The sequence below is a fragment of the Novosphingobium sp. BL-S-20 genome (genome assembly GCF_055521635.1).
In genome coordinates this window covers 1,324,622-1,555,307 of sequence record NZ_CM145493.1, presented here as the reverse complement: position 1 = coordinate 1,555,307, position 230,686 = coordinate 1,324,622, and the positions used below count along the sequence as shown (strand labels likewise).

At 65.3% G+C, this 230,686-nt stretch carries 171 protein-coding genes, 1 riboswitch and 1 other annotated feature (2 of these 173 cut by a window edge); of the genes, 92 read left to right on the top strand and 79 right to left on the bottom strand.

Going from position 1 to position 230,686, the window contains the following annotated elements; translation table 11 throughout:
- Positions 1-504, top strand: partial view of an ornithine cyclodeaminase gene (locus tag ACZ1II_RS06360; RefSeq protein ID WP_465143576.1) — the end only. 543 nt of this gene lie to the left of the window's left edge; only the last 504 of its 1,047 coding nucleotides appear in the window; its start codon lies beyond the left edge, outside the window; its stop codon occupies positions 502-504.
- A gap of 117 nt (positions 505-621) precedes the next feature.
- Positions 622-2,190 carry an amidase gene (locus ACZ1II_RS06355; protein ID WP_465143575.1) on the top strand — a complete coding sequence of 523 codons (1,569 nt, stop codon included), beginning with the start codon at positions 622-624 and terminating at the stop codon, positions 2,188-2,190.
- A gap of 38 nt (positions 2,191-2,228) precedes the next feature.
- Here the strand turns inward: ACZ1II_RS06355 and ACZ1II_RS06350 are convergent, their stop codons facing one another.
- Complete coding sequence (locus tag ACZ1II_RS06350) at positions 2,229-2,816, bottom strand: N-acetyltransferase family protein (RefSeq protein WP_465143574.1); 588 nt, start codon at positions 2,814-2,816, stop codon at positions 2,229-2,231.
- A 120-nt stretch (positions 2,817-2,936) separates the two neighbouring features.
- On the opposite strand from ACZ1II_RS06350, the gene ACZ1II_RS06345 reads away from it, so the two are divergent.
- The gene (locus ACZ1II_RS06345) at positions 2,937-3,227 is read left to right on the top strand and encodes a DUF6916 family protein (protein WP_465143573.1); all 291 of its coding nucleotides are present in this window, start codon (positions 2,937-2,939) and stop codon (positions 3,225-3,227) included.
- A 63-nt stretch (positions 3,228-3,290) separates the two neighbouring features.
- Here ACZ1II_RS06345 and ACZ1II_RS06340 read toward each other — a convergent pair whose 3' ends face one another.
- Positions 3,291-3,938: a phage tail protein gene (locus ACZ1II_RS06340; protein ID WP_465143572.1), complete on the bottom strand. Its 648-nt coding sequence runs from the start codon at positions 3,936-3,938 to the stop codon at positions 3,291-3,293.
- Positions 3,939-4,759: 821 nt separating this feature from the next.
- Between ACZ1II_RS06340 and ACZ1II_RS06335 the strand changes: the two genes are divergently transcribed.
- Complete coding sequence (locus tag ACZ1II_RS06335) at positions 4,760-11,551, top strand: Ig-like domain-containing protein (RefSeq protein WP_465143571.1); 6,792 nt, start codon at positions 4,760-4,762, stop codon at positions 11,549-11,551.
- Between the two features lie 48 nt (positions 11,552-11,599).
- Here ACZ1II_RS06335 and ACZ1II_RS06330 read toward each other — a convergent pair whose 3' ends face one another.
- Entirely contained in the window at positions 11,600-12,727 is a 1,128-nt protein-coding gene (locus ACZ1II_RS06330; protein WP_465143570.1) for an alkene reductase, read from the bottom strand.
- Between the two features lie 102 nt (positions 12,728-12,829).
- Here ACZ1II_RS06330 and ACZ1II_RS06325 point away from each other — a divergent pair, with 102 nt between their 5' ends.
- The 9 genes from ACZ1II_RS06325 (at position 12,830) to ACZ1II_RS06285 (ending at position 27,075) form a co-directional block, all read left to right on the top strand.
- Positions 12,830-13,714, top strand: a complete 885-nt coding sequence (locus ACZ1II_RS06325; protein ID WP_465143569.1) for a LysR substrate-binding domain-containing protein — start codon at positions 12,830-12,832, stop codon at positions 13,712-13,714.
- A 454-nt stretch (positions 13,715-14,168) separates the two neighbouring features.
- Positions 14,169-14,672 (top strand): sigma-70 family RNA polymerase sigma factor, encoded by a 504-nt coding sequence (locus ACZ1II_RS06320; RefSeq protein ID WP_465143568.1) that lies wholly within the window; start codon positions 14,169-14,171, stop codon positions 14,670-14,672.
- 123 nt (positions 14,673-14,795) lie between these two features.
- Positions 14,796-15,773 carry a FecR family protein gene (locus tag ACZ1II_RS06315; RefSeq protein WP_465143567.1) on the top strand — a complete coding sequence of 326 codons (978 nt, stop codon included), beginning with the start codon at positions 14,796-14,798 and terminating at the stop codon, positions 15,771-15,773.
- 150 nt (positions 15,774-15,923) lie between these two features.
- Positions 15,924-18,770, top strand: a complete 2,847-nt coding sequence (locus ACZ1II_RS06310; protein ID WP_465143566.1) for an energy transducer TonB — start codon at positions 15,924-15,926, stop codon at positions 18,768-18,770.
- Entirely contained in the window at positions 18,770-19,909 is a 1,140-nt protein-coding gene (locus ACZ1II_RS06305) for a cytochrome-c peroxidase (RefSeq protein ID WP_465143565.1), read from the top strand. Before ACZ1II_RS06310 ends, ACZ1II_RS06305 begins: the two co-directional genes overlap by 1 nt.
- Positions 19,910-19,931: 22 nt before the next feature.
- Positions 19,932-20,708 (top strand): energy transducer TonB family protein, encoded by a 777-nt coding sequence (locus ACZ1II_RS06300; RefSeq protein ID WP_465143564.1) that lies wholly within the window; start codon positions 19,932-19,934, stop codon positions 20,706-20,708.
- Between the two features lie 204 nt (positions 20,709-20,912).
- Positions 20,913-23,789 carry a M16 family metallopeptidase gene (locus ACZ1II_RS06295; protein WP_465143563.1) on the top strand — a complete coding sequence of 959 codons (2,877 nt, stop codon included), beginning with the start codon at positions 20,913-20,915 and terminating at the stop codon, positions 23,787-23,789.
- Between the two features lie 95 nt (positions 23,790-23,884).
- A complete protein-coding gene (locus ACZ1II_RS06290; RefSeq protein WP_465143562.1) occupies positions 23,885-26,005 on the top strand; it encodes a TonB-dependent siderophore receptor in 2,121 nt (706 codons plus the stop codon).
- A gap of 116 nt (positions 26,006-26,121) precedes the next feature.
- Complete coding sequence (locus tag ACZ1II_RS06285; protein WP_465143561.1) at positions 26,122-27,075, top strand: alpha/beta hydrolase; 954 nt, start codon at positions 26,122-26,124, stop codon at positions 27,073-27,075.
- A gap of 16 nt (positions 27,076-27,091) precedes the next feature.
- On the opposite strand, the gene ACZ1II_RS06280 is transcribed toward ACZ1II_RS06285, so the two are convergent.
- From ACZ1II_RS06280 to ACZ1II_RS06265, 4 genes are all read right to left on the bottom strand, one after another.
- The gene (locus ACZ1II_RS06280) at positions 27,092-28,405 is read right to left on the bottom strand and encodes an MFS transporter (RefSeq protein WP_465143560.1); all 1,314 of its coding nucleotides are present in this window, start codon (positions 28,403-28,405) and stop codon (positions 27,092-27,094) included.
- 275 nt (positions 28,406-28,680) lie between these two features.
- A complete protein-coding gene (locus ACZ1II_RS06275) occupies positions 28,681-29,049 on the bottom strand; it encodes a response regulator (protein ID WP_465143559.1) in 369 nt (122 codons plus the stop codon).
- Between the two features lie 4 nt (positions 29,050-29,053).
- On the bottom strand, positions 29,054-32,728 hold the full coding sequence (locus tag ACZ1II_RS06270) for a PAS domain S-box protein (protein ID WP_465143558.1): 3,675 nt from the start codon (positions 32,726-32,728) through the stop codon (positions 29,054-29,056).
- Between the two features lie 125 nt (positions 32,729-32,853).
- Complete coding sequence (locus ACZ1II_RS06265; RefSeq protein WP_465143557.1) at positions 32,854-33,729, bottom strand: LysR family transcriptional regulator; 876 nt, start codon at positions 33,727-33,729, stop codon at positions 32,854-32,856.
- Positions 33,730-33,854: 125 nt separating this feature from the next.
- Here ACZ1II_RS06265 and bla point away from each other — a divergent pair, with 125 nt between their 5' ends.
- Entirely contained in the window at positions 33,855-34,817 is a 963-nt protein-coding gene (bla, locus tag ACZ1II_RS06260) for a class A beta-lactamase (RefSeq protein WP_465143556.1), read from the top strand.
- A gap of 78 nt (positions 34,818-34,895) precedes the next feature.
- Positions 34,896-34,951, top strand: a sequence feature (sul1 is cis-regulatory element that is thought to sense ions involved in sulfur or methionine metabolism; They are found in Alphaproteobacteria).
- 86 nt (positions 34,952-35,037) lie between these two features.
- On the top strand, positions 35,038-36,525 hold the full coding sequence (locus tag ACZ1II_RS06255) for a SulP family inorganic anion transporter (RefSeq protein ID WP_465143555.1): 1,488 nt from the start codon (positions 35,038-35,040) through the stop codon (positions 36,523-36,525).
- On the opposite strand, the gene ACZ1II_RS06250 is transcribed toward ACZ1II_RS06255, so the two are convergent.
- From ACZ1II_RS06250 to ACZ1II_RS06220, 7 genes are all read right to left on the bottom strand, one after another.
- A complete protein-coding gene (locus ACZ1II_RS06250) occupies positions 36,486-37,769 on the bottom strand; it encodes a threonine/serine exporter family protein (RefSeq protein WP_465143554.1) in 1,284 nt (427 codons plus the stop codon). The two genes, ACZ1II_RS06255 and ACZ1II_RS06250, sit on opposite strands and share 40 nt — an antisense overlap.
- Positions 37,762-39,264: a malate dehydrogenase (quinone) gene (mqo, locus tag ACZ1II_RS06245; protein ID WP_465143553.1), complete on the bottom strand. Its 1,503-nt coding sequence runs from the start codon at positions 39,262-39,264 to the stop codon at positions 37,762-37,764. The genes ACZ1II_RS06250 and mqo overlap by 8 nt, the downstream gene beginning before the upstream one ends.
- The gene (locus ACZ1II_RS06240) at positions 39,261-39,656 is read right to left on the bottom strand and encodes a cupin domain-containing protein (protein WP_465143552.1); all 396 of its coding nucleotides are present in this window, start codon (positions 39,654-39,656) and stop codon (positions 39,261-39,263) included. Before ACZ1II_RS06240 ends, mqo begins: the two co-directional genes overlap by 4 nt.
- Before the next feature lie 14 nt (positions 39,657-39,670).
- Positions 39,671-41,119, bottom strand: a complete 1,449-nt coding sequence (gene fumC / locus ACZ1II_RS06235; RefSeq protein WP_465143551.1) for a class II fumarate hydratase — start codon at positions 41,117-41,119, stop codon at positions 39,671-39,673.
- A gap of 108 nt (positions 41,120-41,227) precedes the next feature.
- Complete coding sequence (locus ACZ1II_RS06230; RefSeq protein ID WP_465143550.1) at positions 41,228-42,646, bottom strand: Nramp family divalent metal transporter; 1,419 nt, start codon at positions 42,644-42,646, stop codon at positions 41,228-41,230.
- The gene (locus ACZ1II_RS06225; protein ID WP_465143549.1) at positions 42,643-43,707 is read right to left on the bottom strand and encodes an MsnO8 family LLM class oxidoreductase; all 1,065 of its coding nucleotides are present in this window, start codon (positions 43,705-43,707) and stop codon (positions 42,643-42,645) included. The genes ACZ1II_RS06230 and ACZ1II_RS06225 overlap by 4 nt, the downstream gene beginning before the upstream one ends.
- Before the next feature lie 10 nt (positions 43,708-43,717).
- Positions 43,718-44,719, bottom strand: coding sequence for an LLM class flavin-dependent oxidoreductase (locus ACZ1II_RS06220; RefSeq protein WP_465143548.1), 1,002 nt, complete (start codon positions 44,717-44,719; stop codon positions 43,718-43,720).
- 268 nt (positions 44,720-44,987) lie between these two features.
- On the opposite strand from ACZ1II_RS06220, the gene ACZ1II_RS06215 reads away from it, so the two are divergent.
- The gene (locus ACZ1II_RS06215) at positions 44,988-45,971 is read left to right on the top strand and encodes a cation diffusion facilitator family transporter (protein WP_465143547.1); all 984 of its coding nucleotides are present in this window, start codon (positions 44,988-44,990) and stop codon (positions 45,969-45,971) included.
- A 32-nt stretch (positions 45,972-46,003) separates the two neighbouring features.
- Here the strand turns inward: ACZ1II_RS06215 and ACZ1II_RS06210 are convergent, their stop codons facing one another.
- Complete coding sequence (locus ACZ1II_RS06210; RefSeq protein WP_465143546.1) at positions 46,004-46,924, bottom strand: LysR family transcriptional regulator; 921 nt, start codon at positions 46,922-46,924, stop codon at positions 46,004-46,006.
- A 116-nt stretch (positions 46,925-47,040) separates the two neighbouring features.
- On the opposite strand from ACZ1II_RS06210, the gene ACZ1II_RS06205 reads away from it, so the two are divergent.
- The 5 genes from ACZ1II_RS06205 to ACZ1II_RS06185 all read left to right on the top strand — a co-directional run bounded on the left by ACZ1II_RS06205 (position 47,041) and on the right by ACZ1II_RS06185 (position 52,864).
- On the top strand, positions 47,041-47,595 hold the full coding sequence (locus tag ACZ1II_RS06205; RefSeq protein ID WP_465143545.1) for a hypothetical protein: 555 nt from the start codon (positions 47,041-47,043) through the stop codon (positions 47,593-47,595).
- Positions 47,592-48,623 (top strand): NAD(P)H-quinone oxidoreductase, encoded by a 1,032-nt coding sequence (locus tag ACZ1II_RS06200; protein ID WP_465143544.1) that lies wholly within the window; start codon positions 47,592-47,594, stop codon positions 48,621-48,623. Before ACZ1II_RS06205 ends, ACZ1II_RS06200 begins: the two co-directional genes overlap by 4 nt.
- 103 nt (positions 48,624-48,726) lie before the next feature.
- Positions 48,727-50,364, top strand: a complete 1,638-nt coding sequence (locus ACZ1II_RS06195; RefSeq protein ID WP_465143543.1) for an MFS transporter — start codon at positions 48,727-48,729, stop codon at positions 50,362-50,364.
- Positions 50,361-51,461, top strand: a complete 1,101-nt coding sequence (locus ACZ1II_RS06190) for an HlyD family secretion protein (RefSeq protein ID WP_465143542.1) — start codon at positions 50,361-50,363, stop codon at positions 51,459-51,461. Before ACZ1II_RS06195 ends, ACZ1II_RS06190 begins: the two co-directional genes overlap by 4 nt.
- Positions 51,458-52,864, top strand: a complete 1,407-nt coding sequence (locus tag ACZ1II_RS06185) for an efflux transporter outer membrane subunit (RefSeq protein WP_465143541.1) — start codon at positions 51,458-51,460, stop codon at positions 52,862-52,864. Before ACZ1II_RS06190 ends, ACZ1II_RS06185 begins: the two co-directional genes overlap by 4 nt.
- Here ACZ1II_RS06185 and ACZ1II_RS06180 read toward each other — a convergent pair.
- The 3 genes from ACZ1II_RS06180 to ACZ1II_RS06170 all read right to left on the bottom strand — a co-directional run bounded on the left by ACZ1II_RS06180 (position 52,834) and on the right by ACZ1II_RS06170 (position 57,818).
- Complete coding sequence (locus ACZ1II_RS06180) at positions 52,834-53,940, bottom strand: FAD binding domain-containing protein (protein WP_465143540.1); 1,107 nt, start codon at positions 53,938-53,940, stop codon at positions 52,834-52,836. The genes ACZ1II_RS06185 and ACZ1II_RS06180 overlap by 31 nt on opposite strands.
- Positions 53,941-54,333: 393 nt before the next feature.
- Positions 54,334-56,820, bottom strand: coding sequence for a TonB-dependent receptor (locus ACZ1II_RS06175; RefSeq protein ID WP_465143539.1), 2,487 nt, complete (start codon positions 56,818-56,820; stop codon positions 54,334-54,336).
- 206 nt (positions 56,821-57,026) lie between these two features.
- Positions 57,027-57,818, bottom strand: a complete 792-nt coding sequence (locus tag ACZ1II_RS06170; RefSeq protein WP_465143538.1) for a type IV toxin-antitoxin system AbiEi family antitoxin domain-containing protein — start codon at positions 57,816-57,818, stop codon at positions 57,027-57,029.
- Positions 57,819-57,972: 154 nt separating this feature from the next.
- On the opposite strand from ACZ1II_RS06170, the gene ACZ1II_RS06165 reads away from it, so the two are divergent.
- Positions 57,973-59,340: a sensor histidine kinase gene (locus ACZ1II_RS06165; protein WP_465143537.1), complete on the top strand. Its 1,368-nt coding sequence runs from the start codon at positions 57,973-57,975 to the stop codon at positions 59,338-59,340.
- A gap of 24 nt (positions 59,341-59,364) precedes the next feature.
- Here ACZ1II_RS06165 and ACZ1II_RS06160 read toward each other — a convergent pair whose 3' ends face one another.
- The 4 genes from ACZ1II_RS06160 to ACZ1II_RS06145 form a co-directional block, all read right to left on the bottom strand.
- Positions 59,365-60,024: a response regulator transcription factor gene (locus tag ACZ1II_RS06160; RefSeq protein ID WP_465143536.1), complete on the bottom strand. Its 660-nt coding sequence runs from the start codon at positions 60,022-60,024 to the stop codon at positions 59,365-59,367.
- A 190-nt stretch (positions 60,025-60,214) separates the two neighbouring features.
- Positions 60,215-61,363: an acyltransferase family protein gene (locus tag ACZ1II_RS06155; RefSeq protein ID WP_465143535.1), complete on the bottom strand. Its 1,149-nt coding sequence runs from the start codon at positions 61,361-61,363 to the stop codon at positions 60,215-60,217.
- On the bottom strand, positions 61,360-63,714 hold the full coding sequence (locus ACZ1II_RS06150; protein WP_465143534.1) for an alpha-N-acetylglucosaminidase: 2,355 nt from the start codon (positions 63,712-63,714) through the stop codon (positions 61,360-61,362). Before ACZ1II_RS06150 ends, ACZ1II_RS06155 begins: the two co-directional genes overlap by 4 nt.
- An 82-nt stretch (positions 63,715-63,796) precedes the next feature.
- A complete protein-coding gene (locus ACZ1II_RS06145) occupies positions 63,797-66,511 on the bottom strand; it encodes a TonB-dependent receptor (protein ID WP_465143533.1) in 2,715 nt (904 codons plus the stop codon).
- Positions 66,512-66,985: 474 nt separating this feature from the next.
- Here ACZ1II_RS06145 and ACZ1II_RS06140 point away from each other — a divergent pair, with 474 nt between their 5' ends.
- A complete protein-coding gene (locus ACZ1II_RS06140) occupies positions 66,986-67,747 on the top strand; it encodes a GntR family transcriptional regulator (protein ID WP_465143532.1) in 762 nt (253 codons plus the stop codon).
- A gap of 45 nt (positions 67,748-67,792) precedes the next feature.
- Here ACZ1II_RS06140 and chrA read toward each other — a convergent pair whose 3' ends face one another.
- A complete protein-coding gene (gene chrA / locus ACZ1II_RS06135; protein WP_465144538.1) occupies positions 67,793-69,187 on the bottom strand; it encodes a chromate efflux transporter in 1,395 nt (464 codons plus the stop codon).
- A 204-nt stretch (positions 69,188-69,391) separates the two neighbouring features.
- Here chrA and ACZ1II_RS06130 point away from each other — a divergent pair, with 204 nt between their 5' ends.
- A complete protein-coding gene (locus ACZ1II_RS06130) occupies positions 69,392-70,324 on the top strand; it encodes a chromate resistance protein ChrB domain-containing protein (RefSeq protein ID WP_465143531.1) in 933 nt (310 codons plus the stop codon).
- 98 nt (positions 70,325-70,422) lie between these two features.
- On the opposite strand, the gene ACZ1II_RS06125 is transcribed toward ACZ1II_RS06130, so the two are convergent.
- The 4 genes from ACZ1II_RS06125 to ACZ1II_RS06110 form a co-directional block, all read right to left on the bottom strand.
- Positions 70,423-71,004 (bottom strand): DUF308 domain-containing protein, encoded by a 582-nt coding sequence (locus ACZ1II_RS06125; RefSeq protein ID WP_465143530.1) that lies wholly within the window; start codon positions 71,002-71,004, stop codon positions 70,423-70,425.
- Positions 71,005-71,062: 58 nt separating this feature from the next.
- Positions 71,063-71,419, bottom strand: coding sequence for an HdeA/HdeB family chaperone (locus tag ACZ1II_RS06120; RefSeq protein ID WP_465143529.1), 357 nt, complete (start codon positions 71,417-71,419; stop codon positions 71,063-71,065).
- Between the two features lie 23 nt (positions 71,420-71,442).
- The gene (locus tag ACZ1II_RS06115) at positions 71,443-71,730 is read right to left on the bottom strand and encodes a hypothetical protein (RefSeq protein ID WP_465143528.1); all 288 of its coding nucleotides are present in this window, start codon (positions 71,728-71,730) and stop codon (positions 71,443-71,445) included.
- Between the two features lie 242 nt (positions 71,731-71,972).
- Entirely contained in the window at positions 71,973-72,320 is a 348-nt protein-coding gene (locus ACZ1II_RS06110; protein WP_465143527.1) for a hypothetical protein, read from the bottom strand.
- Between the two features lie 353 nt (positions 72,321-72,673).
- Here ACZ1II_RS06110 and ACZ1II_RS06105 point away from each other — a divergent pair, with 353 nt between their 5' ends.
- The 5 genes from ACZ1II_RS06105 (at position 72,674) to mprF (ending at position 78,080) form a co-directional block, all read left to right on the top strand.
- The gene (locus ACZ1II_RS06105) at positions 72,674-73,093 is read left to right on the top strand and encodes a hypothetical protein (RefSeq protein WP_465143526.1); all 420 of its coding nucleotides are present in this window, start codon (positions 72,674-72,676) and stop codon (positions 73,091-73,093) included.
- A gap of 268 nt (positions 73,094-73,361) precedes the next feature.
- Positions 73,362-74,228: a MipA/OmpV family protein gene (locus ACZ1II_RS06100; protein WP_465143525.1), complete on the top strand. Its 867-nt coding sequence runs from the start codon at positions 73,362-73,364 to the stop codon at positions 74,226-74,228.
- On the top strand, positions 74,225-75,022 hold the full coding sequence (locus tag ACZ1II_RS06095) for an AcvB/VirJ family lysyl-phosphatidylglycerol hydrolase (RefSeq protein WP_465143524.1): 798 nt from the start codon (positions 74,225-74,227) through the stop codon (positions 75,020-75,022). The genes ACZ1II_RS06100 and ACZ1II_RS06095 overlap by 4 nt, the downstream gene beginning before the upstream one ends.
- A complete protein-coding gene (locus ACZ1II_RS06090) occupies positions 75,019-75,462 on the top strand; it encodes a DUF2147 domain-containing protein (protein WP_465143523.1) in 444 nt (147 codons plus the stop codon). Before ACZ1II_RS06095 ends, ACZ1II_RS06090 begins: the two co-directional genes overlap by 4 nt.
- Before the next feature lie 5 nt (positions 75,463-75,467).
- Positions 75,468-78,080 (top strand): bifunctional lysylphosphatidylglycerol flippase/synthetase MprF, encoded by a 2,613-nt coding sequence (gene mprF / locus ACZ1II_RS06085; protein ID WP_465143522.1) that lies wholly within the window; start codon positions 75,468-75,470, stop codon positions 78,078-78,080.
- Here mprF and ACZ1II_RS06080 read toward each other — a convergent pair.
- A complete protein-coding gene (locus ACZ1II_RS06080) occupies positions 78,061-79,212 on the bottom strand; it encodes a sensor histidine kinase (protein WP_465143521.1) in 1,152 nt (383 codons plus the stop codon). The two genes, mprF and ACZ1II_RS06080, sit on opposite strands and share 20 nt — an antisense overlap.
- Positions 79,213-79,398: 186 nt before the next feature.
- Positions 79,399-79,809 carry a response regulator transcription factor gene (locus ACZ1II_RS06075; RefSeq protein ID WP_465143520.1) on the bottom strand — a complete coding sequence of 137 codons (411 nt, stop codon included), beginning with the start codon at positions 79,807-79,809 and terminating at the stop codon, positions 79,399-79,401.
- Positions 79,810-80,053: 244 nt separating this feature from the next.
- On the opposite strand from ACZ1II_RS06075, the gene ACZ1II_RS06070 reads away from it, so the two are divergent.
- The 3 genes from ACZ1II_RS06070 to ACZ1II_RS06060 are packed head-to-tail and all read left to right on the top strand — an operon-like array spanning position 80,054 to position 84,831.
- On the top strand, positions 80,054-82,426 hold the full coding sequence (locus ACZ1II_RS06070; protein WP_465143519.1) for an FdhF/YdeP family oxidoreductase: 2,373 nt from the start codon (positions 80,054-80,056) through the stop codon (positions 82,424-82,426).
- Positions 82,427-82,438: 12 nt separating this feature from the next.
- Positions 82,439-83,827 carry a cytochrome ubiquinol oxidase subunit I gene (locus ACZ1II_RS06065; RefSeq protein ID WP_465143518.1) on the top strand — a complete coding sequence of 463 codons (1,389 nt, stop codon included), beginning with the start codon at positions 82,439-82,441 and terminating at the stop codon, positions 83,825-83,827.
- Positions 83,824-84,831, top strand: coding sequence for a cytochrome d ubiquinol oxidase subunit II (locus ACZ1II_RS06060; RefSeq protein WP_465143517.1), 1,008 nt, complete (start codon positions 83,824-83,826; stop codon positions 84,829-84,831). The genes ACZ1II_RS06065 and ACZ1II_RS06060 overlap by 4 nt, the downstream gene beginning before the upstream one ends.
- A gap of 65 nt (positions 84,832-84,896) precedes the next feature.
- On the opposite strand, the gene ACZ1II_RS06055 is transcribed toward ACZ1II_RS06060, so the two are convergent.
- Positions 84,897-86,087: a molybdopterin molybdotransferase MoeA gene (locus ACZ1II_RS06055; RefSeq protein ID WP_465143516.1), complete on the bottom strand. Its 1,191-nt coding sequence runs from the start codon at positions 86,085-86,087 to the stop codon at positions 84,897-84,899.
- A 276-nt stretch (positions 86,088-86,363) separates the two neighbouring features.
- Between ACZ1II_RS06055 and ACZ1II_RS06050 the strand changes: the two genes are divergently transcribed.
- The 11 genes from ACZ1II_RS06050 to ACZ1II_RS06000 all read left to right on the top strand — a co-directional run bounded on the left by ACZ1II_RS06050 (position 86,364) and on the right by ACZ1II_RS06000 (position 99,917).
- A complete protein-coding gene (locus ACZ1II_RS06050; protein ID WP_465143515.1) occupies positions 86,364-88,751 on the top strand; it encodes a TonB-dependent receptor in 2,388 nt (795 codons plus the stop codon).
- A 169-nt stretch (positions 88,752-88,920) separates the two neighbouring features.
- Positions 88,921-89,232, top strand: a complete 312-nt coding sequence (locus ACZ1II_RS06045) for an STAS domain-containing protein (protein WP_465143514.1) — start codon at positions 88,921-88,923, stop codon at positions 89,230-89,232.
- A complete protein-coding gene (locus ACZ1II_RS06040; RefSeq protein WP_147217643.1) occupies positions 89,229-89,597 on the top strand; it encodes a response regulator in 369 nt (122 codons plus the stop codon). The genes ACZ1II_RS06045 and ACZ1II_RS06040 overlap by 4 nt, the downstream gene beginning before the upstream one ends.
- Positions 89,594-91,585, top strand: a complete 1,992-nt coding sequence (locus ACZ1II_RS06035; protein ID WP_465143513.1) for a chemotaxis protein CheA — start codon at positions 89,594-89,596, stop codon at positions 91,583-91,585. Before ACZ1II_RS06040 ends, ACZ1II_RS06035 begins: the two co-directional genes overlap by 4 nt.
- Before the next feature lie 4 nt (positions 91,586-91,589).
- Positions 91,590-92,105 carry a chemotaxis protein CheW gene (locus ACZ1II_RS06030; RefSeq protein WP_465143512.1) on the top strand — a complete coding sequence of 172 codons (516 nt, stop codon included), beginning with the start codon at positions 91,590-91,592 and terminating at the stop codon, positions 92,103-92,105.
- 13 nt (positions 92,106-92,118) lie between these two features.
- On the top strand, positions 92,119-93,807 hold the full coding sequence (locus ACZ1II_RS06025; RefSeq protein WP_465143511.1) for a methyl-accepting chemotaxis protein: 1,689 nt from the start codon (positions 92,119-92,121) through the stop codon (positions 93,805-93,807).
- Positions 93,808-93,893: 86 nt separating this feature from the next.
- Positions 93,894-95,666 (top strand): methyl-accepting chemotaxis protein, encoded by a 1,773-nt coding sequence (locus ACZ1II_RS06020; protein ID WP_465143510.1) that lies wholly within the window; start codon positions 93,894-93,896, stop codon positions 95,664-95,666.
- A complete protein-coding gene (locus ACZ1II_RS06015) occupies positions 95,663-96,139 on the top strand; it encodes a chemotaxis protein CheW (RefSeq protein WP_465143509.1) in 477 nt (158 codons plus the stop codon). Before ACZ1II_RS06020 ends, ACZ1II_RS06015 begins: the two co-directional genes overlap by 4 nt.
- A gap of 91 nt (positions 96,140-96,230) precedes the next feature.
- Entirely contained in the window at positions 96,231-97,043 is an 813-nt protein-coding gene (locus ACZ1II_RS06010; RefSeq protein WP_465144537.1) for a CheR family methyltransferase, read from the top strand.
- A 4-nt stretch (positions 97,044-97,047) separates the two neighbouring features.
- Positions 97,048-98,136 (top strand): protein-glutamate methylesterase/protein-glutamine glutaminase, encoded by a 1,089-nt coding sequence (locus ACZ1II_RS06005; protein ID WP_465143508.1) that lies wholly within the window; start codon positions 97,048-97,050, stop codon positions 98,134-98,136.
- Between the two features lie 38 nt (positions 98,137-98,174).
- Positions 98,175-99,917 (top strand): hypothetical protein, encoded by a 1,743-nt coding sequence (locus ACZ1II_RS06000; protein WP_465143507.1) that lies wholly within the window; start codon positions 98,175-98,177, stop codon positions 99,915-99,917.
- Between the two features lie 92 nt (positions 99,918-100,009).
- Here ACZ1II_RS06000 and ACZ1II_RS05995 read toward each other — a convergent pair whose 3' ends face one another.
- Complete coding sequence (locus ACZ1II_RS05995; RefSeq protein WP_465143506.1) at positions 100,010-100,516, bottom strand: Ros/MucR family transcriptional regulator; 507 nt, start codon at positions 100,514-100,516, stop codon at positions 100,010-100,012.
- Positions 100,517-100,858: 342 nt separating this feature from the next.
- Here ACZ1II_RS05995 and ACZ1II_RS05990 point away from each other — a divergent pair, with 342 nt between their 5' ends.
- Complete coding sequence (locus ACZ1II_RS05990; protein ID WP_465143505.1) at positions 100,859-103,522, top strand: glycoside hydrolase family 2 TIM barrel-domain containing protein; 2,664 nt, start codon at positions 100,859-100,861, stop codon at positions 103,520-103,522.
- Between the two features lie 85 nt (positions 103,523-103,607).
- On the opposite strand, the gene ACZ1II_RS05985 is transcribed toward ACZ1II_RS05990, so the two are convergent.
- Both ACZ1II_RS05985 and ACZ1II_RS05980 read right to left on the bottom strand, forming a co-directional pair.
- Positions 103,608-105,866: a TonB-dependent receptor gene (locus ACZ1II_RS05985; RefSeq protein WP_465144536.1), complete on the bottom strand. Its 2,259-nt coding sequence runs from the start codon at positions 105,864-105,866 to the stop codon at positions 103,608-103,610.
- A gap of 155 nt (positions 105,867-106,021) precedes the next feature.
- Entirely contained in the window at positions 106,022-108,154 is a 2,133-nt protein-coding gene (locus tag ACZ1II_RS05980) for a prolyl oligopeptidase family serine peptidase (protein WP_465143504.1), read from the bottom strand.
- 249 nt (positions 108,155-108,403) lie between these two features.
- On the opposite strand from ACZ1II_RS05980, the gene ACZ1II_RS05975 reads away from it, so the two are divergent.
- The gene (locus ACZ1II_RS05975; RefSeq protein ID WP_465143503.1) at positions 108,404-112,222 is read left to right on the top strand and encodes a LamG-like jellyroll fold domain-containing protein; all 3,819 of its coding nucleotides are present in this window, start codon (positions 108,404-108,406) and stop codon (positions 112,220-112,222) included.
- Positions 112,222-112,878, top strand: coding sequence for a LamG domain-containing protein (locus ACZ1II_RS05970; RefSeq protein ID WP_465143502.1), 657 nt, complete (start codon positions 112,222-112,224; stop codon positions 112,876-112,878). Before ACZ1II_RS05975 ends, ACZ1II_RS05970 begins: the two co-directional genes overlap by 1 nt.
- 10 nt (positions 112,879-112,888) lie before the next feature.
- Here the strand turns inward: ACZ1II_RS05970 and ACZ1II_RS05965 are convergent, their stop codons facing one another.
- Both ACZ1II_RS05965 and ACZ1II_RS05960 read right to left on the bottom strand, forming a co-directional pair.
- The gene (locus ACZ1II_RS05965; RefSeq protein ID WP_465143501.1) at positions 112,889-114,199 is read right to left on the bottom strand and encodes a hemolysin family protein; all 1,311 of its coding nucleotides are present in this window, start codon (positions 114,197-114,199) and stop codon (positions 112,889-112,891) included.
- 71 nt (positions 114,200-114,270) lie between these two features.
- Complete coding sequence (locus ACZ1II_RS05960; protein ID WP_465143500.1) at positions 114,271-115,323, bottom strand: LacI family DNA-binding transcriptional regulator; 1,053 nt, start codon at positions 115,321-115,323, stop codon at positions 114,271-114,273.
- Between the two features lie 241 nt (positions 115,324-115,564).
- On the opposite strand from ACZ1II_RS05960, the gene ACZ1II_RS05955 reads away from it, so the two are divergent.
- Positions 115,565-116,911 (top strand): NAD(P)/FAD-dependent oxidoreductase, encoded by a 1,347-nt coding sequence (locus ACZ1II_RS05955; protein ID WP_465143499.1) that lies wholly within the window; start codon positions 115,565-115,567, stop codon positions 116,909-116,911.
- Positions 116,912-116,915: 4 nt separating this feature from the next.
- Here ACZ1II_RS05955 and ACZ1II_RS05950 read toward each other — a convergent pair whose 3' ends face one another.
- From ACZ1II_RS05950 to ACZ1II_RS05940, 3 genes are read right to left on the bottom strand one after another with little or no spacing between them, the layout of a single operon-like run.
- Entirely contained in the window at positions 116,916-117,314 is a 399-nt protein-coding gene (locus ACZ1II_RS05950; RefSeq protein ID WP_465143498.1) for a barstar family protein, read from the bottom strand.
- A gap of 5 nt (positions 117,315-117,319) precedes the next feature.
- The gene (locus ACZ1II_RS05945) at positions 117,320-117,751 is read right to left on the bottom strand and encodes a reverse transcriptase-like protein (RefSeq protein WP_465143497.1); all 432 of its coding nucleotides are present in this window, start codon (positions 117,749-117,751) and stop codon (positions 117,320-117,322) included.
- Positions 117,748-118,638 carry a LysR substrate-binding domain-containing protein gene (locus ACZ1II_RS05940; protein WP_465143496.1) on the bottom strand — a complete coding sequence of 297 codons (891 nt, stop codon included), beginning with the start codon at positions 118,636-118,638 and terminating at the stop codon, positions 117,748-117,750. The genes ACZ1II_RS05945 and ACZ1II_RS05940 overlap by 4 nt, the downstream gene beginning before the upstream one ends.
- A 99-nt stretch (positions 118,639-118,737) precedes the next feature.
- Here ACZ1II_RS05940 and ACZ1II_RS05935 point away from each other — a divergent pair, with 99 nt between their 5' ends.
- The 4 genes from ACZ1II_RS05935 to ACZ1II_RS05920 all read left to right on the top strand — a co-directional run bounded on the left by ACZ1II_RS05935 (position 118,738) and on the right by ACZ1II_RS05920 (position 120,706).
- A complete protein-coding gene (locus ACZ1II_RS05935; protein ID WP_465143495.1) occupies positions 118,738-119,688 on the top strand; it encodes an AEC family transporter in 951 nt (316 codons plus the stop codon).
- An 18-nt stretch (positions 119,689-119,706) separates the two neighbouring features.
- The gene (locus ACZ1II_RS05930; protein WP_465143494.1) at positions 119,707-119,883 is read left to right on the top strand and encodes a hypothetical protein; all 177 of its coding nucleotides are present in this window, start codon (positions 119,707-119,709) and stop codon (positions 119,881-119,883) included.
- Between the two features lie 137 nt (positions 119,884-120,020).
- Positions 120,021-120,434: a hypothetical protein gene (locus tag ACZ1II_RS05925; protein WP_465143493.1), complete on the top strand. Its 414-nt coding sequence runs from the start codon at positions 120,021-120,023 to the stop codon at positions 120,432-120,434.
- 89 nt (positions 120,435-120,523) lie between these two features.
- A complete protein-coding gene (locus ACZ1II_RS05920; protein ID WP_465143492.1) occupies positions 120,524-120,706 on the top strand; it encodes a hypothetical protein in 183 nt (60 codons plus the stop codon).
- A gap of 152 nt (positions 120,707-120,858) precedes the next feature.
- Here ACZ1II_RS05920 and ACZ1II_RS05915 read toward each other — a convergent pair whose 3' ends face one another.
- Complete coding sequence (locus ACZ1II_RS05915; protein ID WP_465143491.1) at positions 120,859-121,251, bottom strand: DUF3597 domain-containing protein; 393 nt, start codon at positions 121,249-121,251, stop codon at positions 120,859-120,861.
- Between the two features lie 122 nt (positions 121,252-121,373).
- On the opposite strand from ACZ1II_RS05915, the gene ACZ1II_RS05910 reads away from it, so the two are divergent.
- From ACZ1II_RS05910 to ACZ1II_RS05890, 5 genes are all read left to right on the top strand, one after another.
- Positions 121,374-121,955, top strand: coding sequence for a DUF4142 domain-containing protein (locus ACZ1II_RS05910; RefSeq protein WP_465143490.1), 582 nt, complete (start codon positions 121,374-121,376; stop codon positions 121,953-121,955).
- A 188-nt stretch (positions 121,956-122,143) separates the two neighbouring features.
- The gene (locus tag ACZ1II_RS05905) at positions 122,144-122,548 is read left to right on the top strand and encodes an acyl-CoA thioesterase (protein WP_465143489.1); all 405 of its coding nucleotides are present in this window, start codon (positions 122,144-122,146) and stop codon (positions 122,546-122,548) included.
- A gap of 53 nt (positions 122,549-122,601) precedes the next feature.
- Complete coding sequence (locus ACZ1II_RS05900; protein WP_465143488.1) at positions 122,602-122,955, top strand: hypothetical protein; 354 nt, start codon at positions 122,602-122,604, stop codon at positions 122,953-122,955.
- A gap of 12 nt (positions 122,956-122,967) precedes the next feature.
- Positions 122,968-123,531 carry a 3'-5' exonuclease gene (locus ACZ1II_RS05895; protein ID WP_465143487.1) on the top strand — a complete coding sequence of 188 codons (564 nt, stop codon included), beginning with the start codon at positions 122,968-122,970 and terminating at the stop codon, positions 123,529-123,531.
- Positions 123,532-123,683: 152 nt separating this feature from the next.
- Positions 123,684-124,925 carry an MFS transporter gene (locus tag ACZ1II_RS05890; protein WP_465143486.1) on the top strand — a complete coding sequence of 414 codons (1,242 nt, stop codon included), beginning with the start codon at positions 123,684-123,686 and terminating at the stop codon, positions 124,923-124,925.
- 52 nt (positions 124,926-124,977) lie between these two features.
- On the opposite strand, the gene ACZ1II_RS05885 is transcribed toward ACZ1II_RS05890, so the two are convergent.
- The 4 genes from ACZ1II_RS05885 to ACZ1II_RS05870 all read right to left on the bottom strand — a co-directional run bounded on the left by ACZ1II_RS05885 (position 124,978) and on the right by ACZ1II_RS05870 (position 130,192).
- On the bottom strand, positions 124,978-127,431 hold the full coding sequence (locus tag ACZ1II_RS05885) for a TonB-dependent receptor (RefSeq protein ID WP_465143485.1): 2,454 nt from the start codon (positions 127,429-127,431) through the stop codon (positions 124,978-124,980).
- Positions 127,370-128,356 (bottom strand): FecR family protein, encoded by a 987-nt coding sequence (locus ACZ1II_RS05880; RefSeq protein ID WP_465143484.1) that lies wholly within the window; start codon positions 128,354-128,356, stop codon positions 127,370-127,372. Before ACZ1II_RS05880 ends, ACZ1II_RS05885 begins: the two co-directional genes overlap by 62 nt.
- Before the next feature lie 21 nt (positions 128,357-128,377).
- Positions 128,378-128,851: an RNA polymerase sigma factor gene (locus tag ACZ1II_RS05875; RefSeq protein ID WP_465143483.1), complete on the bottom strand. Its 474-nt coding sequence runs from the start codon at positions 128,849-128,851 to the stop codon at positions 128,378-128,380.
- Positions 128,852-128,992: 141 nt separating this feature from the next.
- Complete coding sequence (locus tag ACZ1II_RS05870) at positions 128,993-130,192, bottom strand: TIGR03032 family protein (RefSeq protein WP_465143482.1); 1,200 nt, start codon at positions 130,190-130,192, stop codon at positions 128,993-128,995.
- 242 nt (positions 130,193-130,434) lie between these two features.
- Here ACZ1II_RS05870 and ACZ1II_RS05865 point away from each other — a divergent pair, with 242 nt between their 5' ends.
- From ACZ1II_RS05865 to ACZ1II_RS05855, 3 genes are all read left to right on the top strand, one after another.
- The gene (locus ACZ1II_RS05865; RefSeq protein ID WP_465143481.1) at positions 130,435-135,609 is read left to right on the top strand and encodes a hypothetical protein; all 5,175 of its coding nucleotides are present in this window, start codon (positions 130,435-130,437) and stop codon (positions 135,607-135,609) included.
- Positions 135,610-135,941: 332 nt separating this feature from the next.
- Complete coding sequence (locus ACZ1II_RS05860) at positions 135,942-137,969, top strand: TonB-dependent siderophore receptor (protein WP_465143480.1); 2,028 nt, start codon at positions 135,942-135,944, stop codon at positions 137,967-137,969.
- Positions 137,970-138,124: 155 nt separating this feature from the next.
- Entirely contained in the window at positions 138,125-139,186 is a 1,062-nt protein-coding gene (locus ACZ1II_RS05855; RefSeq protein ID WP_465143479.1) for a class I SAM-dependent methyltransferase, read from the top strand.
- Positions 139,187-139,355: 169 nt separating this feature from the next.
- On the opposite strand, the gene ACZ1II_RS05850 is transcribed toward ACZ1II_RS05855, so the two are convergent.
- The 3 genes from ACZ1II_RS05850 to ACZ1II_RS05840 all read right to left on the bottom strand — a co-directional run bounded on the left by ACZ1II_RS05850 (position 139,356) and on the right by ACZ1II_RS05840 (position 143,447).
- On the bottom strand, positions 139,356-140,726 hold the full coding sequence (locus tag ACZ1II_RS05850; protein WP_465143380.1) for an IS1380 family transposase: 1,371 nt from the start codon (positions 140,724-140,726) through the stop codon (positions 139,356-139,358).
- A 172-nt stretch (positions 140,727-140,898) separates the two neighbouring features.
- Entirely contained in the window at positions 140,899-143,253 is a 2,355-nt protein-coding gene (locus tag ACZ1II_RS05845; RefSeq protein WP_465143478.1) for a GH92 family glycosyl hydrolase, read from the bottom strand.
- Entirely contained in the window at positions 143,250-143,447 is a 198-nt protein-coding gene (locus ACZ1II_RS05840) for a hypothetical protein (protein ID WP_465143477.1), read from the bottom strand. Before ACZ1II_RS05840 ends, ACZ1II_RS05845 begins: the two co-directional genes overlap by 4 nt.
- A gap of 75 nt (positions 143,448-143,522) precedes the next feature.
- Here ACZ1II_RS05840 and ACZ1II_RS05835 point away from each other — a divergent pair, with 75 nt between their 5' ends.
- Positions 143,523-145,724, top strand: coding sequence for a TonB-dependent receptor (locus tag ACZ1II_RS05835; RefSeq protein WP_465143476.1), 2,202 nt, complete (start codon positions 143,523-143,525; stop codon positions 145,722-145,724).
- Positions 145,725-145,781: 57 nt separating this feature from the next.
- Here the strand turns inward: ACZ1II_RS05835 and ACZ1II_RS05830 are convergent, their stop codons facing one another.
- Both ACZ1II_RS05830 and ACZ1II_RS05825 read right to left on the bottom strand, forming a co-directional pair.
- A complete protein-coding gene (locus tag ACZ1II_RS05830; RefSeq protein WP_465143475.1) occupies positions 145,782-146,402 on the bottom strand; it encodes a class GN sortase in 621 nt (206 codons plus the stop codon).
- The gene (locus ACZ1II_RS05825; protein ID WP_465143474.1) at positions 146,399-148,570 is read right to left on the bottom strand and encodes a marine proteobacterial sortase target protein; all 2,172 of its coding nucleotides are present in this window, start codon (positions 148,568-148,570) and stop codon (positions 146,399-146,401) included. Before ACZ1II_RS05825 ends, ACZ1II_RS05830 begins: the two co-directional genes overlap by 4 nt.
- A 158-nt stretch (positions 148,571-148,728) precedes the next feature.
- Here ACZ1II_RS05825 and ACZ1II_RS05820 point away from each other — a divergent pair, with 158 nt between their 5' ends.
- Positions 148,729-149,505 carry a helix-turn-helix domain-containing protein gene (locus ACZ1II_RS05820; RefSeq protein ID WP_465143473.1) on the top strand — a complete coding sequence of 259 codons (777 nt, stop codon included), beginning with the start codon at positions 148,729-148,731 and terminating at the stop codon, positions 149,503-149,505.
- A 7-nt stretch (positions 149,506-149,512) separates the two neighbouring features.
- Here the strand turns inward: ACZ1II_RS05820 and ACZ1II_RS05815 are convergent, their stop codons facing one another.
- Positions 149,513-150,979: a CYTH and CHAD domain-containing protein gene (locus ACZ1II_RS05815; protein WP_465143472.1), complete on the bottom strand. Its 1,467-nt coding sequence runs from the start codon at positions 150,977-150,979 to the stop codon at positions 149,513-149,515.
- Positions 150,980-151,180: 201 nt separating this feature from the next.
- On the opposite strand from ACZ1II_RS05815, the gene ACZ1II_RS05810 reads away from it, so the two are divergent.
- A complete protein-coding gene (locus ACZ1II_RS05810) occupies positions 151,181-151,660 on the top strand; it encodes a carboxymuconolactone decarboxylase family protein (RefSeq protein ID WP_465143471.1) in 480 nt (159 codons plus the stop codon).
- Positions 151,661-151,705: 45 nt separating this feature from the next.
- Here ACZ1II_RS05810 and ACZ1II_RS05805 read toward each other — a convergent pair whose 3' ends face one another.
- On the bottom strand, positions 151,706-152,194 hold the full coding sequence (locus ACZ1II_RS05805) for an RrF2 family transcriptional regulator (protein ID WP_465143470.1): 489 nt from the start codon (positions 152,192-152,194) through the stop codon (positions 151,706-151,708).
- 205 nt (positions 152,195-152,399) lie between these two features.
- On the opposite strand from ACZ1II_RS05805, the gene ACZ1II_RS05800 reads away from it, so the two are divergent.
- Positions 152,400-154,634: a TonB-dependent hemoglobin/transferrin/lactoferrin family receptor gene (locus ACZ1II_RS05800; protein ID WP_465143469.1), complete on the top strand. Its 2,235-nt coding sequence runs from the start codon at positions 152,400-152,402 to the stop codon at positions 154,632-154,634.
- Between the two features lie 67 nt (positions 154,635-154,701).
- Positions 154,702-155,301: a biliverdin-producing heme oxygenase gene (locus tag ACZ1II_RS05795; protein WP_465143468.1), complete on the top strand. Its 600-nt coding sequence runs from the start codon at positions 154,702-154,704 to the stop codon at positions 155,299-155,301.
- Positions 155,302-155,318: 17 nt separating this feature from the next.
- Here ACZ1II_RS05795 and ubiM read toward each other — a convergent pair whose 3' ends face one another.
- From ubiM to ACZ1II_RS05780, 3 genes are all read right to left on the bottom strand, one after another.
- The gene (gene ubiM / locus ACZ1II_RS05790) at positions 155,319-156,488 is read right to left on the bottom strand and encodes a 5-demethoxyubiquinol-8 5-hydroxylase UbiM (protein WP_465143467.1); all 1,170 of its coding nucleotides are present in this window, start codon (positions 156,486-156,488) and stop codon (positions 155,319-155,321) included.
- A 71-nt stretch (positions 156,489-156,559) separates the two neighbouring features.
- A complete protein-coding gene (locus tag ACZ1II_RS05785) occupies positions 156,560-158,101 on the bottom strand; it encodes an MDR family MFS transporter (protein ID WP_465144535.1) in 1,542 nt (513 codons plus the stop codon).
- A gap of 218 nt (positions 158,102-158,319) precedes the next feature.
- Positions 158,320-158,592 carry a DUF6356 family protein gene (locus ACZ1II_RS05780; protein ID WP_465143466.1) on the bottom strand — a complete coding sequence of 91 codons (273 nt, stop codon included), beginning with the start codon at positions 158,590-158,592 and terminating at the stop codon, positions 158,320-158,322.
- A gap of 151 nt (positions 158,593-158,743) precedes the next feature.
- Between ACZ1II_RS05780 and ACZ1II_RS05775 the strand changes: the two genes are divergently transcribed.
- Complete coding sequence (locus tag ACZ1II_RS05775; protein ID WP_465143465.1) at positions 158,744-161,878, top strand: glycoside hydrolase family 2 TIM barrel-domain containing protein; 3,135 nt, start codon at positions 158,744-158,746, stop codon at positions 161,876-161,878.
- A 248-nt stretch (positions 161,879-162,126) separates the two neighbouring features.
- Here ACZ1II_RS05775 and ACZ1II_RS05770 read toward each other — a convergent pair whose 3' ends face one another.
- The 4 genes from ACZ1II_RS05770 to ACZ1II_RS05755 form a co-directional block, all read right to left on the bottom strand.
- A complete protein-coding gene (locus ACZ1II_RS05770; protein ID WP_465143464.1) occupies positions 162,127-162,507 on the bottom strand; it encodes a DUF779 domain-containing protein in 381 nt (126 codons plus the stop codon).
- An 18-nt stretch (positions 162,508-162,525) separates the two neighbouring features.
- Positions 162,526-163,557 (bottom strand): alcohol dehydrogenase AdhP, encoded by a 1,032-nt coding sequence (adhP, locus tag ACZ1II_RS05765; RefSeq protein WP_147220946.1) that lies wholly within the window; start codon positions 163,555-163,557, stop codon positions 162,526-162,528.
- A 96-nt stretch (positions 163,558-163,653) separates the two neighbouring features.
- Positions 163,654-165,174, bottom strand: coding sequence for an aldehyde dehydrogenase (gene adh / locus ACZ1II_RS05760; protein WP_465143463.1), 1,521 nt, complete (start codon positions 165,172-165,174; stop codon positions 163,654-163,656).
- Positions 165,175-165,318: 144 nt separating this feature from the next.
- Entirely contained in the window at positions 165,319-166,290 is a 972-nt protein-coding gene (locus tag ACZ1II_RS05755) for a GAF domain-containing protein (protein WP_465143462.1), read from the bottom strand.
- Between the two features lie 250 nt (positions 166,291-166,540).
- Here ACZ1II_RS05755 and ACZ1II_RS05750 point away from each other — a divergent pair, with 250 nt between their 5' ends.
- The 3 genes from ACZ1II_RS05750 to ACZ1II_RS05740 are packed head-to-tail and all read left to right on the top strand — an operon-like array spanning position 166,541 to position 170,120.
- Positions 166,541-168,127, top strand: a complete 1,587-nt coding sequence (locus ACZ1II_RS05750) for a TIR domain-containing protein (protein ID WP_465143461.1) — start codon at positions 166,541-166,543, stop codon at positions 168,125-168,127.
- A gap of 9 nt (positions 168,128-168,136) precedes the next feature.
- Positions 168,137-168,607, top strand: a complete 471-nt coding sequence (locus tag ACZ1II_RS05745) for a nucleotide synthetase (RefSeq protein WP_465143460.1) — start codon at positions 168,137-168,139, stop codon at positions 168,605-168,607.
- 43 nt (positions 168,608-168,650) lie between these two features.
- Entirely contained in the window at positions 168,651-170,120 is a 1,470-nt protein-coding gene (locus ACZ1II_RS05740; RefSeq protein WP_465143459.1) for a TRAFs-binding domain-containing protein, read from the top strand.
- Positions 170,121-170,130: 10 nt separating this feature from the next.
- Here the strand turns inward: ACZ1II_RS05740 and ACZ1II_RS05735 are convergent, their stop codons facing one another.
- The 5 genes from ACZ1II_RS05735 to ACZ1II_RS05715 form a co-directional block, all read right to left on the bottom strand.
- Positions 170,131-170,976 carry a Crp/Fnr family transcriptional regulator gene (locus tag ACZ1II_RS05735; protein ID WP_465143458.1) on the bottom strand — a complete coding sequence of 282 codons (846 nt, stop codon included), beginning with the start codon at positions 170,974-170,976 and terminating at the stop codon, positions 170,131-170,133.
- Positions 170,977-171,495: 519 nt separating this feature from the next.
- Entirely contained in the window at positions 171,496-173,163 is a 1,668-nt protein-coding gene (locus tag ACZ1II_RS05730) for a M28 family metallopeptidase (protein ID WP_465143457.1), read from the bottom strand.
- Between the two features lie 102 nt (positions 173,164-173,265).
- Entirely contained in the window at positions 173,266-174,141 is an 876-nt protein-coding gene (locus ACZ1II_RS05725) for a LysR substrate-binding domain-containing protein (RefSeq protein ID WP_465143456.1), read from the bottom strand.
- 179 nt (positions 174,142-174,320) lie between these two features.
- Entirely contained in the window at positions 174,321-175,436 is a 1,116-nt protein-coding gene (locus tag ACZ1II_RS05720; RefSeq protein ID WP_465143455.1) for an aminotransferase class V-fold PLP-dependent enzyme, read from the bottom strand.
- Positions 175,437-175,439: 3 nt separating this feature from the next.
- Positions 175,440-176,186 carry a tryptophan 2,3-dioxygenase family protein gene (locus ACZ1II_RS05715; RefSeq protein WP_465143454.1) on the bottom strand — a complete coding sequence of 249 codons (747 nt, stop codon included), beginning with the start codon at positions 176,184-176,186 and terminating at the stop codon, positions 175,440-175,442.
- 107 nt (positions 176,187-176,293) lie between these two features.
- On the opposite strand from ACZ1II_RS05715, the gene ACZ1II_RS05710 reads away from it, so the two are divergent.
- The gene (locus ACZ1II_RS05710; RefSeq protein ID WP_465143453.1) at positions 176,294-176,803 is read left to right on the top strand and encodes an Lrp/AsnC family transcriptional regulator; all 510 of its coding nucleotides are present in this window, start codon (positions 176,294-176,296) and stop codon (positions 176,801-176,803) included.
- Between the two features lie 3 nt (positions 176,804-176,806).
- Here ACZ1II_RS05710 and msrB read toward each other — a convergent pair whose 3' ends face one another.
- The 3 genes from msrB to ACZ1II_RS05695 form a co-directional block, all read right to left on the bottom strand.
- Complete coding sequence (gene msrB / locus ACZ1II_RS05705) at positions 176,807-177,253, bottom strand: peptide-methionine (R)-S-oxide reductase MsrB (RefSeq protein WP_465143452.1); 447 nt, start codon at positions 177,251-177,253, stop codon at positions 176,807-176,809.
- Positions 177,254-177,436: 183 nt separating this feature from the next.
- Positions 177,437-177,739, bottom strand: coding sequence for a UBP-type zinc finger domain-containing protein (locus ACZ1II_RS05700; RefSeq protein WP_465143451.1), 303 nt, complete (start codon positions 177,737-177,739; stop codon positions 177,437-177,439).
- A complete protein-coding gene (locus ACZ1II_RS05695) occupies positions 177,736-179,370 on the bottom strand; it encodes an FAD-dependent oxidoreductase (protein ID WP_465143450.1) in 1,635 nt (544 codons plus the stop codon). The genes ACZ1II_RS05700 and ACZ1II_RS05695 overlap by 4 nt, the downstream gene beginning before the upstream one ends.
- A 296-nt stretch (positions 179,371-179,666) precedes the next feature.
- Between ACZ1II_RS05695 and ACZ1II_RS05690 the strand changes: the two genes are divergently transcribed.
- The 3 genes from ACZ1II_RS05690 (at position 179,667) to ACZ1II_RS05680 (ending at position 182,674) form a co-directional block, all read left to right on the top strand.
- Positions 179,667-180,341, top strand: coding sequence for a sensor histidine kinase (locus ACZ1II_RS05690; RefSeq protein WP_465143449.1), 675 nt, complete (start codon positions 179,667-179,669; stop codon positions 180,339-180,341).
- Between the two features lie 153 nt (positions 180,342-180,494).
- Positions 180,495-182,006 carry a sensor histidine kinase gene (locus tag ACZ1II_RS05685; protein ID WP_465143448.1) on the top strand — a complete coding sequence of 504 codons (1,512 nt, stop codon included), beginning with the start codon at positions 180,495-180,497 and terminating at the stop codon, positions 182,004-182,006.
- Positions 182,003-182,674: a response regulator transcription factor gene (locus tag ACZ1II_RS05680; RefSeq protein WP_465143447.1), complete on the top strand. Its 672-nt coding sequence runs from the start codon at positions 182,003-182,005 to the stop codon at positions 182,672-182,674. Before ACZ1II_RS05685 ends, ACZ1II_RS05680 begins: the two co-directional genes overlap by 4 nt.
- A gap of 4 nt (positions 182,675-182,678) precedes the next feature.
- On the opposite strand, the gene ACZ1II_RS05675 is transcribed toward ACZ1II_RS05680, so the two are convergent.
- Both ACZ1II_RS05675 and nhaA read right to left on the bottom strand, forming a co-directional pair.
- Positions 182,679-183,479 carry a universal stress protein gene (locus ACZ1II_RS05675; RefSeq protein ID WP_465143446.1) on the bottom strand — a complete coding sequence of 267 codons (801 nt, stop codon included), beginning with the start codon at positions 183,477-183,479 and terminating at the stop codon, positions 182,679-182,681.
- Positions 183,480-183,525: 46 nt separating this feature from the next.
- Complete coding sequence (gene nhaA / locus ACZ1II_RS05670) at positions 183,526-184,728, bottom strand: Na+/H+ antiporter NhaA (RefSeq protein ID WP_465143445.1); 1,203 nt, start codon at positions 184,726-184,728, stop codon at positions 183,526-183,528.
- Positions 184,729-184,965: 237 nt separating this feature from the next.
- Here nhaA and ACZ1II_RS05665 point away from each other — a divergent pair, with 237 nt between their 5' ends.
- A complete protein-coding gene (locus ACZ1II_RS05665; protein ID WP_465143444.1) occupies positions 184,966-185,355 on the top strand; it encodes a response regulator transcription factor in 390 nt (129 codons plus the stop codon).
- Positions 185,356-185,373: 18 nt separating this feature from the next.
- On the opposite strand, the gene ACZ1II_RS05660 is transcribed toward ACZ1II_RS05665, so the two are convergent.
- On the bottom strand, positions 185,374-186,507 hold the full coding sequence (locus tag ACZ1II_RS05660; RefSeq protein WP_465143443.1) for an MlaA family lipoprotein: 1,134 nt from the start codon (positions 186,505-186,507) through the stop codon (positions 185,374-185,376).
- A 212-nt stretch (positions 186,508-186,719) separates the two neighbouring features.
- Positions 186,720-186,826: riboswitch (SAM-I-IV-variant riboswitch) on the top strand.
- 37 nt (positions 186,827-186,863) lie between these two features.
- Between ACZ1II_RS05660 and ACZ1II_RS05655 the strand changes: the two genes are divergently transcribed.
- The 4 genes from ACZ1II_RS05655 (at position 186,864) to ACZ1II_RS05640 (ending at position 191,860) form a co-directional block, all read left to right on the top strand.
- On the top strand, positions 186,864-187,805 hold the full coding sequence (locus ACZ1II_RS05655; protein WP_465143442.1) for a homoserine O-succinyltransferase: 942 nt from the start codon (positions 186,864-186,866) through the stop codon (positions 187,803-187,805).
- Between the two features lie 153 nt (positions 187,806-187,958).
- The gene (locus ACZ1II_RS05650) at positions 187,959-188,666 is read left to right on the top strand and encodes a TorF family putative porin (RefSeq protein ID WP_465143441.1); all 708 of its coding nucleotides are present in this window, start codon (positions 187,959-187,961) and stop codon (positions 188,664-188,666) included.
- A gap of 23 nt (positions 188,667-188,689) precedes the next feature.
- Entirely contained in the window at positions 188,690-190,837 is a 2,148-nt protein-coding gene (locus tag ACZ1II_RS05645) for a methyl-accepting chemotaxis protein (protein WP_465143440.1), read from the top strand.
- Between the two features lie 135 nt (positions 190,838-190,972).
- Positions 190,973-191,860 carry an ROK family protein gene (locus tag ACZ1II_RS05640; protein ID WP_465143439.1) on the top strand — a complete coding sequence of 296 codons (888 nt, stop codon included), beginning with the start codon at positions 190,973-190,975 and terminating at the stop codon, positions 191,858-191,860.
- Between the two features lie 4 nt (positions 191,861-191,864).
- On the opposite strand, the gene ACZ1II_RS05635 is transcribed toward ACZ1II_RS05640, so the two are convergent.
- Positions 191,865-192,491: a LysE family translocator gene (locus ACZ1II_RS05635; RefSeq protein ID WP_465143438.1), complete on the bottom strand. Its 627-nt coding sequence runs from the start codon at positions 192,489-192,491 to the stop codon at positions 191,865-191,867.
- Between the two features lie 205 nt (positions 192,492-192,696).
- Between ACZ1II_RS05635 and ACZ1II_RS05630 the strand changes: the two genes are divergently transcribed.
- The gene (locus ACZ1II_RS05630) at positions 192,697-193,776 is read left to right on the top strand and encodes an endo-1,4-beta-xylanase (protein ID WP_465143437.1); all 1,080 of its coding nucleotides are present in this window, start codon (positions 192,697-192,699) and stop codon (positions 193,774-193,776) included.
- Between the two features lie 8 nt (positions 193,777-193,784).
- Here ACZ1II_RS05630 and ACZ1II_RS05625 read toward each other — a convergent pair whose 3' ends face one another.
- Entirely contained in the window at positions 193,785-194,558 is a 774-nt protein-coding gene (locus ACZ1II_RS05625) for a class I SAM-dependent methyltransferase (protein ID WP_465143436.1), read from the bottom strand.
- An 80-nt stretch (positions 194,559-194,638) separates the two neighbouring features.
- Between ACZ1II_RS05625 and ACZ1II_RS05620 the strand changes: the two genes are divergently transcribed.
- The 4 genes from ACZ1II_RS05620 (at position 194,639) to ACZ1II_RS05605 (ending at position 201,473) form a co-directional block, all read left to right on the top strand.
- Positions 194,639-195,421: a helix-turn-helix domain-containing protein gene (locus ACZ1II_RS05620; protein ID WP_465143435.1), complete on the top strand. Its 783-nt coding sequence runs from the start codon at positions 194,639-194,641 to the stop codon at positions 195,419-195,421.
- Between the two features lie 260 nt (positions 195,422-195,681).
- Positions 195,682-198,879, top strand: a complete 3,198-nt coding sequence (locus tag ACZ1II_RS05615) for an efflux RND transporter permease subunit (protein ID WP_465143434.1) — start codon at positions 195,682-195,684, stop codon at positions 198,877-198,879.
- Positions 198,872-200,080 carry an efflux RND transporter periplasmic adaptor subunit gene (locus ACZ1II_RS05610; protein ID WP_465143433.1) on the top strand — a complete coding sequence of 403 codons (1,209 nt, stop codon included), beginning with the start codon at positions 198,872-198,874 and terminating at the stop codon, positions 200,078-200,080. The genes ACZ1II_RS05615 and ACZ1II_RS05610 overlap by 8 nt, the downstream gene beginning before the upstream one ends.
- Positions 200,070-201,473, top strand: coding sequence for an efflux transporter outer membrane subunit (locus ACZ1II_RS05605; protein ID WP_465143432.1), 1,404 nt, complete (start codon positions 200,070-200,072; stop codon positions 201,471-201,473). The genes ACZ1II_RS05610 and ACZ1II_RS05605 overlap by 11 nt, the downstream gene beginning before the upstream one ends.
- Positions 201,474-201,498: 25 nt before the next feature.
- Here ACZ1II_RS05605 and ACZ1II_RS05600 read toward each other — a convergent pair whose 3' ends face one another.
- On the bottom strand, positions 201,499-202,713 hold the full coding sequence (locus ACZ1II_RS05600; RefSeq protein ID WP_465143431.1) for a glycosyl transferase: 1,215 nt from the start codon (positions 202,711-202,713) through the stop codon (positions 201,499-201,501).
- Between the two features lie 160 nt (positions 202,714-202,873).
- On the opposite strand from ACZ1II_RS05600, the gene ACZ1II_RS05595 reads away from it, so the two are divergent.
- A complete protein-coding gene (locus ACZ1II_RS05595) occupies positions 202,874-203,551 on the top strand; it encodes a response regulator transcription factor (protein WP_465143430.1) in 678 nt (225 codons plus the stop codon).
- Positions 203,552-203,558: 7 nt separating this feature from the next.
- On the top strand, positions 203,559-204,935 hold the full coding sequence (locus ACZ1II_RS05590) for a HAMP domain-containing sensor histidine kinase (protein ID WP_465143429.1): 1,377 nt from the start codon (positions 203,559-203,561) through the stop codon (positions 204,933-204,935).
- Here the strand turns inward: ACZ1II_RS05590 and ACZ1II_RS05585 are convergent.
- Genes ACZ1II_RS05585 through ACZ1II_RS05575 form a run of 3 tightly spaced genes read right to left on the bottom strand, consistent with a single transcriptional unit; the run spans position 204,917 to position 211,899 of the window.
- Positions 204,917-206,755 (bottom strand): Svx/AvrXca family virulence/avirulence protein, encoded by a 1,839-nt coding sequence (locus tag ACZ1II_RS05585; RefSeq protein ID WP_465143428.1) that lies wholly within the window; start codon positions 206,753-206,755, stop codon positions 204,917-204,919. The two genes, ACZ1II_RS05590 and ACZ1II_RS05585, sit on opposite strands and share 19 nt — an antisense overlap.
- Before the next feature lie 2 nt (positions 206,756-206,757).
- On the bottom strand, positions 206,758-209,517 hold the full coding sequence (locus tag ACZ1II_RS05580) for a DUF5695 domain-containing protein (protein ID WP_465143427.1): 2,760 nt from the start codon (positions 209,515-209,517) through the stop codon (positions 206,758-206,760).
- Between the two features lie 18 nt (positions 209,518-209,535).
- Entirely contained in the window at positions 209,536-211,899 is a 2,364-nt protein-coding gene (locus ACZ1II_RS05575) for a S9 family peptidase (protein WP_465143426.1), read from the bottom strand.
- 202 nt (positions 211,900-212,101) lie between these two features.
- Here ACZ1II_RS05575 and ACZ1II_RS05570 point away from each other — a divergent pair, with 202 nt between their 5' ends.
- From ACZ1II_RS05570 to ACZ1II_RS05540, 7 genes are all read left to right on the top strand, one after another.
- A complete protein-coding gene (locus ACZ1II_RS05570; RefSeq protein WP_465143425.1) occupies positions 212,102-212,794 on the top strand; it encodes a FadR/GntR family transcriptional regulator in 693 nt (230 codons plus the stop codon).
- Between the two features lie 92 nt (positions 212,795-212,886).
- Complete coding sequence (locus tag ACZ1II_RS05565; protein ID WP_465143424.1) at positions 212,887-215,247, top strand: beta-L-arabinofuranosidase domain-containing protein; 2,361 nt, start codon at positions 212,887-212,889, stop codon at positions 215,245-215,247.
- 8 nt (positions 215,248-215,255) lie between these two features.
- Positions 215,256-218,066: a DUF885 family protein gene (locus tag ACZ1II_RS05560; protein WP_465143423.1), complete on the top strand. Its 2,811-nt coding sequence runs from the start codon at positions 215,256-215,258 to the stop codon at positions 218,064-218,066.
- Positions 218,056-219,642: a family 43 glycosylhydrolase gene (locus tag ACZ1II_RS05555; RefSeq protein WP_465143422.1), complete on the top strand. Its 1,587-nt coding sequence runs from the start codon at positions 218,056-218,058 to the stop codon at positions 219,640-219,642. The genes ACZ1II_RS05560 and ACZ1II_RS05555 overlap by 11 nt, the downstream gene beginning before the upstream one ends.
- Positions 219,643-219,859: 217 nt before the next feature.
- The gene (locus tag ACZ1II_RS05550) at positions 219,860-222,595 is read left to right on the top strand and encodes a TonB-dependent receptor (RefSeq protein ID WP_465143421.1); all 2,736 of its coding nucleotides are present in this window, start codon (positions 219,860-219,862) and stop codon (positions 222,593-222,595) included.
- A 189-nt stretch (positions 222,596-222,784) separates the two neighbouring features.
- Positions 222,785-223,699 carry a dihydrodipicolinate synthase family protein gene (locus ACZ1II_RS05545; protein ID WP_465143420.1) on the top strand — a complete coding sequence of 305 codons (915 nt, stop codon included), beginning with the start codon at positions 222,785-222,787 and terminating at the stop codon, positions 223,697-223,699.
- Between the two features lie 10 nt (positions 223,700-223,709).
- Positions 223,710-224,708 carry a 4-hydroxyproline epimerase gene (locus tag ACZ1II_RS05540; protein WP_465143419.1) on the top strand — a complete coding sequence of 333 codons (999 nt, stop codon included), beginning with the start codon at positions 223,710-223,712 and terminating at the stop codon, positions 224,706-224,708.
- Positions 224,709-224,749: 41 nt separating this feature from the next.
- On the opposite strand, the gene ACZ1II_RS05535 is transcribed toward ACZ1II_RS05540, so the two are convergent.
- Positions 224,750-225,529, bottom strand: coding sequence for an ABC transporter ATP-binding protein (locus ACZ1II_RS05535; RefSeq protein WP_465143418.1), 780 nt, complete (start codon positions 225,527-225,529; stop codon positions 224,750-224,752).
- Complete coding sequence (locus tag ACZ1II_RS05530; protein WP_465143417.1) at positions 225,523-226,608, bottom strand: FecCD family ABC transporter permease; 1,086 nt, start codon at positions 226,606-226,608, stop codon at positions 225,523-225,525. Before ACZ1II_RS05530 ends, ACZ1II_RS05535 begins: the two co-directional genes overlap by 7 nt.
- Here ACZ1II_RS05530 and ACZ1II_RS05525 point away from each other — a divergent pair.
- Positions 226,607-227,458, top strand: a complete 852-nt coding sequence (locus ACZ1II_RS05525) for an ABC transporter substrate-binding protein (protein WP_465143416.1) — start codon at positions 226,607-226,609, stop codon at positions 227,456-227,458. The genes ACZ1II_RS05530 and ACZ1II_RS05525 overlap by 2 nt on opposite strands.
- On the opposite strand, the gene bluB is transcribed toward ACZ1II_RS05525, so the two are convergent.
- The 3 genes in view from bluB to cobN are tightly spaced (at most 2 nt apart) and all read right to left on the bottom strand, a layout consistent with a single transcriptional unit that may run on beyond the window.
- A complete protein-coding gene (gene bluB, locus ACZ1II_RS05520; protein ID WP_465143415.1) occupies positions 227,445-228,080 on the bottom strand; it encodes a 5,6-dimethylbenzimidazole synthase in 636 nt (211 codons plus the stop codon). The two genes, ACZ1II_RS05525 and bluB, sit on opposite strands and share 14 nt — an antisense overlap.
- Positions 228,081-228,082: 2 nt before the next feature.
- Entirely contained in the window at positions 228,083-228,688 is a 606-nt protein-coding gene (gene cobO / locus ACZ1II_RS05515) for a cob(I)yrinic acid a,c-diamide adenosyltransferase (protein WP_465143414.1), read from the bottom strand.
- Between the two features lie 2 nt (positions 228,689-228,690).
- Positions 228,691-230,686: the 3' portion of a cobaltochelatase subunit CobN gene (cobN, locus tag ACZ1II_RS05510; protein ID WP_465143413.1), read on the bottom strand. It continues 1,799 nt past the right edge of the window; 1,996 of the gene's 3,795 nt are visible here — the last part of the coding sequence; its start codon lies beyond the right edge, outside the window; its stop codon occupies positions 228,691-228,693.

Here is a 230,686-nt window from a genome sequence, read left to right as displayed (position 1 = left end):
AATCTGGCCGGCTCGGGTCTGAAGGTTGTGGCCTGCGAAACCTCGCAGGAGGCGATCGAAGGGGCGCAGATCGTCACGACCTGCACCGCGGACAAGTCCTATGCCACGATCCTGTCCGACAACATGGTCGGCGCAGGCATCCACATCAACGCCATCGGCGGCGACTGCCCAGGCAAGACCGAACTGCACAAGGACATCCTTGGCCGCGCATCCACGTTTGTCGAATTCGAGCCGCAGACCCGCATCGAAGGCGAAATTCAACAGATGGAAGCGTCCTACCCGGTCACCGAATTCTGGAAGGTGCTGGCCGGTGAAGCGCAGGGACGTAGCGACGCCCGCCAGATCACCCTGTTCGACAGCGTCGGCTTCGCGATCGAGGATTTCTCGGCCCTGCGCTATCTGCTGGGCAAGCTGGAAGGCACGGACTTCTTCCAGCAGCTCGACATCATCGCCGATCCCGACGACCCGCGCGATCTGTTCGGCATGTTGCAGCGGGCGGCCTGAGCGGCGCGAACCCGATGGGCGGTGCGGGCATGGTCCCGCGTCGCAAGGCGAAATTGGTCCTTTACCGCGCTACCGCCGGGGTGAAGAAGCGGCCACCCAAGGCTGGAGATGAATACAATGGGCGAAACGATCCTCGACCGCGTCACCGCGAACCGCCGCATGGTTCTGGCTGCCGCGCCCATTGCCCTGACGACTGCCGCCGCACCTGCCTTTGCGAAGGCCGCTGCCCAGGGCGGCGGGAACGAAATCGTCATGATGACCGCGACCGACCTGTCCGCCGCGATCCATCGCAAGGACCTGTCCAGTCGCGAGGTGATGCGCGCCCATCTGGCCCAGATCGACAGTCTGAACCGGCGCTTCAATGCAATCGTCTCGCGCGTGGACGGCGATACGCTCCTGCAGCAGGCCGCCGCCATGGATGAGGATGCCGCCGCCGGCCGCTTCCATGGCCCGCTCCATGGTTTTCCCCATGCGGTGAAGGACACCGCCCCGGTCAAGGGCATCTCCAGCACTCAGGGATCGCCGATCCTGCGCAACAACATTCCCGCCGCCGACAGCCTTGTCGTTTCGCGGATGCGCCGGGCTGGCGCGCTGTTCATCGGCAAGACCAACGTCCCGGAATTCGCGCTGGGGTCGCACAGCTATAACCCGGTGTTCGGCACCACCCACAATGCCTATGCCCATGGCAAGGCTGCGGGCGGCAGCACCGGGGGCGGCGCGGTGGCGCTGGCGTTGCGCATGGTGCCGGTGGCGGACGGCAGCGACTTCGGCGGATCGCTGCGCAACCCGCCCGGCTGGAACAACGTCTTCGGCCTGCGCCCCTCGTTCGGCCGCGTCCCCTCCGTACCCAACAGCGACCTGTTCTGGCAGAACTTCGCGACATCGGGGCCGCTCGGCCGCACGGTCAAGGACCTTGCGATGCTGTTTTCGGTACAGGCGGGCGGCGACGCACGCGCGCCCTTCTCGCTAGGTGACGATCCGGCGGTGTTCGCGGGCTCGCTCGATCGCGACTGGAAGGGCGGCAGGATCGGATGGCTGGGCGATCTGGACGGCGCGCTGCCGATGGAAGCCGGCATCATGGAGACCTGCACCAGCGCACTCAAGGCGTTCGAGGCCGCCGGCATGCAAGTGGAGGCCGCGAAACTGGCAGAGCCTGCGGCGGACATGTGGCAGACCGCCAAGACCTTGCGTCATTGGTCGGTCGGCGCCGATCTTCAGGCGTTCTACAACGATCCCGCCAAACGCGCCCTGATGAAACCGGAGGCGATCTGGGAAGTCGAAGGCGGGATGAAGCTGACCGGGCCGCAACTCGCTGCGGCCTCGGAAGGGCGGACCCGGATCTACAACGCGTTCGAGGCCGCGTTCGAGCATTTCGACTTCCTGGTGCTCCCCACGGCGCAGGTCTTCCCCTTCGATGTCAGCGAGCACTGGCCGACCGAGATCGCGGGCAAGCCGATGGACAGCTACCATCGCTGGATGGAAGTGACCCTGCCGGCCACGATGGCGGGCTTGCCCACGCTGGCGGTTCCGGCAGGTTTCGGCGGCGCACTGAAGCTGCCCATAGGCCTTCAGATCATTGGCAGGCGCCATGCGGATCTGGCCGTTCTGCAGGTGGGCCACGCTTACGAAAAGGCCTCGCCGTGGATCGCGGCCAGCCTGCCCTCGGCGCTGAAGGGCAAGGGGTAAGGTCAGGCCTCTGCGACACCTCTGGCACTGCCGGAGCATCATGGACAGGTGCTGTACGGCAGGCGAGCGTCCGAGATGGTGCTGGGGATGGTCCAGACCATTCCGAGATGGGTCGCGGTGGCTTCGGTTTCGCGAAAACCCAGATCGTCATAGAGTTTGCGGGCGCGAGGGTTGTTGTGGGCGACGCTCAACCGCAACTGTTTTGCCTCTGCGGCGATGACGGATTGTTGCATCCAGCGGATCACCGCAGTGCCGATGCCCTGGCTGCGCCCGTCCGCTGTCAGCAGGATGTCGATCAGGGCCCAGCCCCGGTCATTGCGATCGAAGGAAAGGCGCCCGACAAGGCGGCCTGTCTGGCGGATCAAATGAAAATCGCCTTTGCGGTACAGCTTCAGAAAATGATTGTGCTGGAGAGTGAACTGATCGTCGAGAAAGGCCAGTTTCTGATCGGTGCTCCATGGTGTCATGAGCAGTTCCGGCAAGCGGCAGGCTCGGTATAGCGCGCGAAGGAAGGGAATATCCGCAGCGGTCGCCGGGATGAATTCGATCTTCAATGCTCTGAGCGCTTCTGTCGGATCAGGAAGCGGGGTCGGTGCGGGGAAGCGTTTTAGGGAAGAAGAACTCATTGCCGTCTCCTTCATGGTCTTGTTCGGTGCAAATATGTACAGGCTTCACGACCGGTTGTGTTCGTGGCACGTTCCGACGCCGGACAAGGATTCGTTCGTCGAAGGGGAAGTCGACAAGTCATGATGCTGCTTACACCGGAAGATTTTGAGCCATGGGTCGGCCGCAAGGTTCGTGTTGGTACAGTGCCGGAACTTGTGGAGATTACGCTTGAGCGTATTCACCGGCGGAACGTCATTCCGGGTTTCGATGTCCGCGTTCCATTTTCGCTTTACTTCGAATCCGGGCTGGACACTTACCTGATCGACGGAACTTATGAGTTCGATTGCGGAAAGGGCGGACCGCACGCCATTTGTGTCACGCAATTGCAGCCCAAGCCCGATCGTCGGATTTACGAGGCCGTTTTTGCCTGATCGGCACCTATTGGCAGAGGCGGCTCCGTAAGGTGCGGGGCCGCCTGCCGTCTGGCGGTAATTTCAGCCTCGGGACGGGTAGATGCCCACCAGTGCGATGTTGGTCTGTACCGCGAGATAGGGGTTCATGATCGAGAACGGGATATTGCTGCCGCTGACGCCCACCGCAACGGAACCCTGCGGTGTGAAGCTGCCGCCGGTTATCGCGACGCCGCCGAGGTTGACGACGGGTCCAGTCGTTCCTGCCGGAGCATAGACCTTCACCTGATTGGGGCCGGCATTCGCGGCATTGGCCAGCAGCGATCCCTCTGCAGGACTGTTCGTCTGATTGGTGGTGCCCGTGACCGCCTGGATCGAGCCGCTTGCCGTAGTATTTCCCGCCGTACCGATGAAGGTCGCCTGATGGGTATGGGCCGGCATATTGGCCGTCGTGAGCGTGATGCTCTCCGTTCCCGATACTTCGCCCCAATCATAAGTCTGTCCGCTGGCCGTGCTTTGCCCGAGGCCCAGAAGGCTGCGTCCTCCGGCATTGGGCAGTGCAAACGTCGTCATGCCGTTCCCGCCGAATGTCGTGCCGAGCAGGGCGAACAATGCATTGTTCTGACTGATGCTCATGATCTGGCCGTTGCAGGATGCCCAGCCTACCGGCGCGAAATTAAATCCGACCTGCATGATTTGACCGAAAAATGGATCACTCATCCTGCTCTCCATGTGGGTGCACGAATCATCGCGAAAGAGATGATCGAGAATTTCAGGCGAACATGCAGTCGAGAACCATTGTTGCCAATGTGCATAGTATCCGCAGTTTCAGAATTTTAATTTTGACATGACTGCATCTAGATGGGCTGTATTATTAGTGAATTGTAAACATAATTGACTTCAAATATTCACGAATCAAGATTTACACTCCAGGGCTGGAGTGTTTCATTGCGCTGCGTTCGGATGCCGATGGGCATGGTATCCAGGGGCTTCGCGGCGCTGGGGGAATTAATATGTGGGGGCTCGGGACCTTGTTCCGTTCACGCGGCGTGCGACTTGCTGACGTTCGGATGTGTCGTGGATTCCGCGATTGTGGGAGCGAGCAGGCATCGCAACGTGTTTCGCTTGGTCGTGCAGCCAGAGCTTTCTTTCGAGTTTTCCTGGGCGCCATTCTGGTGCTTCTGCCGACGGGCGCCTGGGCTGCGTCGACCGGTTGTGACGAGATCAACAATCTCGGCGGCATATTCACGGTCGATTCGAACGGCGTCGGAACCGACAAATTCACGACCCCCGGTCCGCACACTTTCGCCAATGGAGAGAGAGTCTTCTACTCCTGGTCGGGAAACACCAAGGGCGCCTATATATACGTCCTCTGGACTCAGAACGACGGAACTGCATGGTCATCCAGTTCAGTATTGGATTCGACGGCGGTTTCAGGTTCGGGAAGTTTCATTATTTCCGGACCGAGTCCCAATGACTACTTCCAGGTCGGCATCGCCGATACAAATTATCTGACCCCTCCGAGCACACCCAAGCCTTCCTCACGCGATAGCGTGGTCGCCATCAGCCTGAGCTGCTCGTCCAACCCTGTGCTGGGCGTCGCGATGAGCCACGCAGGCAATGCGGCCCAAGGCGGCCTGATGAGCTACACGATCACGCCGAGTGTGACCAGCACCCCCACGACGAGCGCGCCGTTGACGGCCACGCTGAACCTTCCGGTGGGCATGAGCATTTCGAGCCTGTCCGGCACGGGCTGGACCTGCTCGGCGGCGGGCCAGACCGGCTCGTGCACGCGGACCGGCAGTTTCGGCCCCGGCACGGGCCCCGTCATCAACCTGATCGCAACGTTTGCGGCCAATGCGGGCACACCGCTTGTGCCTTCGGTGACCTTGTCGGGAGGCGGCGCGAGTGCTTCCGCTTCGGCCAGCGATTCGACCACCGTGATCCAGGCTCCGACCGTCACCGGCATTTCACCGACGACAGGTCCAATCGGCGGCGGCACGACGGTGACGATCACCGGCACCAACCTCTCCAATCCCACCGGTGTCTCGTTCGGCGGGATTTCCTCGGGCTCGTTCGTGGGAGGCAGTGCGACCCAGATAACCGCAGTCGCTCCGGCCGGTAGCGGCACCGTGGACGTGCGGGTCACGACAGCGGCGGGAACCAGCGCAACTTCGGCCTCGGACCAGTATACTTACGTGGCCGCGCCGATCGCCGCCAACCTCGATGCGGGGACGGTTGCTTTCGGTGCCGGGACCCCGATCACGCTGACCGGGTCCATTACCGGTAGCCATACGAGCATCGCCGTTCCCGGCGGACCGGCCAACGGCACCGTCGCCATTGCGGGCGATGTCGTCACTTATACACCCACCACTGGCTATGCCGGACCCGACAGCTTCACCTATACCGCTACCGGTGTGGGCGGCACCTCCGCGCCGGCGACGGTCAGCCTGATCGTGGCGCAAGGCACCCAGACGATCACTTTCGGCGCCTTGCCCAACGTCTCGATCGCGGCCTCGCCGCTGTCCCTTTCGGCGACCGCGAGCTCGGGCCTTGCCGTCAGCTTCACCTCGCAGACCACGCCGGTCTGCACTGTGTCCGGCACGGCGCTCACCCTGCTGCAGCCGGGAACCTGCTCGGTCCAGGCCGATCAGGTAGGGAGCAGCAGCTACAGCGCTGCCCCCAGCGTGATCCGCAGCTTCGCCGTCACCCCGGCTCCGCTCGCTGTCACTTCGGCTGCGGCGACCGGCCTGATCGTGGGCGGCACGTTCAGCCAGACCAACGCGGCTTCCGGCGGCATCGCACCTTATTCGTATGCGCTCAATGCGGGCGCGCTGCCGCCAGGCACTTCGCTCAATACGGCAACCGGCATCGTGACCGGCACGCCGACGGTAGCTGGCAGCTTCAGTTACCAGATCTCCGCCAGCGACAGTCAGCCGATCACGGCTCTTGGCCCGATCGTCACCGTCGCGATCGCAAAGGGCAACCAGTCGGTCAGCTTCACGTCGAGCGCACCGTCCTCGGCGGCAGTCGGCGGCAGCTATACGGTCGCGGCGAGTGCCACTTCAGGGCTCGGCGTGACCTATTCGCTGGATGCGGGCAGCACCGGCTGCGCGCTTGCCGGAACCACGCTCACGTTCGCCGGCCCCGGCACCTGCCGGATCAATGCCAACCAGGCGGGCGACGCCAACTGGAACGCCGCCGCGCAGGCCCAGCAGACTTTCACCATCGCCCCTGCCGGTGCGGTGAGTGTCGCACTCAGCTATGCGCCTTCGCCCGCCACGGTGGGAACCAGCGGCCAGCTCACCGTCACCTTCATCAATCCCAATGCCGGAACGACGCCTGGTTTCACCACCTCGCTCCATTCCAACGGCAGCGTGTTCACGCGCCTTCCGGGTGTGGGCGGCAGCTGCGGCATTTCCGCAGGAAACACCTCGGCGCCGAGCGGCACCCAGCTCGACTTCATCAATATCCAGATCCCTACAGGCGTATGCACCGTGACCGTGCCCTACCAGGCCTCGGGTGCCGGGCTGGCCAGCTTCAGCGTCGCCAGTTTCACCCCGGCAGGCTATCCCTCGTCCCCCGGTGCGGTCTCGGCAGCCATCGCCGTGACCCCCACGGTCACCGCGATCTCACCGAGCAGCGGACCGCCCAGCCAGGTGGTGACCTTGTCCGGTACCGGCTTCAGCAGCACGCCCGGCAACAATATCGTCCAGTTCGGATCGGTCGCCGGTAACGTGACCGGCGCCAGTGCCACCTCGCTCACCGTCACCGCACCCGCCACCGGCTCGGGCAATGTCACCGTGACGGTTTCCGTCAACGGCCAGGCCAGCCCGACCGGCGCAAGCTTCACGTTCATCGACCGGCCCATCGCGGCAGACAAGCCGGGAGTGACGGTCGCCTACAACACCGGCACCGCGATCGACCTCTCTGCTTCGATCAGCGGAGGCCCGCATAGCACCATCGCCATCGCCTCGACCGCGTCGCACGGCACGCTCACCATTGCCGGTGACGTGGTGACCTATACGCCGACGAGCGGCTATTTCGGCCCCGACAGCTTCACCTACACCGCCAGCGGCCCCGGCGGCCTCTCGAACGTCGCCACCGTCAGCCTGACGGTCGCCACCCCGGCCGCCCCGGTCGCTGCCGACAGGTCGGACCTTGCCGTGGCTTACGGCAGCACCGGCACCGCGATCGACCTCTCCGGCGCGATCACCGGCACCTATTCAAGCATGGCGATCGCCACGGCGCCGACGCACGGCACCGTGAGCGTGGCCGGGACCGTCGTCACCTACACCCCGGCCGCGGGCTACTTCGGTGCCGACAGCTTCACTTATACCGCCACCGGCCCCGGCGGAACTTCGGCACCGGGAACCGTGAGCCTGACCGTCGCCACGCCCGGCACGCCGACCGTCGCCGACCGGACGGGGGTTGCCGTCGCCTATGGCAGCAGCGGCCAGGCCATCGACCTCTCGGGCGCGGTGAGCGGCGTCCACACCGTGCTCGCCGTGGCCACGCCGCCCGCGCATGGCACCGCCAGCGTCAGCGGCGATACGATCACCTACGTTCCTGCGGCCACGTATTTCGGCCCGGACAGCTTCACGTATACCGCGACCGGCCCAGGCGGCACTTCGGCGCCGGGAACCGTCACCCTGACGGTTGCCACGCCCGGCACGCCGACCGTCGCCGACCGAACGGGGGTTGCCGTCGCCTATGGCAGCAGTGGCACCGCGATCGATCTGTCGGGCGCGGTGAGCGGCGTCCACAGCGCACTCGCGATTGCCACGCCGCCTGCTCACGGCACCGCCAGCGTCAGCGGCGATACGATCACTTACGTTCCCGCCGCCGCCTACTTCGGTGCCGACAGCTTCACGTATACCGCGACCGGCCCGGGCGGTACTTCGGCGCCGGGAACCGTCACGGTCGTCGTCGCCACTCCGGCCGCGCCGACCGCTGCGAACCGCAGCGGGATCGCCGTACCCTATGGCAGCAGCAGCACCGCTATCGACCTCGCCGGTTCGATCACGGGTGTCCATTCGGGCATTGCGATTGCCACGGCGCCGACGCATGGCACGGCCAGCATTGCCGGAGATGTGGTGACGTATACTCCGGCCGCGGGTTACTTCGGCGCCGACAGCTTCACTTACACTGCGACCGGCCCCGGCGGCACTTCGGCGCCTGCCACCGTCACGATGACCATCGCCACTCCGGCGGCGCCGACGGCCGCGAACCGCAGCGGCGTGGTCGTCCCCTATGACAGCGCGGGCCTCGCCATCGACCTCTCGGCCTCGGTGAGCGGCGTCCACACGGCGCTCGCCATCGCCACGCCGCCTGCCCACGGCACCGCCAGCATCAGCGGCGATACGATCACGTATGTCCCTGCGGCAGGCTACTTCGGCCCGGACAGCTTCACCTATACCGCGAGTGGACCCGGCGGAACCTCTGCACCTGCCAGCGTGAGCCTGACCATCGCCACGCCCGGCGCCCCAACCGTCGCCGACCGGACCGGGGTTGCCGTGGCTTACGGCAGCAGCGGCCAGGCCATCGACCTCTCGGGGGCGGTGAGCGGGGTCCACACCGCGATCGCCATCGCCACGCCGCCTGCCCACGGCACCGCCAGCGTCAGCGGCGATACGATCACGTATGTCCCTGCGGTAGGCTACTTCGGGGCCGACAGCTTCACCTTCACGGCGAGCGGCCCCGGCGGCACTTCGGCCCCGGCCAGCGTGACCCTGAGCGTGGCGGTGCCCGCACCGCCGGTGGCGGCGAACCGCGACGGCGTAGCCGTGGCTTACGGCAGCAGCGGTACCGCGATCGACCTCTCGGGTGCGGTGAGCGGGGTCCACACCGCGCTCGCCGTCGCCAGCCCGCCCGCGCATGGTACCGCCAGCGTCAGCGGCGATACGATCACGTATGTCCCCGCCGCCGCCTACTTCGGAGCAGACAGCTTCACGTATACCGCGAGCGGGCCGGGCGGCACTTCGGCCCCGGCCAGCGTGACCCTGAACGTGGCGGTGCCCGCACCGCCGGTGGCTGCAAACCGCGACGGCGTAGCCGTGGCTTACGGCAGCAGCGGCCAGGCCATCGATCTCTCGGCCTCGGTGAGCGGCGTCTACACGGCACTTGCCATTGCCACGCCGCCTGCCCACGGCACCGCCAGCGTCAGCGGCGATACGATCACGTATGTCCCCGCCGCCGCCTACTTCGGAGCCGACAGCTTCACGTATACCGCGAGCGGGCCGGGCGGCACTTCGGCTCCGGCAACCGTCGGCCTGGTGGTGGCAACGCCGCCGGCACCGACCGTGCACGACAAGAGCGGCGTCGCCGTTCCCTATGACAGCCCCGGCACCGCGATCGATCTCTCGCCTTCGGTAAGCGGCATCAGCACCGGCCTTGCGGTCGCGGCGGCCCCGGCCCATGGGATCGTGACGATCGCCGGTAATACCGCGACTTACGTGCCGAACACCGGCTACTTCGGCGCCGACAGCTTCACCTTCACCGCCACCGGACCCGGCGGTACCTCCGGCACGGCAAGTGTCAGCCTCGACGTCGCGGTGCCCCCGGCGCCGACCGCCAAGGCGGGTACGGGATCGGTGGTCTCCTCCACCCAGGCGCAGAAGTCGGTGGACATCGACCTCGCCGCTCTGGTGGCGGGCGAATATACCGCCGTCGAACTGGCCGGAACCTCCACGCACGGCACTGTCGCGCTGCGCGGCACGCGCAATGCGATCGCGACTTATACGCCCAATCCCGGGTTCTCCGGCACCGACACCTTCGGGTTTGTCGCGGTGGGGCCGGGCGGGCGTTCGGCGCCGGCCACCGTCACCATCACTGTGACCGGAACCGTGCCGACCGCGGCGGCCAAGACCGCCGAGGCGATCGACAACCAGCCCGTCTCGATCGAACTGACCGAGGGGGCCACCGAAGGACCCTTCACCGGCGCCGCGATCGTCAGCATCGCGCCTGCCGACAAGGCCACCGCGAAGATCGTCGAGGAGGGGCCGGCAGGCGCGCATACCTACCGGCTGGAAGTGACGCCCGCGCCGCACTACGGCGGCACGATCCTCGTCACCTACACTCTGTCGAACCTGTTCGGCACTTCGGCCCCGGCGACCGTGACGATCACCGTCACCGCGCGCCCGGATCCCTCGCTCGATCCGAACATCCGTGCGCTGAGCGATGCCCAGGTCGAATCGACCCGGCGCTTCGCCCAGACCCAGAGCCGCAACTTCCTGCAACGCACCGAGCAGCTGCATAACGGCGGCGGTTCCGGCAAGGCCCGCATGGGTGTCTCGCTGGGCATTCTCGACATGCGGCGATCGGTATCGGGCGCTTTCGGCATGGGCACTCCGGCCGACGAACTCGAACTGGTCGACCGGATGCGCGGACGGCCCGGCAACTATGCGACCGGCTTCGATCCGCGCGCACCGATGAATGCCCGCACTGCGAATGCAGGGGCCGCAGGTCCGGAAGGCAGCGGGCAGGGCGAGGGGCCGAGCAGCGGCACGGAACGTCAGGTCGGTTCGGTCGCCGTCTGGACCGGAGGCCAGCTTGCCCTCGGCACCCGCAACCGCACCAACGACCGCGACAAGATCTCCATCGCCACCAGCGGGCTGAGCGCGGGCGCGGATATCAAGCTCTCGCCCGACGTCACCGTGGGGCTGGGCGGCGGCATGGGCTTCGACGACAGCGAGATCGGCGACAATGCCGCCCGGCTCCATGGCCGCAGCAGCGTGGCCGCCGCCTATGGCAGCACGGCGCCGTTCCCGGGCATGTTCGTGGACTTCGTGATCGGCTACGGGGACTTGCGCTTCAAGACCCGGCGGATCGTCGACGGCGCGCTGACGCGCGGATCGCGCGACGGCTCCATGTGGTTCGGCGCCGCCTCGACCGGCCTCGACCGCATCAGCGGCAACTTGCGCTGGTCGCTCTACGGCCGCGGCGAGTGGCTGAGCGGCACGCTCGATGCCTACCGGGAGAACGGCGCCGGGATCATGGACCTGCGCTTCGACAAGCGCGACGCCAATTCTCTGGCGGGCGTGCTGGGCGGACGCTTCGAACTCGACAAGCGCCTGCTGATCGGCAGCTTCCGGCCCCGTGTGCGCCTCGAATGGTCGCATGAGTTCCAGGACTCGAGCGCCCAGTTCCTCGACTACGCCGACATTCCGGGCCAGGCGTTCTACGGCATCCGCACCGATGGCTGGACCCGAGACCAGTACGAGGTGGCCCTCGGCGGCGGTCTCTACACCCTCTCGGCCTGGGTCTTCGACATGGAACTCGGCCTGCGCGGCGCATCAAACCAACGCGACGGAAGACTCACCGTCAGAGTCTCAAAGGACTTCTGATACGAAAACGGCCGGGCCAACCAATGGAAAGCCCGGCCGGCGCAAGGTTCAGGCGGGCTGATAGGCCGGATAGTCCACGAAACCTTCGGTTCCGCCGCCGTAATAGGTTTCGCGGTCCGGCGGGGTCAGTGCCCAATTGTTCCGAAGGCGCGCGACAAGATCGGGATTGGAAATGAACGGCTGCCCGAATGCCGCCAGATCGATCGTGCCGTCGGCGATGAGGGCCTCGGCCCGCTCGCGGGTCATGCCGCCGGCAAGGATCAGGGCCGTTTCCGGAAGCTTCTTTCGGAAGTCTCGCAGCAGCGCGTAAATTCGTTCCGTTACAGGTACGGCGGAACCTTCATCGTAGAAGAATCCCGATTGGTCCATGAGATGGAGATAGGCGATCCCTCGTTCGCCGAGTGCTGCGACCAATGCGCTGTAGGTTTCCTCTATGGCGTCGTAATGGGCCATGTCGAACAGCTTGCCGAATGGCGACAGCCGAATGCCGACGCGTTGATGTCCGATCCGCGCGATCACCGCATCGACGACCTCCAGGGCAAAGCGCAAGCGGTTTTCCATGTTGTCCGAAGCATAGCGGTCCGTTCGGTCGTTGACGGTCGGATTCAGAAACTGTTCGAACAGATATCCGTTCGCGCCATGGATTTCGACGCCGTCAAATCCTGCTTCCACTGCATTGGCGGCGGCGTCGGCGAAGTCCATCACGACGCGGCCGACCTCTTCGGTGCCCAGAGGGCGCGGTGCCGTCGTCGGGACAAAACCGGGCTTGCCCTCGGCGTCGTAGCCAAAGGCGGTTGCTCCGTTCGCGACTTTCGTACTCGGGCTGACCGGCGATGCGCCATCCTGCTGGATGGAGGGATGCGATACGCGGCCGACGTGCCAGAGTTGGGCGAAGATGCGGCCGCCCAGGCTATGGACGGATTGGGTGGTGCGTTTCCATCCCGCGATCTGCTCGGGCGTGAAGATGCCGGGGTTGAACAGATAGCCTTGGCCTTCGCGGGAAATCGGCGTTCCTTCGCTGACGATCAGCCCAGCCGTCGCGCGCTGGGCATAATAGAGGGCGATCGTGTCGGTCGCGATGTCTTCCGGTGCCCGCGAGCGCGTCATCGGTGCCATCACGATACGGTTGGAGAGCGTGGTACCGGCAAGATCGAACGGAGAGAACAGGTCGGTCATGGTAGTCCTTGGATAGGGAAAGCGATTACCCTCCAGATAGGCGCAAGGGCTTTGCCGATTAAGTGACGTGCAATTCCGATCATTGCGGATCATAAGTTCGTAATGATCGATCCTGTAGACAGCCTCTCGGGCCTGCGCGCTTTCGTCGGTGCGGCCGAGACACGAAGCTTCAAGATGGCCGGGCAGTCGCTGGGCATCTCCTCCTCGGCGGTCGGCAAGGCGATCGCACGATTGGAGGCCCAGTTATCGACGACCCTGTTCCAGCGCACGACCCGGTCCATCGTCCTGACCGAACCGGGCGAACTATTTCTGGTGCGCGCGCGTCGTATCCTGGGGGAACTGCGGGCGGGCGAAGCGGAACTGGCCGAACTGGCCGGCGATCCGCTCGGACGTCTGCGGATCAGCCTGCCGGTGTCCGGTACCCTGTTCAGCCGAGCGATTGCCGCATTCGCGGAGGCTCATCCTCAGGTCGAACTGGAGATCGATTATAGCGATCGATTGGTGAATGTTGTCGATGAAGGTTTCGACGTCGTTGCGCGGACCGGGGAAACTGGCGATTCCCGTCTGTTGCGCCGGGTTCTCGGCACTATTGAATGGCAACTTGCGGCGGCGCCCGCTTATCTCAAGCGCAGCGGCATACCCACAGTACCGCATGATCTGCACCACCACATCTGTCTGCGCCAGAAATCGGCGGCGGGCCGAATTACCCCCTGGGCGATGCGCTCGGCCCCGGATTACCAGGCTCCGGTCAGCCTGACGGCGAGCGTCATCGACCCGCTGTATCGACTTGCACTCGATGGGGCCGGTATCGGTTGTTTCCCCCGCTTCATGGTGCGCGACGCGATTGCAGAGGGGGCGCTCCAAGCCGTTCTGGACGGCGAAATCCGACAGGTGGGGACACTGACGATGCTGTGGCCCGCTGCGCGATTTCGCGTACCCAAGGTGCGCGCCTTCATCGATATCGCGGCGCGACATGTCCGTCCGTAGAAAGGTTCTCGGGCGCATATGCAGGCCGCTCACCACTGCCGACCGGCATGTGTCTGCATAACCGATGGCCGAGAGGTGTGGTGCAAGCGTGCCTTTCGGCTTGGCCTCGCGCTTTCTCAGCCGCTCGATCATGGCGCGATGTCGACGGCCGCACACTTGCCGTTTCGTCGATTTCGGGGGTGCGTAGTCGGCCTCGAAACTGCCGGTGATGGGCTGGATGAACTCATTGACGTCACGGCGTAAAATGCTTGCGCTGATCGGTATTACGTCGTGCGGCGCAGACATGGAGGGCAGGTGTGTGGAGATGGAAAATCCGTGCGCGGCGCATTGCAATCTTGTGTTTGCGAGTGAATCGCAATAGTGGCGGGTGCCGATCGTTCCGGAATCAGCGGGCACGAAAGGATGCCCATTGAACAGCAGGAAATCGCAAGCATCGCCAGACGAGACACCGACGATGAATGCCTATCTGGCGCATCGCCCGGCACTCGTCGATTATGCTGCCAAAGTTGTCGGCAATCGCGAGCAGGCCGAAGATATCGTCCAGGAAGCCTGGCTGGCGCTGTCGTTGCGGAGCAGTGGCAAGGATGTGCGCGAGCCGCTCGGCTATCTGCGCACGACGGTCCGAAATCTGGCGATCGATGCGCTGCGGCAGCGCGTCCGCGAAACCAGGCTGATGGGCGGCGATATGGAAAGCGCTACCCGCACGGCGGTCGATGGGCAGGCAACTCCGGAAAAGACGGCATTCGTCAGGCGCGACCTGGCATGCGTCATGGGCGTGCTGCGCAATTTGCCGGAGCGGCAGCGCGTAGCGATTGAGATGTATCGGTTCGGCGATTACAAGCTGCGCGAAATCGCTGATTCTTTGGGAATTTCCGTATCGCTTGCGCATTTGCTGATCGCGGACGGCCTGGCGACCTGCTCCACGCGATGCGGGATCGACCGGCGCGATCTCTCATGAAAAAATTCTTTTTGGAAAAGCGATGCGTCGGAGCGTCTTGCTTTCATGAGGTTCGCGCGCCCCTTTCCTGCGAAACGCATCGGACGGTTCTGGCCGCGCTCCGAGGCAGATTCGAGCCTGTCCATGAGCGATAGCGAACGCACCGCCAGCCAGCAGGCTGCCGACTGGCTGATCCGTCTTCGCGAGGAACCGGACAGCGCCTCGCTGCGCCTGGGTTTCGAGGCCTGGCTGGATGTTGATCCCGCCCATGCCTGCGCGTGGGTCGCGGTTTCGGAAACCTTCGAGGCGATCGCCGCGGTCGGTCCCGAACTGGAAGGACAATGGCGCGGCGGTGATCTTGCTCCGCTGCGCGTTTCTCGGTGGCCCTGGCGGCACCGGGATACCGGACGCACCGGGCCGGTCCGATATGGCCGGATGGTCGCGGGGGCCGTTGCCGCTGCATTGGCGCTCTGGTTCGCCCCTGCCGCCTTGCTGCGCGTCCAGTCCGACTATGTGACCGGCCCCGGCGAACTGCGCCGCCTGACACTAGCGGATGGCAGCACCGTGCGCATGGGGCCGGACAGCGCCCTTGCCGTGGACTACAGTGCCGATGCCCGCTCCGTTCGCCTGCTGGCGGGAGAGGCCTGGTTCGATGTCGAGCATGACCCGGCAGCCCCGTTCCGCGTCACGGCCGGAGATGTGCGGATGACCGTGCTGGGAACGAGTTTCGATGTCCGGCGCGTCGGCGATGCGACTGCGGTTTCACTCAAGCGTGGGCGCGTGCGCGTGGCGGCGGAAGGTGTTTCGCGCGAACTGTCGCCAGGCCAATGGGTCCGGGTCGGTGCAGCGCATCGGATCGAGAGCGGCGCGGAGGACCCAAACCTGCTCGGCGCATGGCAGGATGGCGCGATCATCGCCCACAATCGCCCGATCGGAGAGGTCATCGACGAACTGCGGCCCTGGTATCGCGGACGTATCGTCGTGCTGAACCGCGCGCTCGGTCGCAGCCGGGTCGATGGGGTCTACAACGCGCACGAGCCTGAAAATGCGCTGGCGGCCATCGTCGAGCACGCCGGCGGCAAAGTGCGGCGGATCACGCCGTGGATGATCGTTATCTCGTAACCAGGGTTTCCGGTGCGCCCATGGGAATTCGTTTCCCGGCGTGAAATTTTTTTTTGGAAAATCGAACATGGCGGTCGTCTCACTCTGACCAACCGGCTTGTGCAGTTGCCTCGCAATAGCATCAGGTCCGTTTTTCAGGAGATTCGATCGATGGATGGGGCAGTGAGCTACAGGAGAACGAAGCGGGCCGTGTTGGCTGCGGCGCTCCTGGCGACTTCGGCATTGGCCACGACGGCGACTGTCGCCCCTGCTGCGGCGCAGAACGAAACGGTGCGCCGTTTCGATATCCCGGCACAGTCGCTGCTGCGCGCCATCGCCCAGTTCAATCGCCAGTCCGGTATCCAGATCACCGCCGAGGGCGGGCTCGTATCGGACCGCGCCACTGCCGCGGTCAGGGGCGATTTCGAGACATCGGAGGCGCTCGGCGTCATGCTGTCGGGGACCGGCCTTGCCTGGCGCTGGGTCGACGATCGCACGGTGGCGTTGGAACCCCTGGCCCAGCTTGCCAGCGGCAATGCTCTGTTCGCTTCGTTCCCCTCGGGCAGCGCACAGGAAGCAGCGGGCGGCAGCGATCCTTCCGCCCAGGTGCTTCCCGAAGTCGTGGCCGACGGCGACAGTGCAGATGAAGTCTATGCGATGGGAACCGGCAGTGCCTCCGGCGAGAGCACCATCGGCGAAAAGGACATCCGTGCCCGCGCGCCCGGTTCGGGCGATGCGAACCAGTTGCTGAAGATCCTGCCGACCGTCCAGTTCTCGAACGACGAGGGGCTGGCCACGCGCGAGGACATCCTCGATCTGCGTCCTGCCGATATCTCGATCTCCGGCGGACGCTATTACGACAATCTCATCACGCTCGATGGCATCGACGTGAATTCGCGTGTGGATACCACGCAGGGCACGCCCCAGAGCACATACGAGCTGGCGGGCGCCAGCGCGGAATCGATCTGGGTGGACAGCAATCTCATCGGCGAGATGACGGTGCGCGATTCCAACGTTTCGGCGCAGTATGGCCGTTTCACCGGCGGTGCGCTGGATATCAGGACCCGCGCGCCCAGGCGGGAATGGGGCGTCACGAGTTCGGTTTCCTACAGCTCCGATGCGCTCACCAACTACAAGATTTCCGATGCTTCTCGCGAAGCGCTGGCGGGGCAGGAAATGCCCGAGAAGCCGTCGTTCGAGAAGTGGCGCTACGGCGTTACCCTGGACGTTCCCGTTTCGGCCGATGTCGGCCTGCTGCTGGCCTACAACCGGTCGCGCGCGGATGTCATCTATCAGCGCGCCGCCACCTACGGCAGCACCCGCTTCGGCCAGACCAGCGTCAGCGATAATGTGCTGGCCAAGTTCGATGCCGATCTTCGACCCGATCTGAAGCTCACCGGCCAGTTCGTCTATTCGCCCTACAGCAGCGAATATACCGATGACGGTGCGGTCGATAACACGATCACCTCGAAGGGGGGCGGGATAACCGGCAAGATGGAACTCGCCCATTCGGGCAGTTCGGACTGGAACGTGACGGCGACGTTCTCGCACAACGATACGGGGCGCGACACCGCACCGACGCGCTACGTGATCCCCTCGTGGACGACGAATGGCGGCATCTGCTCCTCGACCAACTGCACGTTCGGCAGCTTCGGCGATCTCGACCAGTCGCAGGATACTTATGGGCTGACCGGCCGATGGTCGCGCGATATCGGCCCCGGCAAGCTCTCGGCGGGCTTCGACTACCAGCACATCGACGCCATGCGCAGCCGTCCGGAGGAGAACTGGTCCTACACCACCAGCACCTCGCGCACGCTGGCCGGCACGATCGTCTGCGCGGACGGCGACAGCATGACCTGCGTGAGCGGCGAATACGCGCTGACTGCAGCCAACCGTTATGCCGCCTATACCGCGCGGGTGCGCCTCGACAGTATCGGCAGCTGGGCCGAATATGCCGCGAGCTTCGGCCGCTTCTCCGCCCGCGTGGGGCTGCGCCACGATTACGAGAGCTTCCTCGGCAATCACAATTTCGCGCCGCGTCTTTCCGCGACTTACGATTTGCCCTGGGCCGGGTGGAGCGTGACGCTCGGCGCCAATCGCTATTACGGCCGCTCGATGCTGTCCTATGCATTGCGCTCGCAATATCCGGACAACTACGCCTATCGGCGCACTGCGACGGTGAGCGGCGGCATGAACGTCTATTCCGACAGCGGCTGGTACCTCAACTCCACCAACCGTTCGGCCAGTTATTCGGACGGCAATATGAAGACGCCCTATTCCGACGAACTGTCGGCGGCGCTGTCGGCCAAGGTACTGGGCGGAAGCTTGCGCGTGAAGGGCATCTACCGCGAGGCTAAGGACGAGTTCACGCGCTCGGCGGGCGAGACTCTGACGACCCTGCTCGATAACGGGAAGACCGGCACTTACACCAATTACGTCATTATCAATGACGGCTCCAGTTCCTACAAGGGCGTTTCGATCGAATGGAATCGCAGCTTCGGCAAGCATTCGATCGCGGTGAACGCCAACTTCTCGAAGACGGTATCGAGCAACTGGGACTATTTCGACAGCGCCGAGGACGCCCTCGATGCCACCATGGTCGCGCTTGACGGCAACCTCCTGTCGCTTTCTGCCGTCGACGAGATGAACCAGCGCGCCAGCATGGCGGCGCCGCTCATCATCAACGCTTCCTGGACGGCCTGGTGGCTGGACGACCGCCTGACGACCAACCTCAACTTGCGCTATCGCAACAGCTACACACGTATCGAATCCACCGATGACAGCACGACGATCGGCGGCGTGACATACGAACTCTACGACTATGTGCTCTATCCCAAGTCGATCGACGCCAATCTCAACGCCCAGTTCGAGGTGATCCGCTCGCCGCTCGGCGGGCTGACGCTGGAAGCGCGCGTCGCCAACCTGTTCGACCGGACTCCGTCGCCCAACAGTTCGACGACATCGCAGCCCTATCAGTACGGCCGGTCGGTGTGGCTGGGAATGACGTATCGCTACTGATGGGATTCGAGTTCGGAAATCTGGTCAGCCGGGCGCTGATCTGCGCCGCCGTCTGCGTTATCGCGGTTCAGGCGTCGGGGCAGATGGCTAAGCCGCCCGCGCGCCCCATCTCACCTGCCCCGGTGCAGAACGGCGAAGCCATGCCGAGCGCGGCGGAGCTTCGCCGCCTCTACGATGGTCTGCCGGAAACCTGGCCCCGTCCCGTGCTCAGGGACGGGGCCAGGTTCCGGGAGTTCGCGCCGCTGCCCGCGCTGCCGTCCGGCGGAGCGAAGGAGGCGGCCTTGGCGGCCATCGGCAAGCGGCTGTTCGACGACCCTGCCTTGTCGGGCAGCGGCCAGATCGCCTGCTCGTCCTGCCACAATCCGGAACTCGGCCTTGGCGACGGCTTGCGCACGTCCTTCGGTGACAGGCGGCAGCGCGGACGCCGCAATGCCCCGACATTGTACGCCGTTGCCTGGATGACGCCGCTGTTCTGGGACGGCCGCAGCCCGACCTTGGAGGACCAGGCGCTGCATCCGATCATGGACGGCAAGGAAATGGCGGGCGACACGCGCATCGTGGCGGCCCGCGTGCGCCGCCGCGCCGACTATCGCGAAGCCTTCGAGGCCGCCGACGGCACCCGGCGGATTGGGATCGGGGATGTGGCCCGCGCGCTGGCCGCCTATGAGCGAACGCTGGCACCGCCGCGCACGCGCTGGAGCCGGGTGGTGTCGAAAGGCGGGCGCTTCCTGGACGATCGGGAAGTGCAGGGCCTTCACCTGTTTCGCACTAAAGCGGGATGCGTCTCGTGCCACAGCGGTCCGCTGCTGTCGGACGGGGCGTTCCACAACCTCGGCATCAGCTTCTATGGACGCAGCAGGGAAGATCCGGGGCGCTACGAAGTGACAGGCGATCCGGGCGATGTCGGGCGCTTCCGCACCGCCTCGCTGCTCGGGCTGAGCCGGACAGCGCCGTATATGCACAGCGGCCTGTTCCCGACGCTCGAAGACGTCGTGGCGCTCTACAACGCCGGAGGGGGCAAGGATCGACCCCGGCGCGACGGCGATGGGCCTGCGCCGGTCCAAGATCCCTTGCTCATGCCGCTGAAACTCACGCGGGAGGAACGCGATGCGCTCGCGGCGTTCCTGAAGGTCCTGTGAGCGTGCAGGAAGGATCGGCTCGATGACTCCTCGTCTTACATCGGCCTTGCTCACGGCTTCGGTGCACGGGCTGGTTCTGGTCCTGCTGCTGGCGGCTTGGCGTGTGCCGCAGACCGGCGAGGAGGGTGCCGCTGCAGGCCAACGGCTCACGACGATCTCCCTCACCGATGCACGGGACGAGGACAGCGAAGCGAAATCTCGCAGCCAGTCTGCGCCGAGCAAGGCAGCGAGCCCTGCCGAGGCGGCTGCGGCTGATGGGCCTGCCGTCTTGCCTCCGCCGGTTCGCCCCATCGTTCCCGAAGTGACGAGGCCAGTAGCCATCGCGCCGGGCGAAGGGCCGCAGGAGGGCGAGCGCGCAGGGCTTGCCGTGGTTCGGCCAACGTCCGCACCGGCGGTTCAGGTTTCCACCCATGCTCCGGCGCAGGCGCAGGCTTCGGCGTCCGATGGCGGGCGTCCCGGCGCTGCGCCTGCCGTTTCCGATGCCTCCGCACCGGCAAGGGGCAGCGCAGGAAGCAATGCCTATGCCGTCAAGGTTTTCCGGCACATCCTGCGGCGGAAGGCATTTCCGGCGAGCCTCGCGCAGGCCGGAATTCGCGGTCGGGTGCTGGTCCGGTTCAATCTCACGGGAAGCGGCGAGATAACCGACATCGCCGTCGCCAGAAGCAGCGGCGTCGCCGCGCTCGACGGACTGGCGCTGGCGCAGATCCGCGACGCGGTCCCCTATCCGCGGCCACCCAAGGAACTGAGCGCCGCGCAGCTCCATTTCATCGTGCCGATGACCTATCGGCCGCTCTCATGAGGCATGCGACATGAAGGCTGTCGCTTGCAATCCCCGCGGCCTGCACCCTTTCCGGCGCTAGCGATAATCGCCACGCGCTCGTCCGCCACGCGCCCGTCGCTGCCCATTCGAACCATTCCAGAAATCCACCGGCGAGCGGGGACAAGCCTTCCGGCTTTCATGACTCCCGCTCGCCGCCGCTTCCACGGAGCTTCGCACCAGACCATGAAGACCTCGCTTGTCCCGATCGCTTTCCTTCTTGCTGCAACGCCTCTCGCGGCAAGCGAACCCGTCCGCGTGGACGATACCTCATGGGCGTTCGAAAGCAGCGACATTCCCATGGACGAGGGCTTCCGTGTCGGCCGTCTCGCCAACGGCATGCGTTATGTGCTGCGTCACAATGACACGCCGGCCGGCACCGTGGTCGTCCGCATGGATGTGAATGCCGGGTCGCTCGACGAAGCTCCGGAGGAGCGCGGCTATGCGCACTTCCTCGAACACATGGCGTTCAACGGTTCGCACCGGGTGCCCGAGGGGCAAATGGTGCCTCTGCTGGAACGGGCCGGGCTGGCGTTCGGATCGGACACCAATGCCTCCACCAATTTCACGCGCACGCTCTACAAGCTCGACCTGCCGCGCGCGGACCGCGAACTGCTCGACACGGCGCTGATGCTGATGCGCGAGACCGCGAGCAACCTGACGATTGCGCAGGATGCCGTGGCGCGCGAACGCGGCGTGGTGCTCGCGGAAATGCGCGATCGCGATTCCCCGGCGCTGCGAAGCACGGTGGATGGAATGGCGTTCTTCTATCCCGGCGCGCTTTACACGCAGCGCCTGCCGATCGGCACGAGGGAGACGCTGGAGGCCGCGACTGCCGCGTCGCTTCGTGCCTTCTACGAGCGTGAATACGTGCCTGCCCATACGACGCTGGTCGTCGTGGGAGATATCGATGTCGACGCGGTGGAAGCGGACATCCGCCGGCGCTTCGGCGACTGGCAGCCGCGCCCTGTCGAAGCGCAGCCGGACGCGGGGCCGGTCGATCCCGCCGACGCCGGACGCATCCGCATCTATACCGCGCCCGCACTGTCGGAACACGTCACGATCCAGCGCAGCGGCGCCTATATCGACGAGACCGACACGCTCGAAAACCGCGAGCAGGCCATTCTCCGCGCAATCGGATATGCCATCGTCAACCGGCGCCTGAGCCGTCTTGCCCATGGCGCGACACCGCCTTTCCGCAGCGCCAGTTTCGGAACCGGCGATCTTTTCGAGACGGCGCGCTCGACGGCTCTGACCGTCAGCACCGTCGACGGGCAGTGGCGGGCGGGCATTATCGCGGCCGGTCTCGAATACAGGCGAGCGCTGGAGTATGGTTTCACGGCGGATGAAGTGGCCGAGCAAGTCGCACGGTTGCTGACCGGAGCGCGGAATGCTGCCGCTTCGGCCGCGACCCGCAGCAACAACGGCCTCGCGCAGCTGGCACTGGGTCTGGTGGACGACCGCGTGATACCTTCGACGCCGCAATCCGCGCTGGAGCGCATCGACGAACTGGCACCCCGGATCACCGCCGACGACGTGCTGCAGGCGATGCTCCGGGAAGCCGTTCCCCTGGAGCAGCCGATGATCCGCTTTACCGGACGAAAGGCACCCGAAGGCGGTGAGGATGCACTGCGGTCTGCCTGGGCCTCGATCCAGCAGTCGAGCATCGGCAAAGGGAAGGAAACCAGGCCCCGGCCATTTGCCTATACCGCGTTCGGTGCGCCGGGACGGGTTGTCCGTGATGTCCGGTCGGACCTGGGTATCCGCGAGATACGCTTTGCCAACGGGGTCATGGTCAATCTACGCAGAACCGAACTCGAGAAGGATCGTGTCCGGGTCAGTCTTGCGGTCGACGGCGGAAGCAGACTGAACACGACTGAAAACCCTCGCGCCACTCAGCTCGTGCCCAGTCTTGCCAGCGGCGGTCTCGGCAGGCACGGCGCCGACGAATTGAAGTCCATCCTTGCGGGGCACAGTGTCGGCATGGGCCTTGGCATTGGGGAAGATTCCTTCGATGCCGGCGCCGTCAGCACCCCGCGCGACCTGGAACTGCAATTGCAGCTGCTGGCCGCGCTGATCACCGATCCGGGCTATCGGCCCGAAGGCGAGGTTCGCTATCGCCAATCGATCGACAACCAGTTCGCAAAGCTCGACGCGACGCCCAAATCGGCCTTGCAGGCGCGGCTTGGCAGTCTGACGAGCGGGGGCGATCCGCGTTTCTCGCTGGGAGCCGCGGACGACTACCGCCAGCTCTCTTTCGCCCGGCTGAAGGCTGATATCGGTGATCGCCTTGCGCATGGCGCGATCGAGATTGGTCTGGTCGGAGATTTTGACGAAGAGGTCGCCATCGCGCTGGTCGGGCGCACTTTCGGCGCGTTGTCGCAGCGCGAACCGGCCTTCGGTTCGCATGAAGGGCAGCCGCCTCGCGTCTTTCCGAAGACCGCGGCGCGGCATGTCGTCCGGCACGATGGACCGGCGAACCAGGCGATCCTGCGCATGCTCTGGCCCACCCGCGACGATGCCGACCCACTCGAAACCGCCAAGCTCGAACTGCTTCACGAAATCATGGACATCAGGCTGACCGAGGAACTGCGCGAAACGCTCGGCAAGGCCTATTCGCCCGGTTCTGCAAGTTTGATGTCGCATGTCTGGAAGGGCTACGGCTACTTCCAGGTCAATGCATCCATTGATGCCGTGGAGATTCCGGCGACCCGCCGTGCGATCGAGGACGTCGTTGCCGGCTTGCGGAACGGGCCTGTCGAAGCGGACGTGCTGCAACGTGCGCGCGAACCGATGCTTCAACGGCTGGGTAATGCACTCAAGGGCAATGGCGGCTGGATGGGTCTGGTGTCGCGATCGCAATCGCAGCCGGAGCGCATTGCACGTTTCGAAAGCGCGACCGATCGTTTGCGCGCCATAACGGCGGCGGACCTACAGGAAACGGCAGTCCGCTATCTTGGCGCGGAAGGGCGCATGGAAATCCTGTCGATCGCGCGGACCGCCACAGATACGGAACCCGTTTTCCTCTCGCAGTCCATGCGAGCCGATGGGGCAGGGAAATAATTCATCGGGAAATAGCAATAAAGAGATATTGAGAACGACTTGCATTAGCGAAATTCGGTTCTATGGCACCCCCATAGTTCAACAGGGGAATCCACATGTCCATCACGCTCGCGCTGCTCGCGGCCACTGCCGCGCAGGGAGCCGCATCCGAAGTTTCGACCTCGGCCGGAGAGATCATCGTCACCGGCCAGCGGACCGAGGGGCAGGACGACTACGCGGTCAGGAAGCAGACCACGACCTACCGCTTCCCGCTCAGCCAGCGCGAGACGCCGCAATCGGTCAGCGTGGTGACCCGCGCCCAGATCGACGACTTTCAGCTCAACGACATCAACGATGTGCTGAAGACGGCGCCGGGCGTGCAGGTGCAGGCCCAGGAAACCGACCGCATCTATTACTCGGCGCGCGGCTTCGACATCCAGACCTTCCAGATCGACGGCATCGGCCTGCCCTTCGCCTTCCAGGTCCAGACCGGCTCGATCGATACCGCCATCTACGACCACATCGACGTGGTGCGCGGCGCCCCCGGCCTGCTCTCCTCCACCGGCAATCCCTCGGCCGTGGTCAACTTCATCCGCAAGCGCCCGACCCGGGAACTGCAGGCCTCCGCCAACGCGCAATACGGGTCGTTCGATCACGTGCGCCTCGACGGCGATGTTTCGGTGCCGCTCACCAAGGGCGGCGCGGTCCGTGCCCGCGCGGTCGGCGTCTATGACGACGGGGACAGCTACCTGGATCGCTACCACCTGCGCCGCTGGACCGGCTACGGCATCGTCGAGGCTGATCTCGGCCCGCAGACCACGCTGACCGTCGGCTACGCTCACCAGGACCACAAGAGCAACGGCGCCATGTGGGGCGCGCTGCCGATCTACTACACCGACGGCACCCGTATCGACCTGCCCCGCTCCGCCAATACCGGCCCCAGCTGGGCGGGCTGGCATGTCATCGACCGGCAGGTCTTCGGCGATGTCGTGCATCACTTCAACGACGACTGGCACGCCAAGCTGACGGTCAACCGCCGCGCCATCAGCGAGACGGACAAGCTGTTCTACGCGCTTGGCACGCCGGACCGGGAAACCGGAGAGGGCGTCTACGCCTTCCCCGGCGCCTACCAGGGCGAGACGCGCAACCTGACTCTCGATGCCTACGTCGCAGGCAAGGTCGCACTGTTCGGTCGCCAGCATGAGGTGATGTTCGGCGTCAACCGCAGCGCCCAGCGCTATGAGCAGGGATCGAGCGCGGGCGCGGGCCGCATGATCTCCTTCGACGAGATCTACGACGGCAGCTTCGCCTATCCCAACTTCTCGGAAACCTACACGAACACCTTCACGCTGGGTCTGGACACCAAGACCAAGCGCGAAACCGTCTACGGCCTCGTGCGCCTGAACATTGCCGATCCGCTGAAGGTCATGGTCGGCGGCAACTACACGCACGCCACCAGCGAAGGCTATTCCTACGGCGTCGTGATGAACTACGATCGCAACCGCTTCCTGCCGTTCGTGGGAGCGACTTACGATCTGACCGGAAATGTCAGCGCCTATGCGAGCTACTCGACGATCTTCAAGCCGCAGACGGAAACCAGCACTACCCGCGAGATCATCGCGCCGATCACCGGCGACAACCTCGAAGCCGGTTTCAAGGGCGAGTGGTACGGCGGCCGTCTCAACGCCAGCGTCGCGGTCTTCCAGGCCCGCCAGAAGAACACGGCGGAATCCGCGGGCGCGCTGCTCATCGACGGCAGCCTCGTCACCGTCTACCGCGGCGTCGATGCGAAGTCTCAGGGCATCGAGCTGGAATTCGGCGGCCAGCTCCTGCCGGGCGTACAGGCGACCGGCAGCTATACCCTGATGCGCATTCGCGGCGAGCAGGACCAAGCGGTGCGCACTTTCGTGCCGCGCAATTTCGCCAAGCTCAATATCACCTGGACGCCCGCCGCGCTCGATCAGCTGAAGCTCGGCGCCTCGGGCCAGTACCAGAGCCGGATCTATCTCGATCCGCTGGGCGTGGTGTCGAGCACGACCGGGGAGCAGGTCCGTCTCGAACAGAAGGGCTATGCCCTGGTGGACCTGTTCGCCCGGTACGAACTGACCGACAATCTCTCGGTCAGCGCGAACCTCAAGAACGTCACCAAAAAGAAGTACATCCAGGCGCTCAACTTCAACCAGGGTTATTACGGCGCCCCGCGCACGATCCTGGGCACGATCAGCCTGAAGTATTGATCGCATGCCCTGCTGCCGGGCCTGCCTTGTAAGGCGGGACCGGCAGCAGGGTGTAGATCGCCGCAGCGACAGGATCGGCCTCCTGTCATGCGGACTGACCGGATAGGGGTTATGGCATGGATTCGATGATGACGCGCCGCGCCATGGTGGCGCTTTCCGGCGGCGCTCTGCTGGCTCCCGGGCAGGCGGGAGCTTCGGATCGGGCGGAAGGTACGGGTTCCATCGGCACCACGCTGCGCCCAGCCGGGTTCGACTATGGGACCGGAAGCGTCGATGCCTTCACGGTGCAGGGCCCTTCCGGTGCCTATAATCTTTTCGTCGCCCATCCCAAGGCGCCGCCGCCGCCTTCCGGCTATCCGGTGCTCTGGATGCTGGACGGCGACGCCTATTTCGGAACCGCGCTCGACGCCCTGCGGCTCCAGGCCGAGTATCCCGGCGTCAGCGGCGTCAAGCCGATGCTGGTCGTGGCCATCGGTTATCCCGGCGCCCGGCCGTTCGACATGCGGCGGCGGAGCCTCGACTTCCTCCCGCTTCCCAAGTCCGCCTCGCCCAAAGTTCGCGAGAGCCTTCCCGATCCCGAAGCGCGCGGCAAGTACCTGCCGACGGGCGGTGCCGACGACTTCGCGCGGTGGCTCTCGATCGACCTGCGCAAGGCTCTGTCCGAGCGCTATCCGATCGATCCGGCGGCGCAGGACCTGACCGGCCATTCGCTCGGCGGCGCCTTCTGTGCCTATGTGCTCGCCAACCATGGCGGGATGTTCCGCCGCTATGCACCGCAAAGCCCGTCGTTCTGGTGGGATGAGCAGCGCTTGGTCCGCGATCTGGCGGAACTGGACCAGACGCGCCTCTCGCGCGATTTTCGGGCGCTGTTCGGCGTGGCCAAAGTCGAGATTCCGGGCAATGCCGAAATCAGCACCCTGATGCTGGAGGGCGCCCGTTCGGCCTGCGAGGCCCTGTCGGCCAAGCCCGGCCTGTCCGGGAAAGTGCAACTGGTCGAACTGGACGGTGAGAGCCATCAGTCCTCGCAGATCGTCATGACCTCGGCGATATTCAGGATGGTCTCAGCCTGACTTTTGCAATGTAGGATCAGTCCTCCAGGATCAGGCTATGGTGCTTGGTGTCGCGCATGCGGATGTAGACCACCAGCGAGATCGCGATCATCACCGAGACGTAGATATAGAACGCCTGCTCGATTCCGGACTGCTTGAACCATAGCGCCACGAATTCAGCAGTGCCCCCGAACAGCGTGTTGGCGAGGGCATAGGGCAGGGCGACGCCCAGCGCGCGGATATGGGCGGGGAACAGCTCCGCCTTCACCACCGCATTGATCGAGGTATAGCCGGTCACGATCACCAGCCCCGCCATGACCAGCGCTCCGGCCACCAGCGGATCGCGGGTCGTCGCCAGGGTAGCGAATATCGGGTACGTGCAGAGCACGCCGAACAGGCCGAAGCCGATCATTAGCGGCTTGCGACCCACCCGGTCGGACAGTGCTCCCGCCAGCGGCTGGAGCAGCATGAACAGGAACAGCGTGACGCCGTTGATCTCGGAGGCGGTCTCGCGGCTCAGTCCGCTGGTGTTGACCAGGAACTTCTGCATGTAGATCGAATAGGCATAGAAGGCGATCGTGCCGCCCGCGGTCAGCAGCATGACCGTCAGCGTCTCGCGTGGGTGGCGGCGGATCAGTTCGAGGAAGCCCGATTGCGGCGCGCCTTCGGCGCGGGCTTTCTCGAAGCTGTGGGTCTCGGCCATGCCGCGGCGCAGGCGGAACACCAGGATCGCCAGAGCGCCGCCGATCACGAAGGGAATGCGCCAGCCCCAGGCGTCGAGCTGGGCCTCGGTCAGCAGCGCCTGGAGCACCAGCAGCACGCAGATCGCCACCAGTTGCCCGGCGATCAGGGTGACGTACTGGAAGCTGGAATAGAAGCCGCGCCGGTCGCGTCCCGCCATTTCCGACAGATAGGTGGCGCTGGCGCCGTACTCGCCGCCGATCGACAGGCCCTGCATCAGCCGTGCCAGCACCAGCAGCAGCGGGGCGCCGATGCCGATCGACTGGTAGGAAGGCGTCACCGCGATCAGCAGCGACCCCGCGCACATCAGCGCCACCGAGAGCGTCAGCCCGCTCTTGCGCCCCTTGCGGTCGGCATAGATGCCCATGAGCCAGGCGCCGACCGGGCGCATCAGGAAGCCCACCGCGAAGATCGCCGCCGCGCTCAGCAACTGGGCGGTGCGGTCCTCGTCCGGGAAGAAGTGCGGCGCGAAGTAGAGCGTGAAGGCGGAATAGGCATACCAGTCGTACCATTCGACGAGATTGCCGGTGGAGCCTGCGACGATGGCCTTGAGGCGCTGGCGCCGGTCGGGCGGGGCCGGAACGGACAGAGGCGCCGGGATTGTCGACATCGCAGATACGCTTTCTCTTGGCCGTCGGAACTTGCGGAGAGGTATGGGAATTCCGAGGCGAGGTCCAGTGAGGGGCGGTCCGCCGATCGCAAATCGGTGGAGTCTGACAAATCCATTCCCCGTCGTCCCCGCGAAGGCGGGGACCCCGCTTTTCTTGCGGCGGGACGATTGCTTGAAGAAGAAAGCGGGGTCCCCGCCTTCGCGGGGACGACGGAAAAGGTGGGCGTTATTATTGAAGGGGGCGGGTGGTTTGCTTACCGCGCGGATCGTGCCGATTATCCCCGCGCTTGCTCCAGAGCTTTCACCGCCTCGGCGAGCTGGGCGAAAGTATAGGGCTTGTTCAGCAGGAACGCGGGCGGGTGCGGCAGGTCCCAGTTGCCTCCGCTGGCGATCGCGAAAGGCACCGCCCGTGCGCCGAGTTCGGCCAGGACCGGATCGGCGCGCTCGCCCGCCAGGTTCATGTCGATCACCGCGACGTCGAAGGCACCCTCGCGGCTGGCCTCCAGCGCATCGGCCAGCGTGGCGTGGGGGCCGACGACCCGGCAGCCAAGATCGCCGAGCATTTCCTCCAGCAGCATCGCCACCAGCACTTCGTCCTCCGCGACCAGAACGCGCAGCCCCGCCACGGAATTTCCTTCGGTCATGCGCTCAACCCTCGATGCTTTCGCGTATCCGCTTCGCCAGCGCATCCATGGCGAAAGGCTTGGTTATCATCGCCATGCCCGGTTCGAGAAATCCCGAGGCGAGCGCGGCATTCTCGGCATAGCCGGTCATGAACAGGATTTTGAGGCCGGGCCGGGCCGAGCGTCCGCCGTCCGCCATTTGCCTGCCGTTCAGCCCCGGCAGGCCGATATCGGTGATGAGCAGGTCGATGCGCTGCCCCGATTGCAGGATTTCGAGGCCTGAAGGTCCGTCCACCGCCTCGATCGCGGTGTAGCCCAGTTCGTCCAGCACTTCGATGATGAGGCCGCGCACCACGGATTCGTCCTCGACCACCAGCACCACTTCGCCAGCGACCGCTTCCGGCAGGTGGCCGCCTTCGTCTTCGCCCGCATCGCGGTCCTCGGCGCCGCGATGGCGGGGCAGGAAGATCTTGACGCTGGTGCCCAGGCCTTCCTCGGAATAGATCCGGGCATAGCCTTCCGACTGGCGAGCGAAGCCGTAGATCATCGAGAGGCCGAGGCCGGTGCCCTGTCCGGTCGGCTTGGTGGTGAAGAAGGGTTCGAAGGCCCGGCTCGCCACCTCGCGGCTCATGCCGACGCCGGTGTCGCTGATGGCGATGCAGACATAGTGGCCGGGCCGCAAGTCGCGTTGCTGAGCGACATAGTGATCGTCGAGATGGGCGTTGCAGGTCTCGATCGTCAGCTTGCCGCCGTCCGGCATGGAATCGCGGGCATTGATGACGAGGTTGAGGATCGCGTTTTCCAGCTGGTTGGGATCGCACCGGGTCTGCCAGAGGCCGCCGGAGAGCACGAACTCGAGGTCGATATGCTCGCCCAAAGTGCGCCGCAGCAGGTCTTCCATCGAGGCGATCAGCGGATTGGCGCGGACCGGGCGCGGGTCGAGCGGCTGGCGGCGGGAGAAGGCCAGCAGGCGGTGGGTGAGCGAGGCGGCGCGCTCGGCCGAAGTGCGGGCGCCCTGAAGCCAGCGTTCGAGATCGGCGGTGCGGCCCTGCTCCAGGCGGTTGTGCATCACGTCGAGGCTGCCGGTGATCCCTTGCAGCAGGTTGTTGAAATCGTGAGCGATGCCGCCGGTTAGCTGGCCGACCGCTTCCATCTTCTGGCTCTGGCGCAGGGCCTCTTCGACCGCGCGCTGCTCGGTCACGTCGCGCCCCACGGCGTGGATGCGGTCGCCGTCGGGCACGGCGGTCCAGGCAATCAGGCGATAGTCGCCGCCGCGCGTGCGGTGGCGGTTTTCGAAGGCGACGGTCTCGGCTTCGATCTCGGGAGCGACGCTGCCCGCCATGCGCGCGAGTGCCGAGGCTGTCACCGCGCGGTCGTCGGGGTGGATGAAGGCGGCGATGCGGCGGCCCAGCATCTCGCCCTCGTGCCAGCCGAGCAGGCGTTCGGCTGAGGGATTGACGGCGGTGATCATGCCGGAATGGTCGCAGACCAGCATGAGATCGCGGCTGATCGACCAGAGCCGGTCGCGGTCCTGGGCATAGGCGGCTTCGGCCTGCTTCTGCGCCTCGATCTCGGTATTGGTGCCGATCCAGGCACTGATCTCGCCGTTCAGATCGACCAGCGGCAGCGCGCGGGAAAGGTGCCAGCGATAGCCGCCATGGGCATCGAGCAGGCGGAATTCGGTTTCGAAGACATGGCCGGTGGCCACCGAGCGCGCCCACTTTTCCTGCGTCTCGGCGCGGTCGTCGGGGTGGAGCGCCTCGGTCCAGCCTTCACTGCCCAGGCTCTGCCGAGAGCGGCCGGTGTAGATGTAGACGCGGTCGTTGATCCAGTCGATCCGGCCGTCGGCGCGGGCGGTCCAGACCTGGTTGGGCATGTTCTGGGCGAGGGTGCTGAACTGCGCCTCGCTCTTTTCCAGCGCGCGCTGGATGCGGCGGCGGTCGGTCACGTCCTGCACCACGCCGATCATCCGGGCGGGGCGGCCATCGGCGTCGTATTCGAAATCGGCCTTGCGGGCGATCACCCGCTCCTCACCGCTGTCTGCGCGGTGGATGCGATACTCGACGTCGAGCTGCGTCTCGCCCTGTTTTCGCCGCGAGCGCGTGGAGATCAGGTGGTGATCTTCCTGGATGACCAATTGTTCGATCCGCTCGGTGGCAGGCGCGCCGCCTGGTTCCTGGGCGGGGTCGATGCCGAAGATGCGCCAGAACTCCTCGGTGCCGTCGATGCTGTTGGCTGGAATGTCGATCGAGAACAGTCCGACGCCGCCTGCCCGCTGGGCGCGGCGGAGGCGTTCCTCGCTCTGGTTTAGCGCTTCCTGCGCGCGGTGCTCGGGCGTGCGGTCGCGCATGAGCTTGACGAAGCCGATCGCCTCGCCCGCCGCGTCGCGCAGCGGGGTCATTTCGCTGAGGCCCCAGAAACGCTCGCCCGACTTGCGCAAGTGCCAGCGGGCATCGTGGGCGCGGCCGCTATCGAGCGCCTCGCGGCGCTTGGCAGCGGGGCGGCCGAGGTCGCGGTCCTCGGGCGTGAAGAACGTGGCCATCGGCTGGCCGAGCATTTCCGCCTCGCTCCACCCCAGCATCGCGGCGGCGCCCGCGTTCCAGAGCGTGATCCGCCCCTCGGGATCGGTGGCGACGATGCCGTAGTCGATCGCGCTGTCGAGAATCTGGCGGTTGAACGCCTCGCGCTCGCGAAGCTGCCCTTCGGCGCCGACCCGCTGGACATGGGCCCAGGAGCGCTCGGTCACCTCGCGGATCACGCCGAGTTCGTAGTCGCTCCATTCATGGGCGTCGCGGTCGTGGATCGCCATTAGCGCGGTGAGGTGGCCGTCCTTGACCAGCGGCATGCAGATCGTGGCAATCACGCCGATGTTCTGGAAGGTCCGCGCCTCTTCCGGCGGTAGTTCGCGGCGGTTGTCGCCAATGATGAGTGGCCGACCGGCATTGAGCTCGCTTACCGCCCGCGCGCCGAAATCGGCGAGACGGTAGTGGCCCATGATCGAGGAGAGGTCCGGTGCGTGCCAGTCGCCCCGGATCGTGAAGCCGTCGCCATCGGCGTCCATGTCGGCATAGGCGCAGTGCGAGACCCCGAGGTGCCCGGCGGTCATGCGCGCGGTGATCGCCAGGATCTGGTCGGCACCGGGACAGTCGCGTACTGCGCTGCCCAGAGCGTCGAGGAAGCGCAGGCGGGTCTCGCTCTGCAACAGGGCCTGGCGGGCGGCATGGGCTTCGGTCGTCTCGACGACCACGGCGATCACGCCTGCTGGCTTGCCGTCGTCGCCGGGTACGGGCGAATAGTCGAGGTTCAGGCGCACCTGCTCGGGATGGCCTTCGCGGTGCAGCGTGAGCACATGGTCGCGGTAGCTGAGGGTGTCGCCTGCCAGCCCGACTTTCATGACATTGTCGTTGAAGTCCGCCACTTCGTCCCAGCCGTCGCGGACGTTCGAGCCGAGCAGGCGGCTGTCGCGTGCGCCTGCGAAGCGGGAATAGGCGTCGTTGTAGAGCATTACGCCCTGCTCGCCCCAGAGCAGGACCAGCGGCACAGGCGAAGGCAGCATGAAGCCCAGCGTCTGCTTGAGGCTGACGGGCCAGTTGGAGATCGGGCCGAGCGGGGTTGCCGACCAGTCGAACACGGCAATGCGGCGCGCAAGGGCTCCGCCGCGGGACAGGAACCCTTCGGCACTGGCCGCCATGCCGTTCATCGAAACCATCTCCTGTGCCCCACCGCCGAAATCCAGCCCCAATCTCACTTAGCGGGAGCAATCGCGAAGGGCAAAACACGCTCGCCGCTTTCCGGTTCCCGCTTCGAAATCAGGTCGGTTCAAAATCAGGCTTGAGGGCGGGACTGCTCCAGCAGCCACGTCGAAAAGGCGGCCATGGCACTTGTGACAGGGCGTGAGGCAAGGCGCGTCAACCAGTAGCCGCCGCGATCGACGGCGAGATCGAAAGGACGGACGAGCTGCTCGGCGGACAGCTCGCGCGCGAACATCGCCTCAGGGAGCAGGGCCACGCCGAGGCCGCGCATCGCGGCGACGGCCATCAGGTGGGAGGCGTCGAAGACCGGACCGCTTGCGGTGATGCCCTTTACACCGGCCGCTTCGAACCAGACGGGCCAGTCCTGCAACCGATAAGAGCGCAGCAGCGGAAGGTGCCCGAGATCGGCAGGGGCTGCGATCCGGCTGGCCAGGGCGGGGCTGCACATCGGCGTCATCGGCGCTGCCATCAGCCGTTCGGCGGCGACGCCGTGCCAGGACCCGTCGCCGAAGCGGATCGCGAGGTCGAGGCTCTCGGTCCAGAGGTCCACGGCATTGTTGTTGGTCAGCAGCCGCACGTCGATGCCGGGATGGCTCATACGGAAGTCGGGCAGGCGCTCCATCAGGAAACCGAGCGCGAAAGTGCCGACGACGCCCACCGTCAGCACCTCGCGCACGCCGGCGCCGCTGACCGCCGCGAGCGCCGCGCTCATCCGTCCGAGCGCCTCGGAGACCACTGGCGCGAGCAGGGTCCCCTCGTCGCTGAGCACCAGACCGCGCGTGGTGCGGCGGAACAGGGCCTTGCCGATATGGCTCTCCAGCATCTTCACCTGCTGGCTCACCGCGGCCTGGGTCACGCAGAGTTCGTCCGCCGCGCGCGTGAAGTTCAGATGCCGGGCGGCGGCTTCGAACGCCCGCAGGGTGTTCAGCGACAGTGCCTTCAGATCCATGCAAGCTCCCCGGTCTCCCATCCCTAGAAAAGCTGGGGACGAGACCCAGAAACCATGGTTTGCCGATCCGCTGCTGTCGAGCCCAGAATGAAGCGGCAAAGCGAGCGATTTACGGGGAGATTTCCATGTTCGACAGACGAAGCATGATGATCGGTACGGGCCTTGCCCTGCTGGCCGGTTGCAGCCGGGGACAGAGCGCCGTTCCAGACAGAACCGGGGAACCGGACAAGACCGCCATTGCCGCGCTGCGCGGGATCGAGGCGCGGGCGAAAGGCCGCCTGGGGGCTTATGTCTACGATCCCGCCCGCGATCAGGGCTTCGGCTGGCGCGAGAACGAGCGCTTTGCCCATTGCAGTTCGTTCAAACTCTCGCTCGCGGCGATGATGCTGGCCAAGGGGCAGCGCGGCGAGATCGATCTGGACGAAGTGCTGCACTGGACCAAGGCCGATCTGCTGTCGCACAGCCCGATCACGTCGCAGCACGTAGCGAGTGGCCTTTCGGTGCGGGAGCTTGCCCATGGGACGCTGGTGACCAGCGACAATACCGCCGCCAATGTCCTGCTATACAAGTTCGGCGGCCCGGCGGAAGTGACCCGCTTCTGGCGCGGGCTGGGCGACAATGTGAGCCGTCTCGATCGGCTGGAGCCCGAACTCAACGCCATACCGGCGGGCACCGAACTGGATACCACGACTCCGGCGGCCATGGCGCGGACGGTGGCGAAACTCGTGCTGGGCGAAACGCTCGATCCGCAGAACCGGCAAAGGCTGAAGGACTGGATGAGCGAAGTCGAGACCGGCCGCGAGCGCCTTCGCGCCGGGTTTCCGGCGGGCTGGATTTCGGGAGACAAGACGGGAACCGGTATAGGCAAGGCGCGGCACACCTATGTCGATCTGGCCTTCGGCGGTCCTGCGGGGCGGACGCCGCTTTTCGTTGCCGCCTATTTCGAGCCGACCAACCTCGTCGAGCCGATGGACCCGGCCTCGCTGGCGGCGCTGGCCGATGTCGGACGACTGGCGGCGGCGAGGGGGTTCGGAGAACTGTCCGAGCAGCCGCGTGCGGAGCGGCGGCATGGCGAAGGCCTCGCCTGAACTGCGGTCCCGGCGGCAGGAAGCAGCGGCTGGAGTGTTGCGACGCGGGGGAAACCCCGCTAGCAGCGGTGTCATTCGCAAGGACCCGGTGAAACTCCGGGTGGCTATTCCGGCCGCCGATCCGCCGGACAACGCATTTCGCAGCGCCCCGAACCAGCGTTCTGACCCTCAGCCGTTCGACACGACGCCGGCCTGCGATCTTCGCGGACTATCGATACCCATGACTTCAGCCTCCTTCGCCCGCTACCGCGCCGAATGGTTCGAAAACGTCGGCGGCGCCCGCCGTGACATTCTGGCCGGGATGGTCGGCACTTTCGCGCTCATTCCCGAAGTGATCGCATTCTCCTTCGTGGCGGGCGTCGATCCCGAGGTCGGCCTGTTCGCCTCCTTCGTGATCGGGATCGTCATCGCGTTCGCGGGCGGGCGTCCGGCGATGATCTCGGGCGCGGCGGGGTCGGTCGCGCTGGTGGTGGGCGCGCTCGTCCATGCCCATGGCCTGCAATACCTGCTGGCGGCGACCGTGCTGGGCGGCGCGCTCCAGATCCTGTTCGGTCTGCTGCGGCTCGACGTGCTGCTGCGCTTCGTCTCGCGCTCGGTCCGCACCGGCTTCGTCAATGCGCTGGCGATCCTGATCTTCTCGGCACAAGTCCCGCAGATGCTGGGCGTGACCTGGCACACTTACGCGCTGATCGCGCTCGGGCTGGCGATCATTTACCTCGTGCCGCGCGTGAGCCGGGCGATCCCCTCGCCGCTGATCTGCATCGTCGTGCTGACGGCGGTGAGCATGGCCTTCCCGATGCCCGTCCATACGGTCTCCGACCTCGGCAGGTTGCCTGCCTCGCTGCCGGTCTTCGCCTGGCCGCAGGTCCCGCTGGACTGGCAGACCCTGCGCGTGATCGCGCCCTATTCGCTGGCGATTGCGGCGGTGGGCCTGCTGGAATCGATGATGACCGCCAGTGTCGTCGACGACCTGACCGAGACGACCAGCTCCAAGGCGCGCGAATGCACCGGCCTCGGCCTTGCCAACATGGCGGCGGGGCTGTTCGGCGGCATCGCCGGTTGCGGCATGATCGGCCAGACGGTCGGCAATGTGCGCTATGGCGGACGCGGACGGCTCTCGACGCTGGTGGCGGGGGTGTTCCTGCTGGTGGTCCTCGTGCCGCTACGCCCGTGGGTGGAGCAGGTGCCGGTCGCCGCGCTGGTGGCGATCATGATCATGGTCTCGGTCAGCACGTTCTCGTGGGGATCGCTGGGAGACCTCGTGCGCCACCCCAAGGTTTCGGGCGCGGTGATGCTGGCCACCGTCGCGGTGACGGTGACGACGCACGACCTCTCGGCAGGCGTCATGGTGGGCGTGCTGCTGAGCGGGGTGTTCTTCGCCTTCAAGGTCACGCGGATGATGGACGTTGCCGTCAGTTACGATGCCGGGGCCGATACCCGCACGTACAAGGTCTCCGGCCAGATATTCTTCGCGAGCGCGGATATCTTCGCCGATCGCTTCGACTTGCGCGACAGTGTCCGGAAGGTGCGGATCGATCTCACCGCCGCGCATCTCTGGGACGTGACCGCCGTGGGCGCGCTGGAAACCGTCGTCGACAAGTTGCGGCGTCACGGCATCGATGTCGAGATCGACGGGCTGAACGAGGCCAGCGCGATCCTAGTCGACCGTTACGCGCCGCTTGTCCGCAGCGGTCCCTCGCGGGCCTGAGGAAGGCGCGCGCGCAGGCACCCGGCGAGCAGCAGGCCGATGCCGATCGCGGCGGTAAGCACGCAGGCCGCGACGAAGGCGGCGCAAGTCGCCCCGATCAGGGCAGGTGAGGCGCCCGTGCCCGCATTCATGATGTCGAGCGCGCCGATCATAGCGCGGAAGGCATAGGAGCCGGGCACCAGCGAGACGACGCCGGGAAACGCGAAAGCCGTCCACGGCGCCGCGAGCCGCTTGCCGAGCACGGTTGCGATCGCCGCCGCAAGGAAAGCGCCGATGAGGGTCGCGAGGACGAGATTGCCGCCCAGCGCCATAACTGCGGTTCGCACGCCGTGTGAACAGGCGCCGCAGATGACGATCGCAGCGATGGCGCGTTTGGGGGCATCGAAAAGGATCGCGAACCCGAAGGCGGCAAGTCCGGCGAACAGGAAATCCCAGCGAACCGGCAGGCTCTCCGTCTGCAGGGCTACGGGAAAGCGGACGCCCCAGATCGTGCTGGCGACCGCAAGCCCGGTCGCGATCGCGAGGACGACCACGAAGCCGTTGGCGAGGCGGTCGACCCCGATGGCCGAATGGCCCTGGACTAGATCGCGTACGCCGTTGATCAGGGGGACGCCGGGCACCAGGATCATGCCCGCGGCCACCAGCGCCAAAGTCGGGTCCTGAAGCGCGAAGTGCAAGGGGAGCACGGCCACGGCGCCGCTGATCGCTGCCGTCAGCGCGGCAGCGGCGGCGGGCAGGACGCCCAGCCTCGGTAGCCAACGCCGCAGCAGCGTGTTGACCACACCGCCGAGGAAGGCGGCGCCGACCACCGGCCAGACCGCGCCGAACAGACGGGCCAGCGCGGCGGCGGTCATCGCCACCGCGAGGACAACGAGCCAGGCCGGATAGCCGGGCTTGCGGCTCTCTATCGCTTCCAGTTTCGCATCCGCCGCCGTGACCTCGAGGCTGCCGAAAGCCAGCGACTGTGCAACCTGTTCGAGCGAGAACAACCGTCCCGCGTCGATCCCCATGGCGCCGACGGCATGGCCGATCCGGGTGCGGAAAACTCCGTCCGAACCGACCATCAGCAGCAGGCGCTCGCTGCCTGCGAACAGCTGGGCGGTAAAGCCCAGCCGCGCCGCCAGTTCCTCGATGCGCAGCCGGACATGCTCGCTGTCCGCCCCGGCCGCCAGCAGGAGGCGGGCGAGGCGAAGCAGGACATGTCCGGAGGTGTCGAGATCGGGCCGTGGCCTGTCCTTAGCCATCGATGTTTTCGATCCCGAGGATCGGCGCCGTCGCCGCGCGCGTCGCCCGGCAGGCCTCGGCATCCTGGCTCAGATCGATGCCGTAAGTGGGGAAGATACGCCGCAGCGCCGGTAGCCAGTCGTGCTCGGTCAGCCGCTCCGCAAAGCAGGTCTGGAGCACCTGCACGGCGATGGCCGCCGCCGTCGATGCCCCCGGCGAGGCGCCGAGCAACGCGACCAGCGACTTGTCCGCCGAAGGCACCAGCTCTGTCCCGAATTCCAGCCGCCCGCTGTGATCCTCACCGTCCGGCTTGATGATCTGGACGCGCTGCCCGGCAATTGCCTCTTTCCATTCCACGCGCTTCGCCTTGGGGAAGAACTGCCTGAGCGTCTCGAACTGGTGATGCGCGGTCTGGAACACTTGGCCGACGAGATATTCCTCCAGCGCGGCATTGTCCTTGGCCACTTCGAGTAGCGGCAGGAGATTGGCGGAAGTGATCGATCCGAACAGGTCGGTGAACGAGCCATGCTTCAGGAACTTGGTCGAGAACCCGGCATAGGGACCGAACAGCAGCGAGGTCTTGCCGTCGATCACGCGGGTATCGAGGTGCGGCACCGACATCGGCGGAGAGCCGCTGGCCGCCTTGCCGTAGACTTTGGCATGGTGGCGGGCGGCGACTTCCTCCACCTCGCAGCGCAGCCAGATACCGCTCACCGGGAAACCGCCATAGCCCTTCCCTTCGGGAATGCCCGACTTCTGGAGCAGGTCGATGGCAGCACCGCCCGCGCCGATGAAGACGAAGCGCGGCGACAGGGTCTGGCGGGTGCCGTCGAACGTGTCCTCGAAGGTCACCGTCCAGCGCTCGTCCATCGTCCGTTCGATGGCGACGACCTCGCGGTTGTAGCGCAAGTCGATGCCCCGGTCCCCGAGATGGCCGAACAGCAGGTGGGTGAGCGCGCCGTAATCGACGTCCGTGCCGGTCACCATGCGCGTGGCGGCGACTTTCTGACCGGGATCGCGACCGTCCATGACAAGCGGCGCCCATTCGGCGATCGTCGCATGATCCTCGGTATACTCCATGCCGTGATAGCAGTGGTGCGCGCTCATGGCGGCATGGCGGGCCTTGAGGAAGGCGACGTTCTCCTCGCCCCAGACGAAGCTCATGTGCGGGCAGGGATGGAGGAAGGCGCGCGGATCGGGGATCGCGCCCGTGGTCACCAGATGCGCCCAGAGCTGGCGGGAGATGTCGAACTGGGTATTGACCTTCAGCGCGGCGCTGATGTCGATACTGCCGTCCTCGCGCTGCGGGGTATAGTTGAGTTCGCAGTTGGCGGCATGGCCGGTCCCGGCGTTGTTCCAGGCCATCGAGCTTTCCTGCGCGCAGTCGCCCAGCCGCTCCAGCACCGCGATCTTCAGCGCGGGATCGAGAGTATGGAGCAGCGTGCCCATTGTCGCGCTCATGATGCCCGCGCCGATCAGGAGGACGTCCACGTTCGGATCGTGCGAGATGCTCATGCCGCTTCTCCCTTCGGCTGGAAGTGCAGGTCTGCACCCTCGTCGTAGACGGCATAGGCGCGGCGCCATGGCTCGTCGCCGATCAGGCGCCAGCGATGGCCGCTGCCGGTATCGTCCTGCGCGATCAGCACGTCGCCGGGATGGATGGTGAACGTCGCGCCGGACTTGACCTCGAATTCGAGCGTGCCCGAAAGCGTGAGGACGAACTGTGGCTGCGGGTCCTGGTGCCATTCGAAGGAGCCTCCGGTCGAGGTCTCCTGGAACGACAGCTCGTTCACCGCGATCGGCAGACCGGAGGCGCGGCCGTGGAGGCCGGTGCCGATTTCGAGCGAGCCTTCCTCGAAGCTAGAATGGCCGTCGGGGCCGGTCCACATTCTGATGCAGCGGATCATGTCTTCAATCTCCTTCAGGCACCGGCGAGGCCGTGGCCGACCATGTCGAGCGGGCGTATGGTCCTGTCGAACAGCGCCTCGTCGACCTTGCCCGAAGCCAGCGCCGCTTCCTTGAGCGTGGTACCCTGGGCGATGGCCTGTTCCGCGATATGCGCGGCGTTCTGGTAGCCGATCACCGGCGAGAGCGCGGTGACCAACATGACGCTGCCCGCGACATAGGCCTCGATCTTCTCGGGGATGATCTCGGTGCCCTCGACCGAGAATTCGCGGAAGCGGTCGCAGCCGTCGGCCAGGATGCGGATCGAATGGAGCACGTTGTTGATGATGACCGGGCGCATCGCATTGAGTTCGAAATTGCCCTGGCTCCCGGCGAAGGCCACGGCGCTGTCGTTGCCGAGGACCTGGATGGCGATCATCACGATGGCCTCGCATTGGGTCGGGTTGACCTTGCCGGGCATGATCGAGGAGCCGGGTTCGTTATCCGGCAATTTCAGCTCGCCGAAGCCGCAGCGCGGGCCGGAGGCCAGCCAGCGCATGTCGTTGGCGATCTTCATCAGTGCCACGGCCAGCCCGCGCAGGGCCGCCGAGGCGCGAACCATCGCGTCAAGAGAGCCTTGCGCGGTGAACTTGTTGGGCGCGGTGACGAAGGGACGGCCGGTCAGTTCGGCGATCTTCGCCGCCACATCCTTTGAAAAGCCCGGCGGGGCATTGAGGCCGGTGCCTACCGCCGTTCCGCCGACAGCCAGTTCGTAGAGGCCGCTTCGGCTGGCTTCGATATCGGCGATGCAGGCGCGGACCTGTCCTGCCCAGCCATGCCACTCCTGCCCGACGGTCAACGGAACCGCGTCCTCCAGATGGGTGCGGCCGATCTTGACCACGTCCATCCAGCCGTCCGCCTTCTTCTCGATAACCTCGACCAGCCGTGTCACCGCCGGAACCAGCAGGTCGTCGATCGCCAGCACGCTCGCCACGTGCATGGCGGTGGGGAAGGTGTCGTTCGACGACTGGCCCATGTTCACGTCGTCGTTGGGGCCGACCGGATACTGGGTGCCGAGCGTGCCGCCGAGCAGCTGGATCGCGCGGTTGGACAGCACTTCGTTCACGTTCATGTTCGATTGCGTGCCCGATCCGGTCTGCCAGACGTAGAGCGGGAAATGATCGTCGAGCTTGCCCGCGATCGCCTCGTCTGCCGCCTGGACGATGGCGTCGCGCTTCCACTCCGGCAGGCGACCGGCGGCGGCGTTCACCAGGGCGCAGGCCTTCTTGACGTAGCCGTAGGCGTGGTAGACCGCCTTGGGCATGCGGTCGCCGCCGATGTCGAAGTGGTGGAGCGAGCGCTCTGTCTGGGCGCCCCAATAGCGGTTCGCCGGAACCGGGACCGTGCCCATGCTGTCGAATTCCTCCCGCTTGCCGGATGCGTCCAGGCCGATCGGGACGGGTTGCAGTCTGGGGGTATCGCTCAACGATCTTCTCCTTGATGGTGCGCTATTCGCGTCGAGGAAAGAGGTCGGCAACGGCGCCGCGTCCGACCACTATCCTGTGGTATGGGGCCGGTGGTATGGGCCTGGAATTTAACGGCCTTGCAGGATGCGGGCAGCGTCGGAGAGGCTGCCCGGCAGGCCGACGATGTCGAAGGCGGTGATGACCAGCGCCGTCACCCAGCCCAGCACCAGCAGGACTTTCGGCGTGGGCCATCCTTGTGCGAAGCGGCGTGCCGACACGAAGTGGAGCAGCGGAAACATCGCGAAGGGAAGCTGCATCGCTAGCACCACCTGGCTCAGCACGAGCAGGTCGTTGATACTGCCGTCCCCGCGCAGGCCGATCACGAATATGGCCGGTACGATCGCCATGACGCGGGTGACGACCCGGCGTTTCCACGGTGTGACCTTCCAGTGCATGAAGCCTTCCATCACCACCTGTCCGGCGATGGTGCCGGTGATCGTGCTGGACTGCCCGGAGGCCAGCAGCGCCACGGCGAAGATCACGCTGGCAAGCGCCGAACCCACCGCAGGAGCGAAAGTCAGGTAGGCGACGTGAATCCAGTCGGTATCGTCGCCCAGCACGTAGTGTCGTCCGTCCAGCACCAGGTCGCTGCGGCCATGGAAGACCACGGCGGCCAGCACCAGGATCGCCGCGTTGACGAAGAAGGCGAGAGTGAGCGAGACCCCGGTATCGACCGCATTGCAGTGGAGTGCGACTTTCCGGGATTCCTCATCGTCCTTCCCGAGGTCGTCGATTTCTGGGCGACCCTGGACGAGGGCGGAATGGAGGTAGAGATTGTGCGGCATCACCGTGGCGCCGATGATCCCGACTGCCACGCTCGCCATGCCCACCGTCGCGAGCGTCGGGTGGATCATGGCGGTGCCGATTTCGTGGAAATCCGGCTGGGTGCTCGGCAGGATGAACAGTTCGACGAAGAACGAACCGGCGATCGTCAGCACCAGCACCAGCACGACGCGCTCGATCGTGCGCATGCCGTGGTGCTGAAGCAGCAATAGCAGGAACACGTCGCCCGCCGTCATGATGACCGCCCAGAACACCGGCACCCCGAACAACAGGTTGATCGCCACTGCGGAGCCGAGCACTTCGGCAAGATCGCAGGCCCCGATCGCGATCTCGCACATGATCCAGAGCGGCAGGCGGCACCAGGGCGGATACCAGTCCCGGCAGGCTTCGGCGAGGTTCTTGCCGGTGACGATGCCGAGCCGGGCGGAAAGCAGTTGCAGCACGATCGCCATGGAGCTGGCCAGCGCGACGACCCAGAGCAAACCGTAGCGGTACATCGCCCCCGCCTGAAGGTCGGTGCCCCAGTTTCCGGGGTCCATGTATCCCACGCTGACCAGCAGCGCCGGTCCCAGGTAGGCGCGGTACTGCTGCAGGCCGGGCAGCGTCCAGTGCGGCATCCGGATCGACGGCGTGACCCGGTGCAGCAGCCAGGTGGACGATTTCCGGGCGGCAATGGCGGGCTGGGCGAGCGTTCTCAGGTTCATGGCCGGGCTATTGCCATCCCGGCGGGCATTGTTCGGGCTGCGAGGGCGCTGAGCGTGCGGCGGCGATTGGGTGCGGCTGCGGCGGGATCGTTGCGATAGGCGGCGGCGACCGGGTTTATCATCATCTCGTCGATGCCCAGCCGGTCGGCCAGTGCGGCCACGCGGTCGGCGGCGCCTTCGGGCGTATCGATGATCCAGGTGCGCCGGAACATTGCGAGCAGGTCCTCGTAGCGCTCCGGAAATTCGGTTTCGGCAGCTTCCTCGGCCAGCATCTGCCGGTCCCTGGCCTCGCCCGAGCGGAAGGCGCTGAGAAAGTTGAGCTGTGCGCGGGCCAGTCGTTCGGCTTCCTCCAGTGTATCGCCGGTGACGACGATTGCGGAGAGTAGCGCGGTCGGCTCGGCGCAGTGGGCGCTGGGTTCGAAGCTGCGGCGATATTCGGCAAAGGCCTCGTCCACGCCTTCGCCGGTGATGTGATAGCCGAAGGCGTAAGGCAGGCCCATCTGCCCGGCGAGGCGGGCGGAATAAGCCGAAGTGCCGAGTATCCATAGCGGCGGGGTCGAACCCGGATTGGACGTGGCGTTCAGCCGGTATTCCTCGCCCGAAACCTCGAAGCGGGCACCGGCAGGATCGAGCATGGCCTGCAGTCCGGAAAGGGCCTGGGTGTGTTCCATGGCCGGGCCGCGTCCGCCGCGCAGCATCGCGCTGGCGATCCGGTCGGCGCCGGTCGAGCGGCCGATGCCGAGGTCGAAGCGGCCGGGGAAGCAGGCCTCGACCATGGCGGCCTGCTCGGCGACCAGGAACGGCGAATAGTGCGACAGCAGGAAGCAGCCGCCGACCCGGATCGATTGCGTCCTCGCGGCGATCACCGAGGCGAGCACGGCGGTCTGGCTGGCGGCGACGGCGGCGACGTTGTGATGCTCGCCCAGCCAGTAGCGATGGAAGCCGAGGCTCTCGGCATGGCGGGCGAGATCGACGATCGAGGCCATGCAATCGGCCGCCGTCTGGTTGCTGCGGATCGGGCCGATGTCGAGGACGGAAAGGCGAAGCGGGGTTTTCGGCATCGCGACCTCCTCAGGCGGCGGCGAGGGGGGGCATCGCGAAGGCTTCCGCAATCAGACGGAACCCCTCGATCTTGTCCGTGAGCGAATAGGCCATCGCCGCGAGCATCACTTCGTCGGCCTGGTAGCGTTCGGCGCGCTCGACGATCTGGCGGCGGACTTCGCCGGGCGTGCCGACGACTTCCCGGTTGGCGATCTGGTCGAGGTAGGCGCGTTCGCGTTCGCGGACTTCGAGCGCGGCAAGGCTGCCTGGGCTGGGCAGGACGCTGGGATAGCGGCCAGAATCGCGCATCAGCCGGAAGTAGTCGGACGTCTTGCGCATTTCCGCGACCTTTTCCGGGGTCGCGGCGCAAACGAGGTTCAGCGCCAGGATCACGCGCGGTTCGGGCATTTCCGCGGAAGGTACGAAGCGGCGGCGATATTCGGTGACGGCAGCTTCGTCGGCATCGGGGTTGATGAAGAGGGCGATGGCCAGTCCCATGCCCTTTTCGGCGGCCAGTGCGCCGCTCTGGGGGCCGCTCCCCGCCGAGAGCAGCCAGAGCGGCGGGGCGCTGGCGACGAGAGGGGTGGCCAGGGCGCGCTTGCATTCGTCGTGGAAGAAATGGTCGAGCTGTTCGACCTGTTCGGGAAAGTCGACGCCGCCGCCCGGAACCGGCGCCAGCAGCGAGCGCGAATAGGCGTCGCCCCCGCTCGCGCGGCCCAGCCCGCAGTCGACCCGTCCGGGGTAGAGCGCTTCGAGCATGCGGAATATCTCGGCGACGTGATAGGCGCTGTGGTTGGGGAGCATGACCCCGCCCGAGCCGATCCGAAGCCGTTTCGTCTGGGCGCCGATGGACGAAAGCAGCACTTCCGGCGCGGAACCCTGGAGGACGGGCATGTTGTGGTGTTCGGAAAGCCAGAGCCGCTCATAGCCCATCGTGTCGAGGGCGCGGGCGAGCGTGACGGTGGCATTGATCGCCTCACCGGCGGTCGCGCCTTCGGAGAGCGTCGATTGTTCGAGAACGGAAAGCTTCACGGCATTTTCCTCGAAAGAGTCCGGGTCGTTTGGGCAGGGGACGAAGCCAATCAGCGACGTGGCCAGCGACCACGAAAGGCTCGGAAAACCCTGTCTTGCGGGTCCCGGCGATTGTTTCGGAGGATGCGGGCGGACGATACTTATATGATGGTATGGGCCCGGCTGGGCCTTTGCATCCCATCCTGCAAACCCCTGGATAATGCCCTCTTGGCTGCTCTGCGTCCTAAGGTCGGGGCGGGCGGCAACAGTGCTGCCAGGAGATGCAGGAATGCCGTTCATTACCCATGACGGACCGGCGCAGGACCGCGCGGTGCGCGGTTCGGCCAATATGTCGATCGTGCTGCTGGGTCTGGCGGCCGACACGATGATCGCGCTGCTCAAGTTCGCGGCGGCGCGCGAGAGCGGCGGCACGGCGCTGTTCACCGAAGGCGTGCACAGCCTGCTGGACGTGCTGACCGAAGTGATCCTGCTCTATGGTCTGGCTTCGGCCCGGCGTCCGTCCGATCGCAATTTCCAGCTCGGCTACGGGCGTTCGGCGTTCTTCTGGAACCTGATCGCGGCGATGCTGATCCTCTCGCTCGGGGCGGGCTTCGCCTTCCGCGAGGGCTGGCGGCAATATATTGCGCCCGAACCGCTCGGCCCGACGACCGCAAGCTACATGGTCCTGCTGGTGTCGTTCCTGATCGACGGAGCCTTCGCCTGGTTCACCTGCCGCAAGATCGTGCGGGAATCGAACGACCACAGCCTCGTGCAATATCTGCGCAAGTCGCGGGACGGGGCCACGCTGACGGTGCTGTTCACCAGCTTCGCGTCGCTGGCCGGGATCGTCATCGCGGCGCTCGGCATGCTCATCAGCACGCGCCTTGTCTTTCCTGCGGCAGACGGCGCGGCTTCGCTCGTCATCGCGCTGATGATGGCCGCCACCGCGCTGCTTCTGGCCAACGAAAGCCGCAGCCTCATCATCGGCGCCTCGGCCTCGCCCGAGATCGAGAGCAAGATCCTGAATCTCGCCAGCAGCGTTCCCGAAGTGGCGAATGCCAACGGCACCATTTCCGTGCGCACCGGCCCGGATCGCCTGCTGGTTTCGATCAGCATCGCCTTCCGCCCGGAATGCCGGACGGAAGACGTCGAGCGTGCCGTCATCAAGATCGAGGAGCAGGTCAAGCACGGCTGCCCGCAAGTCGCGCTGCTGCTCGTCAAGCCGCAGAGCGTCGAGAAATACCGCAGCGTCCAGTCCAAGCGCGGTTGGTGACGGAACGGAGAGCCTATATCAGGGCAAGCGCATCAGGGCAGCCATTGCGGCGGCGAGCCGATCAGGCTGCGCAGCGCTTCGGTGAAGGCGCGGACTTTCGCGGGCGGTTCGGGCAGCGCGCGCAGGAGAAATATTCCGCTCGTCTGCGCGTTCCAGGGCTCGTCCTCCAGCGTCACGCGCACGAGGTTTCCGGCGCGGACATCCGGCCCCACGACCCAGTCGGCCAGCAGGGCGAGGCCCAGCCCTGAAAGCGCGGCGATCCGCATCGCCTCGAAATCGTCGCTGCGGAAGGAGACCTCGCCGTCCGGCCAGCCGCCGCAAGGCTCGCCCAGAATGTCGCGCCAGCCCAGCAGGTCGGCGCCGTGCAGCTTGTCGATCAGGCGATGGCCGCAGAGGTCCGCCGCGCAGAGCGGCGTTCCCGCCCTTTCGAGATAGGCAGGCGATGCCACCAGCAGCCGGCGCTGCTCCGCGAGCTTGCTGGCTATCAGGCTGCTGTCGGGAAGCGTGCCGATCCGGATCACCGCGTCCAGCCGCTCGATTACGGGGTCGGCCAACCGTTCCGTCAGGTCGAGTTCCACGGTGAGGCGCGGGTGCTGCGCCATGAGCGTCTCGACCGCCGGGATCACGTAGCGTTTGCCGAAGGTCGGGAAGCAGGCGATGCGCAGCACGCCCGCCACGGTGCCGTCGAAGGCGGAGACGGCGGCGCGGGTATCGGCGAGATCGTCGAGCAGGCGCTGCGCGCGCGCGAAGAGGTGCTGTCCGGCATCGGTCAGCGCCAGGGCGCGGGTTGAGCGGACCAGCAGCGAAACCCCCAGATCGTGCTCCAGCGCATCCACCTGGCGCACGACGGCGGAAGGGGTGACGGAGCGCCTGCGGGCCGCGCTGGAAAAGCTGCCGCCGCGCACCACGTCGACGAAGACGGCGAGATGCTCGGCAAACCGGGGGTCCTTCATTCTTGCCATTCTCGCAAAACCGTTTCGATCAGATGCTGCGTTATCATCACCGGCGCGGACGCGCATCTCCCTCCTGGCCGCGACATGCGGCGATTTCAGCAAAAAGAGGGAACATCATGGTACAGGTTCTGGATCGCATCCTTTCGCAATCGGCCTATTTCGCCGAGATCGACGTGCCGATCGGGCAGATCGACATCGGCGAATGGCTGTTCTCGCTGCCCGAGGCGGAATATCTGCGCTGCTGCGAGCCGGATCATATCGCAGCGGGCACCACGACCACCGACGACGGCCGCCGCATGTCGATCAATGTCGAGATGATCGGCACCGGTCTGGTCGTCCAGCACTACGTGGCCGAGGAAGTCACCCCCACCTATTGCCGGATGAATTCGATTTCCGACGTGTTCACCGTCAATGGCCGGACCCAGGTCAACGTGATCTGGGAACTCAAGGCCGAGGCGATCGAGGGCAACCGCACGCGCTACACCAACAGCGTGACCGCGCGGCCGACCGATGCCTTCATGACCTTCCTCGAAGCCCATGGCGTCGCCTTCGAGGATGCCGCCAGGGCGCGGCAGGACGCGGGCGGCGACCACAACCGCCGCGAAACCCCGCTGTTCGCCGCCAGCATTGCGCGCCGCGCACAAGCGAGAGCGGAAGGAAGCGCACAGTGAAAGCGGTCACCTACAGCCTGTTCGGCCCGCCCGACGTTCTCGAACTGAGCGACGTCGCCATGCCGGAACTGCGCCCGAATGATCTTCTCGTCCGGGTCGGCGCGGCAGGCGTCAACCGCGCCGATATCCTGCAACGCACCGGCTTCTACGGCGACCAAAGCTTCGGCGAGAGTGCGCTGCTGGGACTGGAACTCGCGGGCGAGGTCGTCGATGTCGGTGCCAATGTCGCAGGCGTGAAGCCGGGAGACCGGGTCATGGCGATCGCCGGAGGCGGGGCTTATGCCGAATATGCCCGCGTCGACCGGGACATGGCCGTGCCCGTTCCCGCCGGAATGTCGCTGGTGGAGGCCGGTGCGGTGATGGAATCGTTCGTCACCGCGTTCGAGGCAGTATCCCACCTCGCCTGGGTGGAGCGGGGGGGCAGCGTGCTGATCCATGCCGCTGCCGGGGGCATCGGGTCGGCGGCGGTCCAGGTTGCCAAGGCCCTTGGCGCCACCGTCTATGCAACCGCTTCGGCGGAGCGCAGGCGCGATGTCGAGAGCCTCGGCGCGGATGTCGTGATCGATTATGCGCGGGAGGATTTCGAGGCGGAAATCAAGGCGCGGACAGGGGGCAGGGGCGTCGATGCCATCGTCGATTTCGTCGGCGGCGACTATCTCGGCCGCAATCTGCGTAGCCTCGCGCCGGGCGGGACTCTGGTGCAGGTCGGCATCCTGAGCGGACAGTCGTCCTGCGAGATTCCGCTCGATCTCGTGCTGCACAATCATCTCCGGCTGGTCGGCACGGTGATGAAATCGCGCGATATCGAGGAAAAGCGGGCGATGGTCCGGCGTTTCGCCGAGAACGTGCTGCCGCTTTTCGAGCGTGGCAGGCTCCATGCGGTGCTGGATTCGGTCTATCCGCTGGACCGGGCCGAGGAAGCGCATCGCCGGATGGAAGCGGGCGGTGTCTTCGGCAAGATCGTGCTGGCCGATGCGGGCGCGGTTTCGGCTGGTGCATCCCCCTCAACCGAAGAGTGGCGCAGGTAAACCATGGCATAGCTAGGCCCCGCGCCTCCTGTCGGGGAAAACGGGAGGCGAGGGGCAGCGGCTTGAGCGCGAGGCTCCCGATCCATTTGAAGAGCGCGGAGCGATGGTCCACAGCGGCTACACTTTTTCGGACGAAGAGAGGCCGTTGTTTCCCGGCGCGCCCTATTCGCCGCGCCTCGCGCCCCGAACCCGCGCTTTCTATGCAGTGACGGCCTTCATCATGGCGATGGCCAGCGGCCTCGCCAACGGTATCCTCACCTCGAACATCATGAATATCGCCGGAGACATGGGTCTCTACGTGGCCGAGGCGAATATCCTGCTCGGCGTCTATGTAGCCTTCAATGCAGCGGCGAACCTCCTGCTCGTGAAGGCGCGCATGCAGTTCGGCATCCCGGCGACCATGCGCGTGGTGCTGGGTTCCCTGATCCTGGCCGAAGCGATCGCGATCTGCTTCCCCTCGTTCGGCACCGCGCTGCTGGCGCGGGCGGTGAGCGGCATCGCCAACGGCGGGCTGACCACGCTCGGCCTCTACAGCCTGTTCCAGGTCTTCCCGCTGAAGCACCGGCCGACCGCCGCGATCATTGGCTTCAGCCTGCCCCAGCTTGCCATTCCCCTGGCGCGTATGGTCTCCATCGATGCCGTCGGTTTCGACGACTGGCTGGGTTTCCACCTGATCGAACTCGCCTCGGTGCTGACGGCGCTGGCGATGCTCAATCTTCTGCCCTTGCCACCGACCGATTGCAGCAAGGCGTTCGAACCGCTCGATGCCGTGACTATCGTGATGACGATCGTCGGCATGCTGGCGGGCTGCACGGCCCTGGCGCTCGGGCGGTTCTACTGGTGGACCGAGGCGCCGTGGATCGGCTGGGCGCTGGCCGCTGCGCTCCTGCTGGGCGGCGCGGTGTTCTGGCTGGAGCTGCGCCGGAAGCGGCCATTGCTGCAGATCCGCTGGTACGGCACCGGCGACATCCTGCTTTTCACGCTGATCGCCGTGGTGATCCGTGTCGCCCTGACCGAGCAGACTTATGCCGCCGTCGGTCTCCTCTCGATGGGCGGGCTGACCAACGACCAGCTCCACGGCCTGTTCGCGGCGGTCTTCGCGGCCATGGCGGCAGGGATCGCCACCGCGGCGCTGGTCTCGCGGCCCGAGCGTCTGCTGGCGATGATGATGTGCTCGGCCCTGGTGATCGCCTTCGCCGCCTGGCTGGACACCCATTCGACCAGCGATACGCGGGCGACGCAGCTCTATCTCAGCCAGTCGCTGCTGGGCTTCGGCACGACGCTGTTTCTCGGACCCGCTCTGCTTTTCGGCCTTGCCCGTGTCATCCAGCGCGGGCCGACCCACCTCGTGAGCTTCGTGGTGCTGTTCAGCACCACGCAGAATGTCGGCGGGCTGGGCGGTGCGGCACTGCTGGCCTCCATCCAGACCATTCGCCAGCGTGTCCATGCCGAGGCTATCGCGGACAGTCTCTCGCTCGGTGATCCGGCCGTGCTCCAGCGCCTCGGCGCCACGGCGGCGCGGCTCGGGGCCTATATCGGCGATCCTTCCGCCGCTTCGGCGCTGGCGAGCGCGCAGCTTGGCCAGGCCTTGCAGGCACAGGCCGCGGTGCTGGCGTTCAACGACACCTTCTGGGTGGTCTCGCTGCTGGCGCTGGCGCTCGCGGCCTTTCTGGCAATCGTAATTCTTAAGGGTGAGGTCGGCCGTTTGCGCGCGCGCCCGCCGGCAGAGGCAATGACATGACCGATAGTACACCGCCCGCCGCACCGGCTCCCGCTCCCGAAACTGCTGTCTGGCACCCGCCCAAGGCGCGGCCCTGGGTTACGGGCCTGTGCATCCTTGCCCTGCTGCTTGCCGTTGCGGCGATCCTCCAGGTCTGGGGCATCGGGCCTTTTGCGGACCATATCGAGAAGACCGAGAATGCGCTCGTGCGCGGCCGGACGACGGTGATTGCGCCGCAAGTCAGCGGCTATGTCGCCAAAGTCATGGTGCGGGACTACGAGGAGGTCGCAGCGGGCCAGCTTCTCGCCCTGATCGATGACAGCATCTATCGCGCCAAAGTCGCGCAGGCGCAGGCCAATCTCGACGTCCAGATTGCCGGGCTGGCCAACAGCCGGCAGGCCCGTTCGGCGCGCGCCGCCGCCATCACCGGAGAGGACGCGGCGGCGAGCGATGCCGTCGCCCAGCTGCTCAAGGCGCGCGCGGATATGGCCCGCGCCGCCGATCTCGTGGCCGACGGATCGATCTCGAAGCGCGAGCGCGATGCGGCGTCTGCGGCTCTCGCTCAGGCGGAAGCGGGCGTGCGGCGTGCGACGGCGAATACCCAGATCGCGCAGGAGGACCTCAGGACCGTCGATGTCGCGCGCGGCGGCTTGCAGGCTCAGGTCGAAGTGGCCCGCGCGGCGCTGCGGCTGGCGCAGATCGACCTTCTGCACACGGTGATCCGCGCGCCGGAGGCGGGGCAACTGGGCGAAGTCCATGTCCGGCTCGGGCAGTTCGTCACCAACGGCAATGCCCTGATGGAACTGGTGCCGCCCGACCGCTACGTGATCGCGCAGTACAAGGAAGCCCAGACCAGCCGCATGCGCGTGGGGCAGCCGGTCAGTTTCTCCGTCGATGCGCTCGACGGCGAGACCCTGCACGGGCACATTTCCCGGATCGCTCCCGCTTCGGGCTGGGAGTTCGCGGTGCTCAAGCCGGACAATGCGACGGGCAACTTCGTCAAGGTGCCGCAGCGGATCGGCATCCTGATCGCGATCGACAAGGGCCAGCCGAGCGCCGCGCGCCTGCGCCCGGGCATGTCGGTGGAAACCCATGTCGATACGGCAGGTGAGCGATGAGGCGCGGCACGGCATCGCTTCTGGCGCTTCTGGCGCTCCAGGCCTGCGCGGGTCCCTATCGCCCGGCGCCGGGCGATGCGCAGATCGCGCCGCCGCCGCAATGGCGCGACGGCCAAGGCCCGGTTCGGCCAATTTCGGACGGCTGGTGGCGCGCCTTCGGCGATCCCGCGCTCGACCGGCTGGTTGCGCAGGCGCTTGCCGGTAACGACGACCTCAAGATCGCGGTTGCCCGGATCGAGGAGGCGAGGGCGCAGCTGCGCCTGACCGATGCCCGGCGCCTGCCGACGCTCGGTCTCGGCCTCTCCGGGGCATCGTCGCGGACGGTCAATGCCTTCGGCGTCGGGGTCGATCAGGAGCAGGGGCAGGCCGCCGTCTCCAGCGCTTACGAAGTCGATCTGTTCGGACGCCTGCGCCAATCGAGCGAGGCGGCGCGGGCCGACCTGCTGGCGACCGACCAGGCGCGCGACGTGCTGCGCCTCTCGCTGATCGCCACCGTGGTGGACGGCTATATCGGCCTGCGGGCGCTCGATTCCCGTCTTGCTATCGTCAACGAGACGGTCGCCACGCGCGGCAAGGAGCGCGATCTCATTCATCGGCGCTATGTGGCGGGCTATGCCTCGCTGTTGGACGAGCGGCAGGCGGCTGCCGCCTACGAGGCCGCCGCAAGGCTCCAGCCCGCGACGCAGCGGGCGATCAGTGCGCGGGAGAATGCTTTGAGCGTTCTGGCAGGCGCGACACCGGGGCCGATTGCCCGCGACGATACCGTCGCCTTCGCCGCCGATATCGCGATCCCCGCTTCGCTCCCCTCGCAGTTGCTGCGCCAGCGCCCAGACATCGCCGAGGCCGAGAGCCGGGTGGCGGCGGCGGACCATCGGCTGGGCGCGGCCCGCGCCGCCTTCATGCCGCAATTGCAACTTTCCGCGAGCGGCGGTGCGGCGGTGTCGACCCTGCTTTCGAACCCGATCACGGTCTTCAGTCTCGGAGGCTCGCTGCTGGCGCCGCTGTTCGAGGGGGGCAGGCTCCATGCCCAGCAGGACGAAGCGGCTTCCCGGCGCGATCAGGCCGCCTATGCCTACCGTGCGGCCGTGCTCCAGGCTTTCCGCGAGGTCGAGGATGCCATGGCGGGCGTGGCTTTCGTCTCCGCAGAGGCCGAGACCGCGCGGCGTGAGGTCGCGGCGGATCAGGCTGCCTATGCGGCGGCCAAGCGGCGCTACGATGCCGGTTACGCATCCTATCTCGAACAGCTCGACAGCGAACGGGCGCTGCTCGGCGCCCATATCGACGAGGACGACCTGCGCTTTCAGCGTCTTTCGGCGATCGTGGCGCTCTATCGCAGTCTCGGCGGCGGCTGGTCGGCCGATACGGCTGCGGATCAGGGGTTAAGCTCGGCCCCGAGGCGCTGACCGTAGCGCACGATATTCCGGCCGACTTGCGATCTCACGAGATTGTAGGCGCTTAGCGCTTCACCGAGCGGGGCACTGCGCAGGGCATCGGCCAGCGCCATGCTGTCCCCCGCCGCCTTGGCGACGCCCATGGCTGTGTGGGGACGGGCGATAAAGGCTGCGTCGCCCAGCAGCACGAGCCGCTGCGAGACCATGGTGGCGCTTTGCAGGTCGAAAATGGCCTGGACGAACGGCAGTGGCTCGGCCTCCATCACTTCGCTGAAGGCAGGCGGCAGGCTGCGGCGCGCATCCTCGATCAGTGCCTTGCGCACGGTGTCCGGCACCGCGCCGGGGGCAAGCGAATAGGGATGGCGCCGCCCCTGACGATCCGTCAGCAGCGCGGCGAGGTCGCTTACCTGCCGATACCATACGCAGTTGTAGCGCCGTGATCCCGCGTCCGTTTCTCCCGCAGGCCCGGCGACGAGATAGCCGAGCACTTGCGTTTTCGGCCCGTGATAGAAGGCGAAACGCCCGGCCAGGGTCTGCGCGGAAAGCGCGGAGAGCCGGTCTTCCGGAATCAGGAAGCGCCAGGCGACATAGCCCGAATAGCGCGGACTGGCAGAGGCATTGGCAGGCATGGCGGCGCGGATCGTAGATCCGATGCCGTCGGCCCCGATCACCAGATCGGCAAATTCGCGGCTGCCGTCTGCGAACTCGACCCAGGCCTGGGTATCGTCGCTGCCCGCGGAGACGACCGAACGGCCGAGCCGGTAGGACGAAGGCGCGACTTCGGCGTGGAGTGCAAGGTAAAGCCGGTCCCACGATATCTGGACCTGCGGATGATCGAGACGGGACAGGATTCGGCCGCTGCGGTCCAGCACGATACGGGCCTCGGCAAGGACGCCGCTGCGGGCGACATCCTCGCGCCCGAGGCGTGCCAGGAACTCGAAGACCTCCTCCTGCGCGACGAGACCGGCTCCGCGCCCGGCCAGCCCGTGGACGGAGCGCTCGTGGATCATGACGTCATGCCCTGCCCGCGAAAGCAGCGAAGCGGCGAAGAGGCCGCCAACCGAACCTCCGGAAATGATGATGCGCATGGGATCAGGCCTTCGTGGTTGAGCGGAGGAGCAAAACAGGCCGGCAGGAGCCGTCCCGGTTCTATCTGGGTGCACGCAACGACGAAAAGCAGCCGTGCTTTGGTTTAGCAGGGTGCGAAAATAGGCGTAGGAGAGGTCGCCATCGCCTGTTTTCAAAAGTCAGGGCGAGGGGCTCGGTCATACTCGTGCGAAATTCGACGCGTTTTGCCCTGAATGGGGGCATGAAAGCGTGAACTCGCGGCTGAAGGGCATTCGATGCTTTCCGGTTGATGAAAGCACTTGATTGCGGCGTTCATCGACCGGCAGCAGCCCAAGCCGATGCGCCCCTGATGCAGTAAATGTCGGCTCGCCGTCCTGCGAAGGCGAGCCGACATCCCGGTCGTTTCGAATCTGTCAGTACTTGACGTTGAGCGTCAGGATTGCGGTGCGCCCTGCTGCCTGGTTGGCGTAGTGCGCCGTATAGGCCTTGTCGTAGTACAGCTTGTCGAAGACGTTCTGGACGTTGACCTGAACCTGGGCGAAGTCGTTGATCTTGTACGAGGCGTTGGCATCGAAGCGCCAGTAGCTCGGCACCATGCGGGCCAGGGTCCGCGGCAGTACCAACTGACCGTTGGTGATCGTGCGGGTGCCCACTTCCTGAATGCCGCCGTAGACCTTGCTCATGTAGATCGCGCCGCCACCGACGGTGAACTGTGACGTTACGTTGTAGTTCGTGAAAGCGGTGAAGCTATGCTTCGGCGTGTTCGGGAACCGGGTGCCGGTGCTGACGGAGGGGCCGAAGATCGTGACGCTCTGACCGGTTACGGTGTCGATCGCTGTCGTCGTGGTGATGCCGCCGTCGACAATCTTCGCATCCATGTAGGTATAGCCGCCGAAGACGTTCCACTCCGGCGTGATATTGCCGTTGAAGCCGAATTCGAACCCGCGGATACGGCGATCGCCGATGAAGGCCACGGTGCCGTTTTCGCCCGTGGTGCGCGCGTTCTTGGTGCGCGTCTGGAAAGCAGCCAGCGTCAGCGCGAGGGTATTGTCCAGCAGGTTCCACTTGGTGCCGACTTCGTAGGACTTGGTCTTCTCGACCTTGAGCGCATCGGTAAGGGCCTGTGTCGTCGTGTTGAGCGCGTTGCCCTCGCTGCCCTGCGCCAGATAGGAACCGGGCGGCGTCGCGGAGCTGGAAGTCGAGATGTAGATGCTGCTGTCGGCGGTCGGCTTGAAGACGAGGCCTGCCTGATAGTTCCACAAGTCGTCGGTGCGGCTGACCCAGGTACGGTTCGCCGTCGAGGTAGCGGTGAGGCCGGGGCTTACTTCGGTCTTGTAGTGATCATAGCGACCGCCGAGGTTGAGCAGCAGGTTGTCGGTGATCGTGATCGTGTCGAACAGCGAGACGCCCCAGCTGTCGACGCGCGAGAGCGTCCATGTCTTGGGCAGGCTGCGCTGGATCGAGGCGAGAGCCGAAGAGGTGTCGCTGGCATAGCTCACCCAGGGGTCGTTCGGGTTCGGATTGTCCACCGAGGTGCAGTTGTAGCGTGCCAGCATGCTGACATTGCAGCGCGGGCTTTGCGAGGACGCGGTCGCGATCGCGGCGCCGGTCGCCGCGTTGGAGACGAAAGTGCCGTTTGCGGCCTTTTCACGCGCCCACTCGAAGCTGGCGGCGAAGCTGTTCTTGAGGCCGAAGGGGCTGACTTCGCCGAACAGGTCGGTCTGGTTGATGAGGCCTTCGGAGTAGCTGTAACGGGTGTTGGCGCGGCGCCAGACTTGCCCGCCTGGAGCGGTGATGACGCCGCTTGTCGCATTGCGAACGCCGTAGCCATTGCCCTGCTGGTCGTCGGGCTGGGTCCAGACGTAGCTCTGCTCGCTGCGCCCGTAGCGCGAGGTGTTGCGCAGGATGATGCCGTTGTCGAATTCGTGCTGCGCGCGGACCGTGAAGTTGTTGACGTTGGTCTTGCGGAAGTCGCGGTCCTTGAGGCCGTAGAAGGCGCCGCGCGGACGATCGACCTCGACGCCGCTGATCGTGGTGTAGCGGTCTGCCGGGGCGGTTTCGGTCACGCCCACAGGGGCGTTGGCGGAAGTGTAGAGATAGGGAATGCCCGAATCCGGCAGTTCGTCGGTTTCGAGGTGGTAGTAGCTGATCGTCAGGCTGGTCGGCGCGTTCAGGCCCAGCTTGACCGAAGGCGCGACGCCCCACCGCTTCGACCAGATCGCGTCGCGACCGGCAACGTCCTGATCGTGCCACATGGCGGCGACGCGCAGGCCGACGAAGTCGTTCAGCGGCTGGTTCACGTCGATCGTGGCGCGCTTGTAGTCATCGGTGCCGAGGCTCCCGCTCGCAGCGATGAAGCGGTCCGCGGTGGGTACTTTCGAAATCAGGTTGAGGCTGCCCCCGGCGCTGCCGCGGCCGCCCATCGAACTGTCCGAACCCTTCACGACCTCGATCTGTTCGACCGCGAAGACTTCGCGGCTCTGGGCGCCGACATCGCGCACGCCGTCGAGATAAGTGCTGGCCTGGCTGTCGAAGCCGCGGATGAACGGACGGTCGCCGAGCGGGTTGCCGCCTTCGCCGGCGCCCAGGGTGATGCCGGGAACGGTGCGCAGGGCTTCGGTCAGCGAGGCCGAAGCGGTGTCGCGGATCACTTGCGCCGGAATGACCGTGATCGAGCGCGGCGTGTCGACGAGCGGGGCGGTGTACTTGGGCGAGTCTGCCGTGTCCGCTTTGTAGCTGCCCTCATCGATGGCGGTGTCGGAAACGGTCACGCCGCCCAGTCGCGGCGCGGCGGACTGGTTCGCTTCCTGTGCGAGGGCAGGGCTGGCGGCGAGGCCCAGGCTCATGGCGAGGTAGGCGGGCGCGGAAGCATGTGATGACCGCAGGCGTGAAAGAGACATGAAACCCCCTGAAGCGTGTTGCTATGGATCAATTCAGGGACGCTAATGAGAATGAATTGCGATTCTGGCAAGAAAAAATATCGTAAATGGAAATAATGTGTAATAATATCCTGATTTATAAATTGCATACACAAAGGACACCAACAGCTGTTACTATTGGTGCGATGAATTTATTTTCAATTATAGGGTATTTTAATTGTCTCTTTTTATGGAACTGCCTTCTTCATGAGCCTGCTGGGGAAGCTGTAGACTCCCTGCCCGATGCGCTCCACGAACCCGTCGTGATGAAGGGCGCTCAGATATTGATGCGTGATTCCAGCTGCGAGAAACTGCGCGGTGGTTGCGACCGGATGGCGCCGGACGATTTCGACGGCCTTGGCTTTCAGCGTTCCGGGGGGCGGTTCGGAACGGCCGTCCCACAGTTTCGCGCGCCGCAGGGCATATGTGTTGAGGTCGCGCGTCACGCTGCCCTTGCCGGCGCACTCGATCCTTAACGACGGGTTCCGCGATGTATCGCGCTCCTGCAATATCGCGCGGGCAGGCAGGCGCCGGGCGTCTTGCGCCAAAGTATCCGCACAGGCCTTCATCGCCTGTTGCAGGGCGTTGACGAGGCGCCAGTTGCCCGAGATCGAAGGCCGTTGCAGGGCGGCGATACGGTGCAGGATCGTGTTCTCGTCAAGACTGAGAACGGGCGCCCCCGGCAGCAGGACCTGAATTCCGCATGCTTTCGCCTCGCGGGCCAGTCGTTCGAACGCCTCGTGGAGCGGGGCGGAAAGGTTGGCGACAATGCGGCCGCTCTCGGTCGCTTGCGGGTGGCGTAGCCCTCTCAGGATCAGGACGAGGCGGCGTTCGCGAAAGGCAAGCGATGCGAGCGAGATCAACGACCCGTCGGCGACCGTGCGAGGAGACTGCAATCCACCCTCAGGCGCAAATCCCGAAGCATCCTTGACGCATCCCGACAGGCTCAGCGACCGGACATTGTAACGAAGCATTCGCATGGAACTTTTCTAGCGAAGTGCTTCCAGACCGAACGTGAACTGGATCGTTCATGTTCGGTTTAAGGAGGTCTGCGCGCTGTACGCGGAAAGGCCACCGCCTTTGACAATTCCCGGTTCCCGGCGCTATCCGCAAGGCCTGTTTCGGAACCGCTTCATGTCGATAGCAACATACCGGGCGGCCGCCGCATCGGCGCTGGCCAGGATTTCCATCAAGGGGCGTCTGCTTCTTGCCGGCACGGTGCTGACAGTGACAGCCCTGATCGCCGCGAGCCTTTCCGTGGAGGCGGTGCTCGACCTTTACGTTCAGCGCAGCATCAACCAGAGCCTGGACGGTCAGATCGGGCTATTGGCACGCAGCGTCCGTCCGGACGGCTCGGTCGATCGGGCCATGCTGGTGGAGATCGGCCCGTTCACCCAGTATAGGCGCGGATGGTCCTGGAGGATCGAGACGCCTCGGGTTCTGGTGAACTCCACCGAGGCCATCGGTAAACTCGATTTTCGCGAAGAAGGGCCGCGCGGCCGGGAAGGTCACTTCCGGGCGCCTCCCGAACTGCTGCGGACCGGAAGGTCGGGCGATCTCTATGTGCGGGTGCTGGAGAGGGACACGCCGGGAGGACGGGTTCGCATTGCCGCAACAGCGCCCCGCGCGGTCTACGAGCGGTTGCGAACCGCGGCGGTGCGTCCCGTCCTGCTGATCCTCGGCGGGCTGAGCATCGTCCTGCTGGCAACGTCGCTCTTGCAGTTGCGGATCGGTTTGAAGCCGCTGGCGCGGCTCAGGCGAGCGCTTGAAGATGTGCGCGGCGGACGGCTTGCCCGCATCCCTGGCGACCAGCCCGCCGAATTGCGGGCCGTCGTCCGGGAGGCGAACGACCTGCTGGACGAGAACGAGGCCTCGCTGGCGCGGGCGCGTTCGCATGTCGCGAACCTTGCCCATAGCCTGAAGACGCCGCTGGCGACCCTCAAGGTCAAGCTGAGCGATACCGACAGGGACCCGGAAGGCGACCTTGCGGAACTGGTGGCGCAGATCGATCGCGCCATCCGCCATCATCTGGGGCGGGCGCGGGCCTCCTCTCCCGGAGCGCCGGGGCGCCTCTCCGCTCCTTTGGCGCCCGTCGTGGCCGATCTCGTCAATGCCCTGATGCGGATTCACATGGATCGCAACATCGCGTTCCGCGTCGTGATTCCAGAGGACATGCCGGTCAAGTGCGATCCCCAGGATCTCAGCGAAATGCTCGGCAACCTTCTCGACAATGCGGCGAAGTGGGCGGGCGCCCATGTCTGCATTACCGCGACCGAGCAGGACAGGATGCTGGAAATCATCGTGGAAGACGATGGGCCGGGGCTGAGCGAGGAGGCATTGGAACAAGTCCTGCTGCCGGGCCTGCGGCTTGACGAGCGCGGGGACGGCCATGGGTTCGGGCTGCCCATTGCCCGGGAACTCGCCGAATTGCACGGCGGCACCCTGGCGCTGCAAGGATCGGCTTCGGGAGGCCTGAGGGCCGTGCTGTTGCTGCCCCGTTGATCGTCCCTGGAAACCGGGTCGGGGTCAGGCCGGGCCGAGGCGATAGCCGCGCCCGCGAACGGTCTCGATCATGTCCGCGCCGATCTTGCGCCGCAGCCTGCCGATGATCACGTCCAGCGAATTGGAATCGGAATCGGCGTCGTATTCATAGACGCGCTCCAGCAGTTCACGGCGTTCCACCACGATGCCCTTGCGCAACATCAGCGCGGAGAGGACGCGCCATTCGAAAGCCGTGAGCCGCAGGGCCAGCCCGTCCAGTTCGAAATGACCAAGCTGGGCATCGTAAGTCAGCCGCCCGCAGACAAGCCGCGTTCCGGCATGACCATTGGCCCGGCGGACCAGTGCGCGCAGCCGCATCGTCAGTTCCTGGGGGAGAAACGGCTTGGTCATGTAGTCGTCTGCGCCGGCGCGAAAACCGGCGACCTTGTCGGCCCAGGAATCGCGGGCGGTGAGGATCAGGACGGGAAGGGTCAGTTCCTTCTCTCGGCAATCCCGCAAGAGCGTGATACCGTCCATCTTGGCCAGCCCAAGGTCCAGGACCATTGCGTCGTAGTGCTCGGTTGTCGCCAGATGCAGCCCCTCCTCGCCATCGACCGCGAGATCTACGGCGAAGTTCTCGCTCCGCAGCGTCCGGGAGAGTTCCGCCGCGAGGGCGCTATCGTCTTCGACAACGAGAATGCGCATGGCCTACCCGCTTCAGTCCCTTTCGCAGCCACCCAGGCCCGGTTCGATGAAATATCCCGCCCCTGTCGCTTGGCTGCGAATCATTTGCAACGCATTCTTTGCCCGATCCTAAGGCGGGGGCGATGAAACCGGCTGCGCAATTCCGATTGTCTTTTGTTGGTTTGACGATCGCGGCGAGATGCGCCGGTGCTCAGGCTCTCAGTATGAGTCCCTTGCGGTCCAGCGCCCAGCCCATGGCCCAGCAGACCATGGTATAGGCCAGGGCACATAGCAGCGAGCCGGTTGCGCCGGGAGCGATCGACTGGAACAGGGCTATTCCGATCCAGTCGTAAAGGCCGCCGTAGCCGGGAATCTGTACAAGGTTCATCGTGATGACGAGCATTTCGGAGAACAGGTAGATCGCCAGAGGGTTGCGCCCGAGGATCGTGAAGAAGCGCCTGCCGGCCTGCACTTCCCTGACTTCGAACAGCCAACTGGCTGCAGCCAGCAGCAGCAGCGCCAGTCCCACGGTCAGCAGGACGAAGGAGCCGGTCCACAGCTTCTTGGAGATCGGGAACCACGGGCTCCACGCAAGCGCCGCGATCACGAGCGCCAGCCCTGCAAGCGCCAGTGACCGCAAGGTCCTTTCGAGCGATCCCGCGCGCAGGATCGCGAGGCCGGCGAGATAGCCGGCGATCACGTTTACGGTGGCGGGCAGGGTGCCGAGGAAACCTTCCGGATCGAACCCGCCGTCCTTCTTGTAGAGGTGCTCCTTGGGCAGCAGGTAGAGGTCCAGCAGGGTCCCGGCGCTGCCGGTCTTGGAATAGGCCTCGCCTGGCAGGCTGAACGCCAGCAGGATCGCCCAATATCCCAAAAGCAGTGCGGCGCAGGCCAGCGCCAGCTTCTTCCAGTCGAGCCAGCGCATTAGCAGTCCGGCCAGAACGTAGCACAGGGCCAGGCGCTGGAGCACGCCAGGTATCCGGGTGAGGGCGAAGGGCGCCATGCTCCAGCCCTCGGCATCGTGTCGGACGAAGGGATACCAGTACATCAGGAAGCCGAGCGCGAATATGATCGCGCCGCGACGGAAGAGACGGGCGAGGTAAGGGCCAGTCGCGACCGGCTTGCGCAAGGCGAAGCTCATCGCGTTGCCCATCGCGAAGAGGAAGCAGGGGAACACGAGGTCGGCCAGCGTGAAGCCGATCCATTTGGCATGGGTGAGCTGCGCGAACGGGCGCGCGCCGGGGCCTGCCGTGTTGACCAGGATCATCAGGAAGATCGTGGCGCCCCGGAACACGTCCAGCGAGGCAAAACGCTGCGGCTTGGGTGCGTAGGCGGAAGCGGGAACGGCAGCGTCGGTCATGGGCGGGTCTCGTCCAGGATCGCATGCACCAGCTTGATCGGGTCCTTGGGCTTCCGGCGCTTCCACTTTTGCCCGTCCGCGATCCACTGCTTCTCGCGGTCGAGGATCGCGCCGAGCGCTGCGGCTTCGTCCAGCGGCTTGCCGCTGGCGGCCGCCGCGCGCCGGGCAGTGAGGAAGCTGTCCCAGCGCGGCAGGTAATAGCCCGCATAAAGCCCCTGCCATGCGCGCGAGGCATAGTCGGACAAATGGCCTTTTCCGCCCCAGACGGTGACGATCGCCTTGGCTTCCTCCTCGAAGCGGTCCTTCTCGGCAGGCGTATCGCCATAGGCCCGCGCATCCGCGATCCATGAGCCGAGAGTCTCCTGCTGGTTGCCCGCCAGCAGGTCGATCCGCCGCGCCAGGGCATTCATGCGCAGGCGGTCGCGGTCGCCCTGCTCCAGCTTGCCGTCGCGGTACGCGGCCAGGACCGCCTTGAGCAGACGATCGAGTTCGAGGCTGGCGTAATGCCGGGTGAGATCGACGATATCGTAAGTGAGTAGCGGCGAGGGCCGCGCGGGTGCGGCCGCCAGCAGCGCGGAGATACCCTCCCGCAGCTTCGCCGGATCGACGGGGGCATCGGGATAATCGGCCCCGTCCGCCATCGGTCGCTTGAAGAACAAGTAGGCGCCCGCGTGCTGCTCCCACCAGCGCGGCTCCCAGTACTTCGTGCGATAGGCGCCCGCCGCCGCCAGTTCCCAGGCCTTGGTCAGCGCCGGAGAGGCCTCCCCATAGCGCGCCTTGAGGTGCTCGCCGAGCCAGTCGGCCATGGGGCGGTCAGGCTCGCCCCAGGCCAGGTCGTAGGCATAGTCGTAGACGATCGAGTTGCTGTGCAGCCCTTCGGGGAACATGCCGAAGCCGGTCAGCCGCCCCTTGCGCGGATCGGCGTGAAGCGCGGCCATGTCGCGGCGATAGAACTCCAGATCGCCGTAGACCGGATTGCTGCCGCCGTAATTATGGACATAGCCGTATGTCCAGGCCTTGCCGTCGAAGGCCTGGGTCTTCTGCCAGATGCCGGGATAGCGGTCGTTGCCGATGTCGAGGATCAGCATGCGCTCGTCCGGCACGCGGCTGAGGAAGGCGGCGATCGCCTCGGGGGTCCAGAACGTCTTGTCCGCGCCGAACAGCCAGCCCTGCATGACCCAGGTGGCCTTGGGCGCGGCGGCGGTGATCGACTGGTAGAGCCGCTCGCCATAGGCCGCGAGGCGCGCGTCGCGCACGGCGGGCGGCAGCGCCGCCGCGCGGGTGGCAGCGGTATTGGCGATGGAATCCCCGTATTCGGCGGCGGCGGCATCGCTGCCGTCCTCGGCGATCGGCGGGATCATCTCGTTGAAGGCATCGGCGAGGTAGTATTCGCCTTCACTGTAAGTGCGGTTGTAGAGCGTGACGAACCGCGCCGCGAGCTGCGCGAACAGCGGGTCGGACGGGTCGAGCCAGTAGGTCGGCGCGAAGCCTTCCCAGGCGCGCATCTTGTAGATCCGCGCATCAGGATGCGCCTTGGCGAAAGCTTCGGGCACATAGCCCGCGAAAGCCGGAAGCACCGGCTTCATGCCCAGCGAACGCATGCGCTGGAGGATGCGCAGTTGCAGCTGGTGCTTCTTCTCGATCCAGCTGGAGGACAGCGGCGCGCGGTAGCCCGCAAGGTTGCCCATGCGCTGCCATGGCAGGAAGGGCGCGGCGGAGAGGCCCTCGGAGATTGCGGTCTCGCTCAGGCCGGATTCGCGCCAGAGTTCGCGCCAGACATATTCCTGGCCCTCCATCGCCAGCGGCGTATCGACGCCGTGCGCAGCCATCCAGTCGATCTCCTGCTCCCAGCGGTCCCAGCCCCACCAGGGCGTGGTGTAGCCGTAAGTGCAGGTGTTGAGGTATGCGCGCAGGGCGAAGGGCGAGGCGACTTCACCGGTGTCCATGTCCGGCAGGTCGGCCAGCGAACCCAGGCGGCGGCCTTCCCAGCTCACATGCAGGCGTCCCAGCTTCTCCAGCGTGGCGGCGACGCCGCGAACCAGCGCGACGGATGAGGTGCCCTCCGCGGCAATGCGTCCGCCTTGGATGCGCACGCGGTAATGCGCCGCTCCGGCATCGGGCTTCAGGGTGAGCGCGAGCCGGTCGGCGGGAATACCGAAACGGGCCAGTGCCTCGGCGGCGGAGGTGACGCCGGTTTCCCCGGTCGTCTCGGCAAGCTCCGGGGAGACCGGCGCCGGGGTATCTTTCGCTGCGACCGCGAAAGGCTGCATGACCGTGGCCAGAAGCAGGGCGGTGCTCGCCCATCGCAGCGGCCCGTGCTTGAACGGGTGCTGCATGCGGATCTCGGTCATCGGGGGACTTCCTTCGAGAACTGTCTTGAACAGGAGGGGCATGTCCGAAAGACCCGGACACGCCCCTTTCATACGATCGATGTCAGAGTTTCAGCGTCGCCGAAAGGTAGAAGCTGCGGCCGTAGAAGCTGCTTTCCTGCCAGATCGAGGAGTCTGTGTAGTAGGCTTCCTCGCGCGTGTTGTTGACGTTGATGATACCGGCCGAGAAGCTCAGCCAGTCGTTGGGCGAATAGCCGCCGCTGAGGTCGATCTGGGTGCGCGCGCGCACCGTATGCTCCGGATAGGCGAAGAAGCTGTCCGCGCTATTCTGCTGGTAGCCGCTGCGGTGATTGATCGCCGCGCGGATGTTAAAATGCTCGTTCTCCCAGTAGGGAACCAGGTTCCACGTGACCTTCGACAGATTGCGGATAGTATAGCCGGTACCGATCGCTACCTTTTCCGGGTAGACGCGCGTGTAGTTCGCCATGATGCCGAAGCCATCGACTGGCAGGAAGCGGTCGAACGACTGCGTCCAGCTGACTTCGAACCCTTTTACGCGGATCGTGCTGGGATCGTTTAGCGTCTGGGTGATGTCGTAGATATTACCGGAGGCATCGACGCATTCACCCGACGAATTGCCCGACAGTGTGGTTCCGTTGAAGGAATTCGGGCAGATCAGCGCCGAATAGGTGCCGTTCTTGATCCACTTGTAGAACCCGTTGATCGAAAGCGCGTTGCCATGGTCGTAATACCACTCGACGCCGAGATCGAGTTGCTTGGCGGTGAGCGGCTTCAGACCCGACTGGCCAAGATCGACCGTGACGGTATTGGTGCCGACAGGGAAGGTGTTGGCGACCGTAGAGGATGTCTGGGCCATGGACGTGCTGGAGTCCATGAAGGGGCGTACCAGAACCTTGGCCGCCGCAAAGCGAACCTGCAGGTTGCCGGTCGGCTCCGCCACGAGGCTCAGGCTCGGCAGGACGTTGCCGTATTTCTGGGTGACCGTGTATTCGCCGACCTTCTGCTGCACTTCCTCGTAACCGTCGTCGCGCGGTTCGGTCACGTTGCCGAGAACCTTCTGCCGGGTATGCTCGTAACGCACGCCGACATTGCCGCGAAGCGGCATGCCCGCGATCGTCGTGTCGATATCGGCCATTGCATAGACCGAGGGCATGTAGCGATCGACGTTGTAGCTGGCTTCCGGCGCGAAGATATCGGGGACCGTGATTCCCGCCGCCGCGAGGGCCTCTTCATAGGCGGCAAGATCGGGTCCCACCCAGGCGGAAGGAATGCCGGAACTGTTGTTGAGGAAGCCCGAGACCTGGTAATACTTCGTGGTCATGTCGGGGAAGATGCTGCTGGTCACGTCCGGCGCATCGGCCAGCGCGACCATGTCATGACGCGAGACATAGCGGCTGAAGGTCTCGTGACGATACTTCGCACCCGCGCTCAGCTTCGAGATCGGGCCGAAGGTCACTTCACGGCTGAGATCGAATTGTGCGGACTTCTCCGTCGACTTCATGCGACGCGTGGCGCCGTTCGGGTATTCGTTGCGAAGCAGGGTGCTGCGCTCGTAAAGGCTCGGGTCAGAGAGGTCGGTACCGACGGAGAACTTCACATTCTTCGGATCGGTGAAGTCGATCGTGGCCGTCGGTATGTTTACGCCGATGATCGCGGCCTTCTCGTCCTGATAGGTCGAGCCTTTGGTGTAGTTGAGCGTGGTGCTGGCGAGCCAGCCGGTGCCGTCGTTCCATTTCGCGCCAAGAGTATAGCCCTGGCTGGTGAGGTCACGGTCCTCGTGCTGGCGGTTGTTTTCCAGCGTGAAGTCGGTTGCCGTTGCGCTGGTGGCAAAGCCGTTGTTCACGGCGATCACGGTAATGCGCGAGGGGTCGAACAGGAAGACCTGCTGGTTGAGATCGTAATCGGTCTTGTCGCGGGCGTAGATCGCGGTCGCGTTCATCTCGAAGCGGTCCGAGGGTTTCCACTGCAGGCCGCCGCTCGCCATCAGGCGTTCGGTATCGCGGTCGATGCGGCGATAGCGCGGACGGCGCGGCGCCTGAACGGTTTCGCCGTCGACGGTCGCGGTGGTCCAGCGATTCATCCAGAAGTAGTCGGCGCGGTCGCGCAGCTTCTGGTAGCCGAGGTTCGCATAGACGCCGATCGTGCCGTCCGCGAACTGGTCGAGATAGCTGCCGCTGATCTTCGGGGTGATCTTGCCGCCCGCGTACTCGGAGTTCTGTCCCTTTGCCGACAGGACGATCTGGCGGTCCTTGTAGTCGAGCGGCTTGGGCGTGCTGATGTTGACCGTGCCGGAAAGGCCGCCGGTATCCATCGCCGCCGTGGGCGACTTGATGACTTCGATCGCATTGGCGAGTTCGGTCTGGATGATGTCGTAGCGGAAGCCGTCGGTAAAGTCGGCGCTCTTGAAAGTCTGGCCGTTGATCGTCGTCAGTGCATATTGCGGGCCGAGGCCGCGGATGCTGATAGTCGCGCCGCGACCGTTGATGTTGGACATCTGGACGCCCGAGATGCGTTGGATCGCCTCGGTGATGTTTTCGGCCGGGAACTTGCCGATGTCCTCGGCGGAGATGCCATCGGTGACGCGCACGTCGTTGCGCTTGGCGTCAAGCGCATTGGCAAGACTGTTGCGGAAGCCGGTCACCACGATGTCGGCGGCAGGCTCGGTGTCAGCCGTAGCGACCGTTTGGGCAAACGCCGGGCCGGATGCGAGTAGTGCCGGTGCGCAACCGGAAAGCAGCAGGGCGGCCTTTGCGAGGCGCCGTGTCATCGGACGGAAAACGCGTTCTGAACTTGTCATGGCTACCCCCTGAGGCATGCGTTTTTGAACGGAGAAGTGCGGTGGCTTCCCGTGTTTCCTGCAAACGATTTTTATGATTTGTTACCCGAATGTGTCACAAAGGCCTTCAAACATGTCAAGGCCATTTAGATACAAGAAAGATTATTTTGTATTGCCTGCTCAGGCGATCGTTGGCACCTTTTCCTGAGCCTGTCGGATCGCCTGTCGCCTTATCGATAAGTGACAGAATATATTGAAATATATCTATAAAAAGTTTCGAATACCAATGAAATTTCCGGTGAGAAATCGGACCGTTGTTGCCACGTTTTTGCCATTGAAAATGAAGTCAGGCGTCTGAGTGGCAGAGGGATGAAAGACCATTTCAATACGAATTTTGCGAGATCGTAGGTAAGGTCCTTGCGCAATTTCTTCGGGGTTTCCGATTCGTATTGTCCCGATTCCGGTCTCAGCGTATCGCAGGTGTAGAGGAGAACTATGGTAGCCGTAGACAAGATTGGCTCACTTCGCGACGGCGAGACCGGCCCCCGCTACATGCGCCTCCAGCGGCTCATCCGTGACGCCATCGACAGGCAGCGCATCGCGGCAGGTTCGGCCTTGCCGACCGAGCGCGAACTTGTGGAGGAGTATGGCGTCTCGCGTGTCACCGTCCGCAAGGCGGTGGACGGCCTGGTCGACGAGGGCCTGCTCGAACGACGGCAGGGCGCAGGCACTTTCGTTGCGGTGCAGCCGCGGCCCGAGCAGGGAGAACGGGTGGAAAAGAGCTTTTCCATCATGACATCGTTCTCGGAAGACATGGCGATGCGCGGGCGCACGGTGAGCAACGTGTGGATCGACCGTTCCGAAGGAACCGTAACGCCGGACGAGGCGATGCTGCTGGGTCTCTCGCCCGGCTCCAGGATACTGCGCTTCAACCGCATCCGCTGCGCCGATGGTGAAACGATGGCGATCGAACATGCCGTAGTACCGGGTTGGGCACTGCCGTCGCCGGAAGCGGTCGGGGATTCGCTCTACGCCGCGCTTGACGTGGAGGGACACCGGCCGGTGCGGGCGCTGCAGCGCCTGAGGTCTGTCGTTTTCGGTAAAGAGCATGCCGAGATGCTCGGCATTTCCGCAGGCGACCCTTGTCTGGCCATCGAGCGCCGCGCATTCCTGCCGGACGGGCGCCTGGTCGAAGCGACGAATTGCTATTATCGCGGCGATTCCTACGATCTGGTCATCGAACAGATCGATCGCTGATATCGCTTCGCCCAAGCCTCGCGCTGAGCGGTCTCGCGGTCAGCGTCACCCTGCCAATAGCCGAGCGAGTCCCACGAACGCACACGATCCGAGGATCGCAAACGTGCCTAAGCCCAGCCGCGTGATGGCGATCAATGCGGCGAAGGAGAGCAGCAGGGCAAACCAGTCGATCGTAGCGAAATCGGGCGCCGGAAACGTCAGGGGGCCAAGGCGATGTTCGCCGACATCGGTAAACCAGTAATGAAGCGCGAACCACAGCGCCAGGTTGAGGATGACTCCGACGACGGCCGCTGTGATCGCGGAAAGGGATGCGGCGAGAGCGCGGTTCGTTCGCAGTCGCTCGATGAACGGTGCACCTGCGAATATCCAGAGGAAGCAGGGGACGAAAGTGACCCATGTGGTGAGCAGCCCGCCCAAAGTTCCCGCGAGGAGCGGCGACAGCATTCCTGGCTGGCGATAGGTCGCCAGGAACCCGACGTACTGGGTCACCATGATGAGCGGCCCCGGCGTGCTCTCCGCAAGGCCCAGCCCATCCAGCATTTCCGGCGGCGTAAGCCAGTGATAGTGATCCACAGCGGCCTGACCGACCCAGGCCAGAACGGCATAGGCGCCGCCGAAAGTCAGCATCGCCATCCTGGCGAAGAACGTGCCGACATCGGCGAAGGCGCTGTCTGCAGGCGCGAAGGCGATCACGGCCAGCAGAGGCAGCAACCAGGCGGCAAGCAGCATAGCGGAAACCCCGATGATCGATCCGAAGCCGGATCGCGCGTGATCGGGGATTTCAGCGCCCAGCGCGCTGTCTTCGTCGCGCAGTGACCCCGCCTTTACATAGCCATGGCCGCCGCCTTGAAAGGCCCGGACGCCGAGGCGATGGGCGCTCCATCCCACGATCCCGGCGGCAAGGACGACGAGGGGAAATGGCGCTTTGAGGAAGAACAGCGATCCGAACGAGGTGGCGGCGATGATCCAGCGGGTCCGGTTGGCGAGCGCTCGCGAGCCGATCCGGAGTACCGCCTGGAACACGATCGCGACGACAGCGGCCTTCAACCCGAAGAACAGGGCTGCTACCGGCGCGATCTTGCCGAGCAGCACATAGGCCCATGAGAGCGCCATGATCGAAAGCGCGCCCGGCAGCACGAAAAGGATGCCGGCGACGAGACCACCCTTAACACGGTGCAATAGCCATCCGATGTAGATCGCCAGTTGCTGCGCTTCCGGTCCGGGCAGCAGCATGCAGAAATTGAGGGCGTGGAGAAAGCGCTCTTCGCCGATCCACTTCTTCTCGTCGACCAGGATCCGGTGCATTACCGCGATCTGGCCGGCCGGGCCGCCGAAGCTGAGCAAGGCGATCCGGGTCCATATCCGCACGGCCTCGCCGAACGGGATGCCGTGCGGCATGTCGGCGGCCCGGTTTCCCGGAGTTGCGAGAGCGGCCGTCATGATGCGGAAGTTGCGATCTTGCCGTCCGCCGATGCCGCTGCAAGTGCCGGCGTGGCGAATGCGGGGCGCGTAGGGGGCGATCTCCTCCAAAAGCGTGACGCGATCACTTGTGATCTCCATCTGTCAGGACATGACAGATGGCTAAATCCGGAGCATTGCTCGTTCAACCTTCCCGGCGGAACCGCGCCAAGATACGATCGTATCATGACCGAGTCCCGATCCTGGCTGGTTCTGGCGATGCAGCTTCCGTCTCAACCCGCCTATACGCGGGTCAAGGTCTGGCGGCGGCTGCGCGAGGCTGGCGCCGTGTCGCTGGCCAGCGGTGCGCACTTGCTGCCCGATGAGCCGAGGCACCGCGAAATCTTTGCTGCCGCGCTTCGGGCTGTCGTGGCCGGTGGCGGGCAGGCAACGATCGTGTCGGGCGCCATCGTTGATGGGAGCGAAGATCCGGAAGACCTGTTCCAATCCGCAAGAACCGCCGATTTCGAGAATTGGGCCGATGATGCCGTGCGGTTGCTGGCAAGCGAGGTGAAGCCCGCGTCCCTTGTACGCATGCGCCGAAGGCTCGACGCCATTCTCGCCATCGAATTCGTCGGCACAGGCTGGAAGGATCGAGCGGAAGCGGTGATGAAATTGCTGGTCGATGCATCGCTGAGGCATCCCGACGTCAGCCGCGGCTCCCCCGGCCATGCCTATCGCGTGAGGGAACTCCATGGGCGAACCTGGGTAACGCGCCGGGGTATCGGTATCGACCGGATTGCATCGGCTTGGCTGATCCATCGTTTCATCGATCCGCGCCCTCACTTCCGCTTCGTCGATCCTGACCGCTACCGGCATCGACAACGCGAGTTGCGGTTCGATATGGCCGAGGGTGAGTTCACCCATGAAGGCGATAGCTGTTCGTTCGAAACATTGCTCCGCCACAGCGGGATAGCCGCCGATCAGGGGTTGGCCGAAATCGGACGGATCGTGCATCAACTCGACATCGACGACGGCAAATACGATCGGCTTGACACTGCGAGCTTTTCCGGGGCGATCGGGAATATCTGCGCCGAGCACGTCGAGGATGAACAGCGGTTGGCCGCCGGATCGGCGCTACTGGACGGACTCTATGAGCACCTGGCCGCGTCCGGCTGATTTCTCGGCGCGGGACCGGCGAACGAGAGTGAAGCTGTCCCCGGCATTCATGTGGGCCTTCACTTCCTTGCCGCTGTGTGGGGGAACTTCGATTGAGGCTAGCTGGAAAAGCCCCGGCGGGCAGGCGCGGCCAGTGATCGGAGCAGCACGGTGAAGCCGCTGACGATGAAGCTGATCCCGACCAGCGCCGAGACGATGCCAAGGTTCAATGTCGCGAATTCAAGCAGGAGGACAAGCGACAAAACGAGGTCGAGCAGCCCTGCGCCGAACTGGAGCCAGCGCCCGCGATGCAGCCGGAAGGCCGAGGCGATCTCGATCACGCCCGATACGGCGAACCACAGGCTGAGCGACCACAGCAGCGTCACGGCGCCTGCGAGAGGGAAGGCGAGAACGGCAAGGCCGAACAGAAAGGCGAGCGCGCCCAGCAGAAGGTCGGCCCAGTAGCCGTGCTCGCGGATGTGCTGTGCCCCTGCGGCCATGGCGGCAACGCCTCCGGCGATCATCGCCCAGCCCATCGCGTAGCCGGCAAAGGCGCTTCCCAGCAGGGGAAAGATACAGGCAAGAACACCGAAGACCACTAGCAGTATGCCATAAGCAACGGTGATCGGGCGGCGTGCCGATCGGGCGAAGGAGCCCGTGGCATGTGGCGAAAAGGATTTTCCAAAGGTGGTACCGTTCATGGCCGTGCTCCAGGGGAAAGGGGCGGCCGGGGCGTTCGCTGTCCCCGGCCGGGAAGGTTTACAGCTTGTGCAAGTCCGCACGGATGCGCTGGATCAGGGTGAGTTGCGGCGTGGTCCGGCAGGATTTCTGCACGACCGGCACGATCCGTGAAATGCCCGCGACGTCGAGTACGGCGTCTTCCGGCTTGCGCGCCTTGTCGTAGCCGATCGCATAGGAGATTGCCTGGGGCTGGAACTGCTGTTGCAGGGCCAGGAATTCTCGGCAGGTGACTTTCTCGATCTGCTTGCCCTGGTGAATAGTGCGGGTGGTCGTCACTACGCCGTGGCGATCGGAGATCGTCGGCTGGGCCGAGGCCATGGTGGCGGCCCCCGCGAGACAAGAAATCGCGCAGAGTGCGAGGAGGGATCGTTTCATGGCATGGTTCCTCTCGGTCAGGTTCACTTGCGCTGGATGCAGGCGTCGCGGCGCTGGGCAGAGCAGGGCGGATAGGACGCGGCCGGGGGCGGCGGCGGATAGGCGCTCGCGGGGGAGATCGACGATGCGGTGATGATTTTAGCATCGGCGGGCGTGTTTGCGGGAAGCGGGGGATTGGCGGGCTGGTAGCCGCCTGAGGTTTCGACGGCATGGAATCCGTCGGGGGCGGTGAACGCCCGGTCCTGGGCGCTGGCCTGGAAACTGATGGCGCCGGTCGCGGCGATGACGGCACTGAGAATGACACGCTTCATGAGGTAGCTCCATTCGCTGGTTGGAAGTCAGGGAGGGGCAGGTGTGCAATCGGCCGTAGGTGTTGGAAATCCGAGCAACTGCCGAGAGATGATCTGGGCCTGGCATCGTGATTTTGAAGACAACCCAAAGTATGTCTCGGGCAAACTTCAGGCCTATCGGGTTCTCCGGGAGTCCTTTCGAAGTTTACGGAAGACGACGTTGCTGCACCTGTTTGCACGCTTCATCATCCACAGGATTCCGGTCAGTTCGAAAGCATCTGCTCGACCTGACCGCGAAGTGTCGCGATGCGAGCTTTCATGCCGTCCTCGGGCAGTCCGGCGCGGGCTGCATCGGGGCAATCGGCTGCGATCAGTACATCGGCCACCATCGCCGATCCCATTTCGGGGTGGGTGTTATGAAGTTCCCTGACGGCCTCGATGATGCTGTTCTCGCGGTCCGGGCCGGACAATCGCGTGGTGAGATCGGCGAACCATGCCGGATCGAGCGAAGGGGCAAGATCGGCGGCGACCGGGCATCGCTGCGCCGGCGCCGCCGCCGAGCACGCACCGAGCAGCATCACGCCTGCAAGAACGACGAAGCGCTTGTTCATGAATGATCTCCAGGGATATCGGCGGCGCGCCTTGCGGGGAGGGGGCATGCCGGGCGCGCCGCCGTTCCGTCCGCTCGGGCAAGCGGAGGGGGCAGGGCCGCTTGCGGTCTCGCCGTCGGCCTTCTGCCTGTCTCAGATAGGTTTGCGGGAACCAGCGGCCAATACAAACCAAAGTTTAAGATCCGATGGAACCGGGCTGTTGCGATAAACGACCCGATCAAATCGGTCTATCTTCTTCAACGGCCAATGGTTTGCCATCGCTATACGTTGGCATGAGGCTACTCTCGTATAGTTCACCGAAAGCGCATCGATCTCCACACTGTGTTCGTCAGTAAACACGAAGGAGAATTCACATGCGTAAGACGGTTATTGCCTGCGTCGGTCTTGTCGGCGTTCTTGCTTCCCTCGCCGTGGCCGGTCCGGCATCGGCAGAGCGCCTGGAGAACCGGGGCGCGGACCTGGACGATCCGATTTCGCTGCTGGCCGAGGAAAACCTTCCCCGTAACCAATTCATGCTCGACAGTTCCAGCGACGTGGAACTCGTACGCTTCAAGAAGCCGCACGATCTCGAACTCTGCAATGCCCGCCCCGATCCCGACGCCGTCTACGGTACCCGGCGCGGCTATGCGATCCAGGCATCCTGGGACAACGACGTGGCCATCATCATGCCGGGCAACTGCCTGGCCTTCGATGCGCAGCGCCTCAAGGTGAAGGCCGCGGGCAGTCTGCCCGACAACGTGATCCTGACCGGGACGGTCCGGGTCATTCGCTGAACGGGCAACGCATGGCCCGCTGCGGCGGGTCGGCGGCCTGTACCGATCGGGGAGCAAGGACGATGTTGGAAAAGGTATTCGGATTGCCGTCCGGTCGGGCCTCGGCCACGCGGCTCAGGGGCCTGATCGCCTGCATGAAGGAGCGGCATGTGCCGTCCGACACGGGCACCATAGACGAAGCGGGTATCCGGCGTGCCACATGCAGGGTTTGCGGTTGCGCGCTCGTGAAATCGGGCGTGTCGCGGTGGTACCGCTCGGGAGAAATGGGATGACCCTGCGCTCACTCGGCCATGCCGTCGCGCTGGTCGGCTGCGGCGTCTGCCCCGGCCTGGCCCTTGCGAACACGAGCACCGACACCGGCCAGGACACGTCTGTCAGCATGCACGACCGCGTGACTGCTGGCGTGGGCGTCGCCAGCGTGCCCAGCTACATCGGTTCCGACCAGAACGTGATCGTGCCCATGGCTGCAGCCCAGGGACAGGTCGCCGGTGTCGGCTTCGAGCTTGAGGGCACTTCGCTCTCGCTCGACCTGGTTCCGCACGGCAATGCCAAGGGCTTCAAGGTTCAGGCAGGGCCGGTCGCGTCCCTGCGGTTGGACCGGACCACCAAGATCCGGGATCACGCCGTGCGGGCGCTGGGCGAACGGTCCACGGCGGTCGAACTCGGTGGCTGGCTTGGCGTGCAGAAGACGGGGGTGATAACCAGCCCCTACGATACGCTGTCGGCCAGTATTTCCTATCAGCACGATGTCGCCGGCGCGCACCGCAGCTTCATTCTTTCTCCGGAGATCGATTACGACACGCCGCTGTCGCACCGTCTCTATGCTTCGCTGTCCGTCTCTGCCGATTACGTGGGCAGTCGCTTCGGCGCCTATTACTACGATATCGATGCCCAGGGCAGCCGCGCGAGCGGGTTGCCGGCCTATTCGGGCGCGGACAAGGCGGGGTGGAAGGACTGGAACGCCAATCTCATGGTGGCCCGTTCGATCACCGGCGATCTCACCCATGGCATGAAAGTGTTCGCCAGCGCCGGTTATGGACGGCTGCTCGGGCGCTATGCCCGCTCTCCCGTGGTGGCGATCGCCGGAAGCAGGGGCCAGCCCAGTTTCGCCATCGGACTGGGGTACACGTTTTGAGACCGCGCCGGATCATTCTGGCAGCGATCGCGCTGCTGCTCCTGCCGCTTGTCGGCGTGACCGGATACTGGGCCTATTTGGGCTATTTCGGCTCCGACCCCTTCGTGACGGTTCCGGCGACCCGCGCGCCGTCTCCCGCCCGCAAGGGTGTGGTGGCGGTAATCCTGTCCGGAGATATGGGCTTCAAGATCGGCATGGGACCGAAAGTCGCGGCCCGGTTGGCCGAGGACGGCATTCCGGTGATCGGCGTCAATTCGCTGACATATTTCCGGCAGAAGCGCACCGCAGGCCAGGCCGCCGCGCTGATCGAGGAGGCCATGCAACGTGCCTTGGCGATGGAGCCGGAAGGTCCGGTCCGGCGGGTGGTGGTGATCGGCCAGTCGTTCGGTGCCGACATGGTGAACGTCGGTTCCCAGGTGCTTGCGCCGGACTGGCGCGCCAGGGTCCTGACCACCGAACTGGTCGTGCCCACAGATACGATAAACTTCCGCGCCTCGCCCGCCGAACTGCTGAACTGGACGCCGCCGGACGCTTCGGCACTGCCTTCCGGGCATGCGCTCGGCTGGGTTCCCACGGTGTGCATTTATGGCCGGGAAGAGACCGAAAGCCTGTGTCCGCACCTCCATCAGGCCGGCGTGCAGGTCGTGCCTCTGCCGGGCGGCCATTTCCTCAACAAGGACGTGAACAGGGTCCACGCCGTCCTGCTGGGCGTCATCGACGAGGCACTTCGGCAGCGTCAGGCGCAGATCGTGCAGGCACAGGCAACCACCGCAGATCGGGAGATCGCACAATGAAACCCGCAATTTCCGCTCTTTGTGGCGCTCTGGCCCTGGCGGCGGCCATTGCATCGCCCATGGCACAGGCCCAGACGCCCGCCGCATCTCCTCCGCCTGCCGAAGGTGCAACGCTTTCAGGCACCTGGGTCAACCCCAGAGGCTCTGTGAAAGTGAAGACCGGCGAATGCGGGACCGATGTGTGCGGATGGATCGTCTGGGCCAACGACCAGGCTATGTCGGACGCGCGCGATGCCGGAGTCGACAAGCTGGTGGGGACGGTGCTCCTGCAGGACTATCGCCCGGTCAGCCCCAACCACTGGCAGGGCCGCGTCTACGTGCCCGATATGGGCGGCACCTATTTCTCGCGCATGGAGCGCCTCGACGCCGACCATCTCAAGATCAGCGGATGCGTGCTGGGCGGCTGGATCTGCAAGTCGCAAGTCTGGCTGAAGGACTGAGGGTCATGCGTCTTCCCTCCTGTTTCCGGACGGCAGCGACACTCGCCGGGCGCCACCGCATGGCGCTGGGCGTGGCCGGGGTCCTGCTTCTGACGCTTCTGGGCCTGGGCGCGCTGCGGACCCTGCTGCGGAGCATCAGACCCGGCGATATCGGCCATGCCTTCGATGCGATCGCCATCTGGAGAATTGGCGCGGCGTTGGCGCTTACCGGCGTGAGCTATACGGTTCTCACGTTCTACGACGTCTTTGCACTGCGCGCGATCGGTCGGCCCCTGCCGTATCGAACCGCCGCGCTGGCCTCGTTCACGAGCTATTCGCTGAGCAACAATCTGGGGCTTTCGGTCCTGACCGGCGGCTCGGCACGCTACTACGTCTACAGCGCGGCGGGATTGACGGCTGGCGAAGTCGCGCGGGTCGTGGTGATCGCGGGGCTGACGTTCTGGTCCGGTATCGTCGCCCTGGCCGGCGCCGCGCTCGCCTTTCACCCCATGGACCTTTCGGGCATATGGTCGGTCTCGCCCTGGGTTCAGACCTGCGCGGGCGGCGCGATCCTGGCGCTGCTTGCGGGCGCGCTTGTCGGCGCCCGGTACATGCGCAAATACGGCTGGGACTTCTGGGCGCTGCCGAAGCCGGAGCCGCGCTCCCTGCTGGTGCAGATCTTGCTGGCGGCAGCGGACCTATCGGCGGCCTGCGGCGCGCTCTTCGTGCTCGTGCCGGACCTTGGCCCGGCGATGTTTCCGGCGCTGTTGCTGGCCTATATCGTCGCGATCGTTGCCACCCTGATCAGCCATGTTCCGGGCGGACTGGGCGTGTTCGAGGCGGTGGTCATCGCCCTGATGCCGGACATGCAGCGGGCAGACCTCGTCGCGGCGCTGCTCGCCTATCGGGCCATCTACTATCTTCTTCCGCTGATCCTGGCCGCGCTGGTGCTGTTGGTCTCGGCCCGGCGCCATTGGGGTGCTCCGGTGGCCGGAGCAGTCAATGCCGCCCAGGCGCTGCTCCGGCAGATCGCGCCGCCGCTGCTCTCCACGCTGTGCTTCTGCGGCGGCGCCATCCTGTTGATCTCCGGATCGGTTCCGCCTGTGGCGACACGTCTGCATGCGCTGCGGCACGTCCTGCCGCTGCCATTCGTCGAAGCCTCGCATATCGCGGCGAGCCTGGCGGGAACCGGATTGCTGCTGCTGGCGCCGGGCCTTTACCGAAGACTTGACGGGGCCTTCGTCGCCGCGCGCGCACTGTTGATTTCCGGCGCCATCTTCGCGCTCGTGAAGGGTCTGGACATCGAGCAGGCCGTGATCCTGCTGACGATCGCCGCGATCCTTCAGGGTACGCGCGCGGCCTTCTATCGGCGCACCGCGCTGGCGGCGGGGTTCTCAGCACAATGGGTTGCCGCGATCGGGGTGGTCGCCGCGGTGATGCTCTGGGCTGGCTTCTTCTCGTATCGCCATGTCCCCTATAGCAATACACTGTGGTGGGAGTTCGCCTGGCGCGGCGAGGCGTCGCGGTTCCTGCGCGCGAGCTTTGCGGTGACCGTGCTGCTGGGCGTGGCCCTGCTGGCGCGACTGCTGCGGCCGGTCGGTCCGGTCGACCGGGCCGAGGGCATGCAGGACCGGGATGTCCGTGTGCTGGCTGGTGCAGTGCGGACCGATGCGATGCTGATGCTGACCGGCGACAAGCGGCTGCTGCGATCGCAGAACGGCGAGGCGCTGCTCATGTATCAGGTGCAGGGGCGCAGCTGGATCGTGATGGGTGATCCGATCGGTCCGGTCGAGGAATGGAGCGCGCTGCTCTGGCGCATTCGCGAACTGGCCGACGCGCAGCAGGGGCGGCTGTTGCTCTATCAGCTCAGTGCGACGGCTCTGCCGATCGCCATCGATCTGGGATTGCAGCTCATCAAGTACGGTGAGGAGGCGCGGGTCAGCCTTCCGGCCTTCTCGCTCGACGGTCCGGGGGCCAAGTCCTTGCGGGCGGCGGCGCGCAAGGCGGAACGGCAGGGCATCACCTTCGAGGTCGTGCCGGCAACACGCCTGGCGCCGATCCTGCCGACCTTGCGCAAGGTTTCGGATGCATGGCTCGCCATGAAGGGCGGGCACGAGAAGTCCTTCAGCATCGGCAGGTTCGATCCCGACTATATCGCCAACTTCGACTGCGCGGTGGTTCGCTGCGAAGGCGAGATCGTGGCTTTTGCCAATATCTGGAAGACAGAGACGCGCGAGGAGCTTTCGGTGGACCTGATGCGCCATGTCGAGGCGATGCCGAACGGGACGATGGACTATCTGTTCATCGAGCTGATCCGGTGGGGTCAGGCGCAGGGCTACCGCTGGTTCACGCTCGGACTAGCGCCGCTTTCGGGCATCGAGGCTCGCCCTTTGGCGCCGCTATGGGCGCGGGCGGCAGGCTTCCTCTATCGTCATGGCGATGCGTTCTACCGTTTCGAGGGACTGCGCGCCTACAAGCAGAAGTTCTCGCCGGAATGGGAACCACGCTACATCGCCGCAGGCGGCGGCCTGGGTCTGGCGAGGTCGTTGCTGGACTTGCAGACGTTGGTCGGCGGCGGCCGGGCGAGCGCCGCGAACCGCTGCACCGCAGCTTTTCAGCTCAGCGCGGCTTCTGGATGATCCCATCGGCGGGAAGGGTGAAGCTGAAAGTCGCACCGGGACCTTGCGAGTCCGAGACCCAGATTTCGCCGCCATGTGCCTCGACGATGTTGCGGCAAACGGCCAGGCCCACGCCGACATTGCCGGGCTTCGTGGTGAACAGAGGTTCGAAGATGCGCCCGGCGATATCCGGTGCGATGCCGTGCCCGTTGTCCGCGATGGAAACGAGCAGTTCGGCATTTTCGCCCGCGCGCGCCGAGACCGTGATCGGGGTTAGAGGGCCGGTGTCTTCCTGCCTATCCTCATGCGCATCCATGGCATTGAGAATGAGATTGAGAAGGACCTGCTGAAGCTGGATGCGGTCTGCCGTCACTTCGGGGGTATCGTCGGCAATCTCGACCAGCAGCCTGAGACCGCGCGTCGAGAACTCACGCTCGAGCTGCGGCAGGACATTCGCGACGACGTCGGAAACGGCAAGCGTTTCGAGTTCGCTCTCGCGCTTCTCGGCGAATTCCCGCGCCTGCCGGATCAATTCGGCAGAGCGCGATGCCGCCAGAAGCATGCGTTCGATGTCGGCCCTCAGTTCGGCGCTGCGATGATCGCTTTCGGAAAGGCGGGTCAGCGCTGCCCGCCCGCTGAAGAGGATACTGGTCACCGGCTGGCTCACGGCATCGGTCACGCTGCGGGCGAGATGGACCATGTTCATGTCGCGCGATGCCTGTTCCAGATGGCGGCGGGCCTTGTGCAGGTCCGTTTCTTCGCGCCGATATCGGGAAATTTCGAATGCGCTCATTACGAGGGTGCCGTTCCCGCTCCCCTCGCTTTCGGCCTCTGCCGGGAAGGACAGGGAGAGGTGGAACCAGGCTGTGCTGCCGCCCTGTTCTATCCTTACGGCGCTTTCAAAGGCAGGCTGGCCGGCGAGGCAGGCGAGCACTGCGGCTTCCGCGGCGCAAGTGTCGAGGGGCAGCACCAGTCCCGCTTCGTCCGTGCCCTCGGCGAGCTGCGCCATCAGGTCTCGTGCCTTGCGGTTGCAGGCAATCAGGGCTGACGGGGCCAGAACCCGGAGCGGCGAAGGGGCTTTCGTGAAGTGCGCATCGGCTAGGAAGGACACGATATCCAGTTCCCAGACCGCGGTGCAGATCCGGTCAAGCATGGCGCTTCTCCGTCGGCCGATGGCAGGCGGGGGCAGGAACGACATGCGGCGGATCTTGATGGCGCTGCAAATAGGTCACGACGGCTTCCGGATTGAAAGAGGCCGTTAGCTATTTTCCGATAAAGGTTATCCTGTATTGGACGATTCTGCGATTCCGGGACCATTTGCCCTGCCGATTGGCCGAAATCAGGCGCTTGCGATCGTTTCCAGCAGCTGGTCAGGGCTGATGGGCTTGGCGAGGAACGCCTTCGCTCCCCTGGCGATGGCGAAATTTCGTTCCGCGATCGTCGGATAGCCGGTCATGATCACGAGTTCGCCGTGCCAGCATTTGCGGATGAGTTCCGCCTGCAAATCGAGCCCGCTCATCCCCGGCATGTGCAGATCGGAGACGATGGAATCTATCCCGTCGATCCGGTCGCAGGCGAGCAGTTCCTCGGCAGTGGCGAAACTTGCGGTTTGCAGGCCGATGGACCGCAGGAAGCTGTCGAGGGATTTCCGAACGTCGGCATCGGCGTCGACGATGCCGATGAGGGGCGTTTGGGGCGATGGTGCGTTCAACGCTTTCTCCATGATGGTAATGCGCGCCGGAATGAGCACTCGCGTGAACTCCAGATCGGAAAAGAACGCTCTCGTGACAATTGTCTACTGGTCTTGTTCGCCCCCTTCCCAAGGCGAAGAACCCGTGTCCTTTCGGTGCCGATTTGACGTTGCATGTATGAGCTTGGACTTGATTGCCCAAAAAGCCATGGAGCTTGCCTGCCGAAGAAATTTCCCGTCGGTTCCATGACAAAATGCGGCTTATCTACAAGCGATGCGAAGGCGGTCGCCTAGTTTCTGGTTCATGGACAAGAAACGACCCGATGGAATTCGCGAGTACGACGAACCCGCAGGTGGTTGGGACGCCCTGAAGGCCGTCGCGATCGCGCTGAAGCGGGAGCAGATCGTCGCCCAGGGAACGCGCACGCTGCTGAAGAACAATCAGCCCGCAGGGTTCGACTGTCCCGGTTGCGCGTGGCCCGATCCCAAGCATACTTCGGCCTTCGAGTTCTGCGAGAACGGCGCCAAGGCCGTCACCTGGGAATCGACCGCCAAGCGCGTCCCGCCCGAATTCTTCGCCGAGCACAGCGTCTCGCAGCTATGGGAAAAGCCGGATCACTGGCTGGAAGGGCAGGGGCGCCTCACCCATCCCATGCGCTACAATGCCGAGACCGACCATTACGAGGCGGTCGAATGGGACGAGGCGATCGCGGATATCGCTGCGCGCATGAACGCGCTGGATCATCCCGACCAGGCCGAGTTCTATACGTCCGGACGCGCGTCGAACGAGGCGGCCTTCCTGTTTCAGCTCTTCGCGCGCGGGTTCGGCACCAACAATTTCCCCGACTGTTCGAACATGTGCCACGAGCCGACCTCGGTGGGGCTGCCACGCTCGATCGGGATCGGCAAGGGCACGGTTACGCTCGAAGATTTCGACCACTGCGACTTCATCCTGTCCATCGGGCACAATCCCGGCACCAACCACCCGCGCATGATGACCTCGCTGCACGCGGCGTCGCGGCGCGGGGCGACGATCGTGGTGATGAACCCGTTCAAGGAACGGGCGCTCCAGCGCTTCCAGGCGCCGCAGGAGCCGCTCGAAATGGCGACGATGACATCGACGCCGATCGCCTCGACCTACTTCCAGGTCAAGGTCGGCGGCGATGCGGCGGCGCTCAAGGGCATCTGCAAGGCGCTGGTGGCGATGGACCGCGAGGAAGTGGCCGAGGACGGCGCGCGGGTGCTCGATCATGATTTCATTGCCGGACACACCGCGGGTTTCGACGCTTTCGTCGCGGACCTCGATGCCGCGCTCTGGAAGGATATCGAGGCATCGAGCGGCCTCTCCCGCGCGGACATGGAAAGCGTCGCGCGGGCCTATGCGCGCTCGACGGCAGCGATCGTCTGCTACGGCATGGGCATCACCCAGCATCGCACCGGCACTTCGAACGTCCAGCAGATAGCCAATCTTCTGCTCCTGCGCGGCAACATGGGGCGGGTGGGCGCGGGGATATGTCCGCTGCGCGGCCATTCCAACGTCCAGGGCAACCGGACGGTCGGCATCACCGAATTGCCGTCTCCGGCCCTGCTCGACGGTATCCGGCGCACGTTCGGCTTCGAACCGCCCGTAAACGACGGCCACTCCGTGGTCCATGCGATCGCGGCCATGCGCGACGGCGCCTCGAAGGCGATCATCTGTCTTGGCGGCAATCTGGCCGTGGCCGCGCCGGACCCGCATGCCTGCTATGCGGCGTTCCGCAATCTCGATCTCGCCGTATCGATGGCGACCAAGCTCAACCGCACGCACTTGCTGACGGGCCGGAAGGCGGGCAGCGCGACTTATATCCTGCCGGTGCTGGGGCGCAGCGATGCCGATATCCAGGCGACCGGCATCCAGTCGATCACCGTCGAGGATTCGATGTCGATGGTCCATGCCTCGCGCGGGTTCCTGAACCCGCCTTCGGGCGAACTGCGGTCCGAACCGTGGATCATCGGCAAGATCGCGCAGGCGACGCTGGCTGACAGGGTGCCGGTCGATTGGGACGCGCTGATCGGCGACTATGCGCTGATCCGCGACAGGATCGAGGGCGTGTTCCCGGACTTCGCCGGCTACAATGCCCGGATCAGGCAGCCGGGCGGGTTCCAGCTGGTCAATTCGGCGGCGATGCGGGTCTGGAAGACGCCGAGTGGCAAGGCCAATTTCCTGCTCTTCAACCATCTGGAGGAAGATCTCGCACCCGAGGACCATGATGTCCTGCGGCTCGCCAGCATGCGCTCGCACGATCAGTACAACACGACGATCTACAGCCTCGACGACCGCTATCGCGGCGTTTTCGGACGGCGCGACGTGCTGTTCCTGAACGAGCGCGACATGGCGCGGCTGGGCTTCGCGGAAGGCGATCTCGTCAATGTCGAGGCAGCGCTTCAGTTTACGCGCCCGGACCGCATCGTCCGCGCGCTGACGGTCGTGCGCTACGATCTGCCCGACGGCTGCTGCGGGGCCTACTATCCGGAAACCCAGCCACTGATCGCGCTGGAGCATCACGATCCCGACTGCCTGACGCCGTCCTACAAGTCGATGCCGGTGCGCCTGCGCCGCGCCGGGCCGGAGGATGCGGGGCTTAGCACCGTCGTGCGCGAGGGCCTCGTCGGCCGCGCCTCGAACGCCGCCGCATAGGAGCACATCCCGATGTCTGCCCTGATCCTCTCGCGCCTCCAGTTCGGCTTCACCATGGGGTACCATATCCTGTGGCCCGCCTTCACCATCGGCCTGGCGTGGTTCATCGTCTTCCTCGGCGTCGCCTGGCTGCGCACCGGCGATCCGGCCTATCGCCAGCTCCAGCGTTTCTGGATCCGCATCTTCTCGCTGGCTTTCGGCATGGGCGTGGTGACCGGGGTGGTGATTTCCTACCAGCTCGGGCTCAATTGGTCGAACTATGCGCGGATGACGGCCGACGTGATCGGCCCGCTCTTCGTGCTCGAAGTGCTGACCGCCTTCTTCCTGGAGGCAGGCTTCGTCGGCGTCATGCTCTTCGGGCAGGGCCGGGTCAGCGACAGGTTCCATCTGGCCGCTTGCGCTATCGTCGCGACCGGCACGGTGATCTCGGCATTCTGGATCATCACTGCCAACAGCTGGATGCAGACCCCGACCGCCTTCACGATCGCGCCGGACGGCCGTTTCGTCGCCACCAGTTTCTGGGGCGTCGTGTTCAACCCGTCGATGCCGTTCCGCCTGGCCCACATGCTGACCGCCAGCTTCGTGACGGGATCGTTCGTCGTGGCAGGCGTCTCCGCATTCTGGCTCTGGCGCGGACGCGAGGAAGAGCAGAACGCGGCGCGAGCCTGCTTCTCCCTTGCGCTGTGGCTGGCGGTCGTGCTGGTTCCGCTCCAGATGGTCCTCGGCGACCAGCAGGGCCTCAATACGCGCCAGTATCAGCCGATGAAGCTGGCGGCGATCGAGGGGCGCTGGGAAACCATGTCGCGCGCGCCGATCAACCTGATCGCCTGGCCGGACCAGAAGGCGCAGAAGAACGATTTCGCCATCGAAGTACCGCTGCTCGGCAGCATCATCCTCACCCATTCGCTCGACGGTACGATCAAGGGCCTGAAGGAAGTCCCGCCCAGCGAACAGCCGCCGGTGCTGCCGGTGTTCTTCGCCTTCCGTGTGATGGTCGGCTGCGGCATGGCCATGCTGGCGATTGCCGTGACCGGGCTGGTACTGCGATTGCGGCGGCGCTTGTTCGTCTCGCGGCGGTTCCTGCTGGTCTGCATGGCGGGGGTGCCGCTGGGCTTCATCGCCACGATCGCGGGCTGGATGGTCACCGAGATCGGACGGCAGCCTTACGTGGTCTATGGCTTCCTGCGGACGTCCGACGCGGTTTCGCCGGTCGCAGGCGGCGCCGTCGCCTCATCGCTCGGCATTGCGCTGCTGCTCTACAACCTGCTGCTGCTGGGCTTCTTCTTCTACGCCGGGCGCATGGTGTTCAAGGGACCGGCCAGTTCCGGCCCGGTCGCGCTTGTGGGGCGCAAGGCCGGGGCGATCGGCCTCACTGCGCGCCGGAAGGACACGGAACAATGAACTGGATCGATTTCCCGACGTTCTTCGCCTGCGCCGCAGGGGTCGTGATCGCGCTTTACGTCACGCTGGACGGTTTCGACCTAGGCGTGGGCATTCTCTTTCCCTTCGCGCCGCGCACGAGCGACCGCGACGTGATGATGCGCTCGCTCGCCCCCATGTGGGACGGCAACGAGACCTGGCTGGTACTGGGCGGCATGGTGCTGCTGGCGGGCTTTCCCGTCGCCTTCTCGATCCTGCTTCCGGCCTTCTACGTGCCGCTGGCGCTGATGCTGCTGGGGCTGGTGCTGCGCGGCGTGGCGTTCGAGTTCCGCGCGCAGGAAGGCTTCCTGGAACTGGTCTGGTCGATTGCCTTCACCGCCGGTTCGGTGCTGGCCGCGTTCTGCCAGGGCGCCGTGCTCGGCGCCTTCATCGGCGGCGATATCCGGGTGACGGACACGCATTTTTCGGGCGGCCCGTTCGATTGGCTCGGACTGTTTTCCTGCCTGACCGGCCTCGGCGTCGTCGCCGGCTATGCGCTGCTGGGGGCGGGCTGGCTGATCTGGCGCACCGAGGGCAATACCCAGATTTTCGCGCGCGAGATCGCCCGTCCGGCGCTGCTGGCGACCGGCGGCGCCATCGCGCTGGTCAGCATCTGGACGCCGATCATGTTCCCGCACGTTGCGGCGCGCTGGTTCGCGTGGCCTTCCGCCCTGCTGCTGGCACCGCTACCGATCGCGGCCGTCCTCGCCTGGTTCACCATCTGGCGCGGGCTGTGGGGCGAGCGGCAATGGCTACCCTTCGCGGCGAGCATCGTGATGTTCGTGGTCTCCCTCGCCGGTATCGGCGCGAGCATCTGGCCCGATGCCATTCCCGGCGTGATGACGATCCGGCAAGGCGTCTCCTCGCCCCGGACCCAGGCCATCGTGGCGGGCGCGGTGATCGTGATCGTGCCGGTGATCCTGACTTATGTGACCTACAGTTACTGGGTCTTCCGCGGCAAGGTCGGCCCGCGCGAGGCGGCCTGAGCCTCAGAGTCCGTTTGAAAATGCTCGTGAGGGCATTTTCAGAGCGGCACCAGCCCCAATGTCTTTCAGTCGCGCAAGTCGTCGAACAGCGGGAACAGCGCCGAAGGACTGTTCCCGCCGCGCACCAGCCAGGCATTGGCCTCCAGCAGCGGACGCATCAGGTGCGACTGCTGGCCGGGCAGGATCGTTATCTCCATCCCGGCGCCGAGGCCCGTCCCTCGTGCCTTGAGAAACCGGGTGGGGCCGGCCTCGGGTGGCTCGGGCAACACCAGCGCGGCGCGCTCCGGTGCCAGACCGAGCAGCGCACGCACTGCCGCCATCACGAAGAAGCGCGTGCCGACGAGGGCGGAAACCGGATTTCCGGGCAGTCCGAAGATCGGCGTTCCGCCGCCGCTGCGGGCGAATAGCACCGGCTTTCCGGGACGCATGTGCACCCCGTGGAAATGGACCGCCGCCCCGATCCGCTCGACGGCATGGCGTACATAGTCGCGTGCGCCGACCGAGGCACCGCCGGTTGTGACGATGATGTCGGGTCCGGTCGAGAGAGCCTCCAGAATGGCGTCGCAGATCGCCTCGATCTCGTCCCGCACGGTTACCCGCTGGACGATCTCGCAGCCCGCTTCGATCAACGCCGCTGCGACCATCGGTCCGTTCGCATCGATCACGCCGCCCGCAGCCGCACCGTCTGCCGGGACGAGTTCGTCTCCCAGCACCAGAATCGCCACTTTCGGCTTAGCGCGAACGGAAAGCGCGGCGACGCCGTAACAGCTCAATGCCCCGATCGCGGCTGCATCGATCCGGTATCCGGCGGACAGGACGCGCTCGCCCGCGCAGGCATCTTCGCCGGTGCGCCGGATGTTGGCGTGAAGCGGAACCTCTTCGGTCAGGACCAGCGCATCGCCAAGGATCGTCGCCTTCTCCTTGATGACCACCGCAGCGGCATTTTGTGGCACCGCCGCGCCGGTGAAGATCGGCATGGCTTCGTCCGAGGCCAAAAGCCTTGCCGGATCGCCCGCGTACTGCGGCGTGCCGAGGCGCAGGCGCCGTTCGGCAGGACCCGCGATCCGGTCTTCTCCGATGGCGAAACCATCCATCGCCGACATGTCGAAAGGCGGAAAGTCCCGCGCGGCGATGACATCCTGCGCGAGAATTCGGCCCGCCGCCGCGTGGGTCGGAACCGTCTCGCCAGGCCCCGGCGAAACCGCCTCCGTTACCAGGCCGAGGGCCTCGGCAAATCCGATGCGAAACGCATTCATGCTCTCTGCTTCCCCATTGCGGACCGAACGTCATGCCTTCGGTCCGTCCATCGAAGCGCCCGGCATGAAGCGATTGCCGTCCGCGCTCAAGGGTGATGAGGTCTTCCTATACCAAGGTTCAGTATTGGCCGCGCCGCGCTTGCTGTCAGGGGAGGGTGTCCGCTTGTGCCCATACCCCTAAACCATGGGAGGGGTGCTATATACGAGCAAATATATTTATTCCTCTACGGGCATCGGCAATGGGAGTTGCCGTACAGGGAAAATATGGGGACCATCATGAAATCGCGCCTGCTTCGTTCGACTGCGCCGGTCTTCGCCATGGCGGCGTCGGCCATCGGTTTTGCCTGTCCTGCAGCGGCTGCCGAAGCGCAGCGGTCGGAAACTGTGGTGGAGGCGGGAGAGGAAGGCCTGACCCCGATCGTCGTCTCGGCCCGTCGCCGTCTCGAAGATGCGCAGGACGTACCCGCCGCGATCTCCGTCGTCAGCGGCGCGCTGCTGGACCGCTCCTATACGGTCAACACCAACCTGCTGAGCCAGCTCGTGCCCAGCCTCAACTACAGCTCGGCGAACCCGCGCAACACCGCTTTCACCATCCGCGGCCTCGGGTCGAGCGTGGTGGCGGTGAGCCAGGCGAACGACGGGCTCGAACCCGGCGTGGGCTTCTACATCGATCAGGTCTACCACGCCCGCCCGGCGACCGCCGCCTTCGACTTCTCGGATATCGACCAGATCGAAGTGCTGCGCGGCCCGCAGGGCACCCTGTTCGGCAAGAACACGACGGCGGGTGCGATCAACATCACCTCGCGCCTGCCGACCTTCACGCCCGAGGCGAGCGAGGAAATCTCGCTGGGCGAGAACCGCTTCGTGCAGGTCAAGGCCTCGGGGTCCGGCCCGATCACCGACACTCTGGCCTTCCGTATTTCCGGCCTCGTGACCCGGCGTGACGGCGTGATCCGCAACGTCGCGGACGGGCGCGACCATAACGGGATCGGCAACCAGGCGGTGCGCGGCCAGTTGCTTTTCCTCCCCACCGACAGCTTCAAGCTGCGCCTGACCGCCGACTTCACCCGGTTCCAGAGCGATTGCTGCACGCAGGTCTATCTGCGGGTCGGCCAGAGCCTGCGCAATCCCGCGCGCCAGTATCCCGCGCTTGCCGCCGGGCAGAACTACACCCCCGCCAGCACCAATCCCTACGACCGCGTGACCGATATCGACGGCCCGCTCGATGTCGACACCAACGAAGGTGGCGTCTCGGCCATCATGGACTGGGACTTCGGCAATGCCACGCTCACCTCGGTCAGCGCCTGGCGCTTCTGGAACTGGGATGCCGAGAACGACCGCGACTATACCGGCCTGCCGATCCAGATGTCGCAGCACATCCCCTCGCGGCAGGACCAGTTCAGCCAGGAACTGCGCCTCGCCTCGGACGGCGACACGCGGCTCAGCTATGTGCTCGGCCTCTATTACTTCCGCCAGAAGATCACCGGGCGCCCGATCAGCATCTACGGCCCGCTTGCCGCCTACTGGCTGATCGGCCCGACGACGGGCGCGAACAATACGCCGGTGCCGGGCAACCTGCTGGACGGCTACGGCACCGACGGGCGCACCCGCTTCGTGACCGACAGCTATGCCGCCTTCGGCGAACTCAACTACAAGCTGACCGACCGCCTGACCCTGACCGGCGGCCTGCGCTATACTTACGAGACCAAGGATGGGGACTATAGCAGCACCGTCTACGGCGGCCTCGCAACGACCAATACGGCGCTGATCAATGCCAAGCTCTCGGTCCTGCGCCCGCAGAGCTATTCGGCGAGCGACAAGGACGGCAGCCTTTCCGGACGTGCCAACCTAGCCTGGACCGTGACCGACGGATTGATGGCCTATGCCGGTTATGCGCGGGGCTTCAAGTCGGGCGGCATCAACATGTCGGGCTTGCCGCTCGACAACGCCAACCAGCCGGTCCTTTCCACTGCGGTCATCAAGCCGGAGAAGAACACGACTTACGAAGTGGGTCTGAAGTCGACGCTGCTGGACCGGCATCTGATCTTCAACCTGACCGGCTACTGGACCGACGTGACCGACTTCCAGGCCACCATCGTCGACAGCACGCAGACGGTGGCGCTGCGCGGCTATCTTTCGAACATTCCCAAAGTGACGGTCAAGGGCATCGAGGCCGATGCCACGGCGCTGCTCGCACCGGGGCTGACGGTTCGCGCCTCGGGTTCCTATTCCCACGGCGAATACAGCGACTACCCGGCCGGCACTTGCCCGCTGGAGCTTCAGAGCGCGGCGACCACCGCCTGTTCGCTGACTGGCCAGCGCCTGTCCGGCCTGCCGCGCTGGGCCGGATCGCTCGGGATCGATTACAACCTGCCGGTTTCCGAGAGCGGCAGCCTGATCCTGCACAGCGATACCAGCGCGCGCAGCGGATATTACGGCGACCCCAGCCTTTCGCGCTACACCTGGATCGGCGGCTATACCGTGACCAATGCCGTCGTCGGTTATCGCTCCGAGAAGGGTTGGGAAGTGGATGTCTTCGCCCGCAACCTGTTCAACCGCGACTATATCCAGAACCTGACGATCCAGGCGGGCAACTCCGGTCTCATCCTGGGAACGCCGTCCGATCCGCAGATGTTCGGGATCACTTTCAAGGCCTGGCAGTAAGCCCGGCCGCCTTTTCGATCGGGCCGCTCCCTCCCGCAGGAGAGAGCGGCCCGATGCGTGAAAAAATACGGGAGAAGCGCCTTCTTCTCCCGGAAATCCTCTAGAATTAGAACATCCCCCCGTTCGCGCCGACGCGATTTCCTTCGTCGGCGAAATTCCAGAGGAAGTAATGCGCCAGTCCTTGGTAGTACCGGATTCGGTGACGGTGCGTTCCGCTCACCAGTTCGCAGGTATTCTCTCCGCCGAGTACGATGCGGAGGGCGATCTCGATCTTGACTTGTCTGCACTGAACGAAGTCGATCTTGCCTTTGTCGAGATCCTCTACTCTGCCCGCGATCAGTGGACGCGGGCGGGGCGCGACCTGCGTCTGGCGCATCCTGCCGGCGGCGCGGTCGCCGCGCTGCTCGAACGCGCTGGCTTCCTCACGGACCTCACCCCTCAGGACCTCGAATTCTGGTTCCACGGAGAACTGCCGCAATGACTGCCTCTATCCTTACCGTCGACGATTCCCCCAGCCTGCGCATGGCGATCCGCATCGCGCTGACCGGCGCGGGCTACGACGTCACCGAAGCGGGCGACGGCGTCGAGGGACTGGCCGCAGCGGGCGCCAAGCGGTTCGACCTGATCATCACCGATCTCAACATGCCCAACATGGACGGGCTGACGATGATCCGCGAACTGCGCAAGGCGCCGGAGCAGGCGGGCATTCCGATCATCTTCCTCACCACCGAGAGCGATGACGCGATGAAGCAGCAGGCCAAGGCCGCCGGGGCCACCGGCTGGCTGGTCAAGCCTTTCGTGCCCGAACAGCTCATCAAGGTTTCGCGCAAGGTCCTGGGCCGGTGAGCACGCAGGACCCGATCGCGGCGTTCCGCGTCGAGGCGGGCGACTTGCTCGACCAGATCGAGCAGGGCCTGCTCGATCTCGGCCACCGGCTGGATGACCGGGGCCTGATCGACGAAGTGTTCCGCGGGCTGCACACGCTCAAGGGCTCGGGCGCGATGTTCGGCTTCAATGCGCTGGCCAATTTCACCCACCACTGCGAGACCGCCTTCGACCGCGTGCGCAAGGGGCTGGCCCCGGCGACGCAGGAGCTGGTCGCGGTGATCCTCTCGGCCCGCGACCACATGCGCGCGCTGATCGAGGGCGACGGTGCCGGGCTGGAAAGCGCGGGCGCGGCGATCCTTGCACAGCTTCAGGCGGCGATCGACGGCGCCTCGAGCGAAGCGCCTGCCGCAGCTGCGGTTCCCGCCGCGCCGAAGGGCTGGCGCCTGTTCTTCCGCCTGCCCGCAGAGGCCATGGCCAACGGCACCAATCCGCTGATGCTGCTCGATGAGCTGCGCGATCTCGGCGAATGCCGGATCGTCGCGCGCACCGACACCATTCCGCCGCTGGCCGAACTGGTGCCGACCGAATGCCACATCGGCTGGGACGTCGAACTGCGCGGCGACATCTCGCGCGACGATATCGACGACGTGTTCATCTTCGTGATGGACGACATGGAACTGACCGTCGAGCCGCTCGAAGTCGAGGCTTCCGACGCACCGGCGGCAGTGCTTGCCGAACCACTGGTCGATGTACCCGCAACCGATGCACCCGCAGTGGTACAGGACAGTGCGGCGAGCCGCACGCCTGCCAAGCCCGCCGGTGAAAGCGTCCGCGTGCCTGCCGAGCGGCTCGACGAACTGATGGACCGCGTGGGCGAACTGGTGATCGTCCAGAGCCGCCTGTCGCAGCTTGCCAACGGTCACGGTTCTGCGGTCGGCAACGAACTGGCGCTGCGTTCGATCTCCGAGGAAATCGAACGGCTTGCGGGCGAGTTGCGCGATACCATGATGGTCCTGCGCATGGTTCCCGTCGCCAGCCTGTTCAGCCGCTTCCGTCGCCTCGTTCACGACCTCGCGCGCGAGACCGGCAAGACCATCGAGCTCTCGACCGAAGGCGAGACCACCGAAGTTGACAAGACCATGATCGAGCGCCTCGCCGATCCCATGGTCCACCTGATCCGCAATGCCTGCGACCACGGCCTCGAAACCCCCGAGGACCGCCTCGCTGCAGGCAAGCCTGCTGCCGGACAGGTCCGCCTCTCGGCCCATCAGGCGGGCGGCGAAGTACTCATCACCATCCGCGACGACGGGCGCGGGATCGACCGCGAACGCGTGCGCGCCAAGGCCGAGGCGCAAGGGCTGATCCAGCCCGGCCAGCCGATTTCCGACCACGACCTGCTCCAGATGATCTTCCATCCGGGCTTCTCCACGGCGGCGCAAGTCACGAACCTGTCCGGGCGCGGCGTCGGCATGGACGTGGTGAAGCGCACGATCGAGAGTCTGCGCGGCACGATCGACATCACCTCGGCACCGGGCGAAGGCTCGACCGTGGTGCTGCGCATCCCGCTGACCCTGGCGATCATCGACGGCCTGCTCGTCCGCGTGGGCGAGGGCCGCTACGTGATCCCGCTCGGCGCGGTGGAGGAATGCCTCGAACTCAGCCTTGAGGAAGACCTGCGCTCGCGCGGTCGCAGCTTCATCACCTTGCGCGACCGGCTGGTGCCGTTCCTGCGCCTGCGCGAGATTTTCGACACCGGCACGCGGCCCGATCCGCACCAGAAGATCGTCGTCATCGCTACCGGCAGCGAGCGCGTCGGGCTGGTGGTGGACCAGATCATCGGCAGCCACCAGACCGTCATCAAGTCGATGTCGCCGCTGCACCGAGATGTCGCGACGTTCGCGGGGGCCACGATCCTCGGCGACGGCGGGGTCGCGCTGATCCTCGATGTCGCCCAGCTCGTCATGCTCGGCCAGAACCAGGAGGAGCGGCTGCGCGCCGCCGGATAAACCCATGCCCGAACCTACTTCCACGCAGTGGGATGGCGAAGGCCGTCTCGAAGTGCTGACCTTCAACCTCGGCGAGGAGACTTTCGCGCTGGAGGCCACGCTGGTCCGCGAGATTCTCGACCTCCTGCCCGAAACCCGCGTGCCCGGCGCGGCGCCGCTGCTGGGCAGCGTCGTCAACTTTCGCGGCAAGATCATCCCGATCGCCAACCTCAGGCTGGCTTTCGCCATGCCCGAAGCCGAAGCGACGGTCGACAGCCGCATCGTCGTGATCGAGACCGAGGCGGAAGGCGAAGTGTTCCAGATCGGCATCCGTACCGACAAGGTTCATGAGGTCGCCACGCTCGACCGTTCCGCCAGCGAAGAACCGCCTGCGGTCGGCATGCGCTGGCGCCGCGATTTCGTCCGCGAACTGGTTCGCAGACAGGACGGCGTCGTCGTCCTGCCGGACCTTGCCGCGATCTTTCGTTCACTGACCGGCACAGGCGATTCCGCTGCCGGTCAGCCATCCACAGTACATTGAGGCGGGGGCCATCATGCGTGCAACGATCAAGCTGAAGCTGTGGGGGACCTTTGCGATCCTCCTTATCATCCTGTCGGTGACTATCGCGGTCGGCATTTCCCGCCTCACCTTGCTGAACGACGCCATCGGCGGTCTCGTCGCCGGTCCGGCCAAGCAGCTCGATCGCGCCCGCGCGATCGACGGCGGCGTCAGCATGATGGTTCGAGCCGAGAAGAACCTCGTTCTCACCGACGATCCGGTTGAGCGCCGCGAACTGGAGACGAACATCTCCACCTGGCGCGACAAGGTCGAGCAGGAAGTCGAGCAGGCCAATGCCGTCGCCTCGGAGGAGACGCGGGCGACCTGGGGGCAGCTGCGCGAGCAGTGGAATGCGTTCAAGCCGGTGAACCAGCAGGTCAGCGAACTCAGCGGCCGCGACAAGACCGCCGCTGCGACCCTGACGATGGGCGAATCCCGTGAACGCGCCAAGGCCGTGACCAAGACCGTCGAAACCCTGGTCCAGGCCCAGCAGCGCATGATGACGAAGGCCGACGACGATACTGAAGTGGCCTACGGTTCGGCCCGTTCGCTGATGATCGGCATGGGCGTGGCCGCGGTTCTCATTACCGTTATCGCCGCTGCCTGGCTGGCGCTGCTGATTGCGCGCGGCCTCAAGGCGGCCGGAGACGCCATGCGGCAGGTGGCCGAAGGCGACCTGACCCGCACCGTCGAAGTGACCTCCAACGACGAGATCGGCGACCTGCTCGGCCATGTGAATAGGATGATCGAGCGCCTGCGCGGTGTGGTCGGCGATGCGAACGTGGCGGCGGAGAACGTCTCGGCGGGCAGCCAGGAGCTGTCGTCCAGTTCCGAGCAGGTCTCGCAGGGTGCGACCGAACAGGCCGCCGCTGCCGAACAGGCTTCGGCCTCGATGGAAGAGATGGCCGCCAACATCAAGCAGAACGCCGACAACGCGGCGCAGACCGAGAAGATCGCCCGCCAGTCGTCCAAGGACGCGGAATCGAGCGGGGTTGCCGTGGAACGCGCGGTTGGCGCCATGCGCACGATCGCCGAGAAGATCGGCATCGTCCAGGAGATCGCCCGCCAGACCGACCTGCTTGCCCTGAACGCGGCTGTCGAAGCGGCGCGTGCCGGGGAACATGGTCGCGGTTTCGCGGTCGTCGCCTCGGAAGTGCGCAAGCTGGCCGAACGCAGCCAGCACGCCGCCGCCGAGATCGGCGCGGTCTCGACCGAGACCGTGCAGGCCGCCGCCGAGGCGGGTGAGATGCTCTCCAAGCTGGTGCCCGACATCCGCCGCACCGCCGAGCTGGTCTCCGAGATCAGCGTGGCCTGCCGCGAACAGGATATCGGCGCGGCGCAGATCAACGAGGCGATCCAGCAGCTCGATCAGGTGACCCAGCAGAACGCCGGGGCCTCCGAGCAGATTTCGACGACTTCGGAAGAGCTTGCCGCACAGGCGGAAGAGCTTCAGACCTCGATCGCCTACTTCCGCACGTCGGATAGCGGCAGCCGCCGCGCCGCTGCTCCGGTGGCGGTCCGCAAGCCGGTTCCGGCAGCCCGCAAGGCTGCTCCGGCTCCGGCGCGCAGTCCGCGTGCGCTTTCGGTCGCCGATCAGCAGGCCCGTGTTCGCGGCTTCGCGCTCGATCTCTCCACCGGCGGGCCCGACAGCGAGGACGAGGCGTTCAGCACCCACGCGGCCTGACGCGCCCGCCCGTACCGATCCTGATTACCGACTTTCCCCCCAATCCCTTTTTCAGGGTTCCCATTGCCATGCGCGCAACAATAAAAATGAAGCTGGGCGTTACCTTCGCCATTATCCTGATCCTGCTTGCCGTCGTCGTCGGCGTCAGCCTGACGCGGCTCGGTACGCTCAACACCGCGATCACCGATCTCATCAACGGTCCCGCCGGGCGCCTTGCCCGCGCGCAACAGGTCCAGGTCGTGTTCGGCACGCTGGCGCGCAACGAACGCAGCATGACGATGACTAACGATCCCGAACAGATGCGGGAATTCGACGGCAAGGTGACCGAGGCGCTGTCGGAATTCGAGCGCCTGCTGGATGCCGGCGACGCCAATGCCCTGCCGGATACCAAGCAGGCCTGGCGCGACATGCGGGCCTCGTTCGAGCGCTTCAAGCCGCTTGACGCGCGCATTCGCAATCTGGCGCGGGCCAACCAGAATGAGGAAGCCGCCGCGCTCGCACTCGGCAGCGGCCGCGAGGTACTGGACGGGATCGTTGCGCAGACCGACGCCTTCGTCGAGCGCGCTCGCAACGACATGGCCCAGGTCGACAAGGATACCAACGCGCTTTATTCCTCGTCGCGTGCGACGCTGCTGACCGTCGCTGCCATTGCCATCATCGGCGCGCTGGTGGGCGGTGTGTGGATTTCGCTGATCGTTTCGCGCGGCCTCGGCCGGGTGAGCACTGCGATCAATGCAGTGGCCATCGGCGATCTCGACAACGACGTCGAAGTGACTTCGAACGACGAGATCAAGGACCTCGTCGATACCGTCAACCGGATGACCGCCAACTTGCGCGTCAGCGCCGCCCTGGCCGACAAGATCGCCGACGGCGACCTTACCGTCACGCACAAGCCGCTGTCCGAACAGGACACGCTGGGTCATGCCCTGGTTCGCATGATCGAGCGTCTGCGCGGCGTCGTCGGCGATGCCACAGTGGCGGCCAACAATGTCGCCAGCGGCAGCCAGGAACTGTCCTCGACTTCCGAGCAGGTCTCGCAGGGCGCGACCGAGCAGGCCGCCGCTGCCGAGCAGGCCTCGGCCTCGATGGAAGAGATGTCGGCCAACATCAAGCAGAACGCCGAGAACGCGGCGCAGACCGAGAAGATTGCCCGCCAGTCGGCGCAGGACGCGGAAGCCAGCGGCGTGGCCGTGGACCGCGCTGTCGGCGCCATGCGCACGATCGCCGAGAAGATCGGCATCGTCCAGGAAATCGCCCGCCAGACCGACCTGCTGGCGCTCAACGCAGCCGTCGAGGCGGCGCGCGCCGGTGAGCATGGCCGCGGCTTTGCGGTCGTCGCCTCGGAAGTGCGCAAGCTCGCCGAACGCAGCCAGGGCGCGGCAGCGGAAATCAGCGCGGTTTCCTCCAACACTGTCGATGCGGCCACCGAGGCGGGCGAGATGCTTTCCAAGCTGGTGCCCGATATCCGCCGCACCGCCGAACTGATCTCGGAAATCAGCGCCGCCTGCCGCGAGCAGGACATCGGTGCAGGCCAGATCAACCAGGCGATCCAGCAGCTCGACCAGGTGACGCAGCAGAACGCCGGGGCTTCGGAGCAGATTTCCTCGACCTCGGAAGAACTCGCGGCGCAGGCCGAGGAGCTTCAGGCCTCGATCGCCTACTTCCGCGTAGAGGATGCCGGCAAGTCCGTCCGCAGCGTGGGCGCGCGCAAGCCGGCGCCGATCAAGGCCGCGATCAAGGCGCCTGTTAAGCGACCCTCGGCGGCCAATGCCCAGCCCCGGACCAACGGCTTCGCGCTCGACCTCGCGATGGGCGGTCCGGACGACCACGACGACGCCTTCGGGATGCACGCGGCATGAGCAACGAGCAGGAAATCCAGGCCGTGACTTTCGGTCTGGGAGCGGAGATCTTCGCGGTGCCGGTGGCACTGGTCCGCGAGATCCTCGACTACCGCGAAACCTTCCGCATTCCGGGCGGCCCGGATTACCTGCTCGGCCTTACCGACATGCGCGGCGAGGGCGTGACGACGATCGACTTCCGCTTGCGGCTCGGCCTGCCGCCGGTGGAGCCGACCCCGGCGACGCGCATCCTGGTGGCGGACATTCCGCTGGAGGACCGCGTGCTCGTGCTGGGGCTGGTGGTGGACCGGGTGATCGAAGTCACCAGCTTCCGCACCGATCAGATCGGCGGTGCGCCGGATGTCGGCGTGCGCTGGCCTTCCGAATATATCGGCGGCGTGGTGAAGCGCGACGAGGGCTTCACCGTGCTGGTGGACATGGCGCGCATCTTCTCCGCCGAGGAAGCCTCGCGCCTCTCCGCCGCAGCTGCCTGAAGACCCTCTTGATTCCGGAGCCGCAAAGATGACCGCAGCCGCCCTGGCCACTCGCAGTTCGCCTTCCGCGCAGCCCCATGGCAGCGACCCGATGAGCAAGCGCAATTTCGCGCGGCTGGCGGCCTACATCTACGATTATTCCGGCATCAAGATGCCCGAGAGCAAGAAGACCATGCTCGAAGGTCGGCTCCGCCGCCGCCAGCGGGCGGTGGGCGCGCAGACGCTCGACGACTATTGCGACTACATCTTCGCCGAGGAGAACCTCGCCGAGGAAGGGCTGTCGCTGATCAACGCGGTCACCACCAACAAGACCGACTTCTTCCGCGAACCGGGCCACTTCGACTATCTGAGCAAGGTGATCCTGCCGGAAATGACCGCGCGCGGCGTCCGCTCGATCCGCGCCTGGAGCGCCGCCTGCTCGACCGGGCCTGAGCCTTATACCCTGGCCATGGTGCTGGACGATCATGCCGAGACCCAAGGCGGCCCGGCTTACGGCATTCTCGCCACCGACCTCGATACCGATGTGCTCGAAACCGCGCGCACGGGTATCTATCCGCGCGAGCTGGTCGATCCGGTTCCCGACGCCCTGCAACGCAAATATGTGATGTTCCCGCGCGATGCGGCGCGGCGCGACGTGCGCATGGTGCCTGCCTTGCGCAGCGCGATCGGCTTCGCCCGGCTCAACCTGATGGACGAGCGCTATCCGGTGGGCGAGCCGATGCACCTGGTGTTCTGCCGCAACGTCCTGATCTATTTCGACAAGCCGACCCAGAAGCAGGTGGTCTCGCGGCTCGTCGATTGCCTGAAGCCGGGCGGTTACCTGTTCCTCGGCCATTCGGAATCGATCACCGGCCATGGGTTGCCGCTGAGCCAGGTCGCCAATACCGTGTTCCGGAAGGGCTGAGGCGATGCTCGCGAAGAAGAAGATCCGCGTTCTCGTTATCGACGATTCCGCCAGCGTGCGTCAGACGATGACCACGATCCTCCAGGAAGACCCGGAAATCGAGGTGATCGGTTCCGCGCCCGACCCTTTCAGCGCCGCGCGCCGGATTCAGGAGGAAGTGCCCGACGTCATCACCCTCGACGTCGAGATGCCGCGCATGGACGGCATCACTTTCCTGCGCAAGCTGATGTCGCAGTGCCCGGTGCCGGTCGTCATGTGCTCCTCGCTGACCGAAGAAGGCTCCGAGACGCTGCTCCAGGCGATGGAAGCGGGCGCTGTGGACGTGATCCTGAAGCCGCGCATTGGCGTGGCGGATCATCTCGCCGAGCACAATCTCCAGATCCGCGACGTTGTGAAGGGCGCTTCCCGCGCCCGCGTGCGCGGACGGCCTGCGGTGCGGGAGGCGAAACCGGAAGGTCCGGCCAAGAAGCTCACCGCCGATGCCGTGCTGCCCCCGCCGAGCGGGCGGGCCATGAGCCGCACCACCGAGATGGTGGTCTGCCTCGGCGCCTCTACCGGCGGCACCGAGGCCTTGCGCGAAGTGCTGGAAGCACTGCCCGCCAATGCGCCGGGCGTCGTCGTGGTCCAGCACATGCCGGAAAACTTCACCCGCGCCTTCGCCAAGCGCCTCAACAGCCTCTGCGAAGTGGACGTGAAGGAAGCTGTCGACGGCGATCCCGTGCTGCGCGGCCATGTCCTGATCGCACCGGGCGGCAAGCACCTGATGCTCGAACGGCAAGGCGCGCGCTATCATGTTTCGGTCAAAGACGGCCCGCTGGTCTCGCGCCATCGGCCTTCGGTGGACGTGCTGTTCCGCTCCGCCGCGCGCTCGGCGGGATCGAACGCGGTGGGCGTCATCATGACCGGCATGGGTGACGACGGCGCGCGGGGCCTGCTGGAAATGAAGCAGGCCGGTGCCCGTACTTTCGCGCAGGACGAGGCGACGTCGATCGTCTTCGGCATGCCCAGAGAAGCCATCGCGCGCGGCGCAGCGGACCGGGTGATCCCGCTCGGTTCCATCGCCCGCGAAGTGCTCGCGGCGACCAACCGATGATGACCACGCCAGCAAATGCCCCAGAACAGAGATCGCCGATGACCGACATTGCCTATTTCCCCGAAGCCGCGCTGGAGCCTGTCGCACCGGCATCCGGCACTGGACCTTCGCTGGTGGAACTGAGCGAGGCCATTGCCGCCATCGCCGCGGGCCTCGACGCGCGCTTCGTGGCGGCGGGCATGGCGTTGGCGCGGGCCTACGAGATCGTCGAAGGCCTGATCGGCGCTCTCGAAAACGTCACCAATGCCTTCGAGCGCGAATCCGCCGACGCCGCCGTGGGCAACATGCGCGGAACTGCCGACCGATTGATGCAGCTGCCCGCGATCCAGGCCACGCGAAAGGAAGCGCTGGTTTCGATCGAGCGGGCCAGCGCGGCGCTGTCGCACCAGATCGACCAGGTCAACCGCACGCTCAGTTTTCTGCGCATCTGCGGTCTCAACATCAAGGTGGCGGCGGCGGGTTCGGGAGACTTCTCCGGGTTCGCCGATACGATGTTCGTCAAGCTGGACCTCGGCGAAACCGAAATGGAGGGTCTCTCGCGCGAGATCGCCTGGCTAGCCGAAGCCGTGCCCGCCATGTTCGAAGTGGAGCGCCAGCTGGCCGGGGAATGCGCGCAAGTGATCCCGCATGTTCCGCGCAAGCTCTCCGACGATGCCGTGGCTCTGCAGCAGCATCAGATCGATCTGGCCGAGCGTGCGCAGCGGATCGCCGAAGTTGCCCGGCATATCCGCGCGCAGGTGGGCACCGCGCTCGGCGCGCTCCAGGTCGGTGACAGCACGCGCCAGCGGCTGGAGCATCTGGCGGACGGACTGGTCGATATCGATGCTTTCATCGCAGCGCCCGGCGAGCTTCCGGCAGAAATCGCAGCGGTAATCGCAGATCATGCCGTGGCGCTGATCTCGGCGCAGGCGGTGGATACGCTGGAGACCTTCCAGCGGGAATCGCGCCTGCTTACGGGCAGCCTGCGCGGCATCGGTCCAAGTGCGGCCAGCCTGCTCGAACTGCGCGACGGCGGGGATGGAGAGGGCGACGGCGTGTTTCTCCACCGGCTGGAGCGCAGCGTGGCCGACGTGGCCAGCGTCACCGAACGCCTGCGCGAGGCCGACGCCCGTTCGAACCGCCTGAGCGGCCTTGCCTCGACGACCGCCGAGAACCTCGCGCAGCGACTGGCGACCGTCCACCGCATCACCAGCGATGTGCAGCAGATGGCCTGGAACACGGACCTGCGCTGCTATCGTATGGGCGATGAAGGGCGCGGACTGGCGGTGGTCGCATCCGAAATTCGCGGTTTCGCCGCCACTCTGGCGACGATCGCCTCGGGCATCGCCCAGTCCTTCGACGGGCTGACAGCCGCCGCTGCCGTCATTCGCGGGTCGGACGACGATGCGCCCGTCGATGCCGGAGCGGCGCTGTCGGAATCGCTGGCCAGCATCCGCGACGGCGGCGAACGCATGCGCTCTGGCCTGTCGGACCTCGACGAAGGCGCGGTTTCCGTGACCGCGATCCTGGAGGAAACGACCGGCGCGATCGATTGCGAGGAAGACGTGGGCGGCCCGCTCACGGCGATTGCCGAACGGCTCTCGGTGCTCGGGCGCGAGGCTGCGGAAATCCCCGAGCCGGGCGAAGCGGCCTTCGGTGCCCTGTTGGGGACGATTGCGGCCCGCTATACGATGGCCCGCGAGCGGGAGGTGCACCTCGCATTCCAGCCCGGCGCGGAAGTAGCGCCGAGTTCCGACCCCTTCGACCTCGACGATGACGATTTCGACGACGGCCTGTTCTAGGAATCCGACTTTAGAGCGTAAACGAAAAGGAGCGCTCCCGCACGATGCGGGAGCGCTCCTTTTCGTTTACGCCGATGCGATCGGCCGAGCGGTCAGTCCGCCTTGATGCCGAGCTTGCGGCGACCTCTGGCCTTCGGAGCGGGCTTTTCCGGCGCGGTTTCGACGACAGGCTCTTCCTTGGGGGCTGCCTTTGCCGCCTTCGGCTTGCGTCCGCCTTTCTTGCCAAGGCCGATTTCCACGGCGAGGGCCTGGCGCTTGGCCGCATAGTCGCTGCAGACCATCGGATAGTCCGGCTTCAAGTTCCAGCGCGCGCGATAGTCATCCGGAGTGAGGCCGTGCGTGGTCAGAAGATGGCGTTTGAGCGATTTCAGCTTGGTTCCGCATTCCAGGCAAGTAATCGCATCCGGTTTGACCGAAGAGCGGATCGAGACCGCGGGCGAAATCTGTTCCTCTACGATTTCGGGCGGCTCACCCAGGCCTGCTAGCGAGGCATATACCGATGTAATCAGCTGAGGAAGCTGTTCCGCCGATACGGGATTGTTGCCGACATGGGCTGTAACGATATCGGTGGTGAGTTCCAGAAGCGCTTCTTGTGGCATGTCGATGTGCTACCCGCCTGTTTTTGAAAATGTGCCCTTGCAGATAACAAACACCGTAATCTCGTCGTTGCAATACTTTTGTGAACGATTTTCTTCATTTATCTACAGATGTAGGCGAGAATACAGCGGCTGCGCGGCAGTTTTGGGTCATGTCCGAGATAATATGCGTACGACATATTCGGTGTTTACCCACTCCGGAATCGACGAATCTCGAAATGCGCACCTGCCGGAAAGTAGGACTGGAACGCCGCTTCGGCGGGAAATTCTCGTACAAGTTGTATTCGGCACCGAGTGCTGCAACATTCGCGGCGCATAAGAACCGGAACAGTCGGGGAGAGAAACATGTCGTGTAGAAGCCACGCCTGCCGCATCCATCTGCTTGCCATGACTTGCGTGCTGTCGCTTGGTTTCTCATCCACGCATCTCGAAGCGCGCGAGACCACGCCTTTGCTCGCAGACTGGTCCTTCCATCTCGGTGATCTTCCGCCAGCGGTGCGGGATGTCGGTTTCGATGCCTCGGCCTGGGAAAGGGTCGCGCTTCCGCACAGTTGGAACCGTATGGGCGGAACCGCGCAGCGGCGCGAGGACTATCAGAACGTCAAGGGCGCGGGTTGGTATCGGCGCAGTTTCCGTACGCCCGAAAAGCTGGGGAACCGGCGCGTCTGGGTCCAGTTCGATGCGGCAAGCGTCGTTGCCGAAGTATGGGTCAACGGGGTGCTTCTTGGCCGCCATGCCGGGGCTTTCGCGGGATTCCGGTTCGACGCCACGAAAGCGCTGAAGGCTGACGGTGACAACGTGCTGGTCGTGCGGGTGGACAACAGTTCGCCGCGCGAGAAAGGGTCGCCGACCGCAGACGTGATCCCGATGAACGGCGACTGGCCGATGTACGGCGGCCTCTACCGACCCGCCTCGCTGATCGTGACCGGCCCGCTGCGGATCGCGATGGAGGACTTCGGGGGACCGGGCATCTATGCAGGCACGGTGTCCGTGGAAGGCCGCAAGGCGCGCGTTCGCGTGCTCACACGGCTCGAAAACGACCTGGCGCGTTCCTCCGGAGGCACCGTCCATACCCGGATTCTCGACCGCAAGGGCCGGGTGGTCGCCAAAGCGGACGCGGCCTTCGAGATTGCCGCAGGCGTTGGAACGACGGCGCGCGCGGACCTTGAGAGCGTGCTGGATGTAGCCGATCCACGCTTGTGGGACGGGCTCCGCGATCCTTATCTGTACCGCGTAAGCGTTCGTCTGCTCGACCATTCCGGGCATCAACTCGATGAGGTCGAGCAGCCGCTGGGCATTCGCACGATGCGGATCGATCCGGAGACGGGGTTCTGGCTCAATGGCCGACATGTGCCGCTTCACGGGGTATCGCGCCATCAGGATCGGCCGGGCAAGGGCTGGGCCATCACGGCGGCGGACATCGCCGAGGACACCGCGATCATCAAGGAAATCGGCGCCAATACGGTGCGCCTCGCCCACTATCAGCATGCCGACGAAGCCTATCGGCAGATGGATGAAGCAGGCATGGTCGTCTGGGCGGAAATCCCCCTCGTCGACCGTTCGGCACCCTGGTACTCGGAAACGACGACCGAGGCTTTCGCTGCCAATGCCGAACGGCAATTGCGCGAATTGATCCGGCAGGAATACAATCACCCTTCGATCGCAGTCTGGTCGATCGCCAATGAGGTCAATCTGGAAGCGGCCAAGGGGCGGGGCACTTCGCACGCGCGGCCCTTGCTGGAGCGCCTGCAGACGGTGGTTCATTCCGAGGACCCGCTACGCCCGGCCACGCTTGCCGACTGCTGCGGGACCATCGCGGAGGAGAACCGGCCGGGACTGGACAGCGTGGCCGGAATTACCGATGTGATCGGCTACAACCGCTATCATGGCTGGTACGGCAATACCGTGGATTTGCTGGGCCGCGATCTCGACCGGGTCCACGCCCGCTTTCCGCGCCAACCGATCTCGATCAGCGAATATGGAGCAGGCGGAGCGCTGACCCAGCATACGGACGATCCGCAGGGCGGCCCGATCGCCGCGTTCGGGCGGCCCCATCCCGAGGAATTCCAGAGCTGGCTGTTGGAGGAAAGCTGGAAGCAGATCGCCGCGCGTCCCTATGTCTGGGCGAGTTGGGTGTGGAACATGTTCGACTTTTCCAACGAGTTGCGGCTGGAAGGGGACCTGACCGACACGAATGACAAGGGCCTCGTCACTTTCGACCGCCGGACTCGCAAGGATGCATTCTATTTCTACAAGGCCAACTGGTCCGGGCAGCCGACCGTTCATCTGGCGCAGCGGCGCCATGCGGCGCGGGCCTATCCTGTGGTGGAGGTGAAGGCTTATGCCAATACCGGGACGGTCAGCCTCATTCTGAACGGGAGGCTGCTGGGAGAGGCGCAGTGCGATACCGGCATCTGCCGCTGGCCGGGTGTCGTGCTTGAGCCAGGCGAAAACCGGCTTGAGGCGAGTGGAACGCGGGAAGGGGCCAGGGTTTCCGATGCGGTGACCTGGACTTTCGAGGGAAAGCCGGGCCTCTACCACATTCGCGCGGGGACCCTGGAGGAGAAGCGGGCGTCCGATGGCGTACTCTGGGGTTCCGACGTTTTCTGGACCGGCGGCAAGGGACATTTCCGAGATCGACCCTCCATGTCGCGGGGCGGGGAGCCGGGCCCGGAGCAGCCGGTTTCGAAGGCGGCGAACCAGGCCGCTTACGGAAGTTGGCGCGAGGGTGATTTCGGCTATGCCATCCCGGTTCCCAACGGACGTTACACGGTACGCCTGCATTTCTTCGAGCCTGATGAAACGATCGCCGTGGGGGCGCGGCAGTTCGAGGTTCTGGCGGAAGGGCGCGCGGCGGCGCGGATCGATGTGCGCCGCGAGGCCGGAGCCTCGTGGACGGCGCTCGTGCGCCAGATCGAGGTTCGCGTGGCCGATGGCAAGCTCGATCTGTCGTTTCGCCCCATTGTTGGTTCGGCGATCGTTTCCGGTATCGAAGTCCTGCCCGAGTGACGGCGGCATGCTACGCCATCTGTGCTTCTCGCCAACGCCCGGTGGTTTCTGATCCGCCGGGCGTTGGCGAGCTCGGTGGCATGTTCTAGAAGCGGTAATCCCAGCTCAGCGTGAAAGTCCGCCCGCGACCGGAGAAGAAGGCCAGTTTGTCGGTCGGCAGGCGGGTGTCGCTGCTGTAGTCGATGTAGAACTTGTCGAAGAGGTTCTGCACGCTCAGGCTGAGGCCGCCGAGGTCGGTCTGGTAGCGCAAGCTGGCATCGGTAACGGCATAGCCACCGAAGTTGTTGCGCTGGTCCGGCTGGGGTTTGCCGGCATCGGCATGGAAGGTCCGCGACAGGTAGAACTGCGTCTGGACGAGCGCCGAAATCCGCCCCTTCGCATAAGTCGCATTGAGGTTGACGCGGTCCGGCGAGATGTTCGAACCGTCGAGATCGGTATCGACCACGCCGTCGGGATTGGTGGAATCGCTGTCGTAGCGGCCCTGGATATGGGCATAGCCGATCCCGGCGCGCAGGCCCTCGATCGGCAGCTGCGCCTTGAGGTTGATCTCCAGCCCCTGGATTTCGACCCGCTGGCGCTGGACGTCGAAGGTCCGGTCGGGCCGGGCGATCAGCAACTGGCCCTTGTCGCTCGACGACCAGAAATAGGCGACCGCGGCGTCCAGCGGGCCGCGCTTTACCTCAAGCCCGATTTCGCGGTTGTTGGTGACGATCGGCGAAATGTCGAGATAGTCGTCGAGGTCGATGCCGCTGCGGTTCAGCGAGCGGGTGATGCGCCCGATGTCCGGCGCTGTGAAGCCTTCGGCATAGCTCGCATAGGCGCGGATGCCCTGCCAGGGTTCGAGGATCACGCCGCCGTTCAGCAGCAGGTCGCTGAACTTGGGCTTGCCGCCTTCGACCGCCACGCCGCCATAGGTGGAGAGGCCGCAGGGCGTTCCCGCCGGAAGCGAGGCGGAGCAGGCGACGAACGTGGTCGAGGGCAGCGTGTGGTAATCGTCGATCTTGATCTGGACGTTTTCCCAGCGCGCGCCGCCCGCGAGGCGCAGCTTGCCGCCCAGCAGTTTGAGATTGAGCTGGCCGAACGGCGCGAGGCTACGGAAGTCGCTCGGCGGCACCCAGACGCGGCCCGTGGCGATCAGCGCCTGCTCGGTCTTGTCGAACAGGGCGTCGAAGCCGACGATCGCGGTCAGGTCTTCGAAACCGGGCACCGTCCGTTCGTAGCTGAACTTGCCGCCGAGCTTGCGCGAGCGGTTCTGCGACTGGTCGAACAGGGTGCCGACCGGGGCGAGGGTGGGGTCCTGGAAGGTCGCTTGCGGGTTGATTTCGCCGCCGAAGGTGTCGTGGGTTCGGTTGAAGAACAGCTGGGTGACGAGGTTGCCGCCGCCGAGGTCCTTGTCGGTCAGCGACAGCGCCAGACTTTCGGTGCGGCTTGCCGCCGACTTGCCGGGAGGATCGCCGCGCACGGCGCTGGTCGGCACGAACGTGGGGTCGGCAGCGGTCGGGCGACGGCCCTCAAGCGCGATGAAATCGCCGTCGCCCTTCATCTCGAACCGGCTGGCGATCAGGTCGACGCGGGCGCTGGACGAGAGTTCGTATCCGAAGCGCGCGAAGAAGTTCGTCGTCTTGGAGTCCTGGGTCTCGCCCTGGGTCAGGTTGAGGCCGACCCGGCGGCCCTGGCCGTCGTAGTAGACGCCGCGGTTTTCATAGGTCGCGCCGATCGTGGCGTCGAAGGCGCCGGTCTTGTACTGGAGCAGGCCGCCGCTCTTCCAGCCGAGGCCGTCGCCGCGGAAGTCGTTGTCGGCGGTGCCTTGCAGCAGGACGCGGCCGGACAGGCCTTCCTTCTGCGGCGCGCCTACCGTCACCTGATTGACGATGCCGCCGGTGCCGCCGATGCCCTGAAGGGCGTTGGAGCCGAAGATCAGCTCCACGCGGTCGATGAAGAAGCCGTCGATGGTGAAGCCGTCGCGGCTGCCGTCGCGCAGCGGCGTCGATTGCGGAATGCCGTTGATCGCATAGAGCGGCGAGCGGCCGCGCAGCGTCTCGCCCGCGCCGGAGAGCTTCTGGCGCGTCGGCGAGAAGCTGGGCGTGAGCGTGGCGACGGCATCGGTGACGGAGCCGCTGATCGTCAGCTGCTGATCGAGGGTGTCCTTGCCGATGATGTCGATGGTCAGCGGCAGGGCCGAAGGGGGCAGCGCCGAGCGTGCGGCGGTGACGACGATAGCCTCACTTGGAGCCTCGCCCGGCTTCTCGTCGCCTTGCGGTTCCGCCGATTGCGCGAGTACCGGCGCCTGAGCCGAGACGATGGAAACGAAAGCGATGCCTGCAGCAAGCCGGGCAGCGACGATTGGACGCACCGAAAAATCCCCCTGATTGATCTCTATTGGCACGCGCCCCTAATGATGATGCGAATGAAAATCAATCTCATCTTATGGCCGTTGCGCAAAACAAATGGGGCCGCGCTGGCGGCCCCATCCGGGTCATTCGGTGCTGGGGGTGATCGTTATTCGCCGTCCGGCCCCATGAGCTTCTGACTGAGGTAGGTCACCCAGAGCGCGGCGGTCTTCGCCGACTGGCGAATGTCCGCGCCGGAGCCATGGCCGCCTTCGGTATTCTCGTAGAAGTAGAACGGCAGGCCCAGTTCCTCCATCCGCGCTGCGAACTTGCGGGCGTGCTGCGGGCCGACGCGGTCGTCGCGGGTGGTGGTGAAGATATAGGGCTCGGGATATTTCACGCCCTTGCGCAGGGCGTGGTAGGGCGAGGTCTTGAGCCAGAACTTGCGGGCTTCGGGATCGGCATAGACATCGCCGTACTCGCCCTGCCAGCTCGCCCCGGCGGCGATCTTGCTGATGCGGATCATGTCGAGCAGCGGCACCTGGATGACCACGGCATTGTAGAGTTCGGGGAACTCGGTCATCTCCACGCCCATCAGCAGGCCGCCGTTGGAGCCGCCGATGATGCCGAGGCGGCGGGGCGAGGTGATCTTGCGCCCGATCATGTCGCGCGCGACGCTGGCGAAGTCGTCATAGGCGACCTGGCGCCTGGTCTTGAGCGCGGCCTCGTGCCACTCGGGGCCGAACTCGCCGCCACCGCGAATGTTCGCGACCGCGAAGGCGCCGCCGCGTTCCATCCAGAGCTTGCCCTGGATCGTCGCATAATAAGGCGTCGAGCTGGACTGGAAGCCGCCATAGGCATTGAGCAGGACCGGCGTGGAGCCGTCGAGTGGGATATCCTTGCGGTGGACCAGGAAGTAGGGGATCGCGGTGCCGTCGGTCGATTTCGCCTCGCGCTGCTCGACGACGAGGCCCGCCGCGTCGAAGCGGGCGGGCAGGCTCTTGACCGGCTGGGCCGTGCCCGAGGCCGCATCCACCAGATAGAGCGTGTCGGGTGTGGTGAAGCCTTCCGCCGAGGCGAAGGTGAGATTGCTGCGGCTGTCGGCGGAACCGAAGTTCAGCGCCAGCTTGTCGGGCAGGGGCAGGCTTGCCGTGGTCCAGCCGCCGTCGGATTTTGGGGCCAGCGAGAGCAGCCGCCCGTTGACGTTGTCGAGCACCGAAAGCAGCAGGCGGTCTTTCGTCGCGGAAATCCCGTCCAGCGCTTCCTTCGGCCCCGGTGCCCAGGCGAGCGTGGCCCTGATCGCTTCGGGATGGGCGCGCACGGCCTCCAGCGGCGCACTCGCCACGGCGCCGCTCGGCAGGTTGCCCCAGGCTTCGTCGAGCCGGAACACGACGCGGCCGGAGACGAGCCCGGCGACCGAGACCTTCTGCGGAATGGCCAGTTCATGGACCTTGCCGTCGCTGCCGATGATCAGGCTCTGCTGGTGGAAGAAGTCGATGCCGCGCGAGATCAGGGTGAGGCTGTTGCCCTGCCCGTCGTGCATCACCGCCGGGAACGAGCCGACGTCGCTCTTCTGACCGCGATAGATTTCGACGGCCTCGGACAGCGGTCGCCCGCGAGTGACGCGCTTGATGACATAGGGATAGAGCGATTCCGTCACCTCGCCCGGCGTCCATTCGGTGGCGACCAGCAGGTGGGCCGCGTCTTCCCAGGTCACGCCCTGCTTGGCGCGGGGGGTGTGGAAACCGCCTTTGACGAATGTGCCGGTGGCGAGGTCGAACTCGCGGACTTCCACGGCATCCTCGCCGCCGTCCGACAGCGAGACGAGGCAGAGCCGCTGCTCCGTCTCAAGACAGTCGGCGCCCTTGTAGACCCAGCTCTTGCCCTCGGCCTTGCCGAGCGCGTCGATGTCGAGCACGGTTTCCCATTGGGGCTGGGCGCCGCGATAGTCGTCCAGCGAGGTGCGCCGCAGGATGCCGCGCAAGTGCTGCTCGTCCTGCCAGAAATTGTAGATGCGCCCGTTCAGGAACATCGGCGCGGGGATGCGGTCCTTGGCGCCGTAGATCGCGAGGGCTTCGTCGTAGAAGGTCTTGTAGCGGGGATCGGCTTCGAGCCGTTTCTCGGTGGTGGCATTGTGCGCGGCAACCCAGTCCATCGCCTGTTTGCCGTCGAGGTCTTCCAGCCAGATCCAGGAATCCTTGGGGTCCCGCGGATCGGCCGGGGCCACCGGCGCGGCGAAGATGGGCAGCGCGCCGAGAAGGGCGAGCGAAGTGGCAAGCGCAAGGCGCGTGATCGATTTCAAGCGAAAGTCCCCGGAAAGTGTCTGCGCGGAACCCTAGCCGTTGCCGATCATCATGCAACCGGCTGAAACGGCGGGAGGAGACGGGGTAACAGCCATTGACACAAGTTCATCCTGCGCCCGGCAAGGAAACGGGGTTGATCGAAATGATACCGGTGTCATAAGGTTGTGCAAGAATGGAGATCGGGAAGAGTATGCTCCCCGGCCCGGCAAGGGAGAGATATCGGCGTGTCGCATTCCGGAAGGCCTATCGTGACCCGGCGGGTCTGTTCGCGGATCGCTCTGGCGGCGGCCTGTCTGGCGGGGAGCATCGCTGCGCCTGCTCTCGCGCAGGACGCGGACGGCCTGCTGTTCCGGGCGCCGCTCGACAGCGGGTTCGATGCGACGGTTTCGGGCGGCGCCGCCGCGCCCAATTTCCGGAGCGACGTTGCGATCGTGCCGGACGGCGCGATCGGCGGGGCGGGGCGGTGGTCCGACGGCGTCTATGTCGCATGGGAAGCGCCCGGCAACATCTATGCCCAGCGCGGCACCCTGTCGTTCTTCTGGCGCAGCCATGCCCCGGTGGGCGAGGCGCCTTTCGTGATCTTCCGGGCCAGCGCGGGCGACCATTCGAGCTGGGACATGGCTTTCCTGCGCATCGACTGGAATGGCCACGGCTTCGACGCTTTCGTTACCGACGCCAATCTCTCGCGGGTGCGGGTCAGCTGGGCACTGCCGGAGACGCTATCCCCCGATGCCTGGCACCACATCGCCTTCGCCTGGGACGAGGACGAGGGCGTCAGGCTGTTCTGGGACGGCCGGGAAGTCGCCGCGAAACGGCAGGCGGCGGACCTCGACATGGCGCTCGACCAGTTCGGTCTCGCGGGCCGCGTGATCGCGCCGCATCAGGTGCAGAGCCGCTACAACTTCATGCGCGGCTCCGATCTCGACGATATCCGCGTCTACGATCACATGCTGGAGGGCGCGCAAGTGGCGCGGCTGGCGGCGCGGCAGGAGGTCGCCCCCGCCGCCTCGGCGCCGGACTTGCGCAAGGCCTGGCTCCACCGCTTCGGATGGGACACGCAAAGCCCGCCCGTTCTGAAGGACAAGGTCACGGCGATCCGCAAGGTCGAGTTCGCCGATGCCAAGGACCTCAAGGAATGGATGTGGAAGGGCATCGACGGCATTGCCGAGACGACCTGGCCGGGCGTCTACAACCGCTCGCGCCTGCCGGGGCGCGACGACTATTTCCAGCTTCCGGACTGGAATGTCTATGTCGAGGGCGGCAAGACTTATGAGCTGACGGTGCCGCAAGGTGCCGCCTTCAACCGCGTCGAGATTCGCGGCGCGGCTTATGGCGCGCTGGAGTGGTCGCCGGACGGCAAGTCCTCGTGGGGCAAGCTGGCGGCGCGGCCCAAGGGCGTGGTGCGCTCGATCACCGATACGCCGACGAAGACCGGCGGCAGCTTGCGTTTCACCAATGTGATGCAGGAACAGCCGATCCAGGAAATCTGGGCCTACGACATCCACGCGGGAGAGGTGCCCAAGGGAACTTTCCAGCTCAGCTATACGGTGCGCGCCGATGCGGCCTCGGACCTTGGTGCGCTGGAGCGGCTCAACGCGCATATCGCGGGTCGCTATCCGGCGAACGAGCGCTCGACCGTGGTGGCGCTGCCGACGAGCGGGGTGAAGGCGGCGGTCGGCGCGGGTAGCGCGGGGGCATCCGGAACGGCGAGACGCAGCGGGCAGGACCTGCCGCTGGTCCATGTGCTGATCCCCTCGAACTTCGGCGACGCGCCTGCGGATCGCCCTTTGGCGCGGGCCTGGAACTACGGCTGGGAGAATGTCCACGACGGTCTGGACGGCGTGGCCATCGATCTCCCCGCGATCGATGCCAAGCCCAATGCGCAGGGCGTGATCCCGCTCGACATCCGCGTGAAGGACCCGATCTGGCCCGACCGCGACATGATCGACGTGCAGGTCTCGGTCCGTCCCGGCGAGCCGCGCACGCTCTGGCTGGACCTCCGCGACCGGATCCTGACGGCGGACAGCCTCTATCTGACAGTCGCGTCCGCCGCGCCCGATTTCGGTGCGAAGTCGCTCGACGGCATGACCGTGCGAATGGTGTTCAAGGACCGGGAGGCGGCCAAAACGGAACATGTCGCCGACCGCTTCAACCAGGTGAAGGACAACTGGGCTTTCCTCGTGGAAGAACACACCGCTTCCAAGCGGGCCGGTCTCTATCGCCGCCTCTACGGCGACATCACCGACTTGCTGCGTGTCGATCCCGGCAATCTGGAGGCGCGGCGCTACTGGGCGGATATCGGCTATTCGGAGGACCAGCTGCCGCCCTTCGCTCAGCCCGAGGCGCCTTCGGGCGTGCCGCTCTGGGCCTTCCGCCAGCTGGAGGACCTGAAGCTTACGCGGCAGTTCGTGAACTGGTGGATCGATAACCGGCAAGTGCCTTATGGCGATTTCGGCGGCGGCATTTCCGACGATACCGACCTCACCCAGCAATGGCCGGGCCTCGCGCTGATGGGCGTCGATCCGGACAAGATCAACGCCTCGCTGCGGGCGCTCTCGGATGCGGTCTACAAGAACGGCATGATTGTCGATGGCCTCAGCGCCATCACCACCGACGAACTCCACGTCTACGAGGAGGGCATCAATTCCGACGCCGAGCGGCTTTACCTCAACTGGGGCGAACCCAAGGCGGTCGAGCGGATGATGGCCACCGTCAAGGCGCTGGGCAAGGTGATCCGCCGGAACCCGGCGGGGCACATGCACCTCGCCTCCAGCTGGTACGGTGGGCGCCGGATCTACAGCGACGAGCCATGGGCCTGGCAGAAGCCCTATGGCTTCGTCATCATGCACACCCCGGTTCTGCTGGGCACTTTCAACGCCGATCCCACCGCGCGGGGACTGGTGACGGGGCTGATCGACGGGCTGCTGGCGCATGGCAAGCAGGGCGTGGACGGGTTCTGGACTTTCCCCAACGACATCAGCTTCCCCCACGACAGCGAGCGCGCGGGCGACGGCGGCGGGGCATCTTTGCCGATGCAGTCGGCCTGGGCGGCCTGGCGCTTCACCGGGGACGACAAGTACTTGCGCCCGGTGCTCGGCCGGGTCGGCAAGGGCAATTTCGGCGCGCTCGGCGAGATCAACGAGAATGCCCTGACCGTGCTTGGCCAGCGTGCCGCCATGAAGGACGCGGTGCTGCGCAAGGCCGAAGGCGGCGACGATTTCGCCCGGTTCGAGGCCTGGAACACCACCGGCGACAAGGCCTGGCTGGAAGCGCTCAATGCCCACGGGATCGCCGACAAGAGCCAGCATATGTATATGTATACCGAGGGCCACTGGTGGACCGACCGCGTGGATGCGCCGAATGAGCATCTCCAGCGCGAACGGCTCGGCGGCATCGCCCTCAAGCGCAACCAGACCTATCCGGGCAACGCGGTAAGCTGGCGCTTCGCCGATCCCGAGGCGGCGGTGAAAGTTGCGATCCTGGTGCGCGATGCGACGCCGGAGCAGTTCACGGTCATCGCCTACAACACGACCGCGACGGAGCAGCGCGCGGACATGGGAACGTGGAACGTGGTGGCGGGGACCTGGGAAATGACTCAGAGACTGGCCGCGAACGGCGGGGACAAGGCGCAGGGCGATATCGTTACCCATGCGGTCGAACTGGAACGCAGCGGTTCGCTGCCGGTCTCCTTCGCGCCGGGGGCCACGACGGTCATGACCTTCCGCCTTAAGCAGAAAGCCGAAGTCCAGCCCGAGCATCGGCCCGACCTCGGTATCGGCGTGGGTGACGTGGTTCGCAAGGGCAACAAGCTCTCGGTGACGGTCCATAGCCTCGGCTCGGTCGCCGCGCCGGGCGGGACGCTGACTCTGGAGACGGCGGAGGGCAAGGTCCTCGCTTCCGCCCCGGTGCCCGCGCTGGCGGCGCCGAGCGACCTTGCGGCCAAGACGGCGACGGTCTCGCTCATAGTCCCGGCGGGGGCGCCAGAAGTGCTGCACGTCAGGGTTTCGACCGGCGCACCGGAAGTGACCCGGCGCAATAATGTCGTGATCCTCGGGGAGGCGCAGTGATGCGGCGATGGGGCCTTGCCTTGCTGGTGCTGACGGCGCTGCCCGCCTCGGTACAGGCGAAGCAGCAGGTCTGGAAGTTCGACCGTCTCGACCGTATCGGCGGGCTGGCCACACAGGTCGTCGGCGAACCCAGAGTCGAGCACGGCGCTGTCGTTTTCGACGGACAGGACGACGCGATCTACCTGCCGCGCCACCCGCTGGCCGGTGCGCGGGCCTTCACCGTGGAGGCGGTGTTCCGGCCCGACGGCGGCGCGTTCGAGCAGCGCTGGCTCCACCTCGCCTCCGACGATCCGGCGAACCAGACGCGCCTGCTGTTCGAAATTCGCGTGGTCGGGGATGAATGGTATCTCGACAGCTTCATCAAGGGGAGAGGGTATGCGCAGGTCCTGATCGATCCGGCGAAGCGCCATCCGATCGGCCGCTGGTATCACGTCGCCCAGACCTTCGATGGTACGACCTACCGCAGCTATGTCGATGGGGTGCTCGAAGGCGAGGCGAAAGTGGTGGGCTTCGTGCCGCAGGGGCCGGGGAACAGTTCGGTCGGTATGCGCTACAACCGGGTGAACTTCTTTCACGGCGCCGTAAGGATGGTTCGCTTCACCGACCGGGCCTTGTCGCCCAAGCGCTTTTCCCTGCCGGTTTCGCGTAAGGAATGAGGGTCTCCCGTCAGTCGGCCCGGCTGACGTCCCGGTTGACCAGGAACTTGTCGATGCGGCGCCCGTCGAGGTCGACGACTTCGAAGCGCCAACCGTCATGGACGAAGCTCTCGCCGACCTGGGGCCAATGTCCGAACTGTTCGAGCGCGAATCCCGCGACCGTGTGATAGTCGACATCCCCGGCGGGCGGGCGCCAGCCGAGGCTGCGGAAGGCCTCGTGGATCGGCATCAGACCATCGATCAGCAGCGAGCCGTCCTCGCGCACGGTGATCGATGCATCCTCGCCCTCCGCTTCGGCGAGTTCGCCGGCAAGCGCTTCCAGCAGGTCGGTCTGGGTGACGATGCCCTCGATCCCGCCATATTCGTTGACGACGATCGAGAGGCGGACGGGCGAAGTCTTGAAATGATCCAGCAGCTTTAGGATCGGCGTCGCTTCATGGACGACATGGGGCTTGGTGACGGCGGCCTCGGGATCGAGCGGCTTGCCGTCGAGTACCTGGTCGAGCAGGTCCTTCTTCAGCACCATGCCTGCGAATTGGTCGATATCCCCGCGCGCGACCAGAAGCTGTTCGTGGGACGAAGCGCGCAGGACCGTCAGGGTTTCCTCGGGGCTGTCCTCCAGGTCGATCCAGTCGAGGTCGACGCGCGGCGTCATGATGTCGGCAACCCTCCGCTCGCCGAGGGTGAAGAGGCGCTCGGCTACTTCCTGCTGGGCATCGTGGAGCAGCCCGGCCTCGTGGCTGGCGGCGACCAGCAGCTTGAGTTCCTCGGGCGAATGCAGCGATTCTTCCGTCGCGCCGGGCTGGAGGCCGCCGATCCGCAGGACGAGATTGCCGAGACCGTTTAGTCCCGCGATCGCCGGGCGCAGTACGAAGAGGAACAGCCCCAGCGGTCGGACCACCCAGAGCGCCGTTCTTTCGCTGCGCTGGAGTGCGAGGCTCTTGGGTGCGAGTTCGCCGAGAACGATGTGCAGCGCCGTTATCAGCACGAAGGACACGGCCACGGCGATAGCGTGCGAACTGATGGTCGCGAGGCCTTGCGGCCAGAAACCCAGTAGCGGCTCGATCAGATGGGCCAGCGCCGGTTCGCCGATCCAGCCCAGTGCCAGCGAGGAAATCGTGATGCCGAGCTGGGTCGCCGCCAGGTTCGCATCGAGATTGTCGATGGCCCGCTGGAGCGCCCTGGCGTTCATCCGGCCCGTGTTGACAAGCTCCGCCACGCGGCTGCGGCGCACCGCCACCAGGGAGAACTCGGCCGCGACGAAGAAGCCGTTCGCGACAACGAGGACGAGGACGGCAAGAATGCCAAGAAGCGGGGGCATGGGGTTCCTTGTGACGGTATGGGGGGGTGACGGTGTGGGGAATAGGCAGGCGCTGACGGTTGCGCCGGGGATCAGTGGATCAGGGCGATCGCGTCCGACTGTCTGCGAACGAGTTCGAAAGGCAGGCGCAGCCGCTGCGGGTTGTGCGGTGTCTCGGGATCGTCGGGCCAGAGCCGCTGGCAGAGCAGGGCCATGGCGTTGCGGCTCATGTCCCGGATCGGCTGGCGGATCGTCGTCAGGCTCGGCCAGATCGCGGCGGCCAGCGGCGTATCGTCGAAGCCGCAGATCGAGATTTCGCCCGGTACGTTGATCCGCTGCTGGTGGGCAATGGTGATCGCGGCGGCGGCCATGTCGTCGTTGCAGGCGAAGATCGCGGTCGGCCGCTCGGGCAGCGAGAGCAGAGCTTCGGCGGCGGTCAGGCCCGAGCGATAGGAAAAGTCGCCCGAGGCGATGAGCTGGTCGTCCGCCGCCAGATCGTGTGCGGCTAGCGCTTCGAGATAGCCCTGACGGCGGCGCGTGCTGCTGCGGTGGCGGCTGTTGCCGCCGATGAAACCGATCCGGCGATGGCCCAGCGCGATCAGGTGGCTGGTCATCTCGTAGGCTGCGCGGCGGTCGTCCGTGGAAATCGAGGCGATGCCCTCGCGTTCCTCGTCCGGAACCACGGCGACGACGGCGATCCCGGCGGCTTCGAGGCCGCTCAGCAGCTCCGGCCAGTCGCAGAGCGGCGCCGCCAGGATTACTCCGGCGACATGGGCGTCGGCGACTTGCGCGACCAGATCGTCCGCGGAAGGCGTGGGCGGGCATTGCTCGACAGTGAGGTGGACGTTGCGCTCCGGGGCCTCGTTCAGCGCGCCCAGCAGCAGTTCGCCGAGATAGGCGGACGTCATGCTCTCGCTGTGGAGCAGGGCGATCCGCCGCGAAGTGCGGCCTGCCAGCATGCGGGCGGATGTGTTCGGCACATAGCCCAGCTCGGCCACGGCTTTCTCGACAGCCTCGCGCGCCTTGGCGCTCACGCGCGGCTTGCCGTTCAGCGCGCGCGATACGGTCATCGCGGAAACCCCTGCCAGTTCCGCGACATCGTGAAGGGTGGGCAGCTTCTGCTTGCCGTCATCGTTTCTGAACATCGTAGCCAAGCATTTAGCGCAAGTGCGGCGCAGGTAAACGGCTGATGTCGGATTCCGGCGTGCAGGCGGCGCATTCGCGCTCTCGACGATCCAGTTTGGGGGGGCTTATATATCGTTACGCGAGAGCAACACTCTTGTGCAATGCAGCATAATGCTCCAGAGGCGGCCTGTCGGCGGCTGGGTGTGATTGCCCCTCCCGCCTTCGCTCCATTTCCCCCCATCATGCGCGAGGAGCGTCGAAGTGCCCCAGGAACCCGCAGCAACAGTCGTTACCCAGACGGCCAAGACCCAGATCGTGATCGTCGGCGGCGGTGCGGCCGGTCTTGAACTGGCGGCGAAACTGGGCGCGCATTACGGGCGCAAGCACCACGACATCATCCTGGTAGACTGCAAGCGCACCCATATCTGGAAGCCGTTGCTGCATGAGGTCGCCACCGGCTCGCTCGACGCCAATCTCGACGAAGTGGGCTATCGCAGCCACTGCCACCGCTTCGGTTACCGCTATTTCTACGGTTCGCTGGCCGGGATCGACCGCGAGAACCGCCGCGTCCGCCTTGCGCCGATCAACGACGAGAAGGGCCGCGAGGTCATTGCCGCGCACGAGATCCGCTACGATTACCTCGTGCTGGCCTTTGGTTCGGTCACCAACGATTTCGGCACGCCCGGCGTGGCGGAGAACTGCACCTTCCTCGACAGCCGCGACCAGGCCGACCGTTTTCGCGACAAGCTGCTCGACCAGTGCCTGCGCGTCTCGCGAACGATGGCGGATAATCCCGCCAGCGACGCGCGGGTGCGGATCGCCATCGTCGGGGCAGGCGCCACTGGCGTCGAACTGGCGGCCGAGCTTTACAACGCGGCCGATGCGCTGGGTTACTACGGGCTCGAAGTCTTCGACCGCAGCCGTCTGGAAGTGACGCTGATCGAGGCCGGACCGCGCATCCTGCCCGCCCTGCCGGAGCGGCTGGCAGCGGCAGCCCGCGCCGAACTGGAGACGCTGGGCGTGCGCGTGCTCGTCGATACGCCGGTGGTGGAATCGACGGCGGAAGGAATGGTCATGCGCTCGGGCGAGCGGATCGATGCGGACTTGCAGGTCTGGGCGGCGGGCGTGAAGGCCAAGCCGATCGCGGACGGTCTCGACGGGCTGGAACAGGCTCGCTCGGGTCAGATCGTGGTGCGCCCGACACTCCAGAGCGAGACCGACGAGCGCGTCTTCGCGATCGGCGACTGTGCCTTCTGCAAGCTGCCCGACAGCGAGCGCCCGGTGCCGCCGCGCGCGCAGGCCGCGCACCAGATGGCCGATACCGCTTTCGCCAATCTCAAGCGCCTGATGGCGGGCAAGCCGCTGGTGGACTTCGTCTACAAGGACCATGGCTCGCTGGTGTCGCTGAGCCGGTTCTCGACCGTGGGCACGCTGATGGGCAACCTCGTCGGCGGGCGTATGGCAGTGGAAGGCCGCATGGCGCGCTTCATCTACCTCTCGCTCTACCGCATGCACCTGCTGGCGATCCATGGCTGGATCAAGGGTTCGGCGATGATCGTCATCAGCCACATGAACCGCATCGTCCGGCCGCGGCTCAAGCTGCACTGAGGCGTTAAGCGGGGACGATTGCGATTGCGGGATGGGCGGCGAAGATGTCCATCACGATGTCGAAATAGGTCGTCCCCCGTCCGGCAGCGAGCGCCTCCAGCTGGTCTGCAATGGCGGTGCCGTTGAACATAGGGCGCAGCTTGCGCCGTTCCTCAAGGAAGCGCCGCGTCGTCTCGGCACCCAGTGCGGCGCGGCTGGCGGCCATGTCTCGCCAGACCACGGTGACGGTTTCAGCCCCCAAGACCGCGCCGTATCCGCCGTAGAGCAGATCGTCCAGGGCATCGAGAATCTCGCCCAGCGTCCAGTTTTCATCCGACATGAAGACGCGGTTGATCTCGCCGTAGAACGAAGGGATGTCGGCGATCCGGCTCCCCTCGATCACGAGGCGTTTCCGCTCGTCCATCAAGGTTACCTCGGGTGACGGCGGGCAAGGGCGATGCCCGCAAGGTTCTGCTCGCGCTTGATCCAGCGGATGCGGGCGGGCGGCGCCTTCGCCGCCACGGCCAGGAACGCGGCCTCGTGCGGACTACGGGCTTCGCCGCGCCTGAGGGCGGCATTCGCCTGCCGGACGATCTCTACAGCATCCCCGATGAGTTCCACACCTTCGAGACCGAGTGACTGGACGAGTTCGAGGGCGCGGATCAGCGCGCTCCATTCGGCATCGCGGTTGTCGCCCAGGCCGAGGTCGGTGAAGATATGAGCCTTGCCCCGGATCACTACGGCAGCTTCGATCGGACCGGGATTGGGGCGGCAGCCGCCGTCGAAGAACACTTTCAGGCGGGATCGGGACATGCGGGGCTTGTGTTCCAATCCGGAGCGCGGCGCCAGCGGCGAATTCATGCCCCGTCTCCTGTCGCTACCCCTGCTGCCACGAGGAAATGCGGCAGGGCCGGGTTGAGATTGGCAGAACGCCAGACCAGCACCTGCTCGATGGCCGGGGCCTGCTCCAGCGGGCGGAATTCGACACCGCCCATGCGCAGCCGGTCGAGCGAAGCGGGGACGAGCGCCAGCCCGATGCCTTCGGACACGAGGCTGACGATCGTCTGCTGCAACTGCGTTTCCAACCGGATTTCCGGTTCCGCGCCGGCCCGCGCGAAGAATGCGAGAATGGCCTTGCGCAAAGTGGGCGTGATCGCCGCCGGAGAGGCGAGGATCGGCTCGCGTGCCAGCATGTCTGCCGTGATAAGCGTTTCCGCGCAGAGCGCGTGTCCGGCGGGCAGGGCAAGGCAGAGCGGTTCGCGGTGGATCACCACCGAGGCCAATCCCCGCACCGGCTCCGGGCTGAAGGTGATCCCGGCGTCGAGTTCGCCGTTAAGCACTTTGGCGGGAATCTCGGAAGGGAGCATTTCTCGCAAGTGCAGTCGCACTTGAGGGCGGGCCGAAACGAAGCGCTGGGTGAGCAACGGTACGCTGCCGTAGGCGGCGTGCATCATGAAGCCGACGGTCAGTTCGCCCAGTTCGCCTGCTTCGACCAGCCGCACATTGCGGCAGGCTTCGTCGAATGCGACCAGCACCGCGCGGCTGTCCGCAAGGAAGCGCTCCCCGGCGTGGGTCAGGCGCACCCGCCGCGAATGGCGGTCGAACAGCCGCACACCGAGGTCCTTCTCCAGCGCGGCGACCTGTCGGCTGAGCGGCGGCTGGGTAACGTGCAGCCGTTCTGCCGCGCGGCCGAAATGGAGCGTCTCGGCCAGAGTGACGAAGTAGCGCAATTGCCGGATTTCAACCATTGATACGGTTTAGGCATGAATGCAAACATTGAAAAGCATTGGAATGCATTGAACGAGAAGCCTAGTCGGCGGGCGTAATCTCCACGTCAGGTCTGCGTCTTGTCCGTTCTCATCATCGTCCTGCCCATTTTCGCCCTCATCTTCGCCGGTTGGGGCGCGCGGCGGCTGGCGATCTTCGGGCCGCAGGCAACCAGCGAACTCAATCGTTTCGTCGTTTATCTCGCGTTGCCCGCGCTACTGTTCGATATCGTGGCGAAAGCGCGCTGGAGCGATATCTGGCAACCCGCCTTCGTCGCCAGCTTCGGCCTCGGCGCGGCGCTGGTCTTTGCCGTGACCGTTGCGCTGCGGTTGCGTGGTGACCGTCATCTCGCCGATGCCGCGATTGACGGGCTGAATGGGGCCTATGCGAATACCGGCTTCGTCGGTTTTCCGCTTGCGCTTGCGGTGCTGGGCCAGGCCGGGCTGGCACCGACCCTGATCGCCACGATCCTTACCGTCTGCGTGCTTTTCGCGGTTGCACTGGTGTTGATCGAGATCGGAATCCAGGCGGAGCGCAATACGGGGCGCAGCTCGGGACGCCTGCTGGTGAAAGTTGCAGGTGCGCTGGCACGCAACCCGCTGCTCTTGGCGCCGGTGCTGGGCGCCTTCTTTCTCGTGACCGGCATTGCCTTGCCGATTCCGCTGGACAGTTTCCTCAAACTGCTGGGCGGCGCTGCATCGCCTTGCGCGCTGGTGGCGCTGGGCCTGTTTCTCGGCGAAAAACGTGAGAGTGCAGGGGCGCCCTTGGGTGATATCGGGCTGCTCGTTGCATTGAAGCTCGTCGGGCAACCATTTGGGACCTGGTTGCTGGCCGATCGGGTGTTCCAGCTGGCGCCCTCGCTCACCCATGCCTGCGTTCTGCTGGCGGCGCTGCCGACCGGAACCGGACCATTCATGGTCGCGGAGTTCCATAGCCGGGAGGCGGGGATCACTTCGCGCGCGGTGCTGATATCGACCGTCCTGTCCTTGGCCACGATCAGCTTGTATCTCGCGCTGGCGGTCGGCACCTGACCGGAAAAGGAGAAACCCGTGTTCGCGATCGGCTGTCTCGCCCTGATTGTTCTGCCCCTGATCGGATTGGTGATCGGCGGTTTCCTGTTCGGACCAGTCGGCGCGAAATGGGGCGCGGTTGCAGGCTTCGTCCTTGCCCTGGCGCTCAGCGGGATCACCACTTACGCGCTGATCGCGGCAGCCCGGCGGCGGTGATCCGGATGGATCGTCGTTCAAGATTAACTTTTTGAATTCCTGCCATCGATTGCTGCTGCACCGTTGTCAGCCCGTCGGGCTTCCTTCATTCGCAGTTGCAGCATGAACGGCTACCGTGGAATCGAGAAGCGTGGGCAATGAATAGGAAACTGCGGGTAGGTGCCGGCATCGCGCCGAAGCTGGCGGTTCTTGCACGCCGGTTGCTGAAAAAGGATGCAGAAACCGCTCCGGACGATGGGACGACCGCTGCCGATCTGGTGCCGATGGCCGAATTCATCCGCAGCTGCCGGCGGCTGCGGGATGAGATGTTCGGGGTCGATTTCTTCGGAGATCCGGCCTGGGACATGCTTCTGGAACTCTACATAGCACAATCCGGCATGCGTGAGATCGACTTGGGCAAGCTTTCGGCGAGCACGGCCCAGCGATGGGGGAATGTGCTTGAAACAGAAGGGCTTGTCTTCCGTGATAAGCCAAGTGGCGATTTTCGTCTGACGGTGAAGGGGATGACTTTGATGCACGACTATCTGAAACGGGCCGTGCGCGTCGCCTGAATCCTCGCTCGGATGATACGTAATTCCTCTTGGTGAAGCGCCGTCAATCGCCTAGCTTCCCCGCAAGGGAAGGGGGGAGACGGTTCTGCATGGCACTCACCAATCAGGAGCAGCTTGTCCTCGAACTGCGCAGTATCGCTGCCTTGCTTCAGGAAGCAGTGGGTCGTCTCGACGCTTGTGGGCAGGACCTTGCGGCGATCCACGTGCAGACCGCGCTGGACGTGCTGCGGGCCAAGGGCGGCGATGACGATTGGAACATGCTGAGGAACTAGGGCGTAAACTCATAAACCGCACCATCGAGGTTTGAGGCAAAATGGCTCAGCCTCAGAAGGCAGGACGAAAGAATATGCCGATATTCCAAGTACTGCCGACGCAGCGCTGGGCCATTTTGTTCAAATCCATTCGGCCGCCCCGAGAAGCCGCTTTATTGGCGGAGACTGTCGGGCACGACACCGCCATTGCTGGCGAGGCTGTCCATTACCGCCCGGTGCAGGGCAATGTTTTGCTCCGCCGATCCGTCCGCCCCGGCATGAACGCCGAGTTCGTCCGCCAATTCCTTGCGAGCCGCGAGGCTGGAATCGAGGTCGAGCAGTTTTAGCAGATCGACGATCGAGGTCTTGTAGTTGCCGCCGTGGTCGTCCTTCATCGAGGCCATTTCCTCCAGCACGGCACCGACATCGACAGGTTCGGCGGCAGGTTGCGGTGCTGCGGCTGGCTCAGCGGCCGGGGGTGGCACGTCTACCGCGCCCGGCGCAGGAGCGGCCTGCGCCTTGTTGCGATGGAAGACCTTGTCAAAGATGTTTCCGAGGATTCCCATGGTGGTGCTCCTGACCGTTAAAGGGCGCGCTGCCGCTCGGGATGATCGGCAACAACTTGTCCGGGAACGCGCGGCGGAGAAGTTGGTTCTCGAACAGGCATAGTCTGGAAGAGGAAATCACCATGAAGCATCGGGTACTTTTCGCCGTCTCGTTTGCCGCGCTCGCCCTGACGGCCTGCAAGAAGGAGGCTCCGGCGCCCAGCGACGTGGCCACAGCGACGTCGACGGGCGTAGTTCCCGGTGCCATTCCGGGCGCTGACGTGCCGCTGGGAACGGCAACCCTGAGCCCTTCGCAAGCCTTTGCCAATGCCGCTGCCGGTGGCGATGCCTTCGAGATCGAGACGTCCAAGCTCGCTTTGGCCAAGGGCCGGTCGGCGGCGGTCAAGCGCTTTGCCGACAAGATGATCGAAGCGCACACTGCTTCGACCGAAAAGCTCAAGGGCATTGCCGGCCAGCTCTCGCCGGCGATCGTGCCTTATGCCGGGCTGAGCGATGCCCAGAAGCAGACCGTCGATTCGCTGGACAAACTGACCGGCGCCGATTTCGACGCGGCTTACGCCAAGGCGCAAGTCGAGGCCCATCAGGCCGCGCTGGCGACGCTGAAGGCCTATGCGGCCAATGGCGATGTCGCATCGCTTCAGGCTTTCGCCAAGGAACTCGTGCCGACCGTGACGGCACACCTCAACATGGCCAAGTCACTGTAAGAAAGGCACTCTGTCCGCTTCTGCCCGTGGCTTGAAACGAGTGGCGGTCCGTGCCGGACAGAGTAGCCAATGCCGGGCCGATGCCGGGCCAATGCCGGAGGGTGTCGCGGCTCTGCAATAATTCGCATCTAGGCGAAATCGGAGAGATTTGTCTGCTGCGCCGGTCGCAGTTCTGCTAGAGTCATACCGTGAGCACCGCGATTCCCCACGACTTCCGCATTGGCGTCGATGCAGCCGACATCGACTTCATGGGCCATGTGAACAACGCCAGCTACCTCAAGTGGGTGCAGGACGCGGTTCTCGATCATTGGCGCGCCATCGCGCCGACCGATGTGGTAGGGCAGCATCTGTGGGTCGCGCTCAAGCACGAGATCACCTATCGCAAGCCCACTTTCCTGGGGGATGACGTGATCGCCACCGTGCTCCTGGAAAAGGTTCAGGGCGCGCGGGCTTTCTATGAAACCGTCATCAAGCGCGGCGAGGAAGTCCTGGCCGAAGTGAAGTCCAGCTGGTGCTGCCTCGATGCCGCCACGCTCAAGCCGGCGCGGCTGGCGCGCGACGTCATCGACCATTTCTTCGGGACCGATTCCTGAGGTTGTGAGCGGCGGCCCTTGGGCCATCTGTCCACTCGTGGTATCAACGCGCCATGTTTCTTGCCGCCATCATGCTTTCGGCTGCGATGCCTTCGGTCTCCGCGTCGATCAAGGCGCATTCCGATCGTCCGATCGGGGAAGTCGCTGCTTGCGTCGAAACGGAATTCGACGATGTCGGCGTGAGCGAGAACCTCTCGGTCGATTTCGGTCGCAAGGTGGATTTCCGCGTGGTGAAAGAAACCGACACGCCGACCAGCCCGCTCATGTCGTTCGAGGCACGTCATGACGGTACCCTGATCCTTTATGGTTACGGTGACTGGAAGGATGCGGTCGAGCCGATGTGGAAGAGCCTTGCCCGCGAATGCTTTCCCGAACTTCAGGGTGGCTTGGCAAAAGCGCGCTCCTGAGGTCCGGCGGCGATGCGGGTGTTCCTGGATTTCGAGGCTTCGTCGCTGGCAAAGCGGAGCTATCCGATCGAGGTGGCCTGGATTTTCGAGGACGGTCGCGGCGAAAGCCATCTGATCCGGCCCGCGCCGGGCTGGACCGATTGGGATGCAAAGGCGCAGGCGATCCACGGCATTCCGCTTTCGCTGCTGGAAAGTGACGGCGAACCGCACGAGCAGGTCGCCCGGCGCATGGTCGAGCAGCTTTCGGATCACGATCTGCACGCCAGTGCGCCGTCCTGGGATGCCAAGTGGCTGAATGCCTTGCTGTGCGGTGCGGGCTATCCCAAGCATCGGCTGCGTCTGTCCCGGACGGGGGAGATGATCGCGCGGAACGTGGCGTTCATTCTGGGCGACGCGATCCCGGACGACGGGCGGCGCGCGGCGGTCGATGCAGTTCTGGCGCAAGTCGCCGCGGGAGAAACCGGGCCGCCTGCACATCGTGCCCTGCCGGATGCCCAGGCCGATCGCCGCCGCTGGCTGGCTGCATGCGCAGCGGCGGAAGCGCTGCGGGACAATCTCTCTAACGGAGCCGGATAGGCGGTTCGGCTTTCGCGATTTGCCATGTCCGGCAGTCCGCGTATCATAGCCTTCATGTTGCTGGGAAATCGCGCGGGTCGCAAGGATCGATGAAAGCGGACGCCGCCTCTTTCGGTCGTCCTTGCGAGCCGAAGACACTGTCGAGGCGCTCGATGGCGATCGCGGCTTTTTCGACGATCGTCGAGTGGTACGATTTCACGCTCTACCTCTATCTTGCCACCGTTCTGTCGCGGGTGTTTTTCGGTGGCGGCGAAGGCTCGCTTGCCGCCGTGCTTGGCGGTTTTGCCGTGGCCTATCTGATGCGCCCGCTGGGGGCTGCAGTCTTCGGGCATGTCGGAGATCGGCATGGGCGGCGGCGGATGATGCTGCTGTCGATGGCATTGATGACGGCCGCCATGCTCGCGACCGCCGCCATGCCGACTTATGCCGCGATCGGCCCGGCTGCGGGCTGGCACCTGCTGGCGCTGCGCTGCGTCATGGCCTTTTCGGTTGGCGGCGAATATACCGGGGTGGTCGCCTATCTGATGGAGGGCGCGCATAGCGGGCGGCGCGGGCTGGTGACCTCTGCCGCTGCTGCCGCAAGCGAGTTGGGCGGGCTGCTGGCAGCGGGGGTTTCGGCGCTGGTAGTCGGCCTGCTTGCGCCTGCGGTGCTTGATGCATGGGGCTGGCGCCTTCCCTTCCTGTTCGGCGCCGTGCTGGCCGGATTGGTGCTGCTGGCCCGCGCCACGCTGGAGGAATCCCCGGAATTCGAGCGTCAGATCGTTCGGCGCAGCGTGCCAGAACGGCCCCTGCAGCAGGTTCTGGTTCGTCACCGTGCCGCGATTGCGCGCGGGTTTGCCATTTCCGCGCTCGGCTCGATCACGTACTATGTCGGTATCACGTATGTGCCGATTTTCGTGACGGGGGAGGGGGCCATGACCGAACGCGAGGCGCTCTGGCTTTCCACGGCGGCGGCATTCATGGTGATTTTCGTCACCCCCTTCGTCGGCGCATTGTCCGACCGTATCGGCCGCCGTCCGGTTCTGCTCTGCGTTGGCGTACTCGCCGTACTGGTGCCGGCGGCTTCCTTTGCGGCCATGGGTGGGGGGTCGTACGGCGCGGCCCTGATCGGGGCGCTGCTGCTGGCCTCTCTCGGCGGAGCGGTGAGCGCAGTGGGCGCGGTGACGACGGCCGAGCAGTTCCCCGGCGAAGGGCGCCTCTCCGGCCTTGCGCTGGGGGCGACGGCGGCAACGGCAGTATTCGGCGGCCTGGCACCGCTGCTTGCGCAATTGCTGGTCGCGGGCACCGGCTGGCAGGCCGCACCAGGGGTGATGATCGCGGTCGTCGCGGCCTGCGTCCTGCCGGTCTTCGTGAAAATCCCCGAGACCCGGCCTGCCGTAGCCGGCCATGGATAAATCCGGACAAGGATGTGATCGCCCCTGTCCGGCTCGTTGCCACCAGCCTTCTTCAGTATCGCATTTCGACGCCGAGCCGCGCGGTTCGTGGCTGGAGCGGGGTGCGTTGCCGTCCGGTGGCGATCGTGAACGGCGTGCCGAGCGCAAAAAGATTGCCCTTTGCGTCGAAGAGGTTTTCGACGCTGAAATTCAGGACCAGCCCGCGCAGGCTCAATCGCGCATCGGCGGAGACGGTGCGATAGTCTCCCTGTCTGTGCGCCAGCTGAGGGCCGACGCCGAGGATCGACGGGCCGACCGCGTGGCCGCGCAGGGCGAGATCGAGTAGCGTCGTCTTCGCCAGTTTCCATTGGCCGCGAACCGATCCGGTCAGGCCATAGCGGGCGACATTGGGGAGCGGGCCTTCGGTAACGCCGCCGATGCTTTCCTCGCTGCTTTTAAGATAGCTGTGGCTGGTAAATCCGCTCGCCGTGATCTCCAGCCCCGCCAAAGGCGAGAGCGAGGCCGCAGCGGTGGCCGTTTCCACGCGCCCATCGCCGATATTGGCGACGTGTGGCAGTCCCAGTCCGTCCAGCAAATCGGCCTGAACGTTCGTCCAGCGGCTGGATGAGACCGACCCCTCCAAATGCAGGCGGACTGTGCAGTGGCAGGTGTAGCGCAGGCCGAGTTCGGTAGTGGCGATCCGGTCGGGGGAGAACCGTTCCAGCACCGCGCCGATCGTCAGTCCGCCGGGTCGATATCCTCCAGCATGGCGCAAATAGAGGGAAAGGCCGCGTATCGCCTGCCAATCGAGCGCAAGGGAAGGTGTGGCCAGCCATTGCCAGCTGGCCTGGCCCGAGTTCGGCAAGGCTCCGTCCACGGGCTTGGCGATCGGTCCCCTGGCGCGCCCGCCCAGCGTGACGGCGGAAATCCTGCCCCCTACAGTGAACTTCCATGCCCGCGATAGCGGGATGCCGAATTCGCCGAAAGCCGTGCCTTCAGTGACACGCGACTGGATGGTGCCGAGGCTGGCCATATCGTCGTCGCTCCCCAAACCGCGAACTTCCCGGCTTTCCGACCGCAATGCGGCCACGCCCAGCAGCCAGGAGGCGCCTGTCGTGGTGCGTCCCGAAAGATGCGTTTCGTTCGATATCAGCGAGACATGATCCCGCTGTTCGAACCGGATGGGATCGTCGCCCGGCTGGGTGGCATCGAAGACCTGTCCGTAATGCTGGCGGATAAGTCCGGTCGTCGATTGCAGGTTGGCTCCGCCGAAATCGTGCTTCACCAGCGAGGAAAGCGCGCGGTAGCGATGGAACGAGGGCTGGGCAACGGCGCTTGCCCTTGAGAGGCGACCGATGTTCCCTTCGGCATATTGGGCGTCGGCGTTGCGAATGTTCTGGCCCATCGCGGTGAGATCGATCTGCCACCCGCCTTGCGTCTCCAGCCGCAGCGCCGTGCGCAGGCCGACGACGTCGCTGGCATTGACATTGTGTTGTCTCCTGCGGACATCGTCGATGAACCCCGCGTTGTGTTCGGCATAGGCGACCGTTCGCAGCGCGGCGCTTTCCGTCAGCGGGAGGTTTGCGAGGAAGCCCCCGTCGCTGCCCATACCGCCATGTGCCGTGGCCGAAAGACCCGACCAGGTTGCTCCTTCGAACGCCGATGGTTCGGGTGCGCGCGGAACGATTCTCAGGATTCCGCCCAGCGAGCCTGCGCCGTAGAGCGTGCCTTGGGGGCCTTCGAGGATCTCGACCTGACGGATATCGTGCAGCCGCAGGTCCGGGTCCGGTGAGGCATAAGTCAGTCGTAGATCGTTGAGATACTGCCCGACCAGCGCGGGACTGCTGCCGTTGAAGCTGCTGTCGGCGATGCTGCGCAGAAAGAGCTTGTTGCGACCGGGTCCGAGGCGGGTCGAGGACAAGGTGGAATGCAGCGCGGCCAGTGCGAGCGTGCCCTGATTGCGCGGCATCCGGTCGAGCTGGGCAGCCTCGATCACTTCGACCGTCCCCGGAAAATCCGACAGTTCGATCGCTACCTTGCTGCCGGTGACGAGGATGTCGCTTGTTTCCGCCGAAGGAACAGGAGGTAGGGGCGAGGAGGAACGGCGCGGCTTCCGGGGGAGTTCCGGGGGCGCCGCGATCACGCGCCACCCCAGCGGTCCGGTCCGCATCGCTATGAGGCCGGTGCCCCGGAGCACTTGGGCCAGCACGGTTTCGACAGTGCCGGTCAGAACCATGGGCGCCACCGGCCGGCGCAGCCAGTCGGGATGATCGGTACCGATACTCGCGCCCGATTGCGCCGCGATCTGGGCGATGGCACGCGAGAGCGGCCCGGCGCGTACCGCGATCCTGATCGGCGGCCTTTGCTTTTCCCCGGCGATCGCGAGGTTTGGCAGGCAGGCCGCCGCAAGCGCCAGCGCGACCAGCCGGCGAAAGAGACGGCGCGGGGCGGTCAAGGCGTCCGGATCATCGGCCGGAACGCCGAGACGATCGTTCCAGAATCCAGCCGTCGCTCCGGTGCCGGACATGGAGGTCCAGCGTCGCCGCCAGCCGTTGCATCACGGTTTCGGGAGATCCGTTCACCGTCAACGCTCCGGCAAACCGCCGATCTTCGAGTTCGGGGGCGAGCATGATCGCGAGGCCGGTTCGTCGTTTCACCGCCGCGATCACTTCGGAGTAGCTGCTGTCCTCGAATGTCAGCAATCCGGTCTGCCATCCCGATACGGTGCCGGGATCGAGCGGCTCGGGAGCTTCCGGTGGGCGGCCGCTTGGAATGAAGGTGCGTTCGGCGGCCTTCACGAGAACGGTGGCGCCCGCCGCCTCGATCTGCACGAGCCCTTCGGCAACGGCGACTTCCGTTCCTTTTTCGGCCACATGCACGTCGAAACGGGTCCCCAGGTCGCGGATGACAGCGCCTTTCACGGTTACCGAAAACGGATTGGCGCTGTCGTGCATGACGGTGAAACTGGCCTGGCCCCGGCTCATTTCCACCCGGCGCGGGGCGATCGCCATCCGGGTGTCGCCATTGAGCAGGACCCGGCTGTCATCGGACATCTCGATGGTGCGCAACTCGCCCGGACGGGTGGCGATATGTTGCATGCCTTCGCTGGCCGGTCTTTCGAAGATACCATAGCCGATTGCCAACACAGCCGCGATCGATGCGGCAAGGCCGATCGGCCGCCACCGGGACTGCAAGCGATCAAGCCTTGTCGGGGAAGGGGAAAGCCGGTCTTCGCTCGGCGTTACCAGCCGCAAGTGCTCGGCTGGGTCCCGCAAGGCGATGACGTCCTCTGCCTGCGCGAGGCGCCGGCAGGCAAGGTCGAACAGGACAGCGTTTTCGGGAGACTTCCCCAGCCATGCTTCCAGTTCGGGCCAATCCTCGAAGTCGGGAGCGTCGACCTTGATGGTCCACACGACGGCCATATTTTCCGGAGAACTGTCGTTACGGGTCATGGGAGGCACTCCTCCGCAAGTTCAGGCGTCATCGTGCTCGCCCTTCAGGTTCGACAGCGCGGCATAGCTGCGGCGCAGGTCGCTTTCGACCGTGCTGAGGCTGACGCCGAGTTCGGCGGCAATGCGCCGCTGCTCGATCCCGTCGAGGCGGTAACGCCGGAATATCCGGGCGGCGCGGGCGCCCAGTTCCCCCAGCGTCCTGTCGATTCGGTCGAGCTGCTCGCGCGCCAGCAGCGAGCGTTCGGCCACGGGTGTTTCCGTGCCCTCCAGATGACCGCTGGCAAAGCTCCAGGCGAAGTCGCGGTCGCGCGCCCGCGAAGCGCCGCGCCGGGTATCGAGCACCAGCCGATGGGCCATGCGGTAGATATAGGGCAGTGGCCGATCGACGCAGGCATCGACCTGCTGGACCTTGATCCACAGTTCCTGGACGAGATCCTCGGCATCCTCGCCGCAGCGTAGCGCCATGAAGCGTGAAATCGGCGCACGATGCAGCATGAATGTCTCGATAAGGCCCCCACCTGGCTCTGTCACTTTCCGTTCACCGACACTACCCCCCATGTGCATCGGCTCAGCCCCCGATACGATCGACGTTAAGAATGCACATGGGCTTCTCCGTCAATCCGTGCCGCAGCACGGTCATGCCGCTGCCGACAGCGACGAGAACGGCCGGATTTCAGGCGAGAAGGTGATCGTTCCGCGCATTTCCGCGGTGTCCGGCCCGATCGACATCGGGCATCGCACCCCGGGCATCGCCGTCACGTCGAACAGTTCGGTGATATGGCCGTCGAGCCTGATCCACTCGACGGTGTCGCCGGTCTTCAGGTCGACGATCAGGATGCCGCACCAGGGCTCGGCATCGCGGCGCTTGAGTTCGCCGTCGAGCGAGAGATGCTTGAACGTGCCGTCGCGCGGCTTCGAAACGGTGACGATGGCATGGCCGTTATGGATCGACATGCCGCGCAGGAAGCCGGGACAGAAGGCGATGTCGCGCTTGGCGCCGGTCGTGCGATCCACTTCGACGATCTGCCCGCGTCCGCTGTCCAGCACATAGAGGCGCCTGCCCGCCACGCGAGGCGAATGGGGCATGGACAGTTGGTCGGTCACGATCCGCCCGGTCGCGACTTCGATTACCACGCCGCCCTCGTGGCGACGCTCGCGCCAGCCGGTGAGCACGTCGGAGCGGCTGACAGCGGTGACATAGGCCGGGGCGCCGTCGGCCATTGCCATGCCGTTGAGGTGACAGCGATCCTCGGGCGCCAGTTTCGAAATGAACGGCGGCTTCCAGACCGGGCGGAAGCTGTCGGTCAGGTCCAGCGCCGCAAGGCAGCTGTACTTGGTATTGACGAACAGGACCCGGCCTTCCCGGTCCACGCCGAGTTCGTGAATATCGACGTCACCCGTCGTCTGCGCGTTACGGGGGACGAGAACGGTGTCGAAGATTTCGTTGCCGGTTTCGCCGGGCTTCAGCATGTTTTCCAGGCGCCAGACCTGGCAGAGCGCGCCGAGATAGAGACGGCCGCCGGTCCAAGCCAGACCCATCGCCCGGCTGAAATTCTGCTGATTGAACGAGATCGTACCGTTGGGGTGGCGGCCGACGAGGAACAGCTGGCCGGTCTGATAGGACGAGAACGCCAGGCTCGTGCCGTTTGCGGCCAGCCAGGCGTGAAGGCCGCGCGACACGCTGATGCGCGAGGCGCCGGGTTCCGGCGCGGGCGGTGCCTCGCCCGGTGCGGAGGCCCTCCCCGGCGATCCGCTGCCCGGCGATCCGCCTGCTGCCTGCTCGATGGTTTCCCCGGCTGCTGCAGGACTGCCGGTTCGGGACTTCGCTTTGGGCATCGATCTTTCCTCAAGGCAGGTACGGGATCGCGCACACTGCGCGCGCGAGAACCGTCATCGAACTGTAAGACGCCATGCCGAAGCGCCAGCCTTGGGCAAAAATCGCCGAAAACGGATTTTTTCTGCAAATCGGAATTTCGTCATGAAAATGACGCGAAGCGGCCAAGGCCTCGGAGTGAGGGCGGCGTCAAAAAAGGCACTACCGGCACCGCGATGGCGCCGGTCAGACCGGAGACGCCTTGATGACGCCTTACGTTTCTGCCCATTCTTCGCTGCATACTTCCGATCGAACACGCCGTCTGCCTGCGCGGCTCAGCCTTGGCACCAGCCTCGGCGCGCTTTCCATGTTGCTGGTCGCCGCGCCCGCCAGCGTCCAGGCGAAATCCGTCCCGACTTGCGGTGCGCCGGTCGAGGGAGCCGTCGTCTGCTCGCCCGACGAGGCAGCCTATCCCGATGGCATCGCCTATTCGGTCGATTCCACCGAGCCGCAGGACCTGACCCTGGTGCTCTCGCCCGAGACGCTGGTTTCGACCACGGCCGAGCAGGTTGCGGGCATCAGCGTCACCGGCAGCGGCGGCGCCATCAAGGTCTCGGCTGCGGGAAGCACGATCGAGACGAGCGGGGCTCATAGCCGGGGCATCCAGGTTTCCGGTTGGGATGGCGATATCGACATCGATGCCGGCAGTCTCACCACCTCGGGCTACCGTGCGGACGGCATCGCCGTCGACGCGGGCATGGCCGGGAACATCTCCATCCATGCCGACCGCGTCTCGACGATGGGCGAGGCCTCGACCGGCATTCGCGCCAATACCGGCGCGGGCGACATCGCGGTACGGGCCGGGGGCGTCTATTCTTACGGTCTCGGCTCCGACGCCATCCATGTCGAGACCGGCAGCGGCAATGCGACCGTGGATGCCGACTATGCCTATGCCTGGGGCGGCTCGGGGCGCGGGATCGTCGCCTATTCTTCGGGAATCACCACGGTCAGGGCGAATGTCGTGGGCACCAGCGGAGGCGGGTATGGCACCGAGGACGATGCGACCGGCGTGACCGCCGTGGGCACCGCGATCGACGTGCAGATCGCCGATACCGTCCGCACCAGCGGCGACAATTCCACGGGCATCTTCGCGCGAACCAATCTGGTCTACAGCGACCTTGAGGTGGTTCCTGATATCGCGATTGCTGCCGATCACGTCAGCACCAACGGTCTCTATTCGCACGGCATCGTCGCGCTCAACTATTCCGATGCGGGGACCACCCACGTATCGGTGGGCGATCTCAGCACGCGCGGCGATGCTTCCTTCGGCATCTACGCGGGCGGCTATGGCAATGTCGTGGTCGATGCCGACAAGGTCACGACCCTCGGCGCCGGATCGGAAGCGATCCATGCGGTGACCTTCAGCGGCGATATCGCGGTGAATGCCGGTACGGTCTCCACCGGAGGCCAGGGCGCGCATGGCATCTATGCCATCAATTACAGCCAGGGCACGGTGGCGGTGAGCGCCGATGCGGTGAAGACCCGGCGTGACGATGCGATCGGCATCGGCGCCCTGTCGCTCGGCGACGTCAAGGTCGATGCCGGTAAGGTCGAGACCAGCGGCTTCGGCAGCCAGGGCATCGTCGCCTACAGCGTCTACGGCCAGGTCGATGTGACGGCGGACACGGTGACGACGACCGGCGGCAATGCGACCGGAATCGGCGCCTATACCTTCGGCGAGGGTCAGAGCGCCCATGTCGTGGCCGGATCGGTCGACACGCGCGGCGATTATGCCGTAGGCATTCTGGCGCAGGCTGCAGCGGCGCCGGTGGAGGTGACGTCCACCGGCACGGTCTCCACTGCGGGCGAGCACAGCGACGGCATCGTCGCGATGGGGCTGTCGCTGGACGGCGGCGCTTCGGTCACGGTCACGGCTGGCACCGTCATCACCACGGGCGGCGGTTCGCGCGGGATCGCCGCGCAAGGGGCCTTGGGCGATGTGTCGATCACGGTCGACAAGGTCGTGACCAGCGGCGACCTCGGCGGCGGGCGTCACTCGACTTTCGCCGAAGGTATTCTTGCCAATACCACCGACGGAAACGTCGTCATCAAGGCCGGCAGCGTCGAGACGTTTGGGCGCGGGGCAGTCGGCATCGATGCCTCCTCCAGCTTCGGCGATATTGCCATCGATGTGGACCGACTGGCGACCACCGGATACCGGGCGGCGGGCATCCTGTCGGCAGCCTGGGACGGTGCGAGTTCGGTCAAGGCAAGATCGGTTGCGACCAGCGGCGATTACGCCGACGGCATCCAGGCGATTTCCTTCATGCTGGACCCTTATTCCGACATCGATCGCAGCATCGCTATCGAGGCGGACAGCATCGACACGAGCGGGATCGGCTCCAACGGCATCTACGCTCTGGGGACGGATGCCATCACCGTCACCACGGGAGCGATCACGACGAGTGGGGACGGCGCCTTCGGCATCAACGCGGCCAGCCTTTACGGCGACGTCAGCATTGATGCCGGTTCAGTGACGACGCAGGGCGATCATGCGCCTGCCGTCTTCGCCCTGTCGCAATACGGCCATGTCGCGGTCAAGGCGGACAGCATCACGACGACCGGCGAACAGTCCGACGGTATCCGCGCCGGTGGCCTGAGTTCTTCGGTAACGGTCAAGGCAATCGAGCTGGCCGGGAACGGCTCGAAGGGCATCGACGCGCTGGCCGCCTACGGCAATGCCACGGTGACGGCCGGAACCATCACCGGCTCGGGCGAAGGGCAGACCGCCATCCTCGTCAGCGCCTTCGACGGCGACGCGGCGATCCAGGCCGACAAGATCGCGATGAGCGGCTACGGCGCCTCGGGCATCATGGTCACGAGCGAGCACGGCAGCCTTGCCATCGCCGCGAACAGCGTGACCGTGGGTGAGGGCGGTGCCGCCATCGGCGCCGCGGCCTATGTCGGCAATGCCAGCGTTACCGTCGGCACGGTGACTTCGGGCGGATCGGGTATCTTCGCCACGGCGGGGCTTGGCGACGTGACGGTCGAAACCGGCGGGATCACCACGACCGGCGAATTCGGCAAGGCGATCTACACCAATGCCAACGGCGGCAATTCGCAGGTCACCATAACCGGCAACGTGAAGACTTCCGGCGACCTCGCCATGGGCGTCCAGGCCACGACCGTCGGCGGCGACAATGTGATCGACAACCGCAAGTCGGTGAGCACCTCGGGCGATTATGCCTATGGCCTTATCGGCAACAGCTTTGTCGGCAATGTCCGCATCAGCAGCGCGGACGTCGCCACCAGCGGCTATCATGCCAGCGCCATCCACGCCACGGCGGTGGGGCCTTACACCAGCGTTTCGATCGACGCACAGAACGTCCTGACCACGGGCGACAAGGCCGACGGCATCTTCGCCCAGGCTCCGCTCGATGTCCTGATCCCGTTCCTCGTGCCGCAATCCGCCGCTGCGCTGGCCGTGCCCGATGCTCCGGCAGCCGGAACGCCCGACCATTCGGTCTTCGTCAAGGCGGGGACGGTTAAAGTCACCGGCGCGGGGTCGATCGGCATCCGCGCGCGTGCTGCGGGCAATCTCGTTATCGATGCCGCGAACGTGAGCGCCGCCGACGGCAATGCCATTCGCGGCGAGGCGCATGAGCAGGCTTCGCTCACGGTGCGGGGCCAGGTCGTCTCGCAAGCCGAGGCGGTCAACCTGACCGGCGAGAACGTCTCGGTCGCGCTCGTCAAGGGCGGGTCGATCACCGGCGGCACCGATGCCCTCGTGGTATCGGCGGTCGGTCCTTACGTCGCTCCGCCTTCCGAAGGTGAAGAGGGCGGCGGCATCGGCATCGGCTTCCGTGCTGCTGCGGTGCCGACGGTCACGATCGACAATGTGGGAACCATCACCGGCGGAACCGGCTATGCGGTGCGACTGGCGGAAGGCACGCTAAACCTGACGAATAGCGGGACGCTGGCGGGCAGGGTCCTGCTCGGCGACGGCGACGACCTGATCGTCAACAGCGGCACTTTCGCCGTGAGCGGCGACAGCGACTTTGCGGGTGGCACCGACCGTTTCGTCAATAGCGGCATCGTCAAAGTGCTGGCGGGAGCGACCAAGGCAGGAACCGTGAACTTCCTCGGTCTCGATCGCTTCGAGAACGCAGGCGGCACGATCGACATGGTCAATGGCCATACCGGGGACAAGCTGGTGCTGACCGGCGACTATGTCGGATCGGGCCAGGCGCGGATCGCTCTCGAAATTGGCAAGGGTGCGGCCGACCACCTGACCGTGCAGGGCGCGGCGACCGGCTCGACCGCTATCGTCCTGACCGACCTCGACGACGCCAAGGCGGTGCTGACAGGCAAGGCGGCGCTGGGGCTGGTCGATGTCGGTGCCGGGTCCTCGGCCAATGCCTTCACTCTCGACACCGCCGACTTCGGCTTCGTGCACTACGATATCGGTTACGATGCCGCGAACCGGCAGTATCAGCTTTCGAGCAGGGCCGGCGCGCCGATCTATCGCTTCGCCAAGCTCAACGAAACGATGGCCAATAGCTGGAACAAGGGCATCGCCACCCTCACTAGCCACTTCGCCAGCCTTCGCGACGGGCCGGTACTGGGCGGCAAGCGTCTGTGGGGCAGTTTCGCGGGCGCGGTCAGCCGCATCCGTCAGGTGCGCGGGTTCGAAGGGCAGGCGGCTTCCGAAGGTGCCATGCAGGTCGGTTATAATCAGAACGACGTCGAGGCGCGCCTCGGTTACGATCTGGGTGATATCCAGGACACGGCGGCGCCGGTCTTCGGCGCCATGGCCGGGTATGTCTCCTCGGCCGTCAACTTCGCCGGCTCGTCGGCGCGGGTATCGGCCGACAGCTTCGATGTGGGCGGCTATGCTCGCTACCATAGCGGCGCCTTCTTCGTGAACGGCGTGGTGGACGTCCAGTTCCATCATCTCAAGGCCTCCGATCGGGGGCTGGACTATCGCGACAGCTTCTCGGGAACGACTTTCGGTGGCGCCCTTGAAGCGGGCGCGCGGTTGGCCAAGGGGGCCTATTTCCTGGAGCCTTCGGCTCAGCTCGCATGGGCGCGGATCGATCTCGGCGATGTGTCGGTGCTCGATCAGAAGGTGGCCTTCGCCAATGGCCAGAGCCTGCGCGGCACGTTCGGCGCCCGTTTCGGCGGGACCAGCGGCAATGCGACCTTCTACGGCGGCGTGCACTACCTGCACGAGTTCGACGGCAAGAAGGGCGCCACGCTGTTCAGTGGCGGAGCGAGCGAGGGGCTGGGGAACCTGGCCCTGGCCGATGTCGTGCGCGGCAGCCTCGGCGTGAACGTGGCGACCTCGCACGGTCTGTCCGGCTTCGTAGAGGCCAACGGTGAAACCGGATCGGGTCGGCGCGGCGGTGGTGGCCGGATCGGGGTCCGCTTCTCGTTCTGATCGGGGCAACAACTTGAAGGAGTGGCGGGCACTGCGCCCGCCACCCCTTGGGTCTTTGAGGCGATGCGAATGTCTGCGTCAGGAGCGCAAGTGAAAATTCCGTAACAAAAATGTTTCCAAGTTGTTGCATATGCTAATCAGTCGCATTAGCTGCCGCCCGCAGTCGGTGCCGGGATTCTCCGAAAGCACCATCATGAGGGGGCCGCAGGATGTCCGTCAGAGTAAGAATTCGCACGCGCTGTTCCGTGGCGTCGGTATTGGCTTTCAGCTTCTTGTCCGTCGCCGCCCATGCTGAAACAGCTGCCGAAAACCCTGATCCAGACGCCATTGTCGTGACGGGCTCGACGGAAACGACCGGCCTCAGCCTGTCCTCGCGGGAAACGCCGCAGTCGGTGACCGTTCTGGATAGCGCGCGGATCCAGGAGCAGGGTCTCTTCGACATCTCCCAGGTCATGGAGCAGATCGTCGGGGTTCAGACCAACCGTACCAGCGCTCTCGGCACGGACGGCACCAATTACACGGCGCGCGGTTTCGCGATCAAGAACTACCTGGTGGACGGTATCGCACGACCGGCCAATATCTACGGCTTCACCGAGGATACCGCCGATCTCATCGCCTATGAACGGGTGGAGGTGATCCGCGGCTCGGCAGGGATGATGACGGGCACCGGCCAGCCTTCGGCGGCGATCAACATGATCCGCAAGCGTCCGGGCACGGAATATAGCGCTAGCCTGTCGGCCACGGCAGGGTCCTGGGGCATGTATCGCCTGGAAGGCGACCTGAGCGGCAAGCTGACTTCGGACGGGCGGATTCGCGCGCGCCTTGCCGGGGCCTGGCAGGAGAACGACACGTTCATCGACCGCGAGCATGTCAAGCGCCACGCCCTATACGGTGTCGTGGAGGCGGACCTGACCCCCGACACCCTGCTGACGGCGGGCGTGGAATATCAGAACTTCCGCAACACCGGCGCCTCGCGCGGCGGTCTGCCCATCTATTATACCGATGGCACGGAAACGAACTTCGCCCGCTCCACCAACGGCGGCGCCGACTGGTCGGACTTCCGGCGCAAGAGCACCAATGTGTTCGCCTCGCTCAAGCATGCCTTCGACCCCAACTGGAACCTGGAGATCGACGCCGAGCACAAGTCCGGCTCCTACGACGAGACGATCGGCTATTTCTTCGGAAACGCGATCGACAGGCAGACGGGTCTTGGCGGCACGCTCTATTCCACGCGCTGGGCATCCGACCTGAAGCTCGATGCGGTCTACGCCAATCTGCGGGGCACCTTCGAGGCGCTCGGTCAGGAACAGCACGTTGCGCTGACGCTCAGCCATACGCGCTTCGACGACAAGGGGCCGCTCTATCCGGGCTGGTGGGACGGCCCGGACTACATGAAGTCGATCAACGCGCTCGAATTCTTCGAGAACGGCCAGACCCTCAAGCCCGATCTGGCGCCTACGGGCGGCGGTACCGGTAAGCGGATCGAGACCAGTTCCGCCGCCGGTGTGGCGCGGCTGAAACCGATCGCACCGCTCTCGGTGATCGTCGGCGGGCGGCTCACCTGGTGGAAACAGGAGACTTACTCGGAGGATACTTCCGGCGTCGGCACTTACACGCCAGAACTCAACGAAAAGGCGGTCTTCACCCCCTATGCCGGTCTGGTGTTCGACTTCAACAAAGTCATCTCGGCCTATGTCAGCTATGCCAGCGTGTTCGAGCCGCAGACCTATCGCGACCGGAACAGCAAGATGCTGGCGCCTCTGGAAGGGAACACCTACGAGGCAGGCCTGAAGGCGGACTTTTTCGACGGCAAGCTGAGCGCCAGCGCGGCGGTTTTCCGCATGAAGCAGGACAACTACGCCGTGGCCGATGAAGGCCCCATCACCCTGCCGGACGGCAGCACGGCCTACCACGCGGTATCGGGCATGAAGTCGTCCGGATTCGAGCTGGAAGTCAACGGCGAAGTCCTGCCCGGCTGGCGCGTGGCGGGAGGCTTCGCCAATGCCAGAGCGGAAGATCGCGACGGTCTTCGCCAGTTCCCGCAAGTGCCGAAGAACAGCTTCAAGATGTTCACCACCTACCGTCTGTCGGGCGATCTCGACGGGCTGACGCTGGGCGGAAATCTGCAATGGCAGGGCCGGACCCGCGCCGAGTATGCGGGGCCGAACGGCGTGTTCTACACCCAGGACAGTCTCGCCACGCTCGACCTGATGGCGAGCTATCGCTTCTCCGAGCGCCTGTCGCTGACCGCCCATCTGGATAATGTCTTCGACGCGACCTATTATTCCGGATTGGCCACCGGCAGCGCCCGCTATGCGACGCCGCGCAACGTCACGGTTACGCTTCGCGGCACTTTGTAAGAGACCGTTTGAAAATCGACCGCGGGCCAATAGGCTCGCGGCGGCCCTCTACCTCGGAATAGTCATTGCCGGACCCGCGCCGCTATCCCGGCGCGGGTCTCGATGTGCTATGTCCTCCGTCCGGGAGTATCTGCGGAACGGACGCGGAGGATGCCATGACGGAACCGATCGACGAAGCGAGGCTTCATGCCTTCGTCGGCAAGATGCTGGGCGATCTCGGCGGCGCATTGGCCGTCCCCACCGTAAGGATCGGATTTCGGCTGGGTCTGTTCGAGGCCTTGGCGAAAGGGCCTGCCACGGCGCAGGAACTGGCCGTGCGTGCCGGCGGGCTGCATGAGCGCTACGTCCGCGAATGGGCGATGGCGCAGGCAGCGAACGGTTATGTCGATTATGATGGGACGACGGGGACGTTCAGCCTCTCACCCGAGCAGGCGATGGTCTTCGTCGTGCCGGACAGCCCGGTCTATCTGGCCGGGGCCTTCGAACTGGCCGCCGCAATGATCGAGGCCGAGGCTAAAGTCGAGCACTGTTTCCGTACAGGCGACGGGGTGCGCTGGGGCGATCACGCGGGCTGCTTGTTCTGCGCGACCGGTGCGTTCTTCCGCCCCGGCTATGTCAACAACATCGTCCAGAACTGGATACCGGCGCTGGACGGCATGGAGGACAGGCTGCGCAGCGGCGCGAGGGTGGCGGATGTCGGCTGCGGGGTCGGCTTCTCGACCCTGCTGATGGCCGAGGCCTATCCGCAAAGCCGTTTCACCGGCTACGATTTCCACGAACCTTCTATCGAGGAAGCACGGCGCCATGCCGCCGAGCACGGGCTGGGCGACCGTGTCGATTTCCGGGTGGCCAATGCCAAGGACATCGCCGAGCGCGGCTTCGATCTCGTGACGATGTACGATTGCCTCCACGACATGGGCGATCCGCGCGGCTGCGCGGCGCACATGCGCGAGATATTGGGCGAGGGTGGCCGTTGGATGATCGTCGAGCCGATTGCAGGCGATGCGCCGCAGGACAATCTCAATCCGGTCGGACGACTTTACTACAACGCCTCGACGATGATCTGCGTGCCGACCTCGCTCGATCAGGAAGTGGGCGAAGGACTCGGTGCGCAGGCCGGGGAAGCGCGGATCGCCGGGATCGTGCGCGAGGGCGGCTTCGCCAGCGTCCGGCGTGCGACCGAAGGGCCGTTCAACATGGTGCTGGAAGCGCGCTAGCCCGCACTATTCATGAGGCCTCCGCTCCGGGTTGGTCCGAGCATGGTTTGTCGGTCGCCGGGTGATCAGAGCAAGCTCCTCCGGCGGGTTTTTTCACCGCGTCAGGATCGATGGGCTTTTCGAGGTTGAAGGACGAGGGCTCGGGCTTTCGGCGGCACTGCCGCGCTGGTTATGTGGGTGCCGGCCGGAGGCCGGTGGCAATGGTTCTGAACAGGCTGGCATCGGGGCAGGCTGACGCGAAGGCGACGCGGATGCGCGTAGCGGTTTCGATGACGCGGGCGGCGACCTTGAGCAACCGCAGGCGCAGCGTTGCGAACTCGGCGGTGGCGAGCGGGGCAGCCTTCGGGATTTCCTGCTGGATGCGCCACACGAGCCAGTAGGCGGCGGTGTGCAGGATGATGCGCATCTGGTTGGCGTTGGCAGATCGGCACGAGGTACGATCGCTGGCAAGCTGGGTCTTGTGGCGCTTGATCAGGTTCTCGGCGTTGCCGCGAGCGCAGTAGAGGGTGTCGTAGATATGCTCAGCCGAACCTTCGGCCAGCGAGGTGACGACATAGCGGATGTCCATGCCCAGCGTGCTGGCCTCGATCCGGGCGACGACGCGGCGCTGGCACTTCCAGCTCTTCGCGCCGTAGCGGGTCTCGGCATAGTTGCGCAGGACCGGATATTGGCGCTGAGCCCGCTTAACCGCGCAGGCATCGGCGGCAGCGACGATTTCGGGATCAGCACGCAGCGCGGCGTTGGTTGGCAGGCCGAACACGTAATCGACGCCGGCCGCCTCGCAGAAGGCCATGACCTCGGGCCGGCCATAGTGCCCGTCGCCGCGGATGGTGATGTGCGTTTCGGGCCAGTGCCGGCGCAGATGGCGCACCAGGCGCCGGATGTGGCCGGCAGCTTCGGCGCCCGACGGTGTCTTGCCGGTGCGCAGTAGCATCGCCACCGGTCGGCCGGTGGCAGTGTCGTAGACATGGATCGGCAGGAAGCAGCGCTCGCCATGATGCCCGTTCCAGAAGGAGAGCTGCTGATAGCCATGAACAACGTCACAGGTGTCATCGATATCCAGCGTCACCGCCGCCGGCGCGGCGGGGTAGCTGATGCAGTAGATGTCGATCATCGCGGCCATCATCCTGGCCAGCTCGCGTGTGGTCGGCGCATTTTCCCACCGGCTCATCGTCGGTTGGCTGGCCAGCCCCGCGCCCGATCCCGGCAGCTTGTCCAGCGCCAGGCGGAAGCCCGGATCGTCACGCAGAGCGTCGAGATCATCGGCGTCCTCGTAGCCGCACGCGATCGCGAACACGCGGGCACGCAGAATGTCATCAAGGCGATGGATCACCCGCACAGGGTCCCGCGGATCGGCAATGCAAGCCGCAAGCCGCCGGCAAAGCCCCATCGCGCGCTCGGCCTGTGCCAGCAGCAGAACACCGCCATCCGAGGTGAGCCGACCTCCGTCGAACGCGGCTGTGATTTTCTTGCGCCCGATCGCTGGAAACGAAAATCCCGGCGCGCTATCATCGCTCCCGGCGGGTGTGGCCCGTGGCATAAATTGCCTCGCTGCAGGACTGGTCTAGACACCCATTTTCCTACACCAAAGCAATCGCTTACACCACTCCCGCCAACCCTTCTGACCAAGCCCGATGAATAAGCCGGGCTAGGGCAGTCTCCGGCAGAACTGTTGGGTCGGACGGCGGCTGGCCAAGCCATCAGTCAAGTCCTCAGGGCCTGGACATCGAATAGGGTCTTGCGGCCAGCGCCGATCCCCAGGTCTTGTCCGGCTCGGCCTGCATGGTGAAGCGCAAGGTTCCGCCGGCGCGCACTTCGGCATCGGAAATCCATGCGCGGCCGAGCGGCTTGCCGTTCAGTTCCACTTTGCCGACATAGCGGTTGGTGTCCGATAGGCCTTCGGTTTCGACCGTGAAGGTCTTGCCGCCAGGCAGGGTGATCGCCGCGTGGCTGACGAAGGGGCGGCCGATCACATACTGATTGGAGCCGGGCGTCACCGGATAGAAGCCGAGCGCGGTGAAGACCAGCCAGGCCGACATCTGCCCGAGGTCGTCGTTGCCCGAAAGGCCGTCGGGCGTTGGCTTGTACTGGCTCTCGACGATCTGCTTCAGCCGTTCCTGCGTCCGCCAGGGCGCTCCGGCATAGGTATAGAGATAGGCGACGTGGTGGCTTGGCTCATTGCCGTGGATGTACTGGCCGATGAGGCCGGAAATGTCCTCGGCATGGCTGTAGTCCAGCTTCGAATTGTCGAAGTCGAACATCGCGTCGAGCCGGCGGACGACCTTTGCCTCGCCACCAAGCATGCGGAACAGGCCTGCCTGGTCTTGCGGAACGAACCAGCTGTATTGCCAGGCATTGCCCTCGGTATAGTCCGATCCGTAGTTGATCGCGGTGGGATCGAACGGGGTGCGGAAGGTGCCGTCGCTCTTGCGGGCGCGCAGCCAGCCGCTCTTTGCGTCGAAGGAATTGCGCCAGTTGCCCGCGCGCCGGTCGAAGCGGGCGGCGATGTCCTTGCGGCCCATGGCCTCGGCCATGCGCGCGATCGCCCAGTCGTCATAGGCATATTCGACCGTTTTGGACGCCGCCTCCGGCTCCTTGTCGATCGGCACATAGCCGCGCTTGATATATTCGCCGAGGCCGCCGTAGGGCGCGTAGTCGGCGCTGGCGACCATGGCATCCAGTGCCTTGGCCGGATCGAAGCCGCCAAGACCCTTGAGATAGGCGTCGGCGATCACCGGCACGGCGTGATAGCCGATCATCGTCCAGGTCTCGCGCCCGGCGAACTGCCAGACCGGCAGAATGCCCCAGGGGCTGTGCTCGCGGCTGGCGATCAGCGAATTGACGATGTCCGAAGTGGTCCGTTCGGGTTGGACCAGCGTGAGCAGGGGATGCTCGGCGCGGAAGGTATCCCAAAGCGAGAAGGTGGAGCGGAAGGTGAAATCCCTGGCGAGATGGACCTGGTCGTCGGGGCCGCGATAGCGTCCATCGGTGTCGCTCCATACGCTCGGGGCAAGCAGGCTGTGGTAGAGCGCGGTGTAGAGATTGGTGCGCATCGGCGCGGGCGCATCCATGCTGAGGCGCCCCAGCGCCTCGCGCCAGGCGCTCTCGGTGCGGCGGCGCACGGTGTCGAAATCGGCGCCCTCGGCATCGAGGTTGGCGATCGCACCTTGCTCGTCCACGCCCGAGAGTGCGACCCGCACTTCGAGCGGCCGATCCAGCACGCCGAAGTCCAGCCGTGCCTCCAGTGCCTTGCCCAGCTTCTCGGCCAGGGCATCGCTACTGCCGCCCGGCAGGGCCTGCGGGGCGCGGAATCCCTTGTAGGCGACATGTTCGTCGCGGTCGAGGAAGGCGTGGTCCTTGAGCGGTGCGGAGAAGCGCATGGCGAAGAACAGCTTGCGCCCCGGCGCCCAGCCGCGCGTCTCGCGAAAGCCGGTGATGGTGCCGTCTTCATGCAAGTGCAGGCCCGACCACAGGACTTTGCCGGGATAGTTGTACAGGCTGCTGCGCAAGTCGAGCACGAGGTGCGCCTCACTGCCCTGCGGGAAGGCGTAGCGATGGATACCGACGCGGGTGCCGGCGGTCAGTTCGGCGCGCACGCCGCTGTCGGTCAGCGTCACGGCGTAATAGCCTGCGCTTTCCGTCTCGGTATCGTGTGAGAAGCGTTGACGATAGCCGGAACCGGGCTGGTCGGCGCTGCCGGGATCGAGTTTTACCGCGTTTGCCGGGCCGATGGCGGGCATCACCAGGATATCGCCGAGATCGGAATGTCCGGCGCCCGAGAAATGGGTGTGGCTGAAGCCCTGGATGGTGCTGTCGTGATAGCTGTACCCGGCGGCGTGGGCATAACAGTCGCGGATCTGGCAGGTGGCGTCGGTATCGGGCGACAGCTGCACCATGCCGAAGGGCGCGCTGGGGCCGGGGAAGGTGTGGCCTTCCGGTCCGGTACCGATCATCGGATCGACCCAGCGTAGCGGATCGTCCTGCGGCAGCGGCGCGGACGGCGCGGCGCCGAGCGGTTGGATCAGCAGTGTCGAAGCAAGCAGCGCAGCCATCGGGAGCAGTTTCATTGCGTTACGATGGCGGGTAATTCCGCTGCTGTCCAATGCCTTGCTGCACGCATCCGCTGCGGAAAAGCGATACGGTCATGGCGATTGGCCATGATGCACTGCGGAATTTTCCGTAACCTCGCCGGCATGCGCTCTTGTTGTAATTCAGCAACAACTTTGCGCTTTCTCGTTTTGCAACGCAACATGGAAGACATTGCGTTTGCGAGAGGCCGCGCGAACCCTTAATCGCCCGAATTAACAAGGTCAGGGTAATCAAGGTTTCACAAATCATGACACAGCGTCGATTCCGTCGCAGCGCCGCCGTTTCGCTCCTTGCGATCGCTTTCGCCACGCCGTTTGCGGCTCAGGCCCAGAACACTGCAGCAAGTGCGGCGGTTTCTTCCGGTGACAGCGCCACCAGCACCGACATCGTCGTCACCGCGACCCGCCGCGAGGAACGCGCGGTCGACGTGCCGATCGCCGTTTCGGCCCTGAGCGGTGAAAAGCTCGCCGCGATCAATTCCAGCGGCCAGGACATCCGCTTCCTTTCGGGCCGCGTGCCCAGCCTTCTGGCGGAATCGTCGTTCGGTCGCACGTTCCCGCGCTTCTACATCCGCGGCCTCGGCAATACCGACTTCTCGTCGGACGCGGCGCAGCCGGTTTCGGTGGTCTACGACAACATCGCGCTGGAAAGCCCGTTCCTCAAGGCCTTCCCGGCTTTCGACCTTGAGAACATCGAAGTCCTCAAGGGCCCGCAGGGCACGCTGTTCGGCCGCAATACGCCGGCAGGCGTCATCAAGCTGACTTCGGCGCGCCCGACCGACCACTACACCGGCCACGCCAGCGCCTCGTGGGGCACCTACAACACGGTGAACAGCGAAGTCGCGCTCAGCGGCCCGATCACCGATACCCTGCGCTTCCGCGTTGCGGGCAACCTCCAGCACCGCGACGACTGGGTGAAGAACGACTACGCCCAGACGATCAACGAACGCAGCTTCGACGGCTATAACGATCTCGCCGGTCGCGCTCTGCTCGAATATGACAACGGCCCGCTCAACGTCCTCGTCAATGTCCATGCCCGCCGTCTGCGCGGTTCGGCCCGTGTGTTCCGTGGCAACTCGATCAAGCCGGGCACCAACGACTTCGTGGACGGCTTCGACATCGAGCACACCGCACAGAACGGTGCGAACCCGCAGCGCCTCGACAGCTGGGGCACCAATGTCCAGGCCAGCTACGATTTCGATGGCCTCGGCACCCTGTTCTCGGTGACCGGCTGGGAGAAGGTCAACGTCTTCTCGCGCGGTGACGTGGACGGCAGCTACCCCGGCGCCGTTCCGTTCCAGGTTGAGAGCGGTAGCAAGGCGCGTCCGCGCGAATTCACGCAGGAACTGCGCTTCGCCTCGGAAAAGTTCGGCGATGTCAGCTTCCAGGCCGGTGCCTACTACTTCAACCAGAACCTCAACACCGAGGCGCTGAGCTGGAGCACCACCAACGTCCAGACCAACGGCAACACCGCCCATCTCGACAACGAGACTTACGCGGTGTTCGGCTCGGTCGAGTACACCCCGATCGAACAGCTGATCCTGCGCGGCGGCCTGCGCTGGTCGCATGACCGCAAGTACAGCACGCTGGATTCCGCCGCCGGCGCCCTGCTCTCGGAAGGCCGCGCGAAGGGTTCGAAGGTTTCGTGGGACGCCAGCGCGACTTACAAGCTTGACGAGGATCACTCGCTCTACGGCCGTGCTGCGTCCGGCTATCTCGGTGCCTCGCTGAAGAACGACGTCGTCGCCGGTGTCGCCACGCAGGCCAAGCCGCAGACCACGACCTCGTTCGAAGTCGGCGTCAAGGGCCAGGAGCGCGGCCTCGTCAGCTATTCGGCCGACGTGTTCTACATGAACACCCGCAATATCCAGCTGACCGCCGTGGGCGGTGCTTCGAACACCACCACGCTGATCAACGCCCGCAAGGCGATCGGCTGGGGCGTCGAAAGCGAAGTGACGCTGACCCCGGTGGAAGGCCTCGTCCTGACCGCGGGTGGCAGCTACAACTTCACCAAGCTCAAGGACCGCAACCTGATGGTCGCGCCCTGCTCGGGCGGTTGCACCGTGCTCGATCCGGTCGTGGCGGGTACCTCGTTCGTCTCGATCGACGGCAACCGTCTGCCGCAGGCGCCGCGCTGGATCGCCAACTGGACCGCGGGCTACACCTACCCCATCGCAGAGAACCAGGAAGTCTTCGCTTACACCGACTGGGCCTATCGCAGCTCGGTGAACCTGTTCCTCTACGATTCGATCGAGTTCACCGGCAAGCCGTCGCTTGAAGGCGGCCTGCGTGCCGGTTGGCGCGACAACAAGGTGGGTGTGGAAGTGGCGGCCTTCGCCCGCAACATCACCAACCAGATCCGCATCGTCGGCGCGATCGACTTCAACAACCTGACCAGCATGGTCAACGAGCCGCGCATCATCGGCGGCGAAGTGAAGTTCCACTTCTGATCGATTGGTCCTTCCGACCCGGTTTCGGCCGGGTCGGAAGGGCTGCCGAATGCGGGTTCACTGCGTGACCGCTTCCGCATGGACGACGTAGCGCCACGGCCCGCGCCGGATCGCGTCGAACGGGAAGCACGTCACCAGATCGAGCCGCTCGCCCACCGGGGCATCGGCCACCGCATAGCCATCCCACCGCACCACTTCCATGCCGGTCACCCGGTAGCGGCGCTCCATGCCTTCGTGGGTCTGGAGGAACAGCAGGTCGCCCTTCTTCAAATCGCGCAGGAAGCGGAAATGCGTGTCGCGGTGGGCCGCGATCACGGCGGTTCCGGACTGGCCGAGCCGCGCCCCGCCGGGCAGCAGCGTAGGCCCGAAAGCCAGCGCCTGACCCGATCCGCTGTTCAGCACCACGCTCGAAGTTCCGAGGCCCGGCACGACCAGCCGGGCCAGCGGGGTCATATCGGCCCAGGGCCAGGGTTTGCGAGGTGCATGATCGATGCGGCTGCGGTCGAAAGCACGCTCCAGCAGGACTTGCGCCACCGCCGCCTTCGCCGGGATGTAGAGGCCGCGTCCGATCTCTGCCGCGCCGGATAAACATAGCATCAGTGCCAGCAGGGTGAGGAGGCCGCGCTTATGCGCGACCTCCCGGATACGGAGCGGCATCCGCAGAGCCGCCGCGTTCATGCCGCCCTCCGGCGCAGAACCAGCGCGAGGCCGGTCATGCCCGCCAGCAGCAAGGCCAGACCCTTGCCGACGAGGCCGAGGAAGCCGGTGGCGGTCTGCGGCAGTTCCAGCGCCTGGGCCTGCATCGCGGCAAGTTCGTCCGAGCCGTCCTTCGGTGCCTGCTGAACGGCGTCCTGCCCGAACAGCGTGTCGAAATCCCAACCGGCGGGCAGGTTGACCGGCAGTTCCTCGCGCGTCAGCTGTGCGCCTGCCGGGCGGGAGGGCGTCTCGTCCACCGCGACGAGGCTGGTGCGGCTGGTGACGATGCCGCTCTCCATGCCGATCCGCTCGACTTCGGCATCGGCGCGGTCGTCCTCCAGCTTGCCGAGCGCGCGGTCGGCCTCGACATCGGTGATCTTGCGGTGCGCCCAGAGCTTCTCGATGGACGGACTGGGCAGGGCAGAGGCAAGGTCCACCCGGCGTTCCCACGGCTTGTTGCCGATCCTGCCGCTGACGGTGAGTGTGCCCGACAGCTTGTCGCTACGGCCGACCAGCACCAGCGGGCGTCCGGCGTAGACATCGGGCAAGCGCGAAGGCGTCAGGTCCAGCGAGCCGCCCTCCACCCGCACCGAGAGATCGCGCACCGCCGGGTGGCTGAGCACGTCGAGCAGCGGCATCATCTTCGCCGCGACTTCGCCCGGCGCGCCGACGTGGGTGTAGACCCCGCCGCCGAGCGTGGACATCCGCTCCATCAGGAAGTCGTTCGGCGCGGAGCCGATGCCGACCATGAAGACATGGCTGCGCCCACCGTCGTCGCCGATCGCGGCCATCATCTCGCGCTCGTTGGAGATCTCGCCGTCGGTCAGGAACACGATCTGGCGCAGGATATCGGGATTGGTTCCGCCGCCGGTCCCGGCATCTTCCAGCGCGGACTTGAGCGCGGGCAGCATCTCGGTGCCGCCCTGGGCTTCCAGCGATTCCGCGAAGCGGGTGGCCAGCGCCACCTGGTCCGGCGTGGCGGCGACGCTGTGCTCGAACAGGCGGGTCATCGTGTCGTCGAAGCGAATCACGTTGAAGTGGTCCTGCGGGCGCAGGGTGCCCAGCGCGTGGATCAGGCTGGCCTTGGCCTCGTCCATCGAATCCCCGCCCATCGAGCCGCTGTTGTCAATCACGAAGACCATCTCGCGCGGGGGGCGGGGCAGGCCGTCGAGATTGGCGGGCGGGGTAATGGACGCCATCACGTAGTCGCCCTTGGCGGTTTTCTGGGCGAAGAGGCCGAGCGTGGGATCGGCCGAGGCCGAGCGCCATTCGAGCACGAAGTCGCGGTTCGCGGGCACGGTGGCATCGGCGAGGCTGACGGTGCGGTCGTTGGTCGCGCCGGTCACGTTGATCTTGTGGTAGCGGCTGACGAGGTTGGCGACATCGAAGCCGGGCGCAAGGTGGACCGCGATCGACGTGGGGTTGAGGCCGCTTCCGAGGCTGCTCCCAAGACTGGGATCGAGCACCGGCGCGGCGGTGACGGCATTGGCGTCCTCCACGGCGGCGGCGGAAGTCAGGGTGTGGGGCGGCGTGTAGCGCGGGCCGACGACCAGCGGCAGGCGCAGCGAGAAGGTGCCGTTCGCCTGGGCGACCGGCGCCTGGTACTCGATCGAGATCAGCACGGTCTCGCCGGGGCCGACATTGGCCACCGACGTGCTGAACATGTTGGGGCGCTGTTGTTCGACAAGGCCCGCCTTGCGGCCGCTGGCCTTGGCGGCTTCGTAAGTCTGGCGGGCCTTCTCGCGCGGCTGGATATGGCCGACGATCACGCGCTGGCCGACGACCATCTTCAGCGAGTCCACCGCGCCGTCCTGCGGCAGCGGGTAGAGATAGCTCGCCTCCATCCACTTGTCGGACGTGTTGCGGAAGGCCTGCGTAACCCGCACGCGGGCCACCTGTCCGGTCACGGTGACGTCCATGTCCGTGCCGAGGCGCACGGCGGGGAGGCTCTTGGCGACACCCTGTCCACGAAGCATCAGCGTGCCTGCCGCCGGGCCGTCGTCGGAGGCGGTATCCTCGGACGCGGTTTCGTCGGCGACGGCAGCGGTGGCGTGGACGGCGATGGCGACCGGCGCACCCAGCGCCAGCACGATGGCGGGGATCAGGGCACCGCGCAGCAGGGGCGGGCGGAAAGCGGGGGAAAGCGGCATGGCGAGGCTCCAGTTCAATCGGGAGCCTTTCCTCTATGCCCATGGCGTACCGCACAGCCACGAGCAGTCCTGGCCGGTTTTCGCCATGCTTGTGCGGAAATGCGCGGGCGCACGAAGCTATTGACGAAATGTGCGCATTTGTGCGGAAAGAGGCGGTGATGACCTTACCCCAGATCGACCCGACCGATTCCGAAGCGCTCTCGCCCGAAGGGGCCGAAACCGCGCGCCTCGTACGCGAAGAGATCGCCCGTCGCCGTATCTCGCGCCAGGCGCTGGCGGACATGGCGCGGATCAGCCTCTCGACCCTGGAAAAGGCGCTGGCGGGCAAGCGCTCCTTCACATTGGCGACCTTGCTGCGCATCGAGGAAGCGCTGGGCGTCTCGCTGCGCACAGGCGGCGCATCCGCTGGTGCTGCGACCATAGGCGATATCGCGCCCGACACGATGGGCGCCTATGCCCGCGCGGCGGTGACGTGGATGGAGGGGCGCTACCTGACTTTGCGCCCCAGCTTCGGCACGCCGGGCGGTCTCTTTGCCTATCTGACCACGATCCGCTGGGTGCCGGAGAAGGCTTGCCTCGGCTTCGCGGAATCCGGCCGCTCGGATTCCCGCTTCGAGCAGGCGGGACACGTTTCCATGCCGAACCTGTCAGGCCACATCTATCTGGTGACGAACGAGCAGGGCCAATACCGCCTCGCCATCCTCTCGCGCCCGACCATCGATGGCCAGCTCTTCGGCATCCTGACCACACTGGAAGTCGGCAGCGGATCGCAGCTCGTGCCCGCCGCCGCGCCGGTCGCCCTGCGCAAGCTGGCGGGAGCGGAGGAAGCGCCGCTCGGCCTCGTCACGGCGGACATGCCGCATTTCGAGACGTACCGCGAGATGCTCGCCCGCTCGACCGGGAGCGACTTCGCGAGGCTGCACCTTCCCTGCTGAAGGCTGCTCAGCACCAGAAGCGCTTGGCGTCCACGAAGTTCTCGTAGGCTTCGCTGGCATGGTCGAGCAGCTTCGCCTTGTGCGCCTTTCCGAACAGGTCCGCTGCGTCCGGCATGTCGAGCAGGTCCAGTTCGGCCAGCAACTTCGGCGCTCCGGCAAGATCGTTGAGCGCGCCGAGCCGGTCCTGTAGCTCTTCCAGCGCCGCGACGAAGCGTTTGCGTCGCCGTTTCTCGCGCTTCTCCGGGAAGAGCGCGGCGAAGAAATCCACCGCATAGCGCAGCTTCTTCGCTGTCTTGCGGGCCTCGTGGCGGGCGTGATCGTCGAGTTTTTCGAGCTTGCGCCCGCTTTTCTTCACCTTGCGGCGGAAGCGGTCGAGTACTCCGGCAGCAAACTCGCGGGCGGGCGTCTCACGGACGTCGCGACTTTCCGCGTCCGAGCGCCAGCCTCCGGTCGAGGTCCATTCCGCGATGCGGAGCATCAGCAGGCGGGTGCGGCGCGAATCCAGCGCTGCAATGGCCGCATCATAGGCTTGCTTCTGCGCGGCGAGGAGGCGGTCGCGCAGCACGCCGGGCGCGGCCCGCTCGATCAGCACGTCGAGTTCGCGGGCCTGCCCGAGCCGCCCGGCGAGCCAGCGCAGTTCCCCGTTGACCGTGCGGCGCGTGCGTTCGTCCAGCATCCGCTTGAACAGCGTTATGGCGGAGCGCAGGCGGCGGATGGCCACGCGGACCTGATGCAGCGCGGCGCCGTCGCGACTGTCGAGCACGAGCGGCTCATTGCGGCGGAAATGATGGAGGCAGTCCGCGGCGATTGCCTGAAAGGCTTCGGCGGCGGTCATGCTGTTGTCGAGCGCGATGCGGTGCGCCTTGGTAGCCGAAGCGGCGGGGGCGAGCAGCCGGTAGCCGCGCTCCGCCTTGCTGGCGATGCCGAGGCGTACCGGCACGATCTCGGCGATGCGGTGGGCGAGGGCAAAGAGGGCGGCGGCCTCTCCGTGCTTCAGTTCCAGTTCGATCTCGCAGAACGCGATCTCGCGCTGCGCCGCGACGATACGGCTGCGGTCGAGGGTGATCTCTATCCCTTCGTGGAGCCAGACATGACGCTCGTTCTCGACCGTGAAGACCGGCGCGATGCCCTCCGGCGTGTCGCCCAGCAGGGCCGGGATCGGCGTCGCATGGTCAATGATGGGAGTGTCGTCCGGAACCGGGCGCTCCCATTCCGGGCGGATGAAGAGACCTGCCGCCTTGCCGTCCGCCTTGACGGTCTGCACACGCCGAATGGCCTCGCCTTCGCCCGCCCGGCGGATGCGCAATGAAAGACCCGCATCCGACAGGGCGCGGCCGGGTGTATCGAAATAGATGGCATGCTGGCGGATCACGCGCGTCTCGCCGGGGAACAGCCCGGCAGCTTCGAGCCGGTCGGCATCTTCGTGCGCGAGGTCCAGTTTCAGTTCGGCTTCCTGATCGGCACTGGCCATCATCTCGATATCTACTCCGATGCAGGACCGGCGAACCCGCCGCGCTGCGATTTGTTCGCGAAGGATAATTCGTCTGGCGCGGTTGTGCACGAAAGGAATGACCAGGCCGCGACAGAAGGGCCGCGAAAGTTTGCCGCTTTACAGCATCGGTAATTAAGGATAAAAAATATCCGCATTAAGAGTCGGCAATGAGGATGAAGCGAAATGACCCAGCGTATCGATTATGCGAAGCAATCCCCCGAACTGGTCCGCAAGATGACCGAGCTTTCCATGGCCGTGAAGCACGGCGCGATCGAGCAGAGCACGCTCACGCTGGTCGATATCCGGTCCTCGCAGATCAACGGCTGCGCCTTCTGCCTCGACATGCACGTCAAGGAGGCGAAGATTCACGGCGAGCGTGAACTGCGCGTCCACCATGTTGCGATCTGGCGGGAATCGGGGCTGTTCAGCCCGCGCGAGCGGGCGGCGCTGGCCTGGACCGAGGCGCTGACGACGCTGGCACCCGGCGGCGTTCCCGACGAGATCTACACCCGCGTCCGCGAGGAGTTCTCGGAAAAGGAACTGGTCGACCTGACTTTCGCGGTGATGACGATCAATGCCTGGAACCGCCTCTCCATCGCGTTCCAGGCGGTGCCGGGGTCGGCGGACAAGCTTTACGGCCTCGAAAAGGCCGGTCTCGCCTGAACAACACCGTCATTATGAAAAGGGCGGCTCCGAGGGGAGCCGCCTTTAGCCTGCCCGCTCCAGAAGCCAGTCGAAGCTGCGCTTCAGCATGTCCGGCGCGAGGTCTTCGGCCAGCATCTCCTGAAGATCGGCGAGGGTGACGGCCGCCAGCGACTGGCGCCATGCCTCGTCGGCTCGCCACATGATCCGCGCGACCGCGCAGGGCTTGTCGTCGCAGGCGTCGGCCGGGCGGCAGGGGTTGTTGGCGCGGATTTCACTGCACTGGAACGTGGACTTGCGTCCCTCCACGGCTTCGACGATGTCCAGGAATGTGATCTTCCCGGCCTCGCGCGCCAGTCGGTAGCCGCCGGTCGGCCCCAGCGTCGTCAGCACCAGCCCGGCCTTCGACAGTCCCTGAAGCGCCTTGCCGAGATATTCCTTGGGCACGCCGTGGAATTCGGAGAGGCTGCGCGCCGAAAGATAGCGTCCTTCCGGTAGCGAACACATCACCGCGCAGCAGTGCAGCGCCCATTCGACCTGGTTCCTGAACTTCATGGAGAAGGCGTATCAATCATGGACATTCGATATCCTAGATTGATGCCGATGGTTGCGCAAGCGGTCCGAGGGTTCGAGCCGCGGCAGGTCCTCCGGGCAACCAAAAAACCGTCTCCAAAGGAAATTTTCACGGCAGGTTGAAATCCCGGTGCGACATTGTGCAGATAGCGCTTCTGCGAATCATTAGCATCAAGGCGATTCATCAATGACTTTTCCCACTCGGCGCGCGTTTTCCCGGGCGCTGCGGAACTCTTCGGCTATCGGCGTGGCGGCGATCTTCTGCGCTGGCGTTCAGGCCCATGCGGCGGACGATAGTGCCGCTTCCGGTGACGATGCGGTCAAGCTCGGTTCGGTCCGGGTCGAGGATACCGCGCTCGGCGAGCAAAAGCAGGGCGTCGACCGCAATGCCGCCGGCAAGCCCGCCGTGCTCACCACGACGACCTCGGGCGAGACCCTGCGCGAACGCATGGTCGACAACATAGCCGAATATGCCCGCCGCGTGGACGCCGGGGTGAACTTCAGCAGCAACAACCAGAGTATCAACATCCGCGGTCTCGATTCCAACCGCGTGCTGACCACCGTGGACGGCATCCGCCTCCCCTGGATGAATGACGGCGCGCGCGGCGTGCAGGGCGGTGTCGCGGCTTTCGACTTCAACTCGCTGAGCGCTATCGACGTGGTGAAGAGCGGCGATTCCAGCTATTTCGGCCAAGGCGCGCTCGGTGGGGTCTTCGCGGTGCGCACGCTCGATCCCGAAGACCTTTTGACCGACGGCAAGAAGCAGGGGGCGCTTGGCAAGGCGACATATGACAGCGCCAGCGACAGCGTCTACCTGAACCAGGCGGCGGCCTTCCGCACCGGCGATACGCTGGTGCTGATCCAGGGCGGCTACCAGAACGGCCACGAGACAGAGAACCAGGGGAGCACCTACGGCACCGGCGCGACGCGGACCGCGAAGAACCCCGCCTCCTACGATCAGGAAAACCTGCTGGTCAAAGTCCACCAGTACCTCGGCGGCGGCCACCGCATCGGCCTGACCGGCGAGACCTTCAAGCGTAGCTACGACGAGGACACGCTCACCAGTGTAAATGCCACCTACTCCTCCTACGCGACGCTGGAGCAGAACAAGCGCAAGCGTGTAGCCGGGACTTACGACTATCAGGCCGAAGGCGACGGTTTCGTGCAGGAAGCGCATCTGGTCGGCTACTGGCAGCGCCTGAACCTGCGCACCTATACGCGGGCGATGCGCACCACCGCGCCGATCGGCCAGTACGACCGCGACAGCGATCTTCAGGACGAGTCCTGGGGCGCAAACGGTTCGATCGTCGGGCGGGTGACGACGGGCGCGGTGAGCCACGCGATCAGTCTGGGCGGCGAAGTCTATGCCACCAAGACTACCCAATATGCGGCTGGTGTCGACAATTGCACGGCGGCGATCCGGGCTTGCTCGTTCCTTCATGTGAACCAGTCGGACATGCCCGATGTCGACGGCGTGGACCTCGGCCTGTTCCTTCAGGACCGCATGACATTCGGCAACTTCCACCTGACGCCGGGCCTGCGCTTCGACTGGTATCGTCGCAAGCCGCAGGAAACCGCGACTTATACGGCTAACGCGGCCTATGAGGGCCTGCCTGCGCGGTCGAGCGATTCCCAGTTCTCGCCCAAGATCATGGCCGAGTACGATATCCTGCCGAACCTCACGGCCTATGCGCAGTACGCTCAGGCCTTCCGCGCGCCCTCGGCGACCGAACTCTACCTGACTTATGGCGGCACCGGCAGCTATGTCAGCATCGGCAACCCGGACCTCAAGCCCGAGACGAGCAAGGGCTACGAACTGGGCCTGAAATTCGGTGATGCCAAGCGCGGTGCCAAGGTCAGCTTCTACGACAACTACTACCGCAACTTCATCGACACGATCACCACGACCGCGTCCGAGGCGGGCCTCAGCGGCAGCTATCCCTTTGGCGTGTTCAAGTACGTCAACCGCGCCCATGTCCGCATCTACGGCATCGAGGCGAGCGCGCAGTGGGCGCTGACCGACAACTGGCGGGTCTGGGGCTCGATCGCCTATTCGCATGGCAAGGACACCGACGAGGACGTCTACCTGAACTCGATCCCGCCGCTGCGCGGCATCGCCGGGTTCGGCTATAGCCAGGAGCGTTTCGGGGCCGATCTTTCCGCCACTGTTGCGGCCAAGCGCAACAAGGTCGAGGACCCGACCTCGACGATCAACAAGACGCCGGGCTACGGCATCGTCGATTTCACCGCATGGGTGAAGCCGGGGCTGTTCGAGGGTCTGCGCCTTCAGGGCGGCGTGTACAACCTGCTCGACAAGACCTATTACAACGCGCTCGACATTTCCGACAGCGCCACCGTCTCGCAGCGCTATTACAGCCAGCCGGGACGGACCTACAAGGCGTCGATGATACTGGCGTTCTGACGCATGGGGCCGGGGCGGCGGCATGCGCGGCCCCGGTTTCCTGTAATGAATTGAAGAAGGAATAGCGATGGATACGACACTTCAGGCCCCGGCAGAAACCGGCCGCGCGAAGCGTCTCAAGGCCGCCACCACGGAAACCCACGACCGGCTCGACAAGCGCATCATGGCGGGTGAGCCTTTTGCGGCGGTTTCGAACTACGCTCGTTTCCTGGCGGTGCAGCGTGCGTTCCACCGCGATATCGACGCGCTCTATGACGATGCGGCGCTGGCGGCTCTCGTGCCGGATCTCGCTGGGCGTCGGCGGTTCGATCAGATCGGGCAGGACATGGCCGATCTTTCGCTGCCGCTGCCCGAACCTGCCGAGGCGCCCCGTTTCGCTGCCGGAGAGATCGACGTACCGACCGCGCTCGGCTGGCTCTATGTCGCGGAAGGTTCCAACCTCGGCGCGGCGTTCCTGTTCAAGATGGCCCGCGCGCTGGGACTCGACGAGAACCACGGTGCGCGCCACCTCGCCGGGCATCCGGACGGCCGCGCGCAGCACTGGCGCTCGTTCACCGGCGCGCTCGATCAGGTTGCGCTGGACGAGGCGGAAGAGCTGCGCGTGATCGACGGCGCCAATGCCGCCTTCCGCCGCGTTCATGCGCTGGTGGAGCAGCAGTACGGGTGAGGTCGCGGACCGGGCGTCTACGGTTGCATCAGCATCCGGCTGACGCTTCGTGATACGAAGGGCAGCCTTGCCGCTGCCCGCAGCCCGGCATGACGTGCCGCGCGGGCTGCCGGATGCTCGGCGGTATAGAGGCCGACGATCAGGTTCGTGGCCGTGTAGATTGGGCGGCTTGCCACGCGGTGGGCCGCCTCGTAGCGGCGCAGGAGCAGCGAGGCGCCGATGTCGCCGCCTTGCCGTGCCGCATCCGAGACCAGCTTGCCCAGCAGCCGGGAACTCGCCAGCCCTAGATTGAAGCCATGCGCGGTAACGGGATGCATGCCCACCGCCGCATCACCGATCAGCGCTGCTCGCTGGGCCGCGAAGTGACGGGCATAAGTCGTGGCCAGCGGATAGACATGTGCCTTGCCCATGAGGGTCATCCGGCCCAGCCGTCCCCCGTAGCGGCGCGTCAGTTCCGCGCCCAGCGCCTGCGGATCGAGGGCGGCGAGCCGGGCGATGTCCTCGCTCGGCAGGGTCAGGACGGCAGAGGAGCAGCGGCCGTTCAGCGGCAGCATCGCGATCGTCTGGCCATGGTCGAACCACTCGGTCGCGACGCCCTCGTGGTCAAGGTCGTGCTCGACCCGGCAGACGAGCATGGCGCGGCCCAGCCGGTTCACTTCCGCGCCGATGCCTAGTTGCTTGCGAACCCAGGAGAAGCGCGAGTCCGCGCCGACCAGCAGGCGGGCTTTGAGGCGAGTGCCATCGTCGAGCGCGATATCGACACTCCGGCTGTCGTTGCGGAGGGCTGAGACCGAACGGCCTGCGAGGATATCGACGCCCGGCAGCGCGGCCAAGACTTCAAACAGTGCGCGGCGGATGAGGTGGTTGGACACGAGGTGGCCGAGCTGCTCCTCCCCGCTTGCGCCCGTTCCGAAGGCTAGCGCGAAGGGCGAGCCGCCGTTCAGCACGCGGGCTTCCCGCAAGGGTGCGATGCCTTCTGCGGGAATGCGCTCCCAGGCGCCGAGGGCCTGAAGTTCGCGCACCGAGCGAAGGGTGAGCGCGATCTCTCGTCCGTCAACCGGCGGGGCGGCGAGCACGGCGGCAGGCTGGCGCTCGATCACCGCCACGCGCAGCCCCGATCCGGCCAGCGAGGCGGCAAAGGCAAGGCCAGCCGGGCCGGCACCCACTATCGCAACGTCATGCGTCATCGTCGGTCGTTCCCATCATCGTGGCGCGATAATGGCCGCCCCTTTCGGCGCGCGCCATGATCCGCGTCAATTCAGGCGGCTTCCTTGCGGGGGTCGTCGTCCTCGGCAGGGGCGTGGCCGCTGATTTCCGATCCGGCATCCGGTGCGAAGCGCAGGTTCCACAGCGTGGCGGTCAGCGAGATCGTCGTCACCACCCAGAAGGCGATCGAGAAATCGGTGAGCGTCGGCGTCTCGTGGCCGCCGGCCATCATCGCCAGATGGAGCGCCATGGCCGCCACGCAGATGCCCAGCGAAAGCATGAGCTGCTGGAACGTCGAGTAGAAGGCCGTGGCGCGGCTCATCTGCTTCTTGTCGATGCCGTCGTAGGCGATGGTGTTGTAGGCGGTGAACTGGAACGACATGAAGAAGCCGGACAGCGCCAGCACGCAGAACATCGTCCAGACCGGCCAGCTCGGGCTGAACAGCCCGCAGATCGCATAGCCCGCCGTGGCGATCACCCCGTTCCACACGAGCGCGCGGCGGAAGCCGAAGCGGCGCAGCACACGCGGGGCAAAGCTCTTCATGGCGAGCGAGCCGATCGCCGTCGCCACGGTGATCGTGCCGCTGCGCGCGGCGGAGAAGCCGAATCCCACCTGCATCATCAGCGGCAGCAGGAACGGCTGCGCGCCCTGAGTGATGCGCGTGATCGAACCGGCGATGACCGAGAGGCGGAAGGTATTGTCGCGCATGAGCGAGAGGTCGAGGATCGCGCTCTCGCCCTTGTTCTCGCGCTTGCGGGCGTGGAGCACGTAGAACAGGCCGGTGACGAGGCCGATCGCGATCAGCGCCGAGGCGGTCAGGCCCTCGCCGGGGCGGCTGACCATCTCGAAACCGAACAGCAGGCAGCCGAGCGACAACCCGCTCAGCACAAAGCCGGGCGTGTCGAAGCGGCCGGGATCGTCCTCACGGATATTGGCGATGAAGCGGCCGACCAGATAGAAGCCCAGCACGCCCATCGGCAGGTTGATGTAGAAGATCCAGCGCCAGTCCAGATAGGTCACGATCAGTCCGCCGAGCGGCGGGCCGATGATCGGGCCGATCAGCGCGGGCACCAGCAGCCAGGACATGGCATTGACCATGTCCTGCTTGGCGACCGAACGCAGCAGCACCAGCCGCCCCACCGGGATCATCATCGCGCCGCCTATGCCCTGCAGGAAGCGCGAGACGACCATCATCTCCAGCGAAATCGCCTGTCCGCAGGCCAGGCTGCCGAGAACGAACAGCAGGATGGCGGTGCGGAACACGGTGCGCGATCCGAAGCGGTCGGCGATCATGCCGGAGGCGGGAATGAAGATCGCCAGCGCCAGAAGATAGGAGGTGAGCGCGACGCTCATCTCTTGCGGGCGGACGCCGAAATCGCGCGCCATCGTCGGCAGGGCGGTGGCGAGCACCGTCGAGTCCACGAATTCCATGAAGAGGGCGGAGGCGATGATGAGCGCCACCAGCCGGTAATTGGCGCCCGATGTCGCAGGTCCTTCGTCGCGCGTCTTGGCGAGCGAACCGGCGGCGGGCACGATGCCGTCCCGAACTTCCGCATTGACCGAAGCCATGCCGCGACGACGCGGCCTCAACATGGGGCCTGCGCTGGGAAGGGGGGATGGCATGGGCAACTTTCGAATTCGCGGGACCGAAAGGGTCCCCTCCGCAGAAGGCCGTCCATCTGTCACACGGGCGTGCCGACGGGCGGGGTATAGGCGCAACAGCGCAAAAATGTAACCCGCCGACCCGGCAGGAAAGATGATCCTAGCGCAATTCACCCCGACTTGCGGTTGCAAAAATCGCGCGGTGACGTTCAGATTTCGTATTCGAGCTGCCATTCGCCGCGTGGCGGTGCGGACGGCTTTGCCGGTGCCGGAACGCGCGGTTGGCGATTTGTCATCTCGCCATGGAGCTTGCGGATCATGTTGCTGCCGGTGCGGGTCATCAGGCCGGGAATGAAGCCGTGGACGATCGCGCCCAGTCCCGCGAAGATCATCAGCACGCCGAAGCGATTGGCGACGAGCCAGTGCTCGCCGTAAGTCTCGTTCACGGCGCGGGGATGATCGACGAACAGTTTGCGGAACACGGGCTTCTCCTGGGCTTCACCCCGTGATGGAGCGGGACGAGCAATAGGGATGGGATACATCGCAGGGGAACCCCGTTGCAATCTCGGGTTGTAAGTATACGATATATGAAACAGATGCGGCACAGCGCCCATCGGCAAGGGGCTTGAACGAGTGCGACAATTTCTGGGTAGCAGCGCGATTGGTGCTCTCGTGGCGGGTCTTCTTCTGGCGGTTCCGGCGCAGGCCGAGAATGCTCCGGCAGAATGGGAACAGCCGGAAGTGCTCCGCCAGGGCGCCGAGCCGATGCACACGACCTTCGACGGGTTCGATACCCGCGCCGGTGCGCTGTCCCGCGATGTGGCGAAATCGCGTTATCACCTCTCGCTGGATGGCGAGTGGAAGTTCCACCTCTCGCCCACGCCGGAAAGCCGCCCGGCCGATTTCTTCAAGCCGGACTTCGACGTGAGCGGCTGGGGCACGATGAAAGTGCCCGGCATTCTCCAGGCCGAAGGGCACGGTCGCCCGGTCTTCGTCGGCAGCGGCTATCCCTTCCCGCGCAACCAGCCGTGGATCGATCATAGCCTCAATGAAGTCGGCTCCTACCGCCGTGAATTCACGGTTCCGGCCAGTTGGTCGGGCCGCAAGCTACTGCTGACGGTCGGCGCGGCGGGTGCGGCCTATTACATCTGGGTCAACGGTCAGCGCGTGGGCTACTCCGAGGACTCCAAGCTGCCCGCCGAGTTCGACGTGACGCGTTATGCCCATGCGGGTACAAACACCGTCGCCATCGAACTCTACCGCTTTGCCGATGGCAGCTATCTGGAAGATCAGGACTTCTGGCGCGTCAACGGCATCGAGCGTAGCGTGACGCTCTACGCCGCGCCCGCCACGCATATCCGCGACCTCACCGTCGATGCCGGGCTGGAGAACGACTACCGCGACGGCAAGCTGGGCCTGAAGGTCGACCTCGGCGGCCAGCCTGCTGCCATGCGCGTGCGGGCGACCGTACTCGATGGAAAACGCGAAGTGCTGACGCGCGAGGGCGCTGCGGAAGGCGGCGCGGTGACGCTCGCCGCCTCCATTCCCGCCGTGCGCACATGGTCCGCCGAAGACCCGCAGCTTTACACGCTGCTGGTCGAACTGCTCGACGACAAGGGCAAGCTGGTCGAGGCGACCAGCCGCCAGATCGGCTTCCGCACCGTGGAGATCGCCGGCGGCGAAGTGCGCGTGAACGGCAAGCGCATCATGATCCGCGGCGTCAACCGCCACGAGCACGACCCCAAGACTTTCCACGTCGTCTCCGAAGCGACGATGCGCCGCGATATCGAGCTGATGAAGGCGGCCAACGTCAACGCCGTGCGCACCTCCCACTATCCTAACGACCCGCGCTTCTACGATCTGGCCGACGAATACGGCCTCTACGTCATGGACGAGGCCAATATCGAGAGCCACGGCTATCTCAGCCTCTCGCAGCAGCACGACAACGATCCCCAGTACCTCCTCGGCACCGATCCCAAGTGGAAGGCCGCGCACCTCGACCGCGTGGAGCGCATGGTGCAGCGCGACCGCAACCACCCCTCGATCATCTTCTGGTCGCTCGGCAACGAGAGCGGCGTCGGCCCCAACTTCGAGGCGGCGGGCAAGTGGGTGCGGGAGAACGATCCCACGCGGCTCATCAACTTCCTCGGCTGGAGCATGAGCAATTGGCGCCATCCGACCAACAGCTACGTCGATATCTTCGCGCCGATGTACGACGACGTGCCGAAGATGATCGACTACGCCAAGGACCCGAACTTCACCCAGCCGCTGATCCTTTGCGAATATGCGCACTCGATGGGCAATAGTCTGGGCGATCTTCAGGGCTACTGGGATACGATGCGGGCTTATCCCAAGCTGCAGGGCGGTTTCATCTGGGACTGGGTGGACCAGACCATGGAACTGAAGGACAAGGACGGGCGGACCTACTGGGGGCAGGGTCTGGACTACGATCCCGATCCGAAGGCACCCGGCGTCCATGGCGACGACAGCCCGGTGGGCGACGGCGTGATCCAGGCTGATCGCACGCCCGATCCGGAATATTACGAACTGGCCAAAGTGCAGGCGCCGATCGCCTTCACGCATGACGGGGGCGGCTACCGCGTGCTCAACCGCCACGACCATATCGACCTCTCGCGCTTCACGCTCGACTGGACGGTGATGGAGAACGGCAAGGACGTGGCCCATGGCGCGCTGGCGACGCCCGAGGTGGTGGCGGGAGCATCGGCGGCGCTCACCGTGCCGGTTCCGGCGGCCAAGGACGCGGCTGCCGAGCGCATCCTCGTGCTGCGCGCCCGGGCCAGGGCCGGCGCGGTGCCGACCCAGCCTGCCGGGCATGTCGTCGGCTGGGAGCAGTTCGAACTTTCCGCGCCTGCCGTGGTTCCGGTTGCTGCCGGTGCCGTCGCCCCGAGCGAGACCGGCTCGACCTTGCGCCTCGCTTCGGGCGATGCGGTGCTGGAGATCGACAAGGCGACCGGCCTCGTCACCCGCTACGAGCGCGGCGGCAAGTTGCTGCTGACCGGCGGCGCGCCGAACTTCTGGCGTTCGCCCACCGACAACGATCTCGGTTCGGGCGTGCCCAAGAGCCATGCCATGTGGCAGTACTTCTCCGAGCACCGCCGTGTCGAGGCGATCGAGCGCGCCGGCAACGCCATCGTCGTCCACCACGACATGGGCGTTGGTTCGGTGAAGACCGCGACGCGCTGGACGATGGTCGCGGATGGCAGCGTGGGCGTTACTGTCCACTTCGAACCGCTGCGCGATACCCTGCCCGATCCGCTGCGTGTGGGTCTGGCCTTCGAGACGCCGGGCATGCTCGATCAGGTCCGCTGGTTCGGGCGCGGGCCGCAGGAGACTTATGCCGACCGCAAGACGGGTGGCCTGATCGCGCAGTGGCGGGGGGCGCTCGCGGACCAGTTCCACGACTATGCCCGCCCGCAGGAATCCGGCAATAAGACCGACGTGCGCTGGATCGAACTGACCGGCGGGAAGACTGGGCCAAAAACGGGATTGCGTGTGACCGGCGCTCAGCCGCTCTCGGTCAACGCACTGGCGTTCCCTTACGCCGATCTGGCGACCAGGCCGCCGTCGCAGGCGCATAGCTCGGACATCCGCCCGTATGGCAACGGCACGCTGCTGATCGACGCGGCGCAGGCGGGCGTTGGCGGAGACACCGGCTGGAACCTCGATGGCCGGGCGCATATGCCCTATCGCATTGCCCTCAAGCCGCTGACTTATTCGTTCACGATCGGGGCTGTGGGTGCCCGCTGAGGTTTTGATAGACAGGTTGGTAACGCATACCTTCCGTTTACCGCACTCGTCATCCTGAACTTGTTTCAGGATCCATTGCTGGGCCTCCTCCGATCGTCTGCGGGAAGGACGCGGCGATGGGGGATTGTCGATCGAACGGCGGGGCAGGCGGCATGATGGATCCTGAAACAAGTTCAGGATGACGTTGTGTGTTTAGGATGACTTGGTGAGCGTTCGGGGCATTTCGCGGAGTGGGGAACGGTGCCGCTTCAGGGCATCCCCGATCCCTCCGCCAGACACCGCAACTCCTCCTCGCTGAAGACCCGTCCGCGGGTCAGGAACCGCTGCTCGCGTCCGTTGTCGAGGCTGAACATGCCGCCCCGGCCGGGTACGACGTCGAGGATCAGCTGGGTATGCGCCCAGGCCTCGCCTTGCGCACGGCCGATATAGACCGGCGCGCCGCCCACTTCGCCCAGCAGGATGTCGCCCTCGCCGATACGAAACTCGCCCTGCGGATAGCACATCGGCGACGAGCCGTCGCAACAGCCGCCGGACTGGTGGAACAGGACCGGGCCGTACTCGGCGGTCAGTTCCGCAATAAGGGCAAGTGCCGCCGGGGTGGCGGCGACCCGTTCTACCTCATTCGTCACCCCGGCGAACCTCCTTGGTCAGCTTGCCATGTCGAGGACGATGCGCCCTTCGATCTGGCCCTTGTGCATGCGTTCGAAGATCGTGTTGATGTCCTCGATCCTCGCGGTCTCGACGGTCGCCTTGACCTTGCCCTGCGCGGCGAAATCGATCGACTCCTGCAAGTCGAGCCGGGTGCCGACGATCGAGCCGCGCACGGTGATGCCGTTCAGCACCATGCCGAAGATGTTGAGCGGGAAATCGCCCGGCGGCAAGCCGTTGAGCGCGACCGTCCCGCCGCGCGCGACCACGCCCACCGCTTGCGCGAAGGCCTTTTCGCTCACCGCCGTCACCAGTGCGCCGTTGACGCCGCCGCCGGTCTCGCGCTTGATGATCGTCGCGGGGTCCTCGTTGCGGGCATTCACCGTGATCGTCGCGCCCAGCCTGCGGGCGAGGTCGAGCTTGGCATCGTCGATGTCGATGGCCGCGACGTTCAGCCCCATGGCGACGGCGTATTGCACCGCCATGTGGCCCAGCCCGCCGATGCCGCTGATCGCCACGTAGTCGCCGGGCTTGGTATCGGTCATCTTCAGGCCCTTGTAGACCGTGACGCCCGCGCAGAGCACCGGCGCGATCTCGGTGAAGCTGATATTGCCGGGAAGATGGCCCACGTAGTTGGGATCGGCGATCACATAGTCGGCAAAGCCGCCATTGACCGAATAGCCTGTGTTCTCCTGCGTTTCGCAGAGCGTTTCCCAACCGCCGAGGCAATGGACGCAGTGGCCGCAGGCGCTGTAGAGCCAGGGCACGCCCACCCGGTCGCCTTCCTTCACATGGGTGACGCCCGCGCCCACCTGGCTGACGAAGCCCACGCCCTCGTGGCCGGGAATGAACGGCGGGTTGGGCTTGACCGGCCAGTCGCCCTCGGCCGCGTGAAGGTCGGTGTGGCAGACGCCCGAGGCCTGGATCGCCACCTGGATCTGGCCGGGACCGACTTCGGGCACCGGCACTTCGTCGATGGTCAGGGGCTTGCCGAATTCACGCACGACGGCAGCCTTCATGGTCTTGGCCATTGCAACATTCCTCTCTGGGATGGTCAGGTGGTCGGGGTTTGAGGGCGCGCCCCGCTTACGGGAGAGAGCGGAGCGGGGCGCGCCGGGGGACGAAGCTCAGAAGAATCCGAGCTTCTTGGGACTGTAGCTCACCAGCATGTTTTTGGTCTGCTGGTAGTGGTCGAGCATCATCTTGTGGGTCTCGCGGCCGATGCCGGACTGCTTGTAGCCGCCGAACGCCGCATGGGCTGGATAGGCGTGGTAGCAGTTGGTCCAGACGCGCCCGGCCTTGATCTCGCGGCCGAAGCGGTAGCAGGTGTTCGCATCGCGGCTCCAGACACCGGCGCCGAGGCCGTAGAGCGTGTCGTTGGCGATTTCGAGCGCCTCGTCGGCATCCTTGAAGGTGGTGACGGAAACGACCGGGCCGAAGATTTCCTCCTGGAAGATCCGCATCTTGTTGTGGCCCTTGAACACGGTCGGCTTGACGTAATAGCCGCCCGCAAGTTCGCCCTGTAGCTCGGCCGCCTCGCCGCCGATCAGCACTTCCGCGCCTTCCTGGCGGCCGATGTCGAAATAGGAGAGGATCTTCTCGCGTTGCTCGGAGGAGGCCTGAGCGCCGATCATCGTCGCCGGATCGAGCGGGTTGCCCTGGACGATCGCGGCAACGCGCTGAAGGGCGCGTTCCATGAAGCGCTCGTAGATGCTTTCCTGGATCAGCGCGCGGCTGGGGCAGGTGCAGACTTCGCCCTGGTTGAGCGCGAACATCACGAAGCCCTCGATCGCCTTGTCGAAGAATTCGTCGTCCTTTTCGGCGACGTCTGCGAAGAAGATGTTGGGCGATTTGCCGCCGAGTTCCAGCGTGACCGGGATCAGGTTCTCGCTGGCATATTGCATGATGAGGCGGCCGGTGGTCGTCTCGCCGGTGAAGGCGATCTTGGCGATGCGGCTGGATGAGGCGAGCGGCTTGCCCGCTTCGAGGCCGAAGCCGTTGACGATGTTGAGGGTGCCCGGAGGCAGCAGGTCGCCGACGATCTCGGCCCAGACCATGATCGAGGCGGGGGTCTGCTCGGCAGGCTTGAGCACCACGCAATTGCCTGCCGCCAGCGCCGGGGCGAGCTTCCAGGCCGCCATCAACAGCGGGAAGTTCCAGGGAATGATCTGCCCGACGACGCCGAGCGGCTCATGGAAGTGGTAGGCGACGGTGTCCTGATCTATCTCGCTGATCGAGCCTTCCTGGCCGCGGATCACCCCCGCGTAGTAGCGGAAATGGTCGATGGCGAGCGGTACGTCGGCGGCCAGGGTCTCGCGGATCGGCTTGCCGTTGTCCCAGGTCTCGGCGGCGGCGAGGCGTTCGAGGTTCTCCTCCATGCGGTCGGCGATGAGATTGAGTACGCGCGAGCGCTCGGCGACCGAGGCCTTGCCCCAGGCGTCCTTAGCGGCATGGGCGGCATCCAGCGCGGCCTCGATGTCGGAAGCGTCCGAGCGGGCGATCTGGCCGACGACCTTGCCGGTGATGGGAGAGGTGTTGTCGAAATAGCGCCCGGCCTTCGGGGCAACCCAGGCGCCGCCGATGAAGTTGTCGTAGCGGGCGGCGAAGGGAGCCTTGAGTGCGGCCCGGTCCTGAACAGGTGCGTCCACGGAAGTCTATCCTCTCTTGCGGCGCCTGATTGGCGTCTCGTCGAAGAGGAGTGTTGCGCACTGGAATGGATTGCGAAAGCCGGGGGCGAGGGCTGGTTGCGCTCTGCTGTCTCAGTCGCGAGACAGTTTTCGTATTCGGCGGGACTAGCGGGAAAGCCCCGCCTTGGCCATGCGGCGATAGAGCGTCGCCCGGCCGACGCCGAGGATGCGCGCCGCCTCACTGGCATTGCCGCCCGCCTGTGCCAGCGCCTGTCGCAGTACGCTGCGGTCGCTGTCCTCGAACGAAGGGCCGGGGGAGTTGGCGCCCAGCACCTGATCGAGCGGGCGAGGGCGGGCGAGCAGGGCGTCTGTCAAGCGCAGCCGCGTGCGTGCGCCGCGGCTGGCTCCGATGACGAGATCGTCGCGGTCGGTCGCGAGCAGCGCGGTGCCGTGGACCGGATCGTCGGCCAGGAAGACGATTCGCGATTCGGCGAAGTGACTGCAGAAATAGTCCCGCTCGATCCGCCGTGCCGCGTCGCGCACGAGGGCCGAGACCAGCTCTGCCATCGCCGGTCCATGGTCCTGCCGGTAGCTGGAAACGTCGAGCGCACCTGCCAGCCGCCCGAAGGGATCGTGGAGCGGGGCATCCATGCAACTGATGCCGACATTGCGGCTGGCGAAGTGCTGGTCGCGGTGGATGACGACCGGCTGATCCTCGAAGAGGCAAGTGCCGATGCCGTTGGTGCCTTCCTCCGCCTCGCTCCAGCGCCCGCCCTCGACCAGGCCGACGGCGTCGAATTCGGGGGCATCGCCGTCGCTGACGCGGCGGTCGAGGACGATCCCGGTCGGATCGCTGAGGATCACGCCGCAGCCGGATCGTCCGACCGAGCGGAACATCTGATCGAGCACGGGGGCGGCGACGGCGAGGAGTGTTTCGTGCTCGGCACGGTGATGGCCGAGAGTGGAAAAATCGACCCGCGCGCGCTTGGCGCCAGTGGCGGGATCGAGGCCGTGATGAAGGAGCGAGCGACACCACGATGCCGTCACCGACGAAACCCCGGCGCTGCTCGGCGAGCGCACCGCGTCCAGAACCACATCGACGTGGCGCAACCCTGCGCTATTGCCGTTCCGACTCATCACATCTCCTGGGGCGAGGATCACTCCGAAGGCGGGTTAAGTCAAACGCCTCCTTGCCCGACTGGTCCGGTCATGGGAAAGGTCCGGTGTGGAGCATTGGAATTGGCTGCACTTTTCGGGCGTTGCGCTCGATAGCGCATCTGTTAGGGGTGAAGCACGGCAAGCGTTCGGGGCGGCGAACGGGCTGTGCGTCGCAATCAAAACCGCAAGAGTGCGTTCAGGGGCGTTAGCAGATGGTCGTTGGTCGCCGATGACGGCGGAAGAGGACATCGTCGGGATCGAGGAAACGCGCCGTTATCGCGCGTTTCTGAGCTATAGTCACGTCGATGAGCGCTTCGCGGGCAAGCTGCACCGCTGGCTGGAATCCTACCGCATCCCGGCGCGCCTGGTCGGCACGGTTACCCGCTCGGGCGTCGTGCCGCGGCGGTTGACGCCGATCTTCCGCGACCGCGCCGAGCTTCCGGCGGCGTCAAGCCTCGACCAGGAAGTGCGGCAGGCGCTCTCGCAGTCGGACGTCCTGCTGGTGCTCTGTTCACCGGCTGCAAAGAATTCGCGCTGGGTCGATGCCGAGATCGAGCTGTTCCGCAGCCTCCACCCTGACCGCCCAGTCATCGCCGCGCTGCTGGAGGGCGAGCCGGAGGAGAGCTTCCCGGCCTCGCTGGTCGGTCCGGATGCCAAGGGAGTTACCCACGAACCGATCGCGGCGGATTTCCGCGCCGATCATGACGGTCCGAAGCTCGCCCGCCTGAAGATCGTCGCGGGGCTGACCGGCATCGCGCTCGACCAGATCATCCAGCGCGACGCGCAGCGTCAATTGCGCCGCGTGATCGCGATCACGCTTCTTACCGTCCTGCTTACTCTATCGATGGCCCTGATGCTGATCTTTGCGCTGCGGGCGCAGATGGAAGCCGAGCACCAGAGACGGCAGGCCGAAGGGTTGATCGAGTTCATGTTGACGGATCTCAGGCAGCGGCTGGAAGGAGTCGGCCGTCTGGATGTGCTGCGATCCGTCAACGAGCGGGCGCTCGGCTATTACGCGGACCAGTCCGATCTCGACGGGCTGCCGCCGGACTCGCTGGAACGCCGCGCCCGCATCCTTCATGCCATGGGCGAGGACGATCACAAGCGCGGCGACTATGCCGGTGCCGTGGCCAAGTTCGCCGAGGCGCATCGCGTTACCGGAACGCTGCTGGCCGCCGATCCCGGCGACCCCTCGCGCATTTTCGCTCATGCCCAGAGCGAATTCTGGCTCGGCTATGTCGACTTCATCGCCGGTCGCCATGAAAAGGCGCTGCCGCGCTTCATCGCATATCGCGCCCTGGCCGAGCATCTCGTCCGCCTGGTGCCCGAAAACCAGGCCTACTGGCGCGAACTCGCTTATGCTGAGGGCAATATCTGCACCATTGCCGTCACCCGCAAGGGACCGCCGGATCAGCTTGCGGAGTGCGGCAACGCGCTGCGCACGATGGAGCGGGTCGCCCACCTGGCGCCGAAGGATCGCAGCGTCGATGCCGACATCGCCAACCGCCATGCCTGGATGGCGGATGCGCTCAGGGCGCAGGGCCGTAACGCGGAAGCCTTGCAGGAGCGCGCGCAACAGGGCGCGATCATCCAGCGGCTCATCAGGGAAGATCCGAAGAACGTGACCTACCAGCAGGATTGGATGCTGGCGCGCTATTCAAACTCGCAATTGCTTTATAGTCTCGGCGACAAGGCGCAGGCCCGTCGCATGAGGGAGGAAGCCCGGCAGGACGTTGCCAGGCTTATCGAATCCGACCCGGAAAACAACGATTGGCGGATGTGGCAGATCAGACTGGCCCGTCCGTTCGAAGATTGAGGTAAAACCATGTCGACACTCAACTATACCCAGTACGGGCTTTCGCCATCCATAGATCTGGGGCTTGATGATGATGCCGAAGCGATTCTGTTCAAGGTCACGCTGGAGGTCGATTGCGGCAGGATTTCGCTGAACTACGGCGTCTGCGGCGAAGATGTCGATTACATCCCGATCACCTGCAATACGAAAGTCGATATCGAACTCGTCGGTGAGCAACTCTACTTTTCCAAGGAGTGGGATGCGATTACGACCAAGGAAGCCCTGTCTTCCTATTACGGTGCTCTCGAATACGGCGATTACGACGCGGAACTCGATCGCTACAAGAAAGTGACATTCCAGGCGCGATACAATCAGGGCGGTAAGCTCGGCACCAAGCATCGCTTCAACATCAACGTGGACTTGATGCAGGGCACCCGGTGCGATCCCAAATGGATCGGTCTGACGATTGACCCTGACATCAAGAACCCGCCGCCGAATTGAGTCCGAACCCGGAATTCCGAGTCTTCCATCAAGAGGTGCGAGCGTGACCCTTCCTGCCCTAGCCAGAATCCGGCAGATCGCGCGCGCGGGCGACACCCGGCGGGCCTGGCGGATGTTCCAGGATGCCGGGCTTTCGGCATCCTCGGCTCCGGACGCGCTGAGTCTGAAGGGCAGGCTGCTCAAGGACCGGGGTTTCCAGGCGGAGGGCTACGACCGGGCGCGGCTTCTGAAGCAGGCGCAGGAAACCTATCTGGAAGCGGCAGGGGAGCGTCCGGCGACTTATCCCCTCATCAACGCGGCCACGATCGCTTTCCTGAACGATCGTTCCGCGGAAGCCCGAGAACTGGCCGGACGAATTCTGACGATTCTGGCAAGCGGCGAACACGAGGCGGAAACCCTCTATTGGCTCGCTGCTACCGAGGCGGAAGCGCATCTGCTGCTGGATGATCGGCTGGCCAGTCGCACGGCATTGGAGCGGGCCATGCAGGCGGCACCGCAGGCCTGGGAGGATCATGCCGTTACCTTGCGGCAGTTCCGGCGGATATTGAAACGGCTTGGCCATGCGCCGGATTATTTCGATCATCTGCAGCCGCCACCCAGTCTCTATTTTTCGGGGATTATCGGACTTCCGCAAGACGAAACCGAAGTCCGCGCACGGATCGAAGACGCGCTGGACGAAATTCGTCCGGGTGCAGTCTTCGGGGCGCTGGCCGCCGGCACCGACATTCTCGTGGCAGAAATGGCGCAGGCGCGCGGTGCCCATCTTCACGTCGTCTTGCCGACTTCGGTAGCCCGTTTTCGTGAAATTTCGGTCGCGCATTATGGTGACCTCTGGACCCGGCGTTTCGATCGACTGATCGACGAGGCGGATGTGGTGGAGGCGCTCGATGCCAATGCCGGCCTGTCCGAGGCGGCAATCCTCAGCGGTTCCCGCGTGGCGATGGGGCTTGCCTTGCGCCATGCCCGCAGCCTGGCGACGCGTGCGGTTGCCTTGCACGTATCGCGACCGACGGATGTCGCGGCTCTTTCCGAAATCGAATGGCGCGCACAGGGCTTGCCCATTCGGCAAGTCGTTCTCGCGGAATCGCTACCCGCACGCGGTGGTTGCCTTGATCCGGCGCGGAACCTCGCGTTGATTGCATCGACGGACACGCTTCCCGCCATTCCCGCCGCACAGCCCGAGGCGGAGACGATCGTCGATGGGGCAAGCATCCTCGCTTTCGACGATCTCGTGACGGCCATGGACTATGCGGTTTCGCTGTCGCGCGTCATGCCGGAAATTCGGCTGGGACTTGACCATCGTGCCGTCGAACCGGGCGAGGACCTGGAATTTTCAGGGGAACTGGCGATCCTGCTGGCGCGGGCAGCGCCGCCAGGCAGTATCTGTGCGTCCTGGCCTCAGATCGCGGCGCTCGACTTGCTTGCTCCGCACTGTCGTTTCGAGTCGGCGGGGGAAGTTGTCACGACTTTGGGTGACGTTCCGATCGGACTTTATTATCCGCTGACGTCCTGACTTTCTGGTCTCAGCAGATCAATTCTGCCAGCATCCGCGGGGCATGAATGGTCAATTGCTCATCGTCGCGGCTGATGATCCCGCGGCGAATGAGTGCCGCGATCGCGCGGCTTGCCGTTTCACGGGTGGTATTGGCACCCAGCGCCAGAGCGGTGACGCGCGGTGGCGGCGCGATATGCTCACGCCCGTCGGCCAGGGCCAGAAGTTCGGCATAGACCCGGCCGGCCGCGCTGTAGGTCATCCGTGTGACCATGCGATCGAGCGCACGGTCGAGTTGGCGGGCCAGCAGTCGAGCCATGCCTGCGGCGATCTGTACATTGCCCGCCACGAGTTCGGAGATTTTGACCGCTTCGGCGCAGAGCAGTTGGGAATCGAGCAAGGCATTGATTTCGGCGCGATGGACCGTCGCCGCCGGGTAAGCACCGAAGAATTCGCCGGGGCCGAACTGGGCGACCTGCTGGCGTTGACCCTCCAGGCCATAAGTCTCGACTCGCAAGGCACCGTCGATCACCAGCCAGCAATTGTGCGAAGGCTCTCCCTGGCGGGCGAGGATATCCTTTGCCGAAAGGCGTTGCGGGATGAGCACGCGCGCGAGTGCCTCGGCAGAATGCCGATCACAGCGAAAAATCGCGGTTATCGCCTCGATCTGTACTTCGAAATCCAATGACTCTGCCCCCGGCCGAGCAATCACCTCGACATGCCGCATATCGGTACCGGACGTCCCCATAACGACCGTGGACCTATGCGCCGTCGATGCGATTGCATCCCAGTTAGCCAATTTCGGCAACTTAGCCAATTCTTGCGGGGGATGGAATGCACGAGGCGTTAAATCATCGTTGGGCGTGATCCCCGTCACAGGGTCTCACGATTTCGAACTCTACAAATGAGGTGCGACCCGAAGGCGGCTCGTAACAGAGCAGCCCCATTTACTGGCCCGAAGGTCTTATGGCCTTCGGGCTATTTTTTGCGGCCCTGGAGCTATTGTTTGTCGCTCTTTCTGGCCTTCGCCCTTCAAACCGGGCGCTTTTCAAACCGGGGTGCGACCCGCAGGGTGTTTTCGGGTGTAACGGGTTCTTTTCGTCGCCTGGAAAAATTGCCGCAGCCTACCAGGGCGGGCAAGTGAAAATAAAGTCATTGCGGCGATAACCATCCGGAAACGCAGGTCGTCGCAAGGATTGCAACGGCATCGGCATTTCCGGCGATTTGAACTTTGCCAAGCGGCGAAGTCATTCTTTATGCTCGGGGAATATTTTCTAGCCGGTACACCGCGCCTGCAAGTCGGAAAGTAGACCGGATCGGTCCTATCTTCACTGTTCCGCCTGAGGGCAATCCTGCCCTGAAACGATTGCACCGTTCTAGGGCAGGACCTGACATCTTACTTGCGCGATGCCGCCGATGCGTCGCGGGTGGCGCGGAATTCGCTGTCCTGCGACCAGTTTGGCCAGACGTGGCTGTTCGCGAGACGATCACCGAGGTTGTAGAGCAGCGTCAGGTCGCCGGTCCAGCTGCTGGTGTTCCAAGTGGCGTCGTACTCATCGGCGGGTTGGTGATAGCGATCGCGGGTGTAGATGTCGGCCAGTTCCTTGCCGCGCGCCGCGCCGCCGTTCACCAGTTCGCTGCCCGCATCGTAGGAGATGGCGGGAACGCCGCGCTTGGCCATGGGGAAGTGGTCCGAGCGGTAGAAGCTGCCCGCTTCGGGGCGCGCGTCCGGCGTGTAGTGGCGTCCGAGCTTGCCGCCTTCTTCGGTCAGCAGGGTCAGCAGGTCCAGCTTGGCGGCGCCGGAAATGCTGAAGTCCAGCGTCTTTTCAGCCGCGAAGGGGCCGTCCATGTTGATGACACCGGCGGTGGTCGCCAGCGGACGAAGCGGATTGTCGGCATAGAATTCCGAGCCGAGCAGGCCTTTTTCCTCGGCCGTCACTGCCAGGAACAACACCGAGCGCTCGGGTTTCGCTTTGGCATAGGCGCGGGCGAGTTCGAGCAGGGCGGCGGTGCCGGAAGCATTGTCCAGCGCACCGTTGTAGATGCGGTCGCCCTTGGCGTCGGGCAGGCCGATGCCGAGGTGGTCCCAGTGGGCCGAGTAGATCACCGTCTCGTCGGGATACTTCGAGCCGCGCACGAGACCCGCCACGTTGTGCGAGGTGATGATTTCCGACTTCACGCCGTAGTTCGCGCTCATCGTCGCCTTGAGCGGGATCGGCTGGAAGTCCTTCTTGCGCGCGGCGGCCTTGGCGGCTTCGAAATCGATGCCCGATGCCTTCAGCAGCTGGGCGGCGAGGTCCTTCTGGATCCAGCCTTCCATTTGCGTATGCGCGGACTTGGGGTCGGCGCGGACGATGTCGAACATCGTATTGGTGTTGGAGTTCTTGACGGTCGCCCAGCCGTAGGAGGCAGGTTCGCTCTCGTGGATCACCAGTACGCCCGCGGCGCCCTGGCGCGCGGCTTCCTCGTACTTGTAGGTCCAGCGGCCGTAATAGGTCATCAGCTTGCCGCCGAAGTCGCCCTCACCGCCCTCGAAATCGGGGTCGTTGACGAGCACGACCATGATCTTACCCTTGAGATCCATGCCCTTGAAGTCGTCCCAGCCACGTTCCGGGGCTTTCACGCCGTAGCCCACGAAGACCAGCGGCAGGTCCTTGAAATCGACCGCAGTCTGGCCGGTCTCGGCGGCGCGCACGGCGATCTGTTCGCCCTGCGACAGCGGGGTGGCGGCAGTGCCGATCGTCATCGAGAGCCTGGGCGTGCCGACGATGTTCGACATGCGCAGCGGCACGTCCTGGAACCAGGTGCCCTTTTCACCGGCAGGCTGGAGACCGGCGGCCTTCATCTGCGCGGCGAGGTAGTCGATGGTCTTCTTTTCCGCCGGGGTGGCGGGGCCGCGGCCTTCGAATTCGTCGCTGGCAAGAGTCTTGATATCGTTCGAGACGCGCGCAACATCGAACTTTGGCGCAGGTGCCGCGAGGGCAGCGGCGGACACGGAAAGCAGCCCGCCAAGGGCCAGCGCGCGCAGGGTCTTGCGCGCAAAACGAGAGGTCGGGGAAGTCATCGGTACTCCTTTGCCGGTCGGCCGGAAGTTTATGGCATGCTGAATCGGTGCGATCCGCTGCCGCCGATGATGACGATCCTCGTCGGCTTGTCGATATGTATACTATGTAATTTCGACAGGTATGCGCGTTATGGGAACTTCGGGTTGCAGGGAAGCAACCACTTCGCGGGCCAGTTTCGCCAGTTGCCCAGTCGGTCCTTCCAGTCCCGGCGCGGTCTGGAGAATGCAGGAGACGTTGGGGAGATCGGGAAGTCCCTCTTCTACCAGCGGAGAATCGCGCAGGAACAGCGGGGTACGGCAGGTCAGGCCGAGACCGGCGTCGACGGCGGCGCGCAAGGCGGTGAGATTGGGCGTTTCCACCGAGATCCGGTATGGCCTTCCGGCATCTTCCAGCGCCCGGATCGCGGCTTCGCGAAAACGGCAGGGCGGCTCCAGCACGGCGAGCTGGATGGTCTCCTGCTGCGCCAGTTCGGACTTGCCGTACCAGGCCATCGGCGTGCTGGCGATGGCGCTGGGATCGTTGTTGGCGGCAAAGCCCAGCACAATGTCGAGCTGGCGGGTTTCGAGCTGGCCGAGAAGTTCGGCGGTTCCGGCGACGCGCGAATAGAGCTGGGCTTCGGGGTGAAGCTCGGCGAAGCGGGCGAGCAGGCCGGAAAGGAGCATTTCCGCAAAGTCCTGCACCATACCGATCCGCGCGGGGCCGGTGAACTGTCCGGCGGTTACGGCGGCTACGGCCTCGTCATGCAGGTTGAGCACTTTGCGCGCATAGTCGAGCATCAGTTCTCCCGAAGGTGTCAGCGTCAGCCGCCGTCCTTCGCGGTGGAACAGGGCCTGCTGGAGCAGTTCCTCCAGTCGTTTGATCTGCAGGCTGAGCGCGGACTGGCTCACGAAGACCCGCTCCGAGGCATGGAGCATCGATCCGGTGTCAACGATAGCCACGAAACTTCGCAGAAGGTTGGTAGGCAGATTGACGGGCATGGCGGGTTCTCTCGGAGTGGCGGACGAGGGAGGTATATGAGTCATTCTCAACTGAAACAGTAGAGAATATGTTTCTCCTTGCAAACCTTGTCTGCGCTTGCCGAGCGCGCTCCACCGTGCGCCGAAGGGATTTCGGCGCAGGGGGAGGTCTTTTCCGTCAGTTTTTCGGGGATTTGTCGTCAGGAGGCGAGTTGGAACGTCAAGCCCGCTTCGGCAAGGGCGCGGCCCAGCAGGGCGGCTTGTTCGGGAGTGTTCCAGGCGTGGAACGAGGCGCGCAGGCAGTTTCCGCGCAAGTCGTAGTGGAAGCCGCCGGGGGCAAGGGCCGCGCGGAGTGCCTCGATATCCTCGAAAGTAAGGCACAGCGTACCGCCGCGATTGTCCATGGCGACGGGGTGCCCCACCGCTTCGGTGAAGGCGACGATGCAGGCGCGGTTGTGGCGCAGGATCTCGCTCTGACCAATGCTCAGAACGGTTTCGATCCCAGCACGGGCTAGGGCGAAAGGGGCGATCGAGGGGCTGCCGCCCTGGAAGCGGCGGGCATCTGGTGCATGGCGGAAACGGCGGATGTCGAACTCGTAGGGGTTTTCGTGCCCGAACCAGCCGAGATCGAGTGGTTCGAGCGTCTCGGTGAGGTCGCTTCGCAGCCAGAGCCAGGCCGCGCCGGGGCCGCCGCAGAGCCATTTCACGCTCGATCCGATCACCGCGTCGATGCCCCATTCGCGCGGGGCTACCGGCAGGATACCCGCCGATTGGGCGGCATCGACGATGGACAGCGCGCCATGGCGGCGGGCAATCTCCGCAATCTCCGCAATGGGCGAAGTGACGCCAGTATTCGAATGGACGTGCATGGCGACGACGGCCACAACGCTGCCGTCGAAGTGGCGTTCCCAGTTCTCCGCGCCTCCGGGCGACTGCGCTGCGGGGATGAAGCGGGTCTCGAAGCCGAGCCGTTCCAGTCCTTGCGCGACGTAGCCGACGGTCGGGAAGGCCTGCTCGGACATCAGCACCCGGTTCCGGCCCGGCGCTGGACGCAGCCCCGAAAGCAGCGAGAACAGCGCCGAGGACACGCTCTGCTGGGGCGCGATTTCGGCGGCATCCGTGCCGACCAGCGCGGCGACGGCGGCGCGGAACCGTTCGATCTCGTCCAGCCACGGCCCCCAGGCCGCGCCGCCGGTCGATTGCCATGGCGCGAGATAGCTGGCCTCCATCACCTCCCGCGCCTTGCGGGGCAGGCAGCCGACGGAATGGGTCAACAGGTAGGGGCCGCCCTCCGGGACATGAAACAGGTCATGCATGAATCAGTGGTCCGCCTTTTCCGCAATGCTTTCCCGAACGCGGCCGTAGTCATGGCCCCATTCGTCGGTCATTTCCACGCGTACGTCCCAAAGTTCCGGGAAAAAGCGATGTTTCGCACCCGCTTGGAGAAGATCGACCGAGCGCCCCTTGAGCGAGGCCGAGCCCATCCCGATCGAGCGGTGGATCAGGAACAGGTGATGCCAGCGGAACTTGCCAAACAGCTCGTCCAGTTCGATCAGCGCTTCGGCCACGGCATAGGCTTCGTCATGGTTATAGCCATGGTCGTAGATTTCGCGCACGGTGCGTCCGGCGCCGGTGACATAGGCCTGATCGAACGTCTCCCAGAGATCGGGAATGATCCGCAGCAATACGCGGAAGCCCGGCGATTCCTGGCCGCTGCCATTGCCGAGTTGCAGGCGGATCTGCTGGTATTCCTTGGGCGACATCGTTTCCAGCAGGTCGAGCTGGTCGGTCATCATCCGCATGATGCGATGGCAGCGACCGAGCAGCGTGACCACCCGGAAGGCCTGTTTCTCACGCAAGTATTCGTCCACCGCGACGACGGTGTAGGCCATCAGCTTCATCCAGAGTTCCTCGACCTGATGGACGATCTGGAACTGGAGTTCGTCGGCATTGGCGAGGTCGTCGAAGGGCTTCTGGCAGGTCAGCAGCTTTTCGGTGTTGAGGTAGAGCTCGTAGTCGAGCGCGGCGGGCGCTTCGAGCAGTTCGTAGACCTTGCGGCGTTCCATGTTGTCTTCCCGGGGATTGTGTGGGAGGGCAATAGCACCGCCCTTGTGGGACATTGGTCCCAATCGGTAGCCTGTAGGCGCTATATGAAGAACGTATGGCGTGTTGAATGAATTTTCAGGGAACGATCGTTTCGATGTCGAAGGACCTGCCACTCGACGCCGTCGACAGGCGTATTCTCGCGGCGCTGGAGCATGATGCGCGGCTCAGTTTTGCGGGGCTGGGCGATGCGGCGGGGCTGTCCAAGACGCCGAGCTGGAAGCGGGTGCAGGCGATGGAGAAGGCCGGGGTCATCACCGGCTACCGGGCGGTGATCGATCCGTCGGCGATCGGTCTCGGCACGAGCGCCTTCGTCCATGTCTCGATCGAGTTCGACCGGCACGAGGCCTTCGAGCGGGCGGTGGCGGAGGAAGCGGCGGTGCTGACCTGCCATGCCGTCGTCGGCGATTTCGACTATATGCTCCACGTCATGACCGGCGGCATGCCCGATCTCGACCACTTCCTGCGCAATCGCCTGCGCCGTCTTCCCGGCGTGCGCCATTTCAACACGACGCTGGCGATGCGCGACGTGAAGCCGCGCGCCTATCTCACCGATGCGGCGAGACAGGCGCGCGATTGAGCGTCAGGCGTCCTCGACCTGATCGAGATAGGACGCGTAGCCCTCGGTCTCCATGTCCTCGCGCGGCACGAAGCGCAGCGAGGCGGAATTGATGCAGTAGCGCAGGCCGCCGCGATCGCGCGGGCCGTCCTCGAAGACATGGCCGAGGTGGCTGTCGCCGTGGGCCGAGCGGACTTCGGTGCGGATCATGCCGTGGCTGCGGTCGACGATGTCGTTCACGTTGGCCGGTTCGATCGGCTTGGTGAAGCTGGGCCAGCCGCAGCCGGATTCGTACTTGTCGGAGGAGGCGAAGAGCGGCTCGCCCGAGACGATATCGACGTAGATGCCAGGCTTCTTGTTGTAGAGATATTCGCCGGAGCCGGGGCGCTCGGTGCCGCTGTTCTGGGTGACGTGGAACTGCTCGGGCGTCAGGCGGGCGATGGCCTCTTCGGTTTTTTCGTAAGTCGGCATGATGTTCTCCTTGGGCGGGAACATGGGGATCGTTTCGCGCGGAGGAAAGAGCCGCGAGCCGCTTTCCGTGGAATTTCAGGAACGGGAAAAGCCGGACAGCGCAGGCGGGGTCGGGGGAGGGGGAATGACCTGCGCTGCCCGGCAAGGTGGAACCGGTGTTGCTCCGGTTCGCGGCCGAGGTTCCTAGAAGAACCGCGGAATGGGTCCCCATTGCGGGGTCTGGTCGGGAAGATCGATCTCCATGTCGTCGACGTAGCACCAACCCCAGCCCTCGGGCGGGTCGTAGCCTTCGATGATCGGGTGATGCGTCTGCTGGAAATGGGCGCGGGCGTGACGGTGCGGGCTTTCGTCGCAGCAGCCGACATGGCCGCAGCTTCGGCACAGGCGCAAGTGGACCCAGGGACTGCCGATTTTCAGGCACTCCTCGCAGCCGCGCGCGCTGGGGGTGACTTCGTTGATCGTCGAGCTGTGGCGGCAGGAATTCATGGTGCGTCCTTTCGGGCGAAGAGGGCGTGGATTTGCGAGACGACCGCGGCGCCTTCACCGACAGCGGCGGCGACCCGCTTGGTGGAGCCGGCGCGCACGTCGCCGATGGCGAAGACGCCGGGCATGGCGGTTTCCAGCGGCAGATTGGTATCGCCGCCGGTGACGACAAAGCCCTTCGGGTCCTTTTCGACCTGGGCCGGGAGCCAATCGGAATTGGGATCGGCGCCGATGAACAGGAACATGTGGCGCAAAGGGCGCTGCGTGACCGTGCCGTCGTGGCTGCGAATGCTGATAGTGGAAAGCGTGCCGTCCTCGTGCCCCTCCAGGGCGACGACTTCCGAGCCAACGTGAATCTCGACATTGGGCAGTTCGGCGATACGTTCGATCAGGTAGCGCGACATCGTTTCTTCGAGGCCGCGCCGCACGATCAGGTGGAGTTTGCGAACTTGCGGGGCAAGGTAGACCACGGCCTGTCCGGCGGAATTGCCGCCGCCGACCAGTGCCACTTCCTCGCCCGCGCAGAGTCGTGCTTCGACGGGCGAGACCCAGTAGGAGATGCCCGCGCCCTCGAAACGTTCGAGGCCTGCGATGGCGAGCCGGCGGTAGCGCGCGCCTGAGGCGATCACCACACTCCGCGCCTTGACGTGGCCTTGGGCGGAAAGGTCGATCCGTAAATGATCGTCCTCGCTTTCGAGCGCCCCGACCGCGACGGGGATGGCGATCCGCGCGCCGAACTTCAGCGCCTGGTTGAAGGCGCGCCCGGCCAGCGCCTGCCCGGAAATGCCGGTGGGGAAGCCGAGGTAGTTCTCGATCCGCGCTGAGGCGCCGGCCTGCCCGCCCATGCTGCGCGCATCGAGCACGACGACCGACAGCCCTTCCGATGCCGCATAAACCGCCGCTGCCAGACCGGCGGGACCGGCACCGACGATCGCTACGTCGTGGAGCATGTCGGGATCGAGATGCGAGGTGAGACCGAGGCAGGCGGCGAGTTCCTCTTCGCGGGGGCGCCGCAGGATCGAGCCGCTGGGACAGACCACCAGCGGATATTGCGCAGGCTCGACGCCGAGCCGCTCGACGAGGGCCTTGCCCTCCTCGTCGCTGCTCACGTCGAGCACCAGCGAGGGATAACCGCTGCGGCGCAGGAATTCCTGAAGGCGCACGACATCGGCGCTTTGCGGCACGCCGATGATGATCGGTCCGGCGCCGCCTTCCTCGATCAGGCCGACCCGGCGCAGGATCAGCGCGCGCATCACTTTCTCACCCAGTTCGGCTGCGCCGATCATCAGGGCGCGCAGATGGGCGGCGTCGATCGGAAGCGCGGTGCAGCCTTCCGGTCCGGCGGTTCCGCCCGCGATCGAGGGGCGGCCTGCAAGCTGGTTGATTTCGCCGCTGAACTGGCCGGGACCATGAGTGGTGATCCGGGCCTCGCGGCTGAGACCGTCGCGCCGCTCGACCTCGATTGTCCCTTCGAGGACCAGCCAGGTCGGCGCCTCGCGGTCGCCGATGGCATAGACGGCCTCGCCAGGAGCGAAACGGCGCTGCGGCCCGCTGGCGAAGCGTTGGGCGAGCGAGAGTTCCTGCGCCGAAAGTACCGGGAACGTCTGGTGTTGGCGCGTTTCGATCGTGCTCATGGTCCCTCGTGTGATGCGCCGGTGCAGGCGATTTTCGGGCCGGCGGCCTGCGGAACCTGCCCGGTCCTTCTCCATGTGATCGCTTCTGCGCGCCGCCGCCATCATACGCTGGTTTGGGGGGAGTGGGCATGGAATGCCGCAATCCCCAACCTCAGCGGAGGAGAACCAAACTACCGTATGATGGAAAAGAGGGAAGCATGGGGCGACAACATGGCACAGCAATCGCTCCGCCCGCAGTTTGCCCGTTCCGCCAACAGGCGCGGTTCCAGGCAGGGCAGATCCAGAAGGAATGCACGATGTCGATGGTCCAACGTTCGTCGCACCGGGAAGGTCCCGGCGATCGCGCCATTCAGCCTTTCGGTACGCCGGTGCCCGGAGAGGAAATCGAGCGGGAAAGCGATCACCGCATCGCCAACAATCTCCAGTTGCTCATGGCGATGGTGGCGGCCGAGAAGCGCGAATTGGCGGACCCTGCCGCCGGGCTGGTGTTCGACCGCATGCTTGGCCGGATCGGTGCCATCGCGGGGGTGCACCGCCAGCTCACCCGGCCTGTGCAGACCGGCGCCGTCGATGCGGGCGGCTACCTCAGGACCCTGGTGAACCAGATGGAGGCGGGGTGCTGCGACGTGGCGGGGGGAAGGCGGTTGCGGGTGAGGGCCGATCCGGTTTCGGTGCCCGCGCGTCTGGCTGGGGCGATGGGGTTGATCGTTTCGGAATGCGTGCTGAATGCCTGCAAATATGCCTATCCGAGCCAGGCTCCCGGTGAAGTGCGGATCGAACTGCGGCTGGCAGGCCCTTATGCCCTGCGGCTGAGCGTGGAAGATGACGGGGTCGGACGAGCGGAGGGCGAAAGTGGCGGCGGCTTCGGCATGCAGTTGATGGAGGCGCTGGCGGCAAGGATAGATGCGACCCTGTTCCGGGAAAACTTGCGTCCGGGTACGCGGATCGTACTGGCCGTGCCGCTGGCCTGACCGGCGATATCCCGAACGGTGCCATGCGCCGTTGACCTAAACGAAGGTTGTGGTTGCGCCCCGCTCAACTCGTCGGCAATTTACTTCGCCAGGTCCGGGTTCGGTTCCCGGCAGGAGGAGGCAATGCGCGGCGATGCCGAGGCAGGGGTTTTGGTGAACAGATTCTATGCCCTGGCGGGGGCGATACTGGCGCTGGGTATCTTTGCACTGGATGTCCTCAGTCCGCTTCAGGGCGCGGTGGCGGTTCTCTACACGACCGTGGTCGTGCTTGCCGGGCGCACCCATTCGCGCGCGGCAGTGCTGGCTGCCGCCACCTATTGCGCGGTGCTGGTCTTTGCCGGCTATTGCCTGTCTCATTGGGATGCACCGATGGGTGCACCGGCGATGCGTCTTGGTGTCAGTCTGGTCGCATTGCTCGTCACGACGGTGCTGATCCTGCGCCAACTGGCGGAAAGCGCGGAGCGAGAGCGGGCCGATGCGCGCTATCGGACGATTTTCTCGGCAGCGGGCTTTCCCATCTGGGAGTCGGACTGGTCGGGCGCCTGGCGCCTGCTCGAAGGAACCGGCGATTTCGACGATCGCCTGGTGGAAATGGCCTTCGGTTCGGCGCGCGTGCGCAATGCCAACCATGCCGCCGCACGCCTGTTCGGCCTGGCAGACCGGAGCGAATTGGCGGGCGGTACCATCGGCGATTTCGCGACGCCCGCGGCGTTCGAGGCGTTGGCCCGGATATATGCAGGGCTGCTGCGGGGCGAGGAGGCGGTGGAGGAAGAAACGCGGTTCGTCACCCGCTTGGGCGAGGAAGTCGACGTGTTGCTTCAGGTTTCCTTGCCACCCGATCACGATGGCTGGAAGCGCGTGCTGGTCATGGCCATCGACGTGACCGAGCGAAATCGCTCGCAGACCCGCCTGGCGCAGTCGCAGGCCGACCTCACGCATATGTCCCGTGTGACCACGCTCGGCCAGCTTGCGGCATCCATCGCCCATGAAGTGAACCAGCCGCTCTCGGCGATCATCACATATGCGCGGTCGGGCCGGAGGTGGCTCGAAAAGGGGCTGGATCAAGGCCTTGACCGCGATGCTCCGGCGGCCAAGGAAGTCGCCGACTGTCTAGAACATATCACCAGCAACGGCACCCGCGCGGCGGACGTGATCGCGCGTATCCGCGAACTGGCGCGCAAGGCCGATCCCAAGCGGGAAGCGATCGCTTTTGCGCCGCTGGTGGAAGAAACCCTGGCACTGTTGCGGCGCGATCTCCAGACCCACGGCGTGGGCCTGCAAGTCGCGATCGACCCGGACTTCCCCGATCTGCTGGGAGACCGCGTGCAATTGCAACAGGTGCTGATGAACCTGCTCATGAACGGTGAGCAGGCCATGGCGGCGATCCCTCCGGATGAGCGGGAGCTGCACTTGCGGGCGACGCGCCGTTCGCAAGACGAAGTGATGATCGAGATCAGCGACCGGGGCAGCGGGATCGCGGGCGATCCGGAGGACCTGTTCCTGCCGTTCTTCACCACCAAGGGGGAGGGCATGGGTATGGGGCTGGCGATCTGCCGCTCCATCGTGGAGCAGCACGGCGGCACGCTGACTGCGGCAAATGTGCCTGGCAGCGGGGCGGCTTTCCGGTTCTGCCTGCCGGTGCCGGTGGAAATGGTGCTGGTATGATGCCGCCCGAGATGGAATCGATGACGGACGAGGAACTGGCAGGCTGCGTCTGCGTGCTCGACGACGATGCCGATGTTCGCAGCAGTATCGGCAGCCTGTTGCGGGCAAACGGCTTCGAAGTGGCGCTTTTCGCGACGACTGAGGCTTTCCTTGCCGCGAAGCTTCCCGAGCAGGCGCGTTGTCTGGTGCTGGATATTCGCCTTGCAGGCGAAAGCGGGCTGGACTTCCAGGAGCGCCTTGCCGCCGAAGGCATCGCGGTTCCGGTGATCCTGATTACCGGCCATGGTGATATCCCGATGACCGTCCGTGCGATGAAGGCTGGCGCCGTGGACTTTCTGCCCAAACCGTTCGATGAGGACCAGTTGCTGGCCGCCGTGCGCACGGGGCTGGCAGCGGATCGTGCACGCCGGTCGGTCCACGCCGACAATGCCGCTTTGCGGCTCGGCTTCGAGACACTGACGCCGCGCGAACGTGAGGTGATGGCGTTGGTCGTCACTGGGCTGATGAACAAGCAGGTCGCCGCGCGGCTCGACTTGTCCGAGATCACGGTGAAGATCCATCGCGGCAATGTGATGCGCAAGATGGCGGCGCAGTCGCTGGCCGATCTCGTGCGCATGGCCGAGCAACTCGGCGTGCGGGACGAGAGCATCACCCGCTACCGGAACTGACTCTTCAGAGACCGTTCTTGACGACCAGCGTGTCGGCGGGAATCCATTCGAGAAGAGCCGAGGTATTGCTGCCGAATGTCGCCTGGGCCAGACCGCTGCGGTTCCGGCTGCCCAGAACCACGAGGTCCGGGGCAAGGCGCTTTATGCTGCGGGCCAGCACTTCGTCCGGCGCGCCGAGTTCAAGGTGCATCGTCAGCCTGTCCGAGGGGAGGGCTGCGTCCCGGAGAAAGTCGTGCAGCCGGGTCTCGGCCTCGCGGCGCAGCTCTTCGCGCATGCCGTCGGAATCGATCCAGCCGCGAAACGGCACATGATAGGCATGGACCAGATCGATCGGCAAGTCCGGAAACAGTTCGGCGGCGAGGCGCAGGGTGCGCAAGGACTCTTCCGAGATGTCCACGCCGATCAGCATGCGGCGATAGGGTTCGCGTGGTCGCTCCTTCACCACCAGTACCGGCGCGGCGGCGTTTCGGACGATGTAGTCGACTGCGGTGCCGAGAAAGTAGTCGCCCAGATGGTTGAACCGGGCGATGCCGGTGACGATCAGCGAAGGGCCTCGTTCCTGTGCGAGATCGGCGATCATGTCCGGCGCCGGTCCGGACGGCAACACTATCCGCACCTGAACTGCGCCTGCGGGGAGAGTCCGGCGAACGTCGGCTTCCGATACCGGCGCTTGCGGTCTCACGGCATGGATCACCTCGGTCTCGACCTGCCACTGCTTGCCCAGCATGAGCGCTCGGTCCACCGCGCGGTCGCTGCGCGCGCTGAGATCCGTCGCCACGAATACCGGTCCGCGCTGCGCTGCCATTCGGTTTGTCCTTGTTGCCTGTTCCGGCGGCAGTGTCCCGGATCGTTCAGTCCTGCGCAACCGCCTTTGCGTCCTGCCGCGATGCAGTCAGACGGAGCACGACATATCCCGCCAGGGCCGAAAGGATCGAGCCGCCGAGTACGCCGATCTTCACCTCGTCGATCAGCACCGGATCGCTGAAGGCCAGCCCCCCCACGAACAGGCTCATCGTGAAGCCGATGCCGCAGAGCAGGCACATGCCGTAAGTCTGTAGCCAGGTCGCGCCGCTCGGACGCCGGGCGATGCCGAAGCGCGCGCAGAGCCATAGCGCCAGGAACACGCCGATCTGCTTGCCGAGGAACAGCCCCCCGGCAACGCCCAGCGGTAGCGGGGCAAGCAGTTGCTCTTTGCCAAGCCCTGCCAGCGATACCCCGGCATTGGCGAAGCCGAACAGAGGCACCACGCCGTAGGCGACACAGCCGTGAAGGCCGTGCTCCAGCCGGTGAAGCGGCGATTCCGTGCTGTCCGGCGCGCCGGGCGTGGTGCGGATCGGGATCAGGCAAGCGGCCAGCACGCCTGCAATAGTGGCATGAACTCCTGATAGCAGGACCGCCAGCCAGAGTGCGACTGCCAGAAGAAGATAGGGCCAGAGCCGCTTCACGCCGATCCGGTTAAGCACGAACATTACACCCATAACGATCCCGGCGGCGAGCAGGGCGGCACCCTTGATCTGGCTGGTATAGGCCAGCGCGATGACCGCGACCGCGCCCATGTCGTCGACGATCGCCACCGTTGTCAGGAACAGCTTGAGCGAGGCAGGTACCCGCTTGCCGAGAACGGCCATGACGCCGATCGCGAAGGCGATGTCGGTCGCGGCGGGAATGGCCCAGCCGCGCGCGAGGCCGGGTGTCGAGCCGGTAATGGCGAGGTAGATCAGCGCCGGGCAGACCATGCCCGCTGCCGCGGCAATCGCCGGAAGCGCGCGGTCCGACCAGTTCGACAGGTGCCCGTCGACGAATTCCCGCTTGATTTCCAGGCCCACCAGCATGAAGAACAGCGCCATCAGGCCGTCGTTGATCCAGTGTGCCAGCGACATGGAGAACCACTTCAGGCCGATCCTGAGATGAAGGGCGTGGAAATAGTCTTCGGCCAGCGGGCTGTTGGCCACGATCAGCGCCAGCGCTGCCGCACCCATCAGCAGGATACCGCCAGAAGCCTCGCTGCGCAGGAAGGCGCGAAGGGCTGAACGGGGGCGCTTGGGAAGGATCATCGATCGGTTACGGTCGCTCGGTAAGGCACTGGGCACAAGGCGGGAAGATGCGAGGATGCTGCGATATGCAGCGCGGCTCAGTCTAGACGCAATGGTACGGCGATGCCACAGGGACGGGCCTTTCCCTTAACACCTGAGTATGATGGCATTGGCCTGCCGATCTTGCCAACTGGAGTGAGGGGTGAATGGAACCACGGCCCCGTCCGAAGGTTTCGCCCGAAAGAACTGGAGTATACATTGGTCGCGCCCCTAGAAAACAGCCCGCTGACGCGGCCACTCGTGGCCGTGGTGGACGATGACGCCGGGGTGCGCGGCAGTCTCGACAGTCTGCTCCGTTCGGAAGGGCTGACGAGCATCGGCTTCGCACGCGCCGAAGACCTGCTGGCCAGCGATCTACTGCGGCATGTCACTTCGATCGTCACCGACCTGCACATGCCGGGCATGACCGGCTTGGCGATGCAGGCCGAATTGCGCCGCCGCAATTGCCAGCAGTCGGTGATCGTGATGACCGGCTATCCGACCGACGCGGCGCGGCAACAGGCCATGGCGGCGGGTGCCAGCGCCTTTCTGACCAAGCCGATCGACCCCGATATCCTGCTGGCTGCCATCGAGGCCGGACTGCACTGAAGCCGGTGTAAGCGTCCTTCAGGGCGTCGGCACGTCGGGCGTTGCGGCCTGTGCAGGTTCCACCGTAACGAGCGTCGCAGCGGTCGGCTCGGCGGGAGCTGGCGCGCTGCCGGTCGGTTCTGCGGGTTCCGAGCCTTCCGGGGTCTTGGTCTCGCCGGTCTTGCCGGGCGTCTTCAGGCCGGGGCCATAGACCGGCACTACGTCCGGCACGGTGCGTCCATGAAGCGCCTCGATCTCGGCCTCGCGCTGCTTGAGATAGAGATCACGGTAGGCGGCGTAGGGCCTGTCTTCCTCGCGAATCTTGCCGATCTGTTCGTCGAAGGCGGCGCGTTCGCCAAGCTGGTTCATGATCGTCATCGGCAGGACGACGGCGGGCTTGGTGAAGGGCTTGCCGACGGCGGCGGGCAGCAGGAGCTTGTCCACGGTGTCGCCGACGATGTCGCGAAGCGTCGTCGGGCCGACGATCGGCAAATAGAAATAAGGTCCCGGACCGACGCCGTAATAGCCCAGCACATTGGCAAGGCCGTTGGGGCGATAGGGCAGGTTGAACGGCTTCTTCTTCGCCACGTCCACGAAGCCGGCGACGCCGAGCGTGGTGTTGATGACGAAGCGGCCCGCGGTTTCGGCGGCCTTGCCCGGCTTGAACTGCAGCAGGTAGGCCGCGAAAACGACCGGCTCGCCCAGATTGCTGAAGAAGTTGCGCAGGCCCTTGCGGACGGGACGGGGCAGGCCCTTGTTGTAGGCCTTGGCCACGGGTTCGAGCACGGCCTTGTCGACCGCCTGCACGGCCTTGAAGGATTCGATGTTCAGATGTTGCAGCGGATCGCCGGGCGGTGCCGGTTCCGGACGGGTGACGACGATGACCGACTCGGGACCAGAGGCAGGGTCGTTCGCTTGGGGCGCCGCGGCGTTGGGCGTTGTTGCTGGCAGAGCACCTTCCGGAGCGGAGGGTGCCGGAACAGCGGGAGATTCCGTCTGCGATGCCGGAGCGGCCTGCGAATCCTGAGTCGCAGTGATTGCGCCGGTCGCGGCGCCGGCGACATCTTGCCCCGTCGTCGTGCCGGCGACATCCTGCACAGCCAAGTAGGCGGGAGCGTCGGGAACCGGCTGGCCCGTCATCAGGATCACGACGGCAGCGGCCGGCAAACTCATTCCAATGTCCTTAGCATAGCGGCGCCTCGGCTGCGAAGTCGATTTCGCGGAGGCGCAATTTTTCGTATTCCTCTCCGGCGGCTAGGCCCGATTTCCCTATCCGTCAATTGTACGGGCGGGCTGATCGCCCGCTCAAGACTGCGCGAACGACGCGCCGGATAGTCAAATGGGGGCAGGGCGTTGCCAGAGCGCGCCAAACCGCCTATGGCCGTTTCCAGCATCAAGAGTTGGGGCGACGCCCAACGCCAACCTGCCGATCCGGGCAAGGTGGCACTCCGTCAAGGAGGATGTGGCCGACCGGGCAATCGAACGGATCAAGCCACCAGCGTCGTTCCGGAATTGAGGACCGACGCGAAGTGCCGATCAAGATACCCGACGACTTGCCCGCCCGCTCCATCCTGGAGAACGAAGGCGTGGCCGTCATGCGCGAAAGCGATGCGGTGCGGCAGGATATCCGCCCGCTGCGGATCGGCCTGCTCAACCTCATGCCCGACAAGGTCAGCACCGAAACGCAGCTCGCTCGCCTGCTGGGCGCGACGCCGCTCCAGATCGAACTGACGCTGGTGCGGATCAGCGATCACGTGGCTCGCAATACCTCGGCCGAGCATCTCGAGGCCTTCTACCGCCCCTGGCGCGATGTCGAGCACGAGCGGTTCGACGGCTTCATCATCACCGGCGCCCCGGTCGAACGGCTGGCCTTCGACGAAGTGCGCTACTGGCCCGAACTGCGCCGCATCTTCGACTGGACGCGCACGCACGTCCACAGCTGCCTGACGATTTGCTGGGCGGCGCAGGCCTTCCTCCACCACTTCCACGGCGTCCCCAAGCACGAACTTCCGGCAAAGGCTTTCGGGGTCTATCCCCATCGCAACCTCGCGCCGAACTCGCCGTTCCTGCGCGGGATTTCGGACAGCTTCGCGGTGCCGGTCTCGCGCTGGACCCAGGTGCGCAAGGCTGACCTGCCGGAGAGCGGCAGTCTGCGGGTTCTGGCCGAAAGCGACGAAGCGGGACTCTGCCTGCTCCACGATCCCACCGATCGGGCGCTGCTGATGTTCAACCATCTCGAATACGATGTGGACACGCTCGGGAACGAGTATCGCCGTGACGGCGGGCCGGTTCCGGTGAACTACTATCCCGGCGACGATCCCGCCCAGGCTCCCGTCAATGCCTGGCGCAGCCACGGGCACTTGTTCTTCGGCAACTGGATCAACGAGATCTATCAGACCACGCCCTTCGACGGCGCCTTGATCGGCGGCGGGATTTCCGAAGAACGCATTGCCGAACTCGATCCGGCCTGAGGCAGCTTCGGCGCAATTTTTTTCGAAATGATATGAACATCTTGTAAGTTTCTGTTGAGGAGATCGGCGGGCAGCCGCGCACGCTTCCGCCGATGGCCGGCGGGGTGTCCTATAATGGCACTGCCCCCCGTTCCGTCCCAAAACAGGACTTACATGCCGTTCCCCTCCTCCGCCGGGCCTGCCCTGGCGCTGCTGTTCCTGCCCGCTACCGCTCATGCCGCCGCCGATACGCCCGACTTCACGGTTTCGGGCGCGGCGACGCTCATCAGCGACTATCGCTTTCGCGGCATTTCGCTGACCGGCAAAGACCCCGCCGTGCAGGCGACGATCAATGTCGGACATACGAGCGGTGTCTATATCGGCACCTGGACGTCTTCGCTCGACATGGGTGACCGCTATGGCCCGACCGAGGTCGATTTCTACGCCGGATGGGCGGGCGCCTTGGCGCCCCGCACGACGCTCGATGTCATGCTGGCCTATTACAGCTATCCCGGCGGCGAAGGCTCGGGGAAGATCGAATACCTCGAAACCACCACCAAGCTGACCCACGACTTCGGCCCGCTCAGCGCGACGCTGGGCACGGGTTACAGCTGGGACCAGGCCGCGATCGGCGGCGATCACCTCTACGTGTTCAGCGATACCGCTGTCCCGATCCCCGGCACGCCGCTGACCCTGCGCGCCCATGGCGGCCGCAGCAAGGGAGCGATCAGCCCGAAGCCGGGCGGCTACTACGACTGGTCGCTGGGCGGCGATGCCGTGCTGGGACCGATCACGCTGGGCCTCGCCTATATCGACACCAATCTGCGCCGCAATCCGGCCGCCACTGCCGCCGCGCTCTTCTCGGTCACCGCGGCGTTTTGACCTAATCTTCCGGGAGTTGGAAAATGAGAGACTTGTTCAGTCGCATGCATATCGCAGGCAAGCTGATGACGGTCGCCGGACTGGCGATCGCGGTTCTGCTGCTGCTTGGCTTCACCGCCGTCGTCTTCGAGACCGGATCGGAGGTCGGCAAGCTGTCCGACCAGTCGGCGATCGCTCAGGCCGATGCCGAGGGCAATCAGGTGAAGGCCGATATCGCCGCATTCGAGGCGACGGCCAGCACCCTGGCTTCTTCGCTGGGTAACATGCATGCGGTCGGTTCGCGCGATCGCGGCACGGCGACGAACGTGCTTAAGGCGAACCTGCTGAAGTCCAAGGTGGCGCTGGGGGCCTGGGTCATGATCGCGCCCGACCAGTGGGACGGCGGCGACGCAGGCAAGGGCGGACAGCCCGGATCGAGCGGCAACGGCAACTTCACGCCTTACTGGGTCAAGAGCAACGGCGTGCTGACCCAGTCTCCGAACAATGAGAGCGACGCTTACGACAAGCCCTACTATCGCAAGGCTTTCGACAATGGCGAGGGCGCCATTGTCGATCCTTACGCCTATGACGTGAACGGCACGAGCGTCCTGATGACCTCGATCACCCATGCGGTCCGTTCCGGCGACCGGGTGATCGGCGTTACCGGCGTGGACATGGAACTGGGCAGCCTTTCCGAGCGTCTGTCGAAGCTGAAACCCTTCGGCACCGGCCGCGTCATGCTGCTGTCCTCCTCCGCCATGTGGGTGGCCAATCCCGATCCCGCCCAGCTCGGCAAGGCTTACGACGATCCCGGCATCGACGACGTGAAGGCGGCGCTTGCAAGCGGCGAGACCCGCGTGCTCTCCGACATCGACGTGGACGGCGTGCCGACGCGCCGCGTGATCCGCCCCATCGCGCTTCAGGGGCTCAACGCCACCTGGGCGCTCGTGCTCGACGTTCCCGAGGCGACCATCGCCGCGCCTGCGCGCAGCATGGCCTGGCAGCTGGTGATCGGCGGTCTGGTCATCGTCGCCGCCGTTCTCGCCAGCCTGTTCTATGCGGCAGGCGGTATCATCGGCCGCCCGATGACGAAGCTGAGCGGCGCCGTCGACCGTCTCGCCAAGGGCGAAAACTGCGCGATCCCCGAACTCGACCGCCAGGACGAGATCGGCACGATGGCCCGCGCCGCCGACGTGTTCCGTCAGGCCGCCGCCGACCGTGCCGAGGCCGACCACCGCGCCGCCGAGGAACAGAAGATCGTCACCACTGCCGTTGGCGACGGTCTCGACGCGCTGCGCCAAGGCGACCTCACCCGCGAGATCACTGTCGCCTTCCCCGCCGGTTATGCCGCACTCAAGGACAACTTCAACGCCGCACTGGCCGAACTGCGCCGCATGATCGGCGCCGTCGCCAGCAGCGCTGGCGGCATCCAGACCGGCTCGGCGGAAATCGCCCAGGCCTCCGAGGATCTCGCCCGCCGCACCGAAGCGAACGCCGCCAGCCTCGAAGAGACCTCCGCCGCGCTCGTCCAGATCGACCAGCGGCTCAAGGCCTCGGCCACGGCCTCCTCGCAGACGGTGCGCCGTGCCGACGAAGCGCTCTCGACCGTCTCGGGCGGGCGTGCGGTTGCCGGAGAGGCCGTCGCGGCGATGGACCGCGTCAGCCTCAGCGCCAAGGGCATCGACTCGGTGATCGAGGGCGTCGACAAGATCGCCTTCCAGACCCGCGTCCTCGCCATGAACGCCGCCGTCGAGGCGGGCCGGGCGGGTGATGCCGGGCGCGGCTTCGCGGTCGTTGCCGATCTCGTCTCGGCGCTCGCCATGCGCTCGGAAGAGGAAGCCAAGCGTGCCCGCGAACAGCTTACCGCGACGCAGGCGGACATCGGCACGGCGGTCGATGCCGTCCAGCGCGTCGATGGCGCCTTCGAGAACATCTCTGGCGACATGACCGAAGTGCACACGCTGCTCGGCCAGATGGCGCAGGACAATCAGGCCCAGTCCACCGCGATCACCCAGATCAGCGTGGCGGTCTCGACAATGGACCACTCCACCCAGCAGAACGCGGCGATGGTGGAGGAAACTTCCGCCGCCGCCCGCAACCTGACGACCGAGGCGGCCTCGCTCAACGATCAGGCCGCACGCTTCGATACCGGCGGCCAGAGGCAGACCTTCCGTCTTTCCTCGGTAGCCTGACGGGAAGGCAGTTCCCCGACTGCCTGTCTTGTCCGCGCCCGCGGGTCGTTTTCGACCCGCGGGCGCAATCGCTTGTAGGCGCCGTCATGCGGTGGCAGAGGCTCTGGCAATCAAAGTGCATGAAAAGGGCAGGGCATGACGATCCACGGGGCGATTGAGGCAGGCGGGACCAAGTTCGTCTGCGCCGTCGGCAGCGCTGAGGCGGGATCGCTGCGCACGGCGACGATCCCCACCCGTGATCCGGACACGACATTTTCCGAAGTCGCGGCGTTCTTCCGCGATGCGGCGGATCTCGGGACTTTGCCCGGGATCGGCGTGGCCAGCTTCGGCCCGGTCGGGGTGGACCCGGCCTCGCCGGATTACGGCAAGATCCTTGCGACCCCCAAGCCGGGCTGGGAAGGTACCGACCTTCTCGCGCGCATCCGGACCTTCCTGGACGTGCCCATGGCGATCGATACCGACGTTAACGCGGCGGCCCTGGCCGAAGTTCGTGCGGCAGGGGCGGATATGCGCCAGCTTGCCTATGTCACGGTCGGCACCGGCATCGGTGTCGGGCTGGTCAGCGAGGGCAGGCCGGTCCACGGCATCGGCCATCCCGAAGCCGGGCACATCCTCGTTCGTCGCCATCCCGCACATGAGGGTTTTGCCGGGACCTGCCCTTTCCACGGCGATTGCCTTGAAGGTCTGGCCGCCGGTCCTGCCGTGAGCAGTGCATGGGGGGCTCCGGCTTCCGAACTGGTGGCCAACCATCCGTTCTGGGAAGTCGAGGCCGATTACCTCGCGCAGCTCTGCATGACGCTGTTCCTGACGATGGCGCCGCAGCGCATCGTGCTCGGCGGCGGGGTGATGAAGCAGGAGCGGCTGATCCCGCTCATTCGCGCGCGCACGGCGGACTTGCTCGGCGGCTACGTCCAGGCGGCAAAGGACGAAGCGGCGATGGAGCGGTTGATCGTTCCGCCCTTCTGCGCCGAGCCTTCGGGTCTGGTCGGTGCCTTTCTCCTGGCTGAACAGGCGGCAGGCTGAATGCTCAGGCGCCGCGCGACGTCAGCAGCGCTGCGCCGAAGCCGACGAAGATCGATCCGGTCACGCGGTTGAACAGGCGCTTCACCGAGGGACGGCGCAAGTGGTTCGAAAGCGAGCCTCCGGCCAGCGCATAAGTGCAGTACCAGAGCATCTCGATCACCGCGAACGTCCCCACGAGAACGGCGAACTGCGGGACTTTCGGCTCGGCGGGATTGATGAACTGGGGGAAGAAAGCGGCGGCGAAGAGCAGCAGCTTGGGATTGCTGATCGCGATCGTGAAGCCGCCCCGGAACAGGGCCATGGGCGAGGAGCGGCGGTCCAGCCGCTCGTCCGCCTCATCGGCCGAGACCGGCGCCCGCCACGACTTGATGCCGAGGTAGACCAGGTAGGCCACGCCGAGATAGCGCAGCACCTCGAACGCACCGGGGATCGCCTTGAGCAGGGCGGTCAGGCCTGCCGCCGAGGCCGCGAGCACGAGGGTGATCGCCAGCATGCAGCCCGCCATGGCCGGTACGCTGCGGCGGAAACCGAACTCGACGCTGCGGGCCATGACATGGAGCATGTTCGGGCCGGGCGTTCCCGAAAGCAGGAACACCGCGAAAGCGTAAAGCCACCAGGTCTGAAGCGTCATTGATCGTCTCTTCGGAAAAACCGCCCTTCGCCTAGGCTTTGCCGGGCATGGCGGCAATGGCCTTGTCGAAGGCGTGGGACCGCGCGGGCTTGCATGGTTCGGTTCGAGCGCCCAGAATGCCTTGATGCAGGCCGATTTCCCTCTTTCGCGGCGGCGACTGCATCGTCCGCTCGCGCGAAGGCAGGTGCTGGCCGTGGCGGTGGGAATGGCCGTTTCCACGGTCCTGCCGCTGGACGGCGCTTTCGGAGCGACGACGATGAAACTCGATTCGATCGCCCGCACGCGCGGCCTTCGCTTCGGCACGGCGGTCTCGGCGAGCCATCTCGACGATCCGGCCTTCACGCAGCTCCTGCGCGAGCAGTGCTCGGTCCTGACCGGTGAGAACGAGTTCAAGTGGAAGTATCTGGAGCGCGAGCCGGATCATTTCGATCCCTCCAAGGCGTTGAAGATCTCCCGCTATGCCGACGAGCATGGCATGTTCATGCGCGGTCATACCTTCGCCTGGAACCAGGATGATCGTCTGCCCGGCTGGCTTCTGGAACTGGAGCCGCAGCTCAAGGCCAATGGCGGCGCCCGGCTCATCACCCTGATGAACCGGCATGCGACGTTTCTCGCCAATACCTTTCCAAACATCCGCTCGTGGGACTGCGTGAACGAAGCCTTGCAGGTGCGCGACGGTGTGCTCAAGAATTCGCTTTATACGCGGGTGCTTGGCGAGGACTTCTTCGATCTCGCTTTCGAACTCATGCGCGAACATGCGCCCCGCGCGCAGGGCGTCTACAACGGCAACATGTCGTGGGAGACCAACGCCGCACACCGCAACGGAGTGCTGCGCCTGCTGGAGCGCTCGCTAAAGCGCGGTCTGCGAGTGGAGGCGCTCGGGGTGCAGAGCCATCTCGGCAATACGCTCGGGCGCAAGCACGACGAGCGGGGGTGGCGCCGGTTTCTGGAGGAAGTGCAGGGCATGGGGCTGGAGGTGATCCTCACCGAACTGGACTGTGCGGACCGCAACCTCAGGGAGCAGGACCCGGCCCGTCGCGATGCCGAGATCGCTGCTTTCGTGAAGGGTTATCTCGACCTCACGCTCAGCTTCACCAATGTGAAGCAGGTCGTGACTTGGGGGCTGACCGACAAGTATTCGAACCTCAACCGCAAGAGCTATCCGGTGCAGCGCCGCCGTCCGGACGGATTGCCGATGCGCGGCAATCCGTTCGACGACAGGCTTGAGCCGAAGCCCATGGCCATGGCCATAGCCTCGGCTCTGGCCGCCGCGCCCCTGCGCTGAGACCGCTTTCAGACGGCTTCGACGAGGATCGTGTCGATCGTGAACGAGCCGTCCGGCTCGATCTCGAAATGCGCGGCGACTTCGCGGCTTGCCGCTTTCTGCAAGGCGCGGATCGCGGTGACCTGCTCGGGCGGCGTGCGCATCCGGTTGGTCCAGTCCGCGAAGTCCATGCGCAGGCGCGCGGTGCTCACGCGGGTCGCGGTGAAACCCGCCCGGCCCAGCATCGCGAGCCATTCCGCCGCAGTATAGTCGCGAACGTGCGAGAGATCGCGCAGCAGTTCGACCGCTTGCAGATGCGTGTCGGCCGCGGCATCGCCGGGGGCGATCACGTCGATGAAGATCGCCGGTGCGCCGGGCGCAAGTACGCGGCGTGCTTCGCGCAGGCCCGCTTCGGCATCGCGCCAGTGATGCACCGAGAAGCGACAGGCGAGGAAGTCGAAGATCCGGTCCGCAAAGGGCAGCGCTTCCGCGGCGGCGGCCTGCGTTGTCAGATGGCCGATCCCGCGCCTCGCGGCCTCACCGGAGATCACGTCGAGCATGCGCGGGGAGAGGTCGCAGGCGGTCACGGCGGCGGCGCCTTCCGCCATGGCATAGCCAGCATGCCCACCGCCCGCACCGAGGTCCAGCGCATGTTCGGGCCTTGTTTCGCGGGCACGCTCGGCGATGCGGTCGAGATCGGCGCCTGAAGCGTGGACCTTGCTGGTGACATAGGCGGCGGCGGTGGTGCCGAACTGCCGGTCGACCAGCGTGTGCCGGTCCTGTTCGCGGGTATCTGCAGTCATGGTCTTCTCCTTGCGAGAAGCCGATCGACGTAAAAATAGCCTGTTACAATAAGCAACGTTATCCTGTTATAAATTCCATCATGCAGAACGAGGAACAAAGAAGGCTGCTCGGCGCCTTCGTACGCACGCGGCGCGAGAGCATGACGCCCGAAGGGCACGATCGCCGCCGTCGCACACCGGGTCTGCGCCGCGAGGAACTCGCTGCCCGTGCCGCGATCGGCGCGACCTGGGTGGCATGGATAGAGCAGGGGCGCGAGGTTCGTCCTTCCGCCGAGACGCTCTCGCGGCTTGCGCGGGGGCTCAGCCTGTCACCCGCAGAACGTGACTACATGTTCTCGTTGGCAGGACGTCTCGATCCGGCAGACCCTTTCGCAAAGGCTCTGGATACTGCGCCGCGGGCGATCGCGGCGTTGGTGGAGCGTCTGGACTGGCCTTGTTATGCGCTCGATCCGGCATGGACGCTCTGCGCCGCCAACGCGGCAGCGCGGCGCCTGTTCGTGGGCCTTTTCGACGAGGAGGCGGCACCGAACTTGCTGCGATACGTATTCACACATCCTGCCGCACGCGCGCTTCTGCCCGACTGGAAGGAACGCGCTGCACGCTTGCTGGCCGAGTTTCGCCGTGATTACAGTCATGCCATGGCGGATTCGCGGGTCCGCAGCGTGGTTGCGCTGCTCCGGATGGAAAGTGCGCATTTTCGCGACTCGTGGGAAGGGCAGACGGTGCTCGCGCGTGAAGGCGGCGAACGCATGTTTTGCCACCCAGACGAAGGTATGATCCAGTTCGTCCAGCATACTTTGGCCGATGTGGATCGTGGCGATTTTCGGGTAGTATTCCTGGAACCCGCAGAAATCCGACCCTGAATCAGATTTTTCCGATCCTGCCCGTTACGGAAGGGAAACAATCATGAAATTCATTCATGAGAGTATTCCATTCAGCGCATTTTTCTAACGGGGATCGGGTCGTTAGGGGCTGAACTATCCCAGCAGGATTTCCCGTCCGTTTCTGGTGCCCCGTGCAGCAGAGGGTCGCAGCGGCGGAAACCTAACCAAAAAATCAACCGGAGAGGATTTCGCCTGTCCTGCGCGCGCGCCTGCGTGCCGGGCGGCTTATGGAGTACTCGATGCTAGGTATCGTCAAGACCGCGCTGCACCGCCCCCTGACCTTCATCGTCATGGCCATCATCATCGCCATCGGCGGCCTGCTTGCGGCTTTCCGCACGCCGGTCGACATCTTCCCCGAAATCAAGGTGCCGGTGATCGCCGTCGCCTGGACTTATGCCGGTCTTGCGCCGCAAGACATGACCGACCGCATCATCACGCCCTACGAGCGCGTGCTGACCACGACGGTCAACGATATCGAGCATATCGAGAGCCAGTCGCTTCAGGGCACCGGGATCGTCAAGATCTACTTCCAGCCCGGCGCCGACATCCGCACCGCCACCGCGCAGGTGACGTCGGTGTCGCAGACGGTGCTGCGCCAGATGCCGCCCGGCATCACCCCGCCGCTGATCCTGAACTACAGCGCCTCGACCGTGCCGATCCTCCAGCTTGCGCTGTCGGGCGATGGCCTGACCGAGCAGCAGCTGTTCGACATCGGCCAGAACCAGATCCGGACCGGCCTTGTCACCATTCCGGGCCTCGCCATGCCGTTCCCCTCGGGCGGTCGCCAGCGCCAGGTGCAGATCGACCTCGATCCGCAGGCGCTCCAGTCGAAGGGCCTTTCCGCCGTCGACGTCGGCAATGCCATCGCCTCGCAGAACCAAATCAATCCCGCCGGTTTCGTGAAGATCGGCGAGACCCAGTATTCGGTGCGCCTAAACAATACGCCGGATTCGATCGAGGCCCTGAACAACCTTCCGGTGAAGGTAGTCAATGGCGCCACCATCTATATGCGCGACGTTGCCTATGTGCGCGACGGCAGCGCCCAGCAACAGAACGTCGTCCACGTCGAAGGCCGCCGCTCGGCCCTGCTGACCGTGCTCAAGAACGGTGCCACCTCGACGCTCTCGATCGTCGAGGGCGTGAAGGGCGCACTGCCCAAGCTCGCGGAGACGCTTCCGCCCAGCCTCAAGATCCTGCCCGTCGGCGACCAGTCGCTGTTCGTGAAAGCGGCGGTAAGTGGCGTGATCCACGAAGGCGCGATCGCTGCCGCGCTGACCTCGCTGATGATCCTGCTGTTCCTCGGGTCCTGGCGATCGACGATCATCATCGCACTGTCGATCCCGCTCGCGGTTCTCGCCGCTATCGCTATGCTCGCGATCTTTGGCCAGACGCTGAACGTCATGACCTTGGGAGGCTTGGCACTTGCGGTCGGTATCCTCGTCGATGACGCGACCGTGACGATCGAGAACATCAACTGGCATCTCGAACAGGGCAAGGGCGTGATGGAGGCCATCCTCGACGGCGCTGCCCAGATCGTTACCCCGGCTTTCGTTTCGCTGCTCTGCATCTGCATCGTCTTTGTGCCGATGTTCTTCCTGCCGGGCGTTGCAGGCTATCTGTTCGTGCCGATGGCGCTTTCGGTGGTCTTCGCGATGATCGCCTCCTTCGTCCTGTCGCGCACCCTGGTACCGACCCTGGCAATGTACCTGCTGAAGCCGCACACGCCGCACGGCGAGAACCCGCACAACGCCGGGACGCCGGATTCGCACAATCCCCTCGTGCGCTTCCAGCGCGGCTTCGAGGCCCGCTTCGAAAAGCTGCGTGACGGCTATCTCGGCATTCTGCGTCGCGCGCTGCAGGGCCAGAAGACGTTCATGCTTGGCTTCCTGGCGATAGTCGTGGTCTCGTTCGGACTGATGCCGTTCCTCGGCAGCAACTTCTTCCCGTCCGTCGATTCCGGCCAGATCGCCATGCATGTCCGCGTGCCGGTCGGCACCCGCATCGACGAGACCTCGCTGCGCTTCCAGCGGATCTCGCAGGAAGTGCGCAAGGTCATTCCGCAGTCGGAACTCGGCTCGATCACCGACAACATCGGCCTGCCGGTCAGTTCGATCAACACCGTCTACAACAACAGCGGCACGATCGGTCAGCAGGACGGCGACATGCTGATCACGCTGAACAAGGGCCATGCCCCGACCGACGGCTATGTCGAAAAGCTGCGCCGTGAACTGCCGCGCCTGTTCCCCGGCACCCAGTTCTCGTTCCTGCCAGCCGACATCACCAGCCAGATTCTGAACTTCGGTTCACCCTCGCCGATCGATGTCCAGATCGCAGGCAAGAACCTGGCCGCCTCGCGCGTCTATGCCCAGAAGCTGATGGCGAAGATGGCCCGCATCCCAGGCCTTGCCGACATGCGCCTGCAGCAGCCCGCCAACTCGCCGCAGATCGATGTCGACGTCGATCGCGCCCGTGCGGGCCAGTATGGCCTGACCGAGCGTGACGTGACGACCAGCCTCGGCAACTCGCTGGCGGGAACGTCGCAGACCGCGCCGGTGTTCTTCGTGAACCCGGACAACGGCGTGCAGTATCCGGTCGTCGCGCAGGCGCCGGAATATGCGGTGGATTCGATCACCAAGCTGTCGAACCTGCCGGTTTCGGGTGCCGCCGCCGGAACCCGCCCGCAGCCGCTGGGCGCGTTGGCGACGCTGAACCGTTCGACCACCGCCCCTGTTGTCTCGCATTACAATATCGCCCCGGTCATCGACATCTACGGCACCCCGCAGGGCCGTGATCTCGGCGCTGTGGCGGGAGACGTGCAGAAGGCCATCGACTCGCTCAAGGCCGAAGTGCCGAAGGGGGCGACGATCACCATCCGCGGCCAGTACCAGACGATGAATACCGCCTTCTCCGGCCTCGGCTGGGGCCTGCTGGCGGCGGTCGTGCTGATCTACCTGCTGATCGTGGTCAACTTCCAGTCCTGGCTCGATCCCTTCGTCATCATCACCGCGCTTCCGGCCGCGCTTGCGGGTATCGTCTGGATGCTGTTCGCAACCGGGACTACACTGTCGGTCCCGGCCCTAACAGGTGCGATCATGTGCATGGGCGTCGCCACCGCCAACTCGATCCTCGTGGTCAGCTTCGCCCGCGAAAAGCTGGCCGAGTTGGGGGATCCGGTGAAGGCGGCGATGGAGGCCGGCCTCGTCCGCTTCCGTCCGGTGCTGATGACGGCGCTGGCCATGATCATCGGCATGGGCCCCATGGCGCTCGGCCTCGGCGAGGGGGGCGAGCAGAATGCTCCGCTCGGCCGCGCCGTCGTCGGCGGCCTGATCTGTGCCACTATCGCAACCCTTCTTTTCGTTCCCACCGTCTTCGCCTTCGTCCACGGCCGTCGCCGCGAGAAGGCTGCCCCCCAGGAAGTGCAGGCCGCCCATGCATGATTCGACCTCTGAACCCGCTCTCCAGCAGACCGGCCCGCAGACCCGTACCCTGAAGCGTGTCGGCATCGGCGCGGCGGTGATCGCGCTGGCCGTCGTCGGCGCGGGCATCGCCACCCGCCTCAGCGCCACCCGCGATCTCGAAGCCGTGGCCGAAGATGCCGCCGTGCCGACCGTGGCGGTCGTCACCCCGGCAGGCGCGGGCGACGCTGGAGGCCTGGCGCTGCCGGGCACCGCGCAGGCTTTCAACAGCGCGGCGATCTATGCACGCACCAACGGCTATGTTCGCAGCTGGCAGGCCGACATCGGCGACCGGGTGGCAGCAGGGCAGACGCTCGCCGTGCTCGATGCGCCCGAAGTCGACCAGCAGCTCGCCCAGGCCAAGGCGGACTATCAGACCGCGCTTGCCAACCAGCGCCTCGCCGCCACGACTTCGAAGCGCTGGAGCGCGATGCTCAAGCAGGACGCGGTTTCGCAGCAGGAAGTCGATGAGAAGGCGGGCGATCTGGCCGCCAAGACCGCACTTGCCAATGCCGCGCTGGCTAGCGTGCGCGAACTACAGGCCACGCGCGGCTTCACTCGCCTCTCGGCGCCGTTCGCAGGCGTCGTGACCAGTCGTTCGGCGCAGATCGGTGCGCTGGTGGTGGCGGGCAACGCAGCCGCGCAGCCGCTGTTCACCGTGTCCGACGTCCACCGCATGCGCATCTACGTGCGCGTGCCGCAGATCTATTCGGCGCAGGTCAAGCAGGGCGTCGGCGTCAACCTGACCCTGCCGGAGTTCCCCGGCCGCACCTTCCCCGGCACCGTCACCCGCAGCGCGGGCGCGGTCGATGCCCAGTCGGGCGCGGTGCTCGTCGAAGTCCAGGCCGACAACAGCGACGGTTCGCTGAAGCCCGGTGCCTTCGTCGAGACCCACTTCGACGTGGCGGGCGGCGTGCAGGGCCTGACCCTGCCGGGTAGCACGATCCTCTATACCGATAACGGCCCGAGCGTGGCCGTCGTCGGTGCGGGCGACCGCGTGACGGTGCGTCCGGTGACGATCGCCCGTGATCTCGGCAAGACGGTGGTGGTCTCGGTCGGCGTCAAGCAGGGCGACCGCGTGGTGGACAGCCCGCCGGATTCGATGCGCAGCGGCGATCAGGTGAAGATCCAGAAGACTGCAGCGAAGCCTGCCGCTCCGAAGGGCGCCGCTCATGGCGGCTAGGCTGCGTGCAGTCGCGGCGCTGCTTCTCGCCGGATGTTCCGTGGCCGGGTGCTCGATGGCGCCCGACTATCACGCTCCCGAAACCGCGGCTCCGCCCGCGTTCCGCGAAGTCGCGGGCTGGTCGCAGGCCGCCCCGCGCGATGCCGAGGCACGCGGCGACTGGTGGACGATGTTCGCCGATCCGACGCTGGACGATCTTGAAAAGCGTGCCGAAGCGGCCAGCCCGACGCTCGCCGCGGCGCTCGCTCGCTACGATCAGGCGCGCGCCTCCGCCGGTGTCGCTGCCTCCGACCTCTATCCGACGCTGGGCGTCAGCGGCGATGCCTCTCGCGACCGCGTGTCGGCGGGCCGTCCGCTTTCGACCGGCACGGCACGGACCTACAACAACTTCACGGTCGGCGGCAGCCTGTCCTACGAAGTCGACCTCTGGGGCCGGGTCCGCAATTCGGTGAAGGCGGCCAATGCCGAAGCGGCAGCGTCCAGTGGCGATCTCGCCTCGGCGCGGCTCAGCCTGCAGGCCTCGGTGGCGGACGCCTACTTGCGGCTGCGCGGTCTCGACGTTCAGGCCGATCTGCTCAACCGCTCGGTCGAGGCGTTCGAACGTGCGCTCAAGCTCACCGATACGCGCCATTCGGGCGGGATTGCCTCGGGCATAGACGTCAACCGCGCGCGTACCGTGCTCGGCAATGCCAAGGCGCAAGTCTCGGCGGTCGCCAATGAGCGCGCGGCGACCGAGCACGAACTGGCGGCGCTGATCGGCACCACGCCAGCGGAATTCTCACTGCCGATGCGCAGCGAGCCGCTCGACGTGCCGGACGTCGCCGTGGGCGTGCCTTCGGAACTGCTCCAGCGCCGTCCCGACATCGCCGCAGCCGAGCGCCGGGTCTTCGCCGCCAATGCCCGCATCGGTGTGGCGAAGGCGGCCTGGTTCCCCTCGATCGGCCTCGGCGGTGGCGCGGGCTGGCAGACCACCCATGGCAACCTGCTGAGCACGCCCAACACGTTCTGGTCGCTCGGTCCGATCTCGGCCCTGCTGACGCTGTTCGACGGCGGCGCGCGCAAGTCGCAAGTGAAGATGTCGCGGGCGGAGTACGAGGAAGTGGCGGCGAACTATCGCTCCACTGTGCTGGGTGCCTTCCAGGACGTGGAAGACGCGATCGCGGCGATGCACCATCTCGAAACGCAGGCCTCGGCCCAGCGCGACGCGGCGCAGGCAGCCCAGCGCACCAGCGAGATCGCGCTGTCGCGCTACCGCGACGGAGCTTCGGACTATCTCGAAGTGGTGACGGCCCAGACCGATGCGCTCGATGCCCAGCGTTCGTGGATCGGCGTGCAGACCGCGCGGATGCGCGCGAACGTCGCCTACGTCCGCGCCATGGGCGGCATGAGCTGAAAGGCCTCGGCCCGCCCCGCCTTAATCAGGCGCGGGCGGGCTGAAGTCCGGCTACGCGCGCGACGATGTCCGCGGCGATGCGGATCGGGTCCTCACCGGCAAGGAAGGGCGTGCCGTCCGGCTTCCAGTCGAGGCCGCCGATCGCATAGCGCGTGCGCTCCTTCTGCCAGGCGACATAGGCGCGGTGATCGGCGAAGGCCTGATCGATGGCGGCGATCGGGTCGGCATCGGGCGTGACGACATCGCCGAAGTGCCACATCGCGTAGTCCTCGCTGTCCTGCCACGCAGCGCCATGGGCATTGACGAAGAGGCACGGACGCGGGCGGATCAGGAACTCGTAGACCTGGCTGCTGACATCGCCGAGATAGAGATCGGCGGCGCACGTATAAGTCATGTCGTTGCAGCGCGGCGAGCCGAGATCGACGATCACCTGGCCCGGCACGGAAAGCGCTTCCCACTCGCGGCGCTGGCGTGCGGACCAGCCCGCCGCCATGCGGACATGCGGGGCGACGACGAGGTTGTAGCGACCGTCCCGCACCACCGCCTCGATCAGCTTCTTCGCGAAGGCGTCGAAGGAGTTGAGCTTCGCGGTGAAATGCGGGTTGTAGAGCACTGTCCTGCGGTCGTTATTGAACAACGGTGCGCGCTCCAATCCGGCGCGGAGCATCGCAGCGAGCTTGATCGGGCCGGTGGCGGTGCAGTTTTCCGGCGTCACCAGACCGGCGGCGAGCAGGCGGTCGCGGTCCTTCTTTCCGGCTACGATCACGTGTTCGAACAGTTCGAAACGCTTCTCGAAACCGACCGCGCGGTCGCCCGCGCCGTGGGGAATATGGACGAGCGGCGGGCACTGCTTCCACAGCCGCGCGAGAATCGTCGAAGTGCGTTCGGCGCAAAGGATCAGTTCAGCATCGCGGATCAGCGACGACCAGTAGACCAGCCTTGCCAGCTTGCGCGCGAAGCCGGGGATCACGGTGCCCAGCGCAGTCGGCAGGCGCATCTCGACAAGCGCGGGCAAGGGCAGGCCGATCTTCGCGGCGAGTTCGCGGACGGCTTGGGCATCGGCGGCCTTGGGCACGAAGATCGTCACGCTGCCAGGATGGCGCCGTTCCAGTTCGCAAGCGACCGGCACGATATGGGGCAACTGGTGCGCGCCGCCGACGGCAAGGACATGGATCAGGCGCGGCGCGGCGTTCTTGAGGGTCGTGGCGAGGAGGGCGTGCGAAGGGGCAGTGGCGGTCATTTTCCGGCCTATGCCGCAGCCTTGTCTCGCAATGATTGCGGAAATATTTGGATTTGCCCATGTTGCGGGCGGCCTGCCGCTCGACCTGCGCGCGGCGGATCGATACGGGCGGGCTGTTTGACGCCCTAATTACCGTAATGCCGTGCCGGGACTGACCTTTATGCAGATTCTGCTTGTCGAAGACGATGCCAGCCTGGCGGCCCATGTCGCGGCGGGCCTGCGCGAGGCCGGGCATCTTGTCGATCACCGGGCCGATGGGCGCGAGGGGCTGATCCAGGCCACTTGCGAGACATACGACGTGATCGTGCTCGACCGGATGCTGCCCTCGCTCGACGGGCTCAAGCTGCTGGCGGCCCTGCGCGCGACGGAGAACACCACGCCCGTCCTGATCGTCAGCGCGCTGGGCGACGTGGACGAACGCGTCCGGGGCCTGCGCGCGGGCGGCGACGATTACATGGCCAAGCCTTTCGCAATGTCCGAACTGCTCGCGCGGGTCGACAGTCTGGGCCGCAGGGGCGCCGCCGTGGCCGAGCCGGGCGATGTCCTGCGGGTGGGCGATCTGGAGATCGACCTTGTCGCCCATGTCGTCTCGCGCGGTGGGCGGCGGATCAACCTGACCCTGCGCGAACTGCGCATTCTGGCCTATCTGGCGCGCAACGCCGGACGGGTGGTTACGCGATCGATGCTGCTGGAAAACGTGTGGGACTACAATTTCGACCCGCAGACCAACGTCATCGACCAGCATATCTCCAAGCTGCGCCAGAAGATCACCGAGGACGCCGAGGCCCCTCTGATCCACACGATCCGGGGCCTCGGCTATGTGATGCGGGCGGAGTGATCCGGCGATGACGCGCCTCCTGCGCAGCCTCTCGTTCCGGCTCGCGCTGACCTATGCGGTGCTGTTCAGCCTCTCGGTCGCGGTGTTGTTCGGCGCGGGCTACTGGTGGCGGGTGACGCGGCCAATGGCGGAAGTCCGCGCGCGCGTCGAGGCGGAAGCGGGCGAGATCGGCGCGGTCTACCGCAAGTCGGGTATCGCCGCTGCACAGGCCGTGCTGGAACGCCGGGCGCATCGCCCTGCCGCGCGGGTTCCGTTCCATGTCCTCGTCGCCCCCGATGGCGAGATCGTCTCGGCCAACCTGCCGAGCTGGCCGCTCCGGCCCGGAAGGGACCTTACCGTGATCGAGGCAGACCGTTTCGTCGACGGGTTTGAGATCGACCACTCCGCCATCGTCCGTGACCGTGCCATGCCGGACGGCGGGCGGCTGATCGTGGGGCGCGACGTGCAGGACATCGTCGATGACGAGGACCTCTTGCGTACCGGCGCGATCTGGATGCTCTGCGGCACGCTGGCGCTGGGACTGACCGGGGGCTGGCTGATGAGCCGCGCGATCGGCAAGCGCATCGACATGGTGGCCTCCACCGCGCTGCAGGTGATGGAGGGCGACTTGTCGGGCCGTGTGCAGGTGCGGGGCACGAACGATGACTTCGACCGCCTCGGCGTCACGCTCAACCTGATGCTCTCACGGATCGAGAACCTGTTCGAGGCGGTGCGCCGGGTGTCGGACAATGTGGCGCATGAGTTGCGCACTCCGCTGGCGCGGCTTGCCGGAAAGCTTGAAGTGCTGGAGCACGACCTCGGCGACGACCCGGCTGCCCGCCGTGCCGTGTCCGAGGCCATTGGCGAGGCGAACCGGCTGCGGCAAATCTTCGCGGCGCTGATCCGCATCTCGCGGCTCGAAGGTGGGAGGGCCGCCGCGCAGGTCCAGCGTACCGATGTCGTGCAACTGCTGGAGGACGTGGTGGAGTTCTACCAGCCTGATGCCGAGCGGCGGGGGGTCGATCTCGTGCTAGATGCGCGGCGGCCGCTGGTGGGGGACCTCGATCTCGATCTGGTGTTCCAGGCCATGTCCAACTTGCTGGACAATGCGCTCAAGCATGTGCCGGACGGCAGCCGGGTGGAAGTGCGGGCCGGACGGCAGGGCGGGGACCTGCTGCTGGCGGTGTCCGACAACGGCCCCGGTCTCGCCCCCGCCGACCTCGCGCGGGTGACGGAGCCGTTCTACCGGGCGGAAGGCTCGGCGGGCGTTCCGGGCGAGGGACTGGGGCTCAGCATGGTCGCCGCGATCGCACAGGTCCACGGCGCGCGGATCGTCTTTGCCGACAACCGGCCGGGCCTCTCCGTGTTGCTGCGGTTTCCCGGCGCTCAGGGTATCCAACGATAGATCGGTTTTGCGGTGACTTCGGGCACCGGCGCGGCGAGTTCGGCGCCGTGGGCCGGGTCCTTCACCGTCTCCGGATCGACGAAGCCGTAGAACACCCCGCGCGTTGCCGAGCCGCCGCGCTGCTCGACGTCGCCAATGTTCCGGGCCGTTCCCGAAAGGACGATGCCCTTCTCGTACTCGCCGATGCCGAGCATGGCGGTGGCCGCCTGGGCCTTGTCCTTGAGCACGGTATTGCCGCGCAGCACGGTTAGCCCGGACACTATCGCATCGTCCAGCACTTGCACCTTGTCCAGCACGACAGCGTGGTCCTCGATCCGCGCCTTGCCCGAGACGGTGCCGGAGATCACGCGGGCATAAGGGCCGACATAGGCGCTGGCCGCAACGCTGGCGGAGGGGCCGACCCAGCCGCCGCCGTTGGGATGGCGATGGCCGACGAGGACCGGCTTCGGCGCGTCGGGCAGGGCGCCGTCGAATTCGACCATCCACGGATAGCGGTAGACCGAATACCAGGGCTGGTCCCAGCGGATCTTCTGCATCTGCGAGGGTGTGGCCATGACGACGAGATAGAGACCGGTGTCGCCGGGCTGGATCGCGATCGAGGCCACCCCCTTCGCGCCGCGTTGGAGCGTGCTGTAGCGGCTCCTGCCGTCCGCGCCGACTGCGACAATGCCCCAGCGCCAGTCGGAGGCAGGGGCCGGGATCGCCGTGGGTTCGTCGGCCAGACCCGGTAGGGAAGCGACGGCGCTCGTCTGCTGGACCACGCCGCGGAAGGTCACGGTCACGCGGTCCCGTCCGGCATCGGCATGCAGCTTGACCACGTTGTAGCCCCAGCGCTGCGGCGCCCACATTTCCGGCACGGCGAAGCGGCGGCGTTTCGCGTCGATGGGGTCCAGCACCGTGGCGGAGAGGATGCCTGCGCCTGTGGTCTGGTCGTAACTGCCGTAGTTGCGGCGGAAGACCGCGCCCTGATCGCTGCCGTCCGGGTTGGTGTAGTCCCAGTTCGCGTTGTGGAGCGCCCAGTCGCCGAAGGTGTCGTTGAGCTGGTCCTGCGTCCAGCCCATGTTGCGCTGGAGCACGCTGAAGGGATCGGCGATGAGGCGGGCCGGATCGTCCTTGCCGGGGGCGGTGCGCCAGATCGCATTGACCGCCTCGAAGCCCTTGGTGTCCTTCAGGTATTCGAGGAACTGCCAGTTGCAGTAGCGCGTCCGGGTCGAGCCGTAATAGAGGTGCGGGTACTGTTTGAGCAGCACCGAGCAATGGGGGTTCTCGCGGAATTCCGGAAGCTGCACTGTCATCCAGTTGGCGTGGCTTTCGAACAGCCAGCCGGTGAAGGGCGAGTCCATCAGGCGGCCGGTTGCGGCCTGCAAGGCGTGGGTCAGCTCATGCGCGAGGCCGAAGCGGTCCTTCAGCGCGGCGGGATCGATCCACATGCCCATGTGGCCGAGCTGGTCGCTGCCGCCGGTAAGACCATAGCCCACGCCGATATAGGCATTGACCTTGAACTTCTCCGCCGAACCGCAATGCGGCTCGGGGAATTTCAGCGTGCCGAGGAAGTAGTTCCAGACATATTCGAGGTGCTTCGTGGCGGCCTTCGCGACGTCCGGTTCCACCGTGCCGGGCTTCCAATGGAGCGCGAAGTGCTCGCTTTCCATCTGGAGCGGCAGCGCCGAATTGGCCGCATCGGATGGATCGGTGGCGGCGACCTTCCAGTCCCCGGCCACGCAGGCCGCACTCGGTGTGGAGCCGGTGGCCGGGGAGGCAAGCGCCGGTGCTGACGGAATGGCTAATGCCAGCACCGAAGCCTGAAGCAGGACTTTCATTGTCAGCGCGGGCTGAGTGTGACGGCGGTTTCGCCGGTGCCGAGCGTGATGGCATAGCCGCCGCGATCCGCCGTGCCGGTGTCGGTGCCGTAAGTCTTGCCGCCTGCCGTCGTGGTCTCGAACAGGAGGCGCGCGCTGGGCGCGGTGGCCGAGGCCGGGTCTAGCCGGAGCACGACCTTGCCGGTCTTCGCGTCGTAATCGGCGCTCTTGATCCGGCCCGATTCCAGCGTGATCCAGAGACCAGCGGGAGCGACGAAGAGGCGGCGGCGGGCGCCGTCCTTGGGTTCGATATGGACCTTCCCGCTCTTGGCGGTGAGATCGCCGCCGAAGCCCAGCCAGCCGAACTGCGGATCGTTCACGACATAGCTCGCCGACGTGATCGCATGGCCGTAGAAGCCCATGCCGTAGTCGCCGGTGATGACATCCCACTTCATCATGTCGGGCCAGGAGTGGAACGCCGCCGAGCCGAAGCCCTGCTGGTCGATATTGGTGATGCCGCCCATCATGCCGCCATAGGCGACGCGCAGCAGGTGCAGGTCGGTGGGGTTCTGGCGATAGGCGTCGAACAGCGGCACCGCGTTGAGCGCCGAGCCGTAGTGGTGGATCTGCCGCTCGATGCGCGAGACTTTGCCGCCGTAGAGGAAGTCCCAGTAGCGGCGGGCATTGCCGTTGTAGCCCCAGCTCGGGATGGTGGGGTCATAGGCGAGAATGACTTCGCGCGTCTCGTCGGCCTGCGGCTGATAGCCGAAATAGCGCATCCAGGCGTAGACTTCGGGCTGGCCGGTGGAATCCCAGGCCATCTCGCTGCCGAACGGGAACTTGAGCGTGCGCCAGTGATCGGCGCGGCCCTTCATCAGGCCCTCCATCTCGGCGGCTTCGGCAGTCAGGCCCTCGCGCTTGAGGTCCTTGAGGATGTCGAGGAAGACATCGCCCTCCATCTGGCCGAACTGTGCATAGTAGGGTGCATCGCGCATCATCGCGACCGAAGTGCGGTAGGCCCACTCCAGGTAGAACTTCCAGTCGTGCTGCTTGACCAGCCCCTGGTTATCGCGGGCGAGGCGGTAGAGTACCCAGTGGCCGATGGCGACATGCGGGTAGTTGTAGGAACGGCCGAGATCGTCCGAATCCTTCTTCGACCAGGAGGTCCAGCTCTTCCAGTTGATCTTGGGATCGTAGTAGTTCGGGAACTCGACCGGATCGTAATAGAAGATGCTCTTCTTGACCGCGCCTGCCTGTGGGCCGTCCTTGACCTGAAGCGTGCCGAGCACGGTCTCGTTGACGAGGCGCTCCAGCTTGGCGACTTCTTCCGGATTGGGATTGTCGAGCTGCTTCATCATCGCCGCGACCCATGAACCGGCGCCGCCTTCGTCGCTCATGCCCGCCACCCAGACGCGGCCGTCCTGCGTGAGGATCTTGTTGTCCTCGCGGTCGTAGGAGAGGATTGCGGGGCTGCGGTGGAAGGGGTCGCCTTTACCCTCGAACCACTGGTTCGTCGTGGTGAAATGGCCGATATCGGCCATGACCTGATCGAGCGGCTTGGTGATGTAGTAGCTGACGGTCTGCTTCTGGCCGTCGGCATATGTCACCGTCAGGCGGGCCTGACCCCAGCCCGAAGCCTTGACCTGATAGCGCGCCCAGCCGGTTCCGCTCTTCTCGGCGGTCGCGGTGAGAGCGCCTTCGGGGAAGGATTCGATCTTCGCGACTTTGCTCGGGGTCTTGAGGAAGAGGCTCGCGGTCTGGTCGGTTGGCACGACGTAGCCGGGGATGCCCACGGCCACCGGGCGCTTGTTCGCGACCAGCGTATCCTCGATCTTGCGGATATCGGGGGCGGTCACGAAGCGCAGGCCAATGGTGCGGCTCTCGCCCGGTGCGAGGGTGAAGCTGGTCGGCTCGTTCCACTGCTGGCCGGCCTTGACCCATTCCTTCTCGGCAAAGCCCTTGCTGGCGACGGTCCAGTCGTAGAACCCTTCCGAGACCTGGCTGCGCTGGCTCCTGTCGGTGAAGATGTCGCCGTCCTTGGCGGCGCGCGCCTCGATGATCGGGCGATAGGCTTCGAGCGGCGTGCCCTTCTCGGGCAGCACGAGCAGGGCGGGGCCTTGGCCGTTGAGGCGCGTGACCTGAAGATAGCCCGCATCGCGGCCGATATAGGGATCGACGAAGCTCGCCTCGGCATGGGCCTGGTCGAGATCGCGGTCGAGGATGATGTTGTCGAACACCATCGGCATGCCGAGGCCGCCGATCTCGACGGGGGCGCTGCTGGTGTTGACGAGGGTGAAGTGCATGGCGAGCACGCCCGCCTCGTTCACCCAGCGGCGCTCGACGCGCAGGGGAATGCCTGCACCCATCGAGGCGGTGATGTCGGCGGCGGCCAGCACGCCATTGCCGCCTGCGAGCGCGGCGATCTGCTTGCGGGCATGGGCGGAGGAGAAGTCCTGCCAGCCGGAACCGGCGGTCTTCAGGCGGATATGGATGTCGCCGATGTGGACGTAGCCGTCGCCCGCGCGCTCGGGTTCGCGGCCTGCAGGGACGAAGTCGAAGGCGGTGTTGCCCTTAGGCGAGAGGTGCGCCAGCGTCTGCGTGTCGGCCCGCAGTGCGAGATCGAAGGCCGGGGTCTGCATCTCTGTCTTGGCGATCGGCGGATAGACGGGCTTCGGCTTCTGGGCCTCGCCTTCCTCGGCATAGGCTACGGTCGTCGGCAGCATCGCGGGGAGAGTGCCGAGCACCAGGGCGACGAGCGGCAAGGGCTTCAGGAGACGCTTCATTTCAGGTCCTCGCGGGATTTACTTGGCTGCCGGGGCAGCGGGAGCGGCCGCCTTCACGGGGCCGAGGGCAGGCGGCGTTTCGCCGAGCAGATACTGGGTGAAATAGTCGCGCAGCTTCTTCCAGAAGAAGGGCCGGTAGACGTTGTGCGTGGCATTGGGCATCACGATCAGATCGACGTCCCGCCCGGCATCCATCAGCGCCTTGGCGAGGCGGTAGCTCTCGGTGACGGGCACGTTGTCGTCGATATCGCCGTGGACGAGCAGCAGGTGGCCCTTGAGCTGGCCCGCGACCGACATGTTGGAATTGCGCTCCCAGGTCGCCTCGTCGGCATAGCCCATCGAGACTTCCGGCCACCAGGTCTTGTCCAGCCGGAGGTCATGGTTGCCCGAGGAGGAGACGCCCACCTTGAAGAAGTCCGGACGGCGCAGCACGAAGCGCGCGGTGTCGTAGCCGCCCGCCGACCCGCCGAACACGCCGACGCGGGTCACGTCCATATAGGGATACTTCGCCGCCATCTGCCGGATCAGCGCGATGTGATCGTCGAGACCGACTTCGCCGAGGTTCTGGAAGGCGGGCAGGCGGAACTTCTGGCCGCGCCGCGAGGTGCCGGTGCCGTCGATCATGACGACGATCGCGCCGATCTGCGCCACGCTATTGCCGGAAACGCGGCGTGCATCGCTCCAGGTGGCGGGAACGTCGGTGGTGGTCGGGCCGGTATAGACGTTGTCGATCACCGGATAGCGGCGCTTTGGATCGAAGTGCGCGGGGCGATAGATCATGCCGTAGATCGGCGTCGTGCCGTCCGCCGCCACGCCCTGGAACGGCTCGGGCGGGGTGTAGCCGGTGGCGAGCAGGCGGCTGTCGTCGGCCTTGGCGAGGTCCATGACGATGCGCCCGGTCTGCCCGTCGCGGAGCACCGCGCGGGTCGGCGAGGTTGGGCTGGACATCTGGTCGACGATCCATTGGCCGTCGGGCGAGACCGAGGCGTTGTGGTCGAGCGGTTCCGGGGTCAGCTCGGTGAGCGCGCCGCCCTTGGTCGGAACGCGGTAGAGCGCGCGCCAGTAGGGATTGCGCGTAGCCTCGCGGCCGACGCCGGTGACGACGAGCGAGGACTTGTCCTCGGCCACGTTGTCTACCGTGAGGACTTCCCAGTCGCCGGTGGTCAGGGCCTTGCCCCCGTCCGGATCGTCGGGCGTGACGAGATAGAGCTGCGCCCAGCCGCTCCGCTCCGAGATCGAAAGCTCGCCGCCCAGTTCGGGCGAGGGGAAGATCATGCTGGAGGTGACGGTGACGACCGGCTTCACCGCTTCATGGGCGATGATCTTCGCGGCGCCGGTCTCGGGATCGGCAAGGTAGACGGCCTGCTGCTTGTAGCCGCGCTCGGTCCAGAGCATGCGGATCTTGCCGTCTAGCCAGCCCATGTCAGGGGCGGAAGGGTAGAGGATGGATTCCGATGGCACCTGGATCGGCACGATCCGCGCCTTACCCTTCTTCATCGCCTCCCTGACGTCGATCACGAGGCGCGCGGCTTGCGGCAGCTTCTCGGCGCCCGCCAGCGGATAGATGTACGTGAAGCTGCGCGGATAGAAGCTGCCCGGCGGGTTCTGCTGGGTGATCGAGAGCTTCTTCACCTCGCGGGTATCGAGCCGCCAGGTCAGCAGGTAGCGCCCGTCCGGCGACCACTGCGCCGAGACCGGCATGGCCGGGTCCTCGGTGCCGTCGCGCAGGATATCGGAAAGCTGCGGGATGGAACGGCCATAGGGCTGTTCGCGCGTGCCATCGGTGGTGAGCGCCACTTCGCGGCCCGTCGCGATATCGACGGCGTAAAGATTGTAATCGCGCGCGACGATCTTCGTCTTGCCGTCGGGCGAGGGGAGATCGAATTCCCGGTGGTCGGCTTCCTCGACCTGAGCGGCCTTCCCGGCGGCGTCCATGCTCCAGAGTGCGCCGTCGAAGGCGTGGAAGCGGACTTCGTTCTTCGCCGGATCGTATTCCACTTCGGCGATATAGGCATCGTCGAGCGCGACCGGGGCGCCTTTCGCCGCGGTCAGTGCGGCAAGCAGGGCGGCGGTCGTCGTGACCTGCCGGGCCTGCCGGGTGCCGAGATCGAGGAACTGGTAGCGCTGGTCGAGGCGGTTGCCGGTGCGGTAGAACAGGCCGCCCTCGACGAAGCGCGGGGCGATATCGGCATTGTCGATCAGATCGCTGAGCGCGCTGCCGAGGAAGCTGTCGGCAGCGGCATAGCGCTGGTCGATGCTCGGCTGGGCGGCGGCGGCACGCGCAGCGGTGTCACGCGCGTAACTCGGGATCGGCGCGGTGGCGGCCATGGCGAGAGCAAGCAGGCTGATGGATTTCGACAGGGAGGTATGCAAAGCGCTCACGGCTGCGGTCCATCGGTTATTTCGGGAGAAGATCTTTGTCATGACGCCGGCTGGCATGACCGTCAAGAAAAATATACGATATATGATCTGCGCTTTTCTGGACTAGCCAGAGCGTTATTCTTGATACAGACCAGACGCGATGACGAAAGAGAGCACAATGACCCTAAGCGGTTCGGGTGAAGGTCCTGAAATGCTGCCCCTCATGAGTGGGCGCCTCCATCACGCTGTGGCTCAGCGGTTGGCGACGCAGATCGTCAGCGGGGATTATCTGGAGGGCCATGTCTTCCCGGCAGAAGTCGAACACGCGGAAATACTCGGAGTATCTCGCTCGGTCCTGCGTGAGGCATTCCGTATGCTCACGGCCAAGGGGCTGGTCTCCAGCAGGCCCAAGGCGGGGACGCGGGTCAACGAGCGGCGCAAGTGGAACCTGCTCGATCCCGATGTGCTGTCCTGGCAGATCCAGTGCGGCGCCAGCGACGAATTCCTGCGCGACTTGTTCGAACTGCGCATGGTCGTCGAACCCCAGGCTGCCGAAATGGCGGCGCTGCGGCGGGACGATGGGCAATTGCTGGATATGGCCAATGCGCTCGACACGATGGAGCGCTACACGCTCACCAGCCCCAAGGGCCGCGCCGCCGACATCCGCTTTCACGAACTGCTCATGGAGGCGACGCGCAACGAGATGCTGCTGGCGCTTTCCAATTCGATCTCGACCGCGATCGCCTCGACCACCGCGATCAAGCACGGCATGCAGGACAGTCCGCGCGATCCCATGCCCGAGCATCACGCGCTCTATACGCAGATTGCCGAGCGCAACCCGGCCAAAGCGCGCAAGGCGATGATTACGCTGATCGAGCTGGCCCATGCCGATACCCAGGTGGCGCTTCGTCGCTGAGGTTCGCGGCGGATATGCGACAAAGTAGCTATTGACTTCGAGAGTCTGACTTCTATCAATAACGTATACGATATTCGATAGGAGTTATGGAAATGCAGGCCAATCGGCGCGAATGGATGGCGGGCGTGGCGGCGCTTGCCATTTGCTCTGTCCCCCTCAAGGGTTTCGCCGCCGTCATTGCGCCCAAGCTTCCCATCAAGGCGAAGCCGCTGCCGCTGACCGACGTGCGCCTTGCGCCGTCGGACTATGCGACTGCGGTCGAGGTCAATGTCGACTACCTGATGTCGCTCAGCCCCGATCGCTTCCTGCACAACTTCCGCAAGTATGCGGGTCTCGACCCCAAGGCGGCGATCTACGGCGGTTGGGAATCGGACACGATCGCCGGCCACACGCTGGGTCACTACATGACCGCGCTGGTCCTGGCCTGGCAGCAGACCGGCAACCCGGAATGCCGCCGCCGCGCCGACTATATCGTCGACGAACTGGCGGAATGCCAGGCGCAGCGCACGGACGGCTACATCGGCGCGCTCGGCCGCAAGACCAAGGACGGCAAGGTCGTCGACGGGCAGGAAATCTTCCCCGAAGTCATGCGCGGCGAGATCAAGTCGGGCGGGTTCGACCTCAACGGCTCGTGGTCGCCGCTCTATACCGTGCACAAGTACTTCCAGGGCCTGCTCGACATCAATGCGGCCTGGGGCAATGCCAAGGCGCTGGAAGTGGTCATCGGTCTCGGCGGCTACTTCGAGAAAGTCTTCGCCGCGCTCGACGACAAGCAGATGCAGGAACTGCTGGGCTGCGAATATGGTGGCCTGAACGAGAGCTATGCCGATCTCTACGCCCAGACCGGCGATCTGCGCTGGCTGAAGGTGGCGGAGCGCATCTACGACAAGAAAGTGCTCGATCCGCTGGTGGCGCAGGAAGACAAGCTCGCCAACTTCCACGCGAATACGCAGGTGCCCAAGCTGATCGGCCTCGGCCGTATCCACGAACTGACGGGCAAGGACGAGCCCGGCCGCGCCGCCCGCTTCTTCTGGGAGCGCGTGACCCAGCATCACAGCTACGTGATCGGCGGCAATGCCGACCGCGAATACTTCTTCGAGCCCGATACCGTCGCGCTGCACCTCACGGAATCGACCTGTGAGCATTGCAACACCTACAACATGCTCAAGCTGACCCGTCAGCTCTACTCGTGGCAGCCGGACGGCGCGCTGTTCGACTATTACGAGCGCGCGCACCTCAACCATGTCATGTCGGCACAGAACCCCGAGACCGGCGGCTTCACCTATATGACGCCAATGATGAGCGGCGCTCCGCGTGGCTATTCGGGTCCCGGCGAAGAGGCATTCTGGTGCTGCGTCGGCTCGGGCATGGAAAGCCATTCGAAGCATGGCGATTCCATCTTCTGGGAAGGTGACGACACGCTCTTCGTCAACCTCTACATCCCCTCGACCGGGCAGTGGAAGGCCAAGGGCGCTGCTTTCACCATCGCCACCGAGTACCCGTTCAAGTCCGACGTGAAGATCGCGCTCGATGCCGTGAAGCAGGGCAAGTTTGCCGTCGCGCTGCGCATTCCCGGCTGGTCGAATGGCAAGGCGACCGTGACCGTCAACGGCGCGCCGGTGCCCGCCACGCCGGTCGGCGGCTATGCCGTGATCGACCGTCGCTGGAAGAAGGGTGACGTGATCGCGCTGAACCTACCGCTCGAACTGCGCCTCGAAACCGCGCAGGGTTCGCAGGACGTGGTTGCCGTGGTGCGTGGCCCGCTGGTCATGGCCGCCGATCTCGGCCCGGCGGAGATGGAGTTCACCGGCGTCGAACCGGCGATGGTGGGTGACAACCCGCTGGCCGCGTTCAAGCCGATCGTTTCCGACCGTCCGCGCTTCCAGACCACCGGTATCGTCCGTCCGGGCGACCGCATGTTCGTGCCGTTCTACAGCCAGTACGACCGCCGCAGCGCGGTCTACTTCAAGCGCTTCACCGAAAGCGGCTGGAAGACCGAGGAAGCCGCGTTCCTGGCCGAGCAGGCCCGCCAGAAGGACATCGCCGCCCGCTCGATCGACGTCATGCACCTCGGCGAAATGCAGCCCGAGCGCGACCACGAGCTGACCTCGGAAATTTCCTACCCGGTCTCCTATCGCGGCCGTAACGGACGCGATGCCCGCTCGGGCGGCTACTTCGAGTTCAAGATGAAGGTGAAGCCGGGGCCGCTGCTGCTTCAGGCCAGCTATTGGGGCAGCGAGCGTTCGCGCGTGTTCGACATTCTCGTGGACGACGTGAAGATCGCCACCCAGAAGCTCGACAACGATGCCGCCGGCAAGTTCTTCGATGTGGACTATCCGCTGCCCGAGGCTCTCACCAAGGGCAAGAGCAGCGTAAAGGTCCGCTTCCTGCCGCATGACCGCAGCTCGGCCGGTCCGGTCTTCGGCGTGCGCCTGTTTACTGCCAAGAAGTGAGCCTGTCCTTGAGTGAAGACGTTGCCCTGACGATCGCGGAGGCGGACGAACTCGCCCGCACCGTGCTCGAAGCCTGGGGCCTTGCGCCCGACCATGCCGCCGCCGTCGCCCACACCATGGTGTCGGGTGAGCGGGACGGCTGCACCTCGCACGGGCTTTACCGCCTCCTTGTCGCCGCCAATTCGGTCGAGCGCGGGGTGGTGGTGCCCGATGCAGTGCCCGAAGTGAGCGAACCGGCGCAGGCGCTGGTGCGCGTGGACGGCAAGGGCGGCTTCGCCCAGCTGCCGTTCGAGCGCGGCATGCCGCTGCTGGTGGAAAAAGCGCGAAAGTTCGGCATTGCCGCGATGGCGCTGAACAATGTGGTCCACTTCGCCGCGCTCTGGCCCGAGGTCGAGGCGCTGGCGGAGCAAGGCCTCGTCGCCTTCGCCTTTACGCCCAGCCATTCCTGGGTGGCACCGGCGGGCGGGACCAAGCCGGTGTTCGGCACCAACCCCATCGCTTTCGGCTGGCCGCGCCCGGATCGCGCACCGTTCGTCTTCGACTTCGCCACCAGCGCGGTCGCGCGGGGCGAGATCGAACTGCACCGCCGCGCGGGCAAGGAAATCCCGCTCGACTGGGGCTACGATGCCCAGGGCAATCCATCGAGCGACGCCAAAGCCGTGCTCGACGGCGCCATGCGCACTTTCGGCGGACACAAGGGCTCGGCGCTCGCCGCCATGGTCGAACTGGTCGCGGGGCCGCTGATCGGCGACATGACCAGCGCGGAATCGATGGCAGCGGATCAGGATCGCGGCGGGTCTCCGATCGGCGGCGAGTTCATCATCGCCATCGATCCGGCAGGCTTCCTCGGTGCGGGTGTGGAAGAGCACTTGCGCCGGGCGGAAGCGATGTTCGACATGATCGAAGGGCAGGGCGCTCGCCTGCCGGGATCGCGCCGCCTGATCGCGCGGGCGCAATCCGACGAGGAGGGGCTGCGCATTCCCGCCAAGCTCCACCAGGACATTCTCGAGGTTCTCGAAAGGGGAAATGACGTGAAGAATTCGGTTGGCCGCGCCATGATGCTGGCCGGCGCCGCACTGGTCACCACGCCTACGGTTTCGGCGGTTGCCGCTCCCGCCGCACAAGTCTCCAAGAAGCAGACTGCTGACCAGGCCTTCGAGGCGATCTACACCGCCGAATACGAATGGCGCCAGAAGCAGGTCGGCCCCTGCGAGGATACGCCCAAGGACAGCAAGATCGTCCTGCCCGACCTCGGCCCCAAGGCGCAGGCAGACCGTCTCGCCTGCTGGACGAAGGTGGAAGGTCAGCTTGCCGCCATCGACCAGAAGCAGCTTTCGCCCGCCAATCGCGTGAACTTCGCGGTCTACAAGGGCCAGGTCGACGCACTGCTCGCTTCGCAGCGGTTCAGGGACTACGAAAAGCCGTTCAACGCCGACACCAGCTTCTGGGGCGATCTGGCCGACTGGGCGCGCAATCCGTTCAAGGACAAGGCCGCCGCCGACAACTATCTCGAAATGCTGCGCGAAATCCCGCGCTACTACGACCAGCAGATCGAGAACATGCGCGCGGGCCTGAAGCGCGGCTTCACCGGCCCGCAGATCACCCTCATCGGGCGCGACAAGGGCATTGAACTGGTGACGCAGGCCAAGTCGGTCGAGGCATCGCCGTTCTACGAACCCTTCCGCAAACTGCCTTCGACGATCCCCGCCGCCGAGCAGGAAAAGCTGCGTGCCGAGGCCCGCAAGCTGATTTCAGACGGCGTCGTGCCCGCGCACGTCAAGCTGCTCGCTTTCATGCGGAGCGAGTATGAGAAGGGCGCGCGCAAGACGCTGGCGGCTTATGACCTGCCGGACGGCAAGGCCTATTATCAGTCGAAGATCGCCGAGTTCGTCACCCTCGACAAGACGCCGGAGGAGATCCACCAGATCGGCCTCAGCGAAATGGCGCGCATCCGTTCGCAGATGAACGAGGTGATGAGCCAGGTCGAGTTCAAGGGCGATCTCAAGGCCTTCCTGCACTTCCTGCGCACCGATCCGCAGTTCTATCCCAAGACCCCGAACGAGCTGCTGTACCGGGCGGCCTGGATCGCCAAGCAGTTCGACGGCAAGGCGGACCAGTTCTTCGGCCACATGCCGCGCAGCCGCTTCGCCATCAAGCCGGTGCCGGACGATATCGCGCCGTTCTATACCGGCGGTCGCGGCGGTCCGGGGATCTACCTCGTCAACACCTACGACCTGCCGAGCCGTCCGTTCTACTCGCAAGTCGCGCTGACCTTGCACGAGTCCGCGCCGGGCCACGCCATGCAGATGCCGCTGGCGATGGAGAACAAGGACCTCCCCGCCTTCCGCCGTGACACCTACCTCTCCGCCTATGGCGAGGGCTGGGCGCTCTATTGCGAGGCATTGGGCGAGGACATGGGTATGTACGAAACGCCCTACGACCGCTTCGGCATGCTCAGCTATCAGGCCTGGCGCGCCTCGCGCCTCGTCGTCGATACCGGCATCCACGCCATGGGCTGGACCCGCGAGCAGGCGCAGCAGTACTTCCGTGACAACACCGCGCTTTCGGACCACGAGATCGAGACCGAAGTCGATCGCTACATCTCCTGGCCGGGTCAGGCGCTGTCCTACTACATGGGACAACTGGCCTTCGTGGATGCACGCAAGAAGGCGGAAACCGCGCTGGGGCCGAAGTTCAACATCCGCGCCTTCCACGATGCGGTGCTGGAATTGGGCGGCGTGCCGTTGCCGCTGATCGACCAGCGCGTCGACCAACTCATCAAGGATGGCGGCAAGGGGCCATACCCCGATGAGGAATAAGCTCGCAGTGATCCTGGCGGCCGGTGCATTCGCATCGGCCGCCTCGGCGCAGCAATCCGCTGCCCCGGTGGGACGGGAGATCACCGTGCCGGGCAATCCGATCCTCGCGGACGGCGACTATTACTCGGCCGATCCTGCACCCTTCGTCGCAGACGGGCAGTTCTGGATCCTGACCGGCCACGACATGGCCGCGCCCGACGTCAACGACTTCATCATGCCGGACTGGCAACTGCTGCGGACGGACGATCCCACCCCCGGCCCGAACGGCGCGAAGTGGACGCATTACCCGGCGTTCCTCAAGCCCGAAAACGTCTTCGCCTGGGCCGAACCGGCAAGGGCCTATGCCGGGCAGATCATCCAGGGACCGGACAAGCGCTTCTATCTCTATGCCCCGGTCATGGAGAAGAACAGCGACGCCAAGGACCGCTTCGCCATCGGCGTGGCCGTGGCGGACAGTCCGGTCGGCCCCTGGCGCGACGCCCATCCTTCGGGGCCGATCGTCTCGCAGAAAGTGCCCGTCGCCAACGATATCCAGAACATCGACCCGACGATCCTGATCGACGACGATGGCAAGGTCTATCTCTACTGGGGTACCTTCGGCCAGCTGCGCGGCATGGAACTGGCGCGCGACATGATCACGCCCAAGGGGCCGGAGCAGACCATTACCGGCCTCACCGGCTTCTTCGAGGCGCCGTGGATCATGAAGCGCAAGGGCACCTATTACATGCTCTATGCGGGCAACAAGGCAGGCCCGACCTCGGACTGCACGCCTGCGGTCTACCATGCCTGCATCGCGTATGGCACCGCGCCTTCGCCGATGGGGCCATGGACCTATCGGGGCGTGGCGCTGAAGCCGGTATCCTCCACGACCTCGCATCCGGGCGCGGTGGAGTTCAAGGGCCAGTGGTACATGGTCTATCACACGGCGGACGCGAAAAACGGCGGCCATTTCCGCCGCAGCGTCGCGGTCGACCGTATGGAGTGGGACGACAGCGTCAGTCCCGCGCTTATCCGCACGGTCGTGCCCACCCTGCGTCCGCAGCCGCCGCAGGCCCCGAGCCGCAACATCGCGCGCTCGGCCTGGGCTACGGCTTCGAACGATCCGGTACCGGTGCAGTTCTGGATCAAGTCGCTCAACGACGGCGTGGTCAAGCAGGCCCCGCTGCCGCCCGACATGTGGGGAAGCTGGTCGCCGAACAACCCGCCGCAGCAGTGGATCGAGTATCGCTGGGACAAGCCGGTGACGATCGACGGCTCGCGGATCCGGTTCTGGAACGACCAGCCCGCAGGGTCTGGCGTCGGTGTCGCGCCGCCCGCGAAGTGGCATCTGGAATATTGGGCTGCCAAGGGCTGGACGTCGGTACGGGGCGCGAGTGCCTACGGCACCGCTACCGATGCTTTCCAGGAAGTGTCGTTCCCCAAGATCACCACGCGCTGTCTTCGCGCGGTGATGGACGCCTCGACCGACGGCAAGACCCACGCGGCGCTGGCCGTGCAGGAATGGGAAGTGCTGACCCCCAAGGTTGAGCAGCGCAATCTGCGCAGCGACGGGTCACCGCCCGGACCTTGCGCCTAGAAAGCTAGATTTCCTCGAATACCCAAAGGAGCGCAGGTGAAGACCTGCGCTCCTTTTTGCATGCGCTTTGCGGAAATTTCGCGGCCTCTGATTAGTCGGACAAAATATTTCCGAAACGTCACAATTCCGATTGACACAATTCAGATATCGTAGGACGTATACGATATAAGCAAGGGCGCCAAACCGAAGGTGCCAAGGAATCAAACAGGGGGTTTCTATGACATCGTTAAAAGTCCTCAAGCTATCGACTGCTCTGACTTCGGTTATCGCTCTTGGCGTCACCGCGCCGGTTTTCGCGCAGACCGGCAATGCTTCCGCATCCGAATTGTCGGACCAGGATGAAGGTCCTAAGGCCGACATCGTCGTTACCGGCGTGCGCGGCAGCGTCGAGGCTGCCGCGACGAAGAAGAAGAATTCGAAGCAGATCGTCGATTCCGTGGTTTCGGAAGACGTCGGCAAGCTCCCCGACAACAACGTTCCCGAAGCACTCTCGCGCGTGACCGGCGTGCAGATCGACCGCGCCCGCGGCCAGGGCCAGAGCGTCACCATCCGCGGTCTCGCTGAAGTGCAGACCACCGTCAACGGCAACAACACCAACCTTGGCGACGGGCGTTCACTGAATCTGGCCGACATCCCAGCCGAACTGCTGAAGCAAGTGGATGTCTACAAGACCCGCACCGCCGATCAGGTCGAAGGCGGCATCGCCGGCACGGTCAATGTCGAACTGCGCCGTCCGTTCGATCTCAAGCGAGGCTGGACTGTCGCCGGCAGTGTCCGCGGCTCGTATGACGACATTTCCGAGAAGGTCAGCCCTTACGGCAGCCTTCTGGTGGCCAATCACTTCGATACCGGAATTGGTGAGTTCGGCTTCCTCGTGAATGCCTCGTGGACCAAGACCAATTACCGCGAAAACTACATCGAGAGCGAATCCCCGTTCGAGCGCACGCTTACCGACGGCTCGACGGTTGTGATCCCCTATCGTGCCTATTACGGCATCGAGCAGGGCAATGTGAAACGTCCCTCGATCAACGCGGTCCTGCAGTGGCGTGCCAGCGACAAGCTCGATTTCGTCCTTGAGGGCGGCTACCTCGGATCGCGCGAGAAGCGTTCGGTCGAGCGTCTCTATGTTCAGGACATGAACGTGACCGGTACGCTGAGCAATGTCGTGCTCATGCCTGACGGTCGCACCGTGAAATCGGCAACGATCACGAACCCCACCGGCCTTCCGGCGGGTATCGACACCCAATACAACAACTTCCACTCGAACCTGTATACCTCAAACCTTGAGGCGCATTACAATTCGGGCATCGTCCATATCAATGCCAGCGCACAGTACAATTGGTCAAACGAAGGCAACTACTTCGTCGAGACGATCGTACGCCCGGGTACGCTGACTTCGGCCAATGTCGATTTCGCCTCCGACGTCTACAGCAAGGGCGCGCCCTCGATCTCGTTCAACGGCGTCGATCTTTCGGACGTGTCGAAATACGTGGTCGATCGCTTCCAGGACAATCGCGGCGGATCGAAGAACCGCGAATTTTCGGCACAGGCAGACCTTACTCTCGACATAATGCCCGATGGCCTGCTGCGCAGTTTCCAGGTCGGCACACGCTACAACCGCCGCAAGGCCAGCCGCTACTACGGGTATCGCGACGGCTTCCCGCGGGTAAACGGTACATATGCTCCATTTAGCACATTCCCGGGCTTCGATACGGCATCGCTCGTCGGCCCCGATATCGGCGGTTCGACTGCGGAATGGTATCGTATCCCCGGTTCCGTGGTGATGTCGAACGTCGCGGCCATCCGCGAGTACATCCAGCAGTACGATACGGGCAATGCCGCGCGCTTCGCCAGCGAGTTTCCGCCGAGCGACCAGGGGCAGACCTTCCGTTCGACCGAAAACAACTTTGCCGCCTATGCCCAGCTCAACTATGCCTTCGACGTCGGCGCGATCAAGATCGACGGCCTGGCCGGTGTGCGCTACACCAATACCTGGGGCAGCTCGCAAAGCTTCAACTATCGTCCCGGCGATATCACCAACGGCTATCAGGACATCGTCGAGGCTTCTCCCGGTGCCGCAAATTACTACGACTTGCTGCCGAGCGTAACCTCGATCATTCACTTCTCGCCCAAGACCCAGTTGCGCCTGTCCTACACGACGAACGTCCAGCGTCCGAGCTTCTATGACATGCGTCCGTTCTATTTCGCAGAAACGCGGGGCACCACTCCGGTCATCTTCGCCGGCAACCCTGACCTCAAGGCTCAGCGCGAACAGGCCTTCGATGTCAGCGCCGAATACTACTTCGGCCGCGGCGGTCAGGTCTCGCTTGCGGGCTACTACAAAAAGGCAACCGGGTTCCTCTATTACAGCCGCGAAGAGGCTACTGCCGAGCAGTTGCTGGCCTATGGCGTGGACCTGAGCAACTATCAGTCGGGAATCGGCTACATCGAGCAGCAGCGCAATGCGGGTGACGGCAAGTTCATCGGCATGGAAGGCACGCTCCAGTCGTTCTTCGACTTCCTGCCTGGCTTCCTCAGCAACTTCGGCGCCAGCGTGAATGCCAGCCACATCTTCAAGGCCCGCATCGAATATCCCTATCCCGAGGACTTCCCCGGCGCGTTCGACTCTCCGAACACCTCGAAGTGGACGGCCAACGCCACGCTGTTCTACGATACGCCGAAGTTCAGCGCCCGCGCTGCATTCAACTGGCGTTCCTCGTACCGCATGGGCATCTGGCAGCAGAACCCCGAATATTCGCCTTATCAGGACGATACCTATAAACTCGACGCCGCAATCAACTACACGCCGGTGCCGTTCATGACGCTTTCGCTTGAGGCTTCAAATATCCTTGGCAACGATGTCTATCGCTACCATGGCAGCGAGGCCATGCTGCCGCTGGGCGTGCGCACTCTGGCGCGGACGGTTCAGGGAAGCGTCCGCTTCCGCTTCTGATGTTCGAAGCACCGGGCACAGAGTGAGAAAAGGAAGCCGCCTCGGGAAACCGGGGCGGCTTTTCTCATGGATTGCCCGGCGGTTCGAGGCGAGGCACAAAATTCGAGGAGAGTGTGAATTTTGCAATTGCAGCACACTTCATAATATCGTATACGATATTTCAATTCAGAGAGAGTAGGAAGAACTTACATGGCAATTGGTTGGAAGGGTGTGTTCCCGGCAGTGACGACGCAGCTCCGCGAGGACCTGTCGATCGATCTCGCCGACACCCAGCGCGTCGTCGACGATCTGATCAACGACGGCGTGACCGGCGTGATCGCACTCGGCACCGTGGGTGAGAACAACTCGCTTGAATACGACGAAAAGATCCAGGTTCTCTCGGCCATCGTCGAAGCGGTGAACGGCCGCGTTCCGGTCGTCACCGGCGTTTCGGAATTCGATACCCGCCGTGCCGTGCGTTATGCCCAGGCTGCCGAAAAGGCCGGTGCCGATGGCCTCATGCTGCTGCCGCCGATGGTCTACGTGCCCAAGGCGCACGAACTCGTCGCGCACTTCAAGGGTGTTGCCGATCAGACCGGCCTGCCGATCATGCTCTACAACAACCCGCCGGCCTATCGCACCGTGATCGACAAGGACGTTCTTGCCGCACTGGTCGATGTCAAGAACATCGTCGCAGTCAAGGAATCCGCACCGGATACCCGCCGCTTCACCGACTTCAAGAACGAGTTCGGCGATCGCTACACCCTGTTCGCGGGTCTCGACGATGTGGCGCTCGAAGGTCTCTACCTCGGCGCGCAGGGCTGGGTTTCGGGCCTCACCAATGCCTTCCCGAAGGAATCGGTCGAACTGGTCAAGGCGTTCGAGCGTGGCGACCATGCCAAGGCCATGGAAATCTACCGCTGGTTCATGCCACTACTTCACCTCGACGCCGAGCACGATCTCGTCCAGTCGATCAAGCTGGCCGAGCAGGTCATGGGTCGCGGTTCGGAACGCGTCCTGCCGCCGCGCTATGTCCTTGAAGGCGCTCGCCGCGCCGAAGTGATCGCAATGGTCGAAAAGGCCGCTGCCACCCGTCCCGACCTGACCGTCGCGGCAGCAGCATAAGGGAGCGTCGATGCGGCACACTTTCTTCTGCATCGACGGCCACACAGCCGGTAACCCCGTTCGCCTTGTGGCGGGCGGGACTCCGCTGTTGAAGGGCGCCTCCATGTCCGAGCGGCGCCAGGATTTCCTGTCGCGCTTCGACTGGATACGCACCGGCCTGTGCTTCGAACCGCGCGGGCACGACATGATGTCGGGCGGCTTCCTCTATCCGCCGACCGATGCCGCCAACGATATCGGCATCCTGTTCATCGAGACTTCGGGCTGCCTGCCGATGTGCGGCCACGGCACCATCGGCATGGTCACCTTCGGCCTCGAACATGGGCTGATCCAGCCCGCGACGCCGGGCAAGCTGCGCGTCGAGGTTCCTGCTGGCGTGATCGAGATCGCCTATGAAACCGAAGGCCAGAAGGTCACCTCGGTGCGCATCACCAATGTCCCCGCCTATGTCGCCGAGCGCGGCATCGAGGTGGACGTGGAGGGCATCGGCCCCCTGACCATCGACGTGTCCTATGGCGGCAACTATTACGCCATCGTCGAACCGCAGGGTAACTACACGGGCCTCGACGATCTCGGCGCCTCGCGTATCATCGAGCTTTCGGGCCGCATTCGCGAAGCCGTGCGGGCGAAGTACGAGCCGGTCCATCCGCTCGATTCCACGATCCGCGGCGTCAGCCACGTCCTCTGGGCCGACAAGCCCAAGCATGAGGGCGCCGATGGCCGCAATGCCGTGTTTTACGGCGACAAGGCTATCGATCGCAGCCCCTGCGGCACCGGCACTTCGGCCCGCATCGCGCATCTTCATGCGACCGGCCGCCTCAAGCAAGGCGAGCGTTTCGTGCACGAAAGCTACATCTGCAGCCGCTTCATCGGCGTGGTGGAGCAGGAAGTCATGCTTGGTGACAAGCCCGCGATCATTCCCTCGATCGAAGGTTCGGCGATCGCGACCGGCTTCAACACGATCTGGATCGACCAGGCCGACCCGTTCTGGGCCGGTTTCCAGGTGACCTGATACGGAGGCGGGGAGAAGGCGTGTGGGCCTTCTCCCCGCCTTTAGTTCCGTGCCCGTTCCAGCGGCACGACGAACGGCAACGGCCCAGCCATGTCGATATGGCTGGTCACGCCGTAGACTACATGCAGGCGCTCGGACGTGAGGACCTCTTGCGGTGTCCCATCCGCGACGAGTTCACCGCCATTTACCAGCAGCAGCCGGTCGCAATAGCGCGCTGCCATCGTCAGGTCGTGCAGCACGGCGACGACGAGCTTGCCGTCATGCGCCTCGCGTGCGAGCAGGTCCATCACATCGATCTGGTGTCCGGGATCGAGCGAGGCGAGTGGTTCGTCCACCACCAGCGCCGGAGCACCGACCGCGAGCGCGCGTGCCAGCATCGCGCGGGCGCGTTCGCCGCCGGAAAGTTCCGTCGCCACTCTGCCTGCGAGGTCGGTCACGTCCGCGCGGGCCATGGCGTCCTGCACGGCAGCTTCGTCGTCGGCGGAAATCCGTGACATCGGACCGAGATGCGGCAGGCGGCCCAGCGCCACGAGGCGCTCGACCGTGAGGGGCCAGTGCAGGGTCTGGCCTTGCGGCAGATAGGCGACGCGGCGGGCGAGGTCGCGGGGTTGGAGGGCAGAGATCGGCTCGCCGTCCACCGAGACCGTGCCGTCGGTCGCCGGCACTAGCCCGAGCATGGCCCTGACCAGAGTGGACTTGCCCGCACCGTTGGGGCCGATCACCCCGACCAGCGCGCCGGGGCGAAGGGTTGCGGAAAGGCCGCGCAGGACCTCGCGGCGGCCGAGACGGACCCGCAGGTCCTCGATGGCGATCGTCACCACAGGCGGCGCTCCCGAAGCAGGTGGAAGAGGAAGACCGGGACGCCGAGAAAGGCTGTCACCACGCTGAGCTTGAGTTCGGCATCGGTCGGGATCAGGCGCACGAGCACGTCGGCGGCGGTCAGCAGCACGGCACCGCCCAGCAGCGAGGGCACGAGCAGCGCGGAAGGGCTGCGGTCGGTCAGCGGCCGGATCAGGTGCGGCACGATCAGACCGACGAAGCCGATAGCGCCCGATACCGCGACCGCGCCGCCTACCCCGATGGCGACGCCGAGCATCAGGCGGCGGCGGGTATGGCGCAGATCGACGCCCAGCGAGCGGGCGCCGTCCTCGCCCAGCGACAGCGCGTCGAGCGCGCGGGGATTGGCCAGCAGCAGGGCTACGCCGATAGCGACGCAGGGCAGTGCGATCCAGACATGCTCCATCGCCCGGTTCTCGATCGAGCCGAGCAGCCAGGACATGATTTCCATCGCCGCGAAGGGATTGGGCGAGAGGTTGAGCGCCAGACTGATCCCGGCGCCTGCCAGCGTCGAGACCGCGATGCCCGCGAGGATCAGGCTCAGCGGGCTTTCCGAACGTCCGGCTAGGGCGAAGAGTAGGGCGATGGCGACCAGTCCGCTCAAGATGGCGAGCAGGGGCAGCATCGCCGGATGCCATTCGGACAGCCCGAAATAGAGCGCGATCACGGCGCCGAGTGCCGAAGCGTTCGATGCGCCCAGCACCGAGGGTTCGGCAAGCGGATTGCGCAAGTAGCCTTGCAGCACCGCTCCGGCGAGACCGAGCATAGCCCCGACCATCAGGCCGATCAGGGTGCGCGGCAGGCGCAGTTCAAACAGGATCGCGCGCGCAACGCGGTCGTGCGCGGGATCGGTCAGCGCCGAGAAGATCCGGCCCCAGCCTAGCGAGACTGGGCCGACGGTGAGCGAGATGAAGGCTACGGCAACAAGCGCGATACCCAGCAGCGGGATCAGGGCCGGATGGCGTTGGCGGGACGAACTGCGGCTCTGCACGATAACCTCGCATGCGATCGGCTGCCCGTCACGCTTGTGTCCCGGGTCCGTGTTGGTAAGGACCCATGCCATGGGCTTCGGAAAAATCCATCGCTATCTTCGCCTTGTCCCCTGCCTCGTGCTGCTGGGGGCCTCGCCGATTGCGCCTTCCGGCGAGCGGAGTGTCAGTGCCAAGGCCAGGCCGCACCGGATCGTTTCGCTGAATCTCTGCGCGGATCAGTTGCTGGTCGCTCTGGCGGACCGCAGCCAGATCGCAGGGCTGACACGCTATGCCTCCGACCCGGCCATGTCGAATGTGGCCGCTGCCGCCAGGGGGCTGCCGGTGTTCGGTGGCTCGGCGGAGGAAGTGCTGGCCGCCGATTCTGATCTCGTTATCGGCATGCCCGCCCGGCGCAATCCGGCCATCGCGGTGCTCAGGAGCCAGCACTATTCCTCGCTCGACCTGAAATCGGCGAAGAATTACGACGAGATTCTTGCCGCGATCCGCGATGTTGCCCGCGCAGTCGGTCATCCGGAGCGCGGCGAGACGATGATCGCGCAGATGAATGCGCAGCTTGCCGGGCTGCACAAGATCGGTCGCGGCAGGGTCGCCGCCTATTACCAGCGGCGCGGCTACCTTACCGGGACGGGTACGCTGGTGGACGACCTGATGACGCGGGTCGGCCTCGTCAACCTTGCAGGGAAGCTGGGAAAGCCCTCGCTCTCGCAGATGAGCCTTGAGGAAATGGCTGTGGCGCATCCCGATTACATCGTGATCGATAGCGCTACCCAGCGGGTTTCCGATCAGGGCACCGAGATGATCCATCATCCGATTCTGCGGGATATTCCGCGCGTTGCGATCCCGCAGGCCTGGACCGTCTGCGGCGGCCCGGCTTACGTCAAGGCGGCGAAGGCGCTGGCGGCGCAGGTCAGCGCTCGCTGACGTTGCTCTGCCAGTCGAGCCGGGCCTGCCAGCCTCGCCGTTCGAGTTCGGGCACATGGTCCTCTTCGAGCGGATGGCCGAGGCACAGCAGCGCGATCAGGCGCCAGTCCTGCGGCACATCCAGAAGCCCGGTCACATAGCCAGGTTCGACCACCGAGACCCAGCCCAGCCCCAGCCCCCTGGCCCGTGCGGCGAGCCAGATTGTATGGATTGCCAGAACCACCGAAAAGGCGCGCGTTTCCGGCATCGTCGCCGCGCCGAGACGCCCGCCGATGGGGGTGGCATCGTCGCAGAACACTACGATCAGTTCGGGAGCCTCGCGCATGCCGTGGAGTTTGAGCGCGGAATAGGCCGGGCGGCGATCCTCGGCCATCGCCGCTCCGGCAAGCGTGATTTCGGCGTCGGCATGGGCAGCCAGCGCCTCACGTAGTTCGCCCGAACGCACCCGCACAAAACGCCATGGCTGCGAATTGCCGACCGAGGGCGCAAGCTGCGCCGTCACCAGTAGTTCGGTCACGACCTCTTCGCCCAGCGGATCGCTACGGAAATGGCGCACGTCGCGGCGCCATGCCAGCAGCTCGGCCAGTTCGTGCTGGAAGTCGGGGCCGAACTGCGGCGGCATGATCAGAATTCGATACCCGCCTGCGCCTTCACACCGGAGCGGAAGGGATGCTTCACCAGCGTCATTTCGGTGACAAGATCTGCGGCTTCCATCAGCGCCTCCGGGGCGTTTCGGCCGGTGACGAGCACATGCTTCATCTCACCGCGCGCGGTAAGCACATCGAGCACTTCGTCGAGCGGGAGATAGTCGTAACGCAGCACGATGTTGAGTTCGTCCGCCAGCACCATGTCATAGGCCGGATCGGCAACCATGCGCTTCACTTCTTCCCACGCCTCGCGCGAGAGTTCGATATCGCGGGCGCGGTCCTGCGTGTTCCAGGTGAAGCCTTCGCCCATCGGCTTGAATTCGACCTGATCGGAGAAAGCATCGAAAACGACCTTCTCGCCGGTGGTCATCGCGCCTTTCACAAACTGGACGACGCCCACTTTCTTGCCGTGGCCGATCATGCGCACCACCATGCCCAGCGCGGCGGTGGTCTTGCCCTTGCCCTTGCCGGTGTGGACGATCAGCAGGCCTTTTTCGACCGTCTTGCCGGCCATGATCTTGTCATGCGCGGCCTGCTTCTTCTTCATCTTCTCGGCGTGCTGTTCGTCGGTACGCTGCACCATGGTCATGCTCCTGCAAGGGCCGCGAGCGTCAGGCCCGCACTGTTCGATCGGGGTTTCCAGAGGCCGCGCTCCTGCGCTTCGGCAAGGCGAGCGGCGGTTTCGCGCAAGGCGGCCGGGTTGGTCTCTGCCATGAAGTCTCGCACCGCCTCGTCCTCGATGAAGGCGGCGTGGACGGCGTCGAAGTGGTGGTCCTTCACCGCGTGGGTCGTGGCGGCGAAGGCGAAGAGGTAATCGACCGAGGCAGCGATTTCGAACGCGCCCTTGTAGCCGTGGCGCATGACGCCGGCGATCCACTTGGGATTGGCGACGCGCCCGCGCACGATGCGGCCGATCTCGTCCTCCAGCGTGCGGACGACCGGGCGTTCCGGGCGGCTGTGATCGTTGTGATAGCTGATCGGGGCGCGGCCTTTCAGATGCTCGACAGCGGCGGCGATGCCGCCTTCGAACTGGTAGTAATCGTCGCTGTCGAGCAGATCATGCTCGCGGTTGTCCTGGTTCTGGACCACGGCATCGACCGAGGCGAGGCGATTGGCGAAAAGGCCGCGCTCGGCATCGCCCTCCACGCCGCCGCCATAGGCGTAGCTGCCCCAGTCGAGATAGACATCGGCGAGATCGCCGCGTTCGTGCCAGATCTTTTCGTCGATCATCGCCTGAAGCCCGGCGCCGTAGGCACCCGGTTTCGATCCGAACACACGCGCTCCGGCGCGGCGGGTGGCCTGCGCTGCGGCCTCGCCATCGTCGACCAATTTCGCGGTTTCGGCGCGGTGGCGCTCGGCGGCCGGGTTGTCGCCATCTGGTTCGTCGAGCGCCATCACCGCGCGTGCGGCGCTGTCAATCAGGTCGATCTGTTCGGGGAAGGCGTCGCGGAAGAAGCCGGAAACGCGCAAGGTCACGTCCACGCGCGGGCGGCCGAGTTCGGCCACGGTCATCACCTCGAATCCGACCACGCGGCCCGAAGTCCAATCCCAGCGCGGGCGCACGCCCATCAAGGCCAGAGCCTGCGCGATATCGTCGCCGCCGGTGCGCATGTTGGCGGTGCCCCAGGCGGAGAGCGCTACGGCTTTGGGATACTCGCCCTCGCGCTGGAGATAGTCCTCCACCAGCAGATCGGCGGACTTGCGGCCGAGTTCCCAGGCGACGGCGGTGGGCACGGCGCGGGTGTCGACCGAGTAGAAGTTGCGTCCCGTGGGGAGGACATCCGAACGCCCGCGCGTGGGCGCGCCGGATGGGCCGGGCAGCACGAAGCGGCCGTTCAGCCCGGTCAGCAAGGCCTCGGCCTCGCGCGGGCCGCAGAGATCGATACGGGGGGCAAGGTCGGTGCGGATGGCTTCGAGCACGGCCAGCGTCCTGTCTCCCGCTCCGCTCGTCTTGAGCTTGTCGAGGGATGCTGGCGCTGCGCTGTGGTCCTTCGACAAGCTCAGGACGAGCGGGAGAGGGGTTGTTTCGCTGACCCATTCCGCTGCGAGCAGTTCGAGCCGTTCGACGGTGTCGCCATGGGTGCGCCAGGGCTCATCCGAAACCGCCGCCAGCGCTTGCGGCCGGGCCCCGTTCCAGCGATCACCCATCCGACAGTCGAGTGGGTCGAAATCCAGTCCGAAATCGTCCGCCATCGCCCGCAGCAGCGAGGCTTGTCCGTCATGGTCATAGCCGCGGGGCGTGCGGGCCAGCGCGACCAGTAGGTCACGCCGCAATCGGCCTTCGGGCGACCTAGTGAAGACATGCAGACCGTCGCGGATCTGCAATTCCTTCAATTCGCAGAGGTAATTGTCGATGGCCGAAAGCGCATCGTCATCGTCGCCGCTGGCCCCGGCATCGCGGTCGAGACCATGGCTGCGCGCCAGATCGAGAATATTGCGGCGCAACCGGTCGAGACGGCGCGGGTCCATCCCGGCGGCGAGGTAATATTCGTCCACCAGCGCCTCAAGCTGCTTGAGCGGGCCATAGGTTTCGGCGCGGGTCAGCGGCGGGGTGAGGTGGTCGATCACCACCGCGCCGATC

What these genes read in the sequence shown, in the direction of transcription:
- ACZ1II_RS06240 (WP_465143552.1), bottom strand. Translation starts at nt 39,656, where the DNA reads ATGATCCGCTGCATCAGAATGTGGACCGGCCCCGACGGCCATTCTAGC.
- ACZ1II_RS05590 (WP_465143429.1), top strand. Translation starts at nt 203,559, where the DNA reads ATGACGCGCCTCCTGCGCAGCCTCTCGTTCCGGCTCGCGCTGACCTAT.
- ACZ1II_RS06150 (WP_465143534.1), bottom strand. Translation starts at nt 63,714, where the DNA reads ATGACCGAGATCCGCATGCAGCACCCGTTCAAGCACGGGCCGCTGCGA.
- ACZ1II_RS06045 (WP_465143514.1), top strand. Translation starts at nt 88,921, where the DNA reads ATGCGCCAGTCCTTGGTAGTACCGGATTCGGTGACGGTGCGTTCCGCT.
- ACZ1II_RS05700 (WP_465143451.1), bottom strand. Translation starts at nt 177,739, where the DNA reads ATGAATTCCTGCCGCCACAGCTCGACGATCAACGAAGTCACCCCCAGC.
- ACZ1II_RS05950 (WP_465143498.1), bottom strand. Translation starts at nt 117,314, where the DNA reads ATGGACGAGCGGAAACGCCTCGTGATCGAGGGGAGCCGGATCGCCGAC.
- ACZ1II_RS05805 (WP_465143470.1), bottom strand. Translation starts at nt 152,194, where the DNA reads ATGAAGTTCAGGAACCAGGTCGAATGGGCGCTGCACTGCTGCGCGGTG.
- ACZ1II_RS05695 (WP_465143450.1), bottom strand. Translation starts at nt 179,370, where the DNA reads ATGAGCACGATCGAAACGCGCCAACACCAGACGTTCCCGGTACTTTCG.
- ACZ1II_RS06125 (WP_465143530.1), bottom strand. Translation starts at nt 71,004, where the DNA reads ATGAACGGTACCACCTTTGGAAAATCCTTTTCGCCACATGCCACGGGC.
- ACZ1II_RS05965 (WP_465143501.1), bottom strand. Translation starts at nt 114,199, where the DNA reads ATGCCCCCGCTTCTTGGCATTCTTGCCGTCCTCGTCCTCGTTGTCGCG.
- ACZ1II_RS05570 (WP_465143425.1), top strand. Translation starts at nt 212,102, where the DNA reads ATGAGTGGGCGCCTCCATCACGCTGTGGCTCAGCGGTTGGCGACGCAG.
- ACZ1II_RS05650 (WP_465143441.1), top strand. Translation starts at nt 187,959, where the DNA reads ATGCCGTTCCCCTCCTCCGCCGGGCCTGCCCTGGCGCTGCTGTTCCTG.
- ACZ1II_RS06230 (WP_465143550.1), bottom strand. Translation starts at nt 42,646, where the DNA reads ATGAACCTGAGAACGCTCGCCCAGCCCGCCATTGCCGCCCGGAAATCG.
- ACZ1II_RS05835 (WP_465143476.1), top strand. Translation starts at nt 143,523, where the DNA reads ATGACACAGCGTCGATTCCGTCGCAGCGCCGCCGTTTCGCTCCTTGCG.
- ACZ1II_RS06015 (WP_465143509.1), top strand. Translation starts at nt 95,663, where the DNA reads ATGAGCAACGAGCAGGAAATCCAGGCCGTGACTTTCGGTCTGGGAGCG.
- ACZ1II_RS06280 (WP_465143560.1), bottom strand. Translation starts at nt 28,405, where the DNA reads ATGTCGACAATCCCGGCGCCTCTGTCCGTTCCGGCCCCGCCCGACCGG.
- ACZ1II_RS06270 (WP_465143558.1), bottom strand. Translation starts at nt 32,728, where the DNA reads ATGAACGGCATGGCGGCCAGTGCCGAAGGGTTCCTGTCCCGCGGCGGA.
- ACZ1II_RS05850 (WP_465143380.1), bottom strand. Translation starts at nt 140,726, where the DNA reads ATGCCACGGGCCACACCCGCCGGGAGCGATGATAGCGCGCCGGGATTT.
- ACZ1II_RS06025 (WP_465143511.1), top strand. Translation starts at nt 92,119, where the DNA reads ATGCGTGCAACGATCAAGCTGAAGCTGTGGGGGACCTTTGCGATCCTC.
- ACZ1II_RS06130 (WP_465143531.1), top strand. Translation starts at nt 69,392, where the DNA reads ATGACCGAGTCCCGATCCTGGCTGGTTCTGGCGATGCAGCTTCCGTCT.
- ACZ1II_RS05960 (WP_465143500.1), bottom strand. Translation starts at nt 115,323, where the DNA reads ATGTTCAGAAACGATGACGGCAAGCAGAAGCTGCCCACCCTTCACGAT.
- ACZ1II_RS06315 (WP_465143567.1), top strand. Translation starts at nt 14,796, where the DNA reads ATGAGCGATAGCGAACGCACCGCCAGCCAGCAGGCTGCCGACTGGCTG.
- ACZ1II_RS06210 (WP_465143546.1), bottom strand. Translation starts at nt 46,924, where the DNA reads ATGAAGGACCCCCGGTTTGCCGAGCATCTCGCCGTCTTCGTCGACGTG.
- ACZ1II_RS05830 (WP_465143475.1), bottom strand. Translation starts at nt 146,402, where the DNA reads ATGAACGCGGCGGCTCTGCGGATGCCGCTCCGTATCCGGGAGGTCGCG.
- ACZ1II_RS05610 (WP_465143433.1), top strand. Translation starts at nt 198,872, where the DNA reads ATGCATGATTCGACCTCTGAACCCGCTCTCCAGCAGACCGGCCCGCAG.
- ACZ1II_RS05800 (WP_465143469.1), top strand. Translation starts at nt 152,400, where the DNA reads ATGACTTTTCCCACTCGGCGCGCGTTTTCCCGGGCGCTGCGGAACTCT.
- ACZ1II_RS06050 (WP_465143515.1), top strand. Translation starts at nt 86,364, where the DNA reads ATGAAATCGCGCCTGCTTCGTTCGACTGCGCCGGTCTTCGCCATGGCG.
- ACZ1II_RS05925 (WP_465143493.1), top strand. Translation starts at nt 120,021, where the DNA reads ATGAATAGGAAACTGCGGGTAGGTGCCGGCATCGCGCCGAAGCTGGCG.
- ACZ1II_RS05995 (WP_465143506.1), bottom strand. Translation starts at nt 100,516, where the DNA reads ATGCCACAAGAAGCGCTTCTGGAACTCACCACCGATATCGTTACAGCC.
- ACZ1II_RS05890 (WP_465143486.1), top strand. Translation starts at nt 123,684, where the DNA reads ATGGCGATCGCGGCTTTTTCGACGATCGTCGAGTGGTACGATTTCACG.
- ACZ1II_RS05945 (WP_465143497.1), bottom strand. Translation starts at nt 117,751, where the DNA reads ATGAATTCGCCGCTGGCGCCGCGCTCCGGATTGGAACACAAGCCCCGC.
- ACZ1II_RS05680 (WP_465143447.1), top strand. Translation starts at nt 182,003, where the DNA reads ATGATGCCGCCCGAGATGGAATCGATGACGGACGAGGAACTGGCAGGC.
- ACZ1II_RS05720 (WP_465143455.1), bottom strand. Translation starts at nt 175,436, where the DNA reads ATGCATGACCTGTTTCATGTCCCGGAGGGCGGCCCCTACCTGTTGACC.
- ACZ1II_RS06255 (WP_465143555.1), top strand. Translation starts at nt 35,038, where the DNA reads ATGACTTCAGCCTCCTTCGCCCGCTACCGCGCCGAATGGTTCGAAAAC.
- ACZ1II_RS05710 (WP_465143453.1), top strand. Translation starts at nt 176,294, where the DNA reads ATGAATTTTCAGGGAACGATCGTTTCGATGTCGAAGGACCTGCCACTC.
- ACZ1II_RS06060 (WP_465143517.1), top strand. Translation starts at nt 83,824, where the DNA reads ATGAACTGGATCGATTTCCCGACGTTCTTCGCCTGCGCCGCAGGGGTC.
- ACZ1II_RS05750 (WP_465143461.1), top strand. Translation starts at nt 166,541, where the DNA reads ATGACGGCGGAAGAGGACATCGTCGGGATCGAGGAAACGCGCCGTTAT.
- ACZ1II_RS06355 (WP_465143575.1), top strand. Translation starts at nt 622, where the DNA reads ATGGGCGAAACGATCCTCGACCGCGTCACCGCGAACCGCCGCATGGTT.
- bla (WP_465143556.1), top strand. Translation starts at nt 33,855, where the DNA reads ATGTTCGACAGACGAAGCATGATGATCGGTACGGGCCTTGCCCTGCTG.
- ACZ1II_RS05525 (WP_465143416.1), top strand. Translation starts at nt 226,607, where the DNA reads ATGGGCTTCGGAAAAATCCATCGCTATCTTCGCCTTGTCCCCTGCCTC.
- ACZ1II_RS05730 (WP_465143457.1), bottom strand. Translation starts at nt 173,163, where the DNA reads ATGACTTCCCCGACCTCTCGTTTTGCGCGCAAGACCCTGCGCGCGCTG.
- ACZ1II_RS06160 (WP_465143536.1), bottom strand. Translation starts at nt 60,024, where the DNA reads ATGCGCATTCTCGTTGTCGAAGACGATAGCGCCCTCGCGGCGGAACTC.
- ACZ1II_RS06100 (WP_465143525.1), top strand. Translation starts at nt 73,362, where the DNA reads ATGACCCTGCGCTCACTCGGCCATGCCGTCGCGCTGGTCGGCTGCGGC.
- ACZ1II_RS05565 (WP_465143424.1), top strand. Translation starts at nt 212,887, where the DNA reads ATGCAGGCCAATCGGCGCGAATGGATGGCGGGCGTGGCGGCGCTTGCC.
- chrA (WP_465144538.1), bottom strand. Translation starts at nt 69,187, where the DNA reads ATGACGGCCGCTCTCGCAACTCCGGGAAACCGGGCCGCCGACATGCCG.
- ACZ1II_RS05920 (WP_465143492.1), top strand. Translation starts at nt 120,524, where the DNA reads ATGGCACTCACCAATCAGGAGCAGCTTGTCCTCGAACTGCGCAGTATC.
- ACZ1II_RS06190 (WP_465143542.1), top strand. Translation starts at nt 50,361, where the DNA reads ATGACCGATAGTACACCGCCCGCCGCACCGGCTCCCGCTCCCGAAACT.
- ACZ1II_RS06265 (WP_465143557.1), bottom strand. Translation starts at nt 33,729, where the DNA reads ATGGATCTGAAGGCACTGTCGCTGAACACCCTGCGGGCGTTCGAAGCC.
- ACZ1II_RS05625 (WP_465143436.1), bottom strand. Translation starts at nt 194,558, where the DNA reads ATGACTGCAGATACCCGCGAACAGGACCGGCACACGCTGGTCGACCGG.
- ACZ1II_RS06285 (WP_465143561.1), top strand. Translation starts at nt 26,122, where the DNA reads ATGGATTCGATGATGACGCGCCGCGCCATGGTGGCGCTTTCCGGCGGC.
- ACZ1II_RS06010 (WP_465144537.1), top strand. Translation starts at nt 96,231, where the DNA reads ATGAGCAAGCGCAATTTCGCGCGGCTGGCGGCCTACATCTACGATTAT.
- ACZ1II_RS06030 (WP_465143512.1), top strand. Translation starts at nt 91,590, where the DNA reads ATGCCCGAACCTACTTCCACGCAGTGGGATGGCGAAGGCCGTCTCGAA.
- ACZ1II_RS06175 (WP_465143539.1), bottom strand. Translation starts at nt 56,820, where the DNA reads ATGTCTCTTTCACGCCTGCGGTCATCACATGCTTCCGCGCCCGCCTAC.
- ACZ1II_RS06290 (WP_465143562.1), top strand. Translation starts at nt 23,885, where the DNA reads ATGTCCATCACGCTCGCGCTGCTCGCGGCCACTGCCGCGCAGGGAGCC.
- ACZ1II_RS06070 (WP_465143519.1), top strand. Translation starts at nt 80,054, where the DNA reads ATGGACAAGAAACGACCCGATGGAATTCGCGAGTACGACGAACCCGCA.
- ACZ1II_RS05550 (WP_465143421.1), top strand. Translation starts at nt 219,860, where the DNA reads ATGACATCGTTAAAAGTCCTCAAGCTATCGACTGCTCTGACTTCGGTT.
- ACZ1II_RS05725 (WP_465143456.1), bottom strand. Translation starts at nt 174,141, where the DNA reads ATGCCCGTCAATCTGCCTACCAACCTTCTGCGAAGTTTCGTGGCTATC.
- ACZ1II_RS06185 (WP_465143541.1), top strand. Translation starts at nt 51,458, where the DNA reads ATGAGGCGCGGCACGGCATCGCTTCTGGCGCTTCTGGCGCTCCAGGCC.
- ACZ1II_RS06330 (WP_465143570.1), bottom strand. Translation starts at nt 12,727, where the DNA reads ATGACCGACCTGTTCTCTCCGTTCGATCTTGCCGGTACCACGCTCTCC.
- ACZ1II_RS06020 (WP_465143510.1), top strand. Translation starts at nt 93,894, where the DNA reads ATGAAGCTGGGCGTTACCTTCGCCATTATCCTGATCCTGCTTGCCGTC.
- ACZ1II_RS05820 (WP_465143473.1), top strand. Translation starts at nt 148,729, where the DNA reads ATGACCTTACCCCAGATCGACCCGACCGATTCCGAAGCGCTCTCGCCC.
- ubiM (WP_465143467.1), bottom strand. Translation starts at nt 156,488, where the DNA reads ATGACGCATGACGTTGCGATAGTGGGTGCCGGCCCGGCTGGCCTTGCC.
- ACZ1II_RS05870 (WP_465143482.1), bottom strand. Translation starts at nt 130,192, where the DNA reads ATGCCCAAAGCGAAGTCCCGAACCGGCAGTCCTGCAGCAGCCGGGGAA.
- ACZ1II_RS06350 (WP_465143574.1), bottom strand. Translation starts at nt 2,816, where the DNA reads ATGAGTTCTTCTTCCCTAAAACGCTTCCCCGCACCGACCCCGCTTCCT.
- adhP (WP_147220946.1), bottom strand. Translation starts at nt 163,557, where the DNA reads ATGGCCAAGACCATGAAGGCTGCCGTCGTGCGTGAATTCGGCAAGCCC.
- ACZ1II_RS05970 (WP_465143502.1), top strand. Translation starts at nt 112,222, where the DNA reads ATGCGGCGATGGGGCCTTGCCTTGCTGGTGCTGACGGCGCTGCCCGCC.
- ACZ1II_RS06115 (WP_465143528.1), bottom strand. Translation starts at nt 71,730, where the DNA reads ATGAAGCGTGTCATTCTCAGTGCCGTCATCGCCGCGACCGGCGCCATC.
- ACZ1II_RS05885 (WP_465143485.1), bottom strand. Translation starts at nt 127,431, where the DNA reads ATGTCCGGCACCGGAGCGACGGCTGGATTCTGGAACGATCGTCTCGGC.
- ACZ1II_RS05620 (WP_465143435.1), top strand. Translation starts at nt 194,639, where the DNA reads ATGCAGAACGAGGAACAAAGAAGGCTGCTCGGCGCCTTCGTACGCACG.
- ACZ1II_RS05605 (WP_465143432.1), top strand. Translation starts at nt 200,070, where the DNA reads ATGGCGGCTAGGCTGCGTGCAGTCGCGGCGCTGCTTCTCGCCGGATGT.
- ACZ1II_RS06110 (WP_465143527.1), bottom strand. Translation starts at nt 72,320, where the DNA reads ATGAACAAGCGCTTCGTCGTTCTTGCAGGCGTGATGCTGCTCGGTGCG.
- ACZ1II_RS06250 (WP_465143554.1), bottom strand. Translation starts at nt 37,769, where the DNA reads ATGGCTAAGGACAGGCCACGGCCCGATCTCGACACCTCCGGACATGTC.
- ACZ1II_RS06275 (WP_465143559.1), bottom strand. Translation starts at nt 29,049, where the DNA reads ATGACCGAAGGAAATTCCGTGGCGGGGCTGCGCGTTCTGGTCGCGGAG.
- ACZ1II_RS06195 (WP_465143543.1), top strand. Translation starts at nt 48,727, where the DNA reads ATGGTCCACAGCGGCTACACTTTTTCGGACGAAGAGAGGCCGTTGTTT.
- ACZ1II_RS05940 (WP_465143496.1), bottom strand. Translation starts at nt 118,638, where the DNA reads ATGGTTGAAATCCGGCAATTGCGCTACTTCGTCACTCTGGCCGAGACG.
- ACZ1II_RS06205 (WP_465143545.1), top strand. Translation starts at nt 47,041, where the DNA reads ATGGTACAGGTTCTGGATCGCATCCTTTCGCAATCGGCCTATTTCGCC.
- ACZ1II_RS05845 (WP_465143478.1), bottom strand. Translation starts at nt 143,253, where the DNA reads ATGAAACTGCTCCCGATGGCTGCGCTGCTTGCTTCGACACTGCTGATC.
- ACZ1II_RS05825 (WP_465143474.1), bottom strand. Translation starts at nt 148,570, where the DNA reads ATGCCGCTTTCCCCCGCTTTCCGCCCGCCCCTGCTGCGCGGTGCCCTG.
- ACZ1II_RS05900 (WP_465143488.1), top strand. Translation starts at nt 122,602, where the DNA reads ATGTTTCTTGCCGCCATCATGCTTTCGGCTGCGATGCCTTCGGTCTCC.
- ACZ1II_RS05785 (WP_465144535.1), bottom strand. Translation starts at nt 158,101, where the DNA reads ATGTTGAGGCCGCGTCGTCGCGGCATGGCTTCGGTCAATGCGGAAGTT.
- ACZ1II_RS06005 (WP_465143508.1), top strand. Translation starts at nt 97,048, where the DNA reads ATGCTCGCGAAGAAGAAGATCCGCGTTCTCGTTATCGACGATTCCGCC.
- ACZ1II_RS05615 (WP_465143434.1), top strand. Translation starts at nt 195,682, where the DNA reads ATGCTAGGTATCGTCAAGACCGCGCTGCACCGCCCCCTGACCTTCATC.
- nhaA (WP_465143445.1), bottom strand. Translation starts at nt 184,728, where the DNA reads ATGATCCTTCCCAAGCGCCCCCGTTCAGCCCTTCGCGCCTTCCTGCGC.
- ACZ1II_RS05600 (WP_465143431.1), bottom strand. Translation starts at nt 202,713, where the DNA reads ATGACCGCCACTGCCCCTTCGCACGCCCTCCTCGCCACGACCCTCAAG.
- ACZ1II_RS06345 (WP_465143573.1), top strand. Translation starts at nt 2,937, where the DNA reads ATGATGCTGCTTACACCGGAAGATTTTGAGCCATGGGTCGGCCGCAAG.
- bluB (WP_465143415.1), bottom strand. Translation starts at nt 228,080, where the DNA reads ATGCCGCCGCAGTTCGGCCCCGACTTCCAGCACGAACTGGCCGAGCTG.
- cobO (WP_465143414.1), bottom strand. Translation starts at nt 228,688, where the DNA reads ATGGTGCAGCGTACCGACGAACAGCACGCCGAGAAGATGAAGAAGAAG.
- ACZ1II_RS06310 (WP_465143566.1), top strand. Translation starts at nt 15,924, where the DNA reads ATGGATGGGGCAGTGAGCTACAGGAGAACGAAGCGGGCCGTGTTGGCT.
- ACZ1II_RS05645 (WP_465143440.1), top strand. Translation starts at nt 188,690, where the DNA reads ATGAGAGACTTGTTCAGTCGCATGCATATCGCAGGCAAGCTGATGACG.
- ACZ1II_RS06180 (WP_465143540.1), bottom strand. Translation starts at nt 53,940, where the DNA reads ATGCGCATCATCATTTCCGGAGGTTCGGTTGGCGGCCTCTTCGCCGCT.
- ACZ1II_RS05855 (WP_465143479.1), top strand. Translation starts at nt 138,125, where the DNA reads ATGACGGAACCGATCGACGAAGCGAGGCTTCATGCCTTCGTCGGCAAG.
- ACZ1II_RS06340 (WP_465143572.1), bottom strand. Translation starts at nt 3,938, where the DNA reads ATGGAGAGCAGGATGAGTGATCCATTTTTCGGTCAAATCATGCAGGTC.
- ACZ1II_RS05555 (WP_465143422.1), top strand. Translation starts at nt 218,056, where the DNA reads ATGAGGAATAAGCTCGCAGTGATCCTGGCGGCCGGTGCATTCGCATCG.
- ACZ1II_RS05580 (WP_465143427.1), bottom strand. Translation starts at nt 209,517, where the DNA reads ATGAAGCGTCTCCTGAAGCCCTTGCCGCTCGTCGCCCTGGTGCTCGGC.
- ACZ1II_RS05675 (WP_465143446.1), bottom strand. Translation starts at nt 183,479, where the DNA reads ATGGCAGCGCAGCGCGGACCGGTATTCGTGGCGACGGATCTCAGCGCG.
- ACZ1II_RS05595 (WP_465143430.1), top strand. Translation starts at nt 202,874, where the DNA reads ATGCAGATTCTGCTTGTCGAAGACGATGCCAGCCTGGCGGCCCATGTC.
- ACZ1II_RS06080 (WP_465143521.1), bottom strand. Translation starts at nt 79,212, where the DNA reads ATGCTTGACCGGATCTGCACCGCGGTCTGGGAACTGGATATCGTGTCC.
- ACZ1II_RS06055 (WP_465143516.1), bottom strand. Translation starts at nt 86,087, where the DNA reads ATGAATGCGTTTCGCATCGGATTTGCCGAGGCCCTCGGCCTGGTAACG.
- ACZ1II_RS05840 (WP_465143477.1), bottom strand. Translation starts at nt 143,447, where the DNA reads ATGTCTTCCATGTTGCGTTGCAAAACGAGAAAGCGCAAAGTTGTTGCT.
- ACZ1II_RS05690 (WP_465143449.1), top strand. Translation starts at nt 179,667, where the DNA reads ATGTCGATGGTCCAACGTTCGTCGCACCGGGAAGGTCCCGGCGATCGC.
- ACZ1II_RS06145 (WP_465143533.1), bottom strand. Translation starts at nt 66,511, where the DNA reads ATGACAAGTTCAGAACGCGTTTTCCGTCCGATGACACGGCGCCTCGCA.
- ACZ1II_RS06170 (WP_465143538.1), bottom strand. Translation starts at nt 57,818, where the DNA reads ATGCGAATGCTTCGTTACAATGTCCGGTCGCTGAGCCTGTCGGGATGC.
- ACZ1II_RS05630 (WP_465143437.1), top strand. Translation starts at nt 192,697, where the DNA reads ATGGCCGTTTCCACGGTCCTGCCGCTGGACGGCGCTTTCGGAGCGACG.
- ACZ1II_RS05540 (WP_465143419.1), top strand. Translation starts at nt 223,710, where the DNA reads ATGCGGCACACTTTCTTCTGCATCGACGGCCACACAGCCGGTAACCCC.
- ACZ1II_RS06295 (WP_465143563.1), top strand. Translation starts at nt 20,913, where the DNA reads ATGAAGACCTCGCTTGTCCCGATCGCTTTCCTTCTTGCTGCAACGCCT.
- ACZ1II_RS06305 (WP_465143565.1), top strand. Translation starts at nt 18,770, where the DNA reads ATGGGATTCGAGTTCGGAAATCTGGTCAGCCGGGCGCTGATCTGCGCC.
- ACZ1II_RS05715 (WP_465143454.1), bottom strand. Translation starts at nt 176,186, where the DNA reads ATGGAACGCCGCAAGGTCTACGAACTGCTCGAAGCGCCCGCCGCGCTC.
- ACZ1II_RS06325 (WP_465143569.1), top strand. Translation starts at nt 12,830, where the DNA reads ATGATCGATCCTGTAGACAGCCTCTCGGGCCTGCGCGCTTTCGTCGGT.
- ACZ1II_RS05865 (WP_465143481.1), top strand. Translation starts at nt 130,435, where the DNA reads ATGACGCCTTACGTTTCTGCCCATTCTTCGCTGCATACTTCCGATCGA.
- mqo (WP_465143553.1), bottom strand. Translation starts at nt 39,264, where the DNA reads ATGAGCATCTCGCACGATCCGAACGTGGACGTCCTCCTGATCGGCGCG.
- ACZ1II_RS05795 (WP_465143468.1), top strand. Translation starts at nt 154,702, where the DNA reads ATGGATACGACACTTCAGGCCCCGGCAGAAACCGGCCGCGCGAAGCGT.
- ACZ1II_RS06165 (WP_465143537.1), top strand. Translation starts at nt 57,973, where the DNA reads ATGTCGATAGCAACATACCGGGCGGCCGCCGCATCGGCGCTGGCCAGG.
- ACZ1II_RS05810 (WP_465143471.1), top strand. Translation starts at nt 151,181, where the DNA reads ATGACCCAGCGTATCGATTATGCGAAGCAATCCCCCGAACTGGTCCGC.
- ACZ1II_RS06000 (WP_465143507.1), top strand. Translation starts at nt 98,175, where the DNA reads ATGACCGACATTGCCTATTTCCCCGAAGCCGCGCTGGAGCCTGTCGCA.
- ACZ1II_RS05530 (WP_465143417.1), bottom strand. Translation starts at nt 226,608, where the DNA reads ATGGCATGGGTCCTTACCAACACGGACCCGGGACACAAGCGTGACGGG.
- ACZ1II_RS06065 (WP_465143518.1), top strand. Translation starts at nt 82,439, where the DNA reads ATGTCTGCCCTGATCCTCTCGCGCCTCCAGTTCGGCTTCACCATGGGG.
- ACZ1II_RS06040 (WP_147217643.1), top strand. Translation starts at nt 89,229, where the DNA reads ATGACTGCCTCTATCCTTACCGTCGACGATTCCCCCAGCCTGCGCATG.
- ACZ1II_RS05815 (WP_465143472.1), bottom strand. Translation starts at nt 150,979, where the DNA reads ATGATGGCCAGTGCCGATCAGGAAGCCGAACTGAAACTGGACCTCGCG.
- ACZ1II_RS05910 (WP_465143490.1), top strand. Translation starts at nt 121,374, where the DNA reads ATGAAGCATCGGGTACTTTTCGCCGTCTCGTTTGCCGCGCTCGCCCTG.
- ACZ1II_RS06320 (WP_465143568.1), top strand. Translation starts at nt 14,169, where the DNA reads ATGAATGCCTATCTGGCGCATCGCCCGGCACTCGTCGATTATGCTGCC.
- mprF (WP_465143522.1), top strand. Translation starts at nt 75,468, where the DNA reads ATGCGTCTTCCCTCCTGTTTCCGGACGGCAGCGACACTCGCCGGGCGC.
- ACZ1II_RS05915 (WP_465143491.1), bottom strand. Translation starts at nt 121,251, where the DNA reads ATGGGAATCCTCGGAAACATCTTTGACAAGGTCTTCCATCGCAACAAG.
- ACZ1II_RS06215 (WP_465143547.1), top strand. Translation starts at nt 44,988, where the DNA reads ATGCCGTTCATTACCCATGACGGACCGGCGCAGGACCGCGCGGTGCGC.
- ACZ1II_RS06225 (WP_465143549.1), bottom strand. Translation starts at nt 43,707, where the DNA reads ATGCCGAAAACCCCGCTTCGCCTTTCCGTCCTCGACATCGGCCCGATC.
- ACZ1II_RS05875 (WP_465143483.1), bottom strand. Translation starts at nt 128,851, where the DNA reads ATGCTGCATCGTGCGCCGATTTCACGCTTCATGGCGCTACGCTGCGGC.
- ACZ1II_RS05880 (WP_465143484.1), bottom strand. Translation starts at nt 128,356, where the DNA reads ATGACCCGTAACGACAGTTCTCCGGAAAATATGGCCGTCGTGTGGACC.
- ACZ1II_RS05545 (WP_465143420.1), top strand. Translation starts at nt 222,785, where the DNA reads ATGGCAATTGGTTGGAAGGGTGTGTTCCCGGCAGTGACGACGCAGCTC.
- ACZ1II_RS05745 (WP_465143460.1), top strand. Translation starts at nt 168,137, where the DNA reads ATGTCGACACTCAACTATACCCAGTACGGGCTTTCGCCATCCATAGAT.
- ACZ1II_RS06090 (WP_465143523.1), top strand. Translation starts at nt 75,019, where the DNA reads ATGAAACCCGCAATTTCCGCTCTTTGTGGCGCTCTGGCCCTGGCGGCG.
- ACZ1II_RS06120 (WP_465143529.1), bottom strand. Translation starts at nt 71,419, where the DNA reads ATGAAACGATCCCTCCTCGCACTCTGCGCGATTTCTTGTCTCGCGGGG.
- ACZ1II_RS05755 (WP_465143462.1), bottom strand. Translation starts at nt 166,290, where the DNA reads ATGAGTCGGAACGGCAATAGCGCAGGGTTGCGCCACGTCGATGTGGTT.
- ACZ1II_RS06140 (WP_465143532.1), top strand. Translation starts at nt 66,986, where the DNA reads ATGGTAGCCGTAGACAAGATTGGCTCACTTCGCGACGGCGAGACCGGC.
- ACZ1II_RS05895 (WP_465143487.1), top strand. Translation starts at nt 122,968, where the DNA reads ATGCGGGTGTTCCTGGATTTCGAGGCTTCGTCGCTGGCAAAGCGGAGC.
- ACZ1II_RS06105 (WP_465143526.1), top strand. Translation starts at nt 72,674, where the DNA reads ATGCGTAAGACGGTTATTGCCTGCGTCGGTCTTGTCGGCGTTCTTGCT.
- ACZ1II_RS05635 (WP_465143438.1), bottom strand. Translation starts at nt 192,491, where the DNA reads ATGACGCTTCAGACCTGGTGGCTTTACGCTTTCGCGGTGTTCCTGCTT.
- msrB (WP_465143452.1), bottom strand. Translation starts at nt 177,253, where the DNA reads ATGCCGACTTACGAAAAAACCGAAGAGGCCATCGCCCGCCTGACGCCC.
- ACZ1II_RS06155 (WP_465143535.1), bottom strand. Translation starts at nt 61,363, where the DNA reads ATGACCGACGCTGCCGTTCCCGCTTCCGCCTACGCACCCAAGCCGCAG.
- ACZ1II_RS05990 (WP_465143505.1), top strand. Translation starts at nt 100,859, where the DNA reads ATGTCGTGTAGAAGCCACGCCTGCCGCATCCATCTGCTTGCCATGACT.
- ACZ1II_RS05660 (WP_465143443.1), bottom strand. Translation starts at nt 186,507, where the DNA reads ATGAGTTTGCCGGCCGCTGCCGTCGTGATCCTGATGACGGGCCAGCCG.
- ACZ1II_RS05585 (WP_465143428.1), bottom strand. Translation starts at nt 206,755, where the DNA reads ATGAAAGTCCTGCTTCAGGCTTCGGTGCTGGCATTAGCCATTCCGTCA.
- ACZ1II_RS05640 (WP_465143439.1), top strand. Translation starts at nt 190,973, where the DNA reads ATGACGATCCACGGGGCGATTGAGGCAGGCGGGACCAAGTTCGTCTGC.
- ACZ1II_RS06300 (WP_465143564.1), top strand. Translation starts at nt 19,932, where the DNA reads ATGACTCCTCGTCTTACATCGGCCTTGCTCACGGCTTCGGTGCACGGG.